Raw genomic sequence first — 230,686 nt, forward strand, 5'->3', positions numbered from 1 at the left:
ATCCAATTAACCGCACGGATATCGACAAGGACGCTACCGAGGTCGAACGCGCCTGTAGCAGCGTTGAAAATCCGGATGTTGAACGTTTTCAAAACGCGACCTCCTTCTCAATATCGCTGATAGTTAGCGTGGCGTTTAATGACCGGCGTACATTTGCGGAGTTTTTATTGGCCTTTGCGTATTGCTTGTCCATTTCGCCAATATTATGCTCCAATAAATCGTAGATCGGGCGCAGCTTCAAAAGTTCGTCCTTAACAGCCCTCCGCTTACGCAGCGCCTCCTGTAGCATGACAGCAACGCTGTAGCCGGCCGCTTCGTCAATGTCGTACCGCTCCAGATCGTGGTAGATATCGGAGATTTGACGGTCCAACTGAGACATGCACTTATTTAGCCGCTCATAAGCGATTTTCACATTTTCGTAAACGCTATGTACCTGTTCGAAGTAGAAAGCTGCAGATAATATACTCATAGGTTCGCAGCCTCCTTAATCGCGCACAATCGATAGTTCCTCGCTCTCATGGATTACGTGATAGTTCAAGAGTTCGTACGCTGACATTGCGCGCAGCTTTTCATCGAGTTCGATTAATGCAATTTCGCCGCGGTCCGTCGTTCCTAGCGACATACTCGCAAAAATCTCAACGTAGACGTCCTGCTTCCGTGTTGGCGCGACCATTACGTAGTTAACGGTTCCTCCGTAGATAAAGAGTGCGTGTGCTCCATCTTCCGTCAGATAGGCCGGAATTACTTCGGATTGGTCGTCGCCAGTGTCAATGACGAGCTTTATACGTTTCATTTGGCGTCGCCTCCTTAATTTGCGATCTCACGAAATAGACACGCAAGGAAGAATGCGATGAGCTTGACGATTGAACGGGCGGATAGGCCGCGGCGCTTACAGTCAGTGGATGAGGGCGTGTAGACTTGCGCTCCGATCGCGATCATACTGCGACAGCTCCTTTCGTTTCGTCGATATCGATGCCCAAGCGTTCGATTAACTCGTAACTTGCGTCTGCGGCTCCGATTGTGGCCGCGGAGGATACGTCCGGAAATAAAGTGCGGAATACTTCGGGAGATACGTTTACGATCGACGTTTCTCGGCCAATTAAGCGGATGTTGTACCAACCGACCAATGTGCGCGTGAATGTGATGCGCTGCGTTGTGAGATGCGTGTGGCTTATGGATGGAGTGACGAGTTCGGACACACGACAGATAACGATGTATTTGCGATTCATTTTGAAACCTCCCTCAAATTTTTGAAACCTTCTAATTTTTAACACGTATTATTTATCGTCTATCGTTATGCTTTTGATTATATACACTCTATAGTTATGCGTCAAGCAATAATTTTCACTTGACTAACTTTAATGTATAATTGGAGGTGAAGAGGTGATGTCCTTGGCAATCAGAATAAGACTCGGAGATGCAATTGAAGCTGCCAATAAGGCAACAGACGGGAAGGTGTCTAAATACGCTATAGCACGCGAGGCAAAAGTGCGTCCTAATCTAATTTACGATCTATGTGACGGCAAAACGAAAAGAGTCGACCTGGACACTTTAAGTACAATTATTAAAACGCTAAATATGCTATCTGGCCACAAACATACTATAGCCGACATACTTGAATACGAAGATGATACAAACTAACCGCCTCCTTCACGGAAAGCGGTCTTTTTGTTTTAGATGAATTTTTTGTTGCACTCGTTTGTTGTTGGCCATATAACGTGATCCATTATGAAGTCGAATGTTACACCCAATATCGTAAGATACCTTTCCGAAGGCCACGCCGGATTGTACGGTAGCCGCGATTCGAGCCGCCTAATAACTCCGACTGATACTCCGCACTTCTCCGCGTACTCATCCTGCGTCATGTTCCCGAGGGCGCGGCGCCGTAGTCTACACAGATCCCACCGCGTAGTTATCAATAGTCGGTTGGTCTCTTCTGGCGTATTTCTAACTAGTTGATAATATGCTCGACCTTTCATTGTAACAACCCCCTGTCGTTTATCCCCTATTGATAAACCCTATGCGTTTATCTTTAGGCATATGACAGATTATCAGCGCCACCCCTTTCGTTTAATATCCGTAAGGATAGTTCCTCCGCCACTGAATCGTTAAACACCGCTTTATGCGGTCATTTGACGGAGTTCGGAATATTCCGCCTGAGCTGCCGCGGTGGAATAGTTTGCGGAATACACGTCAGAATAATCAATCGGAGTTGTTCGGCAGCCTTGCCGGATCATTCCGATATTGCTGCCTACCATACTTCCGCCCCATTGCGGAAATAAAAAAAAAAAACGGCAGCCAATCGGAGTAACATCCAAATAAGCTACCGCTCTTATATAACTGATACTTATGACTCGTCCGCTCTAGTGATTTCGGACTCTTTGCATTTACAAGTTATCTGCAAATTTGCGGGACTTAAATCTCGATCACGACATTCCTGTTCTATCAGCTTAACCGCCTCCCATGTAGACACTGCGACGACATATTTTATATCTTCATTAAGCGTTACTTCAAATAAGTAGTTATCACCCTTTGTGTTTCTTTCCGCTACGATGGCTTCAACGTCAATATTATTTGCAACGTTTCTGGGCAACTCACTTTGCTCAACTAAAAAGTTAAATATCGACTTCACTGTATCAAAACGGGTCTGGATAGTACGGTAGGATAGACTACCGCCATCCGTTTTCCTCCCTTGCTCGTGCGCCATGTAGTAAACATAGTCCTTTAATACACTTTTCGTTATTGTTTTTATAGTGACATTCTTTGAATTTCTCAGCCAATCCGTAAAAAACCTCCAATGTGATCTATATCCTATCAGTGTACTTTCAGTTTTTGTTAACAAATTAGCCTGGTAATAAAGTTCAAATGCATGATCAAAATCGAGTCTCTTCCTTTTTTGCATATAAGTCCTCTCCCTAGTAAAAATAAAAACCGTCGATTCGCGTTTTCTACGCGTCGACGGTTCGTCAACTTTCGTTTAAAGTTGTTGGATTCTTAAAATACTTGCATAAGCGATAGTATTTAGGAATTTTCTGTCCATTCATGCTGTCTATGCCTCCCTTCTACAGTAACGATTGTACCATAAAAAGAAGTTTATCGGCCAATTTGCGAAAAGTTCACGCGATGAAAACGAAGTCTGACGAGAACTAACGATTATCTATTTATAGTATACCCCTCGTTCGCAAAATAAAAACGCCGAACCCCGTAAGATTCGACGTCAAATATTTACTCTTAATATCCCTCCGTGTTAAACTTTATTAGCGCTAGTATTAACCGATAAACCCACGCATGGGACGGAGGTGAATTTGTTCAGCTTTATCGCTATTATACGGTAAAAGTTTATCGGAATCTCTTCGCACAGTGTTCGTAAAAAGGTACGTAGATATCCGATAAATTAACAGAACCAGACTCACTCATCGTCTTCAAACGAAGAACCGGCATCCTTTCACGAAACTTTATGCTCAATTCTCAGCTTATCCGCCACCATTGCTATAAACTCACTGTTCGTAGGCTTTGCTTTCGAAATATTGATCGTATATCCGAACAAGTGGCTGATACTGTCGATGTTGCCGCGGGTCCACGCGACTTCGATTGCATGACGGATCGCCCGTTCGACGCGGCTAGGCGTCGTTTTGTATTTTTCGGCAATGGCCGGGTACAGCGTCTTGGTGATGGCTCCAAGAATTTCAATATTGTTGTAGACCATGGTAATAGCCTCACGAAGATATTGATAACCCTTGATATGAGCAGGCACCCCAATTTCATGGATGATGGTGGTGATGTTAGCGTCAAGATTTTTGGTTTTTGGCAGCTGCACGACATTTGCCTTAACGGGCGTTGGATTCGTTACCGAGCTGGATTGATTATTGGAGACCAGCTGGCGGATCCGATTCGTCAGGATTTCCATGTCAAAAGGCTTCAATATGTAATAGGAAGCTCCGAGCTGCACCGCTTTTTGCGTAATATTTTCTTGTCCGAAAGCTGTCAGCATAATGATTTTGGGTTGAGGATGCAGATCCATTTCCCGCAGCTTTTCCAATACGCCAAGTCCGTCCAAATGCGGCATAATGATATCCAATATCAATACGTCCGGCAAACGATTACTTTGCTCAATTAAACGAAGAACATCGTTACCATTGTACGCAACTCCGGTTACTTGCATATCGTCTTGTTCATCGATAAATTCGGAAAGTAAATTTGTGAATTCGCGATTATCATCAGCTAACAATACTTCAATCATTTGCAACGTAACATCCTCCTTCAAATGGCAACAAATAAGATTAGCAATATTTACCTAAGTATACTTTCGACAAGAGCAATAAAATTCCTTCTGTCGAAAATTATTTTTCTAGATTTTTTTTAAGTTTTCATTTATAATAAAAAATTTACACCAAATAAGTACATTATTCGACAAAACTGTAAAGAAGTCAACAAAAAAGAAAAACTAAAGGCTTTTATCCTGCCTTTAGCTCTTCTTTGGTATTTCTTAGCATGATCCCGGCGTCCTGGAGCATCCATTCGATGTAGCAGCCATAGCCGCTTGTAGGATCATTGACGAATACATGGGTTACCGCTCCGATGACTTTGCCGTTTTGTATGATGGGACTTCCGCTCATCCCTTGAACAATGCCTCCTGTTTTTTCCAACAGGCGCGGATCGGTAATTTTGATGACCATCCCTTTGGTAGCCGGGTAATCCTGCTTGGCGACATGAACAACCTCGATATCGAACTTCTCCACCTTTTGACCGTTAACGACCGTATAGATCTGGGCGGAGCCTTCCTTAACCTCTTCAGCGAAAGCTATAGGCAGTGCTTCCTTGGTGAGCCCATGATCAGGCAGCTCCCCCATTTTGCCGAATATGCCGAACGGGGTATTCTTCTCAATGTTGCCCAAGACCTTGCTTTCTTTTGAAAATTGAGCCCGCTTCTCTCCCGGTTCGCCGTTCTGGCTTTTGGAGATGGAGGTAACATTGGAGTGCACAATTTCCCCGGAGCCTACAGCAATAGGGGTCTGGGTATCCATATCGGTAATGACATGCCCCAGAGCTCCATATACCCCTTGATCCGGCGCATAGAAGGTCAACGTCCCTACGCCTGCCGCTGAGTCCCTAATGTACAGCCCCAATCGATAAGCCTTATCTACAATATCATAGGAAGGATAAATTTGAATATCAATCAGTTCATTGTTACGTTTGACAGTTAAAGTTAAAGGCTTCTTACTGCTGCCTGCTTCGGCTGTCAATTCGGCAACCTTGGATATTTCCTTCAGAGGCTTTCCGTTAATTTTGACGATAAGATCCCCAAGCTGTATCTTGGCATCCTCACCCGGTGAAATCTTTTTGTCCTCGGCAACAGCCACGAGATGATGACCAACGACAAGGACGCCTGCTGATTTTAGCTTCACTCCGATGGTTTGGCCGCCGGGTATCACTTTTAAATCAGGTACTACACTAACCTTGACGGTTTTTAAAGGAATTTTACCGAAGAGCTTCAGCTTCATTTCCGCTTGGCCCGCCTTGTAAGATTCCAAAGAAATAGGGTGATGAAGATCCACTTGGAATGAGTGCTTGGCCGAACCGTTAACCTTCAAAATTTCCGGATCGTTCACTGTCACTTGCGCGCTGACCGGCATAGCTAACTGAAGATGAGCCTGCTGGCCTGTGAAGAGCCTTAGCTCCTCGGGGAATGAGGCAAAGCTTTGGAAAGGCGTGGATAAACTCCCTAGACAAACGAAGAAGACGAGCATTAATCCAATCATTCTTTTTCTGTGTTTGGAACTCACGGTGTCACGCTCCCTTGCTTCCTTCGCTGCGGCCCTGTATATTGCCGCTTGTGTACAATTAAGTTAACCTCACGCCCATCCTTTTATAAGTGAAAATGATGCCACGCTTGATCCTTTACATCCTTGATTTCTTTTCGTTAGCCAAATCCAACATTTCTTGAGCATGCTCCAGCGTCTTGCCCGTTACTTCGACACCACCCAGCATACGGGCCAATTCATGAATGCGGCCGTCTTGCTTCAGATCATCTACATGAGTAAACGTGCGTTCGTTGTCCGAGTTTTTATGAATCCGGTAATGGGCATCCGCCATGCAAGCCACTTGAGGCAGATGGGTGATGGAGAATACTTGGCAGCCGCGCGACAGCTTGGACATTTTCTCGGCGATTGCTTGTGCGGCACGCCCGCTGACCCCGGTATCGACTTCGTCAAACACCAACACAGGAATACGGTCCATTCGAGCGAAAATCGATTTCAAGGCAAGCATAACCCGGGATATTTCCCCGCCGGATGCAATTTTGCTCAAGCTTCGCAGCGGCTCTCCCGGGTTCGCTGAGATCAGAAACTCAACCTCATCGGCTCCATCGATAGTCAATGCCTCATCCCGGTAAAGAATTTGAACTTTAAATTGGGTTCTTTCCATATGTAGATCCCGCAGTTCAGCTACAATTTCTTGCGCCAGCCGCTCAGCGATGAGCTGCCTTTTCTCGGACAGCTGTTTTGCCAGCTCCTGAGCCTTGGATAAGGCCGCAATTTCTTCTTTTTGCAGTTCCTGCAGTTTTTCGTCCTTATTCTCGATCAAATCGAGCTCCGCGGTGACCTTCTCTAAGTACTTCAATATTTCGTCTACATTTTCTCCGTACTTTCTTCTTAAGGTCGCAATCGTATCGAGTCTTTGTTCAATGTATTCCAGGCGGGCCGGATTGAACTCGATATCATCCCTATAATCACGGATTTGGTATGCCGCATCCTCCAGCTGGTAATAGGCGCTTTGAGCCTGCTCGACCAGCGGCTTCAGCTTATCCGGATCCAGTCCGGCTATATCCTCCAGCTTTTGAATGGCTTTATTAATGGCATCCAGGCCTTTATTCCCTGAATATAAAAGATCATAGGCATCAGCGGCGTGCTGGTATAATTTTTCCGCATTTGCTAGTTTGCGTTTTTCTTCGAATAATAATTCATCTTCGCCGCGTTTTAATTGAGCCGATGTGATTTCTTCAACCTGAAAGCGATATAAATCAAGCATTTGCAGCGATTGCTTGCTGGTTTCCTCTAACTCTTTAAGGCTTTTGCGTATATGAGAATACTTCTCAAAAGCTTGCTGGTACTGCTGCTTGATTGGCCCAATTTCATTGTCACCAAACATATCGAGCCAGCGGATATGTTCTTCCACATGAAACAAGGATTGATGCTCGTGCTGACCATGAATGTTAACAAGCCATTCTCCTACTTCCTTCAAACCGGATAAATTGACAAGCTGACCGTTAATCCGGCTTGTGCTTTTTCCCTGGGAAGTAATTTCCCGCCGTATGATCAAATGATTCTCCGAATCCGCTTCGATTCCAAGCTCAGACAAGGTACCCCACACCGGATGCCCGCTTTCTATCTGAAACAATGCCTCGATAGTAGCCTTGTCGCTGCCATAGCGAACCAGATCAGCAGAGCTTCTTCCTCCGGCGATTAAGGTTAAAGCATCGATAATGATCGATTTTCCGGCGCCAGTCTCCCCTGTAAGCACGTGAAACCCTTTTCGAAAATGCAAATGGACGGCTTCAATAACCGCTAAATTCCGTATCGACATCTCAAGAAGCATCGTTCTCTCTCTCCCGTTAACTCAGCATGGATAAAATCTGATTGACAACCATTCCGCTCTGCTCTTTGGTTCGGCATATAATTAGAATGGTGTCGTCCCCGCAAATCGTTCCCATGATTTCGTTCCATTCCAGACTGTCTATTAGGGCACCGATGGCATTGGCTGTTCCAGGCAAGCTTTTCATTACGACCAAATTTTCTGTGTAATCGATATGCACGAAATGATCGTTGAGCGCTCTCTTGAGTCTGTGCATGGGATTGTAGCGTTGATCGGCAGGAACCGAATATTTATAACGGCCGTCATCGAGCGGCACTTTGATGAGATGCAGCTCCTTGATATCTCGCGATATCGTAGCTTGAGTCACGGGGAAACCTGCTGTCTTAAGCTGTTCCACCAGCTCGTCCTGCGTCTCGATTTCATTGTTCGTGATGATTTCCCGAATTTTGATATGCCTTTGGCCTTTCATTATTTACCTCCTAAGAGTTTTTACGAAGTAAAAACTCACTCCGTAAGCGTTGCGATTTCCTGCAGGACATTATTCCATTATACAGTTATCCCGTCTCTTCTTCATCCGAATCCATATTCATGTGAAAAACAATCCGTTTTACTCTATTCTGTTGCAGCTCGAGGTAAAGAACTCCTGATGTTTGCGGATACAGAAGCTGATAGACAAGCAAGTGATCCCGAACCGAGCTCCCCGTCATTTCGATCGGCTTACGATCCTTAGCTACTTTAACCGCGTAATAAAGACCGTCTTGCTCGGCAAAATAATCAATAAACAATCGGCTCTGCAGCTGTTCATCGTCGTTGACCGTGATCTGCATGGGAATACGCTGTTTACCGCTAACCACCGTGTAGCCTGCGCTTTCAAGCAGCCGCGTTGCTTCGTCCTCAGGCACTTCCTGAGCCTCCGGAACAGGATACAGCCCTTGCTCCACTGTTTCCTTCATGCGCCCCCGAACATACATAAAAAGCCAGGTTCCCAATACCACTACAATGAGAAAGATGACTAAACCGTCCCCGTTCTGCATGGCATCCCTTCACCTCAAGCCTTAGTATTCGAGAAAACAGGAGCAATATCCTCCAAAAACGGAAAAAAACTCATCAGTTTGATGAGTTTTGAAGCTTTTGCGCATCGCTGACCACTTGCTGAATTTGTTCCTCAATAGCTTCGGGATAAACCACAGCTTCATCGGTGTTACAGCGGAAATAGGCCAAAAATTCAACATTGCCTTCCCCGCCCTTAATCGGCGAAAACGTCAATCCTTTCAGCACAAAACCTGTATCCGCCGCGAAGCTTAATACGGTCTGCAGAACTTCCGTATGAACCGCAGGCTCACGAACAACCCCGGTCTTAGGAACCTTCTCCCGACCTGCTTCAAATTGCGGTTTAATCAAAGCAACCACTTCACCATTCTCCAGAAGCAGTGTTTTGAGTGTGGGCAAAATCAGCTTCAAGGATATAAACGATACATCGATGGAAGCAAACGAAGGGCTCGGACCCTGTAAATCCGCAGGCTGCATAAACCGGAAATTGGTTCGCTCCATGACGTTTACACGGGAATCGCTGCGTAAAGACCAATCCAGCTGATTGTACCCTACATCAATAGCATATACGTAGGATGCGCCGTTATGCAGTGCACAGTCGGTAAACCCGCCTGTAGAAGCCCCGATATCCAGCATCGTTACTCCGTTCAGGTCGATCTGGAATTGCTTTAACGCTTTTTCCAGCTTCAACCCGCCGCGGCTTACGTAGGGGTGGATGGCGCCTTTCACAACAATTTTGGAGGAGCGGGCAATTTTCGTACCCGCTTTATCCAACGGCTCATCATCGACCAATACAAGGCCGGCCATGATTGACGCCTTAGCTTTTTCCCTCGTTTCAAAAAAACCCTGCTCAACGAGCAATACATCCAAACGTTCTTTATCTGCTGCCATCTATTGCTGCTCCTACTTTCTCGTGCATGCCTTATGCACGCTGGCGTTTGCGAGGCATCAGCGCTTGCACATCGGATACGAGACGCTCAACGGTAAGACCGACCTCTCTGCGCTGCTCCCCAACAGAGCCGTGCTCTACAAAATAATCCGGTACTCCGATAATTTTAATCTGCAATCCATAAATGCTTTGGCTGGAATAAAACTCAAGCACGCCACTGCCGAAGCCGCCCATCTGAGCGCCTTCCTCCAATGTGATGATCGGAAGATGCTCTTTGGCAAGCTGGAGCAGCATCGCCTCATCCATTGGCTTAATGAACCTTGCGTTCACTACGCGGAGCTGGATTCCTTCTTTGTTCAGCTGTTCTGCCGCTTCCATGGCGATAGGAATCATCGGACCGACAGCCAGCACCACGGCGCTGTCCCCTGGTCTCAAGACTTCCCAGCTGCCGATTGGAATCGTATGAAGCGGTTCATCCATAGGCACGCCAAGTCCGGCAATACGCGGATAGCGGACTGCGATAGGACCGTCATTGTATTCGACTGAAGTTTTGAGCATATGCCGCAGCTCATTCTCGTCCTTAGGCATCATCAAAACCATATTAGGAATGCTGCGTAAATAAGCGATATCGTACACGCCCTGGTGCGTCTCTCCGTCAGGTCCGACGAAGCCGGCGCGGTCAATAGCGAAAATAACGTTCAGGTCGGCACGGCAAATATCATGCACTACCTGATCGTATGCACGTTGCAGGAAGGTAGAGTACACCGCAAATACAGGCTTGATTCCTTCGCTAGCGAGGCCCGCGCATAAAGTGGCGGCATGCTGTTCCGCAATACCCACATCGATCATACGACCGGGAAACTGCTTCGCAAAGCCGTTCAAACCGGAACCGCCCGGCATGGCTGGAGTCACGGCAACGATCCGATCGTCCTGCTTGGCAAGCTCGATCAAAGTATTGCCGAAAACCTCCGTATACATCGGCGGTCCGACGACTTTCAGCATTTGGCCGGATTCGATCTTGTACGGACTGGCTCCATGCCATGCATAGGAGTCCTTTTCCGCAGGCGTATAGCCCTTGCCTTTAAGAGTCAGGACATGAACCATCACCGGCCCTTCCACCTTTTCAGCCTGCTTCAAGGTTTCCAGTAATACCGGAAGGTTGTTCCCGTCAACAGGTCCGAAATAAGTAAAGCCCAGCTCTTCAAACAATACGCCGCTAACAACCATATATTTCAGCGAATCCTTAAGCTTCTCCAGCGTTTTGGCCAGAGTTCCTCCGATTGCCGGTATTTTTTTGATCAAATACTCGACTTCTTCCTTCACCTTCACATAGTTGCGGTCCGACCGGATTTTACCCAAATAGTTATGAAGAGCCCCTACGTTAGGAGCGATGGACATTTCATTATCGTTCAAAATGACCATCAAATTCTTTTTCTCATGACCGATATGGTTCATGGCTTCAAAGGCCATTCCGCCTGTCAGCGCTCCGTCGCCGATAATGGCGATGACCTTATTCTTCTCGCCTTTAAAATCCCGCGCCATGGCCATCCCCATAGCTGCCGATAAGGAAGTACTGCTGTGTCCGGCTTCCCAGACATCGTGTTCGCTCTCGGAGCGTTTTACAAATCCGCACATTCCTTTGTATTTACGCAAAGTATCAAACTTGTCCATACGTCCGGTAAACATTTTATGAACATAGGATTGATGTCCCACATCAAAAATAAATTTGTCATAGGGACTATTAAACAAGTAATGCAGCGCAATTGTAAGCTCAACGACTCCAAGGTTAGACGAGAGGTGTCCACCAGTGACTGAAAGCTTTTCAACAAGAAACTGTCTGGTTTCTGCAGCCAGTTGCTCCAGTTGCTCCATAGACAGCTTCTTCAAGTCTTCAGGCTGATTGATTTGTTCGAGCAGCACGCTTGTTCCCTCGCTTCCTTGATTGAATTTAAAATCTATATGCCGAACCGGGAAAAGTGAACCTGTCAACTGGTACGAAAATCTTGAAAATGGTTGAACCCATTATAACACACGGTCAATTTCCCCTCAAATGAAACCTCCATGAAAGGACACTGATTCCAGCGCATCACTGTACTTCTAATGATCTCTTTGGATCAAATAATCGGCAAGCTGAAGCAATCTGTCCACATAAGGGAAGTCCGCATCGATCAACGCCTGCTTGCCTTGTTCGGTTAACTGAACCACCTTTTCTTTGGATGCTTCAATACCGACGAAGTACGGATAGGTCACCTTTTGCTGTTTTTCATCGCTTTTGACAGGCTTGCCCAGTTTCTCTTCGTCACCGATCACATCAAGGATATCATCTTGAATTTGGAACGCGAGCCCGATATGCTGTCCGAACTTTTCAAGAGCCTGAAGCTGCTTTGGAGTCGCACCACCCAGGTGCCCTCCTGCCTTCAAGGAGAAGACGATAAGATCGCTGGTTTTGTGCAGATGGATATATTCCAGCTGCTCCAAGCCGGTAATACCCTGCTCGCCCAGCATGTCCGCCGCTTGTCCGCCAACCATCCCCGGCGCTCCCGCCAGCCTGGACAAATCTTCAACGATCTCAACGATCGTCTCGGCAGGTACGCCATAAGCGCGGTAAGCTTGCACAATCGAATAAAAGGCATGGGTCAGCAGCCCGTCTCCGGCCAGAATAGCCATAGCCTCCCCGTACACTTTATGATTGGTCAGCTTGCCCCTGCGGTAATCATCGTTATCCATGGCAGGAAGATCGTCATGAATAAGCGAATACGTGTGAATCATCTCAACGGCAAGAGCTACCGGAATCGCTTCCTCGATGCTTCCCTTTAACGCTTCCACCGCTGTCAGCACCAGAATCGGACGCAGCCGCTTTCCCCCTGCCATGAGGGAATACATCATGGATTCGCGCAGGCTGTCAGGAATATTCCATATTTCCGGCAATGATTCGGCCAATTCCGCTTCAATCAATGCTGTCTTTTGCTCTAAATAGTGTTGTATGGAAGAGTCCGTGCTCATTTAAGTTCACCTTTCTCGTCAGCTGAAGGGTTGAACGGCTTTTTGACCAGTCCGCCTTCCTGATCCATCAAAATTTCTATTTTACTTTCGACCTGCTCGAGCTTTTGTCCGCATAGCTGGGATAGCTTCATCCCTTCCTGAAACAGCTCGATCGCCTGCTCCAGCGGAACGTCTCCGCTTTCCAGCCTGGCTACGATCTCTTCAAGCTTGTCCATAGCTTCTTCAAAGCTAGGTGTCGTTTCCGGTTTTGTCATTTTGCTTCTCCTCCATTGACCACACATGACAATCCACTTGCCCGTCGACCAGCCGCAGCTTAAGTACATCCCCAAGTTGCACTTGTTGTATGGATTTTATTAATTGCTTCTCGCTCTCATCATAGACTAGACTATATCCGCGCTGCATGACCTTCAGAGGACTTAGCGCATCCAAATGCCGCATTACGGATACGAGCTGCTGCTGCTTTTGCTTCTTAGCCTGCTGCATAGCTTGGAGCAGCTGCTTGCCTGCGCCGTCAAGGCGCTTTCTGGCATATACCGTTTGCTCCTTGGGGTTAAAGGCGGATAGACGCTTATCCAGTCTCATGTGCCGTTCCTGCAGCTTGGCGATTTTCCCACGCAATTGAAAGCCCAGCTGCTCTTTAGTACGATCCAATCGTTCCATCGGTTGCAGCAACAGCTGCCGTCTCGGATTGATAAGCACCGGCGAACGCCGAATCCGCTGCAGCCTCTCGCGGCTGCGTTTCAATTGATTGGACAAGCCGCCATATAACTGCTGATTCAAAAAGCTCAGCTGCTGCTTAAGCTCCATATGGTGAGGGACGGCCAATTCCGCAGCAGCTGTAGGCGTTGCTGCCCGAAGATCCGCTACGAAATCCGCAATCGTAAAATCGGTTTCATGGCCAACGGCAGAAATGATCGGAATAGCCGATGCGAATATCGCCCGCGCCACCCTCTCTTCATTGAAGGCCCACAGCTCTTCCAGCGATCCTCCGCCTCGTCCGACTATCAGGACATCTACCTCATTCATTTCGTTCATTGCTTCAATCGCTTTGACGATGGAAGGTGCCGCTTGGGTTCCCTGCACGAGAACGGGATACAATAACACGGGCACGTTCGGATAACGCCGCTGCAGCGTGATGATGATATCTCTTACCGCCGCGCCCGTAGGCGAAGTGATGACTCCGATCGCCTTGGGATAGCGGGGGATGGCTTTCTTTTTGGAGACGGCAAACAGCCCTTCGTTCTCCAGCTTTTTTTTCAGCTGCTCAAAAGCCAAATATAAGCTTCCGATGCCGTCAGGCTGCATTTGCGTCACATAAAATTGATATTGCCCGTCCCTTTCATACACCGAAATATTGCCGCAAGCAAGCACCTTGGTGCCTTCTCGCGGAATAAATCCGAGCCGCTGATTGTACGAGGCGAACATAATGCTTTTTAACCGGCTGTCCGAGTCCTTTAACGTAAAGTACATATGACCGCTGGAGTGATGGGTAAAATTCGAGATTTCCCCTCGCACCCATACATCCTGGATGACATGATCGCTCTCCAGCTTCATTTTTATGTAACGATTAAGCTCTTTAATAGAGAATATCGATTTTTGGCTCATCGCTTATCCGTTCACTTTGGATTGTGCAGCAGCACGCTTTGCCGCTTCCAATGTATTTCGAAGCAAAACCGTAATCGTCATCGGACCGACACAGCCAGGAACCGGTGTAATATAGCTTGCGGTATCAAGCACATCGTCAAAATCGACATCGCCTGCCAATTTGCCCGTATCCAACCGGTTAATACCGACATCGACTACGACAGCACCCGGTTTGACATGCTCTTTTTTGATCATTTTCGGTTTCCCTACGGCAGCTACCAAAATATCCGCTTGACGGGTAATCTCCGCCATATTAGGGGTTTTGGAATGCACAACCGTTACGGTTGCATTTTCTCTGAGCAGCAGGATGGCCATAGGCTTGCCGACAATATTGCTTCGGCCGATAACGACCGCATGCTTGCCTGCAATCTCAACGCCTACCCGTTTTAAAATATCGATAACCCCCGCCGGCGTACAAGGCGCAGGGCCTTCCTTGCCAATCATCAGATTCCCAACATTCACCGGATGGAAGCAGTCCGCATCCTTCTCAACAGCGATTGCTTCAACAATTTTCTCCTCGGAAATATGCTTAGGCAAAGGCGATTGGACCAAAATGCCATGAATTTGGTCGTTTCCGTTCAGCTGCTCGATCAAAGCCAGCACTTCCGCTTCCGAAGTATGCTCCGGCAGGCTGTGGACTTCGGAGTAAATCCCCGCTTCTTCACAGGCTTTGGCTTTATTCCTCACATAAACATGAGAAGCCGGATCATCGCCGACAATAACAACAGCAAGACCCGGATGGCATCCGTCTTTCTTCAGCTGCTCTACTTCTTCCTTGATTTGTGCACGATAAGCACTTACAATTTCTTTTCCGTTAATGACTTGCGCCGGCATGAAAGAATTCCCCTCTCAACTGTTTGGTAATGAATTTGATCAACCCTTACAGGCTTTTGGCCTTAATGCTGTCAAGCTCCTTGATCATCTTCCCTAATACCCCATTAACAAATTTGCCCGACTCTTCCGAACCAAAGTGCTTAGCCAATTCAATCGCTTCATTGACGACAACCTTCGGTGGAACGTCTTCGCGGTAAACCATTTCATATGTAGCCAGTCTTAAGATTTCGCGGTCGACCTTGGACAGCCTGTCCATTTTGTATCCCTTCAAATAATCCATCAGAAGCTCATCGATCCGTTCCTTGCGCGAGATCGTCCCTTCTACCAGCTCGGTCACGTCATGAGCAGCGATTTGGTCCTGCTCCTTGGTCAATTGGGCTTCATCTTCCGTTTGTGCCTCTTCCACCACATGAGCGATGGCTTCTCTTGCGCTCACTTCGTTCATTTCCATTTGGTACAGGCTTTGCAGCGCCAGTTCCCTTGCCAATCTTCTTCTCATTAAATAAGTTTCCTCCTAAGAGCTTTCCCGAAGGGAAAGCTATCTTCGTAAGCGTTACTGAGCTTTCCCAAAGAGAAAGCTGTCTTGTGTAAGCATTATCTAGCTTTCCCTTAAAAGGAATGCTTTTTCACTAGTACCGGGCTTCCGATGAAATTGTTTTGCCTAATCAAACAAAAAAATCCTTGGAAAGAACCAGGGATTTCATCTAAACAATCTCCATTTGTCCATTAGCCAGCGCCACATTTGTACAATGGGAACTGCCGGCTCGCCCCGATCGACTCTTTTCCCTATATGATAACAAGTATATACGATAAGGACAAAAATTAACATATCCCATAGTCCGCAAATCAAATAGATGATTCCGAGCAGCACTCCGATGATGGACAACATCGTTTTGCCTCTGTGATTAGCCCATAGTTGTTCCCATAGCTGTATCCACATCCGGGAGCTCACCTCTATTCCACTCTACTCTTAAAAGTGGGGGATGCCTGTTGAATATTCGCTACGAACACCGTTACTTGGGCAACTGGGATACCGGTGATTTCTTCTATATGCTCTTTAATGCCGGATTGCATTTCCTCCGTCAATTGCGGGATGGAGCTTTCCCCGTCCACAATCGCGCGAATAATAATTTCGAGCCCGGCCGGACTTACCTTCACTCGCGCTTTCAGGTCCTTTACACCGCGGGAGCGGCGAGCAGCCTTAAGCGCCAAATTTTCTACCGTTTCCATGGAAATGCGAATGTCGCCGAAGTCCGTTCGCTGGTCAATCGATGGCACATTGGACCGGCCTCTGCGTACCGATACATACAAAAAACGAATACTGATCAAGGCAAGAATAACGGTTACCGCAATAAAAATAAGCGCCGTATCCATAACATAATAGACATCATAAGCGAAGTTTTTGGCGTTATCAAAAGAAATCCATCCGAATGCGCAAAATAACATTACCACGCATCCGATCAAAACAGCCAGACTAAATAGGAATAAAAGCAATCTGTCAATTACTTTGATCACACAACCGGACTCCTTCCGAATTAGAGGAAACCCCCTTACGGCTTGAAGGGGGTTTGCCAAGAGCATATTTACGTGTCTACTTGACTCGGTTAGGCGTAACTTCAACCTCTTCCACTTTGTCTGCGCCTTTGAAGATGACATCATGAATATGTACATTCACTTGTACAACGCTCAAACCTGTCATTGACTCTATCGCGTGTTTAACATTTTGCTGCACACCGGAAGCCACTTCAGGAATTCTGGTGCCGAATTCAATCACTATCGATACATCGATCGCTGCTTCGCGCTGGCCTACATCCACTTTAACGCCCTTGGACATATTTTTGCGGCCCAGAAGCTCGGCGATACCGCCTGCGAATCCACCGCTCATCCCGGCTACGCCAGGCACTTCGATGGTCGCCATTCCGGCAATGATCTCGATAACCTCAGGAGCAATTTGAATCGTGCCCATGTCAGTTTTTTCATAATCGGCAGCAATGGTTGTCATAAAAGGATCCTCCTTGGAAGTTTTGCGACAGCAAAACATACTTAGTAGACGCTGAAAGGCAAAGACCTTGAAGTCTATACCTGCTGCTTGTTAGCGACCGTAAGCAAATCAGCGCTTACTTAATGCATATGCGTCATTTCACAAAACTTGTCTTATCGATTACTATACCATTATCCTAAATATATGACAAATGACAGATTACGAATTAGGATCATTCACATCATGCTCTTCTAGGAACTTGATATCGAAGTCGCCGGCAATAAATTTCTTGTGCTCGAGCAGCTTCATATGGAAAGGAATCGTAGAATGGATCCCCTCGATCGTAAACTCCGACAAAGCGCGTTTCATTCTATGAATGGCTTCGTTACGGTCTTTCCCCCATACGATCAGCTTGGCAATCATCGAATCGTAATGCGGAGGGATCGTGTATCCCGGATAAGCCGCGCTGTCTACACGCACTCCAAAACCGCCCGGAGGCAAATAAAACTGGATTTGACCTGCTGAAGGCATGAAGTTGCGCGTCGAATCTTCCGCGTTGATACGGCATTCGATAGCCCAGCCGTTAATTTGCACATCCTCTTGAGAGAAGGACAGCGGCTCGCCTTGAGCTACATGAATCATTTCTTTAATAATATCGATTCCTGTAATCAGCTCCGTTACCGGATGCTCAACCTGAATGCGCGTATTCATCTCCATAAAGTAGAACTTTCCGTCCGGACCGAGCAAAAACTCTAGCGTACCCGCTCCCGAATAATTAACGGCCTGCGCCGCGCGAACAGCCGCGTCACCCATCTGCTTGCGGATTTCCGGCGTCAAGGTAGAGCAAGGAGCTTCCTCAACCAGCTTTTGGCGTCTGCGTTGGACCGAGCAGTCACGCTCTCCAAGATGGACCACATTGCCATGCTTGTCCGCCAAAATCTGGATTTCCACGTGCTTCATACCCGTCAAGTATTTCTCCAGGTACACGCCGGCATTACCGAAAGCTTTTTGGGCTTCCTGCTGCGCGGTCGTAATTTGCTGGATCAGCATTTCCTCGTTCTCGGCAATACGGATACCCTTGCCTCCGCCGCCTGCAGTCGCTTTAATAATGACAGGATAACCGATCTCGCGTCCGATGCGGATAGCATCCTCCATATCCTCGACAAGTCCGTCTGAACCGGGAATAACAGGAACATTGGCGTCCTTCATCGTTTGCTTCGCGACCGATTTATCCCCCATCCGGCTGATAGCATCAGCTGACGGCCCAATAAATGTAATATTGCAGCTTTCACAAATTTCCGCGAAATCCGCATTTTCGGCTAAAAATCCATAGCCGGGATGGATCGCATCCGTCTCGGTCAAAGTGGCTACACTTAAAATATTGGTCAAATTAAGATAGCTGTCTTTGGACAAAGTAGGTCCGATGCAGTAGGCTTCGTCGGCAAGACGAACATGCAGCGCCTCGCGATCCGCTTCAGAGTAAACCGCAACAGTCGAAATGCCCATTTCTTGGCATGCTCTTATGATGCGTACTGCGATTTCTCCTCGGTTGGCGATAAGTATTTTTTGAAACTTCACTGATTTTCTCCTCCTGAGAGCTTTGCGTAGGCAAAGCTTTCTTCGAAAGCTATAACTCTGAGTTTTGCTCGCAGCAAAACTAGGCATACGCTAGGCTTTGGTTTCGAACAATGGGCCCAGCCTTACTGCGGGCGAACCAGGAACAAAGGCTGTCCGTACTCAACCAATTGTCCGTTCTCAACTAGAACGTCTACGATTTCACCTTTGATTTCCGCTTCGATTTCGTTCATAAGCTTCATAGCTTCGATGATGCATACAACTGTTTTTTCCTTAACCGCACTGCCTTTGGTCACAAAGGACGCTGCACCCGGAGACGGTGCTTCATAGAATGTACCGACCATCGGAGATACGATAGTATGTAGGCCAGCTTCCTGCTTGGACACTGCCGGAGCACTCTCAGCGGCAGGGGCTTGTACAGCCTGCGGCTGCTGGATAGACTGCTGTCCGATCACAGGGGTGAAGGCTTGTTGAACAGGTGCTGCTGTAACAACTACAGATTCCGTTTTATTTGGTTTACGAAGTGTAAGGCGGGAGCCTTCATTCTCAATTTCCAATTCATGTAAGGAACTTTGGTCAATAAGCTGTATCAATTCTTTAATTTCGTTTAATTTAAACACAAGATTCACTCCTTCAACGATGGTGAAACAACGACGTTGTTATTATATCACAATCTTACTTGAAGAAAAGAGTTTATTCTTACATCCTTTATATGCGGAAGCACGGCCAGCATGACGCATGATTCACAGCAAGCCGCAAAGAACAGGACGGTTCCAAAGATCCGGAGGATCCTCGGAAACCGTCCTGCTCCTTCTATGCACTAATTGACCTTAGGGTACATATTGAACGACCACCTTGTCCGGGCTAACGTTCATTTCCTGCATTACTTTCTCAACAATGCTGACCGCCTGGCTTTTTTCAAGCTTGGCGCTTTGCACCGTCACTCTCCATTTCGAGGATTCTTGCGTGATTACGGCTTGCGGAAAGTCCTTCATCAAGCTTTCTTCAAGGTTGGTTATCTTGGTTTCATTGTCCTGAAGCTTTTGCAGTTCGGCTGCCGCATTGGCTGCGGCTTCTTGCGTTTGCTTGGAATCGGAGAGAATCGTAACCCATTTCTCGGACTGCTTGGCAATTTCCTCATCGCGCTTCAAGCCCAGATTGATGAAGTAGTCGGTACCGGATTTCGCCTGGGTTTGGACTTGCTGCAGCACCTTGGCGTCAGCCGGGCTTACTTGTTCATTGGCTTTAGAAGTGGATTGGCTGTTGTGAGCTGCATCGGTTTTAGCTTTTGTGTCTGTCTTAGTTGAGGACGTAGGATCCGTTTTCGTGCTGCTTGCTTTTGGATCCTGCGTTGTTTGGGTTGATCCGGATTGTTTGGCTTCCGGAGCGGCTGCGCCCGTTTTGTCGTCCGTTTTAACATCTACTTTCGGATCGGCCGGTGTTTGCTTGCCATTCAAGTCATTGGTATTGACGACAATTTCTTTGGCTGTGGGTGCAGTGCTCGTAGAGTTCATTTCCAGCTTGTTTACATCCTCGGTAAACAAGTAGTATGCGGAGAGCACGACCATCAAGCTGAGCATCGAAACCAACCAAATTGTTTGCCTTTTCGTATTCATCTTTTTATTCCTCCTTGGAATGTGGGGTATATATTTTAATCTTTATTGCTTACGGGGTAAGATTGAAATCTTATTGGCCGGGACGTCCAAGCCTCTTTCGACTGCCTCGGTAATCATTTTTTTCACCGTTAAATTCTCGGCGCCTTTAGCTACAACCAAGACCCCCCTTATTTTGGGCTTGATGTATTTTTGAACAAGCGGCTGCTTGCCGTTGGATACTTCATATAGAACGACCTCACCGCTTCGTGTGACATCCGTAATGTGGCGGGTGGCGCCGTGCTGGTCTTTTTCATTTGTTACCTGCTGGGTTTCCTTGGTATTTCTTTCTACCGTAACCTCTTCCGTGGAATCGATCGTAACAAGCACTTCCACCTCTCCTACCCCTACAATTTTTGTCAAAATTTCCTTAAGCTGATTCTCATAAGCAGCTTCATAGTCCCGGAATGCGGAACGCTCTTTGCTAGCAGAGGAGGTAAAGGCAGGCTGAGCGGGAGGATCCGGGGAAGCCCTCCCTTCATTGATGGGGTCAACATCCTTCACCGTGATGAAAGAATTGAGAATCATAAACGCTGCTCCCACAAGCCCAAGCAGAATCAGCCATCGAAACGTCTTTATCCGCTTCGTGCCGTTCGGCCCTCCGCCTAACCAAGTCTCCATCCATTTCATAAAGCCACCCATCGCTCACACCTCCTCAGCATCCATTTACTCGGCTTACGATTTCCATTTATCTTGAGCTACGTCAACATATATTTGACTAAGCGGCACCTGCCATTCTTTATTGATCGACATCCGAATCTGCGTGCTTTCTTGTTCATAGCCGTTTGCAGATGCCGGCAGATCCTTGGAATTCTTCCCTTCCGATTTGCTATCGGGTACAATCTGAACAACTACCGGCTGCACAGGCTCAATGGTGACGTTTTTGATAGAATCGGTTCCTTGAGGCTTCGCAGGCTCTGTCGGCGCCCTTGGAGCGGCACTGACATCGACTCTGACAATCTGCAGCTGTCCACTGCTGTCCTTGGCCGTCTGTACCTTCACGCTATGAACGTCAACGGCAGCGCTTTGTTCAATGCCGCGTTTCATCAAATCTTCTATTTGCTGTTGTGCGATTCGTTGGGACTGCTGCTCTTGCCGGGCTTTGAGCTGCTCCGCTTGCTGCTGGATGCTTCCAAGAGACATCATCTGGCTGGAATTTTCCTGAGACCCCATGGAAGCGAATAGTCCGCCGCCTTTGGTGTCAAATGCATCCGCCAGCAGCTGATCAAGAGGAACATTTTTTTGGAAAATGGAGAGCAAGGGCTGCAGTAAGATCAGTAAAATGAATAAACTGATGACGGTCTTGACGTATCGTTGCATCGATTGACTCGGCAGCAGAATATCGACGAAAGTTGCGAGCAGGATTACCAGCACGATGGATTTAAGCCAGCCGCCTAACCATTCCATGTCCAAGCTCCTTTCCTAATGCCTAGCGCATCATGACGGACAAATTGCCGGCCGTTATTAAGATCGTAATGGCAAGGAAGAACATCAGCCCCACAACAGCCAAAGCGGCGAATACATAGATCAAGCTTTTGCCTATCGTTTCAAGACAAGTTATTAGCGGGTTGTCCCCGAGCGGCTGAAGCACCGCTGCAGACACGTTGTATATCAAGGCAAGCGCCATTATTTTCAATGCCGGAAAAGCGCAAAGGATCAAAAGGATGACGACACCGGCCAGTCCTACTGCATTCTTCACCAGAAGCGAAGCTCCGATGATGGTTTCCGAAGCATCGGAAAACATTCTCCCAACCACAGGAACGAAGTTCCCCGCAATATATTTGGCCGTTCGGATCGTAACCCCGTCCGCTACCGCGCTGCCCGCCCCTCTGATGGAGATGACGCCGAGAAACACCGTCACGAACACGCCCAGGCAGCCTACGCTCACGTTCCTCAGCAAATTGGCTAGCTGATTGACTTTGTATTTATCTGTCAGCGAGCTTACTATATGAAGCACGGCCGAGAAGAACAGCAGAGGGAAAACAACCAAATAGATTGCGGTTCCTACGGCATGAATCATGAAGATGATGAGCGGATGAAGCACGGAGACCGATACGACGTTCCCCATTGAAGCCAGCAAGGTCAGCAGGAGCGGAACGACCGCAATCATAAAGTGAATCATGTCCGTTATTGCCGTTTTGGCATAACCTATGGCTACGCTGAAGCTGTTGATAGCCATGATCATCAGTACGACAAATGTAATTGCGTAGGCTACTTTGCTGACGGTATTTTTCTCAAACGCGCTTTGCAGTGTCTCGAGCAGCATGCTGAACATCGACAGTACGACAATGGATGCAAGCAGCTTGCCGTTGTACAAAAGCTCATGAAACAGGTAGCGGACTATTCCCGTGAATATGGAGCTTAACCCTAGACCCTTGGAGCCTGTAAGCAGCTCCATAAACGTTGGGGTCTTACTGTCGGGAAAATACCCGCCGTACGTTTTCATCAGCTGATTCCAATATTGCTCCACCTGATCGGTATTCAGCCTTTCTGCCTGCTCTTTAATGATCTGCTCTACGGGCGTAGCCTGCACGATGCCTGCATTGTCCGTGAGACCATAAGCCAACGGATCCCCAGCCAGCGAAAGGCCGATGAGACACAGCAGAAGCAGCAGAGGCTTGGCCGCCCTTCTCCGGAACCATTTCTCCATGTACGACATTGTGAGCAGCATTTGCTTCATCTCCCGGGACCATATACTTAGGCGGGCAGCAGCTTGACCACCGTTTCAATAATGACGGACACAATCGGTATGGCCATAACCATAATCAGGATTTTGCCGGATAATTCAATCTTCGAAGCGATGGATTCCTGACCTGCATCCCTGACGATTTGGGCGCCGAATTCGGCGATATACGCGATGCCGATAATTTTCAGGATCGTTTTCAGGAAAATCATATTGACATTCGCATTCACGGCAAGATCCTCCAGAATTTGAATGACGGATGCGATCTTGCCTATAAGAAACAAGAAGATGACGATGCCCGTAAACGCGGCCAGAAGGAAGGCGAATATAGGCTTCTGTTCCTTGATGATCAGTACCAGTATGGTAGCGATTAAGCCCAGACCTACGATTTGTACGATCTCCACTGTGTCTCACCCGCATCTACTGGAATAAAAAAATGGTTTTGATTTCCTTGAACAAGTTATCAAGCAGGCTGACAACCATAAACAGCACGACAACGAATCCTATCAAGGTAACCCAGTGCGCCATATCCTCTTTGCCCATCTGCTTAAGCACGGTATGAATCATCGCGATAATGATTCCGATTCCGGCGATCTGAAATATCGCGTTCACATCTACGTTCATTCGTGGCACCTCACTCCTAGCCTCTAACTACATCTTTAACCTTATTGCCCGAGTAACGGTTGCAGTCTCTCTGACAACCGACTCTGCTTCGCTTGAGTAACGGTTGCAGACTAATACATCAGAATGACGACCAAAGCTCCCATAAGAAGGCCCAAGCTCCTCCACATGCCTTCATATCTCTTGCGCTCCTCTTCTGCGCCATCCAGCTCGCCCTGCAGCTGTTGGATCGCTAATCGCAGATGCTTCACCTGATCTGCACTATCCGATAAGCCCAAGGTGAAGCCCAACTGGCGAACGATGTCCTGCTCACCCGCCTTCATGGAAGTATGCTTCCAATGCTCTTGAAGCGACTGCTGCCATATTTGCTGAGCGGGGCGGCCGCCTGCCTGGCCCAGCTCCTCCGCTGTATGACGGAAGATAGCAGTGACCGGCTGGGGGCAGGAACTGGCTACCTTCATCAGAGCTTCCCGCAATGGAGTGAAGCCATATACGATTTCGGTTTCCAGTCTTTGAAGAGCCCTGATAACATCGCCAATTTGCTTGGGCCGCCGGGAATATTGCTGCGCCTGATAAAATCCGAATAAGGTGGCCGACAGCAAAATCATCATCGCTCCGAGAAGCTTCAGCAAGTTACTCCCTCCTCCCCTTCGACGAGCGGCCGCTCACCTGGAAAGCGGCATTCCCTGTCCAATCAATAAGACGATCCTGTCCCGGCCTTTTATCCATCTGGCCCGGTACCGAATAGGGCATCAAGGTTCCCGCTGTCTTTGCCAGCTCCAACCGTTTTCCTTTGGCATCGTAAATCCCTTCCACCGTCCCTGCCCCGGATCGTTTATTCAAAATGACAATCCGTTCGAACACTTCTTCGCTCAGCAGCTCTTGCAGAACCGGTCTCTTGCTGACATCGCCATGATTCAGACCGTGTGCGGTTGCAATGACACGAATCCCGGCATGAATGGCTTCATGAATAGCCGCTGCATCCTCTTGTCGGCCGATCTCATCTACAATAAGCACTTCCGGTGACATGGACCGGATCATCATCATCATTCCTTCCGCCTTAGGACAACCGTCCAGCACATCGGTTCGCGGCCCGAGATCAAACCGTGGGATTCCTCTATCGCAAGCAGCGATCTCGGAGCGCTCATCGACAATGCCTACCTTCCAGCCTCTCGACAACCGGTGGATCGAATCCTCGGCTGAACCCGAGCTGATCAGTCTTGCCAGATCTCGAATTAACGTCGTCTTGCCCTGCTGCGGCGGAGAGACGATGAGCGTATGGTGTACCCCCGAGGTCGAGCTATCCACCAAGTAAGGCAGCACACTGCTGCCAACCCCTTTTAACTCCCTTGCGATCCGGATATTAAAGCTTGTAATTTCCTTCAGAAGCTTTACCTTTCCTTGCTCCAGTACCGTTCTGCCTGCTATTCCAATGCGGTGTCCGCCTTGCACTGTGATATAGCCGCGCCTTAGCTCTTCATCGAAGGTATAAAGCGAATGCTGTGTCAGCATCTCCAGCAAAGTCGAGCAATCGTCCCTGGTCGGCCTGTAAGCAAGCTCCGGGTCCTCACAAAGTCCGGAATCCGCGATGAAGCCGTACTTTTGTCCCCAAACCACTTCCAGCGGCCTATCTTCCCGTACCCGAATCTCTTGTATCTCCTCCATGATCCGGTTTGGTAGAGTTGCTAGTCTTTGGCGCAAAGGGACAGAAAAAAGCCGGAGAAGCGAATGCATTTCTTTCATCCCCCCAAGCTGTCCATCTTTCATAATCATGTGTATGCTTGGCCGAAGTAATTATGCTATTTACTTTTTCAAAATACCTATAAAAATGCAGCTAACTCCTGCTATAACCCAGATCATTTTGCTGAATGATAGCTTTTCCGCAAGTCCTACCAATCCGAGTGTCGTTGTAGTCAATAGAACGAGCGGCCCTACCATAGCTAACCCGGTATTCACCATCAGCGCTTTGTCAATCTGATTTAACCTGAGCATGATTAGTGCGGCCATAATTTCGATAGTTCCTGAAAACAGTCGCAGCGATGCCATACTGAGCACGATTTTGTTGATCACTGCTCTTTTCCCTCCCTCTATTTATCAATAGCAAGCTGTCATCATCAGCTTCTCTATTAATCTATGCAGGCTCGTCTCATTTTAGGCATCATGGGCACACCCCTAATTGCAATTGCATATGATGACACATAAATCAATACAAAAAATGTAAACAGCGAGGCGATAGGACATGGAGGTTACGTCACAGGTCAAGTGGCATCCCCTTTTAAACGATCCGACGAGAAAACGTACGATGAAGCCAAGAGAACTTGGCAAGACGATGGTTATCGATAAAGGGTTAGGCATTCATGCTCTTGAAGATTTATTGCAAACAGCTGGAGATCATATGGATATGTTAAAAATCGGCTTCGGCACGTCGCCGCTCTATTCCACGTCACTGCTGAAACGAAAAATTGAAATGGTCAAAGAGCATGATATTATTATCTATCCCGGCGGTACGTTTCTTGAGGTCGCAATAAGCCAGGGCGCTGTTGATGAGTTTTTCGATATGGCCGCCTTTCTCGGATTCAACGGACTCGAAATCTCTGATGGCACGATTGAATTGGATAGGTCTGTTCGAAGCGAATTAATTCGCCGCGCCAAAGAACTGGGCTATACGGTCATTACGGAATACGGAAAAAAATGCTGGGGCTCTTCCATCGAGATCGAGGACTTGATTGAAACGGTAGTTATCGATTCAGAATTAGGGGCGAGCCTTATTACCATTGAAGGACGGGAGTCCGGCAAAGGCGTCGGCATCTATGACGAGCAGGGAGGCTGCAAGGATGAAGCTATCGAGCTGGTGCTTCGTCAGGTGCCAAGCAAGCATTTGCTCCTATGGGAAGCTCCGCATAAAGATCAACAGGTCCATTTATTGAACACATTGGGGACGGATATTCATTTGGGCAACATTGCGCCTGCCGACCTGATCTCGCTGGAGGCTCTTCGCCGGGGGCTGAGATCCGATACGCTTCATTTGGGTCAGGAAACAGCCCCATCTGATTTTAACGGGAATTGGGAAATATAGCGGACTGAGGCGCAAAAACGAAGCATATGCTTTCGTAGCCAGTTTTTGCTGGCGCAAAAACTCTTAGGAGGCACCAAGCGTGGAAATTACGGTACTACCCAGCGTCAATGAGGCGCGCGCAGATGAGCTTATCAACAAAACGGTCATCGTCATTGATGTCCTACGTGCTACCAGTACGATTCTCACTGCACTAGCCCATGGATGCAAAGCGATCTATCCGGTTGAAACCGTATTACAAGCCAAACAGCTATATCAGCCGGGGTTTATACTGGGAGGAGAGAGAGCCTGCAAAAAAATACCGGGCTTTGATCTCGGCAATTCGCCATTAGAGTACACAGAGGACGTTATTGCAGGCAAAACCCTCATTATGACAACGACGAACGGGACGAGAGCCATTCAAAAGGCGAATAAGGCATGCACCATCATCGCCGCATCCTTACTAAACGGAAAGGCTTGTGCCGAAGAGGCGTTAAGCCTCAAAAAAGACATCGTCATACTTTGTTCGGGAACTCAGGATGTATTTGCCTTAGAGGACGGCTTATGTGCCGGCCAGCTCATAGATGAAATGCTCAAATTAGCAGGCAATGGCAGTGCGGGTTTTATCATGAATGATTTTGGACTCAGCATGCTGCACGCGTTTCGCCATGTGCAGTCCGGCATATTGGAGGCTTTGTTGCAATGTGCCAACGGCAAAAGGTTAAGCAAGCTGGGCTTCATTGAAGACATCCATTACTGTGCACAAAGGGATGCGCTCTCTCTGGTTCCGGTCGTACGTGAAGGGAAGCTGGTTGCATCTTCGGTCTCCCACCATATTTAATAGAGTCTCTTGTTCTAAAAACTCGTCCATCTCATACACTTAGAAGGAAGTCTATGAGACAAGGGGTCCTACGATGAACGGAGACATACTGCTGTTAGTTCTCATCATTATCGGTCTATTGGGGCGGTCGCCAATTATTACAACAGCTGCCTGTGTGCTGCTCATTGTAAAATTGATCCACTTAGAGCGCTTCCTGCCGACCATTGAGCGTCGGGGACTGGAGCTTGGCCTGCTTTTCCTGACGATGGGTGTACTTGTGCCGTTTGCAAGCCAGCGAATCACTTTTAAAGATGTCACCAGCATGTTTACCACCTGGCCGGGGATCCTGGCGCTTCTTGGTGGAGCCATAGCGACTTATATGAACGGGAAAGGGCTGGAGCTGTTAAAAATAGACCCACAACTTGTTGTGGGCCTTGTTATCGGTTCAATCTTCGGTATTCTGTTCTTAAAAGGAATTCCTGTCGGTCCGTTGATGGCCGCAGGAATTACCGCTTTCTTATTAAAGCTGTTTACCTTTATGTTTGACAAGCTGAAGTAATGAATTATCTGCGGTCTTGAGGTCCGCCTACAAATGCTGTTTGATCCGTATCCAAGCCGTATGCCGTGTGCAGCGCTTGGATTACTTCGTTTAGGCGGCTGTTTTCGATGACGCAGGATGTTTTGATTTCCGATGTGCTGACCATATTGATGCTAAGACCAAGATCGGAAATGACCTCGAACATTTTGGCAGCGACTCCCGGAGTACTAACCATTCCAGCCCCTACGATGGATACTTTAACGAGGTTCTCCTGGGAGGATACTTCGCGGAAGCCCACCTCGGAACGGATGCTTTGAATAACTTCCAAGGCTCTATCCTTATCGGTTAGAGAGACGGTGAAGGAAAAGTCCGCTTGCCCGTTCATGACACCGCTTTGCACGATAATATCTACATCGATTTGCTCTTTAGCCAAAGCGGTAAACACTTTTGCCAATTGCCCCGGTTTTTCTTCAATACCAAGGATACTGATTCTAGCCACATTTTTATCGCTTGCAATCCCGCGAACAACGATTCCTTGCTCCATCGCTGCTTCCTCCTTCACATTCGTACCTGCATTATGATTAAAGCTGGATCTTACCACCAGCGGCACATTATAGTTCTTTGCATACTCAACTGCTCTCGGATGCAATACGGCTGCACCCAGATTCGCCAGCTCCAGCATCTCGTCATACGTGATTTCAGGAAGCTTGCGCGCGCATTTAACAACACGTGGGTCTGTGGAATATACGCCGTCTACGTCCGTGAATATTTCGCAGACGTCCGCTTGAATAGCGGCTGCCAAAGCAACGGCCGTCGTATCGGAACCGCCGCGTCCCAGCGTCGTGATCTCTCCGTCCGCCGTCATGCCCTGGAATCCGGCTACGATAACAACATTCCCTTGATTCACAGCGTTCAAAATTCTTTCAGGCTGAATATCCGTAATTCTTGCTTTACCGTGTACCTCATCCGTGTACATACCCGCTTGCCATCCGGTAAAGGATAGAGCCGGCTGGCCCAAGCTTTGGATTGCCATGGACAGTAATGCTACCGATACTTGCTCGCCCGTAGTCAACAGCATATCCATTTCACGTGCAGGAGGCGTTACCGAACAAATTTGCTTCGACAAGTCTATCAAATCGTCTGTTGTATCACCCATGGCAGAAACGACAACAACGCATTGGTTGCCTTCCCGCTGTCTCTCTACTACACGGTTGGCCACACGTTTCATCCGTTCCGCATCACCAACGGAACTGCCGCCGAATTTCATTACAATAAGAGACAAAGCTGTTCACTCCCTACCGAAACTTTTGCATAACAATGTATCATTATACCATAAGAACGCCCAAGGTTGAAGTAGAATTATGTCGAATTCTCCCGCATAATATGCCATTTTTCCTTCTCAAGGGCTTATTTGGTCCGTTACCATGATTTCTGAAGCTTGCGTCTGCGACTGCGGCTTATTGTCGCTGTATAGATTGCATAACCCCACAGCCCTCCGAGCACATTCAAAATAATATCATCCACATCAAAGCTGCCTACTTTAAATAGGAACTGGATGGATTCAACTATCAGCAAGGACCAGAACATTAGCTTCGCAATAGAAAACCAGCTGTTATAAGAACGAAATAACATCGGGATCAGGAACCCAAACGGCACGAAGGCCCCCACATTTCCAAAAATATTAATGATCCAGAGATCTAACGGGTAATATTGGAAGTCCGTGATATAGCTTCCTATCGTTTTGAAAGGGACCAGATTATAGAGCCTCTCCGTTCGCGCGGATCGCGAGAATCCGAAGAACAGCAAGTAGATCATCAACAAGGAATACGAGAAAAAAAGAAGCCATGCCGCCCAGACATGCAGCTTCCATTGCCGGACCTGACTCAATGGGATCAGCACCTTCGCTTCGGAATAGCCTGTGAGATGCAATGAACTCACTTATTTTCCCAATAATAGCATTCCGCCTTTATCTTGTAAACGATGCTTTGGATTCTATGAGCAGCAGAATAACCTCCAAGCCGGGACTTGGCTTCGCAGCTGAATCATTTATCTGGCCGGGAATCCTAAAGTAAGTAAAAAACCTGCCGGATGGCAGGTTTCTATAGTCGGGTGAGACTAAGCGCGGGAGATGTATTTTCCTTCACGGCTATCGATCAGCAATACATCGCCTTCGTTAATGAACAAAGGTACTTGTACATTCAGGCCGGTCTCAAGCTTAGCGTTTTTGGTAGCGCCGGTAGCCGTGTTGCCTTTGATGCCTGGCTCCGTTTCAACCACTTTCAGCTCAATGCTGTTCGGCAGGTTGATTCCCAAGATTTCGCCTTGATAGCTCATGATATGGATCATCATGTTTTCTTTCAGGAAGTTCAATTCCCACTCCAATTGCTTAGCAGGCAAGCTGAATTGGTCGTAAGTTTCCGTATCCATAAATGTATGGTCTTGACCGCTTGTATACAGGTATTGCATTTCACGGTTCTCGATATGTGCACGGCCTACGTTTTCACCCGCACGGAATGTACGTTCCACGGTGTTGCCGTTACGCAGGTTTTTCAATTTGGAGCGAACGAAAGCTGCGCCTTTACCCGGTTTTACGTGTTGAAAATCAATTACAGTGAACAAATCACCGTCAACTTCAATTGTTAAGCCTGTCTTAAAATCGTTTACTGATACCACTGAAAAATACCTCCCTAAAAATGTGAGCAGAATTCCTGCCGGCCATTCGCCTTCAGGCTTCCGCCAAGATGTTAATCCAAGGCAATCAAGTCTTTGCTTGAATGCGTCAATATTTTAATTCCGGATTCTGTAACGACGATATCATCTTCGATGCGAACTCCGCCGAAGCCTGGCAAATAAATGCCGGGTTCAACCGTTACGATCATTCCGGGCGTTAAAACCGTATCTCCGTTCTTGGAAAGCCGCGGCGCTTCATGAACTTCCATTCCCAGACCATGCCCCGTTCCGTGACCGAAATAATCGCCGTAACCATGCCGCTGGATAATATCCCTTGCGATTGCATCCGCTTCGCGGCCAGTCATCCCGGGTCTGATCTTGTCCAAAGCCGTCATTTGCGCTTCAAGAACAATCTGATAAATCTCTTTGTGCTTTTCCGTTGGCTTGCCTACTACCACTGTTCTCGTAATGTCGGAACAGTATCTTTTATAATAAGCGCCGTAATCCAGCGTGACAAATTCATTCGCCTGAAGGAGGCGGTCACTCGCTTTGCCATGAGGAAGCGCAGATCGTTCGCCGGATGCGACGATCGTCTCGAAAGACGTAGAAGCCGCTCCGTTTTTGCGGACGAACATTTCTATTTCAAGCGCAATATCCGCTTCCTTGGCACCGGGCTTCAGGAAATTCAGGATATGCGTGAAGGTGCAGTCTGCCAAATCGGCTGCTTCCTGCAGGACGGCTATTTCGGCATCGTCCTTAATGACCCGAAGCTTCTCGACAAGCCCGTCGGTCGGCTCCAATTGAATGCCGCTTAATGCCTTGGCAGCACTCTGGTATGCTCCGAACGTCATATCGTTTTGCTCGAAACCTACTTTGGTTATACCCAGCTTGACAAGCAGATCCTTTACTGTTTCCAACGGGTTCGGAGCATGCTCGACTACCTCATAATGAACGGCTTGAGCCGGGGCTTGAGTCATATAGCGAAAATCTGTCAACAGGTACGCTTTATTCTCGGAAATTAACACCATGCCGGATGAACCGGTAAAGCCCGTCATATAAAGGCGGTTCGTTTCGTTAGTAATTAAAAGCGCCTTTAAACCTTGCTCTTGCAAAACCGTGCGAAGGCGTTCTATACGTGCTTGCTGCATTAGGTTATCCCTCCAAAGAATTGAGGTGGCTTACCATGGCGCGAAGTCCCAGTTCGTAGCTGTCCACACCCAGACCGGCAATTTGGCCGAGTGCGACGGGAGCGATCACCGATACATGGCGAAACGCCTCTCTTTTGTGAATATTCGATATATGTACTTCAATTGTCGGAATTCGAACTGCCTCGATTGCATCGCGAATCGCATAGCTGTAATGCGTGAACGCTCCAGGGTTCATCACGATGCCGTCTTTGACCGAAAAAGCTTCGTGGATCTTATCGATTAGGGCCCCTTCATGATTGGATTGAAAGCATTCCAATTCCACGGACAGCTCTGCCGCCAGCTTCGTCAGCCGCTCTTCAATCGTTTGAAGCGATGTGGTTCCATACACGCCTGGCTCGCGAACGCCGAGCATGTTCAAATTCGGACCGTTTAATACCAAAATTTTTTTCAAGCCGGTCCCTCCAATACGTTTCATCAACATACAGAAATATACACCCGATTATTTTACCATAACTTTCTTCTGTTTGAGAACTGTTTTTTGCGGTTTGGCAAGCAGTCCCTGAATTATTCCGGCTGTGGATTCTTTTGTCCCGTATCGACAGGCTCTCTTTCCCGCTCGTCATTGAATTCCAGAGCCAGGCTGTACCCTATGAATAATCCCCACACAATAAACAGACAGACCTCTGTAATGATCGTGTTCCAGTCGAGATAAGCGATCCAATTCATCATCCCGGTTATCGGCCCGATCAGCAAAAAGATAAGCGCCCACCATATTGCTCCATAGGCAACACCCGGCCATGGCCCGGTCGCTTTGGCTAAGAAGGCTGTATACAGCAAGGACGCAAAAATAGAGAAAACAATAAACGTGACCCATCCTACCATATAGCCTTCAAAGCTGTTTAAAAATGACCGTTTATAAAAATGCTCCACCAAAAAGCCCGGAGGCAAGCTGGTAAAATGAAGATAATGCTCCAGCATTTTCACTGCGCCCCATATCAAACCCGCAAAAAAACCGATATTTAATGAAAACAGCCAACGGTTGGAAGGTGCTTTGGCTCTTGGCTCGTTCATGTCGTTCCTCCTCACAGGTTTAGCCGGACCAGCCTGCGCCCTAGGCCAAACCTTATGTTCATGTTCTGACCCACATCTGCAACGCCTGCGCTTCCTTCTTATCTTAAGCAAGGAAATGATGTCGCATTCTTGCAGCGGAATACCGTTAGTATATACAAATATTTGTCCCCTAAACGGTGGCATTCTCTCTTTGAATCCGATACAATAATGTAGAGTCGCCATTTTATTTCTATCAGAAGAAGGTGTAGTCTTTGTCGCAAAATGAAAAACCATGTGCCATTTACGGTGGCCAAGCCGTGATTGAAGGGGTCATGTTTGGGGGCCAAACTGTTAACGTAACGGCCATTCGCCGAAAAGATAATACTATCGAGTACTTGGAGGTTCCCAAGACCGAAATCGGTTGGGTCAAAGTCTTGAAGAAAATACCGTTTATCCGCGGCATTGTCGGCATTATTGAAGCTAGCGCCAAAGGCGCCCAGCATCTTAATTTTTCGGCGGAAGCCTTTGCCGAGGAGGAAGGGGACGGTACACCGAAGGAGGAGAAAAAGGAATCGGTCACCGGACGTATATCCATGATCCTGGGCGTAGCGGTTGTGGGGATCATTTCCTTTATATTCGGTAAATTCGTCTTTACGCTCATCCCTCCTATTATCGAGCAGCTGTTATTTGCTAACCTGTTTCAGAATCAAATCGGGCACAACTTGATCGAGGGATTAATCAAGATCGTACTGTTAATCGGCTACATTTACTTTATTTCCCTAACACCGATGATCAAACGCCTGTTTCAATACCACGGAGCCGAACACAAGGTCATCAGTGCCTATGAAGCCGGAGTAGAGCTGACGGTCGAAAATGTACAAAAATTCAGCACGCTGCATTACCGGTGCGGAAGCAGCTTTATCGTATTCACCGTACTGGTCGGCGTCATTATTTATTCCTTCTTTACGTATGATTCATTTGTGGAACGTATCGTCCAACGGATCGTATTATTACCTGTAGTCATTGGCGTCTCATACGAAGTGCTGCGCTTTACGAACAGCCTGCGGGAAGTTCCTGTTCTTCGTTATCTGGGTTATCCCGGGCTGTGGCTGCAGATGCTTACGACCAAGCAGCCGGATAATTCCATGGTCGAAGTATCCATCGCCTCTTTCAACCGGATGAGAGAATTAGATAAAGAAGCAAGAGCATAATATGGATTAGAGGAGGGGCAGCGATGAAAAAGCGTTTTTCCATAGCCACCTATGTTATTCTGGGGTTAGCCTTGATCGGGATCGCCTCCAAAGCTTTGCAATTGATCATCCCCATTTTGGTATTTGGCGTTATCTTCCTGCTGTATAAGTATCCGCCAAATCGTTGGCGCAAGCCCGCCTTCTCCGCCAAAAGCGGCGGAAGAACCAAAGAAAGACGCACTCGCAACGCAACATTTCGCGTTATCGACGGCAATAAAGGGAGCTCTGACGAGCCCCCCAAATATCATTAAAACGGCGACCGGGTCGCCGTTTTTTTTGCATTAAGGAACTGACAGATTCCGTGCTCCCCGCGGAGCACCAGAATCAGCCCCAAAAATTAGCTTCGGAGACTCTCCCTCTCTTTGCGGGGCTATTTTGTGTTTATTTGATTTTTCTTCGAAGAACATGCTGCTCAAAGCCCATTTTGTAATCCATCAGCTTCCATTTATTCAGGAAGGCTTCTCCAGCCAGGCATCCGGCTTCGTACAGCTCCAGACTTTTTTCATTAGAGATGTCAAAATCGGTCACGCTTACACCTAACGTCGGGATTTTGATGGTCCGAAACCGGTTCGCTTCTTCGATATAACGTTCATCATGGGCATCCATCATAGTGGAGAATAACGCTTTAAACATCGTCACCGGACCGAAAATCGTATTAGGCTGCCCGGTTCCTCTCCCTACAAGCTGGAAGCCGATCGTAGGAATAAGCTGCTCCGCCTTAGGGGTGTGGTCCTGGTCAAAAATCCAGAGAGGAAAATTGCTCAGAAGCCCTCCGTCCACAATATATGCGAACTGGTCCGCGAACGACTGCTTGGGTGCTCTTTTGCTGGGAGCTTTACGAATAATGACGGGGTCAAAAAAATAAGGGATGCTCGTGCTCATACGAACGGCTTTGGAGATTAGCAATCGCTTGGGGTCAATCCCGTACTGTTCAATATCATCCGGCAGCACAAGAAGCCTTCGGTCCGAAATATCCGATGCGATAATGCGGAGCTGGTTTTTTTTCAAATCGCTGAACGTGCGTATCCCTTTGGCCAGAAGCAGCTGGTGAATCCAATGCTCGAGCGCCTCTCCCGAATATAATCCTTTTTTCAAAAATAGCCGGGTAAGCGGGCCGATGATCTTTGCATTAAATACGGGTGCACGCTGCATAAAGGAGCTGAACGGGGTCGCCATAATAATATTCTTCAGCTCTTCAGCGGAATATCCCGCCGCTACTAATGATGCAACGATGGCCCCTGATGACGTCCCAGCCACCTGATGGAAGGTAAGCCCCTTACGCTCCGCCGCGTGAACCGCTCCTGCCAGTGCTATCCCCTTGACTCCGCCGCCTTCGAAAACCGCATTGATTTTCACAAGCATCCCTTCTCCCGCTCGTAATGTTCGCCTTAAAAAATGTATGCGGGCAGAGATTGTACATATGTTCATAGAAGCTGCGGCTGGCAGCAGGTTCTATGAAAGGGGCTTAGCCCTCTGAAGGATGGCAAAAAAAAGACGCATGCGTTGAAGCACACGTCTCCTTCTCTCATCAAAATTGCGAACGCAGTTTTTCAACAACGGCAACCGTATGCTGCCATTCCTCTTCCGAGATCTCCGCTTTACTGTATTTCGCTTTTTCGAATACAGCCAACACCTGCTCCAGGTCGGATTTCATCCATTTGCTCTGCTGGGACCAGCGGCGCATCGCTTCGCGCAGCGTTTCATGCTCGTACCGCACGTAACCGTTGCGGCGGCATATGCGCAGCAGTCTTTCGCATTCAATAATAACCTTTTGCTTTAATAAGGATGCGCGTCTGCGTTCAAGCTTCTCTTGTATCAGCTCCACTAGCTGAAATTTTCGAATCAGAAGCACAATAGCGGCTGCCGCAATCACTGCAGCTATGACAATACCTGCAACATGTCCATGCCGTTCAAGTACTGTCGGTTCAGGCTCTGACGGCGTAACCTCAGGAACGACGGAAGGCTCAAAGGAAATTTCTTCGGTTTGAACTGCCCGAGGCAGCGTAAATCCGGAGGTTGGCTCGAACGGTACCCAGCCCCAGCCACTGAAATATACTTCTACCCATGAGTGCGCATCCGCATTCCGCACCGTATACACTCCCGCGGCGTCCGGGTCCATAAGTGATTCCTCGCCGAACATGCCGAACATTTCGTCTATATTGGACGATTGCCCTGAGGCGTAGCCCTTAACCCAACGGGTCGGAAGCCCTACCGAACGGGATAGTACAGCCATAGCAGAGGAGTAGTAATCGCAATACCCTTCCTTTATTTCGAACAAAAAGCGATCCACAAAGTCCTTGCTGCGTCCTTTACTTAAATCAGGTTTATTCGTATAGGGATAATTCTCTCGCAAATATTTTTCAATAGCTTTGGCTTTATCGTATGGAGTCGGCGCATTCTTCGTAATGTCTGCGGCGAGCTGCCGTACCCGGCCAGGCAATTGATCGGGAAGCTGCAAGTATTCCCCCATATCGCTCCGCACAGACGTATCGGTGACCTTCCTCAACCCTTCTTCATCGATGATAGGCATTTGCGAAACAACCGTATACGTTTTCGGATAGCCTTGGTTGAGGGCAGCGTTCAATCTGAGCTCCGATTGTGAAGGCGCCCATAGCAGGGGCTCGAAGCCGGTTTTTCCTCCATTGAGATCGGTGACCTTCTGAATATCGTACGCACCGAATAATACGGGGTACACGTCCTCGGACAGTACACTTACGGTCTGTTTGACCTCAATCGTCTTCATCTTGCTGCCTGCACTTCGGGGATCCGAAGCCAATATGGCATCAGGACGTACCGCGGTGGCTGCGGCCCGTTTATCATTATCCCCTAATTCCCAGCCCTTTCCGGTATAGTTGGCTCGGGTTTCCCCCCTCCAATAACTGCGATGCGTGGTGTCCACGGTCATAACAGGGGTGTAGTCGAACTGAAACCCGCTGCCCAGAGCAGCATCACTCCGGCTATAACCGGAAGAAGTATCGCCGGAAGAGGCTGCAACCTCGATCCCTTTACCGGTAGTAAAATTAACCGACTCCCCGCGCATCGTCCTCCAAGCTGTGTAGGGGTCTGTGACCATTGGGCCCACTTCAGGCATAATAGCTCCAACTACCACAGTTAGACTGATCAGCGAGACGATGGGAATGGCAATCGAGGCCGGGTAATCCGCCAGATAGCTCCAGGCCGTCGGGTCTTTCTTACGCAGCTGCTGGAAATGGCTCAAGATCAGTAAGAACAATCCGCATCCGATTGTTATTGCGACCTGCGGCCACAAATAAACGCTCGAGAAGGAATCTCGAATACACATGATAATGACGGTGGCCAGCATCAATACGTAGACGCGCCACTTGACCTCTACCCACCATATGAAAGCAAGATACGCCACCCAGGCCGCCAAGCTGAACCAGAGATAAGGGGTAAGCTGGTACAAATTTAAAAATAACCGCGATGAAAAAAAGCTCTGTACCGTCATGTTCTCTATGACTTGATAGGAATACAGCACCTGCTTATTGATGATAATAATGAGCAATAGCTGGACCAGACTCCGCAGCAGCCAGTGGATTCTGGAGAAGTGCTCCAGAATGAGCGTTGCCAGCAAGGTCAGCTCTACAATGACAACCGTCTCTGGCAGCCAGAGATGATCCTCCTTCATGAACCACAGCACATACTGTAGCAGGAATATGCCTACAAGCAGTACAGTTAACCTGTGGGGCCATTCATGGAACAACAGCTGCCGCCACCAGGATACTCGTTCGTTCATCCGCTCCGACCTCCCAACAAGACCGGAAGCTCGCTTAACGACTGAATAGCGTATCCGGCAACGCCTATGGACTGAAGCTGCTTCAGCCACTTCTCTTTATTAGCTGGGTCTGTGCAGAGCCACATGTGGCATGGATTGAGCTGCAGCTGTTTCATCAAGCTGATGATTTGCAGCATCGGCTCGCCGTAGACAGGAGTAATCAGTGCTATAAAGCTTCCTGGCACCAGGTTTTGCGCTTTTTCCCTTATGACCTGCTTCAAGGAATAATTCCCGTCTGCTTCCACCTGGATAAAATGCTGCTGCACCGTCTTATGTTGATTTTGTCCCGGCTTGGGCTCGAAATACACATCGTCCGCCCCGGTAGACAGGAGTCCCAAGGCAAGTCCGCGGGTCGTCCCGTATTGAAATAAGGAGGCGGCAACCGATACCGCCAGCTCGAATTGATCCGGATCGTTATACCCCTTGCGTTCCCTATCCAGAATAAGATAGGTCTTCGGAAGAGACTCCCTCTCAAACTCCTTGGACTTCCACGTCCCGGTCTTCGCTGTCGCATTCCAATGAATTCTGGAAAGGCGGTCGCCATATATATATTCTCGTACGCCGTTAATCTGCGTCGTTTCCCTGACAGCCCGGGTCGTTGTGGAATGATGGTTGGTACCCTTCATCATCTGGTGATATTGCTGCCACTCCCGAATCGCTATGGTCTGCGGAAGAACGACAATGCTGTGCGGCAGCTTTAAATTCCCGCTGTGCTCGAACAAGCCGAAGATATCTTCCGTTACACACTCCGTCGTTCCGAAGCTGTACATGCCCCTGCGCAAGGAAGGGGTACGGTATTCCCATTCGCCCCGGCGGCGCCAATCGGGAACGATCGTGGCCTCGAATTCGAGCTCCGTTCCATTCTTGTGAAACAGCCGATCCTTCACAAATATATACGGCATCGGCCAAAATCCGGGGATCTGCAGCTGAATCGTTACGCCCAAGCTGCTTCCTGCTTCCAACGTTCCCCCATGATCAATATTGCTCAGGATTCTTGTTCCCTGGGTTCGCTTAATCCCGCTCCATTGGCCCAGCAGCAAATAAACGCTTAGAAGACTTATGATGACAAATACCATTAGCGCCAATTTGCCGCCCTGAAACAGAAGGAAGCCCAAGCTGATAAGAAAGCTGGCCAGCACCGCCCAGAATTGCTTGCTCAAACGCTGCCTCTCCGTCAACTTCTGCATGACCGATCCCCTCATCATGCTTATTTCTCCAGACGGATCGGCACTCTAACCTGCTGGAAAACGGATTGCAGCACGGACGGTACCGTCGTTCCGTCCATTCTCGCTTCCGCATGAAGCAAAATGCGGTGGCCCAGCACGTACGGCGCCAAGAACTTGATATCGTCGGGAATGACATAATCCCGTTCCTGCAACAGCGCGTATGCCTTGGATGCTTGAACCAAAGCCAGCGTAGCCCGAGGACTTGCCCCGAGGAAGATAGCCGGGTGCTCCCTGGTCTGGCGGGTAATGGCTACAAGATACGCCGCTACCGCATCATCCAGATGAACCTGCTTGACGCGCTGCTGGATTTCCTGGATTTCATCTACCTCCGCGACAGGCTGCAGCAGCTCGACCGGGTGAACGACACTCTGGGATTGGATCATTCTGGTCTCGGTGGCTTCATCCGGATAACCGAGACTGAATTTCATCATAAAGCGGTCGAGCTGAGCTTCCGGCAAAATATAAGTCCCTTCAAAATCAATCGGATTTTGCGTTGCCAGCAGCAAAAACGGATTCGGCAGCTCATGAGTTACCCCGTCCACCGTAATGTGCCGCTCTTCCATAGCCTCAAGTAAAGCCGATTGCGTCTTGGTGGTTGCCCTGTTAATTTCATCCGCAAGCAAGATGTGAGTCATGATGGGACCCGGACGAAAAATAAAAACTTCATCCTTCGGATGATATATAGAAACCCCCGTAATATCCGTCGGGAGTAAATCAGGATTGCATTGGATTCGCCTAAATTGGCCGCGGATCGATTTAGCCAGCGATTTGATCAATACAGTCTTCCCTGTTCCCGGTACATCTTCGAGCAGCACGTGGCCTCCCGCCAGCATCGCTGTCAAAAGAAGCTTAATCTCATCCGTCTTGCCGAGGATGCAAGATTCCAAATTCGCTTGAATGCGCTTTATAATCTGTATGTCTTCTTTTACGATAGGCTCCATGATCCTGATCCTCCTTGAGGTATTCAAAAAGTGTAGGTTTTTACCTATAGTGGTCCTCATTCTATTTTACAAGATTCAAAAAAGCCAGTATACATGTAAAAATGCTAAATTTGTTTGTAAAATTACACATTTTGGTACATTTTCTTCCTGATGCTTGCCGTCATACCTGCTTATGTAAGCTCCGCACCAAAAAAATACTCCGGGAAGCTTCCCGGAGCCTGCTTTGCCAATATTCATGTTGAACGAAAATCAAAGTTTTTTGTGGGGGCTAAACCTGGTTATCCTTTCGGTCTGCAGACAAGGGCTGCCAGGAAGGAAAAGATGATCGCCGCGGAGATCCCTGCGCTAGTTACCTCGAAAATACCTGTAATAATCCCAATCGCGCCGTGGAGCTTTAGCTCCTGCATAGCGCCATGAACTAGGGAATTACCGAAGCTCGTAATTGGCACTGTAGCGCCTGCGCCGGCAAACTTGATGAACGGCTCGTACAGCCCAACCCCATCCAATACCGCTCCCGCCACAACCAAGGAGCTCATGGTGTGAGCCGGAGTCAGCTTGCCTACATCCATCAGCAGCTGCCCGACAACACAGATTGCACCTCCAATAACGAACGCCCATACAAAATGCATGACTGTATCCACGTTTATTCCTCCCCGCTTTCTATGGCTACCGCATGAGCGATACATGGAATGCTTTCGCCTTGTTGGAACGATAGCGGAGATAACAAGGCACCGGTCGCTACAACCAGCACTCTCTTCAATTCACCCTTGCGCAGCTTTTTCATAATATGTCCATACGTAACGACGGCGGAGCACCCGCAGCCGCTGCCTCCAGCCATTACGGCCTGCTTATTCACATCAAATACCATGAGACCGCAATCCTTATAAATAGTTTGGTTCATCGGAATCTTATGCTTCTCCAGCAGCTCGCATGCAATTTCATAGCCTACGGAAGCCAGGTCGCCTGTTACGATAAGATCGTAATAGCCCGGCTCCCGCTCAAAATCCCGAAAATGAGCCTGTATCGTATCTACAGCGGCGGGAGCCATAGCGGCCCCCATATTGAACGGATCCTTAATTCCCATATCCACAACCCGTCCTATGGTTGCGCCTGTCACTACTGGTCCCTTGCCATGCCGGGAAATTACGGCGGCTCCCGCTCCAGTTACCGTATATTGTGCTGTGGGAGGCTTTTGCGAGCCATATTCGGTCGGATACCGGAACTGCTTTTCCGATGTACAGTTATGGCTGCAGGTTCCGGCCATAGCGTACTTGGCGGAGCCGGAGTCAACAATTAATGAAGCCATTGCCAGCCCTTCCATCGAGGTGGAACAAGCGCCGAATATGCCGAGATAAGGAATGGACATCGTCCGGGCGGCGAATGTGTTGCTTATAATCTGGTTCATAAGGTCGCCGCCGACATAAAACTGGATCTGTTCTTTAGTAAGTCCGGCATTCTCAATGGCAAGCTTGCCTGCTTCCTCCATCAGCTTTCGTTCAGCTTTCTCCCAGCTATCCTGCCCCAAGGTAAGATCGCCGTGAACAATATCAAAATCATTCACAAGCGGACCCTGGCTCTCGTCCGGGCCTACAACCGTGGCCGTAGCCTGGATGACAGGCTTGTTGCGGAATATCCAGCTTTGATGACCCTGCAGCATCCGATTACCTCCCCATTCCAAAGAGTAAATGAATGATCCCGATCACGAAAGCGGCGACCGTTCCGAATACAATAACCGAGCCTGCAAGCTTGAACATATTGGCACCTACGCCAAGCACAATCCCTTCGCTCTTATGCTCCAATGCTGCGGAACACATGGAGTTGGCAAAGCCGGTAACCGGAACGGCCGAGCCCGCTCCCGCCCATTGAGCGATCTTGTCGTATACACCGAAGCAGGTCAGTACGACGGAGATAAAAATCAGGACGGCAACCGTAGGATTGCCTGCCGTCTTCTCGGTAAATCCGAACACTCTTATGAAAAGCTCCATCAAGGCCTGACCGATAATGCAAATAATCCCTCCGACCAAAAAAGCTCTAAGACAGTTTTTCACCACGGGTCTGGGCGGTTCTTTTCTCTTGGCCAGCTCCTGATATTCCTCTTGGGTCCACGTCATTTTTTGCTTTGCTTTTACAGCCATGGTTCCACATCCTTTCTCATCCTTGCGATGGAATACCTTTAAGAAGTAGACTTTATCGTTTCAGTACGGGAATGAGATTGACAATTTCCTTACGCAGCAGTCTTGCGCACTGCTCATACATCATTTTGGCTTCGCTGCTGTTGGTCGCCAATCCGTACAGCGAGATGTCGGCTTCACATTTTTTCAAGTTGGCCAGCAGCAGAAGCTTCTCACTATTGGCTGGTACCTGAAGCATGTCGTCATACAAATCCACATAGAGCGAACCGTAAGAATCTACCTGGCCGAGAAATACATTATCTTTGGTAACCCCTATTTTCTCCAGCTCCGCCTGCAGCCATGCACGGCTGAAACCAGCGGTAGCCAACGGCTCGTCCATAATGTTCCCATCAATAATGACGGTTTGCGGCTCCTTCTCCGGCCCGACTTTAATGCCTAGCTGTTTCGGAGTGAGCGGCTGGTTCTCCTTCTTAAGAAGCACGTTGAGCTCACCGCTGGATTCCAAAACGGCAAACTCCACATCCGCGATGTTAAATACACTCTTTTTCCGAAGCTGCTCCAACAGCTCATCCGCTGTATAGCGCTCTTTCTTCAGGTTTTTCCCCATGACCTTTCCGTCCTTGATCATAACCGTTCCATTGCCTTCAAACCATTTGCGAAGGGTAACGCTTTTCAAGGAAACGAGCTCTATGGTGAGCGGCACCAGAAACCAAACAAGCAAAGCAGTGATCCCATGTGTGTAATGATTTTCCAAATCGGTTGAAATAAATCCGGCCAGCTCCCCTAACGTGATCCCGGTTATATATTCAAAGAAGGTGAGCTGCGATATTTGCTTTTTTCCAAGCAAACGAGTGATCAAGAACAGCATGGCAATTGCGCCCAGCGACCTTAAAGCGATATGTAGCCATTCCATTTCCATAGTCTCCTTTTCAAACGAGTTACTTTACTAAACAATTATTTGTCAAAAGGCGCAGCGTTATAAAAGGTTTGCGGCCTTAGTTTTTTCCAAAAGTTTTCCCATTTTGTTACAGTAATTAGATGTTTTTTTCCTGCGCACATTAGTAGAGGACTTGAAGAGGAGGTGAAACAAATGACAGTAGCATCTAACGTAAAAACGACCCTGGCATCCTTGAAAAGTGCACAAGCAAGCTTGGAAACTTTCGCCCTGAGCACTCAAAATCAAGAAGCAAAGACGATGTTCGAGCAAGCCGCTAAAACCACTCAATCCGTAGTGGACCAAATCAACGGCCGCATTCAGCAATTAGAAAACGAAGAACCTCAATATAAAGGTTTCTAATGGGTCCGAATCCATAATAAAACAGCCTTCTTTCCCTGCTGCAATGGGGAAGAGGCTGTTTTATTTTTGCACGGTTGCTTTCATCACAATAAGACGACAAACAAAATTAGCAATAATATGAAGAGCACGAGAATCATAACCAACGAACTAGACTTATCCATCCGGTTTTCGGCTCCATTCTTGAATCCTATGCACGCTGGGATGCATGGTTTATGGTATGCTGGGACGAATTGTGTTGGGTTGTGTATATGCCTATACCGAAAAAAATGTTATAATAAGTTCATTGTTCACGTTAACATAAACTTATTTTGCGGGAGGCTCTCATTTATGACTATTCAAACCCATGAACAGCTTGTTTCCTTCGTGCAGGAGACCGTTCGAAACACCCAAGTTACCGACATACATACCCACTTATTCGCCGAATCCTTTGGGGATTTGCTATTGTGGGGCGTGGACGAGCTTCTTACTTATCATTATTTGATTGCTGAGACATTCCGCTTCCGTTCCGACCTGTCCTACGATGCTTTCTGGAAGATGAGCAAGCAGGAGCAAGCAGATCTGATCTGGCAGACGCTCTTTATCGAGCATTCGCCATACAGCGAAGCTTGCCGCGGTGTAGTTACCGTTCTTCATCGGCTGGGATTTGATCTTAAATCCCGTGATTTAAACTCTTATCGCGAATATTTCCGCAATGTCAGCTCCGCAGACTATGTTAACCGTATCCTGGAGCTGGCCAAAGTAAAAACCGTTGTGATGACGAATGATCCTTTTGATGCTTATGAGCGGAGCAAATGGGCGGAGAATGCCGAGCAGGACCCTCGTTTCCTTGCGGCATTACGGATTGATCCGCTGCTTAACCTTTGGGATACAAGCTGGTCGAAGCTGGTTGAGCAAGGCTACGACGTCAAACAGGATTTGTCCGGAAGCACCATGGAGGAAGTTCGCCGTTTCCTTAAAGATTGGATCGCCAGAATGAACCCGTTGTACATGGCCGTTTCTTTGCCTAACGACTTTGCTTATCCGGAACCTTCTGTACGTGGACGGATTATTGATGAATGTATCGTACCGGTGGCACGCGAGGCGGGCATTCCGTTTGCCATGATGATCGGGGTGAAACGCAAGGTCAATCCATCCCTTAAGGATGCGGGAGATAGCCTGGGCAAGAGCGATATCGGTGCGGTCGAACGTATCGTAAGTAAATATCAGGATGTCAAATTCCTCGTGACCATGCTTTCCCGTGAGAATCAGCACGAGCTGGCCGTTACAGCACGTAAAAATCGCAATCTGTTAGTCTTCGGCTGCTGGTGGTTCCTGAACAATCCAAGCTTGATTGAGGAAATTACGCGTATGCGTCTTGAGCTGCTGGGCGGCAGCATAATTCCTCAGCATTCGGACTGCCGTATTCTTGATCAGCTGCTGTATAAATGGGATCACTCCCGTGAAATTATTGCTAAAGTGCTTTGCGACAAATACAGCGATTTGCTCGCATCCGGATGGAGACTGGAGGAAGAAGAAATTCGCCGTGACGTGGAGGATCTTCTCGGGGGAACATTCTGGAAGTTTCTTGGAAAGCCAGACCCGGCGCTTTCCCGTTAAGGCAATCTAAGCAAGGCGTCCCTACGATGTTGCGGGGGACGCCTTTTTTATTGATATGCTCTTGCTTCTTAATACAAATGCACGTATTCAGGCTGATGCTCCGGCTGCTCCGTTACTCGGGTACCGTCTTCAAGCAGAAGCCATGTATCAAACTCTTTCCTGCCCTCGTGCATCCGAATGATTCTTGCCCCTCGCTGAAAATCATCACGCCCATACGTGTTAAACCCTGTAGCCCGGCCATAGCATAGCCGGATGCCCTGCTTCGTTCCCCAGTAATCGTTAAGATGGTCATGACCGGCAAAGGTGCCCATCACATCTCCCATTTCAACCATCGCGGAGAAAAGGCCCGTATTAATGCGCGGACAGCATACCCTTTCATTCTTACTGCCGTAACAAACCTCCTGCTGCCATACCTCGTTATACTCCGGCAATGGAATATGAAAGAAGGCCAAGGATGGCAGCGGAACTCCGTTATTGGACCTGGTTCTTTCTCTCGACATTCCTTCATACCACGACACCTGATCCCGTCCAATCCATCCGTACCCCTTTACATGGGAAAGCGGCGATACACTGCCGGAATCAAAAAAATACAGCGAAGCTGCCGCATGGCCGCGGGCATCGTTGACGGATAGAGCATAATTGCCGATTCCCCCGATATCCTCCGGTCCTGCTTCCGCTAATGCGAATTCATAGGGCTGAACGGCTTCCATTAATGCTTCTCTTGTGATTTTGGCTTCGGAATCATGATTACCGAATACGACGGCCCAAGGGATTTTGTCGTTATCCACAACCGAGACGGCCCTATGAAACCTTTGCAAGGGATCGTCGCAATGCTTGTCTTCGATCACATCACCCGTGAAGACGACAAGATCGGGACGTTCCGTCTCCAGCACCTTTTTCATTAAGGAAAGCGTCCGATCGTCGGCCTCCCCTCCGGATTTCATATGAACGTCTGTAAATTGAACGATGGTGAATGTACCGTCTTGACGAAAAGAAAGCGATTGCTTCAAACCGATCTTCCCCTTTATGTATTGGAATGAAATGACTATGACGCATTCCTGCTCATTGTATGGCGGACTTCATGTACTGTCAATTTTTATTTCATTGGATAGTTAGGAGCCCGGGCACTAGGGACATAACACCCCCGGAAACTGAGAACCTTCGCTTCGAAGCCGATATTGACGGCTGACGGGAGAGTCTCTCTATTTACAAATTATGGTAAAATAGAAAAAGAAGCAGAGGCTTACAACAACAAGCCCTTGCTTCCTTTTGTAACCGATCCCTTTATTGCTGATTCATCGCGCTGCTCAACGCAGCTTCATCTACAGGCAGCTTGCCTCCGCTATTCAACGTCAGGATCCGTTCGATTATCGTCACGGCCTGTGCCCGGTTCGTCGATTCGTCTGGAGCCAGTCGGCCGTTATCCAAGCCTTGCAGGATTCCTTTCTGCACGGCCGTCTGCATAGCAAAGGTAGGTGTAATGACCGTATTCGGCTTTTGCAGCTCTTTGCTCGCTGCACGGACCGCTATGTCCGCAATCTCCGACCGTGGAATCGGCTCGTTCCAAGCCAAATCGGCCTGCGTGATGTATCCTGCCTTCCTTAACGCATCCGCGTAAGGCTTGTACCATGAATCATCGGCCGCAGCCGACACTACGGGAAGCCGCAGGGCGGCTGCGGTCATTTTGGCGAACTCGGCACGGGTTACCGTGCCGTTGGGCCGGAAGCTGCCGTCGGGGTACCCGTCGGCATAGCCTTTTTCCACAGCGGAGGCAATCGCCGCCTCCGCCCAGTGACCGGCCGTATCGCTCAAGGAGCGAACGAAGCCGGTCACCGCCTCGGGCACGGTACGGTTCACGTACGTGCCGTCGCCCAATTGTCCGGACATGTTGCCTCCCCATGTCCACACTGTGCCGTCCGCTGACATTGCAGCGGAATGGGAGCTCCCGGCGGCGACGAATGCCGCCCCCTGGATGCCCTGGGCCTGCACGGGACGCGTGCGATTCGTCTTCGTACCGTCGCCGAGCTGGCCGAAGGTATTCAGCCCCCACGTCCACACCGTGCCGTCTGATCGCACGGCCAGCGTATGGAACGCTCCGCCTGCAATCGCAGTGACCTTGGTCATTCCGGCAACCTGAACCGGGATCAGCCGATTTGTCGTTGTGCTGTCGCCCAATTGACCGAACCCGTTATAGCCCCATGTCCATACCGTGCCATCCGATTTGAGGGCAATGGAATGATTCTTTCCTGCCGCAATCGCTTGTATGCCTTCCAAGCCGACGATTTGCTGCACCGTACGCTTTAACAGCGTCGTATTATCCCCCAGCTGGCCGTTGCTGTTATCCCCCCATGCCCACACCGTACCGTCATCGGCCAGTGCCAGTGCATGGTTGAAGCCGGCGGCAATAGCCTTGATACGCATCAGCCCTGGAATTTGTACCGGCTCCGAATGGGTCGTGCTGGTGTTATCGCCCTGCTGGCCGAAGGTATTGTCTCCGACAGCCCATACGGTCCCGTCCTTGCGCAGAGCAATCGTAAACGCATTGCCTGCCGCTATGTCGGTAATATCCTTCCACCCGACCATTGCCGAAGGAAGATTTCTTCCAAGGGAAGCCGTATCGGCTAACTGGCTGCTTAGATTCAATCCCCAGCCCCATACGGTTCCGTCACTATTCAGCGCAGCGGCATGGCCGGAGCCTGCGGCTAAAGCCGTCAGTTGAGTAAGTCCGGAAACCTCCGCAGGCTTATTCGTGCCGACGTTCTGTCCTTGCCCCAACTGACCGTATAAGTTTTCGCCCCATGACCACAGCTTGTTGTTTTTCCATACCATTGTAAATGCGTCCCCGGCAGCCAATGCTCTGGGGTTCTGGTTATTGACGTAGCTGTAATGTCCTTCCATTGAAGGATCCGGCGGCTTCACCAGTAAAGAAAATCTGGGCACCAGCGTAGGTAAAATCCGGTTTGCGGCGGCTCCGTCTCCCAGCTGACCCAAGGCGCTGTTCCCCCATGCCCACACCGTTCCATCCGATTTTACGGCAAGAGAATGGAAGTGCCCGGAGCCTATCAACACAACATCCTTTAAATTATCGACATATTGCTGAATAACGCTGTCCTTGTAATCCCCCGTACCCAGCTGACCGTAGTTATTCAGCCCCCAGGTGCTGACCTTTCCGTCCTTGTGAAGAACCACTGCATGAGAATTCCCCGCTGCAATGCCAACCGCATCGGTAACTCCAGTGACTTCAGCGGCAAACTTTCTGTCCGTCGTATTGCCGTTGCCCAGCTGACCGGAGACATTGTAACCCCATGTCCACACTTTGCCGTCTTCCTTCAATATCATGGAGAAGTTGCTTCCGGCGGCAATCGCCTTGGTATCATATGTGTAATTGACCCTGGTAGGCCGGTTCGTCTTGCTTTCCGTGACAGAGTCCCCTGCTTGCCCATAGGTGTTGTCCCCCCATGCGACGACCGTTTTGTCTGTAAGCAGAGCAAGCATATGGTTACCGCCTGCCGCAACCGCAATGACATTCGTAGGATAATCCAATTGATTCGGTTTGAGCTTGTTCTCATTGGTCGAATCCCCAAGCTGTCCCTTCTCATTGTCGCCCCAAGTGACTATGGTTCCATCCTTTTTGAGCACTATGGAAGAATTATTGCCTGCGGCAATCGCTACGACATCCCGCAGATCCGGAATTTCAAACGGCACAGGACGGTCCTCCAACGTTCCGTCGCCGAGCTGTCCTTTATTATTTTGACCCCACGCCCACACCGTTCCATCCTTGCGCAATGCGAGGGTATGATTCATCCCGGCCGCAATCGCCTTAATCTCGAACAGCTCTTTCACCTGATTCGGAGCATAGCGAAATACGTTCGGACCCGTTCCTAGCTTACCGTGAAGGCTATCTCCCCAAGTCCATACCGTACCGTCGCTTTTGAGAGCCACCGTATGGCCTAGGCCGGCTGTAATTTGTACCAGCTTCAGGCCCGGATTAACGTCCTGTGAAGCTGCGGGCGCTGTGGCTCCGGCTGAGGTCGATCCCCCTGTATCGGAGGATTCCTCTGCCCGTACCAAACCAGCGCCAAACAGTGCTTGAAGCAGCAAGGAGATAACGAAGATATAGGCAAGTTGATGATTCCATTTTGTTTTCCGAAATTTTCGAACCATTTTTCACACTCTCCTCCATTATAGGCAATCTTGTATGTACCCTGCTGCTACGAAATGTTCGTATTATCGGCTGGCAGAGCTGGAGGGGTTTTACGTTTGAATTTACTACGTATCGAATCCATCATGCCGTCCATCAATGTATAAACTACAGGAACAAGAAGCAAGGTAACCATCGTGGATAATGTCAAGCCGAAGGCCACTACGGTTGCCATGGAGGCTTGAGCTTCCGCACCTTCCCCGAAACCGATGACAAGAGGCAGCATGGCGAGAACCGTTGTGCCCGTCGTCATCAAAATAGGTCTTAACCGAATTCGCCCCGCTTCTATCAGGGCATCGAACAGGGTGTAGCCTCTTTTTCTCAGCTGATTCGTATAGTCGACAAGAACAATGGCATTGTTCACCACGATCCCCATCAGCATAATCATCCCCATGACCGAGTTCATGTTAATGGTTCGGTTGGTCAGGTACAAACCTAGAATCGCACCGATAAACGTCGGCGGCAAAGAAAACATAATAATGAAAGGACCATATAACGATTCAAATTGGCTCGCCATGACCATGTACACCAGTACGACCGACAGCCCCAGCATTAAATACAAGCTCTTAAACGTGTCGTTCGATTGGCTCTTGGACGTCAAGCTGATCGAGTACCCGTCAGGAGGCTGGATTGTGTCCAACCGTTCTTGGACCACCTTCTCCACATCGCCGATAGCCGCGCCGGATACGGAGGCTTGAACCGTAGTTAACCGCTGCTGGTTAATATGGCGAATTTGCGCAGGGCTTGATCCCGGAGTGACTTTTGCAATGGCGCTAACCGGAATTTGCGCTCCCGATGAGGTGTTCAGGACCACTTGATTCAGGTTTTCCAGGTTGTTCGTAAATTCCGTCGGATATTTCACAAGGACGGAAATTTGGGCGTCCCCTGTTTTGAAGTTGGTAGCCACTGAGCCTTGATAAGCCGTTCTGATGGCTGTCATGACCTCACGAACGGAAATGCCGTAATAGGCAGCCGCATCGCGGTCAATGGTCATATCATATGCCGGTATGCTGCGCTCCATCGTATTTTGGACACTGCGCAGGGTTGGGATATTGCGCATTTCTTCTGCAACCATATCGCCAAGCTTGCTTAGCACGGTCATATCCGGCCCGTTCAGGTTCACTGTAATGTCTGCTCCGCCGCCTCCGCCAAGACCAGGCAACCGGACAGAGGAACGGCTGTTAACCGAAATCTGTGCGCCGGGATTCCCTTGAGTCATATTGCGGATCTGCTCAACGATCTGCTCTGTCTTCAGCTTCCGTTCGTCTATCGGCTTCAAGGTGACGCTGATATTCGCCGAGTTGGTTGCCGAGCTTTGGAAAGCTCCGCCGCCGGCGCTGCCGACTGTGGTAAAGATCGTTTCGATATCATCAATGCTCTTGATCTGCTCCTCGATTTTGCTGGTCAGAGCGTTCGTGATCTCGAACTTGGTTCCTTGAGCCAAGCTGATATTAATGTTCAGCTGGCCTTCATCCGATCTCGGCATCATCTCGGTACCGACGAATTTAGCCAGGTATACGCTGCCTCCCAGCATTCCGACAGTGATGAGGATGATAACCCACCGATGTCCGAGCGACCAGCGCAGCAAGCCGATATAGCCTTTGGTGAACCGGTTCATGCCGCGGCCGAACCAGACAGCCGGGTTATAGGAACGCCCTTCCGGCAGAGATTCGTCATGATGCTTGGTCAAAATTTTGGCTGCCAGCATCGGCACCAGGGTAATTGCCGCGAACAATGCGGCAATATGGGAAAAGCTGACGGTTAACGCCATCGGAACGAAGAAATTTTTAATCATCCCGTCAATGAACACGGTTGGCGCAAATACGGCAATCTGTGCCAATGCCGACGCCAGTACGGCGGTTCCCACTTCGGCGGTTCCCTTTTTGGCCGCTTCTGCAGGAGGAAGCCCCTCCTCTTTCTTCCTGTAGATGCTCTCGAGAACGACGACGGCAAAATCCACAAGGGAGCCCAAGCCTAGCGCCAGGCCGCCCAGGGTTATCGTATTGATCGTCTGATGCGAGAAATACATCATGCTGAACGTACTGATAACCGATATCGGAATGACAACGCCGATAATCAATGTAGCGCGGATACTGTTCAGGAACAGCATCAGAATAATGATGGAGAATACAGCTCCCAAGAGCGTATGCTCAATAACCGTATTGATGGAGCTCTTAATAAATTTGGATGAATCATTAAGAACGGCGAGCTTCACGCCGTCGGGAAGCTTGCTCTGAATATCCCCCATAGCGGCCCGGATATTATCGGCTACCTTCACCGTGTTGCCGTCCGATTGCTTCAACACCGACAATCCGACGCTCTGTTCCCCGTTGCGGCGGGAATCATAAGTAATATCCTGGTACGTATCAATAATCTTGCCTAGCTCGCCCAGCTCCAGGGACTGGCCTCTCGACAGCTGCACACGTACCTTCTCGATTTCAGCTGTCGATTTGAATTCCCCGCTGATTCTTAACGGTACGAGCTGATCCCCTTTATAGACGAGCCCGGCATCCATAGACTGGTTGTCATTGCTTAAAGCTTGGGTAACCTGGTTGAACGTAATGCCGTACTGAGTCAGCTTGTTCTGGTCAACCAGCAATTGAATTTGCCGCACCCGTCCTCCGCTGACGCCAACCGAAGCAACGCCTTCCACACGCTGTACGGCGGGGCTGACAACGTTATCGGCCAAATCGCGCAGCGTGATTAAGTCGACATCCTTGCCGTACAGCGATAAGCTCAATATCGGCTGGCTGTTCGGATCCGCCTTGGATACTACAGGAGCGTCCGCATCGGCCGGCAGCTGCCTCCTGACCCGGTCCAAGCGGTCCCGCATCGCCAAGGTCGCTTCGCTAATATCCGTCCCGAAGTTGAACTGCACCGTGACATTACTGCTTCCGGTTCGTGAGTTCGAGGTAACCGATGAAACGTTGGCTATCGTGGCCATGGAGGCTTCAACACGCTTGGTAACCTGATTCTCCACTTGTCCCGGCGAAGCTCCCGGCCAGCTCACGGATACCGTGGCCGTCGGAATCTCCATATTAGGATACAAATCTACGGGCAATAACGGCGCCGCGATCGATCCCAATATCGTTAAAGCAATCATAATCATCAGTATCGTGACGGGACGATTGACTGAAAAATTCGCTAAATTCACTGACCGCCACCTGCTCCCGTTGGACCGGCTGTACCGCCATTCGAATTAGCGGGACGATTCGTCGGAGCCTGCTCTTTCGAAGTCTCCCCCCGCTCCTTCGCTTTTTCGCCTTGAGGCTTGTCTCCCTGCTTTTTCTCCTCTTGCTTCTCCTGCTTTTTGTCTGTTTGCGCAGGTTTATCGCCCTCGGCCGGCTTGTCTCCTTGCGCCGGTTTGTCGCCCTGGGCAGGCTTGCTATTTTGCTGGCCTGGCTGATTGGTCTGTTGACCTTGCTGTTTTTGACCATTGGGTTGGCCCTGCTGTCCCTGCTGGCCTTGTGGTCTTTGCCCTTGCTGGCCTTGTTCGCCCTGCTGTCCCTGCGGCTTCTGTCCATTCGTCTGACCTTCCTGGCCTGGCTGTACCACTTGAACGCTCGCTTTATCAGACAACAGCTCCTGACCCTTCACTACGAGCTCGTCTCCCTCGCTTAATCCGCTTGTAACTTCAAACTGGGAGCTGGTCATCGTTCCGATCTTCACGGTCACCTTCTTCGCTTTACCGTCCTTCACGATAAATGCAGCGGTCCCGTTAGGCTGGCTCAATACGGCGTCTGCCGGCACCATGATGGATTGCCGCCCCTCACTCTTCAGGCTGGAAGTAGCAAACATGCCGGGGAGCAGCTCTCCCTTAGGATCGTCTATTTTAATATCCACCCCGTAAGCTTTGGTAACGGAGTCTAGGGTAGGACGAATCGCGCTTACAACGCCATCAAATGTCTTGTTCAAAGTGGGAACATTGACCTTCATTTCCATCCCTTTTTTAATTTTGCCTATGCTGGATTCCGGAATGTTTACTGTTGCCTGCGTCGGATTCAGGGCAGCTATGGAAATGATATTGCCGTTGTTGCCCGCATTTTGACCTACCGGGGTATTGATTGCGGTTACAACTCCGTCCACCGGCGATACCAAGACACCATCCTGCAGCTGTTCATTCAATATTCTCAAGTTCGATGCGGCCTGCTCATATTGCGCAGAGCTGACAGCTATGGCATCGGTAGACTTGGCCGATTGCAGAGCCTGCTCCGACTGGGCAACCTGCGCTTTGCTAACGTTCAGGCTAAGCTCCTGAGTCGATTGGGCGTTCGCAAGCGAAAGCTGATCCTTCTGAAGCGACTGCTGGTTGGATTCAAGAATCACCGACAGCGTGTTTTGCGCATTCGCCAAGGTGATCGTGTCCCGATTCAGCTGCTCCTGTGCAATTTGAACCGTCTGTGAGTTTTGAGCCGCTTGCAAGTCTCCTTGAGCCTTAAGCAAAGCAGAAGTCGCTGAAGTTAAAGCGCTTGGGGTTGTTTGCTGCGCCTGATCCAAATCCAACTGAGCCTGCTGAAGCTTTTGAAGCGCATTCTCAACATCCGTTGTTTTGGAGGCGGACGCTTCTTTCACATTCTTATAGTTAATGATGGCTTGTTGAAGCTTTAACTGCAGGGAATCCAAAGTATTATTGGAGTTTACTTGCGAAGTCTGGATGCTGTCCTGCTGGGCGTTCAACGTATTTTGTGCGTTAGTAAGATTCGTATTATATGTAGTAATTGCATTATTCAAGCTTTGCTGAGAGATGGCTACCTGCTGCTTGGCGGTTGCAATAGCATTCTGCTGGTCATTTAATGCCTTGTTATAGTTTGCCTGCGAAATGGCAACCTGCTGCTTGGCTGCAGCTACGGCATTCTGCTGGTCGACTATCGCCTTCTCGAGGTTTGCTTTTTGAACAGCCAGCTGTTTCTCAGCGGTTGCCACGCTGTTCGCTTGATCGTTGGTCGTTCTCTGAAGCTGCGCTGCGCTGACAGCCAGTGCGCTCTCCGACTGAGCGATCTGCTGCTGAAGCTGCGTCGTATCGATCTGGGCCAACGGATCCCCTGTCTTGACCCGGTCACCCGGCTTGACCATAATATCGGTTACACGCCCGGCTACACGAGAAGAAACATTGGTTGTGTACTGTGGGGTAATCGAGCCCGTGAAAACTTGTCCGCCGCCTACATCGGATTTCTTGACGACAATCGTTTCTACAGGGAATTGTCTCGCATTGCCACCGCCGCCTCTCTGCGATGTCGGGGCACCTGACTGTCCTGTCTTCGGACTCCCCCAGTTTGTGAAGGTAGCGCCTACAACCGCGATGATAGCAATTACCGCGATCGCGGCAACCACCCACTTTTTGGATACATTCTGGATCCACCTGATCATTCCCATACCTCCATGTATTCATGCCCGTCTTCCTCCAAGGATCTGCTCCTGCTTTGAGGGGCCTTGCTGCCAAGGCCAACGAAACAAGGTGCTCGATGCACCAGATATCATCAACTTAGCGCACATTCATGATGAAACTATGATATAAATGTGAAAAAAGTGTAAAAAAAAGGACACATTTGAACCTTTTACAATAGCATTAGGTTCCCATATGTCCTTAACCAATGTTGATAAATAAAAAGAACCCCTTTCGGAGTTCTTTTCGCGGTGAATTGATTTTTGAATGTTGCCTCGATCCTTCCAAAAGCCGGTGATTACCTCATTCACCTTATTGCAGTACTCGTACTACACTAACGTGTCTTTGGCACATCCCTCCGCTTCTATCTGGAGTCTACCACAATATTCCCGGAATGCTTCGTTGAAACGTTCAACGGAACCACACCTCTCTTTTCACCGCTAACTATATTATCACCCGATGGTTATTGTTCTATTCATCGCTTTTATTTTTCTTTTATAATAACTTTGGTTCCCAGCGGGATATGCCGGTACAGCCACTCGACATCCCGATTATGCATACGGACACAGCCTGATGAGGCATGGCTCCCTATGGAATAAGGACGGTTGGTTCCGTGAATTCCGTACATGTAACCTCCGGTCCCGGGAACACTTAAACCAAGCCATCGGGTGCCGAGAGGATTCTGGGGATGACCGCCGGGAATTTTCTTGCGGACGTAATAGGGCTTAACGATTTTGGTGACAATATGAAATTCGCCGACCGGCGTCAAGTCCTTTCTCCTCCCGGTTGCTACGGAGAAGTAGTAATGGGGGCGCCCGTTCACGTAGACGACCAAGGTGTTATTTTTCTTATTTATTTCAATGTATACCCCTTCCTCTTGGAGGGCTTCCAAAGGAATGGCGGATGGAGCAGCCGAAGCGCTCCCTGGACCTATCCCCAATAAGCTGAGAAACAAGCAGATGATAACGAGAACCGGCGTTTTAATAAGCTTCAATAGAACCCATCCTTTGCCTATTATGCACGGTTATTGTTCTCTTTCGCATCCGCGGATATGTATGGCCATACGAAATGGAACTGCGCCGTGTTATCGCCCTTCCCCCAAATCGCATGGACTTCTTCTATTTAATAGCTCCCGCCGTGATTCCTCCGGCAATCTGTCTTTGAAACAGCACATAGAACACCAGAACGGGCAGCATCGAAATCAATAATGCGGCGAAGAGCGGCCCCCATTCCGTCCGGTACTGCATCTCCCCTTGCATAATGGCTATGCCGACCGGCAATGTATATTTGGCAGGGTCGTTAATAAAAACAGTCCCCATGATGTATTCGTTCCAAATATTGAGCACGTTCATAATACTGACCGATATGATCCCTGGTCGAGCCAAAGGAAGCATGATCTGGAAAAAGGTGCGGTAATGGCTTGCCCCGTCAATGAAGGCCGCCTCCTCCATTTCTTTAGGAAGCGACTTAAAGAACCCGACCAGTACGAATACCCCAAAAGGCAGCGCTCCCATTCCATAAACCAGACTCAGTCCAAATAAACTGTTAATCAAATGCAGATCATTCAATAAAAAGAATAGCGGGATCAACCCGAGGATCATTGGAATCATCATAGAGGCCATATAAGCGGTGTACAGCAAGCCGCTGCCTCTGAATGCATATCTGGCCAAGACATAAGCGGTGGTTGCGGCCAGCAATGCGGCCAAAATCGTGCTTAAGACCGTCACCAGCAAGGAATTCAGAAAATATCCTCCGATATGGTATTTTTCCCATACATAAGAATAGTTCGACCAAACCAGCGGGAGCTTCGGCAAATCCCACGGCTTTCCCTGCATAAACTGCGCATTATCCTTTAATGCTCCAAGCACCGTCCATACCAAGGGGTACAAAACACATACAGTCCATATTGCTAATATCAGCTTCATGCAAAATCCGAGCAGCGGGCTCCTGATCTCAGTTCTCATGCGTATCCCCTTTCCTTCTAGGTGATCTCTATCACATCGCGCCTCATTAATCGCTGCAGCGCTATGGTCGTAATCAGCGAAAGCACGAGAATAAGAACGCCAATTGCTGCGGCATATCCCATATGAAACTGCTTGAAGCCCATCTGGTATAAATAAGAGCCCATAACCTGCGTAGCGTTATCGGGACCGCCTTCGGTCATGATCGTTACGATGATGAAGGAGCCGTTCAAGGTCGTCATAACAATCGATAAAATGGACACCTTCAGCTGCTCCCAAATTAGCGGCAGCGTCACGTGCCAGAACTGCTCCCATTGGGATGCACCGTCGATTTCAGCCGCTTCATACAAAGCGTCAGATATGCTCAAGATCGCAGCGATCAGCAAAATCATATAAAAACCGATCCCTGCCCAAATCGTCGGGGGCAACAGCGACCACATGGCGAACCGCTCGTCGCCGAGCCAAGGAATATTCACCGGCTCGCTTGAAAATAGCGATAGGAATGAATTCAAAAACCCAAGGTTCGGGTTATACACATACCTCCATAGCACACCGATGACGACAACCGAAATAACATTCGGAAAAAAGAAGATGACGCGAAAAAATGCAGCCCTTCGAATGGGAAAGCGGGTTAATGCTACTGCGAACAGGGTCGCCAAAAGCATGATGCCGATCACTTTCCAAAACACCAGAAAATAATCGTTGTAAATGGCTGTACGTATGACAGGATCAGCAATCAGATCACGAAAATTTTGCAGGCCGATGAAATCCATATGCTCCGAGCTGCCGGACCAATCATACAAGCTGATATAGATTCCCTTAACAATCGGGTACACCGTAAATACGCAGAACAACAGCAATGTCGGAAGGATAAACGATGCAACAAACAACGTTCTTTTGGCTTTGGCGCTCATGATCGTTACCAGCCTTTTCTTGATTATGGTTCGGGCGGGAAGGAAGGAGCCTAATTAGCCCCTCTTTCCCCCCTTTGAAAAACGATTATTTACTTGCCCTTGCCTTCTCTGCAGCCTTTTCCAAACGGTCCGCCCATTCCGCAGGTGTGATCTTGCTCGTAGTCAATGCCACAATCGCATCGTTTCTCGCTTTTTCCACGTCAGCAGGCAGCACGACCTCCGGAGCGACAACTGTATTAGGCGAATTGTAATATTTCATAGCGGATTTGACGACATTGCTTGCTTTGGACGATTCCAGATCCGCCTTCACATTCATAAGCGCACCGGTTAATTCCGCCCATCGTACCGCATGCTGCTTGGTGAACAGGAATTGGATGAACGCTTTGGCAGCCTCCGGATTTTTTGCCTTTTTGGCTACCGCAATCGTGCTTGTATACGGAATGGCGATATATTTGCCGCCCTTCTCTTGCGAGATGGAAGGAATGAAGCCAAAATCAAAGCCCTGCGGAATGTCCTTCTTCATCTCGTTTTCCAGCCATAAACCATTAGGAATAAAGGCCGCCTTATGCTGAAGCCATAATGCTTGGGAGTCCGTATGGTTTAGGGAAACGGAGCCCGGATCGATAAAGCCTTTGTCGCGCAGCTGAACTATCTTATCCAAAGCCTTCATGACGGGCTCGCTCTTGAATATGCCGGGCTCGAGAGAAGCGACCTTTTTCAAAATCGATGCATCATCTTTATTAGCCGATACGGTGACCGAATCGAGCAAACCTCCCGCAATATAGTACGGGTACACCCCTGTATGAATATACGGCATCATGCCCGAGGCTTTGATTTTGCCGGATACGGCAAGGAAGCTTTCAAAATCCTTTGGCTCCTCCCATCCGTTTTTCGTAAATAACGCCTTGTCATAAAAGGTCCCCCACGAGCCGAACACGAGCGGAACCGTATGGTTTTTACCCGGCTCGTACTCCTCCGGCTTCGATATGAGAAGATCGGACAGCTTCTCCCCGTCGGCATTTTTCAAATCCTTAAGCCAATCCGTTATGTCCAGTAATTGATCATCTTTCACCATTTGCCTTGCATTGGCCCCTGCTCCATCAATATAGACAAAATCGGGCGGGTTGCCTTGGATCCAGCGAGGCTTCATTTGGTCATTAATTTTAGCTCCGGCGGATTCTTTAATTTTCAGATCCGGGTATTTCTTTTGAAATTCCGCTATCATTTCCTTCCACCATGCGTCGCCATACCCGCCGACAAAGTATTGAATCTCAAAATCACCCGTCAGCTTTTTATCAGAAGACGCTGCACCGCCGCTAGGGGCGGCACTCACCGCCGGTTTGGCGTCCGTACCCTGCTTCGTATTCCCCCCGGAAGGCTGTGCGGCCGGTGCCCCGCAGCCCGTTGCTGACAGCACGAACGTTCCCGCCAAAGCCCAATGTAACCACTTCTTTTTTTTCATCATCATGCCTCGCTCCCTTTTCAATTCATGAAATGGACCCAAGAACCTCTCATCGGACAAGCAAAAAAGGGCATAGTCAGGGGATCTATACAGTTCCCCATAACTAATGCCCTCGAAAGGTAACACGTTATGTGATGAAAGTGTTCATTTGTCGTCTATACTATAGCACCTGAAATTACGGAACGTCAAGAAGGATTTGAAAATTTGATTTGTATCCTTATTCATTGCAAGGACTGGTTTGAAATCGCTTCCACTTTGATTATACTCTTTCCTGGTGCGGCGGGTAAAGCATGAATTTCCATGATTATTGCAGATCGGCTGCGGAAGTAAGCAGCTGCTGTCTGTATTTATTCGGCGACATGTTCATGGCCATTTTGAAGGTCCTATAAAACGTGGGCAGCGACTCGTAACCGACTTCAAAGCATATGGAGGCAATATCTTTATCCGATTCGGCAAGCAGCTTCTTGGCAAGTCCCATCCTTACCTCCGCCAAATATTGCATAGGAGTCATCTGATATTCCTTCTTAAAGATTTTGTTCATCTGACGAATGCTAATGCCCAGCTTGCCGCTGAGCTCTTCTGAAGTCACCGGCTCGTAATAATGCAGGTCGATGTAATTCCGGATCCGTTCCGCTCTTAAACCGTTGGCATCCTGCACCTGCTTGGATTCCTTGGCACGAACCATCAGCAAATAAATATCCTGAATCAAGTTATGCATAGCCCAGCTGCTAAGCGGATCCGCCTGCTTCTGTTCGAACAATAGCTTTCTAAGCATCAGTCGCATTTCACTTGCGTGAAAGGCATTCAGCTTTAGGAGCTCGGACCGGGTGAACCTGTACGGCTTCCACTCTTGATGCAGGCCATTCTGCTCCAGATCGTCAAAAGCGAGAACGAGCAGCGTCAAATGGGAATCAGAAGAGACGGCATGTCTGGATCGAGGGTAGATGTATGCCGCATTATCTTGTTCAAAAGCATATTGCTGCCCATCAAGCCAAATGCTGCCTTCGCCTTCGATGGCGTATAAAATCTGCACATTATCGTGATGATGAATTTTGATTTCATAGCTTTCCTGATGCTTGCTTTCATACAAATGAATACCAATCATTGTCAAAGCCCGCCTTGTGAGCGTATTCAACCGATGGAAGATTCACCTCCGCATCGTTGTTACCCTATTTTACCGTGTTTGCCTGACGGCAACAAGCCGAGTGCCTGAAACGCAAACATCCCTCAGCTGACAGGAGCTGAAGGATAACTGCTTGAATTCCGTTATTTGATTCTCCTCAATGGGGGATGCTTGCGCTTGCCGGTGAATAACCCGAATAACCATTTTCTTTCCCGCTTCTTATGCCTCTGGACCTTCGTTCCCACTTGTTCCTCAGCCGGAACGTCGGACTCAGGCCAAAAATATTGACATACGAAATCCGCATCCATCGGTTAGGACACCGCCTTCAAAAGAAAGATCGTTCCTTGCACCTTGTACTTTGGCGAATACGAAATCCATCATCCGTTGCGTGGAGAGATCATTATAATCAAGAAAAGGCCGGATATTACACGTGCTTGATAAATCGATCCTTCGTTAACGCGAAGACATCATCCCCGCTCATATCCCAAATGGTCCGGTTGAAAATCTCAACCTCAATGGGGCCATGATACCCGGCGGCTTCGACAGCGCTCCGTATCCGGCGTAAATCAATAACCCCGTCCCCCATCATTCCGCGACCCATCAACAAATCCGGTGTCGGAACAATCCAATCGGAGACATGAAAGCCCAATATGCGCCCGCTGGCTCTGGAGATTTGTGCGTACAACTCCGGGTCCCACCATACATGGAAGGCGTCGACGACGACACCGCATTGCTCAGGGCTGTACTGCTCTGCAATCGTATTCGCCTGGGCCAGCGTATTGATGACGGAGCGTTCGGCCGCGTACATCGGATGAAGCGGCTCAATCCCCAGCTTGATTCCGCAGGATTGCGCGTACGGCATCAGCTGGGCAATGCCGTCCTCCACCATCTGCCTGGCAGCCGCGATATCTTTATCGGGTGCAGGCCCGCAGACCAGCACCAGCACTTCCGCCCCAAGCTCGGCAGCCTCGTCAACGGCTCTACGGTTATCATCGATACGCGCCTGACGTTCTGCCGCGGTCGCTGCCGGGAACATTCCTCCCCTGCAAAGGCTGGACACCCGCAAGCCCGCATTTTGAACAAGCCGCTTGCTTTCCGCCAGCCCGGTTTCGGCGACTTTATGGCGCCATAATGCGATCCAGGGCACTTCAGCCCGGGCGCAGCAGTCTACAACCTCCGGCAGGCTTAGCCGGTCGGCTGTTATTTGATTAAAGCTTAACCGCTCTATAGTTTGCATTGGTTCCATGGGGTTACCTCCTTAGAGTTTTTACGAAGTAAAAACTAACTTCGTAAGCATAAGCTGAGTTTTTACGGAGTAAAAACTAACTTCGTAAGCATAAGCTGAGTTTTTACGGAGTAAAAACTTACTTCGTAAGCGGAGTCTGTTGAAAAAAACATAAAGCCTGAACTATTGCCAATATGCTCCAGTGGGGTATACCCCTCCAGCCGCTATTGAAACCCGCGAAAGGTGATTATTTTTTTGTGGTATTTTCACGGGTTTCAAAGGCGGACGTAAACTCCTCCGAGGCATACCCCACCTCCTTATGTAGCAAAGTTCAGGCAAAACAGTTCTTTTCAACAGCCTATTCTTACTCCGTAAGCATTTCAATAAGCAAGAGCTTCCCCCCGTTATCCTGGATAACCGGAGTAGCCCTTGCTTACGACATTTTAGATTCCAGCGAGAGTCAACACATTGCGCATCCGTTCGGCAGCCAAATCCGGATTGACCAGCAAGCCTGCTTTGTCCGCCAGCACGAACAGCTCCGACAGATGAACGACGGATCTGGCGCCCTCGGCTCCGCCGATCATCCGGAAATGGTTTTGATGCCCGTTCAAATAAGCCATAAATACAATGCCGGTTTTATACGCATAGGTCGGCTTCTGGAAGATATGCCTCGACAAGGCTACCGTTGGCTCCAGCAGCGCATTATAGCGCGCTTCGTCCCCGGAGTCCAACGCATGAATCGCTGCCGCCGCCGCAGGAGCGATGGCGTCGAAGATTCCGAGCAGAGCGTGGCTGTAGCCTTGCTCGTCCCCGCGAATGAGCGTCGGGTAATTAAAATCGTCCCCTGTGTACATTTTCACATGAGGCGGAAGCAGCCGGCGCATCCGGATCTCCTTCTCGTCATCCAGCAGGGAAATCTTAATCCCGTCCACCTTGTCGGCATGGGAACGAATCACCTTCAGACACACTTCCATGGCCGCGTCCAAATCGCGCTCTCCCCAATACCCGGCTAATGCGGGGTCGAACATATCTCCGAGCCAGTGAAGAATGACAGGCTTGGATACTTGGCTCAATATTCGTCCATAGACCCGTTCATAATCCTCCGGCCCCTTGGCGCAAGCAGCCAAAGCGCGGCTCGCCATAAGAATAACCTGCCCTCCAAGCCCTTCCACGAAGGCTACCTGCTCCTCATAAGCTTGCTCCACCTGCTCCAGCGTTACCTGCGGCCCCGGAGCCAGATGATCGGTTCCCGCTCCGCATGCAATTCTGCCCTGTACAGCTTGAGCTTCGGCAATAGAACGGCTGATAAGCTCCTTGGCTCGGTACCAATCAAGCCCCATGCCTCTTTGTGCCGTATCCATCGCCTCGGCGACCGAAAGTCCAAGGGACCATAAATGACGGCGATAAGCCAAAGTGGCCTCCCAATCGATCTGAGCGTGATTCAAGGGATCCGCATCGGCAAATGGATCACAAACTACATGGGCGGCAGAGAACGCGATGCGACTTTTCAGCGGACCTTTGGGCAATTCGATTGGTGCCGATTGTCCCGGCGTATAAGAATAAAGCGAGCCCCCTGCACGGGGGAGCTGCAATAGACGGCTCATCTCGGTTCCTCCTTATCGTTTGGCCGAAGCCAGCTGATCCTGGGAGACGGTGTCAAGCTTCAGTTCAGGTACGTCCAGCCAGCGGCGCTCTTCCCAAGAACGCAAGCCTAATTCAGCCAGCTGCGTTCCTTTGGCCCCTTCCAGCAGATCCCAAGGGAATGGCGTATCGGCTACGACATGCTTCAAGAACAGCTCCCACTGTACTTTAAATCCGTTATCAAACAGCTGATTGTCAGGTACCTCCTGCCATTGCTCCTCGAATTGGAACGGATTCGGAATATCCGGATTCCATACCGGCTTAGGCGTATTAACGCGGTGCTGAACCTTGCAATCGCGCAGACCGGCTACAGCGCTGCCCTCCGTACCGTCGACCTGAATCGTGAGCAGGTCATCTCTGTTCACGCGAACCGCCCAGGAGGAATTGGCCTGAACCACGATGCCGCCCTCAAGCTCGAAGGTCGCATACGCCGCATCGTCAGCGGTACAATCATAGGTATTACCCTGTTCATCGACGCGCTCAGGAATATGAGTCACTCCCAGGCAAGATACCGAACGAACTTCGCCGAATAAGTTATCCAGCACATATCTCCAGTGAGCGAACATATCGACGATAATGCCGCCGCCGTCTTCTTTGCGGTAGTTCCAGGAAGGTCTTTGCGCTTGCTGCCAATCCCCTTCAAACACCCAATAGCCGAATTCCATGCGGACCGACAGGATTCTGCCGAAGTAGCCCGAATCCACCAATCTTTTCAGCTTCAGCAGTCCTGGGAGGAACAGCTTATCCTGAACGACCCCGTTTTTAAGTCCTGCCGAGCGGACGAGCTTCGCCAGCTCTAGCGACTCCTCCAGGTTAGTAGCCGTCGGCTTCTCACAATAAATATGTTTACCGGCCGCAACTGCTTGACGAATGCTTTCGGCGCGGTGTACGGTCGTTTGGGAATCAAAATAAATTGTATTGGCAGGGTCCGCCAGGCATCCGGCCAGATCGGTGCTCCAGCGCGTCAACCCGTGGGCTTCTGCTAACGCTTTCAATTTATGCTCCTGACGTCCCACCAAGATAGGGTCCGGCATGATGACATCCCCGTTAGGCAGAGTCACGCCTCCCTGTTTACGAATCGCGAGAATGGATCGGATCAAATGCTGATTCGTCCCCATACGTCCTGTAACCCCGTTCATAATGATGCCAACATTGTGCACTGTCATTTGTTTAATCCCCTCTCCATTCATGGTTTTGGTATGTTGGATCCACCATTTGCTGCATGGAACCTTCTATAGTTCATACTAGTTGGAAATCACACTTTAGTCTTATCACTTTTAGAACCGGATTCTAACTATTGGAACCGATTCCGACAAAGTCCTCCAATAAAAATAACCCCGCAGGAGCGGGGCTATGATTTCGAAGCCAATATTCGAACCGGAACTTTTTATACAGATATGTCCTCAGGAATACCAGAACAAGGCATATTCCGTCATTACCGAGGCATGACCCATTTGACGCAGCATGGCCGTCAGATTGCCGCGGTGGTATGTGCCGTGATTGACAACCTGCAGGACGATTTCCGAGTAGCTCGTATCCCGAACACCCGCATACGGGTTATCAAGCGTGATTGTTTCTTCCATATTATCTAGAGAGTCCAGGACAGATGCGAATCGCGATGCCAGCTCGGCGTACAAGGATTCCATTTCCAGTACCGTCTTCCCGTACATTTGCTCCTGCAGGGGCAGGGTCAGGGCTAGAGCGTCCGGCATGCTTTTCCCGCTCAATATGTGAAGCCAGCAGAGATCCACGGTATAAATATGGGAGATGACTTTGGACACAGAGCCGAATACGCTTTGTATTTCCCTTGTATACACATCCTCCGGAAGCTCCTTTAAGCGGTTAAGCATCGTTTGATTCGCCCATACGTGATAGTCGTACATTTTTCTTGCTTGATTTTCCATAAAATATCGTCTCCCTTTATATACCTAATATATTTGCGTTTATCCTAATAATAAAACAGCTACCCTGACAACAGTCTGTCAGGGTAGCTGCAAGTTTTTTTAGTTCATCACACGGCTGACAATCTTAAGCACCGCATCTCTCGTCAATTTATTTCCGCCAGCAGATAGCAGATTCATGGTTGCATGGGCAAGCGCCAGCGGAATTTTGCAAAACTTTAATGCCGGACCTTCCTTCAGGTCTGCTACGTAGGAGTCGGCGATCTCCAGGTTCCGCCGCGTATACTGCTGCATTTCCTTGAAATCCCAGCCGTCCGGGTAAAAGTCGACGCCGCGTTCAAGATCTTCTTTCCTGTTGCGAAGAATATTTACGGCCTGCAATCCTCTGCCGAAAGCCACGGCCTTATGAAGATCCGATGGCGTACCGTCATACCACAGCCACAGCTCGGACAGCATCTCCCCTACCATACCTGCCACACTATAGGTATACCGGTCCAGGTCTTCCTCCGTTTGAATGCTCCAGCCGTTTTGAACCCAATCGGCCATTTGATGGGACATTTTGCCGATATAGGGGACAATAACCGGTAAAGCTGTAGCAGGACACAGCCGTACCCATTCATCCAGCTGGACGGTGACCTCCGGTAGCTTGTCCCGATGCGGGGCCATAACCTTCTGTACCTCTTCCGGGATGGTACCGGATTGGAATGCATCCCGTACCCCGAGCAATAATTGGATCTTTAACGTATCCGGTAACTGCTCGTGATCTTCAATCTCATCGATGGCTCTCATGCAAAGATACGCAGATGTTACCGCTTCCTTCAAACCTGCTTCCAAGGTGCTGATCGGAATATAAAAAGTACGGCTTGTTTTTTTCAACATGGTCATTGCATCATTAAGGACGATATTATTGATAAGTGCTCCCTCCAAGTATGCGCTTAGCTATTCTCTGTTTGTTAGCATTTATTCAATGATATCACAAAATCATACAGCCAAGCCAAACAAGATTGCATTTTCCGGCAGGATAAACCTGTCAATTTCACAAAACCGAAAAACTTCCGCAAACGGCAGCCCCCTGCATTCAAGAAAGTGCAGAGGGCTCAAAATAATAACCTTATTTACTTCATGCGCCAATAAAGGTCGTTCCATCTCAATTCGTTGCGCAGCGACGTAATCGTGCTGCCGCGATTGATTAGGACGGATTCAATTCCTGCCATTTCGGCCCAATCGGCCAGCTGCTCTGCTGTTACAATGTAGGAGAATGCGGTATGATGCGCACCGCCGGCATGAATCCATGCCTCCGCCGCGAGATTTAACGACGGCTGCGGCTTCCAAAGAACGCGAGCTACAGGAAGCTTGGGCATAGCCTGCTCCGGCTTCACCGCATCCACTTCGTTCACAATAAGCCGGAACCGGTTGCCCAAGTCAATGATCGATGCATTGAGTGCTGCGCCGTCTCTGCCATCGAAGATAAGCCGCGCAGGATCGGATTTGCCGCCGATCGAGAGGGCATGCACTTCGATTTTAGGGCGAGTTGCGGCAATCGTCGGGCAAACCTCGAGCATATGCGACCCCAGGACCAGTTCATTCCCCGGCTCAAAATGATAGGTATAATCCTCCATGAAGGAAGTACCTACATTGCCTGCGATCAGCTTCATCGTACGTACCAATGCCGCTGTTTTCCAATCCCCTTCTCCTCCGAAGCCGTATCCCTCCGCCATCAAACGCTGGACGGCAAGCCCGGGGAGCTGCTTCATCCCGTGGAGGTCCTCGAACGTTGTCGTGAACGCGCTAAAGCCGCCTTCCTCCAGAAAAGCTTTCATGCCCAGCTCGATTCGGGCCTGCTCCAGAATGGCTTCGCGGATCGGACCTGCTTCGCGTGCTTCCGGAGCGACATCATAGAGATCGTTATACTCTTCGAACAGCCGATTCACTTCGTTCTCCGAAATATCGTTCATTCTTTGAACCAAATCTCCGATGCCATAGCCGTTCACAGACCAGCCGAATTTGATTTGTGCTTCCACTTTATCCCCTTCGGTGACGGCAACCTGACGCATGTTATCGCCGAATCTGGCAACCTTTAGCTGGCGTCCTTCCGTATAAGCGACCGCCGTATTCATCCATCCCGCAATTCGGCTGCGCACCTGTGCATCTTCCCAATAGCCGACGACGACTTTACGCGCAATCCCCATTCTGGCGCCGATGAAGCCATACTCCCGGTCCCCGTGGGCCGATTGATTCAAATTCATGAAATCCATGTCGATGCTGTCCCATGGGATGTCACGGTTAAACTGCGTATGAAGATGAAGCAGTGGCTTGCGCAGCTCGGTCAGCCCTGCGATCCACATTTTTGCAGGAGAAAAGGTGTGCATCCAGGTTATAATTCCTGCACATGATTCATCGCCGTTAGCCTCGAGACATAATTGGCGAATGGCCTCCGGTGTCGTTAATACCGGCTTGAATACAACCCGGAATGGAATGGCGGGATCTTGGTCCAATCCTTCCGTGATTTGCAGTGAATGCGCGTCCACTTCCTTCAGTGTTTCCGGACCGTACAAATGCTGACTTCCTGTAACAAACCAGAATGTATAAGGCTTTACGGGTATCATCGTATCATAACCTCCTGAATGAGTTCGTATTTGGTGAATCAAGAGTACACTAGCAATTAACGTACTGCTTCCTTCATCGCTCTTAATCGTTTCATCACATCATTAGCGCCTCGTCCGAAATAATCATGAAGCTTGTTGTATTCCTCATACAGCTTTTCGTATACGGCTACGTTCTCGGGAATAGGCTTGAACGTTTCTTCCCGCACCCGGGCCATCTTCCCGGCGGCCTCCACGATCGTATCGTAGCCTCCGTTGGCGGCTCCTGCAGCCACCGCACCGAACATCGCCGCTCCCAATGCCGGCGTTTGCTTGGAGTCTGCTACTTTGATTTCGCGGTTCGTTACATCCGCATAAATTTGCATGAGCAGGCGGTTTTTTTGCGGCAGCCCGCCGCAAGCATACAGCTCGTTTACCGTTACCCCGTTCTCGTGAAACGCGTCAACGATTTTTCTTGTGCCGAATGCCGTCGCTTCCAGCAAGGTGCGGTAAATTTCCTCAGGCTTTGTGAGCAAAGTATAGCCGATCAGCATGCCAGAGAGATGGGTGTCAACCAGAACGGAACGGTTTCCGTTCCACCAATCCAGTGCCAACAGGCCCGTTTCTCCCGGCTTGTAGGCCGCCGCTCTTTGCTCCAGCCACTCATGGACGCTAATGCCTTCCCTTTGAGCCGCTTCATGCACATACGCAGGGACTCCTTGCTCCACGTACCAGGCGAAAATATCCCCTACCGCGGATTGCCCCGCCTCGTAGCCCAAATACCCGGGAATAATTCCATCCTCGACTACACCGCACATGCCTTCGACGTGATGCTCCTCCTCACCAAGCAGCATATGGCAGATTGAAGTCCCCATCGCCATAACCAGCTTGCCGGGGGTCACCACACCGACACCTGGAACAGCCGCATGAGCGTCCACATTGCCGACGGCTACCGCTGTGCCGGGGAGAAGTCCCATCAGCCCAGCCATTTCTGGCGTAAGCTCTCCCGCCTTTGTTCCTAGCGGTACGACCTCGCCGCGAAGCTTCGTGCTGGTCAGCTTTTCCAGCCTAGGGTCCAATGCTTTAAAGAACGCTTCGCTCGGATATCCGTCCCGCTTATGCCAGATGGCTTTGTAGCCGGCCGTGCAGCTGTTCCGCTGCGGATTGCCCGTCATCTGGGATACGACCCAATCCGTCGCTTCGAGAAACTGATCGGTCTTGTCGAATATGTAAGGGTCTTCATTAAGAATCTGCCATATTTTTGCAATCATCCATTCCGAAGAAATTTTGCCCCCATAGCGCGGCAGGAAGGCTTCTCCCCGCTCCGCAGCCAGCTCATTAATCCGATTCGCTTCATCCTGCGCCGCATGATGCTTCCATAGCTTGACCCAGCTGTGAGGTCTTTCCCGCAGTTCGGGATCGAAGCATAGTGGATTGCAATTGGAGTCTACCGGCAGCATTGTGCAAGCCGTGAAGTCTATCCCCAGACCGATAACATCCGCCGGATTCACGCCGGAAGCCTGAATAATGGCGGGCACGGAGCGTTTGAGCACCTCGATATAATCTCCGGGATGCTGAAGCGCCCAGTCGTGTTCAAGCTTCAATCCTGAGCCCGGAAGCTCTTCATCAATTACATTATGAGGATAAGGCGTGACATGATCGGCAACCTCCGTACCATCCGCCAGATCCACCAATACAGCCCGGCCCGATTCGGTACCGTAATCGATCCCTATAGCATATTTTTTAGCCATACGACAAACTGCTCCTCCCTGTATCCTAATCTTGTTTCCATGCCAAATCCCTTACTGCTTTTGTCCGTAATAAGCATTCGCGCCATGCTTGCGCAAAAAATGCCGGTCCAGCAGCGTCTGATCCATCGAAGGAACATGGGTATTTAATGCAATGGTGTGATAGCCGATCTTAGCCACTTCCTCCAGCACGACAGCATTATGTACGGCTTGATGCGGGTCCTTCCCCCAATTGAAAGGAGCATGGGAGTGAACCAGCACACCCGGCACTTGCAGCGGATCGCGTCCGCGGAAGGTCTCAACAATAACGTTGCCGGTTTCAAGCTCATAAGCGCCCTGAATTTCCGCCTCTGTCATAGCTCTCGTGCAAGGGACCTCGCCATAAAAGTAATCCGCATGCGTCGTTCCTAGCGCCGGGATCCCCTTACCTGCCTGCGCCCAGCTCGTAGCCCACGGCGAATGGGTATGTACAATGCCTCCGATTTGCGGAAACGCTTTGTACAGCACCAGATGGGTCGGCGTATCCGAGGACGGCCTCAGCTTTCCTTCCACAATATTGCCTTCGAGATCGACCACAACCAGGTCCTCAGGTTTCAGCTCCTCGTAGGGAACGCCGCTAGGTTTAATAACGACAAGCCCTTGCTCGCGATCGATACCGCTTACATTCCCCCAAGTGAACGTAACAAGGCCGTATTTCGGCAAATCCAGATTCGCTTCCCATACGGCCTGTTTGAGTTGTAATAACAACTTGTATCAACACCTTTCTGAAAATAGAATAAGTCCGATACTGTTATTATATATTTGTACGTACAATTTTTCTACCATTATTTTATCGCTGCTGTCGATTCTCTTATAATGAGCTGCGGTGTAATGATCTGATGCATCTCTGCGTTTGCATGTCCTTGTTCAACAATCCTCATTAGCATCTCCGCAGCCAGGGTCCCCATCTCATCCTTGGGATGCGTTAGGGTCGTCAGCTTCACCTCCGTGGCCACCGCCAGCGGCGAATCGTCGAAGCCGACTATCGAGATCTCGTCAGGCACGCTTAAACCCGCCTGTCTTGTGGCTTCCAGAAGCATTACCGCCAGCTCGTCGTTATAGCATACGAATGCGGTAGGACGGTTCGGCTGTTCGTTCAGCATCCTTAACCCCGCCTCGAACGGCTTCGTCGCCTTAGTCTCCGTCGTGTAATGAATGACAGCCTCAGGCGGCAGCGGAATCTGGTAGTCCTGATGCGCTTTAATAAATCCTTTGAGGCGGTTGACACCCTGCAAATCGTCCATCTTGAAGAAGCCGGCGATGTTTCGGTGTCCCAGCTTGATCAGGTGCTCAGCAGCTAAATAGCCCCCCGCCTCATCGTCCACCTTAATGTACGGACAATTTATCTCCGGGTACGTTTCGTTGATCATCAAGAATGGAATGTTATGGTAATTCAGTGTCAAATAGTAGCTTAGATTCGGGTTGCCCTCCGCACTCTTGGTCGGCTCGATAATAAGCCCGCTTAACGGCTGACTCATCATCATCTGCAGACTTTCTCTTTCCTTGTCCTTGTCGTTATCCGTACTGGACAACAGCATGCGGTATCCTTTGCTGCGCAAAGCCGCTTCGGCCCCGCGTACGATGTGCGGGAAAATATAATCGGAAATGTAGGTCGTAATAATCCCGATCGTCTGTACGTCCTGCTGCTTCCGGGCCGTTTGCGGATTGGAGACGAAGGTGCCCTTCCCCTGCACCCGGTAAATCCATCCCTCCTGCTCCAGCACACCGAACGTCTGCCGTACCGTTTGTCTGCTCATCTGAAACTGCTCGGCAATCTCATGTTCCGTCGGCATCTGGTCGTCCGGCTTGAGCTTGCCTGATTGAAGCCAGGTTAAAATCTCCTGCTTTAATTGCATATACTTGGGCTGCTGCTTGACATCTGTCATAGGTCACCTCGAATAGAACCGCTGCTTCTACGCTTATCGTTCAAATTTTTACGTTCATTATATCATTATTCAAAGTTGTAAGTACATATTATCCATGGTGAACCTCCGATAATGAACTTCTTTCTTCTTTACTAGGAAGCTTCGATTGATCAAAAATAAAAAAAGGCTGCTTTGCAAGCAACCCGTGTTGCCTGCAAAACAGCCTGACTCATGATGAATAAATCTCAAGGAGCTTCCGTCTCCAAAACGCACTTCTTCCATCTTTCCAGCTCATTAGTGCATACCCATACACCCGGATACTGCTTGCGCATTTGGCGCATATGGGTTTCATCGTCAATGGTCCATGCGATAAGCTGAATTCCCTTTTCTTCACACAAGTCCACATAATCTTGCGTTAAATAGATGTATTTGACCGAGATATATTTGGCGTTCAGCTCTTCGGCGAAACCAAAGATGGACGGCGTCGCGCCATAAATGACGAGCCCGACTTCTATATCCTTCGATAATTGGCGGATGCGCTGAATGGCATAGTGATCGAACGAAGTCACGAACACTTGGTCCTGAACGTCACAGGCGCGTACAACCTCCAGCACCTTCTCTTCCATTCCCGCATACAAGTTGCCGCTCTGCTTCAGCTCGATGTCCACCTTCGCCTTGCCTTTAGCCAATCGCAATACCTGCTCGAGGGTCGGAATGGCTTGCTCTCCATCTGTCCGCAGCTTTTGCAGCTCCTCCCATGTATAGTCCAGAACAGGACCTTTTCCGTTGGTCGTACGGTTCACCGTAGGATCGTGAATGACAACCGGAACGCCGTCCTTGGTCAAATTCACATCCAGCTCCAGGTGGCTGTAGGACAGATCCAACGCAGCTTGAAATGAAACAAGCGTATTCTCCGGGTATTTCTTGGGATACCCACGATGTGCTAATCCGACGATACTCATTGTTCATCCTCCTGTTTAATCGGTCATGGTCAACAGTTGAATACGGTCCAGCGCATAGCTGGAGGAAGCCTTGTACATGCTCGCACCGGATTCGAACAACAGGTACAGCGTGTCTTTGGAATAAACGATTCCTTCCGACATAGGCGGAATTGCCATCGATTCCGGTTTGTTCTTTGAATCCAGGAACCATACGGGAACCGATTCGGAACCGATGACCGCCTTGGTGTGAGGCGGCTCCGCCAGGACGTTGGTATGCTGGATTAAAGCACTGGCCGCATTCCGTCCGGATGATTGACTTAGCAAAATCTTATTCTTCAAGACTGCCATCCCTTGAACGCTGTCCGGTATAGATAAAATATAGTCCGGTACTACGGGCGTGTTCGATTGCGCTGCCTTGCCGGCAGGAAGCAAATCGGTCTGCGGATCGAGCTTGAAGCCTACGGTCCACGCTTTATATTCCTTATCGTCGCGATTGTTCATATAATGCGACTTTTCCGTCGGATAGTCCTTACCATTGGCATATTCACCTACCCACAAGACGCCATCAATATACGTCGTAAAAGACGCCCGGGTATCCGTGCGAATGGAGCCCCTGAACATTAATTTGCTCTCATTTGGGGCACTCATCACTTCATCCAGGTTAAGCTGGTAAACGTGGTTATCGGATGATATCCACACGTGGCTCTTACTGACCGTAACGCCCCCGGCATGACCAGTGTAAGGCTTGTCAGCGTCCTTGTAAAGCTCCATTACCTTCACCATCGAGCCGGTGCCGGCGTCTATAACCGACAGCAGACTTGGGAGCCCGCCTTCTCGATAATGGCTGATGAGAATCCAGTTCTTCTCTTCTATAAATCCGATCCCTTGAGGAATCGCCTTCTGCATTAGTGCGGGAACGATCGGCCCCTGCTTGGCGGCCTGCAGGAAAGTCTTGATTTCCGGAAAATCGATCCGGATCTTAATCCCCGCTTCTTCCTGCGTTATTTTCCCGCCGTTGGCTGCGGATTGGTCCTCCGTCTTTTTCGCAGCTGCCGGAGCCGCCTGCTCCGCTGCTTTCTTGGCATTACCCGCCGAAGAAGGCTGACAGCCCGCTGCTGTCACACAGAGCATACAAGATAGTACAATCAGCATAGCTTTTTGCTTCAAAATGACAGCCTCCTTGTTCCCTTTTGTGGGGATACGATCCCATTACTTAAAGGTCGAATTGGCCATGGCCGCCACAATATATTTTTGAGCGAAAACGAATACCAATACGATCGGCAAAATGACAACCACACTTGCAGCCATCAGCAGATGGAAGTTTAACGCTTCATTACCGGCGATAGAATCTCTCATCATGGCGATACCGACAGTCAGTACGCGCATTTGATTGGAGTTCGTCATAACGAGAGGCCAGAAGTAAGAGTTCCAGCTGTGAATAAAGCTGATAACCAGCAGGGTAATGACCGTCGGGAACGCCATCGGCGTCAAAATGCGGTACAAAATTTGCACGCGATTCGCTCCATCCACCTTCGCTGCCTCGATGACGTCATTGTTAATGGATTTGAACGTTTGACGCAGCAGGAAGATGCCATAGGCCGAAGCCGCATGCGGGATGATCAACGCATAGAACGTATTGATCCAGCCCAGCTTAGACATCATGACATATACCGGCACGAAGGTAACCTGATCCGGTACGATCAAGGCAGCCAATACCAGAATGAACAGCTTTTCTCTACCTGGGAACGTTCCTTTGGCAAAAGCATAAGCAGCCATAAGTCCGATATTGATCTGCAGGAAGATAATCCCCACCGTTTGGATCAATGTATTGGAGGCAAAGCGCCAGAACGGAATGGTATTGAAGGCTTGGAAAAAATTCTGCCACATTAATTTCTCCGGCCAAAAGGTCGGTACGGCCAAGCGAAGCTCCTCCGGCGATTTTAAAGCGGTTACGAGCATCCAGTACACTGGGAAAAAGACAATCAGCGTAATGAGAATGGCCGATATATAACGGGTGGTTACCCCTAGTGATTTCGTCATTGATCTATAACCTACCCTTCGTAATGAACTTTCTTCTTGGAGACGTACATTTGCAGCATGGTCAGAAGAACGATAATGAAGAAGAAAATGATAACCAGAGCAGAGGCCCGGCCTGTTTTAAATTCGGAGAAAGCCATCGTATAAATCCAGTACACCATCGCTTTGGTCGATTCCAACGGTCCCCCATTGGTCATAATATCAACGGATTGGAACACCTGCATGGAAGATATAAAGTTCGTCACGACAAGGAACAGAGTAATTGGCGACAGCAGCGGAAGCGTAATATGCCAGAACTGCGTCCATTTGCTGGCCCCGTCGATGCTGGACGCTTCATAGTATTCAACAGGAATCCCGCGCAGGCCGGCGATAAAGATTATCATCGCAAATCCAACGCCCTTCCAGACCGAAACGATGATAAGAACCCAAAGCGCCGTTTTCGGATTTTGCAGCCACTGTACCTTCTCAATGCCCACTAACTCTAACAGCTCGTTCATTAAGCCGTACTGGGAGTTGAAGATCCACAGGAAGATCATGGATACGATGACCATGGAAATGTAATGCGGCATGAATAACAGCATTCTTAAGAAATTGAAGAATCGGGACGATACGTTGAACAAAAGCGCTAACAATAATCCGAAGCCCAAGGTTAGCACTACATCCAGGACCGTATAAGTAAAAGTTATTCTTAATACGTTATAGAAGGTCTCGCTGGTAAGCAGCTTCTCATAATTGTCGAAGCCGACGAATTGCTTCACGGGCTTCGTCATATTCCAGTTCGTAAAGCTTAAGTAGAAGGAATTTACCAATGGATAATAAATGAAGATGACCAGAAACGCCAAAGCCGGCAGGGCGAAGGAAAAATCCTTCAACCCCTCCAGCAGGCGGTACGCGGAGCGTCTGCCCGTGCCTGATTTGGCAGCGGAATTCACCCGGGCATTGATATTAGTGCTTCCCGTTTCTTTCATTGTATTGCTCCCTCCCGTGCTTACTTGTAATCAGCAATAATTTCGTTGATAGGCTTTACCGTTTCTTTCAGCAAAGGTACAGGATCTTCATTATTCAATACCATTTTACCGACAACCTCTTTGTACTTCTCGCTGAACTCAGGATAAGCAGGGTGCTGGATGCGTGGAGCTACGTTATCGAAATTCTCGAATACAGCCTTGTATTGCGGCCATTTTTCAAAGTACTTCTTGCCTTCGTCTGTGTTTACAACCGATTTATGCGTAGGCAGGTAGCCTGTGTAATCCGCCCATTTGATATTGTTTTCTGCAGATACCATGAATTTCAGGAACTTCCAGCCCGCTTCTTTTTGCTTGGCGTTTGCGCCGTTCATCAGCACGATTCCCGCTCCCCCGATGTGGGATTTTCTCTCTTTATCCCCAGGAATGAACGATACGCCAACCTCGAATTTCGCGTTTTGCACGTACGTTTTGATGATGGCCGAGGAATGCTGCACCATACCGACCTTGCCTTCAAGGAACATTTGTCTCATAACATCGGATGCGCCTTTTCCGTAACCCATTTGCATGGAGCCGTCTTTAATCCACTTTTGGAAGTTTTGCGCCCAGCGCAGGCTGTCCGGCTGATCGAAGCCCGATTTATTATCCTTGGTCAGGATCGTACCGCCGCCGTTGGAGATCCAAGGATCGTAATACCATGTATCCCAGCCTGGAACGGAGAACGCGTAGCGGGTGGTTTTACCGTTTTCCTTCACGGTCACCTTCTTGTTGAACTCCTCAATCTCGCTCCAGGTTTGTGGAGGCTTCACGCCCAATTGATCGAACAGCGTTTTGTTGTATACCATGACACTCGTGCTTACAATGAGCGGAAATCCGTACTGCTTATCTTTAAAGGAATAGGCTTGCAGCATACCTTTGGAAAAGTCGTTCAAGTCCACGCCGTCCCGCTTAATATATGGACCGAGGTCTGCAAACACTCCGCCATCCGCAAAGTTAGGCAATGCCGATACCTCAACGTTCGTAACGGCTGGAACATCATTGGCTGCAACCGCCGCTTGCAATTTTTTATGTAAATCCGTATAGCCGCCTTGGAACACAGGCTCGACCGTAATATTCGGATATTTCTTGTTGAACTCGCTGATCATGTAGTTCACTCCGGCCATCTGCTCTTCCGAGTGGGAATGCCAATATTGTATCGTGATCGGAGAATTATCCTCCGCTGCTGTTTTTGCGTCCTCAATTTTCTCGCCGGCACCTGTGCTGGAGTTGGAGCAGCCGATGACGGAGCCGAATAATGCGGCCATAACAGTCAAAGATAACCATTTCTTATGTTTCATTCTAAATACCCCTCTCAGTTTGCATTCGTGTTTGAATATGAAAAGGCTTACAACGGTCTCAAGACCGACTAGCGATGCGGGTCTCACCTCCAAATAGGATCAGGCAGACAAAAAAAGACCAAGAGAACGTCTAGAGACACATGCCGCGCAATAAGCACAGGCAAGAAGATTGTCCCTTGGATTATCTCATGATCTCCGCATCCAAGTTAGTATGATGTGTTGTACTGTGTAATACCTCTTACGTTGAAAAGTATGCCATAGGGTATAACGGATTGTCAATCCTTTGATATGTTAATAAATTATTAATGATACCACTATTCCGCTAGACATACAAGAGTATTCTCGCAAGCTTGATTTATACGGTAGGAGCTCTGCCCGGCTCCAAATTACCCGGCAGCTTCCACGGGGAAGCCTCCAGGGAAATGATCTCTTCGGCGCTTAAGGCCGTTATGGTCTGAATCGCCCGCATCAGCTTTTCGGAGTGAGTTGTTTTTACGTTGAACTTCAGCTCCATAACAGGGACATCTCCATCGGGGCTATGATGAGGCTCCTCCGACTTCATTTTCACCGTAACGATCTGGATCCCCTGTTCGCCAAAGACAGTGGAGATCTTGCCCATCACGCCCGGACGGTCATACACTTTGATGACCACCTCCTGATGCCTCCGGTTGCGCATTAGATACCGTTCCCATTTGTTCAAGGCGAACAGGCTGAGGAAGACTAGAACGGTTGCCAGAGCCGCGCAATAATAAAAGCCTGCCCCTACGCAAAGTCCGATTGCGGCCACGACCCAGATTGAAGCAGCTGTGGTCAAACCGGATATGGTCGAGCCCGTTCTGATAATGGCCCCCGCACCCAGAAACCCGATCCCGCTGATAACCTGAGCCGCCAAACGAGCAGGGTCCATTCTTACGTTGGGCTCTACGGCAAATTCCCCGAAGCCGTAGATGGACAGCAGCATGATGGCGGCAGCTCCGACACACACGAGAATATGGGTGCGAAGCCCTGCGGCATGGTTGCTCCATTCCCGTTCAAAGCCTATCAGTCCTCCCATCGCAGCCGCAGTCAAGATGCGCAGGGTCAGGTCGAATTGAGAAATGTGCCATATACTGTTCATATTTCGACTCCCCCTTTACGATGAAGCTTTCTGCAGCCTGGTATCGCTTGCCGGAAGCTCGTGGATATGATGAAACAGCTGATTCAGCTGCTCCAGCTGCATATCCTTTTGATGTGTATCAAGACCTAATAGATCGCCTAGCATCTTCTCGACGATATTTCGGTATTTCTCCGCCTTGGCCAGCTGAAAGTAGGACCATCCTGAACGAAGCCTTAGAAAGTCGGAAGCGGTGACCGTCATTTCCTCCTCTACGGAGTAGCGGAGCTGCGCAAAGAGCCACTGCAGGTTATCCGGTACATGATGCTTCCGGGCATCCGGCAAATAATTGAGAATGTTCAATGCATTGGAGCCATAGGTATCGATCCACTCCTGCATGACGGCCGTGCTGACCCCGAGGGCAACGCCTGTTTTCAGCATCTCTTGCTTCCATTCGGCAAAGGTGAAGCCTTCCTTCGTCTCGCCGCCGGTAATCACGATTTGATCGGTTGTGCAGCCCGGGTAGACTTTGCCGGTTTCCTTGCCCAGAAATTCGGCTACCAGGTCGACCACCTTCTCCGCCATTTTACGGAACCCGGTCAGCTTCCCTCCGGCAATCGTTATCAGCCTGCTCTCGGAGATAAATACTTCGTCTTTTCTCGACAGCTCGGAAGGACCTTTACCCTCTTCATAGATGAGAGGCCGAAGTCCCGCCCAGTGAGATTTCACATCCTGCCGGGTGAGCTTAACTGCTGGAAACATCGCATTGACGGCACGGAGAAGGTACTCCCTGTCCTCCTGCGTCGTTCTCGGCTGATCGATGGAATCGGAGTATGCCGTATCCGTCGTGCCGATATAGGTGATATCCCCACGGGGAATGACGAAGACCATTCTGCCGTCCGGCGTATCGAAGTAGGCGGATTGATGCACCGGCAATCTATGGTAATCGACGACCAGGTGTACCCCTTTTGTCAAAAACAACCGTTTGCCCTTGAGCGAGCCGTCCAAATCCCTGACTTGATCAGCCCATGGTCCGGCTGCATTGACGATGTGCTTCGCACGGATCACCATCCTTCTTCCGCTGATGCTGTCATGAACCTCAACACCGGCTGCTCGCCCGTTCTCGTAAATTATCTTCTTTGCTTCGGCATAATTGACGGCTAGAGCCCCTCTTTGTGAAGCCGTTTTCATGATATCCAGCGTTAAACGCGCATCATCCGTACGGTACTCAAAGTATAAGCCCCCGCCCTTCAGCCCTTCCTTCTTCAGCAAGGGTTCTATCTCCATCACTTCTCTGCGGCCGAGCATCTTCCTGCGCTCCTTGCGGGCGACGCCGGCAAGCCAATCATAAAGGTATAGGCCTATGGAGGAAGCCAGATAGCCGTAGGTGCCTCCCTTATACACCGGCAGAAGCATAGGGGCCGGAATGACAAGATGAGGCGCGTTTCTGTATAGGATCGCCCGTTCGCGGCCCACCTCCCGTACCAGCTTGAAATCTCCCTGCTTCAAATATCGCAGCCCCCCGTGGATCAGCTTCGTCGATCGGCTGCTCGTACCCGAACCAAAATCATTCTTCTCAATTACACCTACTTTGAACCCTCGGGTGATGGCATCCAAGGCTATACCTGCTCCTGTAATCCCGCCGCCGATAACAAGTAAATCGAGCTCGCTTTCCGCCATCGAATGCAGTCTGGCCGTTCTGCTTGCTGATGAAAAAGCTCCGTGACGGTTCATCGTATTCACCTCCAGAAAGTTCAGATTCGGGAATAGAAAAAACCTCCATGAAAAAGAACAACCGACAAGTCCCGGCCGCACTTTTTCAAAGAGGTTTCTCCTTAGTCTCATCCCGCTTTGAATCTGCTATTGTGTATTCAGTTGTTACCACAAGCTCGATGTACCGGCTGACACCGCTAATGCGCCCGCTCTTAACGCTTCATCAATCTCCTCTTGATTGCCGACCAACCCTCCGGCAATGATCGGCAGCGGTGTCATATTCGTCATCTCTCGGATGATGCGGGGCATAATGCCCGGCATCACCTCTATCGCATCGGGCTGACTTTGCTCAACGGCTTTAATGCCTCTTGTCACTGCGCTGCGGTCTATAAGAAAAATACGCTGGATGGCCATCAGGTGTAAGTCTTTGGCCACTCGAATCAAGTTGCTTTTGGTAGAAATGATACCCGTCGGTTTGATATTCAGCGCCATATAAGTAACCCCGCTTTTATCAGGGGATATGCCGTCAATAAACTCCATGTGAGGAAATACGTGCTTACCCGACGCTTTCACTTTATCTACCAATTCTTTGATGTTGAAGATGGAGCCCGTCAATAAAAAAATAATGTTGGCTTCGCTTTGCAGGGCAAGCTCCAGGTCTTCTTCTCTCTGCACGGCCGCGATAGTTTGATGCTCGACCAAATCGACGATCGGATACATTCGTCTCCCCCTTTCTGCAAGTAGAACCATTATACCATGATTCCTCTAGAGGCGGACGATTTCTTTGATGCTCGGGATAACATGTCTAGGCTTAAACTCTGAGGCTGCGGCCATCTCCGCCGTTGCAACGCCGGTTAACACCAGAACCGATGCCATCCCTGCATCGTTGCCCATCTTGATATCCGTTTCCAACCGATCCCCGATCATGAAGCAGTCCTCATACTTCAATCCCAGGTGCTCCACAGCCGCTTCTGCCGCAATGAGCGAAGGCTTTCCTACCACCAGGTCGATCGATCGGCCCGTCGCTGCCTCCAACGCTGCGATAAAGGTGCCCGTATCGGGAATTTGGCCGTTATCCAGCGGACAGGTCGCATCCGGGTTTGATGCAATGATTTTGGAACCGCTTACTGCGGCTTGATAGACAAGGTTCAGCTTGTCGTAAGTGAACTGGCGGTCCCAGGATAACACGACATAATCAGGTCTCACGCTGTCCCCGGTGATTGGTATGCCATGCTCATGCAGCTCATCATGAATGGGCTGCTCACCAATGACATACACTTTCTCGCCAGGCTGCAGCTTTTTTTGCAAGTAGCGAGCGACTATCAGGGAGGAATTCAGGACATCCTCGACACGGGTCGGAATGCCCATTTTCGTCAGCTTTTCTGAATAAGACTGCCGTGTGGCGATCGGTTTGTTAGATAAAAAGACGACCTTATCCCCCCGTTCTCTCAACGTTCGAATCGTTTCAGCAGCGCCCTCAATCATTTTGTCCCCTAAATAAACGGTACCATCCAGATCAAATATGTAACCTCTCATATCCTCTTCCTCGCTTTTATAAAAGGTAAATAAATCTTTGTCCGGTATCCGCGCGGAAATACGATTCGAATCATTCAAACAATAACAAAAAACCCCTATCAACAGTAAACACACCCTCCAACAAGAAGGGCATGATTACGGATAAGGGTTTCTCCATCTACTCGAACCTACCGTATATCAATGCATTGAATTGAATTATAAAACCGCTTTCCTTATTTGTCAACGGTTTTTTACAATAACTTCAAAGACATTCCTTAAAAATAGCTTCCGTTCGGTCGATGATTCCGTCTTCTTTCGTGTAATCGTGGTTGGACAGCATGATGAGGACCTGCTTACGTTCCGGAAACTGCCTGAATTTGCACCAATAACCGGGCAGCCAGCCTCCATGTCCACGGCTTCCATGGTATATGGACCATCCGTAGCCGTAGTGGCGGATCTCGTCTATATAGGCATGGGGAGCGAACATCTTGCGGAGCAGCTCCTCCGAAACCAGATGTCCGGGATAGAGCGCCCGGTCCCATTTCAGCAGGTCCTCCGCAGTCGAAACCATATGGCCCGAAGCCAAGAAGTTACCTAGCTCAAAGTAACGGGCTTTGACTTGCTCCCCTTTTTCGTTCAACGAATAGCCCTGTGCCAGTCCGTGCACAATGCTATCCGAGCTTCCGAAGCCGGTAGTATCCATGCCAAGAGGAGCAAGGATGTTCTGCGTCACAAATTCCGCATAGCTCATGCCGGTTACCGTCTCAATCAGAACGCCCAGCAAATTGTAGCCCGTATTGCAATATTCCCACTTCGTGCCCGGCACTGATGGCTGCGGGTCATGCTGAATCAATTGCAGGATATCCAGACCTTCGTATAGCGTTCTTTCCAGCCCGCCTGCAAACCCGGGCAGCTTCTCAAAATCGCGAATGCCCGATGTGTGCGTAAGCAGTTGATGGATCGTAATGCAGGAATCGAGCCCGTCTGCTACCGGGAGGTAATCGCCAATCCTCCCTCGAATATCGATAACCCCCCGCTCTTCCAGCATAAGCGCAGCCATAGCCGTGATTGGCTTCGTAATCGAAGCGATCTGGAATTTGGTCTCGCCGGTATTCGGAACCTGATGCTCGCAATTGGCAAGGCCATAGGATCTATGAAAGCAAATATGCCCCTCTTCTGCTGCCAAAATCGTTCCGCTGAACTGCCTCTCCAAAGCATAAGCTTCAAAATGCTCCGTCAGCTTGCGTTCCAAAAGCTGCTGTCTCACCCTTCTCCCTCCCTGCTCATCAGAATGCAGCATCTAATAACGTGCTGGAGTAGCCGATAACTTGTCCGTCACGCAGATACAAGCGGGGAACTCTCCTGCCGACGGTACATACGATCTCGTAGTTAATGGTTTGCTGCAGTGCCGCCGCTTCATCCATCGATATGCCGCAGCTCCCTTCTGTCCCTCCGTAGAGGATCACCTCGTCTCCGACCCGAACATCCTCCATGTCCGTTACATCAAGCATGGTTTGGTCCATGCAGATCGTGCCAACGATAGGAGCCCTATGCCCGTGGATCAAGACGGAACCCCGATTGGATAAAGCACGGGATAATCCGTCGGCATATCCGATCGGAATTACGGCAATCATGCTCTCCCGCTCCGGACGGAAGGTGCCTCCGTAGCTGATCGGCTGGCCGGCGGGGATTTGTTTTAAGGAGGCGACCGAGGATTTTAATTGAAATGCCTGCCGGAGTCCGACAGCCGCCCCCTTCATGCCCGGTGATGGGATCAATCCATACAAGCTGATACCTATGCGAACCATATCCATGTGCATGGAAGGGAATCGCTGTGCCGCCGCACTGTTGCAGCAATGCGCTATTGGAATGGACAGCCCTTCCTGCTTCAACCGGCCCAGGATGGCATCAAAAGCTTCATACTGCCTCCATGTATACGACGTATCGTCATGATCCGCTTGGGCAAAATGGGTGAATATCCCTTCCACCCGGATATAAGGACTTCGGCCTGCTTTCCTGACAAAGGCCAGCACCTCGTCCTCTTCGGTTATACCAAGACGGGACATGCCCGTATCTATCTTGATATGAAGGACTGCCGGCTGCTGCAGCCGGTACGAACAGTCCATCACACAGTCCAATACCTCGTTCGTGAAGACGGTCAGCGCAATACGGTGGCGAATCGCCGCTTGCACGGCACGGGGCGCCGTGTAGCCCAGAACGAGAATCGGGCATTCGATTCCAGCCTTCCGAAGCTGCAGCGCTTCGTCAACGATGGCAACCCCCAAATAATCGGCCCCTGCGGCAACAGCCGCTTTGGCTGTTTCTACCGCACCGTGCCCGTATGCATCCGCCTTGACAACGGCCATCATTCGGCACGAATCACCTATCTTTTGCTTAAACCAAGCTGTATTGAAGGCTATCGCATCGAGCGATACTTCAGCCCTAGTATCCCGGTAGCTATACATGCAGCCGTGTTCCCCCTCATTAGTTCAGCAGCCCGCGTTCTGACTAAACCGCGCTTTCTACGGGAACGTAGTCGTATTGCAGGTCACTGGCAACAGTCCGATGCGTGACGCAGCCTCCCATCACGTTGACTCCGCCCCCAAGCGCCGCATTATCGAGAATCGCCTGCTTGACGCCGTGATTGGCCATTTGCAGCACATAAGGAAGCGTTACGTTTGTCAGGGCAAACGTGGAGGTTCTCGGTACGGCGCCCGGCATATTGGCAACGGCATAATGCAGCACACCGTGCTTGATGTATACAGGATCGTCATGCGTCGTCGTCCGGTCGGCCGTTTCGACGATTCCGCCTTGGTCGATCGCTATATCGACAATGACCGAGCCCTGCCCCATCGATTTCACCATCTGTTCCGTGATAAGCTTGGGCGCCTTGGCTCCCGGGATCAGTACCGCACCGATAACCAGATCGGATTGCTCCACCGCTTCGGCAATATTGGCCGGGTTAGACATTAAGGTCTGAATTCGCGGACCGAAGATATCGTCCAAATACCGGAGACGCTCCGCATTCAAGTCGATAACCGTAACGTCCGCTCCTAAACCGACAGCGATTTGTACCGCATGAATGCCTGCCACGCCCCCGCCGACGACCGTGACTTTGCCCTTCTTGACTCCGGGCACTCCGCTTAGCAGGAGCCCTTTGCCGCCATGAGGCTTTTCCAAAAATTGCGCTCCGATTTGTGCCGACATCCTGCCTGCGATTTCGCTCATCGGCACCAGCAAAGGAAGCGTTCTCCCTGCCTGAACGGTTTCATAAGCGACCGCGGTTACCCCTTTAGCGACGAGCTCTCGGGCCAGATCCGGCACTGCAGCCAAATGCAGGTAAGTAAACAACGTCAGGTCCGGACGGAAATACCGGTATTCACCGGGCAGAGGCTCTTTGACCTTCAATACCATGTCCGCAGCCCACACGTCCTCCGCCTGATCCAACAATCTGGCTCCAGCCGCCTTATAAGCCTCGTCGGAGATACCGCTTCCAATTCCGGCCCCTTTCTCTATCCAAACCTCATGGCCGCTGCCGACCAGCTCCGCAGCACCTGCAGGGGTTATGGCAACGCGATTCTCATTGTTTTTGATTTCCTTTGGAACGCCGATTTTCATGTTAAGTCCTCCCCAAATGTGTTTCTAATGAGGATTATAAAAGGCTTAACAAGCTTTGGCTTTGTATAAAAATGAGAATTTTGGCCCTTCCTTTTGTATTCATCCAACAAATCGTTACTTCGAAAGCTTCATCAGCCGGAGATCCAGATACAAGGACACCTTGTGATCCATGTTCTTCATATCCATGCCGCCGATTTCCGTGATGCGCTTTAATCTATAGTTCAACGTGTTGATATGGATATGAAGCGCGTCGGCCGTATCCTTCAGGCTGCTATCGTGATGGAGAAATACCTCCAGCGTTTCAAGCAGGCAGCTGTTATGCTCGCGGTCATATTCCTGCAGCTTCAGAAGACTGCTATTAGTATATAGAGGTGTGCCGTCGGGATGAATCATCACTGGAATATACCGGTAAAAGCCGAGGTCACGATGCTGATGAACTTCTCGGAGCGCGTCCGGAAAACGCCTCTTCAGCTCCAATACCTGTACCGCCTCCTGCCACGCTTTCTCCACCATGGTATAATCCTCATACTCGCCGCCACAGGCACCGTCGATGGGGGCAATGCCGAATCGTTCCCTCATCTGCCTCATAAATTCATCGATAAAGCCTATCATCGTCTTATCGGGATCAGATGCTCCACGGAAGTCCCTTCGGGATGTGAGCAGAACAAGCTGGACACCGTCAACAACATGAAGCACGATCCTGACCGATTGGGTGGTGGTTATCATGTATTGAATCCGCTGAAGCATGGACTCTGTAATTTCCTGTTCAAACTGAAACACCGTCACTTGAAATGAGGCCGGAAGTGAAATATGAAACAGCTTGGCCTGCTCCTTAATGGCCAGTGCCGATTTAAGATGGCCTGTCAGCAGCTGCCAGAATAAATTTTGCTGGCCTTCCTCTTCCTTCCGCTTTTGAATCTGAAGCTGCTGCATCAAATGTCTTGAGGCCTGCGCCGCACGTTTTAATAAAGCCAATTCCTGGGGGCCGAGCCGTTCGTTCTCTTCCATCACCCAGATGTAACCTAGAACCTCATTATGCTTGCGGATCGCAATCGCTATTCGCCCCCCAAGTCCAACGTCATGCACAGCCTCAACCCTTACCGGGTCCTCACACTCCATCAGCTTCTGAATGACGCCATTTCTCCAGAGTGCGCTGATGACCTGCTCAGGCACCCGTCTCCCGACAATCGTCGCGATCCTGGCCTGATCGGTTTGCGGACTATGCGAGCTGTAGGCAATAAGCTGGTGATTGGCGTTCTCAATCGTAATCGGACATTGCAGCGTTTCACAAATCAAGTCCGCCAAGCTGGTAAAATTGTCGAAATGTCGGTCAAAAGGGTCTTTCTCCATAGGCATATGGCTGGTTGCTCCCCGAACTATATAATAGAAAATTCTTTCTCATTGTAAGGCACCTTCCCTTTTGTAATCAACTAGGAAGAAAAATAGGTTGAGAACTTAAGAAACTGGCTTTATAGTTAATTTTTATAGAGGAATTTTAACTTCAGCGGTATGTCAGCCACCGCATATTGGAGAGGAGGGTCTCTTTGAACAGAACCCTGGTCATTAGCGATATTCACGGCTGCTACGAATCGTTTAATCTACTATTGCATACCGCAGGGTACGATGCGCAGAAGGATCAGCTCATACTTCTCGGGGACTTCGTCGACCGCGGTCCCAACAGCAGACAAGTCGTCGAACAAGTTATCGGCATGGTCCATGCGGGGCAAGCCGTAGCGCTTCGCGGGAACCACGATCAACGATTTCTTGAGATCATGGACGGGACAGCTTCAGAGCGAGCTGCTCAAAAATTTTTCGAGCACGGTGGTCACCAGACGCTGATCAGTTACTGTTCTGATACGGGCTTATGGAACAGAGATTATGACGTGACCCGACTGGGTCCGGTGAGGAATTTTATTCAACAAACCTATGGGCATCATCTCCATTTTTTGCGCCAGCTTCCTTATTATTACGAGGACGAGCATCATATTTATGCCCATGCAGGGATTAATCCGGAATACGCGGATTGGAAGGAACAGCCTTTGTTTGATTTCCTGTGGATTCGGGATCCGTTCTACAGCAGGCCTACGAATGTGGAAAAAACAGTCGTCTTCGGGCATACAAGAGCTGTCCAATTTCACGATTCAGCTCATATCTGGTACGGAGGAGACAAAATAGGCATAGACGGCGGCTGCGCTTATGGAATGCAGTTAAACTGTCTAGAAATTACGGGGGAGCGCAGCTACGCCGCTTACCATGTGGACGCAATTGAAAACAAGGCCAAATAAGACAAAGCCCCTGCCTGCAACGGCAAGGGCTTTGTTGCACCTATGATTATGGAATGGGTTACTTCATGCCGTTAACACTGGCAAAAAAAGCTCCAAAAATGAGAACGAAGAAAACAATATATATGGCAATACCGATAAGTGCCCACAGCAGGCTTGCTTTCGCATAATTAGCCTTGGAAGGATTTGCGCCGCCTCCAAAGGCCCATACGAACAGCATAATTAAGTTGACTACCGGGATGATCAAAAGCAAGATCGTCAGCATCCAATCCTTTACCGAAATAACCGGCGCCGCTTGTTGTTGGTATCCAGGTGCAGGATAACCGAGATTTTGATTCTGATTTACATTTGGTTCCACGTGATTTCCCCTTAAAAGCTTATTTTGAGCAGCAAAAAAAGCTCCCTTCCCTTGTCAGGTCACAGTCGCTTTTCCTGTTTTTGATTCGCTCAATAGCTATATATTATGGGATAATGTGTAAAATCGCAACAACAATTTTCCATTTTTTACTCCCGCTTGTCCATTTATCGGCACTAACCCTGCCCGCGAAGGCAGGGTCCGTCCGCTTATTCCGGGTCACTGCAGCTGATTGTCTTCTGCATTACGGCAGCACATGAACCCAAATTTAAGGTGATCCTCCTCCCGCTTATGACCGAACCAGAGGCGCCACCGGCGCCAAATACAAAAAGTTGCATTTACAACGATTCTATTAATCGTTATAATAGTGGCGCATGCAACTATCAACCGGGAATAGGAGTCTGCCGCTGATGGATCATAAAAGCACAATTCCCCGCTGGGTCTCTCTATTGTATCGATATGGCCATATGTATATCGGTGATCGTCTCAAGCACCTGGATATCGGCCGGGGGCAGCATATTTTTCTGAACACGCTGTACCGGGAGGATGGGCTCAGTCAGGAGGAAATCTCAAATCATCTTAAGATCGACAAAGGCACAACCGCCAAGGCTTTGAAAAAGCTGGAGGAGCAAGGCTACGTCGTGAGAAAAGTAAGAGAGGATGACAAGCGCTCCTATCAGGTTTTTTTAACGGAAAAGGCAATGCTTATCAAAGACGAAGTAAAGTCCGTCCTAACCGACTGGCGTAATCTTATATCCCAAGGCTTAACGGAGGAGGAGAAGCATATGGCGCTGGTTCTCTTGGAGAAGATGGGCACGAACGCAGCGCGAATTAATGAGACCGGGGATTGAACCAAAAGATCAACAAAGAGCGTGTGTCCGCCTATGACGCTAGGAAGGTGAACGAAATTGAACATGAAAGCGATGGGCCAACGGGTCATTAACAACCATTTCCATGCCCTGACGCATCAAAATTACCGGTATTTCTGGTTCGGCCAATGTATTTCATTAATTGGCACCTGGATGCAAAACATAGGTCAATCATGGCTTGTATTAACGTTAACCGGCTCGCCGTTATTGTTGGGGCTGGTCGGCAGCATTCAGTTTTTGCCTATTACCTGCTTTTCCTTATTTGCGGGTGCCCTCATAGACAAATTTCCTAAGAAGCAAATTCTTCTTGTTACGCAGACGGTCTCCATGATCTTGGCCTTCATCTTGGCTATTCTGGTATTTACCGATACGGTTCAGTACGGCTATGTACTGATCATCGCTTTTATATTGGGTCTGACCAATACCTTCGATATGCCGACCCGACAATCGTTCAACATTGAAATCGTCGGCAAGGAAGATTTGATGAATGCCATCGCATTGAACTCGACTACGTTTAATCTGGCGCGTATTCTTGGACCGTCTATCGGAGCCGCCATGATGGCCCTGCTTGGACCTGCCTGGTGCTTTTTGTTGAACGGACTCAGCTTTATCGCCGTCCTGTACGGGCTGCTGCGTATTAAAACAACCCCTTATGTTCGCCAGAAGAAAAAGGATGTCAGCATTTTCAAGGAAATCAAAGACGGTATGGTGTACATAGCGAGAGATAAACGCCTGGCACAAACGCTCCTGCTCGTAACGGTTATCGGTACGTTCGCGTATAATTTTGCCATCCTGATTCCTGTCTTCACAAAAGGCGTACTGCATATGGAGGAACGAACCTATGGAATGCTGATGTCCTGTCTCGGGGTCGGTTCGCTTATCGGGGCTTTAACCGTATCGCTGCGAAGCAAGAGCGGACCCAAAATGAAGGTGATCGCTGCCGCTTCCATCCTTATCGGAATTTTTCTGTGCATTACCGGATGGACGAGCTCTCCTTATTTGACCGGATTGTTCCTGGCGTGTACGGGCGTGTGTAATATTTTGTTCGCGACCAACTGCAACTCTTCATTGCAGATTCATTCCAAGGACGAATACAGGGCCCGTGTCATGAGCGTGTACTCCCTGGTCTTTGCCGGGTCTACACCGGTAGGCAATCTATTCGCGGGCTACATGGCCGACCGGTTCGGAGCGGATGGGGCGTTCATCGCCTGCGGTCTCCTGTGCTTGATCCCTTGTGCGATTATTTTATTCCTGTTTCGTAAAAAGAAGTCAGAGCAGACGGAGCTCCCAGCCACATAGAACAAAAATAGCTGTCCTCTCATCTTCAGGATGAAGAGAACAGCTTTTTTTTGTTAGGCAGCTTCCTTCGGACAGATGACAAGCTCGAAGGTACAGCCTTCTTTGTTCCGACGGTCTCCCACTTCTCGCGTTAAGATGTCGATCGCGGTTATGTGACGCTCTTTCGGATCACGAAGTGATCCCTCATCATAGTCCAGATAGCCGGGTCTTCCATCCCCAGCCTCCACAGAGCGATACCGCGAATGCCCAGCTGGTTCGCAAGATCCATCTTTGCCTGGATGCTGGCTGCATTCTCGAACCATACTTCATGCTGGTTGCCCGACTCGTCGGTGTAAGCGAACATAGGCGTCTGGGTCTTTTCGTCAAAAATGACCTCTTTGTTGTATTTCTTCGCTAAATCCATAGCCATCTGGTAAGTAGCATACGTATTGCGATTGGTCGTCAGGTTGAAGTCGAAGCCAAATACGGATACGGCCGCCGTGATTTTACTGGCAGGCATTTTGGTTAACGCATAGTTAACTACGGTTCTCATCCATCCGATGGAAACGACAGGGCCAGGTCCGCTCCCCGGCCAGCCATGCTCGTTATAAAGCATCAGCACCAGCTCATCGACCACTTCACCGAGGACGGAATAATTAAACGGCGCGGAGAACGGATTGGTAGGCTCATCCGACGTTCTTGAAGGCACATCGACGGAATAATAGTAGCCTCTCTCCTTCAATGCGGCGCCCAGCTCACGGTAAAAGGCGGACAGCTTCTCCCTGTCCTCGTAATGGACGTCTTCAAAATCGATATTGACCCCGTCAAAGTTGTAGGTTTGAATCAGCTGGATAATGCTCGATATAAACGCAGAACGGTTTTCCCGGGTAGCCAGCATGCCGCGAATCACATCTTTATTGACATTCTGATTTCCGCGTTCATACAGCAAATTGTGGACCGTCGGCATCATCTTGACATTATGACGGTGCCCGAAGCTGACGACACCCTTCATATATTCATCGGTGAAGGTAGCCGGGAACTTTTCAATCTCCGTAGGATTTTGCCTATTGATTCGGAAATGAAACATACCTACATTGGATAAATGGGCCGTTTGGGCGGTGAACACCTCGTGCGAGCTTGGAAGCGTCGGCCCCTCCTCTTCGGTATAGAAACCGAATACCTCCTGTACCGGGCGCCGTCCGTCATGCGGGACTATAGTAACCTGGTGCCGGCTTACCCAGCCCAGTCGTCCGTTATAGATACGAACCTGCACCCATTCCCCGATAATTCCGGTGACGGGAAGGCGGGCTCCTCTGACCATTTGTGTCAGGACGGGAGCTTGAGCGCTGGCATGGGCCCGTATATCGGCCGTACTTGTTCTCACAATGACTTCCGTATAAATGGGAATTCGTAAGGTTTGACCGACATGCAGGCTTGTGGACGTGAGCGAGTTTAACCGCATAATGGCCTCAACGGTTGTATTGAACATTTTGGCAATACGGTGGAGCGTATCGTGGGCCTTCACAACATAAGTAACAGGGCCGGAAACAGGAATGGATAGCTGCTGCCCTATCTGAAGCGCGGGCGATGTTAACCGGTTCGCCTTCATCAATGCATCTACCGTGACTCCATACCGCTGGGCAATCAAATACAACGTATCTCCTTGCTGAACCACATAAGTAATCACTGGGTATGCTCCTTTATGCAACTTGTTATCCTTATGTTATTCAGAACGCCCATAAGATGAGATCGATTCCGGAGATTTTTACAAAAATAATTAGATGGACGACACCGAAGCAGTGAGCTCTCCCATTGTCAGGTATAGACGGTACAAGCAAAAAGGCGTTTGCTCTCAACCAATCAAGGTCAGTAAAGCAATCGCCTTTTTCTCTTCTATACAGCGTGCGGCTGCAGGTCTCCCCTGGCTTCCTCAAACATCAGGATCCACTGCTTCACATCATCCAAAGTCATGGTATCCATGTCCAGGAAATGGTACAGCTCGGGAAACTGTCGTGCAAAATCCGGCCGATCGTAAAAATCCTCGGGATAGCTCTCATGTCCGTGCATTCGGTGGACGCAATATTTATAGACGTACACAATACTTTGATGATGCCCCCATTCCAGATTGCCATCCACTGCGTTTTTTAGAAAGGCGGAGGTATTGCTGCCCCAGGACGTGTCTGATAATTGGAAAATATCCCGCTGAGCATTCTGCAGAGCGTCTTTATGCGTTTTCCTTGGCTTTTCCAGCCCAAAGACCTGGATAAAAGCGTCGTACAGCTTGGTATTCCCTATGACTTGCGAATTTTTATGTAAAAAGTATATCGTTCGGTTCTGGCTCCTCGGAAGTATGTGATGATGCCAATAAACGGCTAGCAGCAGAAAATTCAAGCCGACTCGCAATTGAGCCGCTGCGGTTCTGTAATTGCCCCGGGCAACCTGTTCCCGAGCCTTGTCCAGCTTGGCATCGGCCTGTTCCAAGGCTTCTTTCTCTTTAAATTTCGTAATATGCTCGTGAAATAAATAGGAATCATACCGTTTTTTGAATGCATTCAGAAGCTGTTCGGGATCGTGTAAGATTTTGCATTGGTATATTTGAATCGGGAATCCCAGTATGGACCTATCCGGTTCACCGGACTGCTCCGTAAATTCCTTCATCCGGCTTTTGGTAATTTGAATGATTTCTACTCCCATGGAGTCCATATAGTTAAAATGCTGAAGCTCCTCGAGACGCTGCTCCACAACAAGACACAGCTCCAAGTCAGAATGCTTCCACATCTGCCCTCTTCCAATACTTCCTCCCAAGGCAACACCTGTAACTCCCGAATGACTGCAAAAAGGCTCCGCTATCCGATAGGCCTTCTCCAACATTTGACGTTTCCAATGCACGATGGACTACACCTTCCTTAGAGTATGGGTTGCATATCCTGCCATCAAAATCTAATGCACAAGATAGGTATATACCTCGATGTTGTCTGGCAAAGAAGAACCGGCATATATTGCCATTATATCGGACCGTCCCGTCATGTCGATATCAAATTTATGCTCCGTATAAAAGTATTTTCCACTAAAGCTTGACTTCTGTCCTTATTGTAAGGTACGGATAGGCGAGCCGTTCAAAAATGCATGGATATCTTCCACCGCATCGCGATAAAAAATCCGGTAATTCTCCTCAGATACGTACCCTAAGTGAGGTGTTGTCAAAATATGGGGAAGCGTTCTGAAAATATGATCCTTCGGCAGCGGCTCAATATCGTAAACATCTACTCCCGCCCCGGCAATCCAGTGGTTTTGCAGCGCTTCAATAAGTGCCTGCTGATCGACTATGAGCGCACGGGACGTGTTGATCAAATACGACGTCGGTTTCATCCGGCGCAGCTCCTCAGCCCCTATCAGACCTCTGGTACGGTCGCTTAGCACAAGATGAATAGAAACAAAATCGCTCGTTTCCAGCAGCTCTTCCTTTGAACCGGCAAGCCGGACGCCGCACTCCTCTGCCCGCTCCTGCGTCAGATTCTGGCTCCAGGCAGCCACTTCCATGCCGAAGGCTTGACCGATGCGAGCCACTCGGCTCCCGATTTTACCAAGGCCGAGCAATCCCAGTCTCTTGCCGCCCAGATCAGCCCCTATCGTGCTCTGCCACGGGCCATTGGTCCGAAGGGCATTATATTCCTGGGGAATATGTCTTGCCAGCCCTAAGATCAAGGCCCATGTCAGCTCGGTTGTCGGCTCCGGCTTGCCTGCCGTTCCGCAGACGACGACGCCATGGGAGGCGGCGGCCGCCAGATCAATAGAGGCATTTCGCATTCCTGTTGTCACGAGCAGCTTCAGCCGGGGGAGCCGGGCAAATAACGATTTGGGGAAAGGAGTACGTTCCCGCATGATCACGACAATATCATAGTCCCGAATAGCCTCGGCTACCTCATCCTCATGGCTCATATGCTCCGTGAAGACGGTCAATTCCACTTTATCCTGAAGGGAAGACCAATCCGCCAGGTCCAAAGCCGCGTTCTGATAGTCATCCAATATCGCACAGCGAAGCTTCATCTGTCTATTCCTCCTCCGAAACGATTTTAAAAATTCATGCTGCCAGTTACACTGGATAAGCAGGCAGGTTTATACTATTGGAATAGTATACAACAAAACGGGGGTGAAAGCTTTGGCAGGTATATATCGTCTCTGTGCCGCCAGTTTGCTTATAACGTTTACCGGATTTTATATGGTAGAGCATTTATTTACGATACGGCCAGAGCGGATATCCGGCAACGGAAACCTTGGACTGCTCGTCATTATGATGCTATTTCCCTTTCTAGTAGTCAGTTTAGTTCTTACCTTTGCATCAGCAAGAAGGATAGGGAAAACCACCCCTCTCCGTCTCAAATTCATCCTGCCGATTACGGTCACTGTCATTGCCATATTGCTTGGCTGCATCCTCTGTAACGTCGTGGAGCTCATCCATGCACTTGGAGGGACGCCCGACAATCCGAAATCGAGAATCTACCGCTATGGTTGGTTTAATCAGTATACGAACAGCTTCTATTTCAATACGTATACTTTTTTACTCGTTCATACATTAAGCTGCTCTGCCGGACTGCTGTCGGTTATTGGAAAACGTGAAGATCTTTGATGTTATCTCTGGACAGGAAGACCAATCAGCAACTAGACGAGGCTTGCCCCGTATGCCTTGGGTTTCTTTCAAAAATTATAAAAGGGTAGCCTGTTTTTTATAAAATCAAAGTTAGACTTTTTCATAATCGCCCTCCTTCTATCAAAACTCCTAATAACATATTCCTTATCACCCTCCAATTCCCTTCCATTTCCAATCACAACTGCCCATTAATGAAAAAAGCTGCCGAAGCAGCTTCCTATCTACTAACTCCTGGAAGAATGAACTTGCACCTTTAAACCGGGATACCCCTGCGTCAATTCAAGAGCCCCATTTTCCAGTCGGTTCCTGTCAAAAGGTTGATTGAACCGGTCGGCTTGCACCTCCAGCGTGACACTTGTTCCCGTTTCCTTCGTCGAACCAATAGGGATTACACCTGATTGCGGAATACCATCCATATAATCCTGCCTGTAGATGGTTCCCTCTCTGCGAATTTCAACAAATAATCTGTGGGACAAGGCATTGACGGCGGCGGCGCTAATTCCTGTATTACCGTTCGGCAAGCTGGTCGAGTTTAAGTCTGAACCTGCATTTCCGGTCAATACCGTTTGGACATTAAGCTCATCGCTTACAGGTATCCCTCTTCCGTTATCGGACAGGGTAACCATAGTCCCGCTATGCAGATAAATATCGACTTCTGTACAATATCCAGCCTGATGCTCCGAGATGCTGTTGTCCAGCAGCGCCCACACCAGCATGTGGGGATCGTACTGATTTCGGTTATCTTGAGTCACAAGAATCGCCTCCGGATTATTCATTTACGTAATTATTATATTACGTAATTCGATAATATCATTCGTCGATTATTTTGTAAATATATCCAAAATATAATAGCCCCACTAAGTGGGGCCAAGGCTTCAAAGCTTATTCGTGTTGAGTTTTTGCAGCAAAAAAAGAAACCCCGATCCTCTAAGGAATCGGGGATAATTTGAACTACAATTTCGTAAAAAAGCCTTTCACAGAACCGCTTCGATCCGTTAATTTTAAAGTATTCGTAGCCATAAGGGATAATAAGTACATCAGCAGCGAGGCGAGAATAGACCCGGTAACGACCCACGCAAGCGGATAGCCGGCATGGTTCATAAATACATAAACCGCTTGGCCCCCAATTGCCATAATCGTTAAGCAAAGGGCCGTTTTGAGGTAATGACGCACGTCCAGCGAAATGCCGATAAACGTAGATATCGACAAAAAGTTCAGCATGGTTATAATGCATATGCCGAAATTGATGCCGGTAGCAACGCCGTAAATCCCCCATTCCGAACCGAAAATATACATCGCTATCGCTTGAAGCAAGGTGCTCATGATGAAGTTCCACATGACGGTCTTCACTTTACCGATACCCAGCAGGACCGCGTGAAACGGCTCTTCAAAATAATGCAGCAGAAAAAATGGAGCCAACAGCTTCAGAAGATTCCCTGCTTCCGGGGCATGATACATAACCGTCGTTAACGGAATCGCCCACATATACAGTACCAGGGTGCAGGGGGCCCCAATCATGAAGGCAAGACGAATCGCTTGGTCGATCCGCTGATGAATCAGCTTGCGGTTATAGGTCGCATAAGCTTCACTAATGGAGGGCATTAGGGCTGCAGATAAGGAATGCATGATGAATGTAGGAAACATCAACAGCGGAAAAGCATACCCTGCCAGCAGTCCGTACTGCTTGGTCGCAAGCGCTGTACCCACCCCTGCCACGGCCAGGCTTTTGATAACTAATGCAGGCTTGATCGCTCTGTAAATCGAATGGATAAAGCCCTGTCCTGTCGTAGGAAGCCCGATATGTAACAGCTCATAGACGGTTTCCTTTTTACTTGGCATGGCATGAGAGGATTCCGGCTGATTCCTGCGGATTTTCTTTTTATGCAGGGAGTACATAATGATTAAGTAAATCAATCCCCCGCCCTCGCCAAGCACGGTACAGATTACAGCTCCGGCCGCGGCATATTCAATGCCATAAGGCAGCAGCATCTGGATAATCCCTACCAGCAGGGTAATATGGACGATATTTTCGATTACATCAGAGATCGCTATCGGCTTCATGTTCTGTTTGCCGCGAAAATATCCCTTCAGGACGGACGATATGGCTACGAGAGGAGTGATCGGAATAATCGCAAGCATCGCATAATAGGCCCGTTGATCAGCCAATATCCAGGAAGCGATGGGCTTGGCGCCAAAGACGCTGCCGAGCGTCAGTACCACACTTAGCGTTACCGTCAAGGTTAACGATACTTGCAAAATTCTTTTGATCTTCGCCTCATCATCCCGAGCCTCCGCCTCAGCAACCAGCTTGGAAATGGCGACAGGCAGCCCAAGACTGGTCAATGTGATCATCATTGGGACAAGCGGATGTGCCATCATCAATAAACCGATACCTTCCGGTCCTAAATAACGCGCTAAAATGATGCTGTTCAAAAAACCGAGTATTCGCGTAATGAATGCCGCCGCCGTGAGAATGAACGTACCCCGTACAAAAGAAGAGTCTTGTTTATCCATGTCGCCTTCCTCTCCATATCTCTATACTTAAAGTTATATATATTCGATAGGGAGAGCTTGTATGCGAACAAGCCGTCAGGAATGGCAATTAGGCTTGAACATAGGCGATACCTTGGGGCTGGTCATCGTTCTTACCTTAGTGAATCCTATTTTGGAGGAATGGTATTGGCGGGGTTTTCTATTGCATAAGCTGCATGCCAAGAAGAGCGCCCTTTGGATTTCCTCCTTATTTTACAGTCTGTATCATGGCATTGTACTTCTGCCTCTATTCGAACTTCCTTTATCACTGCTTTCCTGTATTCCCGTATTTGCCGCCGGTATGATCTGGGGCTGGATGTCCTCTAAATATCGCAGCTTGTGCGGCTCCATTCTTTCCCATGCTATGGCCGAAGCGGGTATTATGGTACTCTATTTCCAAATAGTTCTATGATTAGGACACCTCCGTAGAACGAATATAGCTTGCCGTGCCGTCCTGAATCACAAGCGCATCGCCATCCTCTATTCTGAGATAAGTCCTGCCCCGGCTTAGCTCCAGCTGCTGTAAGCTTTGTTCAAAATCCGGATTATCCGCAATAAACCGGTTATAATGTGGGACTACCGCACAATGGGTTAATCCGACCGCATCGTAATCCGTTAGCTCCTCCAAATCCATATTCTCGTAGCCGATGATGCGGTTCAGCTCGTTCACGTGCTCCAAGGTATCTGCAAGCACCATAGCGCCGGCACTGACGCCTATGATAAGTGTGCCCTGGTCCGCCAGTTGTCTTATGAGTCCCATCGCATTTCGACGCTTCATTTGCAGCAGGAGGTAGAACGGGTTTCCGCCGTTAAGATGAATAACATCATACTCCCGGAGGATCTGAGGATCGTCAAACTCAATATCTACGAGTTTGCAGCTGGATAGACCTAATTGCAGGAGGCGAGCCTGATCGTTTAAAGCAGTTTGACTTTGATGCTTTTTGGAGGATGCCGTCGTGACGATGCAGGATTTCAATTTAGATGGAGGAGATTCGAGTATGGACAGGATCTGCCTTTCAATGGCGCTGCTGCTGATTCCGTCTGAAGTTAATATAAGCTTCATGCTTCTCTCCTTTCTCCCCCTTGGCGTACTTCATGCGAATCATAGAAAAATTCACTGTCGATTGGAGAACTGCTTCACGTAACGGTATTAGTGATGGAGTGATTCTTAATTCAATCCCAGCCTTACCTATAGCGGTTAGTAAATCCCCTATAGGTTCCACAGAAACGGGAGTTACCTCCTGCAACGATGTATAATACCCGGCATTGGCGTCATACAGCTTGAAATCACGGTCATGAAAAGAGTATCGATAAAGCTTGGTGACTCGCATAGCTTCTAGCCAGTCTGTTTCTATGACCATCATCCGCGGTACCGACGTCTGTCCAAAGAACCGATGCTTATCCTCATCAGACGTGCCCGCACTCGCCCAAATACATACCCTGGGACAGTTTCTCGGAAAATAGTAATGAGCCGCGTGAAACCCATCTATTGTCCATACTTGGGCCGGCTCCTCCGGACGGTATTCTAATGTTCTCGGCACAAAGCTGCGGATGTCCGGTTCTTCGCTGAAATGATACAGCATTCCAGGCGTCCTCCTGTCGGTTTTCCTGAGAGTTTCAAAAAAATCATATGGTATTTTTCGGAAAAAGTATAGACTATTTGTTTATCTCTTGATAAAGTTAGATGTACTGTACTGCTAATCCCTTGCGAATGCTAACGTACACGCCCATTATAAACCGCCATGAGCTTTGGTGGTTTTTCTATATTATATGAAAGGACAAGATGACTTCGATGGACATCATTGAAATTCCGACTCATTTGATAGATGAAGATACGGATCAACCCAGATACCAATTCGATGAAGATGCGCTGCAGGAATTAATGAAAAGCATTGAGGAGCTGGGACTTCTTTCTCCCATTAAGGTCAGAAGCATTAAGGATGGCCGATATAAGATCATTTACGGCAACCGTCGCTACAAGGCGTGCAAAATGCTCGGCCGCCCCTCCATCCCGTGCATCGTCTCCGACATTACGGACGAAACGGAAATCTATTTGGAGCAAATTGCGGAAAACTTGACCAGGGAAGGGTTCTCTCCGATCGAAGAAGCGGAAGCCTTTCATAAGCTGCTTAACGATCCCAAATTCAGCAGCTCAACCAAATTTTTATCCAGCCGGCTTGGCAAACCGGAGGCCTACATAAAAAATAAATGCGAGCTGCTTAAATTCAGCAACGCCGTCAAAAAAATCATTGTCGCTGGCACCGAAATTAGAAAGGACCGGCTGACGGAAGATCAGCTTCTCCCCCTCAAGGATTTGCCTTTGGAGCATCGCGATTCCCTCGCTTTGATCGTAGCCCGGGATGAGATGCCGGTCAGCGACGTGAAGAAGATCGCCCGATTATTCAAGGATAAAACGATCTCGGCAAATACGAAGGACAAGCTTTTATACAAATCCGGCCATGAGCTGCTGGAAACCTGGTCGACATTCGAGGCGAATAAAGCGGAACGCGCCAAAAAGGCGGAGCCTAAAGCTCCGAAAGAAACCGTGAAAAAGGAAATACCGGTCATGTCCGAGCAGGAACCGATTGCAGCATCTCTAGCTCCATCGGCAACAGCTTCTCCCGCCAGAGCTCCTATTGAAGGCAAGCTTCAGCGTCTGCTGGATTTTCTTCCGGCCCATGCCCCGCAGTCTGCCGATCTTAAGAACCTTCAGGACGAAGACAAGGAGATTTTAACCCGTGATATGGAAAAACTGATCGAGCAGTTGGAACAGCAGCTGGCCGAATGGAAAAGCTTAAAGGACAGCGTGAAATCTGTTACGGAGCCTGTAACTTCCTAAGGAAATAGATTCTCTAATATAAAAAGAAGATGGAGACAATTGGTCCATCTTCTTTTTCTTCTAACAGCTTTTTAATTCTTTTTAACTATTTTATCAGCAACATACTGTATATCTATCTTATCAATAACCCCGTCGTTGTTTAAATCAAATAATGGATCATATAAAGGGTTGCCCATACGGACATCATTATAATGCGAAATGATAACAAGATCACTAAGATTGACTTGTCCATCTCGATTAAAATCAAGATCCCCGACATGTATACTGGAACTTACTGGATTCAATATTGTGAGTTGACCTTTCGAATCGGAGATTTGTGATTCTGAGGACAAGGATAAGGATCCATTGCCGTTGCGCAAAGCATTCAGCTTAACGGTCACCAGCTTAATATTTCCGTATTTACCCTGTACATTTCCTAACAATACTCCGGTTAGGTCGAACTGAGCTGCCCCTGGTTCATTTATTCCTACTATTGCATCAACATTTTCGGATCCAAACTCGGAATGAAGTTCAATTTGCTCTATTTCAAACATGTTTGGATCGTAATCTAATTTCAATAAAAATCCATATAAATCTACTGCATCTTTCACACCAATGTTTACATCAAACGTAGATCCTGCCTGAATAAATTCTCCGTTAGTCTCAAAATAAGCTTCTGGCGAAGTGGAAATTACATCAGGTACCTTATAAATAATTGCTAGACCATGGTTGGTTATATTTCCAGCATAATCCATAGCCTTTACCTCAAACCGAATAATGCTATTTGGAACTAGATTGTATATATTATACGACGTTATACTACTATCCAAAGTTGCGTAATGAGCACCATCACTATAAATCAAATACTGCTTTACACCGACATTATCATGAGCCGGATCCCAAGACAACTTTATACTGTTGTAGCTAGCTTCTGTAACCGTTAATTTTGCACCTGGGTTCCAGTAAGGCGGAGTCGTATCAAAGTATACTCCTGTCGTTACTGTCGTTGTTGGGTTGTTGATACTATTCCCCCACTCATTATTTGCCTCAACCATAAACCGATATGATCCGCCTTGAGAAAGACCATCAACATGATATTTATAAACATTACCACTAACCGTATCTATCCGGTTACCATCCTTATATATATTATAATGGTTAATTTCATATAAACTAACCGCATGCTGCCATTGAAGATCTGCACTCGTATAAGTTGAATTAGTTACGGTAAGTACATTGTCAGACGGCCACATAGGAACAGTTGCATCATAGTAAATAAAATAACGGCTTAGATCCTCATAACGGATATTTGCTGTCTCCTCTTTACTTGTAGTTGAATGTCTAATGGTATATTGGTTTCCATGATAGTCTTGCAAAGTAATGTAATCTAATATATATACTCCCTTACTATCAGCAGAGTCAAAGTGAATAGTACCTGAAAACTGGCCCTGGTCATTTCGAAAAAGGCTAAAGTTCTTATTATAGTAACGGTTGCTATTAATGGGTTTATATCCACCATATACATAAATTTGTTCAGACTCGTCATATACATCCGCTGTAATAGTCACGCTCTCATCTGCTTTTGCAGTGATACTGGAAATATTTAATGATTTTAGAGCAGGCGGTGTAACATCCGCTGCTATAGTAACTGGTTGATCCGGAGAGGCCTGATTCGAAGATAGCTGGAGCGAATTAAATGTAGGACGATCATTGTCACCCGCTTGTGCTTGGGCAAAGGAAGCAAATAGGAATAAAGATAAGAACATGATGAAAACTGCAATAAGACTTTTTGAATAACATTTCATTATACACAACACATCCCTTTTTAGTTTTGTTACTACTCACGCAGTTCTACCCGGGTAAACTTCATGAACCACGTTACATGGATAATAATTACAATTAAAATTGTACAGAACATATGTTCGTATGTCAATATATGAAATCTCTTACAATTTTCTAGTTTTTCATTCAAGTTGCTCTTCGCCCGGACATCAAGTATATTGAAATTGTTGGCAATTTTTCATGATTCATTTCAAAGATAATGACCGCTGGAACGGAACTTTATTAGCAGCCAGAAGATAAAGCGGCGTCCTGGAGGTAGATTCTATGATTGTTTTGAAAAGCAAACGTTGGCATGTACTCGTCCTGCTCATTTTTATCCTCTCCCTCACCGTTCTGAACAGCCCGGTAGGCCTTTCTGCCGGTAATGAAGCTGCGTCAGCGTGGGTAACCTACGGACCGGATGGAAAACTGGTTTATAAAAAAGATGAATCCGGTAACCGCATCATGGACTTTTCCACTGCTGGTTATATGGGAGGCGGCGTTGCAATCCCTGAAGTCCCTGTCGTCAAAACTATCCAGCCATCCGGCGGCGACGATACGACCGCCATTCAAAATGCGATCAACGAAGTGTCGGCCATGCCCTTCAAAGACGGATTCCGCGGGGCGCTTCTGCTTGGTCCGGGCACTTTTATCACAACCAAGCAAATCAATATTAAGACAAGCGGCGTCGTTGTTCGCGGCAGCGGGTCCGGTGATGGCGGGACCGTCATTCAAATGAACGGAACCCCTTTTCTGCTGTTCAACCTAGCTGGAACCGGCACCCATACACCTGGGGTAAGCACGAATATTGCGGACTCCTTTGTTCCTTCGGGAACCGATACCGTAACGGTCAGCAGCGCCTCCGGCTTCAAGGAAGGGGATAATGTGCTGATCAGCCGTACGGCCACCAAGGACTGGATTCATTTTATGGGAATGGATGCATTAGTCAGAGACGGGAAGGCACAGACCTGGATCGCTCCCGGCAGCAAAATGACAACAGACCGGGTTATCAAATCGATATCCGGCAATAAATTGACATTCGACGCCCCGTTGACCGACTCTTTTGACTCCAAATATTTGGGCAGCCCGGTAGGGACTGTCGCCAAATATACGTTTCCCGGCAGAATATCACAGGTTGGACTGGAAAATGTTAAAATCCAGGCTCCGGCTGCCGTGGAAAGATACAGGGCTGTCTATATGAACGCAATTAGCGACTCCTGGGTAAGGAATGTTATCATCCAAGACGGTACGGATAATTTTACGATCGATAAGGCCTCCAAACGGATTACGGTAGATAATGTGGCGGTGAATCATACGGTCTCCTCTACCGACTCGGCTGCGCCTGCAAGCTTTACATGCACGGGAACGCAAATATTGTTCAACAAGAGCCAGGCTAATGATTTTCAGAACAAAGGCAAAGGCTCCTGGGCGTTCGTCACGCAAAATCAAGGGACTGGCCCCATCGTCATTTTGAATTTTACGTCCACGGAGAAAAACGGAATAGCCCCCCATCAGCGATGGACGACGGGCATTCTGGTAGATAACAGCCGTTTTACCAATCCTGGCAATGATGCCGAGGGCATTGTATTTATGAATCGAACAACAGCAGGCTCCGGGCACGGCTGGCCTATGGGCTGGTCCGTTGCCTGGAATGTGGAGGCCCCGCAAATTCTCGTGTCCCAGGCTCCCGGAACAATGAACTGGTGCATCGGGTGTGTCGGGAAAAAGATGTCCTCCAAGGAGCCCGAGGGCCAGTATGATTCCTGGGGAGCCAAGGTCAATCCGGAGAGCTTGTACCTTGCGCAGCTGAAAGAACGACTTGGAGCGGAGGCACTGACGAATATTGGTTATTCAGCTGCGGTCGCTAAGGCGGCAGAAACAGATACGCCGGCAAAGCCTGCGGAAAATCCGTTAAAAGGACAGCTCTGGTGGATGTTATCCGGTCTTGGGTTTATCGCGGCTGTTATTGGATGGGCGATTTATTCCATATTCCGGAAGGATCATTCGCGTTCTGCATGAAAAAAAAGCCGTTGAGACGTCTTCGGGAAAAATTTCCGGTTTCATTTTCGCATCCTGAAGTGAAATAGTGTACAATGCAATAAAGAGAATCATTTAGAACAATAGGAGATGCTTGGATGGCACATGAAGAAATTATTTTAACACCAGACGGACTGGCCAAATTAGAGCAAGAGCTCGAGGAGCTCAAGACCGTAAAACGAAAAGAGCTTGCCAGCCGCATCAAAACCGCGATCAGCTATGGCGACCTGAAGGAAAATAGCGAGTACCATTCCGCCAAGGAAGAGCAGTCGCACATGGAAACAAGAATTCTCACCATAGAGAAGATGCTCAAAAGAGCGCGTGTTGTAGATAAAGTGGATACGTCCTCTGTCAATGTTGGTTCCGTTGTCGTCCTGCTGGACGTGGAGTTCTCCGAGAAAATCGAATACAAAATTGTAGGCCCGTCCGAAGCCGACGTTGCTGATAATAAAATATCCTACGAAAGTCCAATGGGTGCCGCGCTCATGGGCAAATCCGTAGGAGATACAATTATTGTCAATGCTCCTGTGGGTGACATCAAATACGAGCTGCTGGAGATTAGAGCTGAATAAGCCCGGAGGCTCCCGAACAAACATAAGAGGCATGCCCTTTCGCATGCCTCTTCCTTATTTCACCACGGTTCCTTCAGGCCCCAACCAGGTATCCAGCTGGTCCCAATGTTCGGTCAGCCAGAGCATTTCCTCGGCGAACCGTTTGGGCGGTACGCTGAACGTATCCATGTTCGTTTTGAGCCACCAATGCGCTTCCCGGCACCATAATAATTGCAAAGATAATGATAACCGTCCCGGAGGAAACGGACTTTCCTCTCGATAGCCCTTCAAGAACGCCGCCGTCGGCCCAATCTGAAGCTGACCGTCACGTAACGCGCCGGATAGGATCACTCTCGCAACATCGACCTCCGGATACCCCCATTGTACCGTATCGAAGTCGACCAAACGAATATCACCGTCTACTCCAATCAGTATATTGTCGACCCATAAATCCCAATGGGCCCAGCCCGGTACCAATGCATCAAATATCGATAGATCCAGCTGGTGCAATAACTCCCCCTGTCGTTCAAGAGCCCGCTTCAGCCGCATCGGCAAAGACGGCAGCTCCATGGATTGATCCATTTGTATTTGCCATTTCTCCTGCATAGTAGTGAGTACAGGTCTCCACGGGGCCCCCTGTTCCGGATACTGAGATAAGACGGCATGCATTCGCCCTGAAGCCTGTCCCAGCCGGTACATCATATTAGCGTCCAAACAGCCGGCACGGGGAGGGGTCCCATCAAAATGCTCCATCACGACATAAAAATAGCCCGAGTCCGATCGTATAATCATTTCCCCGCTATGCATCATTACATCAGGACATACATTGGCCCGGTCATGCAGCAAACGTTGGAAGGACAGGGATCTGGCGATGGATATTTTATGCTTGGGCTCGTCAAGCCGGTATCGTTTGGGGTGGTAGCATTTGACGAACAGCTTATTGTCTGGAGTGTTGACAATCCACTTCCAATTGGACAGCCCCCTATAAACAGCGTTATAGCCGCATACCTCGATATTCCATTCACGGCTCAAATGAGCGAATACATCCTCCCTGGCCAAGGATTCTTCTATTGCAAGTGCCTCTGTTGGATTCTTCAAAGCCATTCCCCTTCCGCGAGACTTCTTTTTGCAAGGACCATAAATGAAATTACTGTTCTGCTCATCAACATTCCCCAATAAATTCCATCTTTCAAGAAGTATTCGTTAAAGGAATTCCTAAATCCTTTATCAATCCCTTTACAAAAAAAGAGACCCGCATCAACGGGATGCGAGCCTTAAGGTTATATATATATTAAAAAGGGGGTCTTGAGTACATTATAGCCCACGAACATTAAATCCAGGTAAAAAACAGATTACAAAATGATTACAAAATTATACCATTCAACCGCACACTGCAAAGCTTCCTTTTCTCCTTATTATCTCAAGTAGCTCTCCAGCTTCAGCTTGATTTGAGGCCATTCTTCCTCCAATATGCTGTACACGCAAGTATCGCGTATATAACCATCGTTCAATATCCGGTTCCGCCGCAGCTCTCCCTCCTTAATTGCTCCCAGCCTTTGGATCGCTTGGTTGGACCGGGCGTTTCGCTTATCTGCACAAAATTGCACACGTACGGCGTGTAAATCCTCGAAGGCGTGCCTCAGCAGCAAATATTTGCACTCCGTGTTGATGCGCGTCCTCCATACGGACGGATGGTACCATGTCCAACCGATTTCCAGGCTGCGATGAACCGGGGCGATTTGGATATAACGGGTAGAGCCGGCGAGCCTTCCTGTTTCTTGATCCCGCACGACAAAGGGAAGCTCTCCCCCTTTTTCCTGTTCGGCCAAAGCCTTCTCTATCCATTTGCGTGTGTCCTCTATAGAGTTAATTTTCTCGGGAAGATAGGTCCAGATATCCGGATGCGCCGCGGCCGCAAACAATTCTTCGGCGTGGTCTCTGTTTAATGGAAGTAACTGGGCCCGAACTCCAGTAAGCTCTACTGATTGTACATTCATAGGAATCCCTGCTTTCGACGTTTACTTTTGCATAAGCCTCATATTAAGCTAGGTGGGACAAGGAAATAAAGTGCCAATTTCCCCTTTTTTTATTAGTCCACTGCATTTTTTCAAAATGGTTCCAACCCTTTTCGATATAGGGACACTATCTTAATGACCGGTCATAAAGGAGGTTAAGAATGAGCGCTCATTCGACCGAAACGACGTCGGATATCCTCCGGCAGTACGCCAAGCCCATATTCGGATTCGCCCTGAATCGAACGCACAATCGGGAGGAAGCCGAGGATTTGGCTCAAGACATTTTGCTCCAGCTTGTCAAATCTATTTCATCTGGCATCAAGATTGATCAGCTTGACTCCTACATTTGGACCGTTGCGAAATATACCTGGTTTCATTGGCTGAAAAAACGCAGCGGACAGCCGGTGAGCCTGGAAACGAACGGATTCTTGGATGAGCTATCCTGTTCCGGGCCGCAGCCGGTCGATCAGCTGATCAACAACGAGCACTATCAAATGCTGCGCCGTGAGCTCGCCTACCTGTCCGGCATACAGAGACAAGTTGTAGTCAAGTACTACTACGAAGGCCTCAAGCAGCAGGATATTGCCGTCTCCCTAGGCATTCCATTAGGAACGGTGAAGTGGCATCTCCATGATGCCAAGAAGGAAATCAAGAAGGGAATGAATCGCATGCGCCCAAGCGGACAGTTGAGCTTCAACCCCATTCAATTAGCAGGTACAGGTCACAGCGGTCAACCGGGTAAGCTGGGAGAAACCTATGACTTTTTGAAAAGAAGCTTGACCCAAAATATCGTTTACGCTATGTATCACAAGCCTATGAGCGTTCATGAGTTAGCCGTAGAGCTCGGCACGCCTGCCCATTTTATTGAGGATGAGGTACGTTATTTGGCGGAATACGGATTCGTGACGGAAGCCGGTTCGAACAAGTACAGAACCGATTTTATTATTTGGGATTACACACGGGAGCAGCTTCAAGCCATCCACAAGCTCTATAAAGCTAGTGCAGCGCAGCTCGCCGATCTCCACTATGAAGCATTGATGGATGTTCACAAGGATATCGAAGCAACTTCATTGTATTATCCCGATAGGGATTACGAATTTCTTCTATGGACCTTGCTGCCCAAGGATATAGAAAGGCAAGGCTCTTCCATTCTCTCCATGGCGCCGGAGGAAAACCTTAGCCTTCCCATTCGTAAAGACGGCGGACGATATATCGCATACGCTCAGTTGAAGCAAGAACCCTTAGAGGACCTCGGCTTCGAGCCCGGCAAATACGCCTTTAATGGTGCCATGACACGCAATGGGGGCGGGAGCTTATCCCTCTGGCAGTTTGATACGCACTGGAGTGACCGTCCGGGCTGGAGAAGTCTGACATTCAAGGATGCACAGCTATGTCATGCCTTTATGAAAGGAGAGCTTCCCGATAAGGAAGCCCATGAGGAGGATTATGCTTTTCTTCTCTCCAAGCAATATTTGCTTAAAACCGAAGACAAAGGATATAAGCTGAACTTGGTTTGGGTCGATGAGCCTCAAACCTGGCAAACGGTCCTCTCCCTGATCCCGGATCTGGCTTCCGCTTATACTCCGGTCGTTACTAAGCTGTATGAGCAGCTGCTGAATATAGCCATGTCCAGTCAGCCTAAGCATCTGAAAGCCCAGATCGCTTATATGATACGTCTGAATGCGGCTGGCGGCAAATGGATTCCTTATATGCTAAATGAGCTGATCGACCGTAATAAGCTGAACCCGCCGCTTCCGCATCAAAGGAAAACCGTCACAACATTAATGGGCTTGATGAAGTAGAATGGCCCTTCCATGTACGCAATAAATCACGCAAGCCGGTCCTCCTGGGAGTAACCGGCTTGTTGTCTGTCTGCTATTTCGTATCCGCTGAGGGATATTCCGCCTTTAATTCCTCCAACGTAAGAAACCTTGGTGTCTCAAAAACAAACTTGGCTGGAGCTTTATCCGTTTTATCCTTCACAATATGCCCATAAAACTTACCGTCTTTCACGAAAACAACCATCGTACGGCCTGGTTCATTGGCCAATGGATACTTTTCAACCATGGATTCGTCACCTCGATAAGGTAATTCGTGAGAATCAACGCCTATTCCTCTTTTTACCAAATGTTTGATTCTTTTTTAACTATATCCATTCTACTCCTCTGCTCCTTATGGTATTCTGGGAAGAGATTCTACATAGAAAACAGGAGGTAGTTATGGAACCAATACAATCCAAAGCTTATGAGGCGACATATCAGGGGGAGCGCGCAGTATTCTTGGCGTATGGTCCCTATGAAGCTATTATTTTACCCGAGATCGGCGGGAATTGCATTGCCTTTCGCGATACCGTAAACCAATACCGTTTTTTGCATGAGCCTGCACCGGAGGAAATGGCTGCTTTCAAGGAAAAACCGATCATTCACGGAATACCCGTCCTGTTTCCTCCGAACCGGTACGAGGACGGCAAATTTCCATGGAATGGCAAATGCTATGAGTTTCCTGTCAATGAACCGAGCACAGGCAATCATCTTCACGGATTTTTGCACAATATCCCTTGGGAAGTGGTGCAATTCCATGCAGATCCTTATGCAAGCCGAATCACCCTGGTACAGAAGGTTGATACGAACCATCCGGTCTATCGCTACTTCCCTCATGAATTTACGATCAAGCTCAGCTATACCGTGAACGAGTTGGGCCTGCACCAGCATATTCTCGTTCGTAACGACGGACAAGAGTCCATGCCTTGCCTGTTAGCATTCCATACCTCCATCAATGCGCCGTTCGCCGCCAACAGTCAGGCATCGGATTATCGCTTTACCCTGACCACCGGACGCCGCTGGGCTCTGAATGATCGCATGCTGCCAACCGGTCAATATCAGCCGTTGACGGCCGACGAAGAGCTTATGAGAACAACGGGGATCTCTCCTTTTTTTGAGGCGATGGACAACCATTACACGTCCCAGCCCCACAACGGGCGCAACCGGATGGAGCTGACCGATACCCGCAATCAAGTTACTCTTGTATATGATGTCGGTACGTCGTTCAAGCACTGGATGATTTGGAATAACAACGCGACGGAGGGCTTCTTCTGTCCGGAGCCGCAGATCAATCTCGTGAATGCTCCTTCGGTTTCCCTCCCATCCGAAGACATCGGCTTGATTTCCTTGAATCCAGGGGAGATTTGGGAGGAAACGGGACGTTTATACTGCATTCCGCAGCAAAAGTAAGGACAGGCTCTTCAAATAAAAGGCCTGTCCCGCACTTAGCCGAGTGGGTCAGACCCTTTTTGCGTAGGGTTCCGGTTCTTTACTAGGTTGCGGCAAAAAGAGGCAGGGGACGATGTCCTCTGCCCTTTCTTTCCCTCTCCTGTTACGGAAACTCAATGGTTGCTTGATAGAACGGCTCTTCCTTTCCCAGCTTGCGAAGCAGCAGCTGCAGAGCCCCTTCCTTGTAAACGGCTTTACAGCTCGCCGGATCCACAGGATGCGGGAGACGAAACCATTGGATTTCCCGGTTGTCCTTGCTTTCAAGCTTGATCTGATGGTTCGCCGTAAAAACCTTCAGCTTCTGGGCTTCAGCCCTATCGGGGATTTTTATTTTAAACAGCAGATGTTCAATCGTCTCCACAATTTCGGTATCATAACGCTTGGCATTGGAAGCGGACTGCATGTCGGGCACGTTGTCCTTCAATACCTGACGTACATAATCCTCAATCCAATTGGTTTTCTTGGATATATCAGAATTTTGCGGTAAGATGCCTTGAAAGTACTTCTCAAATTCATTCCAGTCAAATTGTGAAAAGGGATTATTCCTCGGATCCATAGTTGCCTACCCCCTCATTGGCTGACAGTTCATGACTACGGTACAGTAGGCTGATCGATCAAAGCCGCATTCAATACATTATTGACATTCGGACCGTTCAACGTATTGACGACATTTCCCGTATTGCTTCCGCCCTGACCTGAGACCGATTTTGTACTGGATACAGGTACAATACTCAAAGTATCTCCAAAATTGACCGTCCCGCTGTTCGTATTGATATTGACGGACTGTACAATGGATGGCAAAGCAATTCCCCCTTCCAAAAAGGTTTAAGTCGCAGCAGGCGCAGCAGGTCTTTCTCTCAGTAAATGCCGAATATGCTTGATCCGTGACTGGGCGATCAAATTATCGCTTGAACCGATATGTGCAATAGAGGAAGAGTTCACCAAAAACATGTTGATCCTATCTACGCGAATGTTAGGCGATACATTGGTTCGCTTCATAGACAAGTCTTCATGAATAACAGGATCCAATAAAGGCCGGGAGAATAAGCTGTAATCGGAGAATCGAAATTCATTCTGGATAAAGATCGCCTGCTCCCTCTGCACGGCAATCGTATAGTTAAACGGGGTAAGCTTCTCGGAATCGCCGACCTCCAGAACGGTCGAGCTCCCGAGTGTGTTGAGCTTCATATAACCAACGGTTGTCACTCTATAGTCCATGTACTCCCCCTCCTACCAGGACCCAGCGGCGCTTACTCAATGAAAGGAAGAATCGTTACACCGACAATCGCTTTTTCCGGAGGTGTTTCGAAAGCGCCATACAAGGTGATCGTCCGGATATCCCCTACAAGGAACACGGATGCGGTACTTAGATAGGTAATGTCAATAGAGCCGACATGGAGCTCTCCGTTAATAACTTCAAATTCCATCAAACCCCTCCGTCCCTGCGCGGTAAATTTTTGATAAATGCTTCGAAGGTGCGTTCAATGTCGCGTTTGACCTCTTCAAAGATCGCGTTATGGTTCCGGTCCGGTCCCATCTTGGCCATATAGTATTGGATCCGTTTGTCTATTTGTTTCTTAACATCCTCTATAATAAATTTCCGGTACGGCTCATCCAGCGGATTCTGATACATCTGCTCATAATACTCCAAAGCCCGGTAAGCATCGCTGCTGAAATAATCATCAACCTGACTTTGAACCCCTTCATAATCCGGTGAAGAACCTGTGTCATCCGAGGATGGCGTACTTACCGATTGTCCGACCGAATACTCGTCTATAGAGGAGTCCGAATCCTTCGCATTCGGATTAATGCCAATGTTCAATGTACCTTCGAGTCTCTCAACCTTTAACAAATCAAACTTATACTCGTTGCGGACCATGGAGGGTTCACTGGAGGGCTTCTTTTTCATATCGCTGATTTCCTTCATCAGCCCATCCATTTTGTCATTAAGCTGCTTTATTTGCTCATTCTGATATTGGATATAGTCGTTCAACTGTTGAATTTGCTGATTCTGGTATTGTAAGCACTCATTCACCTGCTGCAAGTAGCGCATCATTTCCGGGCTCAAGTAGTACATATCGATCAACCTTTCCCACAATACCTGTCGGGTTCGATTCCGGACGTTCCAACACGACCGTTACAATCTGGGCTCAGACAAAGGAATAAAGGGTACGGGAGACCCGGCAGCTGGTGCAGGACCCGTAAATCCGCCGGTATTAAACAGCTGCGATATCGGTTTGATGATCCCGGCGCTGCCGATTTGAAGGACCGATGAGTTCGATATCGCTTCGATTCTCAAAGTATGAATCACAATGTTTTGCTGGATAAACAAGTTCATGATGTCTGCCCCTCCTCATGGATACTGGTGATACTCGGTGCGGCGGTAAGGCTTCTTTGCTCGTATACTGCCGAATCATAGACGTTGATCACGGTCGGCTCATTGTGAATATTCAACGTATTGCCGGAATTGAACGATCCCCCGCCCGCATATGTTGTACTAAATGTACTTGGAGAAATAATACCAGCGTCGCCCACATTGAATACCCCGGTAATCATATTAACATTAATGACTCCAACTAAAGCCGGCATAACACGACATCCTTTATAATAAAATGTCCTTAATGTAGTTTATGACGGGTGTTCCCATGTATTCATCCATTTCTGAAAGGAGAGAGGTCTATCGTGAAATTGACAGTAAATAATAAGTGTATTCGTGTCGGCGATATGAAAATAAGCGGTGTCGGCGGCGCATCGGTGGTTCTCGTCGGGGATACGGAACGCATCGGAAGCTCCTCCTACTTCGATACGCCCGTAAGCTCGTTTGTTATCAGCCCTCATATTCCATTGGACCCGGAGTTTAAAAGAGAGGATCGCGCGAGCAGCGGTCATCCCATTCCCAAAGATATGAAGTAAATGGTTTTATGTCTTCAACATATAGGACAAAGTCGGATGGTCTAGTTCGTCCGTTTTGTCCTTTTTTCATATGGACCTTGTAACAGCCGTAAAAAGGAGATAATGGAAGAATTACAGCTGTTATACTTCTATTCTCAGGGTACCGCTCGGAATATACCACCTGAAGTATGCTAAAAGCGGGTGAAATATTTAGTGTGCCGAAGTATAATAAAAAATCGAGACCATAAAACAAACAGGATGTGGATTGTATTGAAACAACGGCGACTGCTCGCGGATTACCTGAAAGCTCATTGGATGTTTTATTTACTGGCTATTGTTCTCATCAGCGTTGCAAATATCACGCAATCTTATTATCCGAAGGTGCTTGGTAACTTCACAGATCAGCTGCAATCGGATGGGATCACCCAGAGCACCATTGTTCATTACAGTGTGCTTTTATTGGAAATCGGTCTGATTTACGGAATTTTGGCCGGACTCGGCCAATATACCGTCATGCGGCTCGGAAGAAAGTTTGAATTTGTTACCCGACGCAGGCTGTTCCAGCATTTCCTGACGCTTAGCGAAAGCTACTATTCCAAGAACGGGGTCGGCAGGCTGCTAAGCTACGTGATGAACGATGTGACCAGCGTAAGAGAGTCCATCTCCAGCGGCTTCAACCAAACGACGAACGCGGTCATTCTTATCGTATCGGTTATTGTCATGATGTCTTTATCCGCTATTCCTTTATATCTCATTCTCGTCTGTGTTATTCCACTTCTCGCCATTCCATTTGTCGTCGTGTACTTCGGGCCGCTTATTCGCAAACGGTCGTTGAAGGTACAGGAATCTTTGGCCAAAATGACCGAATCGGCGGAGGAGCAATTCGGCGGCATACGGGTAACCAAAAAGTTCGCGGTCGAGGGCATCATGCGGAACCGGTTCGGCAAAACCGTCGACAACATTACAGAGAACCAGCTTCGGTTAGTCCGGCTCTCCTCTTTGTTTCAGGCCATCCTTCCTTTTTTGGGAGCGCTGTCCCTGATTGTCTCTATTCTGTACGGCGGCTATCTGACGATTCAGCATCAAATAACTTTAGGTAATTTCGTCTCCCTAACCTTATACCTGCGCATGATGGTGAACCCGCTTCAACAAATTGGCAACGTTATCAATACGATGCAGCGATCCCGGGCTTCGCTGGAGCGAATCAATCAGCTTCTGGATTTGAAGCCGGATATTCAGGAAGCGCCTCAGGCCAAGCCGCTTCAGCTTCATTCTGCAGGGATAAGCATCAAAGGTTTAACGTTTGCATACCCGGATTCCTCCAAATCCGCTTTACAGGATATTAACTTGACCATTCAGCCCGGCAAGACCGTCGGGATCATCGGAAAAACAGGAAGCGGCAAAACAACCCTCGTCAAGCTGCTGCTGCGCATCTATGATCCTCCGGCAGGGACGATTACGATCGGCAACGAGGACATCCGCAGCCTTACGCTGAACAGTCTGCGTAATGATATCGCCTATGTTCCCCAGGACGGCTTTCTGTTCAGTACAACCATTCGAGACAACATTGCTTTCTTCAACAGGGATTCCGCTTTCGATGCCATCGCCAAAGCGGCCAAACAGGCGCAAATTTACGATAATATCATGGAATTCCCCGACCAATTCGAGACGAAGCTCGGTGAACGCGGGGTTACCTTATCCGGCGGTCAACGGCAAAGAACGAGTCTGGCCAGGGGCTTCATCAAAAATGCGCCCATCCTGATCCTGGATGACAGCGTCAGCGCAGTCGATGCGGTCACGGAGACGAAGATCATCGAAAATCTTCGCTTGGGCCGGAAAAACAAAACGACGATTATTATCGCCCACCGGATCAGCGCCATCAAGCACGCGGATGAAATTATCGTATTGGATGAGGGAAGGATCGTTCAAAGAGGGACTCACCATCAATTGATGGCGGAGGACGGAATTTATGCAACCCTGTATTCCATTCAGGAGGAGGGAACCCGTTATGCCGAAGGAAACCGGTAAGATGAAACCGCAGGAGGAAATCAGCAGCGCTTACCATGTCAGCAAGGAAGACCGCCGGGCCGCCTTTCGTTCCACTTTGGCTTATGCGAAGCCTCACCGCTGGAAGTTCCTGTTAATCTTTTGCTGTACTATGCTTGTGATCGCGGCTGATTTGCTCCAGCCCTATTTGGTGAAGATAGCGATCGATAACAACCTGCTGATCGGCAAGAACGATTTCAGCATGCTGATCTGGATCTGCGGCGTGTATTTGCTGCTATCCGTCATCAGCCTTGTGTTCACCTATATTCAGAACAATCTGCTGCAGTATACGGGACAAAGCATTGTCGGCCGGATACGTAAAGAGCTGTTCGAGCATATATCCAAGCTGTCGATGCCATTCTTCGACCGGTTTCAGAGCGGCAGTCTCGTTACCCACGTATCGAGCGACACGGAATCGCTGAACCAGTTCTTCACTCAAGTGTTTTTAAGCTTGATCCGGGATGGAATGACATTGGTGTTCATCATCATCCTGATGTTCCATCTGGATCCTGTACTGGCCGGATACAGCATGATTCTGCTGCCCATTATCGCGGTCATAGCCATCGGCTTTCGCTCTTATATGCGCAAAACCTACCAGATCGCGCGCACGCAGCTGTCCCGTTTGATCGCCTTCGTAGCCGAAAATTTGGCCGGCATGAATTTGATTCAGGCATTCCACCAGGAGAAGGAGCAGGATAAGCGGTTTACGGAACAAAACACCCGGTACTACCGGGCGAATCTTAGGGAAATTCGCACCAATGTGCTGTTTAACCGTTCATTTGACATTCTGGGCAACTTGTCCGTCGCCTTCTTGACATGGATCGGGGGCATGGCGGTATTCCATCATTCTATAGAATTCGGTGTTCTTTACGCGTTCATTACGTATATTCGGCAGTTTTTCCAGCCTATCAACTCCATTACCCAGCAATGGAACACGCTGCAATCCACGACGGTCTCCATGGACCGGCTGTACCGGATCTTCTCAGTAAAACCGGATATTAAGGATGCTGAACCCCCTGCCCAAATCAACATGGCGGAGGTTAAGGGCCAAATCGATTATAATCACGTTCAATTCGGTTACCAGGAAGGCATTCTGGTTATCCGCGACCTGGATCTGCATATCCGTGCGGGGGAAATGATCGGTATCGTAGGAACGACCGGCGCAGGCAAAAGCTCGCTGATGAGCCTTCTATGCCGATTCTATGATGTAACTAAGGGAAGCATTCTCATTGACGGCACCGACATTCGGACCATTCCGCAGGAGCAGCTCCACCGGATCATCGGCCTTGTTCAGCAGGAACCGTTTCTCTATTCAGGAAGCATCATTGACAATGTAAGGTTGTTCGATGAATCGATCAGCCGTGAGCAAGTCATTGAAGCCTGTACCTTCGTAGGAGCGGATTCGCTAATTCAGCGGTTAAAGGACGGCTACGATACCCAGCTTTCGGAGAGAGGAAGCGGGCTGTCTGCCGGTGAACGGCAGCTGATCTCTTTTGCAAGGATTGTTGTGTTCCAGCCGAAAATACTCATTCTCGATGAAGCAACAGCCAATCTCGACTCCCAGACGGAGCAGCTGGTCCAAACGGCACTGAATGTCGTTTCCGCCGGCAGAACCACGCTCGTCATTGCCCATCGGCTGTCAACGATTATGCAGGCGGATCGTATCATTGTGATGAAACAGGGGGAAATCGTAGAGGAAGGAAATCATACTCAGCTGCTTGAAAAGCAAGGCTACTACGACCAATTGTACCGTCATTCTCAAGGGAAGATGGCTATGGGTTCGATGTAGAACAAAAAACGCTCCGGTTCGGAGCGTTTTTTTGTTTGGTGAGAACCCTATAGAAAAATCGCTGTGGTCCTCGGTGGGGTATCCCCTTCCGGCCGCTGTTGTTCTCTGGAAACTTGGATTATATTTTCTTAGCGGGTGTTTCCCGAGAACAAAGGCGGGCGCTAACGCTCCTCCAAGGGATACCCCACCTATACCAATAGGATTTTTCATGGAATATAGGCTTCTCAACAACCCTGCGCTCCGGTTTCGGAGCGTTCTTTGTTTGTTATTGTAGATGAAGTGCTCTCGTATAAGCAGATTGAATAAATTCAACAATGGGCTCCGGCTGCTCCAGGCTGTGAGGATGATGCCCGACACCGGGCTTCAGGATCACCTGCGGCTGACCGCCGAGCTGGCTCAGCTTTCTCTCGAACACCGCCGTATTCTCCTCTAAAGGAACCACTTCATCCGCATCCCCTGCGACAATCAGGGTTGGAATTCCCGCATTGGCCAAGATCTCTGCCTTGTCCAGCGGATTGCCTTTAAAAGCTTCTACGGTGGATTCGGTTAACCCGTATACCGCCAGGCAGTCCTCCCAGTTTTGGAGTGACCGCTTGCCCTTTCCTCTCCCTCCAGGCCAGCTGGAAATGTCAAGAACAGGCGCGTCTAAGTAAAGCGCCAAGACATCACTCGGATAAGCGGCCGCATATTGCACCGCGTACAGCCCGCCGCGGCTGAAGCCGAACAATGCCGGTTTGTCTCCAAGGCCAAACTGCCCCGTAACATAGGTGTGGAACCGGCGCATCCGCTCCACAGCTCCGGCACATCCGTACATATGACTGATTCTGTAATAGGCAATATGCCAGCCCTGCTCGAGCAGCGCCCTGTCGGCATAGGCAAAAGCGCCAAAAAATTCCGTTCTCCATATCCAAGGCTGTCCGGCGGCAGCGGCTTTCGGCTCAATGATGATGGCTTCCCGCCCTTCGAAGACAGTATCCGTACGCCGGTATCCTTTCCACTCGGAAAAGGTCTTGAGGTGAACCCTATTGTACTCAGTTACGGCGCTTCGGATCTGCAAATCCAGCTCCGCTGCTCTATCGAGAGCTTCAGCCAATGGAAGTGCCTTCGTTTTGTTGGGATTCGTATGGCCAACATGCTCCTTCCAGCTTGCACTCAGCATGCGGTGACGTTCAAGGACCAGCCTGAACCATTGAGGCTGCTCGCTTTCCGGCTGTAATACATACTCCGGTACCCGCTCCAATGTAATATTGAATAAACGGCCCAGCAAGGTTCGTGCAATAACCCAGTGTCCCTTTGCATTCGGATGAATGCCGTCTCCGGAAGAATAATCCGGATTCTGCGCATGAGCCTGCTCAAAATCCTTAGCCAACGGATCATAAATATTAACGACTGCGTCCACTTCGTCCTGAAGAGTCAGGCACCATTCCGCATACGCTTTCAAAACATCATTATACTTGGCGTAAGGGTTTTTCCAGCTATAGGAAGAGGCTGCTTCCTCCCCGACAGGCTGTTCCGCCAATTCCCGTTTGATCGATTTGACATCGAATGGAGGCGGCGTCATCACAATAGCCTTGGCACCGGCCTGCTTGATCTTATGTACCAGCGACAGCATTCCGCCCCGATACGCTGCAAAGCGGTCCTCCGATAAGGGATGATAGATGCCGTCATTCATCCCGTAGCAAGCGACAACCCAATCCGGTCGGCTTTCTCTAAGCGCAGCTTCTATTCGCTCATGAATACAAGGCCGAGGAAACGGATGCTCCGGCTCGCTAAGTCCTGAAGCGGTTTCACTGCTGACGCCAAGATTGATGAATGTCAGGTGTTGCTCCGGCATATACTGGGCAAAATAAGCGTGTAAAAATGCAATATATCGTCCGTTATCGGTTATGCTGTCCCCCAAAAAGGCGATCCTGAGGGAGCGAGGCACAGCCCCATCCTTAAGAAACATAGTCCCCATAGGTAATGAATCCTCCCGTAATGTAATCGCTCTATTATATCATGTTAACGTGTTCCATTGGCGCTTTTTGGGAATATAATAAGATTTTATTCGCAGGATAGAGGAATTTGAAACGGGAGGACGAATCATCAGTAGCATTGGACCAAAATGGAAGGAAAGGGTGCAAACCATGAGTAATGCAAGAATTGCTATGCTTGTAACAGCTTTACTGGAAGGGATCTTGGGAATCCCGCTTTTGGGAGGGTCCATTGTCATCGGATTCAGCTACACGCCTTTGTTTGTTATGTTTGTGCTTCACATTATTACCCTCGTGCTGGCTTTAAAGGAATACAAGGATATCCACGGCAGTATCGCAGGTATCATTACCTCCTGCATCGCATGGATTCCAATTGTAGGCATGATTTGTCATATCCTAACGGCCATTCTGCTTTTCGTAAGCTACTTCAAATATCAATATGGCCGATGGCGCTGAGCGCGGAACCACTACAATTGTCGAACGTCAGATTGCCGGAGCCGTCGAAGTTCCGGCCATACAGCCGGAATCCGAAAGTCCCTTCGTCACATTCTCTTGGGAAAGAAGCTGACAGGCATCATAATACCGGGAATGACCGGCTCCCAGGCAATCCGACCTTTATCCAATCCAAAACTAGCTTGCTAGCCTATTATTCCCCTTCGCATGACTTGACTTCCCGGGGAGGTTTGATAACTCATCTTCATCTGCTGCATTAGTTCAGCATACCCTTCACTTTCTCCGCAAGAACATCCTTATCCGTGTAGTTAGTGTACAGCCGCGAGGACACCTTTACGGAATCCCCAAAGAAGAACCTCTCATACAAGCTCTGCCTTCCTGCAAAGGAGCTGGTGCTTAGCTCCCATGCCAGCCGGAACAGGCGTACCTTGAGCTGCGCATCCGTTTCGATCCCTTTTAAATACCTTGATAGATCCGGTCCGATTTCCGACTTGAAATCCCGATCGTTAGGAATCATCACCAGGCCGCTGGCTCCAAGCAGCTGAACAATATCCATTAAGCGCGGAATCACTTTAGGATACAGGCAGTTTGCCGCATAGAGAGAGCTTGGATTCGGAAGCATAGTCCCCCATTGATCCGGCTGGGCGAGAGCCTCCGAAGCAATCAGCAATGCCTTTAAGCTTTCCAGTATCGTCATCACTTCCGCTGCTTTCTCGATAACCTGCGTATAGGCACGGAGCCCGAGTGTCTGGATAATGGATTCGACAACTCCAAGCATTAATTCCGTCTTGGCGATGCACCTGCAAAGCACTTGATGCGTAGCATGGGTATGGAAATGGCTTTGTTCGATAAATTGGCTCAGCACCGCCTCATCCCCGTATACAAACACACGGTCATGGGGAACGACGACATGATCCAGCACCACTAACGCATCCATCTCCTCAAACCTGGAGCTAAGCGGATAATCCGCTTCCGAATCGCCTGCGACCAAACTTTCTCTGCAAATCAATTTGAGACCCGGCAGGTTATTGGGTATCGCAAAGGCGAAAGCATGCGGATTCTCGTCAGCAAACGAAGGAAGCGCCGGCGGGAAGATCAGGATTTCATCCGCTGTAGCCCCTTGAGTTGCCAGCAAAAAGGCTCCGCTAACTACAAGCCCCTCCTTCGTCTTCTCGATAACCCTCGGGGCGTCCGGCTCCTCCAAGGTCCGCATGAAGCTTGACATTCTTGCCGTCGGCGGGAGGATAAACGCATGGGACAGCGTAATGTCGTTCTCCCGGCAATACTCATAGTACTTTTTCATGTTCTCGGCATATTGCGGATGATTCTCCTTCAGCAGATCCGCTGCTGCGCCGAACGCCATGATGGCCGTATTCATATAATCGGGTGCTCGGCCCAATAATCCGTGATGGCGATCGCACCAAAGCGACATCATGACTCTTCGCCTCTCCAGATCAGTCTTCGATTCGGGTCTAAGAAAAGATAGCCCTACCGGATCGCCCGATGTCGGAGACGTATAAGTCATCCGTGACCTATATTCGTCCTGTCCCTGCATGTCGTACAATGAGGCCTGGGTAGCGACGAGTCCGCGAAAAGCAGGATGGCTCGTTATAGGACCTCTCACCTGCTCCCCACGGACCCAGACATGCGCATTGGATTTATTCAAACGATCGACATACTGCTTTCCGTTCTTGATCGGCACAGGAAACCACCTCCTCGGAATTTGATATATCATACGTCACCCTTATCAGATGGATAGGGCGTCCGCATAGCGGCTCTAAAAAAATAGGATGGGCCTCTCCCGTCGAACGCAAAAATGCCGGCTTTTCAGCCGGCATCAGATTGTTGAGAAACTCTTTTTTTCGAGAACTTTGCTGCATATGGAGGTGGGGTATGCCTCGGAGGAGTTTACGTCCGCCTTTGAAACCCGTGAAAATACCATTAAATATAATCTTATTTCACGGGTTTCAACAGCGGCTGGAGGGGCATACCCCATCGGAATGTATTGGCAATAGTTCAAGCTCTACAGGTTTCTCTACAATCTACCGGCTTTTCAGCCGGCATCGTTCCACCTGTTTATTACCACTCTTGCCGCGTCAACAGCGATGACAGGAAGACCAGCGCCAAGCCTTGGCCCCATCCCTGTACCCGTTTGTACGGAACCCCTTTGTATCCTTCTGCGTCGCGCATGACAGCCGTTCCGGCAGAAACGCCTCTCACCGATCCGTCCTCGTCAATGCGTCCCAGTATGCCTGTAATGGATTTATTGACATACTTGTTGTACATCTTTCCGCTCGAGATCAATGCGGCGGCAATCCCGGCCGAGCCGGATGTTTCCGTGTAGGAGGCCGGATCGTTCAGCACCGTATGCCATAGCCCCGAATCCGACTGCAGCCGCACCAGAGCAGCTAGCTGATCCCGTAAGGAGCCTTCAATGACCATAAAGGATGGATGGGTCACATGAATTAACTTCAAGGCTCTAGCCATCGTGATCGCCGCCCAGGAATTGCCGCGGGCCCAATAAATACCGGACATATGGCTCTGGGCGAGATTATCCCAGCCATGATAATACAGATTGGTCGAAGGATCCTGCAAAAAGTCTTCATGACCATGATACTGCTTGATGCCGTCCTCCAAATAATCGCTGCGGTTTAATAGGGTTCCGATTCGGACCAGGAAGTACCCCGCCATAAACATCGTGTCTACCCAGGCTTGCTCCGGGAAGTTATAGTCCTCGGAATTCACCGTGTGCTGAAAAATACCGTCTGCAAACCGCTCTGCGTCATTTTTCAGGAAATCCGCCATTTGGATGGCAAAATCCAGGTACTTTTGCTCCCCTGTCGCCTTATACAAGCTTAGAAGCGAATGACCAATGGAAACTCCGTTTACGGTCAGCTTCGGCAAACCGTCCTCCAGCTGCTCGTCCACCCAAGCCTGCAGCAGCTTGATATATTCCTGGTTCCCTGTCGCTTCATAAGCTTCCGCCACACCGTAGAAAGCGACTCCGCCCGGCCAATCCCAGTTAAAATCCATTTGGAATGTGCGGCGAACGACACGATCGATCACCGTTCTGATTTCTTGTTCGTCATAAATAAGTGCTGGCATATCCATAACTCCTCCTCTAAGTAGAAGAGTCTGCCGGAAGCTCCGAACAGACTCAAGTTTTTTAGACTCATTTTTACCCTTTCAAACCACTGGTGCTGATACCCTCGACGATATATTTTTGGAAGATAAAGAACACAATAACGATAGGAAGCAGCGACAGCGTGGACATCGCGAACATTCCGCCCCAGTTGTTAATCGATTCTCCGTCCAGGAACAGCTTCAAAGCCAAGGAAACCGGATACAGCGAAGGCTTGTTCAAATACAGCAGAGGATTGATGAAATCGTCCCATTTCCAATAAAATTGGAAGATCGTTGCCGTAACCAGCGAAGGAATAATCATCGGAACGATAATCCGGAAAAAGATCGAATATTTATTGCAGCCGTCCATTTTGGCCGCTTCATCCATTTCTGGCGGAATGGTACGGATAAACTGCATAATCAGGAAGATAAAGAACGGAACTCCGAAAAAGTTCGGTACGATAATCGGCTTGAACGAAGATAGCCATTCCAGCTTGGCGAACATAACGTATTGCGGAATCACGGTAACGTCGTGCGGCAGCATCATCGTCATCATCACGCAGCCGAACCAGAAACCGCTTCCCTTAAACGGGATTCGTGCCAAGCCGTAAGCAACGAGCGCAGAAGAAACGACAGCGCCGATCGTCGAAATAATAACGATGATGAACGAGTTTTTAAAGAACGTGCCGAAGCTGTTGCCTGCAAATCCCTTCCAGCCCGTTACGTAGTTAACGAATTCAAGACGACTGGGGATCAAGCTGTAAGCCTGGGAGAAGATTTCATCGTTGGGCTTCAGCGAGCTTACCGCCAGCCAAATGATCGGATACAGCATGAGCAATGCCAGTAAGCCTACGATCAAGTGATAGAAGACGTTTGAAATTTGTTTGCTTCCAGCCATCTTATTTGTCTCCTTTCGCCTCGTAATGCACCCAGTACTTGGATGATTTGAAGATGACGAGTGTTATGACCCCGATGATGATGAGCATGATCCAAGCAAGAGCCGAAGCGTAGCCCATTTCGAAGAATACGAACGCTCTGCGGTACAAGTACAAGGAATACAATAACGTGTTATCGAGCGGTCCGCCTTCGCCCCGCGATATGATATAGGCCGGTGTAAAGGTCATGAAAGCGGAAATCGTCTGCATGATCAGGTTGAACAAAATGATCGGGCTAAGCAGCGGAAGCGTAATTTTGAAAAACTTGTAGATGCCGTTCGCTCCATCGACACTGGCTGCTTCGTACAGGGATGCCGGGATGTTCTTCAAGCCTGCAAGGAAGATCAGCATGGAAGAACCGAATTGCCATACCGATAAGGCGATCAACGTCCATAATGCCGTGCCCGGGCTTCCGATCCAGGACGTTTCCGTGTGGATCCCTATCATTCCAAGGAAGGAGTTCAGGAGCCCTTTGTCGCCGAATATTTGCGTCCACATGATAGAGACAGCGACGCTGCCGCCGATCAGGGACGGAAGATAGTAAGCCGAACGATACACGCCGATCCCGCGCGCCGCTTTATTCAACAGCATCGCTACCAGAAGCGCGAAGCCTAAGCGGAGTGGAACGCTGGCGAACACGTAAGTAAATGTAACCTGAAACGACTTCCATATTTTGTCGTCATCCGTAAAAATTTTGATATAGTTATCAAACCCGATCCATCGGGGAGCTTCCATCAAGTTATACTCGGTAAACGAGTAGTACAATGATGATAGAATAGGATACAACGTGAAGATGAGAAAGCCGATGATAAACGGAGCGGTAAACACGTATCCGACGACATTGTTGTTGTCCCGCAGCTTCATGGAATTCAACCCCTATGCATGTAGTTTGCTGTTCTTCTCTTAACTCTATAGTTTCATTATAAAGACTGGCGTCTCCTAGAAGAATGCAAAAAACCGTTCATTTTGTTTAAAAAACAGACTCCGGCTTTGTTCAAAAATCCGTTGGTGAGATGAAAAAAAGCGGACCAGACTTCTCGCAGGAGACTGTCTTGATCCGCTTCTTGGATTATTTTTTGTTTTTGGCCAGAATCGCGTTGGCGTCTTTACGGAACTTCGCCGCAGCATCTTCTACAGAAATTTTCTTATACAAAATTTGCTCGCTCAAGTCCTTCAACAGCTTCTCTACTTCAACAGAACCGACTGGGTTCGGAGGATCCATAGGACTGCTGTTATTTTCAGCCCAAGCTACGTAATCGAATACTTTGGCTTCAGCCGGAGTCAAGCTAGGCTTCAGCGCTTCCTTCACCTTGGAGGAGATAGGTACGCCGCGCTCGCCTTTAATGATTTTGTTAGCATCGATATCGTTAATGAAGAAGTCGATAAATTTGGCTGCTTCGTCTTTTTGCTTCGAGTTTTTCGTGATGGAGAAGCCCATACTAGGCTTCAAGAACAAGCCTTTCTTGCCGTTCGGACCTGGAATCGGAATCAGATCCGTATTCCGCTTGGCCGCAGCCGACCATGCTACGTATTGGTTGGACCATGCGAAGCTGCCGAATGCATTGCCGAGAACCATTTCGTCGTCCTCAGGAGTGGATTTCTTTTGAGCCAGCTTATCCAGGCTTAGCAAGTAACCGGCATCATACATTTTTTGGTAACGCTTGAAGTAATCAATGAACGGTTTATCATCTGTATAGCCTAGGCTGGTACCGTCGGCACTGTACATTTTTTGATCTACTGTACGAAGGTAATACGGGAAGAAGACATCATACCGCAAATAGTCCATCAGGATTTTGCCATTGCCTTTCAGCTTGGCGCCCAAGGCATCGAGGTCATCCCAAGTCCAGTCTTTGGCAGGCATGCTTGCACCTGCTTTAGCCAGCATATCAGGGTCAACCGTCGCTCCGAGAGCGTTCACGCCCAGAGGAATCTGGTACAGCTTGCCGTCGTACTCGCCGCTTTTCAGCGTGTTCGGGTTCACTGCGCTCATATCGAGCTTGCCGTTGGTCGTATAAGGACGAAGATCCTCCAGCTGGCCTCTGCCGCCGAATTGGCTCAAGTACGACATATCCATTTGAATGATATCCGGCAATCCGTTAGCAGCCGCTTGTGGAGCGAGCTTTTTCCAGTAATCGTCGAATGACGCGTATTCCGCTTCGATTTTTACGTTAGGATGCTTTTGTTGGTAAAGCTCTATTACTTTCAGGGTATAATCGTGTCTTGCCTGACCGCCCCACCATGCAATACGCAAGGTTACCGGAGCCTTACTGTCCGTACCGGAGCCCGAGCTCACCGCATCCGTCTTCTTGCCGGCATCCCCGTTGGAAGCCGCGCCTCCGCAACCTGCAGCGGTTAAAATCATTGACAACGACAGCACCATTGGCAACGCTTTCTTCATCTCTATTTCCTCCCCTGTTCTTCGTCTTCACACTGCTATTATCTCGTTTTGGACCAGGAAAAAGAATTCAAAAAACCGTCAACCTTGTTTAAAAAACAGAGATATTGCAGAAAAAACACTACGTCGTTTTCAAATATTCCGATGGAGAGCATCCTGCATATTTTTTAAATACCTGACTGAAGTATTGAGGGTTGTCCCCGAAGCCGAGCTGTTCGGCAAGCTCAAAGATTTTGATGTCTGATTTTTGATGCAATAGATCGATAGCCTTGGATATCCGCACCCTCATCACATAGTTGGAAAACTTTTCTCCGGTCTCTTTTTTGAATAGTTTCCCCAAATAATCCGGATTCATATACAGCATCTGGTGAGCCACCCAGTTCAGTGACAGCTCGGGATTGGCCAAATGCTCGTTAATAATATCCACGACCTTGCTCACGATAGCGCTGTGCTTGCTCTTCGTCTGCTCATAATGACTCGAAGCGATCTCTTCCGCCGTTTCTTTGAACAACGTCTGAATCGCCTGCAGGGTATCCAGCTGCATCAGCTTCACGACTTTATCCATATAGCGGTGCATATTCTCAGAATCTCCGAGCCGTATCATCTCCATAAAGAGCTGAATCACATAGGATTTGGCCGTTGTAATATCCGAGCGAAGCTCCGATAGCCGCTGGAAGAACAGCTCGATTTTGTGAGCCGCTTCCTGACGGTTCCCCGTCTTAATCTGCATGATCAAATTGTCCTCGTTAAACCCGAGCTCGTCGCTTTCTGTTCGGCCCAGCCCGATAACATCCGACTTCGTAATCAAGCTGCCTTCGCCGAGATAAAAGCGGTAGTTCAAGCATTCCAGCGTTTGCTTGTATAAGCTGCGGGCCTGTATAATTTCCCCTGCCTCGCTTAATGCTATAGTCAAGTCGATCTTATAGTACTTCAGAAAGGTCTCCCGAATTTGACCGATTCGTTCCTGTAAAGCACTTACCGTAATCGTATCCTCCACGACGATAAGCACATGATCGCCGACCGTCGAGCTCAGCACATTGTTCTCCAGCAGCTCCTCGGCTATATTTTTCACCGCAAACAGATGCTCGAATTCGAACGGGCCATCGAGATGGAACAAAATCAATCTCACCTTGCGGTCGCCCAAATCCAGCTGGAATAAGTGGCTGAAATATTCCCAGTCCCGGTTTCCGTACGTTTTATTCGTCACGAATTCCTTGAGAAACTGCTCCTTCACATGGGGCAGCACTTTAGCCAAGCCTTCCTTCATGGTGCTTACGAACTGCTCGCTCTGCCGTTCCTGATTCAGCTCCGAGACCAGCTCCTCGAGAACCTCCATGATCTTGTTCTCATTGCACGGCTTCAGCAAATAATGCTTCACACCGTATTCAATCGCGGATTGGGCATATTCGAACTCCCCAAAGCCGGAGAGCAGGATGATTTTGATATGCGGATATTGAGAGGATACCTTCGCAGCAAGCTGAAGCCCGTCCATTCCCGGCATTTTGATATCGCTGATGATGATGTGCGGCGGGTCCTCCTCAATCTTCTCATAAGCCTCTATTCCGTTGCGTGCCGTTCCTGCAAGCACCGTACCGGCTTCCTCCCATTTGACAATCTTCGATATGCCGTCCAAAATGATTCGCTCATCATCGACCAGCAATACTTTATACATGTTAATCCCTCGTTTCATCCGGAATGATGATGGAGACGCTTGTCCCATGGTCCTGCTGACTATCCAGCCGGATGCCGTAATCTTCGCCATAAGCCAATTTGATTCGCTCCTCGATGTTCTTCAGACCGATGCCGCTGCCGCGCGTCCGTGCCTCGCCCCTTCTCACTTGCTCCAGCAGGGCCGCGCTCATGCCCGGGCCGTTATCCTCTACGACCATGATCATCTTGCCGGGCTCTTTTCTTGTATAAATGCGAATGCGGCACGGCTCCAGCATCTGCTCGAGCGCATAATGGATCGAGTTCTCCAGCAGGGGCTGCAGCGTCAGCTTGGGCAGCTTCAGCTGCTTGGCTTCCTCCGGAATGTCCATCTCGAATATCAGCCGTTCCTCGAAGCGATATTTCTGAATCGTAATATAACACATCACGATCTCCAATTCCTCTTCCACCGTGATCAAGGTTTCCCTCATGCTGATCGAGCTCCTGAGCAAAAAGCCTAGTGCCTCGACCATCTTGGAAATTTGCGGCTGATCGTTCGTCTTGGCCAGCCAGTTGATCGATTCCAGCGTGTTGTACAAAAAATGCGGATTAATCTGCGCCTGAAGCGCTTTAAATTGAGTCTCTTTAATGGTCAGCTGCTTGGCATAATTTTCGGTTATCAGCTCATTGATTTGCTGCATCATGATACGGAACGTTCTGTGCAGCTGACCCACCTCATCCATTTGCAGCGCGATCGTGTCCGCCGAGTCCGATTCGGTCAGGCTGAAGTCTCCTTTTTGCACCTGCTTCATGCGGCCGATCAAGTCTTCAATGGGCCGGGTCAGACTTCTGGCAAAATTGATGGCGACAGCCATCACCGCAAGCAGACTGACGATAAACCCGAAGAGGAGGAACCGTTTCATCAGGATGATTTTTTGAAAAATCGTATCATAGGGAACCAGACTGTGGTAGGCCCAGCCCAAGTAGCCTGACTGAATCTGCGTCCAGAAGTACGACCGGCCGTTGAACTGCTTGATCTCATAGTTATGATGCCATTGGTCAGTAACCGGGACAAAGGAGCTCAGGTCATCATCCGGCTTGGTCGGGTAGATGATATGGTCTCCGGAAGCGATACGCATCTCTCCGTTCTTCAGCTCCGTGCCCGCTATGACGTCATCTACGATTTTCTCGAACCGGATGCGCAGCACCACCGTACCGATCCTATCGAGACTGAAGTTTTGGTTCTGATAGGACCGGATTTCCCGCGCGGCTATCAGATTGGTATCCTCCGAGTCGGGAAGAATCCAGCGGATTTCCCCGGACCCTTTGGCCGATTCATCCAATATGATTTGCTTCTTTTCCTTCGATACCGTGGACGATTGGCCCGCCAATGCCTGCTCGCCCAGCAAATCGGTAACCTCGATGGAGTAAATATATTTCTCATAGCCTGCGTATTGAACCAGCTTGTCGGATATATACGAGCGCAGCCGCAGCTTCTCAAACTCCGGGGTATCCGGGGTGATGGAGAGCAGCAGGCTTTGAATTTGCGAATCCGTCGCAATGCTGAACGACAGCCGGTCCATCTTCTTCAGCTCGTTCTCAATTCCGCTGGAGGACAAGTTGAGGAGCTGAGACGACTTGGAATAAAGCTGCTCGTCGTAGATCGAATAAGCATATTGCAGGGAAAAATAGGTGATGAGGAAACAGACCGCCATGATTAAAGAAATGAGTGAAAATACTTTATGCTTAATCTTCCAATTGACCGCATTCTGGAAAAAAGGAATTGCAAAGCGCTTCATCGGACCGTTCCCTCCTTCTCGGCTCCGTTTTCTACCTATCGTACAATATCTCGGGGCAAACAGCCAATGGCATTTCCTGATTGCCGTTTGAAATGGGGACGTGATATGATGGTGGGGTTCCAGGAATTGGGATAGCTTTCTTTTGTTCATTCGATTCTTAGTTGATTGGAGTACTTATATGGGCAAACGAAGCGGCTTATTCGTTACGTGGGTTTTGCTGCTGGCATTCGTCATACTCTTCTATTATTTGCTTCATAATACGAATCATCCTCTGCTGTTCTATTCTACCGCAGGCATGGTCATGCTTCTGAGCATTGTCTGTTTCCTGCTGCTGCTTCTACGCTATAAATTCAACTGGAAGACTATAGTGTGCACTCCGCTTATTGGACTTCTGCTTATTTTCATCGTTAGACATAGTCTGGATCAACGGATCCATTTTGCTCTACAGAGCACGTTAAGCCGGGAGCTTCCCGGGGTCGTTCTGTCTATCAAAGAAATCTCGGCGGGCCATGCGGGATGGGCCAAGCCCGTCGATTTGCCGGGACATGATGCAGACGAAACAAGATCAGAGGGACATTTTTTCCCTTCTCTTCCCCACTACCAGTCCGAGGCCATATTAGCGGACCATCCCGCTCCTGATGAGATAGATACAGTCAGCTACCGGTTTGTGGTCAAACAGCCTTACTTCATCGACGGCAAGGACATATCTGCGAAGTATTGCTTCGTATGGGGCGCTTGCAGCTATTTTTATAAAGGCTACGCCGACGTCAATGCACAGACAGGCGAAGTCATCGGTCTGAAAATCGTCTACCGGGATTTAAAATAAGGCTCTAATACTCTGAAGAGGCCACGGCTTCGAGGACGATTGAGGTACTTTACCGGGAGCCCCGAAATTTATGAATACTATACTGTTAAAAAAACCTTAGCCGCTTATGCCCGGCTAAGGTTCTTCGTTATTTAATCCGACAGCTCATTTCCATATTTGGATACGTCAGGCAAATCGCTCTTGGTATGCCGCTTCCATCTCCCCCTTCTTACTTCCCTTCCGTGAGCCGGAACGACATCGACAACCGCTTCAACGTCGATTTGCATAATCAGATCGGTCAGCTCCGTTTCCTCCAGCCGGGATATCACTAGCCTCAACGTGTTGATAGTCACTCCGTACCCGTTATTCCTGGCAGCTGTAATCTCCGCCTCCCGCCCGAATGTTCGCCGGACAGCTTCCATAATTTCTTCCGCGCAGCCCGTTTGAATGGTTACCAACCTATTCCATGTGGAATCATGGACTAGACCCCATAGGACGTCCTTCATATGTCTCAATGGAATTCCCCCTCACTATCATGAGTTAGAAATCGCTTCTTGCGGACGATCAGCAAAGGTTCATCTATCGGGAGTAACCGCCTGTTCTCTTCGTTCCTTGTGCCCCTCCCTCGCGGACAGACGGAATACCCGGTCCAGAATACGGTAAATATGCTTCGTCTCTTTCGTCAGCAGCGGTCCAATGACGGCAAGAATCAGCACGTACAGGGCTGCGAAGGGCTGAATGACCGGCAGCAGGCCCCCTGCCTTTGCCAGGTTCGCCATAATGATCGAGAATTCCCCTCTGGCGACGATGGTAAAGCCGATATTGATGCTTGCCTTCGAGGATAGCCCTGCACTGTGACCTGCCCATAACCCTGCGGCAAAATTACCTGCCAGCGTCAGCACCACCGCTCCGAGGGACAGCCATACCGCGCCCCCAAGGGTAGTGGGATCAATCGTCAAACCGAAGCTGAAGAAAAAGACGGCGCCAAAAAAGTCGCGAAACGGCAGGATCAGATGCTCGATTCGTTTGCGATGCTCCGTTTCGGCAAACACGAGGCCGACGAGAAGCGCGCCTATCGCCTCTGCTACATGAATCGTTTCGGAGAAGCCGGCGACGACAAACAGCACCGCGAAAATCACAAGCAGGAACAGCTCATTAGATCGAATATTGAGCATCCGGTTCAACAACGGAACCGCCTTGCGGCCCACGATCAATACAAACAGCATAAAGCCGAGGGCAATGCTTGCAGATAGAAGAATCCCGCCAAGTGAAGACGAGCCGCTTAGGATCAGACCGGAGATGATAGAAATGTAGATGGCCAGGAATACATCCTCGAACATAATGATGCCAAGAATCATCTCGGTCTCGGGATTAGCCGTCCTTTTTAAGTCGACCAGCACCTTGGCCGCTATTGCGCTCGACGATATCGTCGTTATTCCCGCTACAACAAGCAGCTCCAGCATAGGAAGCCCGGCCATGAAACCAAATAACAGTCCAAGAGTAAAGTTGATCAGTATATAGATGGTTCCTCCGACAACAATGGACTTCCCGGAACGAATCAGCCTCCCCACCGAGAACTCCAGTCCCAAATAAAACAAGAGGAACAGGACTCCGATTCTTCCCAAAAATTCAATCAACGGCGCGCTGGAGATGAACCTGAGATCAATATGCCATATTTCAAAGGAATGCGGCCCTACGGCCATACCCACCAGAATATAAAACGGAATGACGGAAAAACGAAGCTTCGCCGACAGCAAACCAGACAGGGCGATGAGCGCAATCGCTACCCCTATTTCAAATACGATGTAGTTCATTCGTTCCATCACATCCATTCGTCAAAATTGTTTTAAACTGCTTATGCTGCCTCCTCTCTCCAGCTACGATCAGGATAGAATCCGCAGTAAGCACGATATCGGGTCCCGGGTTGATCTGCTTGACTCCCGAAAGCTTCTCTACGACAGCAATAATCGTAACTCCGCAGGCCTGGCGTATATCAAGCTCCCCGATTGTTTTTCCGACGGATGCAAAATCCGCTTCCACCCGATACCACTCAATGATTAAATCATCCAGCGCCATTTCTATCGTTTCCAACGCCTTGGGCTTGTAGGTCATCCCCCCGATAATGCCGGCCACAAAACGCGCCTCATCGTCATCAAGGGAAATCATAGACACATATTCATCCGCCAAGGGATGATCATAATGAAAGCATTCGCGTCTCCCGTCGTCATGGACGACAATGACAAGCTTCTCTCCGCCTCGCGTCGTCACCTGAAATTTTTTGCCGATTCCGGGGAGATCCGTTTCACGAATGGTCATACTTCCACCATCCTCCTTATATTTGGATTTTCAGGCAGCAGCAAACAGACCCTCATAGCTCCCTTTTTTTCGCAAAAAGAAGCTATAGAGCTCGGGTACTAAGCCTGATGAATGATACTAAGCTGAAGTGAAGGACTAATTTGAACAGCACAAAGAAACCATTGGGATGATGCTTAAAAAAATGGCTTTAGCAACGGTACCTATGAGAAAAAACAGTGTGGATAACTATGGAAAATTAAACGAAGAGGGAAGTGAATTTGATTGGGGTTAGCTTCTGCCGAAGGAGTCGGCGGGCAATCAGGGGTTGAAACGTAAGGTGGGCTTCTGAACAAACGCGGCGTATGACTCTAACCAAACCTGCCAAAAGAAAGGAAAGCACGGAGAAGAGCATGCTCCATCGCATCGCGTCTGAGGATGAATTGAGCTTGCGTACGGTAGCTTTGCTCGAAAAATATTCGACTCCTTGTTGGACCGACGTGCGTGCCGATTCGCTTACATTGGACTCCAGGCTGGGTGTAGGTGTAGCAAACAGCATGAACACTACAATCAAAATCAAAGATAACCAACGATTGGACGAGATAACGCGAGATAACATACACATTCACCTCCTTTTCCCTCGAAATTAACTCAATTATAGCATAAATCGGCCTTTTTTTCAAATTATCGGCCACCCATTTGCTGAAACAAATCAAATTCCCCCCCCACAAAGCAGTGGCCTCGCCTTCGAAGCTGATTCGGGCACTTACGGGGGGTGCCAAATTAATAAAGTTATATGACCAAAAAAGGCCTAGCCGGAGCGTGAGCACCCAGGCTAAGCCAAAGGATCCATGCGTTGTGCAGGAAGGAGGCAGCACTAAATCTCGATGTCAGAGACGATGCTGTCTACCCGGCCCACTTCTCGTATAAAAGCAGCGACAGCCTGATGCTTCGGATGCGGCCCGTAGGCTTCAAGCGCTGCCCTGTTCTCGAAGCGAACGGAAAGCACCACCTGGTACCCTTGATTTTTCTCGGAAAAATTAATGCCTGCCTGCAGGTCGACGATGCCGGTAAGCTCGCTTCTGAGCGCTTTAAACCGGTCCACAACCTCTTGAAGCTGCTCCTGCGTCGTGCTCTCGCCGAATTTCACCAATACAATGTGATCAATCATTATGTAGTCCCCTTTTCTCCAATCAGTACGCTTCACTATACCATGATCGACCAGGTTTTGCTATATGCTGCTCAAGCGGCCTAACGATACATTCCCATCTCATTGGTTGCCGTGAAACCCAAAGATTCATATAGAGGCCTTGCCGCATCCGTAGCTCCAAGCCTATAGAGACGGATATTTTGTTCTGCGAACCACGCAAGAACCTCCATCGTCAGAGCACGGGCATACCCTTTCCTTCGATACTCAGGCTCCACGTAGACATCAGCTATAAAGCCATATTGCTGCAGCTTGAGATAGCGGTACGGCGCATCGTTGCGGATAAAGCCTCCTGCGCATCCAACCATCGCTCCGTCCTGCTCGATCACGAAATGCTGGGCCGTTCCGACCCGGTACAGCTCCTTATAATCCGCTTCCACCAGTCGGTCAAAATCGGGATGAAGTCTCGAAGCCATGCCGGATTCCTCGTACATTTGATACTTCAGCCTTACCAGCACCGGTATATTTTCTAGGGTTGCTTTTCTTATCACAGGGATATCCCTCCGCCTCGTTATAGCTTCAACATGTAGACATACACATCCACGAACTCGTCCTTAGGATTCCTGAATGCACCCTCCAGGGTTCCAGCGCGTCGAAAGCCCAGGCTTTCCCATTCTAATATGAACGCTCATTCGCTAAATCCCTATGTACCGCGAACCGCTCTTCTCCAGACCCAGCCAGCCGAGGAACCGGCCCAGCTCCATCTCCCAGAATTCCCAAGTATGGCCGTAGCCTTCCGCTTGATGGTACTCATATTGATAGGGATTGCCCTCAAGTCCCTGGAAGAAGTCTCTTACGATCTCATTCAAATCCAGCCAAGGGTCGAGACTGCCGCAGGCGTGATACACCTTCGGCAATGGGATATCCTTCTTAAGCGCTTCCCTGCCCAAATACTGCAGATCGTTCTCCGTCCCCCTCATATTGCCGTCGCCGAACAGATGAATCCGATCCTTAGCCTTGCGCGAACCATCGTTGACAAAAGCGACGTCCGTCTTGTCGCCGGCCGAGAACGCTCCTATCGCCCCGAAAACATCCGGTCGCGCTAGCCCTGCCTTCAGGCATCCGTAACCACCGTTAGAGAAGCCGGAGATCAGATTATCCTCACGGGCTTCCGATAGCCGCGGAAACATATGGCGCAGAATGCGCGGTAATTCATCAGTCAAGTAAGTAAAAAAGCGCCCCCCGTGAGCCATATCCGTAAAACAAGAATTCAGCCCTCCCGGTACAATAAGCGCCAAGCCGTACTCCATGGCATACCGTTCCGCGTTGCCCATGCGCAGCCAAGCCGATTCATCACCGGAGCCCCCGTGCAAAAGCCACAGCACCTTCAGCTTGCCGTCACCGGAATAGGGTGATTTCTCTTGAGGCAGCACCACATTCACCGTCATTTCCATCCCCAGAACCTCAGAGAAAAAATGCGTTTCGATTAAAGCCATCGTTGTCCCTCCTCCATCAACCTTCGCTAGATTTGCGCAGCGGCAGCCACTGCAGCACCCGTTCTATGCATGTATCCCAACATTTCCATTCATGGCCCCCCGGACCTTCCTCGTAAGTAAGAGGCAGTCCCAAGGCTTTGACGTGATCTCTAAACCTTACATTGCCGTCATACAGAAAATCCTCCGTACCGCACCACATATATAAATCCGGACTAGCCTTCCCTGATTGGGAGAGGCTGCGGGCTGCAGTGAACAGATCGTTCACGCTTCCGCGGACCGATTCCTTGCTTCCGAATAGATCCTCTGCAAGATTCGGCGAGAGACGGTCGTACATATCAGCAACATCCACGGCTCCTGAGAAGGAAGCTGCAGCGCGGTACTTGTCAGCGGCAAGCAGACCTGCTTTCATGGCCCCATAACCGCCCATAGACAAACCTGCGATGAACCTGTCCTCCCTCAAGCTGGACAGGCGGAACTGCCTTTCGCAAATCGCAGGAAGCTCCTCTGTGATAAACTGAAAATAGTCACGGCCATTCACCATATCCGTATACCAGCCTAAATGCCCGGCAGGCATGACAACGGCGAGCGGCAGCCGCTCTACGTACCGCTCTATACTGGTTCTTCTCATCCAAGCGGTATGATCGTCGCTCATTCCATGCAGTAAATACAAGGTTTGGTAAGGCCCCGGATCCTTTGTCCTGCGTGATCCTCCGGACACATGCTGGGGAAGAAGAACCTCCATGGGTACCGGCATACGGAGCGTTTCGGAATGATAATGCATATGAAGCCAAGCCATTTGTGTGCCTCCTTTTCTGATTGCGCTTTCCAATTTAGTAGTAATTCTTCCCGGTCATGCAATGTCCTTTTTTTCCAGATAAAAAATAGCAGCAGCAGGGACGCTATCGATAATCCTGTCCCGGCTGCCGCTATGACATAATAATGCCTCTTTTGTTATTGGTAGTGCTCATCTTGGTGAGGAGTATGCTCATGACTGCTATGTCTGCGCTTAATAAATAAGGTCAGCAGTGCAGTAACCAGCAGGCCGCCTGCGAATCCTCCTAAGTGTGCGTACAAGTCAACATTCGGCACCACGATAGAGTAAATAAATCCGATGACGACAATAATGCGTATCGTCTGTTTGGTCTGATAATCAATCAAATCCTTGCGGAACACGGATAAATACAAGTAGGCGGCGTATACACCGTAGATGGCTCCCGACGCCCCCGCACCGATATAATAGTCCTTGTGCAGCCAAGCGCTGGCTATATTCCCGGCAATGCCGCACAAAAGATAAAACACCGCATAGCGAAAAGAACCCAGCATTCGCTCCAGCGGTGCTGCAAATACATAAATAGCAAAGCTGTTGAACAGCAAATGCTCGAAGCCGATATGAACGAAGATGGACGTTACATATCTCCACAGCTCCGGCTCCATTCGCGGAAGATCGAACATTGCTCCAAACCGGATCAGGGTCGAATTATCCTTCGATGATCCGTATATCGTCATTCCAGCCATAACCAGCAGCTGGATGACCAAAATGGCCGTATTCACCGGATACAGCCGAATGTATTGCTTTAAGCTCTCTGTTCTGCTAAACATCATGCCATCCCCTTCTGCGCCAAGTACCATCGTCACATCTATTATAGCTAAGATGCATTAAGGTTACACTTAAGCGCCCTTGTATGCAACAATACGTCGGAAAAAGAATGGAGTTTCATTCACACGGTTTTCCTCGACCATAAAAAAGCAAAAAGCTTAGCAGGCAGTCAACGACTGCCGTACTAAGCTTCTGCTCCGTACTATGATTTCTTTACTTCAACCGTGATCTTATCGCTTGTTACTGTTCCCGCGTCGTTAATCAGCTCCCCGACATACTGATATTTGCCCGGCTTCCTTCCTTTTATCGCCGTAATTGCCGATTGAGCTTTAGGAGTTGCCTGCACAAGGTTCTGGGTATCTATCAGGACTCCGTTCTCGTACAGCTTATAGGTTTTGCCGTTGGTTCCCCACCACAGATTCATTTGTACCTCATAATCTCCGTCACCGTCCCAGTTATTATGGGACAATACCGGCTTAGACGGCACTGCCTGGTTGACCTGCACCGTCACCGGTTCACAAGCCGTTGTTCCATGGCGATTGATCAACTCGCAAGTGTATTGATAAGTGCCGTTAGGCTTTCCGCTTATCACCGTCAACACTGTCTGGGCGTTCGGCGTTTGGTCGGTGAGCGTCTTCACATCTATCAGCTGACCGTTTTCATACAGCTTGTAGACGGTTCCGTTGCTCCCCCACCATAGGTTCATCGTGATCCTGTAATCGCCGTCCTGAAGGCCGGTATCATGGCCGTTATCGCTGGATAACACTCCTTTGCCCGGTGCGCTGGCTGCCGGTCCGTCGGGAATCGTTATGTTCACCGCATATCGTGCGGTGACTCCCGAGCCGTCCGCGGCTTGAGCCTTCACGACAACCTCTCCCGGTGCCAGGACTGTAAGAACGCCATTGGCATCAATGGAAGCTAGCGAGGTGGCGGTGCCTTCAGGCGATTGAACGCTCCATACGATAGATTTGTCCGTTGCCGCATCCGGCTGTACGCGCGCGCTTAGCTTCAGGCTTTGTCCTGCGTCTACCTGTGCAGCAGAGGAAGTGATCGAAATACCGGCTGCTTTCATCGGGATGCGGCTCAAATGAGGTACAGGCGGAGCTGCCATCCCGTCTCCCAGGTAAAAGCTCGGATGCGGCGGTTGATTGTAACCGACGTTTTGCCATGCTATGGACAGCCGGTATTCCGGATCGTCAAGCAGTGTGTACAGGCGATGAGAAGTCAGATCCGTCGTCGTATAAATGCGAAGCGCGCTGCTGTCCTCCGTACGCCAAATGGCTTCTTCACGCCAATCGCCGAATAAATCGGTTTGTAACGAAGGAGTTCCCTTGGTCGTATTGTTGGAATAGGTACCTGCAGCCGTCAACAGGTTAACTGACTTGCTGTTCATATAATCCCATTTGTCAATTTTACCTACTCCCACCGGATCGGTATACTTGTGGTCAAGCAGCTCGCGAAGCAAGTCTCCATCCCACCAGATACCAAAGTTCACCGATGGCCGGGAGGAGCTGATCTTCTCTCCCTTGGTGTTGTAGACGCCTCCTGCATCCCCCGTGGCCCACATTTCCTCTCCGGGATAACGCGGATCGATGTCGGCCGACATCCCTCTCCCTACATCGTAATTTGTCGGAATGCCCCAGATGAGCTCACCTGTCTCCGCATCGCGGAATTCCAGACCGGCAGGATTCGGGTAGTCCTCGTGTACTCCGAAATATTCCATCCCCGGACGGTTCGGATCCAGATCACCCAGATGCATCGCATCCCCGTGGCCAAGACCGGTGGAATACAATAGTTTCCCATTATCGTCTATGGCCATTGCTCCATACGTAATTTCATCTTTTCCATCATGATCGACGTCGGCAATAGATAGATTATGGTTGCCTTGACCTGTGTAACTGGCGTTCTCGGCATCATTCGTATCGAATTTCCACAGCTTGGTCAGCTTGCCGTCCCGCCAATTATAGGCCACCAGCACGGTTCGGGTGTAGTATCCACGCGCCATGATCAGGCTTGGCCGCTCTCCGTCCAAATAAGCGATCGCTGCCAAAAAGCGGTCTACCCGGTTGCCGTAGCTGTCTCCCCAGCTGGATACATTGCCGCGAGGCGGATCATAGTCGGTCGTTACCAATGCTTTCCCGGTCAGACCATCAAAAATAGTCAGGAATTCAGGCCCGCTTAAAATATATCCGCTGGAATTGCGGTAGTCCGCTTTGGCATTACCGATAACCTGACCGGTTCCGTCTATGGTTCCGTCGGCTGTCTTGAATGCAACCTCCGCTTTGCCGTCACCGTCAAGATCATATACCATAAACTGGGTATAATGTGCGCCGGCACGGATGTTTCGTCCCAAATCGATGCGCCACAGCATCGTACCGTCGAGCTTATACGCGTCTACATACACATTTCCCGTATAACCGGATTGAGAGTTGTCTTTAGAGTTGGACGGATCCCATTTGACGATAAGTTCATATTTTCCATCCCCATCCAAATCCCCGATACTCGCATCATTGGCACTGTATGAATAAGCTTCTCCGGCAGGCGTCACGCCGTCGGCAGGCTTTTTCAAAGGAACATCGAGGTAGTTTTGGTTCCATACGCGGAAGGTTTCACCCTGCGGTTCTTCGTTCCCGCGGACGACAGCCCGGATTTCATATTCGGATTGGAGCGTCCCTGCCGGATCCAAATAGTTGGTGCTGTCTGCAATAGGTGTGTCGTTCACCCTCTGCCCGTCCCGGTACAAATTAAAGGTCGTCGAAGGATCATCCGTCCCGAACAGACGCCAGCCGGTATAGACCCCGCCCTCTACTTTCACCGCGACCGGAGCACGGTCCAGGCTCTCCATCTGCCGCTTCAAAATGGTCATCACCGGCACAGCTAGAATCTCGGAGCGGTTCGACAAGCCGCCGGAGTTGACCGCCGCCACTTGATAGTAATATGGCATCGTTGTGAATACGCCGTTATCCACATAGGTTGTTTCCGCTGTGGTACCTACCAGCTGGAAAGGCCCCTTTTCCGTCTTGGAGCGGTATACTTGATATTGCAGCGCCCGATCAACCTCGTTCCATCGGATAGCAAGCTGTTCCTTACCGGCCGATGCTACCGCTAAGCCCGTAGGCGCAGATGGAGCGGGAACCGACCTGTCCAGTACGGCGACTGTTATCGGTTGGCTCGGTGCCGACTCGATGTTTTTCGGCAGCAGCTGGGTCACCTGATATTGATAGGTGCCGCCAAGCTGTACGGTGCTGTCCGTATAGGAGGGGCTTGTAGTACCCGCTATTTGGACAAATTCGCCGCCTCCGTCCGATGAGCGGTACAGATTATATCCTGTCGCTCCATAGACCGCCTCCCATACCAGACTGACCGTCGGATGCAGGTCATACGTTACCGAGGAAACGGTCAGCCCCGCCGGCGCTTGCTTTGGAGTAATTTCAATGGCGTTCACGCGTCCGTCCTTGCTGAATTGAAAGGTCATTTGACCGTCGGTAAGCTGCACGTTCTTGGTCATTTCCGCATAGCTCCCTGTACCTGAAGAGAGCGTGCCCATGGAAAAGCCTTCAATTTTGACGTCGGTTTTGTTCGATGCAATTGCATCCCCCGCAATGATTCGTACGGAGTAATCCCCGTTGGGCAAATCCACCTTGAAGGTGAAGTCTGAGGCAAGAATAAAATCACGAAGCAAAGGGTCGGACGTCCCCCGGTCCCGGTTATTTACCGTCTTATCCAACCCGTATCCTCTTGCTGCGCTATAAATCATCGTATTGGAAACCTGAGTATACCCCGGGGCTACCGGGCTTGTATCGGATCCGAAGTCAAATTTGGAGCCCGAGGCTCCTGTTTGGGAAGCGGCACTTGCATGTCCTATCCCGAAATTGCCGATTCCTGCAAACAGGGATACGGCCAGCGTAACAGCCATGAAAACGGACAAGCTTTTTTTGATTGCGTACAATGGATCTCCTCCTCAAGATTTTGTACAAGCTACTTTCGTTGTGTTGATCAATTATCGGCTTGTCTACCCGGTTTCTAAGAAAGCGGTCTCTTTCCTCCTTTGCTTCTGCATCGGTAAACCATGTGTCTTGTACAATGGTTTATGATAGCGTTTACATAATAGCACAAGCATTCATGCGAATCTTTACTCCTTGTTGCCTTGTTTACCTCAAAATTAATAAATTTTGTCAAAACAAAAAAAGAGCTGCCGAAGCAGCTCCGTCCGTATAGGCTTACAGGTGCTGAGCCTGTAAAAAGGCTTCGATCTCCTCGCGTGAAGGGATAGAAGCTTGAGCCCCTGCTCTGGACACGGCAATGGCAGAGGCGGCTGAAGCGAATTGAAGGCTGTCCTCCAAGGCTTGACCGGACAAATAGGCAGCCATGAAGCTTCCAATGAAGGTATCTCCGGCTGCCGTCGTATCGACAGCCTTTACCCGGAATGCCGATTGCTTGACCTCCTTCCCCTGCCGGTCCGCAAAGATACAGCCCTTCTCCCCCAATGTCAACAGCACCGATTGAGCGCCTTGTGCGAGCAGCGCTTCCACAGCCTGCTTATAAGAATCCGGCTGCTCAACATGGATACCCGTCAGCTGCTCCGCTTCGCTTTCATTCACGACGACAAGATCAATCAGCGGCCATACTTCTGAAGGAACAGGCGCTACCGGAGCCGGATTGTAGCAGGTGAACACACCATGGCTGCGGGCCAGCTTCAAGGCTTGGACGGTTGTTTCCCATGGAATTTCATTTTGCAACAGGAGTCCCCGCACGCCCTCAAAGCAACGAGAACCACGAAGCAGGTCGTCCGCGGAGAACTGGCCGTTTGCTCCTTCGGACAAAATGATATGATTCTCGCCGCTATTGTCGACGTTAATATAAGCAATACCGGAGCCCGTAGGCTTCCTTAGTATATTCTCCGTGCGAACCCCCTTGCTCTGCAGCGATTCGATAAGCCGGGGACCGTAAGCATCCTCTCCGACCGCTCCGGCGAACGTCACTTCTGCACCGGCCATTGACGCCGCAACCGCCTGATTCGCTCCCTTGCCTCCGGGAAAATAATCCGTGCTTAACCCTTTGACCGTCTCCCCCGGGACAGGCAGCTTCGTGACATGGGTCACAATATCCATATTTACGCTTCCTACGACTAACAGCTTCGTCATAATAACCTCCAAGTCATTCTAATGCTCGTTGTGCAAACTGCTGATGAAGATATGCCGCTACCATTGTACCACCGGATCGATTCCGGTTAAAGAAGACGCCAAGCTTGGCGTTGGGAAAAGAAAAAACAGCCGTTCAGGCTGCTGGGTCTGTTGAAAAACTTATAAAGCTTGAACATTAACAGTAATACACCGGTGGGGTATGCCCCTTCAGCCACTGTTGAAACCCGTGAAATAGGATTAGATTTTGCGATATTTTCACGGGTTTCAAAGGTGGACGTAAACTCCTCCAACGCATACTCCACATCCATATGCAGCATAGTTCTCGTAAAACAGGGTTTTTCAACAACCCGACAGCCATCCGGGCTGTTTAATAGAGACAAAAAGGTTCAAGCCTTATGGCTCATACCCGGACCTGAGGAAGAGCCGCTGTCAAGCTCTCTTTCACGCCGAAGAATTTCCTCCATGGATGTGTTCAAAGCCGCCTGGGGACCCGGGAAATGGTTCTTATAATATGCCAGATCCATAATGACCAGAACGATCAGCATAGCCGCCAACGCATAGCCAGCCGTCTCGTTCGGCGGAATGACCATCATAATGCAAATAAATACGATCCAGATGAGAGAAACGATCGATATGGCATCGCTGTATTTGCCCAGATTCCACGGACCCAGATGCTTTTCCTGGAATCTTCCGCTAGCCTTCGCTCTAAGCTTCAGCCAAATAGGAATACCATAGGCTACATATAAGCCGACGACGCTCACTGCGGTCAAGAAAGCGATCGTTGTATACTTTGCGTCTGGGTTAGCAAGCTTGATGAGGTAATCGACAAAGGCGAGCAGGAACGAGAGTACAATAGCCAGCCAGATGGCTTTGGCCGGAGTGCGGAATTTCTTGGAGATTTGCGCCCATTGACGGCTGAATGGCATCCCTTTGTCCCGGGAAAATGCGTACATCATCCGTGAGAACGAAGTGATGGAGGACAGCCCGCAGAACCACATAGCCGCTGTAACGAGCCATAACACAATGGAACCGAACGTACCGCCGAGCGCCTGACTGATGACATAGATGAACGCATTATCGGACCCTGTGGCCGCCCCTGCATCCTTGATCGACAAGGTAACGAAGGCCAGCATGAGGAACCCGATGACGAACGAATAAGCGACGGAGGTAAAAATCCCCCAAGGGGCGCGTACGCGAGGATTAATCGTCTCTTCAATGGTATGCGCCGAGGCGTCATATCCGGTAAACGTCCACTGCGCCTGCAAAAGCCCGATCAGGAAGGCGAACATATACGGCTTGTCGGAGAACGTCTCGCCAACCTTGAACAAATAGTCGAAGCTGTTCAAGCCTCCCTTGGTGAAAAAGGCAAGTGAAACGACCAGCACCGCCACGATGATAATATGGTACCAAGCCGAAAAATCATTCAGCTTCGCTACGATACGTATCCCGATATGGTTTAGAATGCCGTGGGTCAGCAGGATGACCGTAAATGCAATCAACACGGTTGTATTGTCCGAGGTATAGCCGAACACACTGCCGAGAAGCGGGTCGGCAAACAGCGCCACCGAATAATCGATCCCTGCGACAATGCCGATTTGTCCGATCAGATTGATCCAGGCTGTGTACCAGCCCCACCGCTTGTTTTTCAGAATCGCCGCCCAATGGTACAGCGCGCCTGCCGTAGGAATAGCGGACGCCAGCTCTGCCATCGCAGCTGCCACGAACATGACGAACAGTGCGACGATCGGCCAGCCGAAGCCCATCATTCCCGGACCGCCGTAAGTCAGCCCATGCCCGTATAGGGAAACGGCACCGGTAAGAATGGAAATGATCGAGAAGGAAATGGCGAAGTTGGAAAAGCCGCCCATGCTGCGAAGAAGCTCCTGTGCGTAACCGAACTTGTTTAAATCTTGTTTGTCCTTATCATGGTGATGAGATTGTACACTCATGGACTCAACCTCCTCCTAAGGATAACGTCTGATTGTCGTTGCCGGTTGACGTGAGATTTTACTTGCCCAAGAAGCTTTCGTGCTCGCTTTCTTTGTAATTACGGATATTGTTATTGGCTATTCGGACAATACCTAGAGCAAACAGGCAGGCAATGAGAATAATAATGACTCCAATGACTGTGGACATGGAAGGTCACCTCCTTACTGGAAGATGGGTAACTAATCAGCTGGACCAGTCTGACCGCTTACAGCTCCATGTTCACGCCGCTGGCCTGCTGCTCAATCATCGTTTTAAGCAACGTTCCGATATGTGCCCCCGCCTCGACCGGAGGAGTCCCTCCACGATGAATGTTAGAGATAACGGTGCGCTCGCTTTCCACGGTCCCTTTGCGCGGACGAAAGCACATATAGGCGCTCATCGACTGGGACGAAACAAGCCCCGGTCTTTCCCCGATCAACAGTACAAGCACTTCCGGCTGCAGGAGCTCTCCAATATGATCCATCACCGCAACCCGTCCGCCGCGAACGAAGAAGGGAGTCCCCGCCTTCAAGCCGTAAGAAGCAAGAGAATCGAGCAGGGAGGGGTAAACATCCGGCAGGTTGGCGTCGATAGCGTTAGCGCTCAGGCCATCCGAAACCACAATTTGAACCTGCGGCTTCATGACGCACCGGCTCCGAATCAGCTCGACGCCTTGCGGAGTAATCATCCGTCCCCGATCCGGCCGTTTCAAGTAATTATCCGTATTCTCATAATACGTTTCGACCTGAAACAAGCCGAAAGCATCCAGCAGCGACGAGCTGACTTCCCCATAGATCGAATCGACGGCCGCAGCATGGTCGCAGCGGAACTTCAGCATTTCTTTGGTCAAGGCCCGTGTCCCTGTGCGCCATACACCGATTCTAGCTGGAGTGCTGGATAACAGCTCGGTCATCCCTTCTTTCCATTTCGGATGAGGTACGTGGGAGGCCGCCTCCATCGCTTTCTCCCCTTCACCTGAGGCAAAGCCGGACTCCCGATCCGCATCCTCGCTGATGCCGAGGTTATTATAGAAGCCTGCTGCCGATGATGGAGCAGCAGCATCGCTGACAATCGGCTTATCCTCCAACAGCTGCCTCTTCTCCAGCTGTGCCATGACCTGATCGACCAATAGCTCCAACGGAATCGTTCGATTCATCCTCCTGCTCCTTTCCTCTCGGATTTGGTTTAGCCACTACATGAAGATCGTGGGGTCGCCGGCACTCGGGGTCAATCTGCCATTCTCCATAATGCCCATTCGTACCAGCCATTGCTCAAATTCAGGAGCGGGACGGAGACCCATCATTTCACGTAGTGTCGCTATATCGTGATAGCTCGTCGATTGGTAATTCAGCATGCAGTCATCCGCCATCGGCACGCCGATCAAGTAATTGACACCCGCTGCCGCCAGCAGTACGGCCAAATTATCCATATCATTCTGATCCGCTTTCATATGATTGGTATAGCATACGTCAACGCCCATCGGCAGCTGCTGCAGCTTCCCCATAAAATGATCCTCCAGACCGGCACGAATGACCTGCTTGGCGTCGTACAAATATTCAGGTCCTATGAAGCCGACTACGGTATTCACGATGAAGGGCTTATATTTTCGGGCCAGGCCGTAACAGCGGGATTCCAGCGTTACCTGATCGATCCCGTGATGCGCCTCTGCAGACAATTCGGAGCCCTGCCCGGTCTCGAAGTACCACAGGTTCGGTCCGGTTCCCGTGCCTTCCTTTCGGATCAGGTCATCAGCCTCATCCAGCAGTCCGACATGAATGCCGAAAGCTTTGTTGCCGTCCTCGGTCCCGGCAAGGCTTTGAAATATCATATCCGCCGGAGCTCCCTGACGGATCGCCCTCATCTGCGTTTTCACATGAGCCAATACGCAGTTTTGAGTAGGGATCTGCCACTTGCTCATCACCTCTTTGGTTGTGAGCAGGATCTCCTTCACGCTCTCCGCCGTATCGATAACGGGGTTAATGCCCAGTACCGCATCGCCGATTCCATAGCTCAATGCCTCAAACAAGGACGCCTTAATTCCCTGGATATTATCTGTCGGATGGTTCGGCTGCGCCCTGCCCGCCAGGACGCCCTTTTGCCCTATCGTAATGTTGCAATGACTCGTCACTTCCATCTTGGATGCAGCCTGAATCAGATCGAGATTGCTCATCAGCTTGGCTGCGGCTGCCACCATTTCACTCGTCAGCCCTCTGCTGATTCGGCGAAGCTCGCTGCCGCCCGTTTCCTGCCTAAGAACATATTCCCGCAGCTCGGCTACGGTCCAGCCTCGAATTTCGGCATAGATCTTCTCATTTACGGCCTCTTCGATCACTTTGGAGACCTCATCGGTTTCCGGGGGCAGCAGCGGATGATTGCGAATGTCTCCCAGCGTCAGATCCGCCAGCACCAGCTTCGCAGCCATTCTCTCCTTCGCGTCCCGGGCCGCAATGCCGGCCAATTGATCGCCGGATTTCTCTTCATTGGCCTTGGCCAGCACTTCCTTCAAGTCCTTGAATTGAAACGTTGTGCCGTGCAAAGCAACCTTCAGCTTCACTCGTCTACCTCCTGTTCCCGCCGTGGAAGGCTAAGGTTTTGACCACTACCGGGATCATCATGCCTCCGATCGGCTCTCCCAGATCGATATAATCGCCGTGCTCCACCGTTATTTGATCGATGCAGATGATATCGGGCCTTCCGCCGCTATGCCTGGCCAGAGATTGGCCCAGCGCCTTGGCGATATCGTTCGCACAAATAACCGCCATGACCTTGCTCTCGGGAAAATACCGCTTATAGCCCTCCACAAGAAGTGCGGACAATCGCTGAAGGACTGCGTAGCTCCAGTACTTCTGAGCGGGAAGAGCTACCGCGATGGAGGCTGATGCGGCGTCATTACGCTCATACAGGCTTGAAGCGGCAACCATCGCATGATCGATAGGCTGCTCCAGCAGTCCGGGCCGATCCAAAGCTTCAGCCGCAAGCTCCAGCTTCACCACCGGCACGTTGCGAATCGGCAGCAGCTTCTCATCCACATGAACGGTTGCCCCGCTGATCTCCGTGCTCTGCATACCGGCTCCAATCACGGTAGCCCTCACCGTTTCCTCGGCCTGGATCAACCGAAGCCCGGAGGCTTCCAAGCATTCCTTCATTGCGTGTGCCAGCAGCGGGCCTATATCTCCGTGAACCGCAGTCTGCTCCAAAGTGAGGGGCTTCGGCAGAGCCATAAGTCTGCCCACACCGCCGGAGATCATCCATTCCTCCACCGGCGGAAGGACAGGAAGCGGGCGTCCGAGCACCAGCTTGATCGTGTCCTCCTTCATCGGCTCTTGCGTCATCGGGCACAGCAAGCCTTCCAGGAGAGTCTGGCACATGCCTGTGCAAATTTGCTTCAGCAGCCCGTAGCTAGCGGTTTGACCGGGTTCCAGCTGGAACCCGTTAGCGTCCAGCCATGGCTTCAAGGACCTGGATACAGCCGTAACGGTTCCTCTGCGATCCAGCTCGATTAAACGCCCCCCGACGTGAAAGGTCATTGTCCCTGCCGGGCGGCCTCTTTGAAAGATGGCCGCATTAGCCGTCCCGCCGCCGATATCGATATTCACGACGGCTCCTCGGGTATGCCTGGAGCGCTGCTCGGCGCCCGCTCCCTTCCCCGCCAGCAGCCCCTCCAGATCAGGGCCTGCTGCAGCTACGACAAAATCGCCTGCACGCTCCGCGAGCAGATGGACGATTTGTCTTGCATTGGCTTTAGTAGCGGTCTCTCCTGTAATGATGACCGCTCCCGATTTCAGCTCACTTGCGCGTACTCCTGCCCGCGCATAGTCCTCAGCCAGCAGCTCCCCGATCCGTTCCGCATCGATCTCATCGGCGCTTATCAAAGGAGTGCCGTAGATGGGACTTGCATACAGCAGCTCTCTTTCGACGATATCATACCTCGGCAGACTCAACGCGCCGGAGGTTCGGGCCAGTCTCAGACGGCTGATAATCATCTTGGTCGTGCTTGTTCCGATATCGATTCCTACACTGGTGATCCAGTGCTCTCCGCTGCGGTTATCCATACCCTCACCCGTTTCTCGCCGTCAGAAACCCAATCTCCGGGCCTTCCGCAAGCAGCTGCTCAGCCAGCTTGCCCAAGGAAATTCTTGCTGCCATACTGGCATCGCGCAGTCTACGGTAAGCTTCCTCCTCTTCCAGGGCGTAGGCTTTCATCAGCATGCCTTTGACCTTCTCTATGCGTTTGCGGTCCTCGAGAGATTGCCTAAGCTCCTCCAAATCTTTTTTCAAGCCGTCGATGCGTTCCTTCTGACTCAAGGCAATCTCTACCGCCGGGATCAAATCCTCCTCCGAGACCGGCTTGACGAGATATGCGGCCACTCCCGCGCTTTTGGCGTCCTGCACGAGCTCTCTCTGACTGTAGGCCGTCAGCAGCAGCACGGAGGTGTCCTGCATTTTGCGGATGATCCGGGAAGCCTTGATCCCGTTCATGACCGGCATCTTGACATCCATGATGACAAGATCGGGCTTCAGCCTGGCTACGAGCGCGACAGCCTCCTCGCCATTCTTCGCTTCCCCGGCCACCGCGTAGCCTTCCTCCTCGAGCATTTCGCGGATATCCATGCGAATAATCGGATCGTCGTCAACAACGACAATGGTATGCTTCATAGCTGCAGCCCTCCCAACTATGCTTTCGCAAGCGAAAATGTAAGCTGAACCTCCGTACCGCTCCCGTCTGACGTTATGCTCAACATGCCGCCGAGATTTTCGTTGACGAGCGTCTCCGTTATTTTGAGACCCAAATGTCCCTTCGGGTCGGTCTGCTTCTCCGAACGGATGCCGACTCCGTTGTCAGCCACCCTTACGGTCACAATCTGACCGCTGCGCCGAAGAGCGATATCGATCTCCCCGCTCTCTCTGTCGGCGAAGGCATGCACCACGCAGTTTTGTATGAGCTCATTGACGACCAGAGCAAGAGTTGTCGCCATATCCGAGGGCAGCGTCAGCTCATCACCACATAGGTGGACGCGGATGCTTTGATCCGGCTTCGCCGTTGAGGAGACGATATTTTTGGCGATACGGTCCACCACATCGATGAAGCGAATCGTATCCAGTCCGTCAAAGGCAAGCATTTCATGAATAATAGCGATGCTGCTGATCCGGTTTATGCTGTCGCGATACACGGTCTTCACTTCGTCCAGCTTCGTTCTGCGCATTTGCAGGCGGAGAAGGCTCGAGACCGTCTGCAGATTATTCTTCACCCTATGGTGGATTTCCTTAATGACGGCGGATTTCATCATAAGCTGCTTATCCTTTTCTCTCAAATCCGAGACGTCCCGAATCAGCATCAGACCTCCGACCACTCGTTGTCCCTTATAGATGGATACCGCCTTTAGCTCGAAAGCCGTCGGTCCAAGCTGAATGTCTTCATGAAAAATCCCCCTATGTCCAACCACTGATCGGCTCCCCAAACGGTCGTAAAAAAGCTCTGCCAGCGTCTTTCCCTGCAGCAAGCCTGCGTGGCCGATCTCCCTCAGCATGAGGACGGCCCGCGGATTCGTATAGGTAACCCGCTCCATTTCATCAAACAAAACGATGCCTTCATGCATCAGCATCGTCATGCTGCCTTCGGACATGGCCACCTTAAGGAGCGTCTCGCTCAGCTGCTCCGTCGTCTCCATCAGGTGCTCCACGTGCTTTTCCTGCTCCAATCTCTCGGAGATGTCCTGCTCCATAATCAAGGCACCTATTACCCTTCCCTCGGCTTGGGCCCGAATAGGGACCACATGCTGCTGCATCGCAATATGCTCCTGCGAGATGCCCCGCGAGCCGATGACCGGCTGGCCGGAAAGCAGGCAGTACATGACGGCAGGCTCGTTATGCGCATAGGCCAGCTGGCCGATCACGGACGTCTTGTACAAAGAAGGAGCGGTGGCAGGATGCGCCTGCGCGACAACAAGCGCCGTCCCTGCATCAGGCAGCGGGCAATCGATGAAAACATCGGATTGCGAGACATCTGCGATGAGCTGCAAGTGGCGGGCCATATCCTCGATAACCGCCGTTTCTTCCAGGCTTAACAAGGTGCGCTCCTTACACATTGCTGTGATTGATATCATCGGGAATCCCACATCGCTTTCATGATTTGTGATCCAATGACTCCATTGTCACATAATGGACACATTTTAGGAAGACATCCCCTTGGAAAAGCCTTCTTCGTTTTCCGGCTACATTTCCCCTGACGGATTCACGAACGGCATCAGCCTGTTCCTCAACGCTTCGATTCCCTCGCCGGTAGCAGATGAGGTCAAGAAAATATCCCCTTCAGGCAAGGATTGCCGAAGGAGGGCTACCGCCTTAGCCGAATCCGCTTGCGGATGATCCGTCTTCGTGACGGCTCCTAGCGCCGGTATCGGGAAGCCCCCGGCAAAGCCGGGAGGCAAGTAGCTGCGCGTTCGCGTCGCATCCTGAATCAGCAGGATCGCCGCGGCCTGATGGGAGGTAGCCATTAACGATCGGTAATACATCGGGTTCTCGCTGTATTCTCCGGGCGTATCGATGATCCATTCCCGATAAACCAGGCTTTGCGTCTTGACAGCCGGCCCGCTCTCGCCGAACAGCGCTTTGACCAGGGTCGATTTTCCGGCTCCGACAGCACCGATGATCATCACTTTTTTCATCGCTTTACGACCTCGTCAGCGGAGCGATGGAAAATTGCAGCTTTTCCTGCAAAAAGCCGTTGACCGCCACCACGGCCATTTCTACCGCCGCTACATCCCCGACAATCACTAGCGAGCCTGTAAAACGGTCCAGATACCCGATATCCACATTGGCGGCCTTCGTCGCAATATCGGCGGCGATAATGGCCGTTTCCGTCGGTGTCAGGGTCAGTATCCCCAAGGCATTCGCCTTTTCAATGCCAAGCTTCGTATATAATACCGGGTCGGGGTTGGCAATGACATGAGCCAACGTAAGCTGCTTGCCCGGCACGTATTCCTGTATAACCCGCTGCTTCGGCTGCTCCATGTCCGTCCTCCTTACTCGGCGTCTTCCGTCACCTCGAAGCTGTCCACAATCCCCACAATCATGGCGTCTATCGGCACCATTTTGCCGCTGAACAACACTCTGGCAGGACTGCCTCTAGACACAATGACCTTCTCGCCGACGCCGGCTCCAATCCGGTCAGCCGCAATAACCGTCTGTCCGGACTCCATTTCCTTAAAGTCGATCGGCTGAACGACCATCAGCTTCAAGTTGTCCATTCCTTCTTCCTTCTGCGTAGCCCATACGCTGCCGATCACCCTGCCAAGAAACACTCGGCTCCCCCCTATCCTTGATCCGCATACTGCAGCGACACCCCTGCTGCCTTCAGCACATCGCCCGCCAGCGGGGATATCAGGGTTCTCCTGCTGATCACAATCCGGGACGCCGAGCCATCCCTAGCAAGCTGCTGAACCCAATCCGCAGTTATCAATCGCCCTTCAAAAACGACGGAACCGTCAGATGCGGCTTCATTGCCGGCTCCCTCTCGACCGTCCACTTTTTTGGCCGAAACGGCCGGCTGATGCGAATCGGCAGCTGATACCGCCATGCCCTTGTCCCCGGACAGCTTCGTGCATCGGCTTACGACCTGCTCGGCAAGCTGCTTTTGCGGGGCAAACTCCGCCCCCAGCACCTGAAGCTCGGACTTATATTTCTCGAACAATGCCTGATAGGGCTTAGGCAGCGTTAAGGTTTGCAGGGTGCGCCGGTCCGCCCTCTTAATGCCGGGCGCATCATCCCCGATGAGGACGAATTTGTTCAGTAGGAGAGCGGATAAGATCAGCTCGGATTTCACCGTACCCTTCAGCCCCGCTGCGGCTCTTGCTGCATTATCAAGATCGATTTCCGGGATGACGATGCCGTCATATTCCAGCGGTACCTCCAAGGGGGCGGGAGCGAATTCGTCCGCGGCAATAATTTTGCCGGCTCCCCCACACTCAATTTTATGCAGGCCAAGCCAGGATGAAGTCTCCCCGTCCAAAAATAAAATATCATGGCAGATCCCATGCCGGGCCAGCATAATAAAATGATCCGTAAACGCCTCGTGCGCCGTACTGTCGCAAAAGACGTACAGCACCTTTCTCCGCTCAACGGCCTCCTCCCGCATCGATTGCAAAATGTCCCGAATGATCGACTCGACCGTTTGCTTCAGCTCCGCCCGCATTTTAAGTCACCTCCTTATGGCGTGCGTTATTTCCCCGTTGCGGCCTACGTATCTGACGTACTGTCCGGTTTTCAGCTCCGCAGCATTTGCTTCATCCGTATCCAGATGCAGCTCCAGCGAGAACCGTTCGTGGATTCGAACGACCACGTCGGTAAACAGAAGCGGACGATCCCCTGCCGTTGCAACCATCAGCCGGTCTCCCTGCACCACCTGAAACCGGTTGGCGTCTTCCATCGACATATGGACATGATTTTTGGCTACAATCAATCCTTCCGGCAGCATCACCATCTGCTTCGGACCGATCAAAGCGATCCCCGGAGTGTTCTCCAGGTGTCCCGACAGACGAACTGGCGGTTGAATACCGAGCAAATAACCGTCGGTCCGCGAGATTTCCACCTGCGATGCACCGCGCGAAGGTCCTAGTACGCGAACCTGCGGAATCACCCCTTTAGGTCCGGCCAGGGTTACGGTTTCCCGTGCGGCAAATTGGCCTGACTGAGACAGCTCTCTTAGAGGGTTTAACCGATACCCGCTGCCGAATAGCAGCTCGACATGCTCCTCTGACAAATGGACGTGACGATTGGATACCCCGACGGGGATACGGAGGTCCGCTTTCAGATCATCGGACGTGCTGAAGCTTTGTGCAGATGAGACCCTTTCCAGCGGGATCCCCCTGCTTTTCAAAAAATCCGCCGCAGCGGGAGTCAGCTTATCCTCCGGATTCACACGGAACGGATTCGGGATTCCTTTAGCGAGCTGGGCGCGCAGACGGGATTCCGTTATGAGCGCCATAGGCCTTATCCTTCAAGCTTCGGCAGAATAAATTCAATATCGGAATGCGGGCGCGGGATGACATGCACTGAGACGAGCTCTCCGACCTTCTCCGCAGCAGCAGCGCCCGCATCCGTTGCCGCCTTCACTGCTCCTACGTCCCCGCGTACCATGACGGTTACAAGTCCCCCGCCGACATGCACCTTGCCGATCAGCTTCACATTCGCTGCCTTCACCATAGCGTCAGCCGCTTCAATCGAGCCTACCAATCCTTTGGTTTCCACCATTCCGAGTGCCGCCAATTCTCCTGCCATTGGGAATGTCCTCCTTTAATTTTTGGGATGATTGTATTAGAGGGTTTCAAAAATCACTGTTGGAACACGCAAATGTCAATGAAGCTGCATTTCGGCCAGCACGCTCTTGACCAGCTGCATGACCTCCTCGCGCGTGATCCCCGGCTTGCCCCGGGCTTGAACTGCCTCCACCGCATGCTCTATCGGATCGGGCGCGTCTATCTCCGCTGGAACGGAGGGCTCCATCTCACGCAGGCCGAATGCGAGCCGCTTGATATTCAGCAAATGCTGCGGACCGATATTATCCGAAGTAATGTTATTCCCGAACGAACCGCAGCCGAGCGTCAAGGATGGCAGAATTCCCGTCGTAGCCCCGATGCCTCCGAAGGTCGTTCCGGTATTGACGACAATGCGGGACGCCGGCTTTTCAAGCCCGAAAGCCTCAATGACCGCCTCCTCCTCGCAATGAATGCCGAGCGTATGGCCAAGCCCTCCCAGCTCCAGCAGCTCGATACATCTTCGGCAGCCTTCGCGCCAATCGTTCACTGTGTATAGCGCCAGCAGCGGGCTTAGCTTCTCCATCGAAAAAGGATGCTCATGCCCTACAGCCGTTTCCTCAGCGATGAGCACTCGAGCGTCCGACGGAACGGAAATTCCCACCATACCGGCAATGATCTGCGGTGATCTGCCGACAATTTTCGGATTCAAGCCTTTGCCGACCATCAGAACCGACTCGATGTTCTGCTTCTCCTGTTCATTCAGAAAATAAGCCCCCTGGCGCTTTAACTCCTGAATCAAGGAAGGCTTAACCGCCATATCCACTACCAGCGCCTGCTCCGAAGCACAAATGGTGCCGTAGTCAAAGGTTTTGCTCTGCAGGATTTGCCTTACCGCTTTCGGTATATCGGCGCTCGAGTGAATGTATACGGGAACATTGCCCGGACCGACTCCGTAGGCCGGCTTGCCGGAGCTGTACGCTGCCTTGACCATGCCCGTACCGCCTGTGGCGAGAATGACATCAGTCAGCTTATGCCTCATCAGTTCTGTGCTTGCTTCCAGCGTCGGTTGGGTGAGACAGCGTATAATCCCCTCTGGAGCGTCTGCTTCGAGAGCGGCCTGCTGCATAAGCTTTGCCGCTTCCAGCGAGCAGCGAAGCGCAGACGGGTGGGGGCTGATGACAATCGCGTTGCGCGATTTGACGGAAATCATACATTTGAAAAGCACGGTCGAGGTCGGATTCGTCGAGGGAATGATCGCAGCTACTACACCGACCGGCTGGGCAATCTCCCAGACTTTATGCTGCTCGTCTTTTCGAATGATCCCAACCGTCCGCACATCTTTGATGGCTCCATAAACATCGGCAGCTACAAACCGGTTCTTCGCCGCCTTATCAGCCCGGTTGCCGAAGCCCGTCTCTTCGACAGCCAGAGCTCCAAGCCGTTCCGCCTCCCGATCGGCGGCCTGAGCCATTGCGGCTACGATAGCATCAATTTGCGTTTGAGACATGGACTCGAGCAGCCGTTGGGCAGCTTTTGCCTCGTGGAGCAAGGTCCGTACCTCCTGAATCGACTGCAAATCCGGGTCAAGCTTCATCCCGCGTTCTCCTCCCATCATTCTTTAGGCTCTGAGAGCAGACGGATTAAATCGGCTTTATTGGCCGAGCTGATCTCCCTGCCTGCCAGCGGAAAGCCCGGTGTATGGCGGGCCAACTCCCGAAGCTCCTGAACGGAAAGCTTGCTTAACTCCTTTTCCTTCAGCGATAAGGGCTCGCTCACGCTTCCTTCTGTCTTCCTGTCCGAAAGAAGCTTCTCCAGCATGAGGGAAACCGATCCGTCCGGTCTCGGAATGACATGAGCGGATAGAAGCTGCCCTACTCTTCTCGCTTCCGCTTCACCTGCCTCTACGGCAGCCTTCACCGAGGCCACATCCCCCCATAGGTATACCGTGACAATCCCGGCATCCGCCTTCTCATAGGCCGCAACCTGAACGTCCGCGGTTTTGGCCGCCGCATCCGCCGCCGCTATTAATGCAGGAATACCTAAGGTCTCGATCATGCCCAAGGCGAATCGATTAGGCTTCGACTGAGTGCTCACGCTTGATCACCTGCTCTTCAACCAAATTTGACCGGCAGGCCGGCAACCTGCTGAACCGCATCTGCAAAGGCGTCGGCCGCCGCCTTGCATGCCGATTGCGAGCCGGTCAGCAAGCCGCCGGCAAAGTTCGTTTCGGTAGGAGGTCCGTAAAATTGGCATATCGTCACGTCCGCCGCCTTCAGCGCCGCATCCAGGCCATATACAGCCTCCAACGGAGGCGCAATCAAATAAGCGAGCGGCTCCCCTTCGTTGATACCCGCTACCTTGGATAAATAAGAGCCGGTTCTGGATACAACGTGGGCGTAGTATGCATGCGTTCCCTCCTCGTTGAGGGAATAGAAGCAGGCTGCGCCCTCCATTAGAGCAATGGCAGCATCCAGACCGCTCTTCACTTCCGCCGGCGTCTCCCCGCCAAGCATGCCGATAAATTCACCGGAGAGAGGACCAGACGCATGACCTGACCCCGCATAAAACGAGCGGGCATAGACGACCTCTACAGCCGCCTTCTTTGTCGCCTCGTCGACGGCCGTATATCCTACGTCATCAATGGTTGACGTAAACAGCCCGATGCTGCGGATGTGCGGCTTTAACTCCAGCTTGGATGCCAGCCCCTTATCGACGTTGGCGATCAATCTGACAGCAAGCGGGACGGCACGGATCGGTTGTTGTCTCACTCCCTCACCTCTTCGTTATCAATTGACGGCTGTCAGCCCCCGAAAAAACAAAAAGATGCCCGGGCTCGCAGGAGACCGGCTGCCGCCGCATCTCCTGGAACCCAAGGCATCGTTGCCTGAGCAGCTATTCTTTTTTGCTATTGTCTTGATTGTAATGCGGATTCATTCATTTTGCAAGCGTTATCATCGTTGTTAAATCAAGTTTTTTGGGTTTCATTGATTCCAGCTGCCTCACTATAGCGTATGCGGTCATGCCATCCCGTATGCCGCCTGCTTGGGAGTCCGCGCCTGATGCAGCTGTCACTGACATTCTATCGTCCAGCACGGATTGCTGTTATCTTGGATAGGGAAAAGAACGATTTAGAAACCTGTTCGATACAGCGAATGCGAGTGCACAAAAAAAGTACCTGGCCTCAGGACCAAGTACTTTTTAAGATCTTAGCTTTATCAACCCAATTATACAATCTTTATTCTCGGTTGTAGAGGTCTTTCAAGCCCCGCAAGCGTCCATTACTGCGTATCTGTCTTCAACCGGCTTCCCACCGCTCTCGATCTGCCTTTCATTACAGACAAGCCGAAGCTGAGGAACAGGATGACTGCACCGAAAATATAAGGGAAATCCAGATGCAGATCGAATAAGATACCCGCCAGTGCCGGTCCGAAAATATTCCCGAGACTCATATAAGCATTATTCATTCCGGCCACGAAGCCCTGCTCCTCTCCAGCCATCTTGGACAATAACGTGTTAATAGCAGGTCTCATGATGGAAGTAAAGGTGAAGAAAAACAAGGTAACAAGCAATATATACCAGAAATTCCCGGACAGCAGCATAAGGATCAGCGAAGCCGCCGACAACAGGAACGTGCTGTTGATTAATGTGCGCTCTCCGAATCTGCGGATTAGCTTGTCGATCAGAACGGCCTGAATAATGGCCCCGATCAACGCTCCGACCGTAATGAGAACGGATATGTCACGTGCGGTAAAGCTGTATTTCTTGTCTACGAATAGCGGAAAAATCGCTTCAAAATTCGATAACCCGAAGGTCAAAGTAAAAATTAGCAGCAAATAAATGAAATAAGGCGCTTTGAACGATTTGGCAAATTGCGTCATCATGCTGACCTTTTCCACGACCTTTTGCCGGTTGGCCAGCCGAACTTCCTTGGTTAACGATTCAGGAAGCAGCAGCAGGGAAGACAGCATGGCGAGAGCCCCTACTCCGGCGGACACGTAGAAAGGAGTGCGCAGGCCGAGCTCCGCCAGGAAGCCGCCGATCCCGGGACCGATAACAAATCCAAGTGACATGGCCGCACCCAGCATGCCTAGCCCCTTGCCCCTCTTCTCTTCCGTGGTTACGTCGGCTATGTAAGCCATAATGGAAGGAATCATGGAAGCCGCGCTAATGCCCCCCAGCAATCGGGATAAGTAAAGCATCCAGATGTCGGACGCCGCGGCGAACAAAAAGTTAGACAAAGTAAATAGAGCAAGACCGGAAACGATCATGATTTTACGGCCGTACTTATCCGACCACTCTCCGGCGATCGGCGAGCATAAAAACTGTGTCAGACCGAATGCGGCAACAAGATAACCTGCTGTTTTCCCGCCAGCCCCGAACTCCTTCAAATATTCAGGAAGCACGGGAATAATGAGACCAATCCCCAGCATGGCAATGAACATATTAGCCATCAGCAGGACGAGAGGGGATGTTCGGTTTTGAGCTGTATTCATCTCTTTGGTTCTCTCCCTTATGATAAAATTCTATCCGTTTCTCTATAGTTATGAGGGGTGCTTTAACACCTTACCTTATAAATTGACTTATAGTCAAGTTGTGAATTTATGAAGAGAAAACTTTCCTGCTTTCTTTGCATAAGTGCGGTTTAGACATAAAAAAACCGGCCCCGCATGACCATTAAAATCCGGGCCGGCCTTATGAATGATATGTTATCGAGGAATAAAATATTGCAGGATGCTGCGGGCATCCGATCGGATATAGAGCTCCTGCCTCTGGCATAAGCTCGAAGCCCGGATGCACGACATCAAAAACAAAGCATGCTCCTTCGGATTCCCTGCCAAAATCTCTCCGTTCCTCTGGCCTTCAGCGAATATTCCGGCTATCGTATCCAGATTCTCGGCTATACGTTTGCGAAAAGACTCTTTGATTTCATCCGCGATGCTGTCGGAGGCAAGCAATTGATCCACGAACAACTGATGGAACAACGCCTCCTCCCACTTATCCCTGACCATATGCTCGATCAGAAAACTCAGCTTCTCCACTGGAGAAGCCGTCATTTGAACAACCTCCTCCAGTTGTTCTCTCATCCTGTCTAAGTTTTTATTAATTAAGGAAGCATAGATTTCTTCCTTGGATCGGAAATAGTTATATACCAAGCCATGGCTGATTCCTACCTTTGCCGCAATGTCGGATATTTTGGTGGCGTCCAGGCCTTTCTTGGCAAACAGCTCTACAGCTACGCTTAATATTTGTTCGCTTCGTTCTTTACGGGCTTCCTGATCCCGTACCACATTACGCGGCAATCTTGATTCACTCCTTAAAAAGTGACAGTTTGACAACATCATATATCCGGTCCACAATCTTGTCAAACCTGAGTATGCTGCCGCCGTATCCTATACAGTATAGTAAGGAGGATGCAAAAATGAACGTACGAAAGTAGGATCAGCGTATGAACCATAAGCAGCTAGAAGAGGCGGTCTCCTTCATTCGTCTGGGCTATGCCGAGGCCGGAATGCACCCTGAGGAAGCGGAGCGGCGGATAAAAGAAATAACGGAGAGCATCAGCCAAACCGGAACTTATTCCCATACGATAGATGAATTGCGCTTCGGCGCCAAATGGGCCTGGCGGAACAACAGCCGGTGTATAGGCAGGCTGTTCTGGTCGTCCTTAGAGGTTTTTGACAAAAGGGAGCTGGCTACAGAGGATGCCATTGCGGAGGCGCTATGGCAGCACATTGAATATGCTACTAACGGCGGCCGCATTCGGCCGGCCATTACCTTGTTCGCGCCTGAAACCGAAGAACGGACAATCCGAATCTGGAATCATCAATTGATTCGTTACGCAGGCTATGAAACGGATCGCGGTATCATCGGAGATCCCGCCTCCGTCGCTTTTACGAAGCAGTGCCAGCAGCTCGGATGGCAGGGGGAACGGACCCCGTTCGATGTACTGCCGCTCGTTATACAAATCAATGGACGGGAGCCGAGATGGTACCCCATTCCTCCTGAACTCATATTGGAGGTTCCGATAGTCCATCCGACTATCGATCGTTTTGCCGAACTGGGCCTCAAGTGGTACGCCGTCCCCTGCATATCGGACATGCGGTTGGATATGGGAGGGCTTAGCTATACTGCGGCACCGTTTAATGGATGGTATATGGGAACGGAGATCGGAGCGCGCAACCTGTCCGATACGTCCCGCTACAACCAGCTTCCCCTGATAGCCGATCTGATGGGACTGGACCGATCCTCGAACTCCACCATGTGGAAGGACCGCGCCCTACTGGAGCTGAATGCGGCGGTGCTGCATTCTTACAAGAGCAAGGGCGTCAGCATCGTCGACCATCATACTGCCGCCGAGCAGTTTATGAGATTTGAGAATCAGGAGCATGAAGCCGGACGCAGGGTGAACGGCAAATGGTCGTGGCTCATTCCCCCGATGTCACCGACAGCAACGCCGATTTGGGACCATTATTTCACGGAATTCGATGTCAAACCAAGCTATTCTTATCAGCGGGCACCTTACGCTTCTGCCGATACGAAACCAGATCCGGCCCCTGCCGCCGAGAGATCTCATGAAGCAATGAAAGGCTGTCCTTTTCATTGAAGCTCGAACGCAGCCTATCGCCGCTTGCTTGATGGCATATTGTCCAACCGGATAACATACAGAGCCCCTTCCCTATGCAAACTCGCATTGGAAGGGGCTCTTTGAGCCTATTTTTGCGCGACAGCCGAAGCTATCTTATATTGCTGCCGTTTATGCTTTCTCCGCCCATGGCTGCTTGACGGAGGTCACGGTCTCGCCGCTGGCAGCCGCCTGCTGGATAAGAAGGTGGAAATAATGATCCTGGGACGCCTCAGCCACGCTGTAGAAGGACTTCCCGGTACGAACATACTCATCCATCTTCAACAGGCAGGTAGCTACGGCAATCTCATCATCCGTCAGTCTTGCGGGAGCCAGCGGATTCCGGTATACCCATTGATCGCCGGCCAGTATTCCCTTATGGTAATACCCTTCCAGATTCCCGTTCTCCCCGGCATCCTTGCGAATCAGAGGCGTCTCGATAGGCGTCAGGTAATCGAGCAAATACGTCATGGTCTCGTTGACGATTTCTCCTCTTTCCCCTCGTATTAGCACCCTAGGCGACCGGATCCAGGAGAAATATTGGTCACCCGTAAAGTCGAACATGCCCAGCTGACCGCCAGCGAATTGCAAAGATGCGAAGGTCTGCTTCGACACCGTCAGCTGCTCGGAAGCAGGCGCTCCCGCACGGGATGGCCCGGCAATAAGCGGCGACTCGAAGGTAAACGCCCGAATGACAGCCGGTTCATAACCGATGCCGAGCCACCTGCGCATCAAGGCAATGCCATGGTAGCCGTGGGCTACCGATACCTGCACCTGCGATACTCGGCCGATACGGCCGGAATCGATACATGCCTGCCGTGCGGCGTGCAGCGGCTGGAACGGATATTGCTCCGCCACTTGGACTCGCGCGTCCAATCTATGGAGAGTGGAATTCAGATCAATAAGGGCTTCGAGGTCTGGCGCCGGAGGCGTTTCAGACAATGCGGGAATTCCGAGCTCGGCAAGCTGCTTGAGAATATCAGGACATGACGCCCATGACACGGACACGACGACGAACGATGGCGTCTCCGATCGCAGCAGCTCCTCAAGAGTTGCATATCCCTTTACACCATAGCTTTTCTCAAGATCACGACGTTTCTCTTCATCCCGTACGACCGCTCCAACGACCTCGAAGCGTTCCGGACTGGCCTTGGCAATATGTAAATAAAAATGAGTGCGCCATCCTCCGCCGATAATGGCGAATTTAATGGTATGGTTCATGCTTACCTCCCATGGTACGATAGTTCCTTGCTTTCCTTTCCATAATAACATACAGGCTGTCCTGGCTTACAATCCGATGTCGAGGAAAGCATCGCATGGCTGGCGGAGCGTTCTCTTCCTTCAGTGATACGGAAAGGTCTGTGCCATGCGTTGGTTGCTGCGGCAGGTAGAACATTTACCTCCGAAACGGTTCCGGAGGCTCGGGCAGCCATCCGAAATGGTGCGCCAAATATTGAACAATACGGCGTGAGGCATGGCCGTCGCCGAAAGGATTGGGTGCATGAGCCATCTGATCGTATTTGTGCCTGTCATGCAAAAGATCAGCCGCAATCCTATAAATCGCCTCCTCCTCGGTACCGGCAAGAAACACTGCATTCGCTTCAACCGCCTCCGGCCGTTCCGTCGTATCGCGCATCAGGATCAGCGGCTTGTGAAAAACCGGCGTTTCTTCCTGTAACCCGCCCGAATCACTCAGAATCAGGTAGGAGCGGGACAGCAGATTGATCATATCCGGATAGTCTATGGGCTCGAGCAGATGAATTCTCTCATGGTCGGACAGGATGGAGGAGGCCAGCTCTCGAACAGCAGGACTGAGGTGTACGGGATAGATGACGATCGCATCTGGATGCTCGTCTGCGACTCGGAGAACGGCTCTGAACATTTGCTTCATAGGCTCCCCGATATTTTCCCGCCGATGAGCCGTCATGGTTATGATTCTTCCGGGATGCTGAATCAATTGATTGAGCCTATCGTTGTGAAACCGGTAATCCGGCTTGTTGGTTGAGATCGCCGCGTCTACCGCAGTCTGTCCCGTTACAAAGATGGAATCCGGAGCATACCCTTCCCTTATCAAGTTGCTTTGCCCTACGGATGTCGGTGCGAATAATACGTCCGTCACTACGTCAACCATTCGCCTGTTGATCTCTTCAGGCCAGGGGGACCACTTATGATGCGAACGCAACCCGGCCTCCACATGCGCTACCGGAATCTGATGGAAGAATGCGGCCAAGCCTCCGCACAGGGCCGTCTGAGTATCTCCATGGACCAGAATCATATCAGGCCTATCTTCCGCAATGACACGATCGAGCCCGGATATGGCCGCCGATGTAAAATAGGCCAATGACTGATTGTCCCTCATTAAGCCCAAATCAACGTCCGGTACGATTCCAAAATGCGACAGCGGCTGCTGCAGCTGTTCGCGATGCTGCCCCGTCACGACAACCTTCGTTTCAAACCATTCCGGGTAGTGCTTCAGCTCTTGTACGACAGGACACATTTTTGTCGCTTCCGGACGCGTTCCGAAAATAAGCATGATTTTTTTAGTGTTCATGGTAAGACCCCTTTATCTGGTATAGTTTGGTATTCAGTACCATGAACAGCATCGCTCAATTTTCCATTTATTACAATTACGCGCGGCTGATATCCGTCTGATGGATTCCTAAAAACCGGTCTTCCTACGGACATCAATCAACTTAAACCGCTCGCACACTAACAAAATATCGTCTGTAAACTCTCTCCCCAGCCTGAGAAGCTCGTTCTTAAATTTTTCACTTGCCATAAGACTCACTAAACCGCAATATATTCATATTTTCTCACAATAAACCGGGAGTAAGAAGAAACCTCCTTATTTTATAATGAATATCACTTATATCATTCTAAAGCAAACAGGAGGCGATAACCAAACGAAGACTTGATAGCGTTTTCTTCAAATGGTTCTACCCACACTGTAACCCGGAGGGATTTTCATGATAAAAAAAGGTTGGATCATCGGTTTTACGGCCGTCATCTTGCTGGCATCAGCAGTCTGTACACCAGTCTGGGGCGCTGCCGATTTCACCTATACGAAGGCTTCACTGACTGCTATGTTTCCCGATCAGGCTTCTGTTATGGATGCGCTGACCAAGGAGAAGGAAGCGATTCTGAACGGAGAACAAGCCCCTGGCGGGGTACCGAACGGAAACTTTGAAACCGGAAGCGACAATACGGAGATTGGAAATGCGGATTGGGGGGCTGTCGCGCTGCTCGCCTATTGGTATCACCATAGCGGGCAAACGGATGCCAGGGTTGCTCCGGCAGCCAACAGGGGTTTGAGCTTTGCCATTGCCAACAGGGACTGGACGACAGATCCTTCAGATACAAGTGCGTTGCGCCAGCTAGGCAAGGGTGAGCATTGGGCGGCTTATTCCCTTACGAACGGGAATCCTGCAGGCGGCTCGGCCTCCTTCCCTACTACCGCTTGGGCATTGGTCTTTAAAGCGATGATCCTGCAAGCGGACGGAATCACCGGGGACCATTTGTTCACCCAGGCCCAGAAGGATATCTTGAAAGAGCAGGCTTACTCCCATTGGCGCTGGCTGTCTCGAGTTGTAAAATACAACCCGCAAGGAACGCCCAATCAGGTGATGGGAATGATATATGGAGGGTACTTGCTCGGTTCCTTGTACAACGATACGAATCTTATGAACGAAGCCATAGCTTATTATAACACCGGCTTCCCCGGGTCTAATCTTGACAATGCCCAAGCATCCAAATGCGCTAACCCCGCTTATGTTCCCGGACACGGATATAGGGAATGTGAGATCGGAACGCTCCAGGGCTACAAAGTCTTCTTCGAACAGGGCGGATTCGAAACGCACTACAGCGGTTTTCAATTAAGCTTCATGGCAGCTCTGCTCAGCTTAATGGGTTCATCCCCGGATGCGAACGTGCAGGCGGATGCCCTGTCACAAGCTCAATACATGAACTATCGATTATCGGCAAGCGGCACGATGCATGGGGGGACCCGCCACAATGAAATATCCGGAAGTATTACGGATGCCGCCGTCGTCCTGGGCTACAACTACTACAGCGCTGCTCTGGGAGCGGATATGGGGCGGGTCAGACTGAACAGCGGCGCCATCTCTACGGCAGGCTCCAACTCTCAAATTTACGGACATCGCGCCATGGGGACTATCATGCTGCATCAATATTTTTCCCCTTGGTCTACGGCACAACCGATCGTAAATAATAACGTAGGGCTGCGCAGAGGCAATGTATCCATTTATTTTGACAGGAACCTGAACCAGCCTCAAGAAATTTCCGTGAACGGAACGTCTTTTACCGAGAATATTATCTATAACAGCAAGAAGGCGGAAGGCTTTTATTACAAAGACTCGAACGGTGTATGGAATGCCGCGGGCGTTACTCCCAACAATTATTACAACAGCACGGACAACTATACACTACGCACCGTGACAGGAACAGACACCAATACCAACGCCAGTATCAAAACGCGCTACCTGACGGACGGGACTTCTCTCTATCACATTACGATGATCAAGTTCAATTCCCCGGTCACTCTGAAATCATCCAACGTCATGATCGGGCTGCCTAACTTCTCCAATACCCAGCGTATTGTGAACATTTATGACGGCAATAACATATCCAGCGTGCTCGATTTAAGCTCGGCTGCGGCTTCCACTTTGACCAGCAGCGTTCTTAAAATCGGGAATGCAAGCAATTATCGGGATAATGTCTTTATCCAGGGATGGCCGCAGTTGAAAGCGGATAATAATGTCGGCAGCGGCGTGGAATGGATGTCCAGCACTAATTATAATCAAACGCTGGAGAAGCTGATCGGCTCCAACATTTGGTGGGACGTAAAGTCCGGCAAGAGCAACATCCAGTCTACCGATGATATTCGTGTCAATGTGATCGACTCATCCAGCGGGGTGAGCTTTGATGCCGGAGATGTGATCTGTGCGGTCGCCAAATTCATGCCGCAAACAGCATCGTCAGGAACCCTTTATGAAGCGTTTGCTGTGACGCCCGTTTATACGGATGCAAGCAAGAATACCGTTTCCAAAGTCGTCATCGACGATGCAGGCATGAGCTTGAGCGTCACTTATAATACGGCGGTTTTCCTGGATAAAGCCTCCGGCCAGCAGATTACCTATTAAATCGTCAAACAAAAAACCGGAAGTGCGCAATCTCAGCGACTTTCCGGTTTTTTTGCATTATACTTGAAAACACCCTATATCGTTTCACCAACAGGCTTCAGCTGAACTTCCTTCAAATTCATCAGAGCTTCCCCTGATATGGAATCCGCGCTGACGGTTAGTCTGTACTCACCCGGTTGATCCAAACGGATCACTCCTAGCGTCTCGTCTATAAAGGAGTAGCCATTGCCTTGGGGAGTCACCTGACCGGACAGCTTCTGTCCTGCCGTTTCCACGACAAAGGTGCCGCCCGCCGTGCCTTCCTCAGCGCAATAGACCACCTTGACTGCATAGGCACCCGCCTCTGCCGCCCGATAGGTCCATGTAATACGGTCTGCTGCGTTCGTCCAGTTCGTTACGACGTCACGGCCCGCTTTCCCGGTATCGTATCTGAGCTCACTGCCTTCAATATCCCCGTCAAAGGCTCCGAACACATTCAGATGATCCTTGCGATGAAGCCGTTTAACCGGATTCGCATCGACGGTTCCCTCGATCTCGAGCACAACCACAGTTGCATTGGCGTCAAGCGGCGCACCCGGAACGGATATTGCAATATCCTCTTCGTTCAGACGACGGTGTGCAAGCGGTGCTTTGCGTTCGTCCGCCAGCAAATACGCCTTGACGATGGGATTGTGCAGCCCCGGCACAATCAGCTCGCCGCTGGCAGGCCAATCGAACACATGCAGATACAGGGTTTGCCCTTTGGCTGTGCAGCGCCCCCATTGCGGCTTCCCGATCGGGCTGCCGGTCGTGCCATACACGCTTTCCCCGTTGACTTTCATCCATTGACCGATATCCCGCAGAATCTCTTTCGATTTGTCATCGAATTCCCCTTCCGGGGTCGGGCCGACATTAAGCAAATAGTTGCCGTTCAGGCTGAACACATCGATCATATTATGCAAAATGCCCTTGACCGATTTCCAGTTATGGTCCGTCTTTTTGTAGCCCCAGGAGTTGTTCATGGTGTGTATCGATTCCCAATCCTTGCGGTTGATTCGAATATGCAGCTGATTGTCCCCGGAATTGCCGTAATCGCCGAAGCCGTCTCTTCTCACCCTGCGGTTGACCAGGCAATTCGGCTGCAGGCTGCGTACAAAATCAACAAAACGCTGCCCCTGCTCATCCGTTATTTTATGTCCGCAGTCGAACCAGATAATCGCTACGTCGCCGTATTGGGTCAGCAGCTCCTTCAGCTGCGGGAACGCTTTTTCATTCAAGTACCGCTCGTAACGAGTTCGTTTATCCTCGTCGTCGATCCAGGATTCCAGCGGGTCCCACGCGCCGATATTGTTAGGATAGTCGTGGGTGTTGCCCTGTGAATCCGGGTGATGCCAATCCATCGAATGGGAATAATAGAAGCACAGCTTCACATCATGCTTGCGGCATGCCTCCGCCAAGTCCTTCATCGGATCGCGCCCGTACGGAGAACGCTTCACGATATTGAAATCAGATACTGCAGAATCGTATAACGCAAAGCCGTCATGATGCTTGGCGGTAATGACCAAATATTTCATACCGGCTGCTTTGGCCGCTTTCACCCAAGCTTCGGCGTCAAAGCTCACCGGATTAAATTCCTCCGCCAAAGCTTCATATTCCTTAACCGGAATTTGCCCTCTCAGCATAATATGCTCGCCATAGGCGCCCGGCACTTCCTTGCCCTTCCATACTCCGCCCAATAGGGAATACAAGCCCCAGTGAATAAACATGCCGAACCGGGCTTCTCTCCACCAGGCAAGTCTCCGGTCCTGCACCTCTTCCGTATATTCCGTGGATGCTGTTCCTTGCTCGACAGCTTCCGCCTCCGCATTGTCCATATACATATCTTTTTTAATCATAGGAACCTCCACTATTTTCTGACTGCTCCTCTATTGTACGCCTGGTATGCTATAATCCATATGGATGCGGCTAACTCATATTTGTACCAAACTAACTTTTATCGAATTGGAATGACTCTCCTCAAGGTGGTTAAAACCTATGGTCACTCAAAATGAAACGGCAATCAGTCACTTTTTGTCTGAAGTTAAGGTCGAGCTTATGATTTCACTGCTGAGCAAGTGCAAGCCTAACTGGGTACAGGGGCCTTTTATGCCGACGTATAGCAAGATCTATTACATTCTGGACGGCGAAGGTAAAATGATGGTAGGCGGTCAGGAGCTGTTCCCCAAGCCGGGGCAGCTTGTCTTCGCACCAGCCGGTCTTTCCCAATATTTCTCTGTCACCGATACGAGCCATACATACAAAATGTTCTGGTGTCATTTTACGTCCAACATCAGCTTAATGAACTTGTTCACTTTGTTTCATCTTCCCTTCTGCATTACATCGACAGATCATGATGCCGTTATATCGGCTTTTGAAAAATTAGTGTTCGAGTACAAAAACGGCTCGGGGCCGGCCAAATCGATTCGACTCCAATCCGCGCTTTTGGCAGTCATCTCCTGCTATATTGAACAAGCGGTGCAAGCCGCCCCCCAAGCTCCCGCAACATTAGCCAGCAATAAGCTGAGCACGGCGCTTCAATATATCGACGCCAATCTGACCAAGGAGCTGACCATTACCGAGCTGTCCGATCTGGTGCACCATCATCCGAATTATTTCATCCGCTTTTTCAAAAATCATCTGGGTATGACGCCGATGGCCTATATCTATGAAAGAAGATTGGAGAAAGCGAAGCAGCTTCTGATGACCTCCGACATGTCTATCGGGGAAATTGCGATGGCTACGGGGTTCCATGACATCTTTCATTTTTCCAAAGCGTTCAAAAAAAGAATAGGCGTAGCCCCATCCGAATTCCGCAGCTGGCCACATTCTTCCAACAGCCGGGACCCTGATGAGGCTCGCGAGTAACCGTTAATACTGCAGGTCATAATCGACCCGATTGATAGTCGGCTCGTTCCCTTGAATGTATTGCTGCAAATTGTGCATGAAGATTTCAAAAGCCCGTTCGTTATATTGATCGGTCGATCCCGAATTGTGCGGTGTCATAATCACATTATCCAGGCTCCAGAGCGGACTTGACTCCGGCAGCGGCTCCTGCTCAAACACGTCCAGACCTGCCCCGGCGATAGTCCCGTTCTGCAACGCTTCCACCAAGGCTTCCGTATCCGTCGTACCGCCCCTCCCGATATTAATGAACATCGCCGTTCGCTTCATCTGCTCGAACTCGGCTCTGCCGAAGCGATGCTTGGTTTCGTGTGTTAGCGGGAGGGTTACGACCACGTAATCACTTTCGCGAAGAACCGTCTCCAAGCCGCTATTATCGTACATCTGATCTACGTACTCACTGGATCCGCCCGATCTGCGGACGCCAAGCACCTTCATCCCGAATGCCTTGGCTATTCGTGCGGTCTCTTCTCCAATGGCTCCAACGCCAATAATTCCTATCGTTTTCCCATGAATTTCTCCGAGTGTTCCTGTACCCTTCCATTGCCGCTCCAGCTGATTTCGTATGGAAAGATGCAGCTTTCTCGTAAAGCCGAGCATCATCCCGAATATGGTTTCCGAGATCGGGAACGCATGAACACCGCTAGCATTCGTAAGGATAATGCCTCTTGACGCCAATTCCTCTAAAGGAAGCTTGTCTACTCCCGCTCCCCAATTCTGTACCCAACGCAGCTTGGCATCGGGCTGCAAGCATTCCGATTCGCAGGAAGCTCTCCAATCGATGACGATTTCCGCTTCCTTCAAATGCGGCAGCCATATCTCCTTCTCCTTACCGTGGATCAGCTCCCACCCCGGGGCCGCTTGACGAATACGCTGTTCCTGCTCAGCTGTTAAGGAATGAACACAGACCATTTTGGACATACTATCAGCTCCTTTCCTATATTATACCACTGGACCCAAGCTCTACATATAACAGCGGAACCAAAAAACACAGCCTAGTCCTTCAATAAAAGAACTAAGTCTTTACTTATTTACACAACGTACCCTTATACAAAACGGGTATTGCCGCTGCTATAAGGATCACACCCATCAAAGCCGGGGCGACATGGCCAAGGGAAACATAGATTTGGCCTCCAACGACTGGCCCAATTATTCTTGCTAGAGCCTGAATAGATTGGCTGCCTCCTTGAATCCTGCCTTGTTCACTAGCATCGACAGACTTGGAAAGCATTCCATTAAATGAAGGCCCAAAGATCGAATCGCCAAAACCGAATAGAAACATCCCCGCGATAAGAAGGGGGTAGAATGAGAATAAGGCCGACAGCGCTATAAGACTGTAGCCTACAATTTCCGAAACCATTCCAAGAATGGCTATCTGTGCATCACGGAGTTTTACCAAAAGCTTTGGCATGATGAAGCCTTGGGAAATGATGTCTTGAACGCCCATAATGGAAAACATAAGTCCGATGAGTACAGGTGCCCAATGGAAAGTATCTATCGTAAATTGTGAAAAAACAGCCTGTAAAGATCCGTTGGGAATCCAAAGTAAGAACGCCGAGACAAGCAGCCTTTTTAAGGTTTTCATGGAAAGCACGTTGACAAGCTGTGTGAATGGATTCAGTCTTACAAAGGTGATCTTTTCCAGTCTATTGTTCTTGCCAAGGCTCTCCGACATAAAAAAGTATCCGTAAACAACATTTAGTAAGGTTATTATGGCGCCAAAATACATAGGTGCAGAATAACCAAACTTGGCAATCAACCCTCCTAGCGCCGGGCCAATAGCGGAGCCTGCACCTGCAACCGCACTCACCCACCCAAAATATTTGGTGCGCTGTTCTCTGGGGGTAATGTCGGCAAAATAGGCAAAGAGAGTGCTTATGCTCCCGCCTGCTATACCCTCTATTATGCGCCCGGCAAATAGCACCCATAGCGCTCCTCCCATACCGAAAACGAAGTACCCGATTGCAGAACCCAAGAGGCTTATCAAGAGTAATGGACGACGGCCATATCTATCGCTCAAAGCTCCAAGTCCGGGGGCAGCCAAAAACACGCAAACCACATAAACAGAGGTCAGCAGCGTAACAACGACAGCTTGATCTCCCGGATTGCCTGTATAAGGCTGTACTAGGAATGGGACGACAGGGGTTATGATACTGAAGCCTATTCCGCAAAGAAACACGGACATAAGACCGAAGAGTAACGTCTTTTTATCTACAGCTTGGGCCATGTTCTTCTGCTCATTAGGTGATCGAAATTGGGACACTTACTTCTCTCCTTACTGTAATTTTGATTCCAAGGAAACAAAACCATCGTATCACATTTTTGTTTCCTTGTCACCAAAATATCAGCAATAAAAAAGACACCCGTTCTCCATAGAGTCCGGCTGCCTGTGAGCGGATTTTCATGATTCATCTTGTTCCGACTTCATATCCATACCCTGCTTTTTTATTTCCGCATCCAAATGCCTGCAATACGTTTCTAAAAAGCTGAGCATACTATCAAATTGTTCCTCGGTTACCTGCTCAAATACGGCTTGATCCCGCTCTTGAAACTGTTTGTGCAGCTCCTCGTGGATTTTATAAATGACTTTTCCCTGCTCCGTAATCCTAAAATAGATTTCTTTCTTGTTATCCGGCTTCTGGTAGCTTTCGATAAGGCCTTTGTTTATGAGCTTCTTCGTTAATTTACTTATGGCACCGCGAGTCATATAAAAGGCCTCCGCAAGCTTTGTCACGTTAGAATCTGCGTTTCTTCCAATGTATTCGATACTATGTACTTCAGAAGGCTTATAACCTTTAAGGCTGTCTTCCATCTTAGACTTATTAAGGTAAACCATCTTATTGAATAAGTCCCTGAATGCCATAACGACCTGTTCTTGCTTGTTCATGGCCTGTCCTCCCGCGTTGGTGCTTGTAACATAGGATTCCCCCCATAGAAAAAGGGATTAGTTCATTATCATTGGTATATTTATTATAAGCAACATAGCATAAAAAACCATCCCAAGCCATTCCATGGCATATAAAATCATGAAACCGAGAGGTAGTCCTGCTCCCTCACCGAACATTGATACATTCTATAATGCAAAAAACACGGGTTCCGATCGCTCGAAATCCCGTGCTTTGAAAAGTCCTGCTTCTTATTTGGTTTTTGCTTTAGCTGCATCCACGGCTTTGTTCGCCGTTTCTTCAATTTTACGGAACAGGGAGTTGATGTCCGTATCTCCGAGAGCCGCCTCATGAATAGCATCCTCGTAAGCCTTTTGCGCCTCTCCTTCATAGGCCGAACGCACAGGCATAGGAGCGTATTGGTTATAGAACAGGGCGCTCGTATTTTTATCCTTGTACTTGCTGTCCTGCGCAAATTGCTTCTTGATCGCATCGTCCTTCAGAACGGTCATCGTTCCGTTGCGAACCTGCTTCGTTTGGTACTCAACGCTAGTCAAATATTGAATAACCTGCATCGCTTCTTCTTTATGCTTGCTTTGCTGGGTTACGCCCCAATAGAACGGATAAGCCTGTGAACCGATTTTCGGCAGCTCCTTGAAAGTAGGCAATGCGGCAATATCCCAGTTCATTCCTTCCGAGCCGGCAGCCGCCCAATCCAAATCGGATAAATAAGCGATCATGGCGAGGTTTCTGTCCTTCAGGAACGGATCTTTATAGGGAAGCTTGTTTTTCAAGCCGACCATTGCCTTCTTGTAGCCAGGGTTGTTGGCTGTATTGATATAATACGTTTGGTACAGCTGCTTCCACTTTTCATCCGTGTTGATCGTCGGTTTATCCGTCTTCGGATCAAGGAAGTTTAATCCCAATTGATTCGCTTTAATCGTATGTGCAGGGGATGCGGCGAAGCCCAGGTACTGCTTATCTCCATCTGCCCGGGTTAACGTGCTGGCTATCTGTGTCAGCTCTTCCCAAGTCATATCGTTCTTCGGATAAGGGACGCCGAATTTATCGAAAATGTCCTTATTATAGAACAGGATTACGTTCATGGAGCTTACAGGAAGGCCGTAAATCCCGTTCTTGGACATGTTTTTGGCAAAATCAATCATGGTCGGCTCGAAAGCGCTTAAATCAATGTTATTTTTCTTGATCAGATCCGACATGTCATAAGCAAGACCGTATTTATCTACCGTATAGAAGTAGTTGGTGCTTTCGTAAAAAAGATCAATCGTTTGACCGGAGGCTACCATTTCATCAATCGTGGTGCCGGTCCCCTTCTTAATATACTTGATGGTAATATTCGGGAATTTTGCCTTGATCGGGTCGCTAAACTTTTGCTTTATTTCTTCCTCGGAGGTTGCTGAAGTCGAGTAGAGCACCAGCTCCACCGGCTCATTACTTACTCCCTGCTTCTGATTTCCATCGCTCGAAGTCCCCTCCGCTCCCTGCTTGCTGCTGCAGGCCGTCGTTAAGGCGACGAGCATGGCCGTCGATACGATTAAACTTTTCTTTATCATGTTCAAATCCCCCTTGTTTTTCTCTTCAAGAAAGCGCTTCATTTCTAAGTCAATTTAACAATATCATAAAGAAATTGAACAATCTTCATAATTTTTGCCCATAAATTTCATATTTTTGTTCATTTTACAAAGAAGGCAGAAATAGCCTATAAAAAAATGCGGTTTTTATGCAATCGCTTACTTCCGGACGCAAAAAAAGGACCCCTGCCATCCGGGATCCATTGAATGTGAGTTTGTCGAGAAACTTGCAAAAACTGGGAAATAGTATCACAACCCGTTGGGATGCCCTCCCCCCGGTCGTTACAGTTCTCAGGATGCAACTGCTATTTAATCACATGCCGGCTCAGAGGAAGCTGCAGCTCCACGATGCCTTCCACGACGAGCTTCGCCATTTCCAGCGCACCCCGTTCGGAAAAATGCGTATTATCCTGAACGCCTTCCGGATAATTCGGGCTTTGCCCCGGCTCAAGATGCAAGAACAGCTCTTTGGTTGCTTCGGGTCCCAGCTTCTCGAACAGCGCCTTGCTTTTGGCCGTCAAGTCGATGACAGGAACCTCCAATTCCTTGCCGAGCGATTTCATAGCTTCCGTGTAGAAACGATGGGAATCCTTAAGCCTCCCGTTAGCATCGAAGCCGTTGCGCTCCACCGGAGTGATCAGAACCGGTTCAGCCCCCTTGTTCCTGGCCCCGTCGATGTATTGCTTCAAAAAGCTCTTATACGTCGTGTTCGGCTCCGTATACCTTGAAGGGTCCTCTTTCTTCTCATCGTTATGTCCGAACTGAATCAGCAGATAATCCCCCTTGCCGATTTGCTCCAAGATCGGGTCCAGTCTGCCTTCGTCAATAAAGCTTTTGGAGCTTCTTCCGGAGGAAGCCGCGTTATGTACGTTCACCTGCTTGTCCAGCAGGGCTCCGATCATTTGTCCCCATCCCGCGCGAGGAGCCCGGTCCGCCGTGTAATTTGATACGGTGGAGTCGCCTGCCAAGTAAACCGTAATCTGCCGGGAAGCGGCTTCCCCTCCCATGTTATGTACTGCTTTGCCTTGCTCTTTCGAAGTCATTCCATCTCCACATCCTGTTATCCATAATAGCAGTAACAGCACCGTAATTCGGGCTGTCCGACCAAGCTTCATCATATCGCACCCTTCCAAGCTGCCGCAAGATGTCTGAACCCTCTGCGTTGACATCCCCGGTTCATTTGTTATTCTTGTACATAGCAGGCCCGGTGACAGCGCTTGCTTACGATTCCTTGGGGAGGCGGCTCTCATTGCACAGCAATTTCTCCATATCTGTCGCTAAACGGGCAGAGACATACAATTTTATCAAATATCACTACCATAATTTCTACGAGATCTATTATCTGTTAGCCGGGGAACGCAGATACTACATTGAGGATAGAACGTTCCTGGTCAAAAAGGGCTCCCTCGTATTCATCAACAAAAATCAGCTCCACAAAACGATGGAGGGCTCGCATCCCGAGCATGAGCGGGTCGTCCTCTATTTCACCGACGCCTTCATCAAGCCGTTCCTGCAAGAGCAGCCCGACCTGCTGCTGCCCTTTCAAGAAAGCTGTCTGCTGGAGCTGAACCTTCAGGAGCAGAGCCGCATCGAGCATATATTGCTCGAATTGATTCGCGAATATGGCAATACCGGCCTGCACGGACGGGAGCTGTATTTCAAAACGCTCGTCGTACAGCTGCTGCTGTTCTCGATTCGCAAGCTTTCCGAGAGCTCGGAAGTGCCCCATAGCCGGCTTCATCGCACGATTTTGGCGGTGCTTGATTATTGCGGATTGCATTATCACGAGCCGATAAGCTTGCATTCCGTCGCAGAGCGGTTTCATGTCAGCGACTCGTATTTAAGCCGGTTGTTCAAGCAGCATACGGGCTTTCATTTTACGGAATATATCCATGCCTTTCGAATTCGTGAAGCGCAGAGGCTGATTAAGGAGACCGGGCTCAAGATGACCGACATTGCCGAACAGGTCGGCTATATTAACACGACTCATTTTAACCGCAAGTTCAAGCAAGTCGCCCGGATGTCGCCTTCCGCCTACAAGAAAATGATTAAATCCGTGAATTCTGGCACCTGAACAGACGGAACGGGCTGCCCGCTTCGTCCTTAATTTGCACTATTTCTTCACTCAAAGTGCCTATTTCTTCAAGGCTGAAGCTATCGCTTTATCTGCTTCCTCCTGCGCCTTTCTCAGAAGGCTGTTAACATCCAGCTCTCCTGTGTACAGGGAGGGAATCAGATCCGTCAGCTGCTTCTCGCCCGTATTTTCATAAGGCCCTTTAGCAGGAGTTGCTGCAAAGGTATGGTAATACACGGCGCCCCAATTCACTTTTTTCGCATAGTCCTCACCAAGCGCCTTCTTCACCTCCGGCGTGGTTAAAGAACTGATCGTTCCCGCCTTGGACAGCGTAAGCTGAAATTCATCGGACGTTAAATAGTTCAACACCTTCATAGCGGCGTCCTTCTCTTTGCTCGTATTGGAGATACAGATATAATTCGGATATACCTGAGCCGCCATACCGGGAACCTCCTTATAGGTCGGGACGGATACCATATCCCAATTCATTTCATCCATCCCCGGGAAGAAGGCCGTATCCGTGAAAAATACCCACATAGCAATGTTGCGGTCCTTAATGAATTGGTCCATGCCAGGCAGCTTATTCTTATTATTCCTCACATAATCGCTAAACCCCGGCTCCTCCAGCTGCCCGTTAAAAATCGTCGTCAAAATCGTTTTCCACCTGCCGTCGCCCAATGTGGATTTGTTCGTCTGAACATCAACATATGGGAGGGAGAAGGGACTCAGCTTCAGCACATGTCCGGTGGAGGTAACCAGGCCCAAGTACTGAATTCCGTCTTCTTTTCTGCTCAGCTGCTTGGCAACGGCGAATACTTCATCCCAAGTCATCCCGTCCCTCGGATAGGGAACCCCGAATTTATCGAAAATATCCTTGTTATACATCAGGGACATCGCCTGCATGGAGATGGGTAGACCGTACAGCTGCCCTCCGGCCATCGCCTTCATGGCATCAAGCGCCACGGGTTCGAACCGGTTCAGGTCGACATTTTCCTTCTTGATCAGCGGACTGATATCAAACCCCAGCCCGGGGTTTATGACCCCGTCAATCAAGCTTGACAGCGATTCGAACATCAAATCGATCGGAGTACCCGCTGTCACCATATCCTGCGTGTTAATTTTACTGCCCCTCTGCTGCATAAAATTGAACGTGTAGTTTGGGAACTTCTCCTTCAAATATTTTCCGTACAGTTGATCAAACTGCTCTGTCGTCAATCCGGCTCTTGAAGTGATACTTAATGTGACAGGTTTATCCGCAGCCTCCTCTGTCCTAGACAAGCCTACCGCATCCCCCGCCGGGGCGCCTGTTGAACTGCAGCCTGCCAGCAAGGTCATGAGCATGGATGCCGTCAAGCCGACGGAGCACGGCAAAGAGATCCTTTTGTTCATCGATAAAAGCTCCTTTCATTGTTGATGGCATGTAAGCGCTTCATATTGATTTTTAGAACAAGATGCTTTTCAAGGATTAGATCTTTATCAGAATCATACCCTCCTAATTTCTGGAATAAAAAACTATGCTTCACATTGTAATCAAATTCATTCCGGCAACTCTAGGCTCATTTTTGTTATTCGGCTGAAAGTTTGCTATTTTTGACTATAAAATTTATGTTTACGAATAAAATTTGTACGATTAGATTAAATAAAATTACAAATTTTTGTCGTTATCCTTGTATTATTTATTATTTTTGTCATGGCTCATGGGCATCTGTAGTATAGAAAGCAATAATAACCACGCAATCCATAGCCGAAGCAGAACCTGTTACTTCACGGTGGCCACGGAGCTTCCAATGCAAAAAAAAGACCCGTCCCCGCATCAGCGGAGCCAGGTCTTGATTTGTGGCTCTAGTGAGAGCCTTCCATATTACGAAACTGATTATAGAACATTTGATAGTAGGTGCCTTGACGCTCGATAAGCTTGTCATGGCTTCCCTGCTCCACGATCTCTCCATGGTCGATGACCATAATCGAATCGGCATCCCTTATCGTATTCAATCTGTGTGCGATAATGAAGCTGGTTCTGCCCTCCATAATCTTCAGCAGGGCATCCTGTATATGCAGCTCGGTCCGCGTATCAATGCTGCTCGTCGCTTCGTCCAAGATCAGAATAGAAGGCTTTGCCAAGATGACCCGGGCGATAGCGAGCAGCTGACGCTGCCCTTGGCTTAAATTGCCTCCATTCTCGGACAGCTCCGTATCATACTGCTTGGGCAGTCTCTTAATAAAGGCATCGGCATTGGCCATTCTGGCCGCCATCTCCACTTCTTCGTCCGTAGCATCCGATTTGCCATATTTGATATTTTCCTTAATCGTCCCCGAAAATAAATAGGTATCCTGAAGCACGATCCCGAAGCATCTTCGCAGACTGTCCCGGGTGTATTCCTTAATGTCACGGCCATCAATATAGATGGTGCCGGACGGAATGTCATAAAACCGGGTAATCAGGTTCACGATCGTCGTCTTCCCCGCTCCGGTCGGACCGACCAGCGCCGTACTGCTTCCCTGAGGCGATTCAAAGCTGATATTTTTTAAGATGGGAACATCCGGTCTGTAGCCGAAGGTCACATTATCGAAGACTACATGCCCTTTCGTCTCTTTCAGCTCGATAGCGTCAGGCGAATCGGCCGGTTCCTCCTTCTCATCCAGGACTTCAAACACGCGCTCAGCGCCTGCAACCCCGGACTGAAGAATATTGTACGTATTCGCCATTTCATTGAGCGGCCGTACGAATTGGCGCGAATAGCTGAGGAAGCTGGCGATAACCCCGACCGTAATGTGTCCTTTGACAGCCAGTACGCCTCCGACGATCGCAACAGCCGCGAAGCCGATGTTATTGATAACGGCAAGGAGAGGCATCAGGAAGCCGGAAAAAATTTGCGCCTTTAATCCCACCTCGTACAGCTTATCGTTCACGGAATTGAATTCGTGAATCGCCTTCTCCTCATGGTTGAACGCCTTAACGACATGAATGCCGGAAATCGTCTCCTCGATATGGCCGTTCAGCTTGCCCAGCTGGGCCTGCTGCTCCTTGAACAGTACGCTGGTTCTCTTCGTTATCGTCTTGCCTAGAATGTAAACCAGCGGCACGGTAATGAGTGTAGCCAAAGTCAGCAGCGGACTTAAAATGATCATCATCGTCAGGGATCCGACAATCGCAATCGTCCCCGACATCAATTGGGTGGTGGATTGCGAGATCGTATTGCTCACGTTATCGATATCGTTGGACAGTCTGCTCATGACCTCCCCGTGCGGCCTGGAATCGAAGAAGGACAAGGGCAGCTTCTGCAGCTTGGCGAACAGTGTCGTTCGCAGGTTGCCTACGATCCGCTGTGATACCCCGGCCATAAACCAGCTCTGCAGGAATGTCAGCACGCCGTCGGTCAAGTACGCTGCAACCAGCGCCAGGATCATCAGCTCAAGCATTTGAAAGTGAACCGAGCCGTTGGAGGCGGTCATGGAATCGACCGCCTTTCCGATAATGTACGGGCCGGTCAAAGTAACCAAGGCGTCCACCAGAATAAAGAGGAATACGACGGCCAGCATCCTCCGCTGGGTACCGACGAATTTCCATATTCTGCGCAGGGTCGCCTTGAAATTTTTCGGCTTGACGACCGGACCGCCCCGCCCGCCGGGGCGCGGACCAAAGCCGCCGGGTCGTCCGGCCTGCAGCATAGGAACTTCCTGCGGCGGTTGATTGTCTCTGGATGTGTCATTAGGCTTCGACATTCCTATGCGCCTCCTTCCCCATTTGCGATAAATAGATTTCCTGATACACCTGGCAGCTTCTCATCAGCTCATCGTGCTTGCCTATGCCGACAACCTCGCCTTGATCGAGCACGACGATTTTATCGGCGTCCATAACCGATGAAATTCTCTGCGCGATAAGAATGCAGGTAAGGCCCTGCGTATACTTCTTGAGCCCCTCCTTGATTCTCGCTTCCGTCGCCGTATCTACAGCGCTTGTACAGTCGTCCAGAATAAGAATTTCCGGCTTTCTGACCAGAGCTCTTGCAATGGAAACCCGCTGCTTCTGACCTCCGGAGAAGTTGATTCCGCGCTGGCCGAGCCGGGTCTCATATCCCTCCGGAAACGAAGTAATGAACGGGTGGGCCTCCGCAATTTCCGCCGCTTGGATAATTTCCTCCATCGTCGCGTCTTCCTTGCCCCACCGGATGTTTTCCGTCACCGTCCCTGTGAACAGTACGGTTTTCTGGGGAACGATCGCGATTTTCTCTCTAAGCTTGGCCGGATCGATCCGGGTCACATCCACTCCGTTTACCTTTACCGTACCGGAGGTGGCGTCATAGAATCTCGGGATCAGCCCGACGAGGCTGCTTTTGCCCGATCCGGTGGAGCCGATGATGCCCACGGTTTCGCCCGGCATGCAGGTCAACGTTACCCCTTTGACCACCGGGTCGCCGGAAGCCCCTTCATAGGAAAAGCTGACATTTTCAAAATCCACTCTGCCGCTTTGCTGCGGGTTTAACTGCGTATCCGGCTTCCAGGTCATCCTGGACTGCTGATCAAATACTTCCCCGATCCGCTGGGCTGAGGCTTTGGCCCGGATGAACATATTGAACACCATGGAAATTGTCATTAAGGAAAACAAAATTTGCGTCATATAGTTAATAAACGCAATAATATGCCCGACCTGTATACTTCCGTTCGAGACCCCCAATCCCCCGAACCACAGCACCGCAATAATCCCGATATTGACCGTCAGCATGATGGCCGGGTTGAAGATGGACATGGCCCGCATCGCTTCAATGGAGCGCGCCTGGTACGTCTCGTTCACATGATGAAACTTGTCGACCTCATAGTCGAACCGGTTGAAGGCCTTGACGACGCGCACTCCGGACAAATACTCCCTCATCACGCCGTTGACGGAATCCAGCGCCTTCTGCACCCGGATAAACCGGGGGAATCCGATCTTCATGTTCAAGGCTATGAGAATTCCGACTATGGGAACCACTACAGCCAACACGATCGACAGCTGAGGATTCAGACGCGTAGCCATAATCAGACTGCCTATACACAATAAGGGAGCTTTTACGAAAATCCGCATCAGACCGTTTGTAAAATTCTGCACCTGAGTCACATCGTTCGTTAAGCGAGTGATTAAGGAGGCTCTCTCAAATTGGTCGATGTTCTCAAATGAAAGCGTTTGTATTTTAGCAAATAAATCTTTTCTAAGCTCCGCCCCGAACTTCTGCGATACGCGGCTGGCCAAAATGTTGCGCCCTGTTGCCGCCAACGCGCCGAGGAATGTGATCAGCAGCATAAATCCGCCCATGCTCAGAACATAATTCATGTCATTGCCGGCTACGCCCACATCCACGATATGCGACATCACCGTGGGCAGAGTCAAATCCGCCAAGGCTTCACAGGTTAAAAATAAGACCGCAATCGTAAACAGCTTCCAATACTTACGAACGTATTTTTTAAAGAACGACAAGGCCCTGTTCTTCCTCTCCTAATTTATTTAGCTTCCCTATATAAAACATACTCCTTTCAAACCAAATTGTCACTTCATTTTTCGCACAATTTGTTTGTAGTATAATGAGATTCATAGCAGCCCATATCAAAGGAGGACCTGGCCTTATGAACATTGTTGTGCTGGACGGATATACCTTGAACCCCGGAGACTTGAGCTGGGATAAAATCTCCCGGCTTGGACCTACCGCCATCTATGACCGGACTCCCGCCGAGCTCATCGTAGAACGGGCGGCGGATGCCGAAATCGTATTGACGAACAAAACGCCTCTGTCCGCAGCAACGCTCGAAAAGCTTCCCAAGCTTCGTTATATCGGCGTTCTGGCAACAGGCTACAATATTGTAGATATCCATGCCGCCCGGGAGAAGGGCATCCCCGTGACCAATATCCCTACCTACGGAACGCATTCGGTTGCCCAATTTGTGTTCGCTATGATATTGGAGCTGTGCCACCGTATAGGCCGCCACGATGAGGCCGTTAAAGCTGGAGAATGGACAAGCAGCATCGACTTCTGCTTTACGAAATCGCCGCTTATCGAGCTGTCCGGCAAAACCATCGGCTTGATCGGCCTGGGCAAAATCGGCACTCAAACCGCCCGCATCGCCCAGGCGATGAATATGCGGGTCTTAGCCGTAGGCAGCGGTCGCAGCCGTCCTCAACCCGTCGAAGGAGTCGAATGGACGGATATGGAAACGCTGCTTCGAGCCTCGGATATCGTGAGCCTTCACTGCCCGCTGACCCCGGATACGGAGCAGCTTATCAACCGCGAGCGGCTTGCTTGGATGAAGCCCACCGCCTTCTTGATCAACACGGCGAGAGGCGGCCTCATTCACGAACAGGACCTGGCGGATGCGCTGAATGGGCAAGCCATTGCCGGCGCGGCGCTGGATGTGCTGTCCGTCGAGCCTCCTCCAGCCGATAACCCGCTGCTGACAGCGAGAAATTGTATTATTACCCCGCATATCGCATGGGCTACCCAGGAGGCTCGCGCCAGACTTATGGACACAGCCGCTGATAATGTCGCTGCTTTTCTGGAAGGCAAGCCCGTCCATATCGTTAATGGAATATGATCAGGCTAGGCATTGTGCCGGACTCCCTTGGATGTCCGGTTTTTGCCGTGGAGACCGCTGTGTATCGCCGAGATCGCTGCAACAGTAGAAGGAAGAATGCGGGAAGAGAGTCTGCTGCATGGCTTGCGGGGATTTCATTGGGCTTGCGGATCAGCTGAGTTACTTAACTTAAGGTAACTAAATGAGGTCAAGTTGCGTACTTCTCCCTTCCCGGCATTGAAGGTATAATAGCTCCAGAAAACCTAGAAGGAGTGAGCTTCCATGAAATATAGACGCGTTGGCGCAAGCGGGTTGAAGGTAAGCGAGATCGGTCTCGGCAGCTGGTTAACCTATGGCACTGCCGCCGAGCAAAAGGCTGCGGACGCATGCATTCAAACCGCGTTCGAATGCGGAATCAATTTCTTCGATACGGCGAACGCCTACAATCGGGGAGAAGGAGAAAAGGCAATGGGGGCGGCCCTCAAGCCCTATGAAAGATCGAGCTATGTGCTGTCTACCAAAGTTTATTTTCCTATGGGACAAGGTCCCAATGACCGCGGATTATCCCGCAAGCATATTAAAGAGCAGTGCGAAGCCAGTCTGAAAAGATTAGGCGTGGACTACATCGACATCTATTTCTGTCACCGGTACGACGACCAGACTCCTGTGGAGGAGACGCTCCGCGCTCTGGATGATCTTCAAGCCGAAGGCAGAATCTTGTACGCCGCCGTCAGCGAATGGAGCGCAGCTCAAATAGCCGACGCCGTCGGCATCGGAACATCGTTGAGATTGCGGCCCTTGATCTCGAATCAGCCGATTTATAATATGTTTGAACGGTATATCGAACGCGAGGTGATGCCTGTATCCATGGCTGCAGGCTTGGGCCAGATTGTGTTCTCGCCTCTCGCCCAAGGGATATTGACGGGAAAATACAAGCCGAACCAGCAGCTGCCTTCGGACAGCAGGGCTGCCAACCGGGCGGTCAACCATGTCATCAACAGCTATCTTCAGGAAGATGTGCTGCTTTGTGTGGAGGAGCTCGGACAAGTTGCTGAACGGCTCGGTATTCAGCTGTCCCAGCTCGCGTTGGCCTGGGTGCTAAGACAGCCGGGTGTCAGCTCGGCCTTGATCGGGGCCAGCCATCCGCAGCAAATCGAGGAAAATGTAAAAGCGGTGGATATCGCGCTTCAGCAGGATACGCTCGATGAAATTGACCGTATTCTGCAAAAAGTCGCCGGGTTCGCTCCGCTTCGATAAGTGCCGGAGTAAGCAGGAAAAGGATCCGCTAATGCGGATCCTTTTGCTTTACTCCGACCTCTCCATAGCGCGCTTCCCCGCTTCCAAAACAGCCAGGATGCGGTCCACATCATACACGCTTCCCGCCCAAGTTCCGCCGCTGACCGATTGCAACGCAGCCCATAAGCGGGTATCGTCGGGAAGCCTCGGGTCGGCCCTTAGGCCGGGATGAGGGGTTCGGGATGCCAGCACCTGCGCTCCTTCCTCCGGGGTTAGCAGGTCGTCTCCGTGCCCTATGAAATGTACGCTGCCTTCCAGCCGATTTCGGTCGATTCTAATCTCTATGGTGTCTCCATCACGAAGCTTTCCTATCGGACCGCCAACGAGAGCTTCCGGACCGACGTGCCCTATACAAGCTCCCGTCGATACTCCGGAAAATCTGGCATCCGTAATCAACGATACTCGTTTGCCAAAGGGCAGATGCTTCAAAGCGGACGTGACTTGATAAGTCTCTTCCATCCCTGAGCCCGATGGTCCGCGCCCGATCAGGACCATAATATCTCCCGCCTCAATCCCGCCTTGCTTGATAGCGGCTATCGCCTCTTTCTCCGAGGTAAATATTTTGGCTTTGCCCCGGTGATGGTACACTCCGTCCTCCTGTACAACCGACGGATCTATGGCGGTTGACTTAATGACCGAGCCTTCCGGTGCCAAATTGCCGACGGGGAACGTTACGGTCGAGGTTAAGCCGCGCTGCCGGGCCTTCGCCGGATTCATGATCACCTCGTCGGGATCGATGCCGTCCTTCTCCATAAGCAGGCGTCTCATACGATGACGCCTCACGCTCTGCTCCCACCAATCCAATACCGTGCCGATCGTTTCCCCGGAGACGGTCATCGCATGCTCTTCCAATACGCCCTCCCGGCGGAGATGAAGCATCACCTCCGGTACGCCTCCTGCCAGAAACACTCGAACGGTCGGATGATCAACCGGACCATTAGGGAGGACACTGACCAGCCGCGGCACGTTCCGATTGATTCGAATCCAGTCTTGTACTGTCGGTATCGGAAGACGCGCGGCATGGGCAACGGCAGGAATATGCAGCAGCAGATTGGTCGACCCGCCAAATGCCGCATGCACGGCCATCGCATTATGGACGGCTGCTTCGGTTAACACGTGCTTCATGACGATTCCCTTCCGGTCCATGAGCATCAACGCGCGTGCGGATTGGCGGGACATCTCCTTCCACACAGGCTGTCCCGACGGAGCCAGAGCCGCATGGGGCACTGTCATTCCCAACGCTTCGGCGACCACTTGGGAGGTAGCCGCCGTCCCAAGAAACTGGCAGCCCCCGCCAGGCGTCGCACAGGCCCGGCACCCAAGGTCGGCGGCATCCTCCAGCGTGATCTCGCCTTTGGCATAACGCGCGCCGATCGTCTGAATCTTGCCCGCGTCCTCGCCACGGGTCGGCGGCAGCGTCACACCCCCTGGCACAAGGATGCAGGGGAGCTCGTGCATGGCAGCGAGCGCCATCATCATCGCCGGCAGCCCTTTGTCGCATGTGGCGACTCCAATCACGCCCTTGCGCGTCGGCAGCGAACGGATCAGCCGCCTGAAGACCATCGCGGCATCATTCCGATAAGGCAAGGAATCGAACATACCCTCCGTTCCCTGGGACCGTCCATCACACGGATCACTGACATATCCGGCAAACGGAATCCCTCCACTCGCGCTTATTTCCTCCGCAGCCGACTTCATTAGCAGCCCGACCTCCCAATGACCGGTGTGGTAGCCTAGCGCAGCCGGGCTTCCGTCTTCATTCCGGATGCCGCCCTGCGTGCTTAACAGCAAATACTGCCTGCCGCCCAATCCGCCCGGCGCCCATCCCATTCCCGCATTTTGCGTTAGTCCGAACAGCTCGCCGCTTGGCGCGTGAAGCAGCATGTCTTTGGTCAAAGGCAGTGTGCCCGCAGGGCCCGCCGAATGGGTCTCAATAGCAAACAAGCCTTCCTCATTCTGCCCCATGATCTCGTTCAACACATCCGTCATAGTAACCGCCACCCTCTCATCCTTTTTATTGAACAAAAAAAGAATACGCTTACAAGCCTGGTATTTGAGGAATGCCTTGGGTCAAGGCAATTCTCCCAGCCTTACTTGAAATACGCCGGGTACTTTTCTTTCAGCTGATCCTTATCGATATCTCCCATGCTAAGGTGCTCTTTCATAATCTTTCCGGCAGCATCTTCCTGTTTGTCACGGATGGCCTGTACTAGTCCTTGATGCTGCTCCAGAATACTCTCCCAATCCGTATTGGAAGCAAGCCGCAAAAAACGAATGCGGTTGTAATGCGTACTCATTTGCTGGATCATATTCCAGGTTCGGATTTTGCCGCAGCCGGTAATAATCGCTTTATGAAATTCTTCGTCCAGCTCAAACAGCCGTTCATAATTTTTCTCCGCTGCGCAAAGCTGCTGAAGATTGATCAGGTTTTGCAAATGCAGCACCTGCTCGGAGCTCAGTACGGTACAAGCCTCTCTGACAACCGCCGATTCCAGCGTTTCCCGAATAAAGCGGGACTCTTCAACATGCTGCCAGTCGATCAGTGAGATAAAAGAGCCTTTTTGCGGAACCGTCTCGATCAATTCCTCCTGGGCCAGCTTGACGAAGGCTTCGCGAATGGGAGTGCGGCTAACCTGCAGCATCTCGATGACGTCCTTTTCCGAAATAAACCGGCCGGGCTCCAACCGCAATTCCATAATGTTCTTCTTCAGCGTGCTGTGAACGTAATCCCGAATGAGTCCCTTATTGTCTCTTGCCGATTGTAAATGAAGTTCCATGGATTTCCTCCGCTATTCCTAGTATTCCTACTATAACAAGAAGACCCTGGAGATACAAGGCAGTGCGATTCATTATCCCCGTAGTTGGATGCAAATGTAAAAACATTCCATAATCCACCACCGCCGTCCTGCCTAAGAGGCGAATAACCGTTTTCCAAAAGCTTCATACTACAAGGTATGTATATTTTGGAAGGGAGGCGTTTCACATGATCGCCATCGAACGCTTGATTGAATCGTTGGGAAATCCCTCTGATCTGGAATTACAGCATCTCTACCAGCCTGACGGCATTGAGCCCGCTGGCACCCTGCTGTTCTTGTCGACGATTACAAACCGAATCGAGATGGAGCGCCTGCTTTTTATCCCGCTGCAAAGCCTCGTAAATAAGGAGAATCTGCATCCCAAGGAGCTGGTAAAGCATCCTTCCTTCAGGCAGTACTCCTCAATGGGGCAATGGATACCCTCGGATGTCCAAAGCATCGGAGCCAAGCTATTTGCTGGTCACTGCATTCTGCTGCTGGAAGGAACGAAAGAGGCTTTAGCCATTGACGTAGCGGATTGGCAGCACCGGTCTATCACGCCTCCGGAGACGGAAAGCTCCCTGATCGGACCACGGGACGCCTTCATAGAGAATCTGAGCGTTAATATTGCTCTGATTCGCGCGCGGATTCGCCACCCCAATCTCATCGTCCGGTCCTTCACTGTAGGACATGCTGCCTCTAATAATGTCACGATGTTTTATCTGAAAGGCATCGCCGATCCCGAAATCGTCAATAGTTTAGAGAGCCGGTTAAGAAGCATCCACATCGACAGTTTGCTGGATACGACTCAGCTGTCTCATCTCATAGTGGAGAAACGGAAATGGTGGTCCCCTTTTCCTCTCATGCAATCTACGGAGCGGCCCGACAAAACCGTATCCGCGCTGCTTGAGGGACGTATAGCCATATTGATGAATACATCCCCGACGGCCATCATTTTGCCGGTCACGTTAACCGCGCTGTACCAAACTGCCGATGACTACTACTTCCCTTTCTTATCCGGAACATTCCTCAGGTTTATCCGTCTGGTCGGAATGTTTATGACGCTTTTCCTGCCCGCTCTCTATATTTCGATCACAACGGTGAACCAGGATATCTTACGGATTCAGTTCATGCTGGCCATTGCGGCAAGCCGCGAAGGCGTTCCCTATCCGGCCTATATTGAGGTCTGCATTATGGTCTTTCTGCTGGAGCTTATTAACGAAGCCAGCGTACGGCTGCCCAGGGTCATCGGGGGAACGGCCACCATTGTCGGCGGTCTGATTATAGGTACAGCCGCAGCCCAAGCGCATTTGATCAGCAATATTATGATCGTTATTACGGCGGCCACGGCGATAGGCAGCTTTACTACACCGAATTATATGGTTGGCGTAGCGCTCCGCATGTGCAGCTATTTGCTGATTGCCTTATCGATACCGTTAGGGTTATACGGCATGACAATTGGGACTGCGTTAATTTTTATGGCATTGTGCCATTTGAAATCGTTCGAGGTCCCGTATTTGGCGCCATTTAATACGTTTTTTTATAAAGACCTGCTTCGAGATGCCATGACAAGGGCCCCTATCGGCATGTCCGCTTTTAGACCTAGGACATACCATACGAACCCGGCCAAATCGCGCCGAATAAGCCGCAAGGAAGGAGAAGAGCTGCTGTGAAATGGAAACTGAAGGAAAGAGAAGTGCAATATCCGATTTTGCTATTCGTGGTTGCTGTCGGATTATCGATTACGCGGGGAATTGAGAATACGGTGATCCAATCGGCCGGACGCAACGGGGTTTGGCTGTTCTTTCCCTGCGCGCTGTTGGTTTTGGCAGGAGCCTGGGTCAGCCTGAGCATAGTATCCCGTCTTCAGAGCAGCTCCATCATGATGGCCGGAGGTGAGGTCGGTCCCTCGATCTTATCGCCATTCCTTTATTTATTATATGGGGCTCTTTTCCTGGGAGGAGCCGGCTACGCATTAATGCTGGTCGGGGATTTTTTCTCGCGAACGCTGCTGTATGGAGATCAAAAGCTGTTGATGACCCTCGGTCCCGTGCTGGCGGGGCTCATGGCTATGTTCACCATGGAGACGATCGGCCGATATGCTCATTTATTGCTGCTGTTCATCGTCCCTCCCTTTCTGTTGATCTCCTTGCTGCCCATAAAAAATGCGCACTGGTCCTTCCTCCTTCCCCTTGTGGATAACAACGGCTGGGAGGACCCCCTGCGGTCCATCGCCGGGATTATGCTGATGTTTATACCGGCAGCTGCCTGTACGATGCTGATGAGTCCGCTCAAGGACCCTCAAATCAAGAAGAGCTACGCCTTGCTCACGATCCTCATGCTCTTTGCTTCCTTATTTGGCAGCTTTATGTTAGCCATGGGGATAACGACTTACGGAGTCGCCACTGCCAGCAGGCTATCCTTTGTCGCTAACGGCACCTACGGAGCAATCCGGCTGGAAAATTTCGTGCTGGAGCGAATCATGTTTTTCGCCGTTTTGCTCTGGGAATTTCTGATTATTGTCGGGTCAGCGTTTTTTGTCCGAAGCGCGTCCTTCTGCTTTGCCCAGATGCTTCGTATCCGGCTGTCTCCCTATCTCATCATCCTGATAACCGTCATCCTTGCCGTCTTATTGAGCAAGGCTCATATTCCTTTTTTCTTTATTAATTACTCCTATTGGCTAGGGTGCTACAGCATGTTTATCCTGATCGTTCTTCCGGTTCTGTTGTACCTATGGATGAAAGTAAGGGGGAAGGCTGCATGAGAAAATACAGCAAGCTATGGGCATGCTCGATCTTGCTGTCCTTGCTCCTTACCGGATGCGGCGACGTGAAGCAAATTAACCGGATCACATTCGTAACCTGCATCGGCATCGAGCCCTCTCCCAAGGGAGTACTTATCCACGCGTTGTCTGCCATACCGGGCAAATACGCTGCCCTTGCCCCTTCCGGCGGATCGCTAACCGGTAAAGAGGCACCCGATTTCATTTTGACGGCTGAAGGCGCCAACATCTCCGATGCTCTCTATAAGCTTAAACGCAAATCAGCGAGGGACATCCAGTTCGGTCATACCAAAATCGTGCTCTTCTCCAGCGAACTAGCCAAAAAAGGGCTGGAGGACCAGCTGGATTTCTTGATGCGCCGCAGCGAAATCCAAAATATTGCCTGGGTCGCCGTCACGAATAAAAGCCCGGAGCAGATCTTGAGAACCAGAGTAGCGGTGCCCGAATCCGTCAGTGATTGGATGGTTGACATGTTTTCCACTGCGGGGTCGGATACATTTGAGGTGCTGCCTATCTACTTGTATCAGTTCTATACATACATCCGCGAGCCCGGCTTCTCGCCCTATGCGATGGTTATTGATACGTCGGACGATTCCACCTCCCTGCAAATAACGGAAGCCGCTGTCTTCAGGAATGATAAGCTGGCAGGAACGATTCCTGCATCCGACGTGAAATACTTGTCCATGCTGAATAATAGAAAGCTCGCTTCCACTACTCTATCGATGAAGGATGAGAAGGTCTCTTTCTCCATGCTCAATTATAAAAGCCGAATCGGCTGGAAAGACGATCATTTTGAAGTCCGTCTAGATTTGAAGCTCGATTTGGATCAAGCTCCCCATCTGAATATGGAAACATTGCCCGATCTGAAAGAGACCCAGGAGAAGCTGAGCCATCAAATCGAGGAAGAGCTGCGCTCGTTCATAGCCAGGCTGCAAAAGCTGCGGAGCGACCCGGCCGGCTTCGGTGAAGCTTACCGTCTGGCGAACGGGGGAGCGTTGGATAAGGAGCAATGGCAGAGCGAGCTATTTCCGGAGCAGAACGTGAAGGTTCAGGTCCATACCCAAATTCAGCGCAGAGGCATGATCAAGTAATACGGCCGGACGATCACGATTGCCGTGGAAGCTCCTCATTCGCCGCAGGAGGCTCTGTGAAAGAAGCCTCGCTGCACAGCGAAAAGCACCGCAGCTGGCTCTCAACCAGACCGGTGCCTTTCCGCTACTTGCCGATACGATTCCATAGGCTGCGGGCTTTAGCCGCGAACAGCAACGACTGGGCCCATCTGTCGCTGATCTCTTCCGTTCTAGCTCCATAATCATCCACAGTAATGGCATAGGGCGGAGGCCCCAGCTCGCAGACGAAGGGAAATCGATCATCACCGCTCGCTTGAGCGAGCCAATGCCTCATCCCGCTCTCCCACCAGCGCTCATAATGCTCCAGCATCGGATGCTCGCCATTCTCTCCGACGTTCACCTGCACCTGCTCGCCGTTGGATACTCTTGCATGAATGCTTGAGGTCCGGGTCAGCAGCGTTCGCAGCAAGGCTTCCGCTTCCTCGCTGACCGTCCTCATTTCGCCGGCGACGACATAATGGGAGAAATCAATCGTAAGCCGTAAGGAAGGCAGACGGTTTACATATTGAACGGTCCGGAGCAAATCCTGCGTGATGGTCCCCCGGTGGGTTTCGATAAAGACTTGAATCCCGGCGTCTCGTGCCAGCCGATCGATATCATAAAGCAGCTGCTCTGCTTTGGCGTCTATGACAAAAGGCGTCAGCACTTGTGCATTTACGTACTGGACAGTGCCTTCATAAGCAGTCAGCTTCTCGATGAAATCAACCATGTCCTCCGCTGACTTGGGGTATGCGTTGACACTCAGGGTCAAACGATATTGATCGAGCAGGCGTCTCCAATCTGCAGCTTCTTCAGGCTCAGGAATGAAGGCATTCACTCCGTCAAACCCCGCCTCGGCAATGAAGCGCAGCTTCGTCTCCAAATCCCAGGCATGATCCGGTTCGGCAGGTCGAATGCCGTTCATCCCCCACCAGGACATCTGAACATCAAGCCTAGGGCTTCTGTCATTAGTGCGGGTAGACTTTATCATGTTCAACTCCACAAGGCCCCCCATCCGGATTCATCTCCAGATCAACCGGTGTGCCGTCAGCGCGGAATAACGGGCGATAATGATGGCTGATCCTAGCCGCGGACTCATTGGCATAATGGCAAATAAAAGCTCTGCGGAACCGGTCCTTCGTTTTGTTTCGGTAAGAGCCGTGAATCAAATTGCCGTTAAAAAACAGGACATCGCCTTTTTCCATAATAGTCGGAATCGCCTTTTGATCCTTGGGAGGCTTTACATAATGGGTCGTGAACGATTCGTCGGCATTGGCCTTCTCCGGGCAAATGATTTCATAATGATTCGTTTTGGGTACGACTAAGAGACCCCCGTTCTCCTCATCCGCCGGATCGATGGCCGTCCAAGCCGCGATACAGTTGCCCGGCTCTACCTTCAGATAGAAATTATCCTGATGCAGCGCCTGTCCCCGCGAGCCCGGAGGCTTGTAATAAAACATGCTTTGCGCCGCCAGCGCCGGTTCTTCGAATAAATCCGCCAGCACCTCCATGACCGGCTTGTGGAGCATGTACTGTTTGGCCGTTTCGTTGAAGCGGTGAGGGTGCATCACTCTCGGATAGCGCTTCAAAGGATCGTTAAGCTCCGCATCCATGTCAGGCTCAAAATGACCCGGAATCGTGTGATGGCTGATTTCCTCGAACGTACGCTCAATTTCGGCAATATCGTCCGGACTGAACAGCCCTTTGACAATTAAATACCCCTCCGTTTCAAAAAAATCCTTCTGCTCTTGCGATAAGGTCTGCAAGCTGACTTTCATCTTCGACATCTCCTTTTTACTGGATCTTGATGAGTGATCATTTATGCTCCTAGCATAAGGCAAAAGGCTGTCAGGATGAAGTAACAAAGATGCTAAGTAATCCTACGATCCTGCTATTGCTATGGAAAATGGGGAGCTGATCGTATATGCTGGTATCAGCATAATCCGCACTAGCAAGGAGGCTGACACAGGGATATGAGAACAGACCCCGATAACCGAACCTTTCATTACGATGGGAAAGCGTATGGCATTGTCATTGCAGGCCATTTTGACAAGCCGGATACGTATGTGACCAAACGGCCCGAGGGCATGAGCGATTGGCTTATCACCTACACGTTGAGCGGCGAAGGCTATTTTAGGACTCCGGGGCAGGAAACCGTCTGCAAAGCGGGGGATGTAACGCTGCTTAGAGCGGGAACTCCGCATCAATATGGAACCGTAAGCGGGCAAAGCTGGCATTTTGTCTGGGCTCACTTCTCCGATCGTTTCATGGAATCACGCCTGCTGCCGGAGGCCGATCTGGTGGTTCAGTCCGTTGACAATTCCTCCTCCCGCAAACGAATCTACCGTACCTTCAAAAAAATTATTAATGATTTCAGGGAACGCGGCGAATATTGGCATGAGCTGTGCCTGAACGGTTTGCGTGAAATCCTGCTTCTGTTAGCCCAAAAAAGCATTCAGCGGCTCGACGCGCGGATCGAGGAGACGTTGAACTATTTATCCCTGCACATGCGTAAGCCGCTTCGCATTGATGAGCTGTCCCGCAGCATCGGTCTGTCCCCCTCCCGGCTGTCCCATTTGTTCAAGGAGAGTACAGGACTTTCCATCATCGATACCTTGAACCGGATGCGAATCAGGCAGGCTGCCCTTATGATCGAGCATACCGACCGGAGCTTGACCGAAATCGCTTATGACGTCGGTTACCAGAATTACAATCACTTCACCAAGCAGTTCCGCAAGCATTATGGCGTGAACCCGGGCTCCTATAAACGGACGACATAGCCTGTTCGAAAAAAAGAAAAGGACGCTGTTGAGAGTCCTCCGTTTATCGAGAAACCTAGTTTTGCGAGAACTTTGCTAAATATGGAGGTGGGGTGTTCCTCGGAAGAGTTTACGTCCGCCTTTGAAACCCGTGAAAAATACCACTAAATCTGATCCCTTTCACGGGTTTCAACAGCGGCTGGAGGGGCATACCCCACCGTAGTATATTGGCAATAGTTCAAGCTCTTTTAGGTTTCTTGACAGCCTAAGGACGCTGTTGAGCGTCCTGAGTTTATCGAGAAACCTGAAAAGTTGCTTTGATACCAGGCGGGGTATATTCTCCGGCCAAGCTTCTGAAGCAGAACCACGTCAGACCGGGAATGATGGATTTGGAGCATCCCTCACTACAGCCACCGCAGGGGAAATGTATTCGGCATAGCGTTCCCCGACAGCTCCGCTCTCGACGTCACCTGCATGTACATACAGCCGATGGCGCATCCCGACTGTCCCCCCGCTCCGCAGGTCATACCCGCCGTTAAAGTGGAAGTTCGCAGGCGTGAACGGGCCGTAATCACGTACGAACCATTGCTTGGCGAACGTTTCGTTATCCGGCGCTGAGAAGACGGCAATGCCCGCCTCCGCGAACTCCTTGGCATCTTTGCCATCCGCCGGGTTCATGCGGAGAAACAGCTTGCCGCTGTAATCTACCCATTCGGTAACGGTTCCAAAAATATTCGCTTCGCCTACAGCCCCGTTCGCCGCCGTCAACCGTCCCGTGTGATGGGCGTTGATCTGCTCGTTGACGCGAATAAACGGAAAGCCGCCTTCCTTGGTGCTGCCAAAGGTCACGTCCCCATTAATCGCATGAAGTTGAGTAGCAAGATCCAAATACCGCGATTCCCGAGGCAGGTTGTAGACCCGGATGGATCGGGTTTCTTGAAGAAGGAGATTTCCGTTCTCATCCTGCCAGTCGATCAGTGCGGTCAGATGACCGAACACCGGACCGCTCTCCAGCGTCAAAAATTTGCGGTGAACCTGCCGGCCCTCCCCGCGGAACTCGTGGTAGAGCTTGTGGCCGTTCACATCGTCATGGCCCCACCATATGCCATGATGGTGCAGGTGATCGTCCGGACCGTCCTGAATCAGCGATTTGCCGTGAGGTCCGACCAGCGGATACAAGTAAGGCTTGGCGACATCGCGGGAGTACATGTATCGTGTAACAAGATGCCCTTCGATGCTGAAAATGACGCGGGCATTCTCTTCCTGAATGTCCAGGAAGACCCCTGGTATGTCGGCCCACGGGTTTTGCCGGCGGTCGACCGGCACTGCCTCCTTCCGCGCACGCTTGACGAGAAGCAGCGAGGAATCTCCGCCTGCGGGCCGTTCCCGCAGCAGTATATACAGCGCCGGCTCCGGCACGGCGCCTGTTGGTGTCGACGCCATGCCCGCCCGGCTTAGCTGGCAGGGATACTCGGCTCCGCTCGCCTCGTCAATGGCAAAGAGATGATCATCGCCGGCCCAATCGCTCAGCGTGATAAATACCGCTTCGTCCAGCTCCGCTCGGACCACAGCAGGAATCGGCGCATCCTCGCGGATGGTCAGGCTGATCCATCGATTCTTTTCCAGATTGTTCATATTCTGCCCTCCTATCGGCCTTCGCCGCTCACAGTGATATCATTCCGCCCCAAAGTTGTAACCGCGTTTTTCTTATCGCCACCTGCTAGCTTTTTTACTCCCCTGATACTTTAATTTCATTATTCCCGAAGCCGGTAACGGAGCGCGTCTTCTCATAGAAATGCGTTGCATTCGCCTGGATTCCTTCCCTCGTATAAAAAGGATCGTCCTTGGTCAGCGGCAGCTTCACCCGCTCTCCCGTGCTGGCCGATTTATAAATAGCCGTAATCAGCTCCAATGTATTGCGGCCGCTGACTCCATCGATCAAGATGCTGGAACCGTTCTCAATCGCTTGCAGCACGTTATCGATTTGCCCCCTATGCCCCAAGTGCGGCAGATCGGGCAGCGCATCATATTGCGCTTGTATTTGCTGCTCCAGCGGAACGTTCGGTTCAGGGAAGCCGTTTTCTTTGGAGACGGAAGCTTTAACCTTCCATGGCGTAGAAATACGTGCGGCCGTCCCTTGGAAAATGAGCTGCTGCTCCTCTCCATGGTGAACTACCGAGCTGGTGACCTGCGCAAGAGCACCGCCCGAATAGCGCAAAATCGCGACGGACAGGTCCTCGACCTCTGCATTATCATGGGAAGTATTGCTCATGATGGCCTGTACCTCTTCCGGCATTCCCATCATCCACTGCAGTGCATCGATATGATGAACGGCATGGTTGATCGTGCAGCCGCCGCCTTCCTTCTCCCATGTGCCGCGCCACCAAAGATCATAATAGCAGTGTCCCCGCCACCAGTAGGAGTCGACTTGAGCATGAACGATGTTGCCTGCCAGCCCTTGCTCCAGGGTTTGCTTCAGCTTCATCATCGGGTTCGTAAAACGATTTTGCGCAATAACCGATAAGATCCTGCCGGATTCCTCGGCAGCCCGGTTCATGTCGTCGCATTCTTGCAGGGATGAGGCCATAGGCTTCTCCACAATCACATGGGAGCCCGCACGCAAAAAATCTTGCGTAATGAAAGCATGGGTATAGGGAGGCGTACACACGGAGACAAGATCAATGCCCTGCCCGAGCAGCTCCTTATAATCCTGCACCGCGACCGCATTCAATCCGTATTTGTGCATGGCCTCCTCCGCCTTATCCTTGAACACATCGGCGACCGCAACAATCTGGCATCGGTCCGAAAATGATAAATAGGCATCCATATGCGCCCTGGATATAGAGCCCGTCCCAATAACCGCGACTCGAATCATATTTTTCCACTCCTTTGCAATGGTTGTTCCTTCTTAATCATAAAAGAAAGGCCCACTCATTTATGAAGCAATGTTGTGGTTATATGTTGGGATCTTGCTATAATGGAAGAAATGAATTCGATGGATGCATGGAGGGTGAACGATACTCATGGGAGCCAGACCGTTCGAATTTGACTATCGAAGAACTTCGGAGGTTGTATTCAAGGAAGTGTTTCATGCCCATCCTGAAATGGAATTTACCTATGTACATGAAGGGGAGGGCAGCCTGATTGTGGATGGCAAAAGCTACCCGGTGGAGCCCGGCACCCTGATGGTCTTTCAACCCTTTCAGCTGCATCGCGTACAGATCCATGTCGCACCGGAGCGTCCTTTTGTAAGAAGCCTGATCCAGTTCGATCCGCTGCTGCTCCAGCCCTATTGGGACAGCTTCCCGCTGCTCAAGCATTTTTTTCATTCTCTTAAGCAGCAGCAAGCAGGAGGCAGACCTTGGCATCACCTGAACGAATCGGGTGCCCTCGTAACGGTCATGAAGCAGTTTCATGAAAGCAAGTGCAGGCTTAAACCACAAGAATACCAAGAGGAGTATATGTTTTTCCTGTTAAGCTTCATCAAGCAGCTGCAGCAGCTTGAGCGGCAGCCGGAAACCGCTTCGAATGTGGAGTCGAAATTTTCCCACCGCGCAGAGGAAGTCATGCAGTGGGTCGAGCGGCATTATCAGGAGCCCTTCCGATTGGAGACGATGGCCAAGGATTTGCATGTCTCCCGCTATCATATCGCCCATCTGTTCAAGGAAGCGACAGGAACCACGATCCTTGCCTATGTTCAAGCGACAAGAATCCGGCATGCTTGCATTTGGTTAACCAAAACCTCGCTTACTATTCCCGAGATCGCCGTAAGGGTCGGCATTCCCAACCCCTCCTATTTCTGCAAGCTATTCAGGGAAACGATGGGGATTACTCCGCATCAATATCGGTTGAAGGTTAGGACACCTTAGGCGTGGGGGGATGTCGGGAAACCTGCGGATATGAAAAATGGCTTCGGTCCAACGGTGGGGTATCCCCTCCGGCCACTGTTGTTCTCGGGAAACCTATAGAAGGACTCGAAATATGCTATTATCCTTCAGCGGGATTTCCCTTCCAGCCAGGCTTCCGAAGCAGGCTTTGCTGTGCAAAGCCCCAAGCTGTTGAAACCCGTGAATCTGATTCAATATAGCGGTATTTTCACGGATTTCAAAGGCTGACGTAAACTCCTCCGAGGCATACCCCACTTCTGTATATAACATGTTTCTCGTAAACCGGTTTCCCGACATACCAAAGACGCCCGGAGGCGTCCAAAGGGCAGGTAGATTAAAGGGTAAATCTGGAGAGGGAGAAAGGGCTGATATCCTGGGACGTTGAGCCCTTCACGATGAGATCGGATAGTATCTCTCCGACGACGCTTGAGAACTTAAAGCCATGGCCGGAGAATCCCCCGGCCAGCCAGATCCGATCATGCTCCGGATATGTGTCGATAATGAAATCTTCATCCGGAGTCATTTCATATTTGCACACGGCTCCACGAAGCAAACGGCCGGAAGCGCGGGGCATGAACTGCTCCAGCGCCTGGCGCAAATCCTGTTCGTCCTCGGGATACGTGCCGAACGGCTCAAAAGCTTTGCCCGGCTGCCACGGCTGCCCGGCATCATGCCGGCCAATCTTGACGCCGGAGCCCTTCAATCCGGGAAAGCCATAGTACCCTCTCCCTTCCCATCCAAACGTGAATCCGGGAAATTCGGCATGATCGAAAAGCGTCTCATCCGCTTCGAACCACCCCACCGCTTTTCTGACAGGCCGTATAGGCAGCTGGCTGAAGCCGTCGAGGAAGCCGAACCAAGCCCCCAGGCTGACGATGATCCGTTCAGCCGTGAATTTCGCGGTAGGCGTATGCACGGCCACATGGCTTGGGGCAGCTTCTATACGCACCACTGGGCTGTGGGGTAAGATTACCGCGCCGTGAGCAGCAGCCTGCTTCCGGAAGGCCCCGACACAAGCCTCGCTTAAGAGAAAGCCAGCCTGCCGCTCATAGAGCCCGATATACGAATCGGGCAGCCGAATGCCTTTCCAACGGAAGCGAATCTCTTCCGCCGTCAGATAATCAACGGACAGCCCATGCTCCTTCGTTCGCTCCCATTTGCTCTTTAAGCCGGAAGCCTCGGCGGAACCCAGGTTCAACACCCCGGAACGGACAAGCAATGTATGTCCCGTGACGGATTCCAATTCCGACCACAGCTCATCGGAACGAAGCGCCATGGCCGTATAGGTCGGATTTCCGGCATAAGCGTGACGCATGAGTCTTGTTTCGCCATGATGGCTCCCCGACGTATGAGGCGGATCGAACGCATCGAGCAGCAGCGTCTTCACACCTTGCCTCGCTAAATAGTAGCCTGCGCTCATCCCCATCGAACCGGCGCCAACGACGATAACATCGTATGAAGTACTTATAGGAGTCACCTTCCTTTTTCATTCCGTTGCGATAATTCAATCTTAGCAGCCGCGTGCGTTGTTATGAACCCTTTTATAGTGCCAGTCAAGTAAAGAAAAAAAAGAGTTCAACCGCTATGAACTCCCTAAGGCTGTTGAAACCTATAAAGCCCTGCAATAACGACATACCCATTGGGGTATATACCTCCGACATAGCTTAACAAGCAGGCTTTGCTCTGCAAACTCCTGACCGTTGAAATCTGTGAGCTTTCATTAAATTTGGTAGGCAGGTTTACGAGCTCCTTTTCTCTGCTTCACGGGTGCTTGCTCTCGATACCAGCTGTTCCAGAGCCTTCGCGTGCAGCGGAAGACGATAGCTTTTGACCAAGTTTTCCCCATTGGAAAAGTCTTTGTCATAGGCACGCTCAAAGCCGAGCCGTTCATACAGCCGGACGGCTGACTGCATCAGATCCGAAGTGTGCAGATGCAGAACCGGAGCGCCCAAAGCGATCGTCCGTTTGACGCTTTCTATAATCAGCTCCGTCGCCACACCCTGTCCGCGGGCGGAGGGCAGGACGGATAGCAAACGGATGATCGGAGTGTGGATTTCCAGCTCCGGTCTTCCGTAAGCGGCTTCCGATGAGACAAACATCTGCACACTGCCGACGATCTCGCCGTCTTGTTCAGCCACGAGGGTCGCTATTGCTTTCTCGTTATCTACCGCAGCCAGGATCCCTTCCCGATAAGCCTCCCAACGGGGAGGCGCCATCACGGCTTCGTACTGCACATAAGCGGCAAGCATCAGATGTTGAATCGCTTCTCTGTCGGATGCAGCAGCATCCCGGATCGTTAGGGTGCTCAAGCTCCCCATCCTTCATCACCTGTCCTTTTCCAAAGCATGAACAGCGGTTAAAGCGAATAACGCTGAACTGGGAACCAGCGCCTCGTCATTCAAAGTGAACTTCGGATGATGCCATTCCTCCGTTCCGCTCGTGCCCATCCAGATGAAGCAGCCCGGCACCTTCTCCTGATAATGGGCGAAATCCTCGCCTCCGGCCGAGGGAATGGCTTCGATGACCTGCAGCTTCAATGCCTCAGCGGCATAACGAACGGTTTCAACAGCTGCAGCGTCATTGTTCACCGTCGGAATGCCGGAGAACCAGCTTAGCTCGGCTTCCGCCCCGTAGCCTGCGGCTATGCCCATGGCGATGCGGTGAAGCCGGTCCGGCATATCATGCCTGACCTCCTGGCGGAAGGTCCGTACCGTGCCGTCTAACACGGCCAGATCCGGGATGACGTTCCATGTGGTCCCCGCATGAAAGCTGCAAATGCTGACGACCGCGCGGTCGAAAGGACTCGTGTTGCGGCTGACCGCGGTCTGAATTCCGCCAACGATGGCGCTTGCCGCCACGATAGGATCGATCGCCGCATCAGGAACGGCCGCATGGCCGCCCTTGCCGTGCACTTTAATCTTGAAGCCGTCGACGCTCGCCATCAGCGGCCCGGCGCTTAAGCCGATAGTGCCTACCGGCAGCTCCGGCTTGTTATGCATGCCGAAGATCGCTTCGACGCCTTCCAGTGCGCCGGCTTCGATCATCGCCCGCGCCCCGGTTCCCTTCTCTTCGGCAGGCTGGAACAGCAGCCGCACCTTGCCGCGAAGCTTGGAAGCATGCCGCTTCAATAACACGGCCGCCCCCAGAATCGCCGCGGTATGAAAATCATGTCCGCAGGCGTGCATTTTTCCAGCTATCTCCGATGCATAGGGCAGTCCGGTTTCCTCCTGAACCGGAAGCGCATCGATGTCGGCTCTTAAAGCAACGATGGGTCCATCCTCATCGCCTACGATTTCAGCCAGCACACCGACAGGCAATTCCAGCGGAAGCACCGTTATGCCTTCGTTCAACAGAAATTGTTTAATTTTCCGCGTCGTCTCCACTTCCTGCATGGACAGCTCCGGATGACGATGCAAATCCCTGCGGAAGTCCGCCAATACCGGATACAAGGTTCTCGCTTCCTCCAGCCACTGCTCCGGCGCCAGCTTCAGCTCCCCCGCCGTACTCATCACAAGCCTCGCTTGATACGTTCAATTTGCGCCAGATGCGTCTGCACATGCTGGATAAACGCCCGGTAAGAGCTTTCCAGCGTAACCGTTTCTCCTTTGGCGTTGATGCCGGATTTTTGCCAATCCTCTGCGCTCAGCCGCTTGAACAGCAAGCTGTTATAGGCTAGCAGCGCCTCGAACACAGCCAGGATATCGGCGGCCGATCCTTCGTTCGCTTTGGAATGGCTGACCCAAGGGTCCTGCTGAAAGGCGGCCAGCTGCACATCCGTCTCGGATATCAGCTTGCGGATGCGAAACGAAAACACGATGCTGTGATCCGCCAGGTGAGACAGCACTTCGGTTATGCTCCATTTCCCCGGGGCTTCCTTCTGCTTCAATTGCTCCTCCGTCAGCCCTTTGATCGCTTGCTTCAATTGATCCAAGGTTCTTGTATAAGGCGCAAGATCAATAACGGTTTGACTCATGATAAGTTCCTCCCAATGTCATAGTGGCTGCTTCCGCAGCGGTCAGTTTTTTCGTTAAATAAACAAGCTTATCATCGGTTCCCAGATCTCTCTCGAAAAATCTCTCATAGCCCCTTCTTTCGTACATCGGGAGCAGCCAAGGATGCTTCCTGGAGGTAGCCAATGTAACCGCCTCGGCATGCAATTGGTCCCGCACGATCCGTTCCTCCACATACGTAAGGAGAAGATCTCCCAAGCCTTGACCGCTCCGTAGCGGATCTACGGCGAACCAATACAGGAACGGGTGGGGCGTCACTTCCTTCAGCGATTTGAGGGACAAGGTGGCCACAATGGAATCCTCATCAAGCAAGACATAGCAGGCATTGTCCCTGATATTGTCTGCAACCATCTCCAGGTCCGCATTCACGGCTCTGAACTCAATCCCAAGCTGCCGTATAGATTCGTAAGCGCCCTGGATCACGCGCAGAACCTGTTCTGCATCGTCCTCAGCAGCCAAACGGTATGAATAGCTCATAGACAGCACCTCCCAGTTTATGCGTGATGGATTTACGTATAGACCTGCAGCCGATCTAGATCACGTAGCTCCATTCCGGAGTTATCCGCTTCAAAAACTGCTTCGTACGTTCTTCCTTCGGCCTTGCAAAAATATCCTCGGGATTGCCCTCCTCCACGATTCTCCCTTCATCCATGAACACCACATGATTGGAGACGTCGCGCGCGAAGCTCATCTCATGCGTTACCACAATCATCGTGACCCCTTCCCGGGCGATACGGCGGATCACGGACAGCACCTCGCCTACAAGCTCGGGATCAAGGGCGGACGTCGGTTCATCGAACAGAATCACCTCCGGATTGAGCGCAAGCGCCCGGGCAATTCCCACCCGCTGCTGCTGACCGCCCGACAGCTCAACCGGATAAGCGTCTATCTTATGCGACAAGCCGACCTTCTCCAGCATGAGCAGGCTTTTTCTGCGCGCCTCCTCCTTCGACAGCTTTTGAACGACGACAAGTCCCTCCATCACATTTTCGATAACCGTTTTGTGCTTGAACAAGTTGTAGTGCTGAAACACCATCGCCGTCTTACGGCGCAGCGTCAAAATATCCGTTTTGCTCGGATGCTTGCATTGCACCCGGTAATCCCCGATCCGCACCTCGCCGTCGTTCGGTCTCTCCAAAAAGTTAATGCAGCGCAGAAGCGTTGTTTTGCCCGAACCGCTCGGTCCCAGGATGACGACGACATCCCCTTTGCTTACCGTAAGATCGATGCCGCGCAGCACCTGATGCTTACCGAACGATTTCTGAATATTGCTAAGTTGAATCATGCCACTCCCCCCCGGTTGTACCGATTTAAACGATGCTCCAGCATGGACGTAATCTTTTCCGAAATGAGGGTCAATCCCCAATAAATCAGCGCTGCGGCAATAAAGGCCTCGAGAAACTTCAGGTTGGAGGTGGCGACGATATGCGCTTTGCCGTTCAGCTCAACCAGGGAAATGGTAAAAGCAAGTGACGAGCCGTGCAGCAGCCCTATGAACTTATGCAGCAAATTGGGCAAGCTGGCCATAAGCGCCTGCGGGATAACGACCCGCCTCAAGCCTTGGGCTGTAGTCATCCCCACCGAATAGGCAGCCTCCATCTGACCGTGCGATACGGATAAAATACCTGAGCGGATCGCTTCCGACATATACGCAGCGGAGTTCAGTGAAAAGGCGATAAGGATAAAGGTCACCAGCGGTACGGATTTGGACCGGATTCCCCAGCCGTACAGGTCGGACAGGTAATCGAATAGCATCGGCAGACCGAAGTAAATGAGCATAATATGCAGCAGCAGCGGCGTTCCGCGGACGAAGGAGACATAGAAGCCGGCTAGCCAGTGAATGAATCGGATTCGGTAAATTCGAACGAGCGCTATGCCGGTGCCGAGAACGAAGCCGAACAGCAGAGGAACCAGGGAAACCGCCAGCGTCAGAGGAAGTGCCTTAATGATCTCGACAAACGCTTTGCCGATAAAAGCAATATCAAACGCCATAATGCAGCCCTCCTGTCTGACCGGCTCCCAGCTTACGTTCATGCCGCAAAAGCCTTCTCTCCGAAACGGCAAACAATCGTTCCAGCACAATGCACAGAGCATAGTAGATGATGGCCAGCGCAATATAAATTTCCAAAAAATGGTTTGTCGTTAGCAGTGTCTCCGCTCGCCCTACCATATCCATGACCCCGATGGAAAAGGCTAACGACGTATCCTTCATGCTGGAAATGACCAGATTGCCGAAGTTCGGAAGCGCAATAGCCATGGCTTGAGGCAGCACGATACGCAAGAAGGCGTCTTTCCCTGTCATCCCGGTCGAATAGGCTGCTTCCAGCTGCCCTCGCTCCACGCTGTTCACCGCCGAGCGGACGATTTCGCACACGTAAGCCCCTATGTGCAGCCCATACGTGATGATAACGAATATGATGGCTTCCACGCTCGTTACATCGATATGGAGCAGATGCAGCACTTCCGGCAGCCCGTAGTAGACCAGGAACAGCTGAATAATGATCGGCGTGCCCCGGATGAACGAAACATAGATGATGACCAGCCGATTCAGCACGGGAACCTGGTACAATCTCGGCAGGACGATCATAAATCCGATCAGTATCCCGAGCAGCAGAGAGGCAGCCAGGATGAACAGCGTAATGTGCAGGTAAGACAATAATTTAGGCAGAAACACCGCTACCAGCTGAATATCAAACGATTTGCCCATCGTACATCGCGTTCCTTTCTGACCGCAGCGTCCTTGTTATTCCGAGACGGTATAGTCAGCCCCGAGCCATTTGGTGCTCAGCTTGGATAACGTTCCGTCTTTCTTGATGGATTTAATCGCTTCGTCGATTTTGGCCTTCAGCTCTTCCTCATCTTTACGGAGAATAAAGTACACCTTGGAGTTGGAGATAGCAGGCCCGACGGTTTTCTGCTGGGCATCGGCACTCTCATTGCGCTGGTCTACAGCGAACTGCGTGCTTATCGTCGCATCGACACGCCCGGCCTTCAACTGGGCAATGACATCGTTCGTTCCGCCGCTTCCCGAATAGACGATATTAATGGCATCGTTATGAGTTTTGTTGTAATCCTGCAGCAGAACCGATGCGTTGCTTGTCGCCCCCACGATGACTTTTTTCCCCTTCAAATCGTCTATAGAGTTAATATCGTTCCGGTCCTTATGGACGACAACCTTGTTAGGGAAAATGTTATAGGCTTCATCATTGAACAAAAATTTCTCCTGGCGTTCCTTGTTTACTTCCATCTGATGGGCGATAAAATCGATTTTCTTCGTTTCAAGGCTGAGCAGCAGGTTAGCGAAGTCCATCGTTTTGAACTCGAATTCGTATTCAGGCAGCCTCTTATCAATTTCCTTGACGAGCTCCACATCATAGCCTGTCAAATTGCCCTTGTCGTCGATAAAGCAAATGTTTGCGAACTGTGTCCCCGTACCGACGATGATTTTCTTGGGCTTCACGGCGCCTGCGGCGGCCGTTTTATCGGAAGCGGCATCCTTGGATGCCGGCGCTGTACCGCATCCCGATGCAAGCAGGACAAGTGCAAGTACGGATGCTGCGATGGTTTTCTTCATCAAAATAGATCATCTCCTTTGGTTTCATCGTCATAACGGGGGATTGCCTAATGGTTCGCTATAACGGATAATGACATGCAGCCCAGCGTCCTTCTGCGACCTGCGTTAATTCCGGCTCTACACTCCGACATAGGGCCGTTGCAGCCGGGCATCTCGTATGGAAACGGCAGCCCGCCGGAGGATTGGAGGGGGAAGGAATTTCCCCTTGAATCGATACGAACGGTTTTCTGCGGGTCGGATCGGCTGTCGGAATGGACGCAATAAGCCCTTTGGTATAGGGGTGAACCGGATGCTTGAAAAGCTCTTTGCCGGGAGCCACCTCCACCAGCTTGCCGAGGTACATAACCCCGATCCGGTCTGATATATGGCGGACGATATTCAAGCCGTGAGCGATAAACAAATACGTCAATCCGCGCTCCCGCTGGAGCTCCTGGAGCAAATTGATGATTTGCGCTTGAACGGATACGTCCAATGCGGAGACCGCCTCGTCAGCGAGAATAAACTGCGGGTTCAACGCGAGGGCCCGGGCGATCCCGATACGCTGCCTTTGTCCGCCCGAGAATTCATGCGGGTATCGGTCATACCAAGCCGGATTCAATCCGACGGCCTGCAGCAGCTCCTCTACCCGGCTGCGCTTTTCGCCGGCACTGACCGTCCGATGCACCTTTAACGGCTCGGCGATAATCTCACCGATCTTCCACCGGGGATTGACGGAGCCGTACGGATCCTGAAAAATCATCTGCATGTTACGCCGGGTTCTCAGCATGTCAAGCGATTGGGAATTTGTGATCTCCTCGCCCAGAAAGCGAACCTTGCCTGATGTTGCCTTTTCCAGCTGAAGGATTAATCGCCCGAGCGTCGATTTGCCGCTCCCAGACTCTCCGACCAGGCCGAACGTTTCCCCCTTCCGAATCGTAAAGCTCACCTCATCGACCGCATGAATAAAGGACGAAGGGCGTCGCAGCCCGCTTTTTTTAATCGGATAATATTTGCTGAGCCGTTCCACCTCGATCAAATGGACCGGAGCCGTTGAGGGCTCTGGGACTTCGGTGTCCGATAGAGCAGAATGGACCGTTACTTCTGGATTCGCTGAGATGGAGGCGGCAGGCACAGAAGCCATCCAATCCTCCTCTTGAACGAGCTCCTCTGCATACCAGCAGGCGGATTGCCTGCCGTTCACATGAAACAGAGGAGGGCTATCCTTCACGCAGCGTTCAGCAGCGTATGGGCATCTGGGATGAAACCGGCAGCCCGGAGGAAGCTCCGCCAGGCTCGGGATCGAGCCCTCTATGGAGAACAGCTTCGCTCCATGCTCGCTGTCCAGCGTTGTAATGGATTGCAGCAATCCTCTGGTATAAGGATGATGGGGCAGCTCGAACAGCTGCTGCACGGTGGCCTGCTCCACCACCTTGCCCGCATACATGACAAGGATTCGATCCGCCATTTCGGCGGCGATCCCCATATCATGGGTGATTAGCAGAATGGACATCCGAAACTCCGTCTTCAGCTCCTGCAGCAAATGAAGGATTTGCGCTTGAATGGTCACATCCAACGCGGTAGTCGGTTCGTCGGCGATCAACAGCTCCGGACCGCAGGCCAGAGCCATCGCAATCATCGCACGCTGCAGCATGCCTCCTGACAGCTCATTCGGATACTGCTTCATTCGCAGCTCCGGCTCGGGAATGCCGACCCTTTGCAGCAAATGAACGGCACGCTCCCACGCCTGTTCCTTACTGCCCTGCTTATGGGTCAGAATGACCTCCGTTATTTGGCTTCCTATCGTAAATACAGGATCAAATGCCGACATGGGCTCCTGGAAGATCATCGCTATCTTTTTTCCCCGTAAGGAACGAAGCTCTTTCTCAGGCAGCACCGTTACATCTACCCCGTTAAACGTAATGGTCCCTTCGGCGATCCGGCCGTTCTCATAATCCAATAACCGCATGATGGATTTGGAGGTTATCGTTTTGCCGCTTCCCGACTCGCCGACCAGGCAGACGGTTTCACCGGGCTGAATGTGCAGGCTTACATCCGCAATCGCTCTAAGCGGCCCTTCCTTGGTCGCAAAGTCGATGGACAAATGCTGAATATCAAGCAATGGTTTCATTGATGCCGCCTCCCTGTCCTATGTCCTGCTTTTCTTCGGATCCAGCTGATCACGGATATAGTCCCCGATCAAATTGACCGATAGGACGAATAACGTAATCGCCAAGCCGGGGAACGTCGCAATCCACCAGGCTACCGTCAAATAGCCTCGGCCTTGGGACAGCAAGGTGCCCCAATCCGGAATTTCCTTAATGACGCCCAGCCCAAGAAAGCTTAAGCCCGAGCCAATCAATATGGACGAACCGAGCCCGATAGTGGCCATAACCAATAGCGGGGACCAAGCATTCGGCAGCACATGCCACCAGAATCTCCGTAAGGCCGAAGCCCCTATGGAACGGGAAGCTGTTACGAAGGACCGGTTCTTGATACTCATAATTTGTCCCCGCATCACTCTTGCGTAGCCGGGTACTGCGGACACGGCTACAGCGAATACAATATTGAATAAATGAGGGCCTAAGGCAGCCGCAATAGCCAGGGCGAGCAAAATGCCGGGAATGGTCATCAGCACATCGATGAACCGCATCAGAACCTGATCGAGCACGCCTCCGACATAACCGGATAGCGCTCCGATCGTCCCTCCTAGAATCCCGCCAGCCAGCACTGAGGCAACGCCGATAAACAGGGAATCGCGGGCTCCATAGACGACAAGACTGAATATATCCCTTCCGAAATAGTCAGTTCCAAGCCAATGTGCCGTGCCGGGCGGCTGCAATATATGATCCGTAAACATCTGAGTCGGTGCATACGGGGCGACAGCCCCAGGAATGACGGCGCAGACGATGATGAACAGCACAATAAGAGACGCAGCGCAGACAAACAGCTCCGCTGCCGTTAGCGATCTACCCTGTTTCCTTCGAGGCGCGCTCTCACTCCTTTCCTTCCAGACGGTTTTTGCGGATGATATCACTTCCTTCATAACCGTTTCCCTCCCAAGAGCTGTACTGAATGATGGTCAAATCCATAGCCTGTTGATTTAGCTTGCATTGGACCTGCGGACCCGAGGGTCAATGTAGTTGTAAGAAAGGTCCACGAGAAAATTGACGCCCACATAGACAATAGCCGAGAAAAACACAACCCCCTGAACGACCGGCAAATCCCTCGCCATAATGGCATCAGCGATGATTCTCCCGATTCCTTGTCTCGAGAATACCGTCTCGACCACGACGGTTCCCGCCATCAGATCGCCTATGTGAATACCGATGACGGTAATAGCCGGGATCAGCGCATTGCGCAGCGCGTGAAGGTACATGACCTTTTTCTCCGCCAATCCCTTGGCTCGAAGCGTTACGATGAACGGCTCGTTCAACACTTCCACCATACTGTTGCGCACCATGCGGACGATAAAACCGGCCCCTACAATCCCCAAGGCTGCCGCCGGCAGGACTAGAGTGGCCAACCCGTCAGAGCCCATAGCCGGAAACCAGCCCAGCTGGACCGAGAACAGGAGAATGAGCAGGATTCCCGACCAGAAGGTCGGCATGGAGATCCCGAATAATCCAACCAGCCGTGCCACTACGTCAATCCACCGGTTGCGGTACACCGCAGACAATACGCCGAGCAGGACCCCAAACACAACGGAGAGCAGTGTGCTTGCCAAGGTCAGCGTTAACGTTGCCGGAAAATGATTCATGATCTTCGGCAGCACGGGCTCGCTGTTGATCATCGACTTGCCGAAGTCCCCCCGCAATATCCCGGCGAAATAACGTCCGAATTGCACGTGGAACGGCTGATCGAGTCCCAGCTGATGACGCAGGTTGGCTATCATTTCCGGAGTTGCCGTGGAAGGATCAAGCATCGAGAGAACCGGATCGCCGGGCAGTACATAGATGATGGCAAATACGAGCACCAGCGATCCCAGGATGACTAGAATGGAGGACAGCAGCCGTTCAATCAGTGTCTTGATCATATCCATGAACTCCTTTATTTTTGAATGGTGACATCATTGAATAACGGATAACCCAACGAATCGAACTTCAGACCTTTAACCGTTTTGGAGGCCGCTATCGTGTACGGGAATACATAGATCGGGATGATGACGGCGTTATCGCTTAGATTGCGCTGGACCTTTTTATAAATATCCGCGCGTTTGGCCGGGTCCTGCTCTACCGTTCCCTGCTCCAGCAGCTTATCAAGCTCGGGGTCGGCTGCCCCCGCTATAGTCAGCTTCGTTGCATTCGGGTCCTGCGTATGATAGAAGTTTCGCAGCGCATCAGGATCGGAGTTGACCTGACTGTTCCCGTACAGATCATGAGCCCCGTTCTTGTAGACGACCGTAGCGGTATCCTTCGTTATCTCCACCTCTACCGCCACGCCGATCTGCTTCAGCTGCTGCTGAACCATCACAGCGATATCGTTGCGCTTCTCACGGTTCGGAGAGCCGTCCACATAATGCAGCGTGAGCTTTTTGCCGTCTTTCTCGCGAATACCGTCGGCTCCCTTCACCCATCCCAGCTCATCAAGCAGCTTATTGGCTTTGGGGATATCCTGCTTGATGCCGTTTTCCAAGGAGGCGTCGTATCCGAATATGCCCGGAGTCAGAGCAGACCAAGCTCTAGGGTAAGTACCCAAATATAACGTCTTGACGATGGCATCCACATCCAGCCCGTACTGCACCGCCTGTCTTGCCTTCACCTCATTCCAGGGAGCTCTGCGCTGATTGAAGAATAGCGTGTACGGTAATCCGACCGTATTCACCTGAAGAAGCTGGGTTTTCGGGTCATTTTTGAGAGACAGCACATTTTGCGGCGGTACGGTCTCCGCTGCCAGCACTTGACCGCTCTGAACGCTGCCTATCCGCGTCGCTTCCTCCGGAGCAATTTTGAACGTAATGGTGTCCAGATACGCTTGCCCCTTATTGTCCACAAGCTCAGGCGCCCAACGATAATTGGAGCTTTTCGCGACCTGAATGTCCGCATTTTCGTTCCACTTGACGAACGTAAACGGTCCGGTTCCCACAGGATGTTTGCCGAAGTCGTCCCCATACTTCTTGGCCGCCGTTGGGGACACGATACCGAGCAGCGCCTGGCTCAAGTTGCCGAGAAATGCCGTCGACGGCGTCTCCAGATTCAGCCTGATCGTGTATTCATCGAGAACTTCCGATGACTTATAAGGCCGCAGCAGCGCCAATGCATTCCCAGCCTTCGTCTCCGGATTAATGATCCGGTCGTAGTTGAATTTCACCGCTTCGGCATTGAAAGGAGTCCCGTCCTGAAACACGACATCCTTGCGGAGCTTGAAGGTGTAGCTCTTGCCGTCCGGCGATATGGACCATTCGGTTGCAAGCCAAGGCTTGATTGAGTTGTCGGGCAACTGGACGACCAGGCTGTCATAGATGGTCCGTATGACCCGGACGGCTACGGCAAGACCGCTCCGATGCGGGTCGAGCGTATCCGGCGAGGTCGCCAGCGCGAAGGTCAGATCCCCTCCCGGTGCCCCCGGCTGTCCGTTGGCATTAGACGTTGAGCCCGTCGTCGCTGCATTCCCGGCATCCTTGGCGCAGCCCGAAAGAACAAGCAGCAGGACGGAGGCCAACGCGATATATTTCATCCAATGTATCGATTTCTTCCTCATGTTAACCACTCCACTCTAGACTAACTGCGTATTTCCTGTTTTGCATATCGGTTTACAGGGAATTTTAAGCCGAGATTACCACGCAGCGTATCCGCCTCGTATTCTTCCCGGTAAACTCCCCGTTCCTGAAGGATCGGCACGACATGATCGACAAAATCATTCAGTCCGTTCGGCACCGCAGATGAAATGATGAATCCATCGGCTCCTTTTTGCTCGAACCATTCCTGTATAAGATCAGCCACATGCTCCGGCGTCCCGATGAACTGCGTTTTGGGGGTAGCTGCTCTGAGAGCTACCTGGCGCAGCGTTAAGCCCTCCTCCTGCGCTTCCTTCTTAATGCGGTCCGTGGTGCTGCGGAAGCTGTTCTTGCCGAGGTCGCCCAAATCCGGGAACGGTTCATCGAGCGGATATTGCGTAAAATCATGATGATCGTAAAATCTTCCGAGGTAATCCAACGCCTTGTCGATGCTCATCAAGTCTACGATTTCCTGATATTTGCGCTCCGCTTCCTCGTGAGTCTGCCCGATAATCGGGCCGATGCCCGGTAAGATCACGATATCTTCTGGAGAACGTCCGAACGATACGGCTCTTCTCTTCACATCCTGATAAAATTGCTGCGCATCGGCTAGGGTCGGGTGTCCGGTGAATATGGCATCGGCTTCCTTGGCGGCCAGGTTTTTGCCGTCATCCGAGGAGCCTGCCTGGAAGATAACCGGCTGTCCCTGCTTGGATCGGCCAATATTGAGCGGTCCTTGAACCGAGAAAAATTCCCCTTTATGATCCAATCGGTGCAGCTTCTTCGGATCGAAGAAGACGCCGGTTTCTTTGTCACGGACAAATGCGTCGTCCTCCCAGGAATCCCATAATCCTTTCGTCACTTGAAGGTATTCGGTCGCAATCCGGTATCTCTTCGGATGGTCGGGATGCTCTTCAATCGTCTTGCTGAAATTGAGAGCGGAGCCTTCTAACGGAGAGGTGACGACGTTCCAGCCGGCACGCCCGTGACTGATGTGATCCAGCGAAGCGAATTGTCTCGCTACGGTGAACGGTTCGCTGTAGGACGTAGACAGCGTCCCTACCAGCCCGATACGGGAGGTCACTGCGGCCAGCGCCGACAAAATGGTGATCGGCTCAAACCGGTTGAGAAAATGCGGTATCGACTTCTCATTAATGTACAGACCGTCCGCAATAAACACCAGATCGAATTTGCCCTCCTCGGCTTTTTGCGCCTGCTGCTTGTAAAAATCGAAATTGACGCTTGCATCGGCAATGGCTTTCGGATGCCTCCATGCCGCCATATTGCCTCCTACCCCATGAATGATCGCACCGAATTTGATTTTTCTATCTTTACTCATTGGAATTCCTCCCTGGATTGGTTTGGTTTCGTCATTTTCTTCGATAAGTGGTCTTGCTTTGACAGCTACACGGTCAATTCCGAGAAGGCCTCCTGCAGCAGCTCATAAGCATGAAGCCTCTCGGAAAAGCTTTTCATCGCGACAATAAGGATCAGCTCCTCCACATCATAGCGCCGTTGAAGCTCGAGCAGCTGCTCGCGCACCGTATGCTTCGACCCGTGAAGGATAGGGGCATCCTTGACCTCGACCGTAAATTTCTCATCGGACTGCCGGCCATATTCCTCCGCCGCCTCCAGGCTTTTCACGTTGATCGTTTTTCCGCTTTCCAGCTGGATCTTCACATGCTTGGAATCTACAGCCAATGCTTTGGCCTCTTCATCGGTATCCGTGACAATTACGGACACTCCTAATATCGCTTGCGGCTTCGACCCTAGTGTAGACACAAACTTGGTCCGGTACGTGTGAAGGGCCTGCTCTATTACAGCCTCGTCGCCGTTAATAAACTTTGCAAAAACATAAGGAATTCCGGTTTGTGCGGCTAATGCTGCGCTGGATGCGCTGGTGCCAAGCAAGAATAGCTCCGGCGGCGTTTGTGGAGCCGGCACTGCCTTAACTCCGTACAGCGGATGGCTCTCGGGCAGCGTGCCGTTGAGATATTGCTCCAGCTCTACGAGCTTTTCCTCCAGCGGCTTCGCCCCTCTATAGCTCTCCTGCTGCAGCGCCTTCGTCGACCTTGGGAGCCCTCCCGGGGCTCTGCCTATTCCGAGATCTATCCGGCCTGGGGCTAGTGAAGCAAGCACGTTAAAATTTTCCGCCACCTTGTAGGGGCTGTAATGCTGCAGCATGACCCCGCCTGAACCGATCCGGATTCGCTTCGTATGGGCGAGCAAGTAGGAAATTAAAACTTCAGGGGAGGACCCCATCAATTTTTCCGAGTCATGATGCTCAGATACCCAAAACCGGTAATAGCCGAGCTCCTCTGCTTTTCGGGCAAGCTCTACCGTATGACGGAACGCTTCTTCGGCTGTCTCTCCTTCATCTATTGGACTCTGGTCTAAAATACTTAATTTAAGCCCCACGTTCCTCTCCTCCTCTCGATCACATTAACCATATTTCCTATTGGTTTTGTCGGTTTTATTTGCATGGATAAAGCTTATCACCGCCCTAATGGAGCGTCAACGGGCCAGCTAATAGGCTTTTTCTATTATAAAATCGAAACATTCTATGCAAGCGCCGTCTGCAGCAATACCTCCCGGCTCATTTCCAAAAACGGCTTATAGAACTCCGCATATTCCCCTTTGCGTACGATCAGGTTCGTTCTCAAGGAAAGACTCGCGAGTGACGGTACATCGACGGGAAACAGCCTGCGGGCCTTAATCTCCTCCGTTACGGATAACGAAGGCAGGAAGCCGATTCCCATCTGTTTCATGATCAGCTTCTTCGCCGTCTCCAAATTATCCATATGAAAAGCTATGTTCGGGGGATGATCCAACGTTTCGAACCAATGATGCAGCTTCATCCAATCCAGCGAACCGCACTCGAAGAAGATTAACGGCTGACGGCCTACGTCCTCAAGAGCTACGTGGTTCATTCTTAAGAAGGGATGCCCTTCATGCACAAATAACCTGATAGGGTCCTCGTAAAACTTCACGGAGTCTATGTGCGGATGCGTCATATTGCGTACCAAGCCCAGATCGATTTCCTTGCTCATGACTTTCTCCATAATGGCCTCGCTTGAAGCTGTGAGAAGCTTTACCTGAAGCTCCGGGAACCTTGTCTTCATAACCGGCACCAGCTCGGGAAGAATGTAGTTCGATACCGATATGGTACATCCGATGGTCACCTCATGGGGCGTAGCTTTCATTTGCTGCAGCTGCTGCTTGCCTTTTTTCATCGATTGCAGAATCTGCTGGGCATAGGGGAGAAACTGCTTTCCCTTCTCGGTTAATGTAAAATGCCTCCCCTCCCGTTCGAACAGCTTCACGTCCAGCTCCCGCTCCAATGTCTGTATTCGCGCCGAGATGGAGGGCTGAGACAGGAACAACGCATCCGCCGCCTTGTTAAAGCTGTTAAAATGAATGACATACACAAATGCCTCGATATTCTCAATGTTCATACGCAGCCTCCATAGTGCTTCCCCCTATTTCCTTTTATCTGCAAGTCCATAGAAACAAAAAGAGACACATCCAGCTTCCCGGGGGAAGAGGATGTATCTCCAGTTGAACCGGTCGATACTATATAATTCCTATGTGTTTAGTTGTATTTAATTTAACGATCTTTCCGCCCATTTGTCAACCCTAAATTGCGGAAATTTTCAGTCAGCTTGTCTTACTAAAATCCGCCAAATCGAGGCTTCGCTTCCAGGCAAATGGAGATGCTTGCGGCGAGCCCCGAAGTTTCTGTTATGATAGGAAAACCGGCATTTCCTGCCAGGGGATCTCGGATCGAATTACTTCTTCAGCTTCATTTCCTCAATCGCCTTGTTGGCTTCCTCCTCCGCCATTCGGAAGGCCGTATTCAGGTCCGCTTCACCGTAAATGACCTTTTTTAGGTTCGATTCCATCGCGCCAATGACTTTATCATCGTAAATCGTTCTGGCATGCGGGGAGGCGAAACGGTTGTAAAACACCGCATTTTTCATATTTTTATTTTTAAACGCGGTCTCCTGACCGAATACCTTCTTGATCTCTTCGTTTTTGAGCACCGGTATATTTCCCTTCTTGGACTCGATCATTTCATGCTCATCAGAGGTCACGTATTTCAGCACCTCCATCGCGGCATCTTTATATTTGCTCGACGCGGTAACGAAGAAAAAGTTAGGGTACGGCTGGGTGCCGATCCCCGGCGCCTCTTTCACAGTAGGAAGCGAGACCATATCCCAATTCATCGTTTCAAATTCCTTAACCGCATACTGCAGGCCGAAATTCATCACAAACATGGCCAAATTCTGCTCCTTGGCAAAATCGTTCGTGAACAGCAAGCCTTTCTTTTCCTGGATAAAAGCCTTGTACCCTGCATCCTGAACGACAGGGCTTACAATCACAGTTTGGAGAAACTGCTTCCATTTGTCATTATCGATAGCAGCCTGGAGCGTCGTTTTATCTACGATCTCCAGCGACATCGGATTCATCCTCATCGGGTGGGTAACGGAGGTGGCAAAGCCGGCATACTGCTTCCCTCCCTCATTCTTCGTCACTTTCTTGGATAAAGCCAGCAGATCGTCCCAGGTCATGCCGTCTACCGGATAAGGTACGCCGAACTTGTCGAAGATATCTTTGTTGTAGTATAAAACGAGCCCGCCTCCGTTAACGGGAAGCCCGTATAAACCTCCCAGCTGTTTCGTCGCATCAAGAAAGGTAGGTTCGAACCGGCTTAAATCTACATTATGCTTTTTGGCAAGCTCCGAAATATCGTATTGAAACCCATTCTGAATCAGGCTGCCGGCAGCGCCGCCGATCGAATCGAAAATGATGTCTATAGGCTGACCGGCCGTGATGAGCTCTGGCAGTGTGCTTCCTTTTTGATTTACAATATAATGGAGGGTGTAGTTAGGAAATTTGGCTCTTAATGCATTCCCCCAGCGGTTATTGAACTCCTCCTCCGTGTTGCCTGCCGCACCGTATATCACAAGCTCGGCCTTCTCCGTGCTCTTGTCCGCTGCGGGCTCCTTGGAAACAGCCGGTGAACTTGGCGGGGTCGTCGAAGGGTCATCCTTGGGTTGACTCGAACAGGAAGCCATAACGGCTAAGGCAAGGAATGCTCCCAACAAAGGCAATCGTTTCTTATTCGGCATGCGATAACCTCCTTTTCTGGTAAAACAGTAAGGGCATGTTACCAAGGAGCATTCTTTTCGTTATGACAGCGCTTACTTTTTATACTCTTATTGTATGGAAGTTAGGCAGGAAAACATTTCATTTTTTTGTTCAAAATGTTATATTTTTTGTTCTATCTATATCTGCTATCCCGAAAAAAGGAGAATCCAATGAAAACGATAAAGCTAGGCATGATTGGCAGCGGCCATGTAAGTAACCGTTACTTCGAGCAGGCTGCCCAGATGGAAGGGGTTCGTTTTGTTGCAACCTGTGCCAAGCATAAGGACAACGCGGCAAAAAAGGCTGCTGCTTACGGCATCCCAAACTGGTATGACGATTACCGGGTGATGATGGATACGGAAGAGCTTGATGGCGTAGTCGTCACTACTCCCCATTCCATGCATGCAGAGCCGGTGCTTGCCGCGCTCGAAAGGGGATTGAACGTACTCAATGAGAAGCCTATGGCCACCTCCTTTGAGGACTGTCAACGGATGACGGCCCTAGCCGAAGAGAAGAATGCTATCTTCATGAGCCTGCCGTTCGATTGGAACCCCGTTTTTCTGGCGGCCTGTGAATATATTGACGAGCGGTATATCGGGAAGATTACAGGGGCTGAAGCGCAGCTTTCCCTTCCGGGGCCTTGGCGCGACAATTGGTATTACAACAAATCGATTGCCCATGGAGGCGCCGTTCTGGATTGCCTGGTATATCCGGTCAGCCGTCTTGTCGGACTGTTGGGACCGGCAGTCAGCGTCATGGCTGAAGTCAATACGCTGATTCCTTACCGAATTGTCGGGGAGGGCAAAAAAGTGCGCAGCAATGTGGACGACAATGTGACACTCATCGTCCAATTTGCGGGCGGACAGCATGCCGTTATCCGTTCCTTGTGGGGACTATCGTACAAGCAGAACAACACCATCATCTATGGCCGCAAAGGAACCTTGGCCCTGAATGACAGCGGATTCCCGTTGGTGATCCATACGACAGGAGAACCTGTTCCCGGAGCAGAGCAAGTAACTTGGCGCGGGCTGGAGTCTTGCTACACCCCCTTGGAGAGCATCCACAAGCAAAAAAAGGAAAGCGTGATCTCTCACTTCGTTCACTGTCTTAGAAGCGGCGAGCAGCCGGCCCAATCGTGCAGGCAGCAGCTGCATGTTCATGAGATCCTGTTCGGGGCTTATCAATCAGCGGAATCCGGTCAACGATACTCGTTGACGACTACCTTTCCTCCCCGCTCCGCGTTGGACCCGAGCCTTTTTGATACACGAACCGGCTACGTTTAAACCTAGTATTCTAACGATCCTTCAAGGAGCACAAATGAAAAGCTTCTGAAATGCAAAATAAGGCTTTGCCGAAGCAAAGCCTTACTCCCTCAATCTTGCGTACGATACCCGATATGCTGCAGCGCAGATGCACCCATCCGATCCTTCAACTGCTGCAAATATAAGCTCCGCGGCTCCACATGCTCTCCGTGGGAATCCCAGAAGCCGTCGGGACCTCTATTGCCGCCCGGATCTTTTTTCCCGACATGACCGATAGCCCAGTTCTGTGCCGTAGGCGGCTGATGCGTAACCAGCGTCCCTTCCGTATTCCACGCCACATAATTGGCTCCCGCCCAGCCGTGACCCGAGCCCATATTCAGACGGTTCATCAAGGAGATCATATCATGCACGTTATCGTACAAGCCTCCGACCGACCACCGATGATGCGGTTCACTCCAGGTTAACGGCTGCTCGCCTTCGCAGTCCAGAAACACATTGGGGCCGATTACTCTGGAGCCAAGCGTAAACCCGTGACGGTTATTCAACGCAAAGCAGCGCAGCACCAGTCCGGATTGTCCGATCAAATAGAAGCCGTAACGGCCGACATAAATATTCGTCTCATAGAAGGTACGGCCGGTAGGATCGTAGCCTTTGCCGCTATAAAATTTTTTGTCTGCAATCAGGGACGAGCTGTCCTGAATCGTAATCCACTTGGACCCTCGACCTGTTCGGAAGGCGCCATTCGTACTGTTAAAATGCTCTGCCGTCACATTGCGGACCCAGCCGTTCCTGCAATAATCCAGATCGATGAATTCGTTGGCATGCCGCGTATCGTCCACCCCATCGCCGTTCGGAAGCCAGAATGCTATCCCTCTTAAGTTCTCTACGCCGACCTCACTAATCCGGGCCTGATCATTGAATTTATAAATCCGGCCTCCCCCCCAGCGGTCTTCAATCGCATTCATCAAGGAAGAATCCACCGTGATCTGATTGCCTTGAATCGCCGTAATCACATGCTCGAATTCCAGCTCGAAGGGCGACCATTGTGTAATCCTGGAGCCGTCGGAGCGCGGCGGAATACGATCCATGCCGATTTCATGTATCCAGGCCGAATTGCCGCTTCGTTGCACGATAACAGCGTCCCCAACACTAAAGCCGTTGGCATCCTCCACCCTAAAGGTATTGGCTCCCACTGGCACATAGCTGTCCGTGATCTCACTGCTGTCGCCTATTCGTTCCCGAAATGCCTCTTCCGAACCATAAATTTTAATGATTCTGCGCCGCTCGCTCCCGGTTGTGATAAGGATCGTGGCGTCTTGCCCTTCCAAACGTTCCTTTAGCTGCTCAAGACTCGAGCATTGGTCCGGATCGTGCCACAGCTTGCGGAAATCTCCCTGCCCTTCTCCTCTCAGCACAACGCCGCTAGCTCTGATTTCGAGGGAGGAGGCGATCTCATAGATCCCTTTTGTCAGCAGGATTGCACCGCGATGCCCATTAGCATCCAATGGCAATCGGGATACCCGGTCTATCGCCTCCTGAATATGGCTCGTATTATCTCCCGGTACCGGAGATAACGTCACCTGTACAGGCACTTCGGGTATGGCCTTCCCGCCGCCGCGGTATCCGACTCCCGAGAAATCCGGAAGCCGGTTGCCGCGATAATCGGGCAAATAGATCATAGCCCCTGCCTCATCGATATAAGTGGCCCTGCTGCTGCGTGCGGGAAGCTTCTCAACGACGGTAAAATAAAAAGCATCGGTGCGGCTCGCCCCTCCTGCCGGGGATAGCTCCACATCGATTTTGTAGCCTCCCTGCCGTCCGCAGACTTCCTGAAAACCAACCATCGTTCGGACCTTTGCCGCGACATCCCGCACCTCGGCGGACAACACAAGCTCGCCGGACTGCAGATGTGTTATGGTGACCCTAACATTGCCTTGCTCAGCCGCCGTAATCGCCACCTCAGGGTAACGGTCTCCCGGTGCCAATATCGACGGATAACCTATTCGAATGTCCATGCTTTCATGTATCAGCTCCACCGAAGCTTCTTCCTGCCATACTGTCACATCATTCTGCATGATGTACCTCCATATTGTTTTCTAAAAGATTCCGGCATTCATACAGAAGCATATACCGAACAGGCAGATGAGAAAATGTCCAGTCTTCATCTCTTTTTGCTCCATTATCATATTTGGAACAGAACATGACCCAACCATGGGGTGCCTTGGCTTCATAGCTGATTCAGGCGCTTTGGCGGGAGCCCCGAAATATGAGAAAACCTCTATCGAGGCCCTTCAAAGACGTGCGGCCGTGTTTTGAGGCAGGTTTTATCACCGAATAGAATGTTCACATCCGATGACCTCGGATCTTATGAATTTTATGGTAAAAAAATACAGCACGCCCACAAATGGACATGCTGTATAGGCATCATTATGCATTAAACCTTCTGCGGTACCCGCACTTTCTGCAAAGCTCCTCCACGATCTCTCTCCGCGAAAAGCCGTCGTAGAGCCTTGTCGCTCTCTCGCCTTGAATAATTTCGGCGAACGGCTTCTCATGGACATTCCCCAAATTAATGACTCCTTCTCCATCCAGACAGCAAGGGACCACCGTGCCATTGGACAATATAGCCGCCTGGTTGCGGAGACCGTGGCAGAAGCCTCTGCCGTCGTCCTCATCCTCTTTCAGATCGGGCCATTGGAATTCATGATCCTGGTTAATATAAATGCGGTCCGCAATTTTCGTTCCGCTGCCGCGAACGACCTTCTCTTCGATGTTATAATCCAGCTGGAATTCCTTCTCTATCATATCGAGAATCTCTCGATTCCGTTGGCGCTCTGCATTCGTTGCATTATCCTCAGTAAGGTTCCATAACCTTAACGAAATGGTGACGTTGTTCTTCTCGGATGCTTCCCTGGCAAAGGAGAGCACATTGGCAATATAGCCTTCCTTATCTGTTGAGCCTTCATGCCCGTCGAAGCTGTGGAGCGAGATATTTACCTGACGCAAAGCCGGTTTCATTAGTATCTTGTGCTTCACCTTGGGGATTAACGTTCCGTTCGTCGTCAAATTCACTTTGAAGCCGCGCTCATGGCTTAAATCCAGCAGCTGGTCAATCTTCGGATGAAGCAGCGGCTCCCCTTTGACATGAAAATAAATATAATCGGTAAAGGGCCTTACCTCATCAAGAATATGGGTGAACGCATCCAGCTTGATAAAAGTCGCTTCACGCTTGGTAGGAGGGCAGAAGGAGCACGCCAAATTGCACACACTCGTTATTTCAACATAAAACTTTTTGAATTTTCTCATCGCTGTATCCTTCTATGATTAGATTCTACTCTATTATTATCTACTCTATTATAATCCAATCATGGCACAATTCCATCTATTTATCCAGCTGCATCTAATGGTAATGCAGGCAGACCCGGCTATCTATGACCGAAAAATAGATCCGAACCCTCCTCCCGGCCCCTGCATACGCTATGCCATAGGCAAGTGACCGTAACTGAAGGAGCGAGGCAAATGTCTGTTTTGTCATTGGAAATCGCCAAGTATTTAATGAGGGTAGCCGAGCAAAAAGCGAAGGAGCTCGGCATTGCCGAAGTCATCGCCATCGTCGACGAAGGAGGCAATCTGTTAGCATTCCAGCGAATGGATGATGCCAAGCTGGGAAGCATCAGTATTGCCCAGGACAAAGCCTGGACCGCGTTGGCATTGAGAGTGCCTACGGCCAATTTGGCCAAAGCCGCGCGTCCCGACGGAGAATCGTTCGGCATTAACACGACAAACCATGGCAGGGTCGTTATTCTGGGCGGCGGCGTGCCGATTACCTGGAACGGGAAAATCATAGGAGGCATCGGTGTCAGTGGAAGCACGAGTGCGAACGATGTTATCGTGGCCAACGCCGCCATTGAGGCATTCGAAGCCCTCCCTCATGCGAGGATAGGAAGAAGCTAATCTATTAAATTTCAAAACGCTCCTGCAGCTCTCATGAGCCACAGGAGCGTCTTTATTGTTCATTGGCATCAATCTCATGTCTTGATAGAGTTCTGTCTATTTGTTCGCTTCCGAAGCCAGGATTTGATTGGCTTTTTCTTCAGCTGACCGCAGCGCCGTATTGATATCTTGATTCAAGGCAACGCCGACGGCTTCGTTGTAGGTTTTTTCCACTAAGGAATCATACTTGGTTTTGTAAGGCACAGGGGCGAATTTATTGGTAAATACCGCCTTCAGGTTTTTGGCTTTAAACTTGCTATCCTGACCAAACGCGTTTTTCACAGCCTCGTTGTTTAACACCGGCATAATGCCTTTTTTGGACAGCTTCATCTGCACTTCTTCCGATACCAGATATTTGATGATCTCCATGGCTTCATCCTTGTGCTTGCTCGTCGAGGTTACGCTAAAAAAGGTAGGGTACGGCTGGGAGCCCACACCCGGCATATCCTTGAACGTAGGGATCGGCACCATATCCCAGTTAAGCGTATCATACTCCTTATTGATGAACATGGCTGAGGACAAATACATGAACATAGCCGCCTCCTGCGTCAGAAAGTTCGGCATACGGTTATTTTTGGCGGTAAACGCGTCAAGCCCTGCGGCTTTATAGGAGTTGAGAAAGGCCGTTTCATAGTACTTTTTCCACTGCTCGCCCGATATGGCTGATTTCAATGCATCCTGCTTCAGGTAGGGCTGTGACAATTGATTCATGCGAAGCGCGTGGTTAGCGGAGGTCGTATAGCCCACATACACATTGCTGTCATCGGATCTGCCCAGCTTTTTGGCCAGTTCATTCAATTCATCCCAGGTCATCTGCTCTTTGGGGTAGCTGACGCCGAATTTATCGAACAAATCCTTGTTATAATACAGGATCAGGTTATTGTTGAATACGGGGACACCCCACATTTCCTTCCCGCCCGAAGCCATTTTGGCGGCATCGACGGTTACCGGCTCCAGGCTTCCCAAATCCAGGTTATGCTTTTTGATCAAGTCGGTCATATCCATTTGCAGCTGGTAATTTTGTACGGTGCTGAAGATCCCGATGGAATCAAAGTAGAGATCGATCTGCTGGCCTGCAGTTATCATTTCTTGAATGGACGGGCCTTCCTTCTTCCAAGGCAGATAGGTCAGCTTGACGTTCGGGTATTTAGCGGCAATCAAATCCTGGAACCGTTCGTTGAAGCTTTCAACTGAATCACCGCTTGCCGATACGACAAAGAGCTCTACGGGCTCGGTGCCCATTTTGAACGCTGCCGGAGCAGTTGGACTGGGGGCAGCAGATTGGTTTCCGCCGCTGCACGCCGTGACAGTGACCACCAAGAGGGGTGGAACCAGCCACCGCAGTATTGTCTCTCTTCTCATCCTTACCTTTCCTCCCACAGTATCTTTTTTCATGTATCGCCATCGTAGTCCAGAAAGACAGCGCTTACACAAGTAAACCCATTATATGGAATTCAGGCTGTGATCCTGTAGTACAAAAATAGGATAAAATCGTTGAATCCTAACATGTTTGTTCTCTTCCCAAAACCCCCGCTCCCTCCCTTCTCTGCTGCCCTAAGGTGCAACCGCTTGATCCTATACACCTTCTAGCCATTGCCGTATACTTAAAGATAAGCAGTACATCCGCTGTACCCTACACCATACATGCGATGAAATCGTTCATTCTTAACATGAAAGGGGATCATCATGCTGCCCTTTATTCTGGCCAATGCCCATCCTCAACAGCAGCTCCCTCCGCTGTATATTTACTGCATCGGCTATCATGAGCAGAAGCCGACCTTCCGGCCCACGGGTTTTCCCGTGTATCAGCTGTTTATTACCCGCAAAGGAAGCGGCATCTTTCGAATTCATGGACAGCAAGACCTTCGCTTAACGGAAGGGACCGTGTTCTTGTTAGGCGAAGGCGTCCCTCATGAATATTTCCCCGAGAATAAGGACGAGGGCTGGGAGCTCGGGTTTATCGGCTTTCAGGGAGAAGCCTCCCGTATAGCCGCCGAGGCTGCGGGGCCAGGCCACTGGCAAAGGCTGCCCAGTGAAGAGTTTGAGTTCATATGGTCGGAGCTGATCCGGCTGTGGCACAGGATCAATGACGGCAAGCCGGATACGGTCTGGGAAGCCTCGCACCGTTTATACGGATTCTTGCTTAGCCTGCAAAAGCACAGACAGGGGGAAGGCTGGCAGGAGGAGCCGCGCTCCCGGGAGCAGTCGAACCAGGCTTTAAAGAACGCGGTTCATTTTCTGGAGGAGCATTATAACGAGCACCTTCATTTGTCGAACGTGGCCCGTGCGGTCGGTTATTCCGCGCAGCATTTTCACAGGCTCTTCCTGAGCGTCTATGGCTTGACGCCGAACCGGTACCTCCAAATGGTCCGCCTGCGCAAAGCCTTGCAGCTATTCCAGCAGCATCCCGGGATAGCCGTTGACGAGGTAGCCGGACAAGTCGGAATGGAGACCAGCTATTTCATCAAGGTGTTCAAGAAAATGTTTGGAACGACACCGAAGCAGTATGTCATTCAATATATGGGCCAGCAATGATAGGAAGACCTTATCCCCGTAAGATGGCTTGAAAGAACCCCTTAAAGTGAGGCGTGGCTTGGAAGCTTATTCAGGCACTTTGCGCGAGACTCCCGGAATCATATAGCGACAAAAAAGCCTGACCGTTGTCATTCCTCCGGTCAGGCATCCCTCTATATTCGCGTTGACGTGCGTGTACCATTCACTCATCATGCTAGCCATGAAGCGGTGCCTCGTCATACGGCCCCGCATCCTCATGGAGGCCAGCCAGCAGACACTCCTTCTCCTTTTCCAGCTGCCATAGGCGGTAATAGTGGCCTTTTTTGCGAAGCAGCTCCTCATGCGTCCCGCGCTCTACGGCAGCACCGTGATGCATGACGACAATTTCATCCATCTGATCGAGTCCGGACAGCTTGTGCGTAATCCAGACGACGGCCTTTTCCTTCCAGAAAAGCTCAAGGTTATTCATGAACGCCTGCTCGGTCAAGATATCCAATCCGGTGACAGGCTCATCCAGCAAGAGCGCGGGGGTGTGGCGCAGCAATGCCCGGGCAAGTGCCAGACGCTGCCGCTCGCCTCCGGACAGCTTGCCTCCCCGCTCCCCGATCACCGTATCGTAGCCCTGAGGCAGGCTCATGATCGTCTCGTCGATCAGCGCCAGCCGCGCTGCTTCACGAAGCTCGTCGTCCGTTGCCTCCGGTCTCCCCAGCCTGAGATTAGCGGCAACCGTTGCATTGAACAGCTGCACCTCCTGGGAAACGACTGCATACTGGGAACGGATGAAAGCCGCAGGAAGCTCCCGCAGCTCCTGTCCGTTCAGACGAATGGAGCCCTCCGTACAGTCCCGGAGTCCAAGCAGCAGCTGGATCAGCGTGCTTTTGCCCGCTCCGCTTTCCCCTACGACGGCAATGCGCCGTCCCGGTTCCAAGGTTAGATTCAAGCGGCGAACCGCGTAATCCGTTCCGCTTTCATAGCGATAGGATACATTGCGAACCTCCACTTTCCATTGCCGTGAAGCTTGAACCGGCGGAGCCGATATCATCGGCCTCTGCTTCGCTTCAACCACCTTCAGAGCATTATTCTCATCGACCAGCTGAAACAGCCGCGAAGCGGCGGAGACCGTATGGCCTAACTGCTGGAAAGCCGCAGGAAGCGGCGTAACGGCTTCGTAGCATGCCAGCGTCATCAGAATAAGAGCCGGAAGCAGCACCGGCTCCAAACGGCCAGTCTGTACGAAATAGACGGAGGCCAGCAGCACCAGCCACATGCTCAGATGCGCTGCACCCAGCATCGCGCCGCTCACTGCCGCCCCTGCCCGGTTGATACGGGTCTGGTTCGCATTCACCTCGGATTGCTGCATCATAATCGAGTGCAGACGCTCCTGATCGCGGCCAAATACGAGAAGATCCTTCATGCCCAGGAGCAAGTCGCTCGTTTGGGCATACATCTGCTTCTGCCGGCCGGCGATTTCCCGGCCGGGCTTTTGGCACAGCTTAGCGCTGAGCAGCGGAAAGCCGATGCCGGACAGCGCTAGCATAGCCAGCAATATGCCTCCCAGCTGCCACGCATGCGCAGCCAGCAGGAAGCAGCCCAGCGCTCCGGTCACCAAGGCGATGAGCGGGGGCGCCAGAACGCGCAGGTACATATGCTGCAGCTGCTCGACATCGCTGATGAGCGATTGCAGCAGCTCACCGCTGCGCCGCCGCTCCAGCAGCCTGACGCCCATCGGCTCCAGGCTTTCGTACAGCCAAACACGTACGCGGTGCAGAATTCGGAAGGTCAGGTCATGTGACACCAGCCGCTCCAAATAACGGAACACACCGCGGGATAAACCGAAGAACCGGACGCCTACAATCGGAACCCACAGCAGCAGCACCGATTCCGGGCGTAAAGCGGCGCTTGCGATCAAATAGCCCGAGGTGCCCATCAAGCCGATGCTCGCGGCGATGGTCAAGCATCCGAGCAGCACCGCTATCAGCATTCTGCCCCGGTACGGCCGTAAGAAAGCGAGAACACGCCTCAGGAAGCCCTGTTGGGCCAGAAGACGGATAGATGCTGTATCAGGCGTACCCAAAGCATCGCCGCTCCCCCGATCCAACCCAGCGCCAGGGGCCTCACTCCACGATTCCGGTAACGACTCGGACAGTTTCCGGGCGTCACTCTCCCGCTCAAGCGCCAGCATCATTCGGGCGTACATTCCCCTTGCCGCCAGCAGCTCGGCAGGCGTTCCCATCTCGGCAATGCGGCCGTGATTCATCACGATGATGCGGTCCGCTTGCTGCACGGTCTCCAGCCGGTGGGCAACCGTCACTGACATCCGGCCTGGAAGCTGCCGGGCCAAGCCTTGCCGAACCATAGACTCATGAAACAAGTCCAATCCCGACGTCGGTTCATCCAGCAGCAGCAGCGGCGCATCCTTCAACAGCGACCTGGCAATGGCGATCCGTTGAATTTGTCCCCCGGACAATGGAACGGCTTCACCCAATATCGTATCCAGACCGTCGGGGAGCTGGTCCAAGAAATCCACGCCTGCGGCCGTTAATGCAGCCTCAATGCAGCTATCTTCCACCGGCCCCTCGCAGCCGAGGGTCAAATTGTCCCGCAGCGTACCGTAGTATAGCTTAGGGTTTTGATTGACACTCGACAACTGCTTCCGCCATGATTCCTTTGTTATCTCTTCCAGGTTGATGCCGTCAATCCACACGCTGCCGCTTGTAGGAGCAGCGAATCCCTGCAGCACATCAAGAAGCGAACTCTTTCCCGAGCCCGTCGGGCCAATGACCGCGATGCGCTCCCCCGGCTCCAGCGTAAATGAAACGCCGTCCAACGCCGGGGATGAATGACCGGGATAAGTCAGGCTGACATCCCGAAATTCGATGCGGTAACCGCTTGGCCGAGCCTCAAGCTCCACGCCCTCCTCCGTCTCAGCTGCTCCGGACGCCTGCGCCTCCAGGAGGCTGATGATCCGGGCAGCCGCAGCCATCCCGTTCGTGCTCGCATGAAACTGCGTACCCAGTGCTCTTACCGGAGCGTAGAACTCGGGTGTAAGCAGCAGAATGAGGAATGCATGCTCGAAGCCGATCTGCCCGTTAATAAGCCGCAGCCCCAGGAATACCGCTACGATGGCGGTGCTTAACGTCGCGAACAGCTCCATCACGAACGAGGACAAGAAAGCGAGCCTGAGGGTTCCCATCGTTGTCTTTCGATATTCCTCGCTGATTTGGGAGATGATCTCCAGCTGTGCACGGCTTCGCCCAAATATCTGCAAGGTCGGAAGCCCGCGCAGAACGTCCATGAAATGGCTCCCCAGCTGACCGAGACGCTCGAACTGCCGCTGCGCCTTGGACTTGGCGGCCAGACCTACCAGAATCATAAACAGGATGAGCAGGGGCAGCGTTATTGCCAGCACCATGGCCGAGATCCAGTCCAGGTTGGCGGCGATGCAGAAGATGGCGGCGGGAATGAGCATGGACAAGGCCATTTGGGGCAAGTACCGGGCCAAATAAGCCTCCAATTGTTCTACGCCCTCGTAGATCGTTCCAAGCAGCTCCCCGCTCCGTTCTCCTTTGGCATAGCCGGGTCCAAGCTGGACCAGCTTGCTTAACAATTGCTGGCGGAGGTCGCTCTTGATGCGCATCGCCATTTGCGATGAGGCATATTCGCTCATCATCTGGACAACCGCTCTAAGAGCGATCCAGCCAAGCAGCATGCCAAATACAGGAAGAAGAGTTGAGATACCGAGCCCTTCCAGAAAAGCATCATGCACAAGCCGAGCCAGGCTGGCGGATTCCAGAATCATCAGCATACCGCCGACAACGCTGAATCCTATCCCGGCTAGCAGCAGACGGTACGTTCCAGGGACGCGGCCAAGCAGTCGTTTCATCATATCAGTAGTCCAGATGATCCTTGACGCTCACCCGTTTGCGGAATACCCAGTAAGTCCATGCCTGATAAGCGATGACAATGGGTACGGTCGTGAGAGCAATCACGGTCATTACCTTCAGCGTATATTCGTTCGAAGCCGAATTAAAGATGGTCAGCGACCAATCCGGGTTCAGCGAGGAGATCATCACCCGCGGGAACAAGGACATGAAGACCGTTATCGTCGACAGCACAATCGTTAAGCCGGTCATAATGAACGCCCAGCCGTCACGTCCCGCTTTAAGAAAGAAATGCACGGACAACAGCGTAAAGCCGGCCGTCAGAGGAACCATTCCCGGAATGATCCCGTCACGGGTAAACATATCCGTTTGAAAATAACTGAGGAAGACGAAAAACAACAGCATGGCGCTTGCCCATGCACCGAAGCGGTTTGCCGCTTTTCTGGCCCGCTCCCTAAGCTCCCCTTCGGTTTTCAGCGAGAGATACAGCGCCCCATGAAGCAAAAATAACAGGACAATACTGATTCCCGCCGTTACCGAGTACAAGGAGATTAAATCCCAGAACGATCCGACATAGTTTTTATTTGCGTCAATCGGTACGCCCTTCATCAGGTTGGCCAGCGCTACACCCCACAAGAGCGGCGGCAGCAGGCTGCCCCCAAAGATCACGCCGTCCCACAGCTTGCGCCATTTCGGATTCGGCAGCTTGCTGCGAAATTCGAACGACACGCCGCGGCCAATGAGCGCCAGCAGCATAAGGAACAACGCCATGTAAAAGCCGCTGAACAGCGTGGCATACCATTCCGGAAATGCCGCGAACATCGCTCCCCCCGCCGTAATAAGCCATACCTCGTTACCGTCCCAGACCGGCCCTATCGTATTGATGATCACACGGCGCTCCGTATCCGTCCTGCCAAGGAACGGAGTCAGCATGCCTACGCCGAAGTCGAAGCCTTCAAGAAAGAAGAATCCGACGAACAGCACCGTGATAAGAATAAACCATAAGGTTTCCAGCATATTCCCTCGCCTCGCTTTCTATTTCATAGCCTGATCTTCTCACAGAGGAGTCACTGTGCCTGGATGCTTCGTTTCCGCTTCATGAGCTTCATGAGCCTCGTGTTCCTCGTCAACGGCTCCTTTTTTCACGAACACAACGATCAGATAAACTAACGCCGCAGCCAAAAGCCCGTAGATCACGGTAAAGCCGATGAGCGAAGTCGCCACCATAGCAGGAGTGACTGTAGGGGAAACTCCCGCCTCCGTTTTTTGCAATCCGAACACAAGCCAAGGCTGCCGGCCGACCTCCGTCATAATCCACCCCGCCGAATTGGCGATATAGGGCAAGCTGATGGCCGGCACCATCCATTTCAAATACCGCGGAAATTGGTCCAGCTTATTGCGCCATACGGCGTAGGTACCGAACAGGCTGAGCAAGATCATGAGGACTCCGGCCAGCACCATGATGCGGAAGCTCCAGAACGTCGTTTTGACCGGAGGAATATAGTTGCCGGGGCCATATTTCGCCTCGTACTCAGATTGAAGCTCATTCATGCCGGGCACGCTTCCGTGCAGCTTGTTATAGGAAAGAATGCTTAGCGCATAAGGGATTTCCAATTGCGCGCGGTTTTGCTGCTTTTCCACATCAATCAAGGCAAAGACCGTCCAAGGGGCGCTATCCCCCGTCGTGTTCCACAGCGCTTCGGACGCCGCCATTTTCATCGGCTGCGACTTCATCAAATGCTGCGCCTGCTCGTGACCGGCTACCGCCGTCATGAAGCTTGCTGCCAGCGCGATCGTAATCCCGATCGTAAACGATGTTTTGAACAGCTCCGGCTGCTGCTTGCGCAGGATTTTATAGGCGCTGATCCCCGTTACGAACAATGCACCTGTCGATAGCGCTCCATAAATGACATGCGGGAACTCTACCCATAGCTGCTTGTTCCCCAGTATGGCAAAAATGCTGGTCATCTCGGCGCGTCCATTTTGAATCGCGTATCCGACCGGCTCCTGCATGAACGAGTTCGCACTTAATATCCATAGGGCCGACAACGTCGTTCCGACGGCTACCAGCCAAATCGAGGCCAGATGCACCTTCTTTGGCAGGCGGTCCCAACCGAAAATCCATATGCCGAGAAACGTCGATTCCAGGAAAAAGGATACCAGCGCTTCAATCGCTAGCGGCCCTCCAAAAACAGCCCCGACAAATCTCGAATAATCCGACCAGTTCATACCAAACTGGAATTCCTGCATAATCCCCGTAACGACCCCTACGGCAAAGTTCAGCAGAAACAGTTTCCCCCAAAATTTAGCCATGATTTTGTACGAATCATCCTTCTTCACCACGTACATCGTCTGCATCACCGCGATCAGGTATGCAAGACCGATTGATAACGGTACGAGCAAGAAGTGATACACCGTCGTAATTCCGAACTGCCATCTGCTTAAATCCAACGTATCCAAATCAATTCCTCCCTTCTGTACGATGCTAGTATAGATCGAAGCAGGCAGCCTACATGTGATAAAAATCACAAGGAAAGGGTGAGAATTTGAACATTTTTTGTTAATAGATCCCTGGCTAACGCCAAATAAACAAAAGAAGAATGGCGGACTCGCCATTCTTCTTTTGTTGAGGAGCGTAAGCTGCTTCGGTGGCACAGCGGGATACCCCCTTTATTAGCTTCCGAAAGGTTATGCATTTCCCAATGGAAACCATCTTCGTAAGCAAGGAGATAACCAGCCTATCGACTCTCTAACAACCATCAAGACCTAATTTACCTAGTCAATGCCCTCCGGCGGTTACCGTAATTTTGGCTTTGACTTGTTTTCCGTCATGCTCGACAATGATATCGGCTTTACCCGACTTTATTGCCTTTACCCCTCCATTCGCATCCACCTGTACGACAGCCGGGTTCGACGAACGATACGTCACGGCATCCGTCACCTTCTTTTTGCTGTGATCCGTATAATAAGCATAAACGACGGTAGCGTGCGTTTGACCGACTTTCAAGGAATAAGCCTGGTCATCGAGCTCGAGGCGGGTCACCTTCACCGGCTTCCCGTCATCCTTGCCGAGCACGGTCACTTTAGCTTTCTCCTGCTCGCCCCCGTAAGTTACGACGATATCCGCTTTTCCCGCCTTGATCGCCTTAACCAGGCCGTTCTTATCCACTTGGGCTATATCAGGATTAGAGGAGCGGTAAGCAACCCCGTCGGTTACCTGCCGCTGGCTCCGGTCCGAGTATACCGCCTGCACGACGGTCTGGTGCGTGTCTCCAGCCTTTAGGCTGTACCGCTCCGAATCCAGGTCAATCCCAATCAGCTGCACAGGCTTGCCATATACGATCACCTTGGCATCGGCGCTTTGCCCTGCATATTGAGCGGTTACCGTCGCTACCCCCGGGCTGACTGCCGATACAACACCGCTGGAACTTACCTGCGCTACAGAAGGCTTGGATGATTGGAACGCGATTCCTTCTGTCAGCGGTTTGGTGCTTCCGTCCTCATAAGTCCCTTGCAGCTCCAGAGATTCGGATTCACCTGAGCGAATGAACATATACTTGGGCTTTAAGGCAACGGACTGAAGCTGCGGCTGCTCGCGGGTCACATTGACCGTGTACATTCTGGAAGTATTAAGACTCGGAGAATATACGGCAATCTGAACCGTATTGGCGCCATAGCCCAGCTGGATATCGGGGCTCGGCTGGCCGCTCGCGACATCGGTTCCATTTACCCTAATCTGCGCTCCCGTATCGACGCCTTCCGAAGTGACCGTAAGCTTGTAGACGTTGTAGGTCACACTGGCATCGTAATGAGCCTGGTCGGGGGCAAACGACGGGCTTAGAACCCCATCGCTCAGGCTCAGACCGGCCAGTTTCGGCTGTCCGTAGCTGCTTGTTTGAATATTGCGGACGGCTTCGCTGCCGCCGCGGTCCTCCAGCTGCTGCAAATACAAGCTGCGCGGATAGACATTGGTACCGAGACTTTCCCAGTATCCGCCTTCCCGAGGTCGAAGGTCGTCCTTATTCGGCAGGTAAGGCTTATTTACTTTGCCGGTAAAACCGATGGCGTAGTTTTGCGCGGTAGGCGGATTTTGGAGCGCAAGTCCCCCTTTGGTATTCCATGCGACCCAATTCGCTCCTGCCCATCCGTGTCCGCTTCCGAGCCAGCCGCGGTCTTGAATAGCGATATTCGCATCGATGTTATCGAACAAGCCCCCTACCGACCAGCGATGGTGCGGCTCGCTCGTTGCGAATTGCGTTGTTGCAACGCCGTCCAGGAACACGTTAGGACCGGGTACGCGGCTGCCTACGATATAGGAGTGGCGTGCGGTATCGACGTTAACCCTTTGAGTGAGCCCCAGTTGGCCTTCATACAGCAGCGGATAACGGCGCCCTCCATCCAATGTGCTTGCCATTTCCAGAACCGTGCTGTCCTGGGTCGTCGTCCACTTGGTATCTCGCCCGGTGTAGACCATGGCATATCCCAGATGCAGCGCCGTGATGTCGCGAACCCATGCATTTTTGACGCTCTTGAACGCAATGAACGTTTCCGGATGGTTATCATCCGCATAATAATTGACGCCTCCATTCGACTTGATGACGGACGGATCGAAGTTGACATCGACACGCATATTTTCGACGCCGACCTGCTGTATCCGGGCCGAATCGTTATAGGCCAATAGCTCCCCGCCTCCCCACCTAAGCTCGATGGAATTGGCGAGCGGCGCATCTACCGTTATGACATTGCCGTCCACTTGGGTAATGACTCTGTCGAAGTTAAGATCAAAGGGACCCCATTGCTGCGTACTTCCGGTAGTCCCGGGCCGGTCTGTTATTTGATCCATCAAGAGCTCATGAATCCACCGGTCATTTCCTTTCCTGCGCACCATCACCGTGTCTCCGGCCTTGAACAGACCGGGATCAGCGACCCGGAAGCTTCGTGCTCCTACCGGAACATATAAATCGGTGATGCCCGTCTTTATCGTCGAGCTGACGACTGGACCACTTGTGCCGCCAATTTCCAGGATATCGCGCTGTTCCGTGCCCGTAACATAGAGGATCGTTCCATCCGTACCCTGGCCCTCGCCGCGCAGAACTACGCCTCCCGCACGGATATACAGCTTGCTGCCTACCCGATATGTACCCTTGGAGAGAAGCACCGCTCCGCGGAAGCCTTCCGGTGAAGGAGCCAACAGGGATACTTCGTCAATGGCCGCTTGAATCCGTGCCGTATCATCCCCTTCCGCTTGCGGGGTTAGAGTCACTCTTACAGGCACGTCAGGCAGCTGGACTCCGCCGCCCATATAACCCGCATTGGAGTAATCGAGCAGCTTGTTCCCTTTGTAATCCGGCACGTAGACTAATTTGCCGTCTTTCCCGATAAAGGCCAGCTGACTTTGGCCCGCCGGTATGGTGCTCGCATCCGCCGAGAAGAAATAGAACGTATCATACACTGTCGTCTTGCCCGTTGGAGTTACCGACAGCCGCAGCTGATGCTCTCCGGTAGAAGCGACCGCTCCCGGAACCGGAAGCTCCAACGCCTCGCCTGGAACGAGCCGGGTTTCCGGCAGCTGATACAGCTTATTTTGTGAGCTGTCTATCAGCTCACCATTCAGGATGCCCTCTACGAATGGCGTAACCTGAATGGACGGGTACGGATCACCGGGCCTCACGAGCGCAGGCTGCCCTGTCTGAATCGTCATGCTCGGATGGGTTATCTGCAGATCGGCGATGAGCTGGACCGGGTCCGCAACATCAATCCAGATGGTAGTAGTCAACGTGATAGGTCCTTGTACAATGGTTCCCGTTACCTTGCTTACCCCGGACTTCAAGGCCATTACCTTGCCGGACGAATCCAACACAGCAACATCCGGTTTGGAAGCCTGCAGGGAAGCAAGGAAGTCCGGTTCGGACAAATCCGCCTCTTCTCCAGTGACGAGAACGCCGTGAAGCTGTAATGAAGTCGTTTCATTGACATGAAGCTTCAAAGTCGTATCTTCCGCATACTCCCGGCCTGCCGCATCGGAAATATAGATTCTGTTCAATGCGGGCTGTGAGCCGGTGCCACCTTCCCCATACACTTCAAATTCGGCAAGCTTAAACAATGAATTCTGTGTCAAATTGACCGATACTTTGACATATCGGGCGGATACCGGGGCAAAAATCGCCGTTTCTTTGGCTTGAATCGCCCCTGTTGACCTGTCCCGGGCATAAGCCTGCGTCCAGCTGCTGTTGTTATTGGAGTACAAGATAGAGTAACCGCTTACAATTCCTTGCGTCCCTGTAAAATCCAACACCGTTCTCTGAACCGTCTGCGGTACGGTCAGATCCACCGTCATCCATACATTAAGATCGTCCCCGCGGTCGCTGGATAGCGGCTGCCAATAGGTGCTTGCATTCCCGTCAACGGCAGCGGTTGCCCTGCCCGCAGACGTATCCGAGCTTTTGCTTGGCACAGGCTTATTTAATGCGTAATTCACTTCACTAGCCGCCGCACGCGAAACAAGCCCGTGGGTTGGAAGAAGGAGCGTAAAGACTAGCACGATAATGAGACCGATAAGAAACGGCTTACGGACAGACACGAAATCATCACCTTTCCTGAATAGACTAATGGGGTTCTCCTCGACTAATGGAAGGAAGGAGCTCTCCTTCTTTCCTGATCG

Annotated in this window: 211 protein-coding genes and 1 pseudogene; 37 read left to right on the plus strand and 175 right to left on the minus strand. The window is 50.5% G+C overall.

The window, feature by feature from the left end; translation table 11 throughout:
* Positions 1-88: 88 nt before the first annotated feature.
* From ABEA66_RS12210 to ABEA66_RS12220, 3 genes are all read right to left on the minus strand, one after another.
* Positions 89-469 (minus strand): hypothetical protein, encoded by a 381-nt coding sequence (locus ABEA66_RS12210; protein WP_345587748.1) that lies wholly within the window; start codon positions 467-469, stop codon positions 89-91.
* A 15-nt stretch (positions 470-484) separates the two neighbouring features.
* Positions 485-793, minus strand: a complete 309-nt coding sequence (locus tag ABEA66_RS12215; protein ID WP_345587749.1) for a hypothetical protein — start codon at positions 791-793, stop codon at positions 485-487.
* 142 nt (positions 794-935) lie between these two features.
* The gene (locus ABEA66_RS12220) at positions 936-1,229 is read right to left on the minus strand and encodes a hypothetical protein (RefSeq protein WP_345587750.1); all 294 of its coding nucleotides are present in this window, start codon (positions 1,227-1,229) and stop codon (positions 936-938) included.
* A 157-nt stretch (positions 1,230-1,386) separates the two neighbouring features.
* On the opposite strand from ABEA66_RS12220, the gene ABEA66_RS12225 reads away from it, so the two are divergent.
* Positions 1,387-1,641: a helix-turn-helix domain-containing protein gene (locus ABEA66_RS12225; protein ID WP_345587751.1), complete on the plus strand. Its 255-nt coding sequence runs from the start codon at positions 1,387-1,389 to the stop codon at positions 1,639-1,641.
* A gap of 479 nt (positions 1,642-2,120) precedes the next feature.
* Here ABEA66_RS12225 and ABEA66_RS12230 read toward each other — a convergent pair whose 3' ends face one another.
* The 28 genes from ABEA66_RS12230 to ABEA66_RS12365 form a co-directional block, all read right to left on the minus strand.
* On the minus strand, positions 2,121-2,258 hold the full coding sequence (locus ABEA66_RS12230) for a hypothetical protein (protein ID WP_345587752.1): 138 nt from the start codon (positions 2,256-2,258) through the stop codon (positions 2,121-2,123).
* Positions 2,259-2,347: 89 nt separating this feature from the next.
* Entirely contained in the window at positions 2,348-2,902 is a 555-nt protein-coding gene (locus ABEA66_RS12235; RefSeq protein WP_345587753.1) for a phage integrase SAM-like domain-containing protein, read from the minus strand.
* Positions 2,903-3,445: 543 nt separating this feature from the next.
* Positions 3,446-4,246, minus strand: coding sequence for a sporulation transcription factor Spo0A (spo0A, locus tag ABEA66_RS12240; RefSeq protein ID WP_079910782.1), 801 nt, complete (start codon positions 4,244-4,246; stop codon positions 3,446-3,448).
* A gap of 208 nt (positions 4,247-4,454) precedes the next feature.
* Entirely contained in the window at positions 4,455-5,783 is a 1,329-nt protein-coding gene (gene spoIVB / locus ABEA66_RS12245) for a SpoIVB peptidase (protein ID WP_345587754.1), read from the minus strand.
* A gap of 115 nt (positions 5,784-5,898) precedes the next feature.
* Positions 5,899-7,593 (minus strand): DNA repair protein RecN, encoded by a 1,695-nt coding sequence (gene recN, locus ABEA66_RS12250; protein ID WP_345587755.1) that lies wholly within the window; start codon positions 7,591-7,593, stop codon positions 5,899-5,901.
* A 16-nt stretch (positions 7,594-7,609) separates the two neighbouring features.
* Positions 7,610-8,059 carry a transcriptional regulator AhrC/ArgR gene (gene ahrC, locus ABEA66_RS12255; protein ID WP_079910785.1) on the minus strand — a complete coding sequence of 150 codons (450 nt, stop codon included), beginning with the start codon at positions 8,057-8,059 and terminating at the stop codon, positions 7,610-7,612.
* 85 nt (positions 8,060-8,144) lie between these two features.
* Positions 8,145-8,624, minus strand: a complete 480-nt coding sequence (locus tag ABEA66_RS12260) for a hypothetical protein (RefSeq protein ID WP_345587756.1) — start codon at positions 8,622-8,624, stop codon at positions 8,145-8,147.
* A 73-nt stretch (positions 8,625-8,697) separates the two neighbouring features.
* Positions 8,698-9,531 carry a TlyA family RNA methyltransferase gene (locus ABEA66_RS12265; RefSeq protein WP_345587757.1) on the minus strand — a complete coding sequence of 278 codons (834 nt, stop codon included), beginning with the start codon at positions 9,529-9,531 and terminating at the stop codon, positions 8,698-8,700.
* Between the two features lie 31 nt (positions 9,532-9,562).
* Positions 9,563-11,449, minus strand: coding sequence for a 1-deoxy-D-xylulose-5-phosphate synthase (gene dxs / locus ABEA66_RS12270; protein WP_345587758.1), 1,887 nt, complete (start codon positions 11,447-11,449; stop codon positions 9,563-9,565).
* Positions 11,450-11,626: 177 nt separating this feature from the next.
* The gene (locus ABEA66_RS12275) at positions 11,627-12,532 is read right to left on the minus strand and encodes a polyprenyl synthetase family protein (RefSeq protein ID WP_079910789.1); all 906 of its coding nucleotides are present in this window, start codon (positions 12,530-12,532) and stop codon (positions 11,627-11,629) included.
* Positions 12,529-12,786, minus strand: a complete 258-nt coding sequence (gene xseB, locus ABEA66_RS12280; RefSeq protein ID WP_345587759.1) for an exodeoxyribonuclease VII small subunit — start codon at positions 12,784-12,786, stop codon at positions 12,529-12,531. The genes ABEA66_RS12275 and xseB overlap by 4 nt, the downstream gene beginning before the upstream one ends.
* Positions 12,761-14,137, minus strand: coding sequence for an exodeoxyribonuclease VII large subunit (gene xseA, locus ABEA66_RS12285; RefSeq protein ID WP_345587760.1), 1,377 nt, complete (start codon positions 14,135-14,137; stop codon positions 12,761-12,763). Before xseA ends, xseB begins: the two co-directional genes overlap by 26 nt.
* A gap of 3 nt (positions 14,138-14,140) precedes the next feature.
* On the minus strand, positions 14,141-15,010 hold the full coding sequence (gene folD, locus ABEA66_RS12290) for a bifunctional methylenetetrahydrofolate dehydrogenase/methenyltetrahydrofolate cyclohydrolase FolD (RefSeq protein WP_345587761.1): 870 nt from the start codon (positions 15,008-15,010) through the stop codon (positions 14,141-14,143).
* A 46-nt stretch (positions 15,011-15,056) separates the two neighbouring features.
* Positions 15,057-15,509 carry a transcription antitermination factor NusB gene (gene nusB, locus ABEA66_RS12295; RefSeq protein WP_079910793.1) on the minus strand — a complete coding sequence of 151 codons (453 nt, stop codon included), beginning with the start codon at positions 15,507-15,509 and terminating at the stop codon, positions 15,057-15,059.
* Positions 15,510-15,710: 201 nt separating this feature from the next.
* Positions 15,711-15,950: a DUF2273 domain-containing protein gene (locus tag ABEA66_RS12300; protein ID WP_079910794.1), complete on the minus strand. Its 240-nt coding sequence runs from the start codon at positions 15,948-15,950 to the stop codon at positions 15,711-15,713.
* 14 nt (positions 15,951-15,964) lie between these two features.
* A complete protein-coding gene (gene amaP / locus ABEA66_RS12305) occupies positions 15,965-16,525 on the minus strand; it encodes an alkaline shock response membrane anchor protein AmaP (RefSeq protein ID WP_345587762.1) in 561 nt (186 codons plus the stop codon).
* Positions 16,526-16,601: 76 nt separating this feature from the next.
* Complete coding sequence (locus ABEA66_RS12310; RefSeq protein ID WP_079910796.1) at positions 16,602-17,012, minus strand: Asp23/Gls24 family envelope stress response protein; 411 nt, start codon at positions 17,010-17,012, stop codon at positions 16,602-16,604.
* Between the two features lie 198 nt (positions 17,013-17,210).
* Positions 17,211-18,569: an acetyl-CoA carboxylase biotin carboxylase subunit gene (gene accC, locus ABEA66_RS12315; protein ID WP_079910797.1), complete on the minus strand. Its 1,359-nt coding sequence runs from the start codon at positions 18,567-18,569 to the stop codon at positions 17,211-17,213.
* 122 nt (positions 18,570-18,691) lie between these two features.
* Positions 18,692-19,186: an acetyl-CoA carboxylase biotin carboxyl carrier protein gene (accB, locus tag ABEA66_RS12320; protein WP_192704969.1), complete on the minus strand. Its 495-nt coding sequence runs from the start codon at positions 19,184-19,186 to the stop codon at positions 18,692-18,694.
* 210 nt (positions 19,187-19,396) lie between these two features.
* The gene (locus ABEA66_RS12325) at positions 19,397-20,182 is read right to left on the minus strand and encodes a SpoIIIAH-like family protein (protein WP_345587763.1); all 786 of its coding nucleotides are present in this window, start codon (positions 20,180-20,182) and stop codon (positions 19,397-19,399) included.
* A gap of 42 nt (positions 20,183-20,224) precedes the next feature.
* On the minus strand, positions 20,225-20,860 hold the full coding sequence (gene spoIIIAG / locus ABEA66_RS12330; protein ID WP_079910800.1) for a stage III sporulation protein AG: 636 nt from the start codon (positions 20,858-20,860) through the stop codon (positions 20,225-20,227).
* 33 nt (positions 20,861-20,893) lie between these two features.
* Positions 20,894-21,625 carry a stage III sporulation protein AF gene (gene spoIIIAF / locus ABEA66_RS12335; RefSeq protein WP_345587764.1) on the minus strand — a complete coding sequence of 244 codons (732 nt, stop codon included), beginning with the start codon at positions 21,623-21,625 and terminating at the stop codon, positions 20,894-20,896.
* Positions 21,626-21,647: 22 nt separating this feature from the next.
* Complete coding sequence (gene spoIIIAE, locus ABEA66_RS12340; protein WP_345587765.1) at positions 21,648-22,889, minus strand: stage III sporulation protein AE; 1,242 nt, start codon at positions 22,887-22,889, stop codon at positions 21,648-21,650.
* Positions 22,890-22,915: 26 nt separating this feature from the next.
* Positions 22,916-23,305: a stage III sporulation protein AD gene (gene spoIIIAD / locus ABEA66_RS12345; protein WP_079910803.1), complete on the minus strand. Its 390-nt coding sequence runs from the start codon at positions 23,303-23,305 to the stop codon at positions 22,916-22,918.
* Between the two features lie 16 nt (positions 23,306-23,321).
* Entirely contained in the window at positions 23,322-23,525 is a 204-nt protein-coding gene (gene spoIIIAC / locus ABEA66_RS12350; RefSeq protein WP_079910804.1) for a stage III sporulation protein AC, read from the minus strand.
* 110 nt (positions 23,526-23,635) lie between these two features.
* Positions 23,636-24,154 (minus strand): stage III sporulation protein SpoIIIAB, encoded by a 519-nt coding sequence (gene spoIIIAB / locus ABEA66_RS12355; protein ID WP_079910805.1) that lies wholly within the window; start codon positions 24,152-24,154, stop codon positions 23,636-23,638.
* A gap of 1 nt (position 24,155) precedes the next feature.
* Positions 24,156-25,256 (minus strand): stage III sporulation protein AA, encoded by a 1,101-nt coding sequence (gene spoIIIAA / locus ABEA66_RS12360; RefSeq protein ID WP_377740000.1) that lies wholly within the window; start codon positions 25,254-25,256, stop codon positions 24,156-24,158.
* A 69-nt stretch (positions 25,257-25,325) separates the two neighbouring features.
* Positions 25,326-25,592, minus strand: coding sequence for a YqhV family protein (locus ABEA66_RS12365; protein ID WP_079910807.1), 267 nt, complete (start codon positions 25,590-25,592; stop codon positions 25,326-25,328).
* 169 nt (positions 25,593-25,761) lie between these two features.
* On the opposite strand from ABEA66_RS12365, the gene comA reads away from it, so the two are divergent.
* The 3 genes from comA (at position 25,762) to ABEA66_RS12380 (ending at position 27,953) form a co-directional block, all read left to right on the plus strand.
* Complete coding sequence (gene comA / locus ABEA66_RS12370; RefSeq protein ID WP_079910808.1) at positions 25,762-26,598, plus strand: phosphosulfolactate synthase; 837 nt, start codon at positions 25,762-25,764, stop codon at positions 26,596-26,598.
* A 79-nt stretch (positions 26,599-26,677) separates the two neighbouring features.
* Positions 26,678-27,415, plus strand: a complete 738-nt coding sequence (locus ABEA66_RS12375; protein WP_079910809.1) for a 2-phosphosulfolactate phosphatase — start codon at positions 26,678-26,680, stop codon at positions 27,413-27,415.
* Between the two features lie 73 nt (positions 27,416-27,488).
* On the plus strand, positions 27,489-27,953 hold the full coding sequence (locus ABEA66_RS12380) for a DUF441 domain-containing protein (protein ID WP_079910810.1): 465 nt from the start codon (positions 27,489-27,491) through the stop codon (positions 27,951-27,953).
* Positions 27,954-27,957: 4 nt separating this feature from the next.
* Here ABEA66_RS12380 and ABEA66_RS12385 read toward each other — a convergent pair whose 3' ends face one another.
* The 6 genes from ABEA66_RS12385 to ABEA66_RS12410 form a co-directional block, all read right to left on the minus strand.
* On the minus strand, positions 27,958-29,214 hold the full coding sequence (locus tag ABEA66_RS12385; RefSeq protein ID WP_079910811.1) for an aspartate kinase: 1,257 nt from the start codon (positions 29,212-29,214) through the stop codon (positions 27,958-27,960).
* A gap of 137 nt (positions 29,215-29,351) precedes the next feature.
* Entirely contained in the window at positions 29,352-29,870 is a 519-nt protein-coding gene (locus tag ABEA66_RS12390; protein ID WP_218672296.1) for a VanZ family protein, read from the minus strand.
* Positions 29,871-30,047: 177 nt separating this feature from the next.
* On the minus strand, positions 30,048-30,605 hold the full coding sequence (efp, locus tag ABEA66_RS12395; RefSeq protein WP_345587767.1) for an elongation factor P: 558 nt from the start codon (positions 30,603-30,605) through the stop codon (positions 30,048-30,050).
* Between the two features lie 71 nt (positions 30,606-30,676).
* Positions 30,677-31,750 carry a M24 family metallopeptidase gene (locus ABEA66_RS12400; protein WP_345587768.1) on the minus strand — a complete coding sequence of 358 codons (1,074 nt, stop codon included), beginning with the start codon at positions 31,748-31,750 and terminating at the stop codon, positions 30,677-30,679.
* A 4-nt stretch (positions 31,751-31,754) separates the two neighbouring features.
* Positions 31,755-32,201, minus strand: coding sequence for a type II 3-dehydroquinate dehydratase (gene aroQ / locus ABEA66_RS12405; protein WP_192704508.1), 447 nt, complete (start codon positions 32,199-32,201; stop codon positions 31,755-31,757).
* A gap of 113 nt (positions 32,202-32,314) precedes the next feature.
* On the minus strand, positions 32,315-32,821 hold the full coding sequence (locus tag ABEA66_RS12410; protein WP_345587769.1) for a YqhR family membrane protein: 507 nt from the start codon (positions 32,819-32,821) through the stop codon (positions 32,315-32,317).
* Between the two features lie 311 nt (positions 32,822-33,132).
* On the opposite strand from ABEA66_RS12410, the gene ABEA66_RS12415 reads away from it, so the two are divergent.
* On the plus strand, positions 33,133-34,011 hold the full coding sequence (locus ABEA66_RS12415; protein ID WP_377740075.1) for a DUF1385 domain-containing protein: 879 nt from the start codon (positions 33,133-33,135) through the stop codon (positions 34,009-34,011).
* 23 nt (positions 34,012-34,034) lie between these two features.
* On the plus strand, positions 34,035-34,301 hold the full coding sequence (locus tag ABEA66_RS12420; RefSeq protein ID WP_345587770.1) for a hypothetical protein: 267 nt from the start codon (positions 34,035-34,037) through the stop codon (positions 34,299-34,301).
* Between the two features lie 130 nt (positions 34,302-34,431).
* Here the strand turns inward: ABEA66_RS12420 and ABEA66_RS12425 are convergent, their stop codons facing one another.
* The 8 genes from ABEA66_RS12425 to ABEA66_RS12460 all read right to left on the minus strand — a co-directional run bounded on the left by ABEA66_RS12425 (position 34,432) and on the right by ABEA66_RS12460 (position 43,055).
* Complete coding sequence (locus ABEA66_RS12425) at positions 34,432-35,406, minus strand: patatin-like phospholipase family protein (protein WP_345587771.1); 975 nt, start codon at positions 35,404-35,406, stop codon at positions 34,432-34,434.
* Between the two features lie 172 nt (positions 35,407-35,578).
* Positions 35,579-37,804: a transglutaminase TgpA family protein gene (locus ABEA66_RS12430; RefSeq protein ID WP_345587772.1), complete on the minus strand. Its 2,226-nt coding sequence runs from the start codon at positions 37,802-37,804 to the stop codon at positions 35,579-35,581.
* On the minus strand, positions 37,801-39,030 hold the full coding sequence (locus ABEA66_RS12435) for a DUF58 domain-containing protein (RefSeq protein ID WP_225948453.1): 1,230 nt from the start codon (positions 39,028-39,030) through the stop codon (positions 37,801-37,803). Before ABEA66_RS12435 ends, ABEA66_RS12430 begins: the two co-directional genes overlap by 4 nt.
* A gap of 20 nt (positions 39,031-39,050) precedes the next feature.
* Positions 39,051-40,010 (minus strand): AAA family ATPase, encoded by a 960-nt coding sequence (locus ABEA66_RS12440; protein WP_345587773.1) that lies wholly within the window; start codon positions 40,008-40,010, stop codon positions 39,051-39,053.
* 278 nt (positions 40,011-40,288) lie between these two features.
* On the minus strand, positions 40,289-40,639 hold the full coding sequence (gene spoVAE, locus ABEA66_RS12445) for a stage V sporulation protein AE (RefSeq protein WP_079911052.1): 351 nt from the start codon (positions 40,637-40,639) through the stop codon (positions 40,289-40,291).
* Between the two features lie 14 nt (positions 40,640-40,653).
* Complete coding sequence (spoVAD, locus tag ABEA66_RS12450) at positions 40,654-41,667, minus strand: stage V sporulation protein AD (protein WP_079910821.1); 1,014 nt, start codon at positions 41,665-41,667, stop codon at positions 40,654-40,656.
* A 4-nt stretch (positions 41,668-41,671) separates the two neighbouring features.
* Complete coding sequence (gene spoVAC, locus ABEA66_RS12455; RefSeq protein WP_192704499.1) at positions 41,672-42,145, minus strand: stage V sporulation protein AC; 474 nt, start codon at positions 42,143-42,145, stop codon at positions 41,672-41,674.
* Positions 42,146-42,197: 52 nt separating this feature from the next.
* Entirely contained in the window at positions 42,198-43,055 is an 858-nt protein-coding gene (locus ABEA66_RS12460) for a DUF421 domain-containing protein (protein ID WP_377740010.1), read from the minus strand.
* Positions 43,056-43,232: 177 nt separating this feature from the next.
* On the opposite strand from ABEA66_RS12460, the gene ABEA66_RS12465 reads away from it, so the two are divergent.
* Positions 43,233-43,439, plus strand: coding sequence for a DUF1657 domain-containing protein (locus ABEA66_RS12465; RefSeq protein WP_079910824.1), 207 nt, complete (start codon positions 43,233-43,235; stop codon positions 43,437-43,439).
* A 327-nt stretch (positions 43,440-43,766) separates the two neighbouring features.
* Entirely contained in the window at positions 43,767-45,035 is a 1,269-nt protein-coding gene (locus ABEA66_RS12470) for a glucuronate isomerase (RefSeq protein ID WP_345587775.1), read from the plus strand.
* Positions 45,036-45,103: 68 nt separating this feature from the next.
* Here ABEA66_RS12470 and ABEA66_RS12475 read toward each other — a convergent pair whose 3' ends face one another.
* From ABEA66_RS12475 to ABEA66_RS12625, 31 genes are all read right to left on the minus strand, one after another.
* A complete protein-coding gene (locus ABEA66_RS12475) occupies positions 45,104-46,045 on the minus strand; it encodes a metallophosphoesterase family protein (RefSeq protein ID WP_345587776.1) in 942 nt (313 codons plus the stop codon).
* 274 nt (positions 46,046-46,319) lie between these two features.
* On the minus strand, positions 46,320-49,199 hold the full coding sequence (locus tag ABEA66_RS12480; protein WP_345587777.1) for an RCC1 domain-containing protein: 2,880 nt from the start codon (positions 49,197-49,199) through the stop codon (positions 46,320-46,322).
* 47 nt (positions 49,200-49,246) lie between these two features.
* Positions 49,247-52,390 carry an efflux RND transporter permease subunit gene (locus ABEA66_RS12485; protein WP_345587778.1) on the minus strand — a complete coding sequence of 1,048 codons (3,144 nt, stop codon included), beginning with the start codon at positions 52,388-52,390 and terminating at the stop codon, positions 49,247-49,249.
* Positions 52,387-54,603, minus strand: coding sequence for an efflux RND transporter periplasmic adaptor subunit (locus tag ABEA66_RS12490; RefSeq protein WP_345587779.1), 2,217 nt, complete (start codon positions 54,601-54,603; stop codon positions 52,387-52,389). The genes ABEA66_RS12485 and ABEA66_RS12490 overlap by 4 nt, the downstream gene beginning before the upstream one ends.
* Before the next feature lie 500 nt (positions 54,604-55,103).
* Positions 55,104-55,613, minus strand: coding sequence for a L,D-transpeptidase (locus ABEA66_RS12495; protein WP_345587780.1), 510 nt, complete (start codon positions 55,611-55,613; stop codon positions 55,104-55,106).
* Between the two features lie 124 nt (positions 55,614-55,737).
* Positions 55,738-56,583 carry a carbohydrate ABC transporter permease gene (locus ABEA66_RS12500; protein ID WP_345587781.1) on the minus strand — a complete coding sequence of 282 codons (846 nt, stop codon included), beginning with the start codon at positions 56,581-56,583 and terminating at the stop codon, positions 55,738-55,740.
* Positions 56,584-56,600: 17 nt separating this feature from the next.
* The gene (locus ABEA66_RS12505) at positions 56,601-57,494 is read right to left on the minus strand and encodes a carbohydrate ABC transporter permease (protein ID WP_345587782.1); all 894 of its coding nucleotides are present in this window, start codon (positions 57,492-57,494) and stop codon (positions 56,601-56,603) included.
* Between the two features lie 85 nt (positions 57,495-57,579).
* On the minus strand, positions 57,580-58,956 hold the full coding sequence (locus ABEA66_RS12510) for an extracellular solute-binding protein (RefSeq protein WP_345587971.1): 1,377 nt from the start codon (positions 58,954-58,956) through the stop codon (positions 57,580-57,582).
* Positions 58,957-59,260: 304 nt separating this feature from the next.
* Positions 59,261-60,061, minus strand: a complete 801-nt coding sequence (locus ABEA66_RS12515; protein WP_192704490.1) for a helix-turn-helix transcriptional regulator — start codon at positions 60,059-60,061, stop codon at positions 59,261-59,263.
* A 442-nt stretch (positions 60,062-60,503) separates the two neighbouring features.
* Positions 60,504-61,325, minus strand: coding sequence for a sugar phosphate isomerase/epimerase family protein (locus ABEA66_RS12520; protein ID WP_345587783.1), 822 nt, complete (start codon positions 61,323-61,325; stop codon positions 60,504-60,506).
* A gap of 422 nt (positions 61,326-61,747) precedes the next feature.
* Entirely contained in the window at positions 61,748-62,908 is a 1,161-nt protein-coding gene (locus ABEA66_RS12525; RefSeq protein WP_345587784.1) for a dihydrodipicolinate synthase family protein, read from the minus strand.
* 12 nt (positions 62,909-62,920) lie between these two features.
* Positions 62,921-64,111, minus strand: a complete 1,191-nt coding sequence (locus ABEA66_RS12530; RefSeq protein WP_345587785.1) for a Gfo/Idh/MocA family protein — start codon at positions 64,109-64,111, stop codon at positions 62,921-62,923.
* A gap of 237 nt (positions 64,112-64,348) precedes the next feature.
* The gene (locus ABEA66_RS12535; protein ID WP_345587786.1) at positions 64,349-64,849 is read right to left on the minus strand and encodes a DinB family protein; all 501 of its coding nucleotides are present in this window, start codon (positions 64,847-64,849) and stop codon (positions 64,349-64,351) included.
* Between the two features lie 99 nt (positions 64,850-64,948).
* Positions 64,949-65,731: a squalene/phytoene synthase family protein gene (locus tag ABEA66_RS12540; protein WP_345587787.1), complete on the minus strand. Its 783-nt coding sequence runs from the start codon at positions 65,729-65,731 to the stop codon at positions 64,949-64,951.
* A 230-nt stretch (positions 65,732-65,961) separates the two neighbouring features.
* Positions 65,962-67,452 carry an L-arabinose isomerase gene (araA, locus tag ABEA66_RS12545; RefSeq protein WP_345587788.1) on the minus strand — a complete coding sequence of 497 codons (1,491 nt, stop codon included), beginning with the start codon at positions 67,450-67,452 and terminating at the stop codon, positions 65,962-65,964.
* 56 nt (positions 67,453-67,508) lie between these two features.
* On the minus strand, positions 67,509-69,179 hold the full coding sequence (locus tag ABEA66_RS12550) for a ribulokinase (RefSeq protein WP_345587789.1): 1,671 nt from the start codon (positions 69,177-69,179) through the stop codon (positions 67,509-67,511).
* A 51-nt stretch (positions 69,180-69,230) separates the two neighbouring features.
* Positions 69,231-69,923, minus strand: a complete 693-nt coding sequence (gene araD, locus ABEA66_RS12555; protein WP_079910841.1) for an L-ribulose-5-phosphate 4-epimerase — start codon at positions 69,921-69,923, stop codon at positions 69,231-69,233.
* Positions 69,924-70,000: 77 nt separating this feature from the next.
* Positions 70,001-71,101: a GntR family transcriptional regulator gene (locus ABEA66_RS12560; RefSeq protein ID WP_345587790.1), complete on the minus strand. Its 1,101-nt coding sequence runs from the start codon at positions 71,099-71,101 to the stop codon at positions 70,001-70,003.
* A 224-nt stretch (positions 71,102-71,325) separates the two neighbouring features.
* Complete coding sequence (locus tag ABEA66_RS12565; RefSeq protein WP_345587791.1) at positions 71,326-72,042, minus strand: glycerophosphodiester phosphodiesterase; 717 nt, start codon at positions 72,040-72,042, stop codon at positions 71,326-71,328.
* A gap of 15 nt (positions 72,043-72,057) precedes the next feature.
* Positions 72,058-73,188, minus strand: coding sequence for a hypothetical protein (locus ABEA66_RS12570; RefSeq protein ID WP_345587792.1), 1,131 nt, complete (start codon positions 73,186-73,188; stop codon positions 72,058-72,060).
* A 42-nt stretch (positions 73,189-73,230) separates the two neighbouring features.
* On the minus strand, positions 73,231-74,061 hold the full coding sequence (locus ABEA66_RS12575; protein ID WP_079910845.1) for a carbohydrate ABC transporter permease: 831 nt from the start codon (positions 74,059-74,061) through the stop codon (positions 73,231-73,233).
* An 11-nt stretch (positions 74,062-74,072) separates the two neighbouring features.
* Positions 74,073-75,026: a carbohydrate ABC transporter permease gene (locus ABEA66_RS12580; protein WP_079910846.1), complete on the minus strand. Its 954-nt coding sequence runs from the start codon at positions 75,024-75,026 to the stop codon at positions 74,073-74,075.
* A gap of 20 nt (positions 75,027-75,046) precedes the next feature.
* Positions 75,047-76,360, minus strand: coding sequence for an ABC transporter substrate-binding protein (locus ABEA66_RS12585; RefSeq protein ID WP_345587793.1), 1,314 nt, complete (start codon positions 76,358-76,360; stop codon positions 75,047-75,049).
* A gap of 355 nt (positions 76,361-76,715) precedes the next feature.
* Entirely contained in the window at positions 76,716-77,477 is a 762-nt protein-coding gene (locus tag ABEA66_RS12590) for an MgtC/SapB family protein (protein ID WP_079910848.1), read from the minus strand.
* A gap of 15 nt (positions 77,478-77,492) precedes the next feature.
* Entirely contained in the window at positions 77,493-79,187 is a 1,695-nt protein-coding gene (locus tag ABEA66_RS12595) for a glycerol-3-phosphate dehydrogenase/oxidase (RefSeq protein ID WP_345587794.1), read from the minus strand.
* Positions 79,188-79,331: 144 nt separating this feature from the next.
* Entirely contained in the window at positions 79,332-79,886 is a 555-nt protein-coding gene (locus ABEA66_RS12600) for a glycerol-3-phosphate responsive antiterminator (protein ID WP_079910850.1), read from the minus strand.
* 45 nt (positions 79,887-79,931) lie between these two features.
* Positions 79,932-80,702: an HAD-IIA family hydrolase gene (locus ABEA66_RS12605; RefSeq protein ID WP_079911054.1), complete on the minus strand. Its 771-nt coding sequence runs from the start codon at positions 80,700-80,702 to the stop codon at positions 79,932-79,934.
* Between the two features lie 241 nt (positions 80,703-80,943).
* Positions 80,944-81,948 carry a serine hydrolase domain-containing protein gene (locus ABEA66_RS12610; RefSeq protein WP_345587795.1) on the minus strand — a complete coding sequence of 335 codons (1,005 nt, stop codon included), beginning with the start codon at positions 81,946-81,948 and terminating at the stop codon, positions 80,944-80,946.
* 19 nt (positions 81,949-81,967) lie between these two features.
* Complete coding sequence (gene alr / locus ABEA66_RS12615; RefSeq protein WP_345587796.1) at positions 81,968-83,146, minus strand: alanine racemase; 1,179 nt, start codon at positions 83,144-83,146, stop codon at positions 81,968-81,970.
* A gap of 43 nt (positions 83,147-83,189) precedes the next feature.
* Positions 83,190-84,299: an alanine dehydrogenase gene (gene ald / locus ABEA66_RS12620; RefSeq protein WP_345587797.1), complete on the minus strand. Its 1,110-nt coding sequence runs from the start codon at positions 84,297-84,299 to the stop codon at positions 83,190-83,192.
* Positions 84,300-84,413: 114 nt separating this feature from the next.
* Positions 84,414-85,655, minus strand: a complete 1,242-nt coding sequence (locus ABEA66_RS12625) for a PucR family transcriptional regulator (RefSeq protein WP_345587798.1) — start codon at positions 85,653-85,655, stop codon at positions 84,414-84,416.
* Between the two features lie 188 nt (positions 85,656-85,843).
* On the opposite strand from ABEA66_RS12625, the gene ABEA66_RS12630 reads away from it, so the two are divergent.
* Positions 85,844-86,584, plus strand: coding sequence for a metallophosphoesterase family protein (locus ABEA66_RS12630; protein WP_345587799.1), 741 nt, complete (start codon positions 85,844-85,846; stop codon positions 86,582-86,584).
* 58 nt (positions 86,585-86,642) lie between these two features.
* Here ABEA66_RS12630 and ABEA66_RS12635 read toward each other — a convergent pair whose 3' ends face one another.
* Entirely contained in the window at positions 86,643-86,939 is a 297-nt protein-coding gene (locus ABEA66_RS12635; RefSeq protein WP_079910856.1) for a hypothetical protein, read from the minus strand.
* Positions 86,940-87,346: 407 nt separating this feature from the next.
* Here ABEA66_RS12635 and ABEA66_RS12640 point away from each other — a divergent pair, with 407 nt between their 5' ends.
* Both ABEA66_RS12640 and ABEA66_RS12645 read left to right on the plus strand, forming a co-directional pair.
* Positions 87,347-87,787 (plus strand): MarR family winged helix-turn-helix transcriptional regulator, encoded by a 441-nt coding sequence (locus ABEA66_RS12640; RefSeq protein ID WP_079910857.1) that lies wholly within the window; start codon positions 87,347-87,349, stop codon positions 87,785-87,787.
* Positions 87,788-87,850: 63 nt separating this feature from the next.
* The gene (locus ABEA66_RS12645; RefSeq protein WP_345587973.1) at positions 87,851-89,104 is read left to right on the plus strand and encodes an MFS transporter; all 1,254 of its coding nucleotides are present in this window, start codon (positions 87,851-87,853) and stop codon (positions 89,102-89,104) included.
* Between the two features lie 148 nt (positions 89,105-89,252).
* Here ABEA66_RS12645 and ABEA66_RS12650 read toward each other — a convergent pair whose 3' ends face one another.
* From ABEA66_RS12650 to ABEA66_RS12660, 3 genes are all read right to left on the minus strand, one after another.
* Positions 89,253-90,770, minus strand: a complete 1,518-nt coding sequence (locus ABEA66_RS12650) for a LysM peptidoglycan-binding domain-containing protein (protein ID WP_144027859.1) — start codon at positions 90,768-90,770, stop codon at positions 89,253-89,255.
* 206 nt (positions 90,771-90,976) lie between these two features.
* The gene (locus ABEA66_RS12655) at positions 90,977-91,972 is read right to left on the minus strand and encodes a nucleotidyltransferase family protein (protein WP_345587800.1); all 996 of its coding nucleotides are present in this window, start codon (positions 91,970-91,972) and stop codon (positions 90,977-90,979) included.
* A 198-nt stretch (positions 91,973-92,170) separates the two neighbouring features.
* Complete coding sequence (locus ABEA66_RS12660) at positions 92,171-93,130, minus strand: D-2-hydroxyacid dehydrogenase family protein (RefSeq protein WP_345587801.1); 960 nt, start codon at positions 93,128-93,130, stop codon at positions 92,171-92,173.
* 112 nt (positions 93,131-93,242) lie between these two features.
* Here ABEA66_RS12660 and ABEA66_RS12665 point away from each other — a divergent pair, with 112 nt between their 5' ends.
* Positions 93,243-93,710: a hypothetical protein gene (locus ABEA66_RS12665; RefSeq protein ID WP_345587802.1), complete on the plus strand. Its 468-nt coding sequence runs from the start codon at positions 93,243-93,245 to the stop codon at positions 93,708-93,710.
* A gap of 245 nt (positions 93,711-93,955) precedes the next feature.
* On the opposite strand, the gene ABEA66_RS12670 is transcribed toward ABEA66_RS12665, so the two are convergent.
* Positions 93,956-94,483, minus strand: coding sequence for an ATP-binding protein (locus ABEA66_RS12670; protein ID WP_345587803.1), 528 nt, complete (start codon positions 94,481-94,483; stop codon positions 93,956-93,958).
* A 199-nt stretch (positions 94,484-94,682) separates the two neighbouring features.
* Positions 94,683-96,245, minus strand: a complete 1,563-nt coding sequence (gene spoVB / locus ABEA66_RS12675) for a stage V sporulation protein B (protein WP_345587804.1) — start codon at positions 96,243-96,245, stop codon at positions 94,683-94,685.
* A 61-nt stretch (positions 96,246-96,306) separates the two neighbouring features.
* Here spoVB and ABEA66_RS12680 point away from each other — a divergent pair, with 61 nt between their 5' ends.
* Entirely contained in the window at positions 96,307-96,675 is a 369-nt protein-coding gene (locus ABEA66_RS12680; protein ID WP_345587805.1) for a CPBP family intramembrane glutamic endopeptidase, read from the plus strand.
* Here the strand turns inward: ABEA66_RS12680 and ABEA66_RS12685 are convergent, their stop codons facing one another.
* Positions 96,676-97,326, minus strand: coding sequence for a Type 1 glutamine amidotransferase-like domain-containing protein (locus tag ABEA66_RS12685; RefSeq protein ID WP_345587806.1), 651 nt, complete (start codon positions 97,324-97,326; stop codon positions 96,676-96,678).
* The gene (locus ABEA66_RS12690; RefSeq protein WP_345587807.1) at positions 97,280-97,846 is read right to left on the minus strand and encodes a DUF6886 family protein; all 567 of its coding nucleotides are present in this window, start codon (positions 97,844-97,846) and stop codon (positions 97,280-97,282) included. Before ABEA66_RS12690 ends, ABEA66_RS12685 begins: the two co-directional genes overlap by 47 nt.
* A gap of 209 nt (positions 97,847-98,055) precedes the next feature.
* Between ABEA66_RS12690 and ABEA66_RS12695 the strand changes: the two genes are divergently transcribed.
* Positions 98,056-99,102, plus strand: coding sequence for a ParB/RepB/Spo0J family partition protein (locus tag ABEA66_RS12695; protein WP_345587808.1), 1,047 nt, complete (start codon positions 98,056-98,058; stop codon positions 99,100-99,102).
* A 71-nt stretch (positions 99,103-99,173) separates the two neighbouring features.
* On the opposite strand, the gene ABEA66_RS12700 is transcribed toward ABEA66_RS12695, so the two are convergent.
* Complete coding sequence (locus tag ABEA66_RS12700; RefSeq protein WP_345587809.1) at positions 99,174-100,886, minus strand: fibronectin type III domain-containing protein; 1,713 nt, start codon at positions 100,884-100,886, stop codon at positions 99,174-99,176.
* Positions 100,887-101,187: 301 nt separating this feature from the next.
* Here ABEA66_RS12700 and ABEA66_RS12705 point away from each other — a divergent pair, with 301 nt between their 5' ends.
* A complete protein-coding gene (locus ABEA66_RS12705; RefSeq protein ID WP_345587810.1) occupies positions 101,188-102,921 on the plus strand; it encodes a hypothetical protein in 1,734 nt (577 codons plus the stop codon).
* A gap of 116 nt (positions 102,922-103,037) precedes the next feature.
* On the plus strand, positions 103,038-103,511 hold the full coding sequence (gene greA / locus ABEA66_RS12710; protein WP_345587811.1) for a transcription elongation factor GreA: 474 nt from the start codon (positions 103,038-103,040) through the stop codon (positions 103,509-103,511).
* 54 nt (positions 103,512-103,565) lie between these two features.
* Here the strand turns inward: greA and ABEA66_RS12715 are convergent, their stop codons facing one another.
* Both ABEA66_RS12715 and ABEA66_RS12720 read right to left on the minus strand, forming a co-directional pair.
* Entirely contained in the window at positions 103,566-104,588 is a 1,023-nt protein-coding gene (locus ABEA66_RS12715; protein ID WP_345587812.1) for a phosphotransferase enzyme family protein, read from the minus strand.
* 317 nt (positions 104,589-104,905) lie between these two features.
* Positions 104,906-105,487: a GNAT family N-acetyltransferase gene (locus ABEA66_RS12720; RefSeq protein WP_345587813.1), complete on the minus strand. Its 582-nt coding sequence runs from the start codon at positions 105,485-105,487 to the stop codon at positions 104,906-104,908.
* A 179-nt stretch (positions 105,488-105,666) separates the two neighbouring features.
* On the opposite strand from ABEA66_RS12720, the gene ABEA66_RS12725 reads away from it, so the two are divergent.
* The gene (locus ABEA66_RS12725) at positions 105,667-107,307 is read left to right on the plus strand and encodes an RNA polymerase sigma factor (protein ID WP_345587814.1); all 1,641 of its coding nucleotides are present in this window, start codon (positions 105,667-105,669) and stop codon (positions 107,305-107,307) included.
* Positions 107,308-107,380: 73 nt separating this feature from the next.
* Here the strand turns inward: ABEA66_RS12725 and ABEA66_RS12730 are convergent, their stop codons facing one another.
* The gene (locus ABEA66_RS12730) at positions 107,381-107,572 is read right to left on the minus strand and encodes a hypothetical protein (protein WP_079910873.1); all 192 of its coding nucleotides are present in this window, start codon (positions 107,570-107,572) and stop codon (positions 107,381-107,383) included.
* 152 nt (positions 107,573-107,724) lie between these two features.
* Here ABEA66_RS12730 and ABEA66_RS12735 point away from each other — a divergent pair, with 152 nt between their 5' ends.
* Positions 107,725-108,735 carry an aldose 1-epimerase gene (locus ABEA66_RS12735; protein ID WP_345587815.1) on the plus strand — a complete coding sequence of 337 codons (1,011 nt, stop codon included), beginning with the start codon at positions 107,725-107,727 and terminating at the stop codon, positions 108,733-108,735.
* Between the two features lie 142 nt (positions 108,736-108,877).
* Here the strand turns inward: ABEA66_RS12735 and ABEA66_RS12740 are convergent, their stop codons facing one another.
* From ABEA66_RS12740 to ABEA66_RS12770, 7 genes are read right to left on the minus strand one after another with little or no spacing between them, the layout of a single operon-like run.
* Positions 108,878-109,330 (minus strand): Hsp20/alpha crystallin family protein, encoded by a 453-nt coding sequence (locus tag ABEA66_RS12740; RefSeq protein WP_345587816.1) that lies wholly within the window; start codon positions 109,328-109,330, stop codon positions 108,878-108,880.
* A gap of 35 nt (positions 109,331-109,365) precedes the next feature.
* The gene (locus tag ABEA66_RS12745) at positions 109,366-109,575 is read right to left on the minus strand and encodes a spore germination protein (protein WP_345587817.1); all 210 of its coding nucleotides are present in this window, start codon (positions 109,573-109,575) and stop codon (positions 109,366-109,368) included.
* 24 nt (positions 109,576-109,599) lie between these two features.
* Complete coding sequence (locus tag ABEA66_RS12750) at positions 109,600-109,992, minus strand: spore germination protein GerPE (RefSeq protein WP_345587818.1); 393 nt, start codon at positions 109,990-109,992, stop codon at positions 109,600-109,602.
* 32 nt (positions 109,993-110,024) lie between these two features.
* Entirely contained in the window at positions 110,025-110,201 is a 177-nt protein-coding gene (locus tag ABEA66_RS12755; RefSeq protein WP_345587819.1) for a spore gernimation protein GerPD, read from the minus strand.
* A complete protein-coding gene (gerPC, locus tag ABEA66_RS12760) occupies positions 110,201-110,851 on the minus strand; it encodes a spore germination protein GerPC (RefSeq protein WP_345587820.1) in 651 nt (216 codons plus the stop codon). Before gerPC ends, ABEA66_RS12755 begins: the two co-directional genes overlap by 1 nt.
* Positions 110,852-110,911: 60 nt before the next feature.
* On the minus strand, positions 110,912-111,112 hold the full coding sequence (locus tag ABEA66_RS12765; protein ID WP_345587821.1) for a spore germination protein GerPB: 201 nt from the start codon (positions 111,110-111,112) through the stop codon (positions 110,912-110,914).
* Positions 111,109-111,363, minus strand: coding sequence for a spore germination protein (locus ABEA66_RS12770; protein WP_345587822.1), 255 nt, complete (start codon positions 111,361-111,363; stop codon positions 111,109-111,111). The genes ABEA66_RS12765 and ABEA66_RS12770 overlap by 4 nt, the downstream gene beginning before the upstream one ends.
* Positions 111,364-111,456: 93 nt before the next feature.
* Between ABEA66_RS12770 and ABEA66_RS12775 the strand changes: the two genes are divergently transcribed.
* From ABEA66_RS12775 to ABEA66_RS12785, 3 genes are all read left to right on the plus strand, one after another.
* Positions 111,457-111,687: a spore gernimation protein GerPD gene (locus tag ABEA66_RS12775; protein ID WP_345587823.1), complete on the plus strand. Its 231-nt coding sequence runs from the start codon at positions 111,457-111,459 to the stop codon at positions 111,685-111,687.
* A gap of 249 nt (positions 111,688-111,936) precedes the next feature.
* Complete coding sequence (locus ABEA66_RS12780; protein ID WP_345587824.1) at positions 111,937-113,694, plus strand: ABC transporter ATP-binding protein; 1,758 nt, start codon at positions 111,937-111,939, stop codon at positions 113,692-113,694.
* A 1-nt stretch (position 113,695) separates the two neighbouring features.
* A complete protein-coding gene (locus ABEA66_RS12785; protein ID WP_345587975.1) occupies positions 113,696-115,501 on the plus strand; it encodes an ABC transporter ATP-binding protein in 1,806 nt (601 codons plus the stop codon).
* Positions 115,502-115,766: 265 nt separating this feature from the next.
* Here the strand turns inward: ABEA66_RS12785 and ABEA66_RS12790 are convergent, their stop codons facing one another.
* Positions 115,767-117,458 carry a GDSL-type esterase/lipase family protein gene (locus tag ABEA66_RS12790; RefSeq protein WP_345587825.1) on the minus strand — a complete coding sequence of 564 codons (1,692 nt, stop codon included), beginning with the start codon at positions 117,456-117,458 and terminating at the stop codon, positions 115,767-115,769.
* A 169-nt stretch (positions 117,459-117,627) separates the two neighbouring features.
* Here ABEA66_RS12790 and ABEA66_RS12795 point away from each other — a divergent pair, with 169 nt between their 5' ends.
* Positions 117,628-117,930, plus strand: coding sequence for a hypothetical protein (locus ABEA66_RS12795; protein ID WP_079910885.1), 303 nt, complete (start codon positions 117,628-117,630; stop codon positions 117,928-117,930).
* Between the two features lie 253 nt (positions 117,931-118,183).
* Here ABEA66_RS12795 and hpaB read toward each other — a convergent pair whose 3' ends face one another.
* The 7 genes from hpaB to ABEA66_RS12830 form a co-directional block, all read right to left on the minus strand.
* Complete coding sequence (gene hpaB / locus ABEA66_RS12800; protein ID WP_345587826.1) at positions 118,184-119,629, minus strand: 4-hydroxyphenylacetate 3-monooxygenase, oxygenase component; 1,446 nt, start codon at positions 119,627-119,629, stop codon at positions 118,184-118,186.
* Between the two features lie 377 nt (positions 119,630-120,006).
* Positions 120,007-121,032 (minus strand): glycoside hydrolase family 88/105 protein, encoded by a 1,026-nt coding sequence (locus tag ABEA66_RS12805; protein WP_345587827.1) that lies wholly within the window; start codon positions 121,030-121,032, stop codon positions 120,007-120,009.
* 73 nt (positions 121,033-121,105) lie between these two features.
* The gene (locus tag ABEA66_RS12810) at positions 121,106-121,948 is read right to left on the minus strand and encodes a carbohydrate ABC transporter permease (RefSeq protein ID WP_079910888.1); all 843 of its coding nucleotides are present in this window, start codon (positions 121,946-121,948) and stop codon (positions 121,106-121,108) included.
* A gap of 1 nt (position 121,949) precedes the next feature.
* Positions 121,950-122,849 carry a carbohydrate ABC transporter permease gene (locus tag ABEA66_RS12815; RefSeq protein ID WP_079910889.1) on the minus strand — a complete coding sequence of 300 codons (900 nt, stop codon included), beginning with the start codon at positions 122,847-122,849 and terminating at the stop codon, positions 121,950-121,952.
* Positions 122,850-123,054: 205 nt separating this feature from the next.
* Positions 123,055-124,383 carry an ABC transporter substrate-binding protein gene (locus ABEA66_RS12820; protein WP_345587828.1) on the minus strand — a complete coding sequence of 443 codons (1,329 nt, stop codon included), beginning with the start codon at positions 124,381-124,383 and terminating at the stop codon, positions 123,055-123,057.
* A 118-nt stretch (positions 124,384-124,501) separates the two neighbouring features.
* On the minus strand, positions 124,502-126,052 hold the full coding sequence (locus ABEA66_RS12825; RefSeq protein WP_345587829.1) for a response regulator transcription factor: 1,551 nt from the start codon (positions 126,050-126,052) through the stop codon (positions 124,502-124,504).
* Between the two features lies 1 nt (position 126,053).
* Positions 126,054-127,826 (minus strand): sensor histidine kinase, encoded by a 1,773-nt coding sequence (locus ABEA66_RS12830; protein ID WP_345587830.1) that lies wholly within the window; start codon positions 127,824-127,826, stop codon positions 126,054-126,056.
* Positions 127,827-128,004: 178 nt separating this feature from the next.
* On the opposite strand from ABEA66_RS12830, the gene ABEA66_RS12835 reads away from it, so the two are divergent.
* Entirely contained in the window at positions 128,005-128,652 is a 648-nt protein-coding gene (locus ABEA66_RS12835; RefSeq protein ID WP_345587831.1) for a hypothetical protein, read from the plus strand.
* A 131-nt stretch (positions 128,653-128,783) separates the two neighbouring features.
* Here ABEA66_RS12835 and ABEA66_RS12840 read toward each other — a convergent pair whose 3' ends face one another.
* The 30 genes from ABEA66_RS12840 to ABEA66_RS12985 all read right to left on the minus strand — a co-directional run bounded on the left by ABEA66_RS12840 (position 128,784) and on the right by ABEA66_RS12985 (position 156,829).
* Positions 128,784-129,146, minus strand: a complete 363-nt coding sequence (locus ABEA66_RS12840; RefSeq protein WP_345587832.1) for a YitT family protein — start codon at positions 129,144-129,146, stop codon at positions 128,784-128,786.
* A gap of 60 nt (positions 129,147-129,206) precedes the next feature.
* A complete protein-coding gene (locus tag ABEA66_RS12845; protein WP_345587833.1) occupies positions 129,207-130,445 on the minus strand; it encodes a cation:proton antiporter in 1,239 nt (412 codons plus the stop codon).
* Positions 130,426-130,947, minus strand: a complete 522-nt coding sequence (locus ABEA66_RS12850; RefSeq protein ID WP_345587834.1) for a cation:proton antiporter regulatory subunit — start codon at positions 130,945-130,947, stop codon at positions 130,426-130,428. Before ABEA66_RS12850 ends, ABEA66_RS12845 begins: the two co-directional genes overlap by 20 nt.
* 235 nt (positions 130,948-131,182) lie before the next feature.
* A complete protein-coding gene (locus tag ABEA66_RS12855) occupies positions 131,183-131,542 on the minus strand; it encodes a hypothetical protein (RefSeq protein ID WP_345587835.1) in 360 nt (119 codons plus the stop codon).
* Positions 131,543-131,800: 258 nt separating this feature from the next.
* Positions 131,801-132,094 carry a Dabb family protein gene (locus ABEA66_RS12860; RefSeq protein WP_079910897.1) on the minus strand — a complete coding sequence of 98 codons (294 nt, stop codon included), beginning with the start codon at positions 132,092-132,094 and terminating at the stop codon, positions 131,801-131,803.
* 80 nt (positions 132,095-132,174) lie between these two features.
* A complete protein-coding gene (locus ABEA66_RS12865) occupies positions 132,175-132,621 on the minus strand; it encodes a GNAT family N-acetyltransferase (protein ID WP_345587836.1) in 447 nt (148 codons plus the stop codon).
* A 144-nt stretch (positions 132,622-132,765) separates the two neighbouring features.
* Positions 132,766-133,566, minus strand: coding sequence for an alpha/beta hydrolase (locus tag ABEA66_RS12870; protein ID WP_345587837.1), 801 nt, complete (start codon positions 133,564-133,566; stop codon positions 132,766-132,768).
* A 16-nt stretch (positions 133,567-133,582) separates the two neighbouring features.
* Complete coding sequence (locus ABEA66_RS12875; protein ID WP_345587838.1) at positions 133,583-134,362, minus strand: alpha/beta hydrolase; 780 nt, start codon at positions 134,360-134,362, stop codon at positions 133,583-133,585.
* Positions 134,363-134,517: 155 nt separating this feature from the next.
* On the minus strand, positions 134,518-135,168 hold the full coding sequence (locus ABEA66_RS12880) for a rhomboid family intramembrane serine protease (protein WP_345587839.1): 651 nt from the start codon (positions 135,166-135,168) through the stop codon (positions 134,518-134,520).
* Between the two features lie 197 nt (positions 135,169-135,365).
* Entirely contained in the window at positions 135,366-139,079 is a 3,714-nt protein-coding gene (locus tag ABEA66_RS12885; protein ID WP_345587977.1) for a rhamnogalacturonan lyase family protein, read from the minus strand.
* A 304-nt stretch (positions 139,080-139,383) separates the two neighbouring features.
* Entirely contained in the window at positions 139,384-140,307 is a 924-nt protein-coding gene (gene rbsK / locus ABEA66_RS12890) for a ribokinase (protein WP_345587840.1), read from the minus strand.
* A gap of 86 nt (positions 140,308-140,393) precedes the next feature.
* Positions 140,394-140,615, minus strand: coding sequence for a hypothetical protein (locus ABEA66_RS12895; protein WP_345587841.1), 222 nt, complete (start codon positions 140,613-140,615; stop codon positions 140,394-140,396).
* Between the two features lie 78 nt (positions 140,616-140,693).
* Complete coding sequence (locus ABEA66_RS12900) at positions 140,694-142,256, minus strand: amino acid permease (protein ID WP_192704433.1); 1,563 nt, start codon at positions 142,254-142,256, stop codon at positions 140,694-140,696.
* A gap of 58 nt (positions 142,257-142,314) precedes the next feature.
* A complete protein-coding gene (locus ABEA66_RS12905; RefSeq protein WP_256865350.1) occupies positions 142,315-142,443 on the minus strand; it encodes a hypothetical protein in 129 nt (42 codons plus the stop codon).
* Positions 142,444-142,501: 58 nt separating this feature from the next.
* A complete protein-coding gene (gene eutC, locus ABEA66_RS12910; RefSeq protein WP_345587842.1) occupies positions 142,502-143,431 on the minus strand; it encodes an ethanolamine ammonia-lyase subunit EutC in 930 nt (309 codons plus the stop codon).
* A 36-nt stretch (positions 143,432-143,467) separates the two neighbouring features.
* Positions 143,468-144,829, minus strand: coding sequence for an ethanolamine ammonia-lyase subunit EutB (locus tag ABEA66_RS12915; protein WP_079910906.1), 1,362 nt, complete (start codon positions 144,827-144,829; stop codon positions 143,468-143,470).
* Between the two features lie 4 nt (positions 144,830-144,833).
* A complete protein-coding gene (locus ABEA66_RS12920; protein ID WP_345587843.1) occupies positions 144,834-146,327 on the minus strand; it encodes an ethanolamine ammonia-lyase reactivating factor EutA in 1,494 nt (497 codons plus the stop codon).
* Positions 146,328-146,331: 4 nt separating this feature from the next.
* Positions 146,332-146,931 carry an ANTAR domain-containing response regulator gene (locus ABEA66_RS12925; RefSeq protein WP_079910908.1) on the minus strand — a complete coding sequence of 200 codons (600 nt, stop codon included), beginning with the start codon at positions 146,929-146,931 and terminating at the stop codon, positions 146,332-146,334.
* A gap of 17 nt (positions 146,932-146,948) precedes the next feature.
* Positions 146,949-148,379 carry a sensor histidine kinase gene (locus tag ABEA66_RS12930; protein WP_345587844.1) on the minus strand — a complete coding sequence of 477 codons (1,431 nt, stop codon included), beginning with the start codon at positions 148,377-148,379 and terminating at the stop codon, positions 146,949-146,951.
* 108 nt (positions 148,380-148,487) lie between these two features.
* Entirely contained in the window at positions 148,488-148,940 is a 453-nt protein-coding gene (locus ABEA66_RS12935) for a EutP/PduV family microcompartment system protein (protein ID WP_345587845.1), read from the minus strand.
* Between the two features lie 4 nt (positions 148,941-148,944).
* Positions 148,945-149,286: a BMC domain-containing protein gene (locus ABEA66_RS12940; RefSeq protein ID WP_079910911.1), complete on the minus strand. Its 342-nt coding sequence runs from the start codon at positions 149,284-149,286 to the stop codon at positions 148,945-148,947.
* A gap of 11 nt (positions 149,287-149,297) precedes the next feature.
* Positions 149,298-149,576, minus strand: a complete 279-nt coding sequence (locus ABEA66_RS12945) for a EutN/CcmL family microcompartment protein (RefSeq protein WP_079910912.1) — start codon at positions 149,574-149,576, stop codon at positions 149,298-149,300.
* Between the two features lie 11 nt (positions 149,577-149,587).
* The gene (locus ABEA66_RS12950; RefSeq protein WP_345587846.1) at positions 149,588-150,466 is read right to left on the minus strand and encodes a hypothetical protein; all 879 of its coding nucleotides are present in this window, start codon (positions 150,464-150,466) and stop codon (positions 149,588-149,590) included.
* 6 nt (positions 150,467-150,472) lie between these two features.
* Positions 150,473-151,258 (minus strand): phosphate propanoyltransferase, encoded by a 786-nt coding sequence (locus ABEA66_RS12955; protein WP_345587847.1) that lies wholly within the window; start codon positions 151,256-151,258, stop codon positions 150,473-150,475.
* Positions 151,259-151,263: 5 nt separating this feature from the next.
* Positions 151,264-151,551, minus strand: coding sequence for an ethanolamine utilization microcompartment protein EutM (eutM, locus tag ABEA66_RS12960; protein ID WP_079910915.1), 288 nt, complete (start codon positions 151,549-151,551; stop codon positions 151,264-151,266).
* Between the two features lie 75 nt (positions 151,552-151,626).
* Positions 151,627-153,123 (minus strand): acetaldehyde dehydrogenase (acetylating), encoded by a 1,497-nt coding sequence (locus tag ABEA66_RS12965; protein WP_345587848.1) that lies wholly within the window; start codon positions 153,121-153,123, stop codon positions 151,627-151,629.
* A 17-nt stretch (positions 153,124-153,140) separates the two neighbouring features.
* Positions 153,141-153,623 (minus strand): BMC domain-containing protein, encoded by a 483-nt coding sequence (locus tag ABEA66_RS12970; RefSeq protein WP_345587849.1) that lies wholly within the window; start codon positions 153,621-153,623, stop codon positions 153,141-153,143.
* Positions 153,624-153,640: 17 nt separating this feature from the next.
* A complete protein-coding gene (eutL, locus tag ABEA66_RS12975; protein ID WP_192704424.1) occupies positions 153,641-154,297 on the minus strand; it encodes an ethanolamine utilization microcompartment protein EutL in 657 nt (218 codons plus the stop codon).
* A 510-nt stretch (positions 154,298-154,807) separates the two neighbouring features.
* A complete protein-coding gene (locus tag ABEA66_RS12980) occupies positions 154,808-156,022 on the minus strand; it encodes an MFS transporter (RefSeq protein WP_079910918.1) in 1,215 nt (404 codons plus the stop codon).
* A gap of 213 nt (positions 156,023-156,235) precedes the next feature.
* On the minus strand, positions 156,236-156,829 hold the full coding sequence (locus ABEA66_RS12985) for a TetR/AcrR family transcriptional regulator (protein WP_345587850.1): 594 nt from the start codon (positions 156,827-156,829) through the stop codon (positions 156,236-156,238).
* 146 nt (positions 156,830-156,975) lie between these two features.
* Between ABEA66_RS12985 and ABEA66_RS12990 the strand changes: the two genes are divergently transcribed.
* Positions 156,976-158,133 carry a nitric oxide synthase oxygenase gene (locus tag ABEA66_RS12990; RefSeq protein ID WP_345587851.1) on the plus strand — a complete coding sequence of 386 codons (1,158 nt, stop codon included), beginning with the start codon at positions 156,976-156,978 and terminating at the stop codon, positions 158,131-158,133.
* 150 nt (positions 158,134-158,283) lie between these two features.
* Here the strand turns inward: ABEA66_RS12990 and ABEA66_RS12995 are convergent, their stop codons facing one another.
* The 3 genes and pseudogenes from ABEA66_RS12995 to ABEA66_RS36335 form a co-directional block, all read right to left on the minus strand.
* Positions 158,284-159,372: a Gfo/Idh/MocA family protein gene (locus ABEA66_RS12995; RefSeq protein ID WP_345587852.1), complete on the minus strand. Its 1,089-nt coding sequence runs from the start codon at positions 159,370-159,372 to the stop codon at positions 158,284-158,286.
* Positions 159,373-159,547: 175 nt separating this feature from the next.
* Entirely contained in the window at positions 159,548-160,702 is a 1,155-nt protein-coding gene (gene wecB / locus ABEA66_RS13000; protein ID WP_345587853.1) for a non-hydrolyzing UDP-N-acetylglucosamine 2-epimerase, read from the minus strand.
* A gap of 108 nt (positions 160,703-160,810) precedes the next feature.
* Positions 160,811-160,915 (minus strand): annotated as a pseudogene (locus ABEA66_RS36335) (ASCH domain-containing protein); the annotation flags it as partial.
* Positions 160,916-161,117: 202 nt separating this feature from the next.
* On the opposite strand from ABEA66_RS36335, the gene ABEA66_RS13005 reads away from it, so the two are divergent.
* Positions 161,118-163,310 (plus strand): hypothetical protein, encoded by a 2,193-nt coding sequence (locus ABEA66_RS13005; RefSeq protein ID WP_345587854.1) that lies wholly within the window; start codon positions 161,118-161,120, stop codon positions 163,308-163,310.
* A 74-nt stretch (positions 163,311-163,384) separates the two neighbouring features.
* Here the strand turns inward: ABEA66_RS13005 and ABEA66_RS13010 are convergent, their stop codons facing one another.
* Positions 163,385-165,184: an alpha-L-fucosidase gene (locus tag ABEA66_RS13010; protein ID WP_345587855.1), complete on the minus strand. Its 1,800-nt coding sequence runs from the start codon at positions 165,182-165,184 to the stop codon at positions 163,385-163,387.
* 139 nt (positions 165,185-165,323) lie between these two features.
* Between ABEA66_RS13010 and ABEA66_RS13015 the strand changes: the two genes are divergently transcribed.
* Positions 165,324-166,193, plus strand: a complete 870-nt coding sequence (locus tag ABEA66_RS13015) for a helix-turn-helix transcriptional regulator (protein ID WP_345587856.1) — start codon at positions 165,324-165,326, stop codon at positions 166,191-166,193.
* 3 nt (positions 166,194-166,196) lie between these two features.
* On the opposite strand, the gene ABEA66_RS13020 is transcribed toward ABEA66_RS13015, so the two are convergent.
* The 5 genes from ABEA66_RS13020 to ABEA66_RS13040 all read right to left on the minus strand — a co-directional run bounded on the left by ABEA66_RS13020 (position 166,197) and on the right by ABEA66_RS13040 (position 171,749).
* A complete protein-coding gene (locus ABEA66_RS13020) occupies positions 166,197-167,150 on the minus strand; it encodes a D-2-hydroxyacid dehydrogenase (protein ID WP_345587857.1) in 954 nt (317 codons plus the stop codon).
* Between the two features lie 106 nt (positions 167,151-167,256).
* On the minus strand, positions 167,257-168,492 hold the full coding sequence (locus ABEA66_RS13025) for an MFS transporter (protein ID WP_345587858.1): 1,236 nt from the start codon (positions 168,490-168,492) through the stop codon (positions 167,257-167,259).
* A 138-nt stretch (positions 168,493-168,630) separates the two neighbouring features.
* Entirely contained in the window at positions 168,631-169,116 is a 486-nt protein-coding gene (locus ABEA66_RS13030; RefSeq protein WP_345587859.1) for a MarR family transcriptional regulator, read from the minus strand.
* Positions 169,117-169,365: 249 nt separating this feature from the next.
* On the minus strand, positions 169,366-170,688 hold the full coding sequence (locus ABEA66_RS13035) for an ABC transporter substrate-binding protein (RefSeq protein WP_345587860.1): 1,323 nt from the start codon (positions 170,686-170,688) through the stop codon (positions 169,366-169,368).
* Positions 170,689-171,011: 323 nt separating this feature from the next.
* Positions 171,012-171,749: a rhamnogalacturonan acetylesterase gene (locus tag ABEA66_RS13040; protein WP_377740077.1), complete on the minus strand. Its 738-nt coding sequence runs from the start codon at positions 171,747-171,749 to the stop codon at positions 171,012-171,014.
* Positions 171,750-171,955: 206 nt separating this feature from the next.
* On the opposite strand from ABEA66_RS13040, the gene ABEA66_RS13045 reads away from it, so the two are divergent.
* Complete coding sequence (locus ABEA66_RS13045) at positions 171,956-172,780, plus strand: helix-turn-helix domain-containing protein (RefSeq protein WP_345587861.1); 825 nt, start codon at positions 171,956-171,958, stop codon at positions 172,778-172,780.
* Between the two features lie 60 nt (positions 172,781-172,840).
* Here the strand turns inward: ABEA66_RS13045 and ABEA66_RS13050 are convergent, their stop codons facing one another.
* From ABEA66_RS13050 to ABEA66_RS13060, 3 genes are all read right to left on the minus strand, one after another.
* Positions 172,841-174,169: an ABC transporter substrate-binding protein gene (locus ABEA66_RS13050; RefSeq protein ID WP_345587862.1), complete on the minus strand. Its 1,329-nt coding sequence runs from the start codon at positions 174,167-174,169 to the stop codon at positions 172,841-172,843.
* A gap of 453 nt (positions 174,170-174,622) precedes the next feature.
* Positions 174,623-176,449, minus strand: a complete 1,827-nt coding sequence (locus ABEA66_RS13055) for an ABC transporter ATP-binding protein (protein ID WP_345587981.1) — start codon at positions 176,447-176,449, stop codon at positions 174,623-174,625.
* Between the two features lie 40 nt (positions 176,450-176,489).
* Complete coding sequence (locus tag ABEA66_RS13060; protein WP_345587863.1) at positions 176,490-178,232, minus strand: ABC transporter ATP-binding protein; 1,743 nt, start codon at positions 178,230-178,232, stop codon at positions 176,490-176,492.
* A gap of 146 nt (positions 178,233-178,378) precedes the next feature.
* Here ABEA66_RS13060 and ABEA66_RS13065 point away from each other — a divergent pair, with 146 nt between their 5' ends.
* Both ABEA66_RS13065 and ABEA66_RS13070 read left to right on the plus strand, forming a co-directional pair.
* Positions 178,379-179,341 carry a D-2-hydroxyacid dehydrogenase gene (locus ABEA66_RS13065; RefSeq protein WP_345587864.1) on the plus strand — a complete coding sequence of 321 codons (963 nt, stop codon included), beginning with the start codon at positions 178,379-178,381 and terminating at the stop codon, positions 179,339-179,341.
* 261 nt (positions 179,342-179,602) lie between these two features.
* The gene (locus ABEA66_RS13070; RefSeq protein ID WP_345587865.1) at positions 179,603-180,577 is read left to right on the plus strand and encodes an aldo/keto reductase family protein; all 975 of its coding nucleotides are present in this window, start codon (positions 179,603-179,605) and stop codon (positions 180,575-180,577) included.
* A 48-nt stretch (positions 180,578-180,625) separates the two neighbouring features.
* On the opposite strand, the gene ABEA66_RS13075 is transcribed toward ABEA66_RS13070, so the two are convergent.
* Both ABEA66_RS13075 and ABEA66_RS13080 read right to left on the minus strand, forming a co-directional pair.
* Positions 180,626-182,605, minus strand: a complete 1,980-nt coding sequence (locus ABEA66_RS13075; RefSeq protein WP_345587866.1) for a YjhG/YagF family D-xylonate dehydratase — start codon at positions 182,603-182,605, stop codon at positions 180,626-180,628.
* Between the two features lie 101 nt (positions 182,606-182,706).
* Complete coding sequence (locus ABEA66_RS13080) at positions 182,707-183,393, minus strand: GntR family transcriptional regulator (RefSeq protein ID WP_345587867.1); 687 nt, start codon at positions 183,391-183,393, stop codon at positions 182,707-182,709.
* 206 nt (positions 183,394-183,599) lie between these two features.
* Here ABEA66_RS13080 and ABEA66_RS13085 point away from each other — a divergent pair, with 206 nt between their 5' ends.
* The 3 genes from ABEA66_RS13085 to ABEA66_RS13095 are packed head-to-tail and all read left to right on the plus strand — an operon-like array spanning position 183,600 to position 187,284.
* Complete coding sequence (locus ABEA66_RS13085) at positions 183,600-185,084, plus strand: spore germination protein (RefSeq protein ID WP_345587868.1); 1,485 nt, start codon at positions 183,600-183,602, stop codon at positions 185,082-185,084.
* Positions 185,081-186,175, plus strand: a complete 1,095-nt coding sequence (locus ABEA66_RS13090) for a GerAB/ArcD/ProY family transporter (RefSeq protein WP_345587869.1) — start codon at positions 185,081-185,083, stop codon at positions 186,173-186,175. Before ABEA66_RS13085 ends, ABEA66_RS13090 begins: the two co-directional genes overlap by 4 nt.
* Positions 186,172-187,284, plus strand: a complete 1,113-nt coding sequence (locus ABEA66_RS13095) for a Ger(x)C family spore germination protein (RefSeq protein ID WP_345587870.1) — start codon at positions 186,172-186,174, stop codon at positions 187,282-187,284. Before ABEA66_RS13090 ends, ABEA66_RS13095 begins: the two co-directional genes overlap by 4 nt.
* A 124-nt stretch (positions 187,285-187,408) precedes the next feature.
* On the opposite strand, the gene ABEA66_RS13100 is transcribed toward ABEA66_RS13095, so the two are convergent.
* Positions 187,409-188,293 carry a sugar phosphate isomerase/epimerase family protein gene (locus ABEA66_RS13100; RefSeq protein WP_345587984.1) on the minus strand — a complete coding sequence of 295 codons (885 nt, stop codon included), beginning with the start codon at positions 188,291-188,293 and terminating at the stop codon, positions 187,409-187,411.
* Positions 188,271-189,080 carry a phytanoyl-CoA dioxygenase family protein gene (locus tag ABEA66_RS13105; RefSeq protein ID WP_345587871.1) on the minus strand — a complete coding sequence of 270 codons (810 nt, stop codon included), beginning with the start codon at positions 189,078-189,080 and terminating at the stop codon, positions 188,271-188,273. The genes ABEA66_RS13100 and ABEA66_RS13105 overlap by 23 nt, the downstream gene beginning before the upstream one ends.
* 195 nt (positions 189,081-189,275) lie before the next feature.
* On the opposite strand from ABEA66_RS13105, the gene ABEA66_RS13110 reads away from it, so the two are divergent.
* The gene (locus tag ABEA66_RS13110; RefSeq protein ID WP_345587872.1) at positions 189,276-190,082 is read left to right on the plus strand and encodes a helix-turn-helix domain-containing protein; all 807 of its coding nucleotides are present in this window, start codon (positions 189,276-189,278) and stop codon (positions 190,080-190,082) included.
* Positions 190,083-190,430: 348 nt separating this feature from the next.
* Here ABEA66_RS13110 and ABEA66_RS13115 read toward each other — a convergent pair whose 3' ends face one another.
* Together ABEA66_RS13115 and ABEA66_RS13120 are read right to left on the minus strand one after the other, a co-directional pair.
* Positions 190,431-191,696 carry a DUF6807 domain-containing protein gene (locus ABEA66_RS13115; RefSeq protein ID WP_345587873.1) on the minus strand — a complete coding sequence of 422 codons (1,266 nt, stop codon included), beginning with the start codon at positions 191,694-191,696 and terminating at the stop codon, positions 190,431-190,433.
* A 94-nt stretch (positions 191,697-191,790) separates the two neighbouring features.
* Positions 191,791-192,936 carry a Gfo/Idh/MocA family protein gene (locus ABEA66_RS13120; protein ID WP_345587874.1) on the minus strand — a complete coding sequence of 382 codons (1,146 nt, stop codon included), beginning with the start codon at positions 192,934-192,936 and terminating at the stop codon, positions 191,791-191,793.
* A 148-nt stretch (positions 192,937-193,084) separates the two neighbouring features.
* On the opposite strand from ABEA66_RS13120, the gene ABEA66_RS13125 reads away from it, so the two are divergent.
* Positions 193,085-193,930, plus strand: a complete 846-nt coding sequence (locus ABEA66_RS13125; RefSeq protein ID WP_079910949.1) for a helix-turn-helix domain-containing protein — start codon at positions 193,085-193,087, stop codon at positions 193,928-193,930.
* A 352-nt stretch (positions 193,931-194,282) separates the two neighbouring features.
* On the opposite strand, the gene solA is transcribed toward ABEA66_RS13125, so the two are convergent.
* The 17 genes from solA to ABEA66_RS13210 all read right to left on the minus strand — a co-directional run bounded on the left by solA (position 194,283) and on the right by ABEA66_RS13210 (position 212,356).
* Entirely contained in the window at positions 194,283-195,416 is a 1,134-nt protein-coding gene (gene solA / locus ABEA66_RS13130; protein WP_345587986.1) for an N-methyl-L-tryptophan oxidase, read from the minus strand.
* A gap of 271 nt (positions 195,417-195,687) precedes the next feature.
* Positions 195,688-196,266 carry a GNAT family N-acetyltransferase gene (locus ABEA66_RS13135; RefSeq protein WP_079910951.1) on the minus strand — a complete coding sequence of 193 codons (579 nt, stop codon included), beginning with the start codon at positions 196,264-196,266 and terminating at the stop codon, positions 195,688-195,690.
* Positions 196,267-196,272: 6 nt separating this feature from the next.
* Positions 196,273-197,457: an amidohydrolase gene (locus ABEA66_RS13140; protein ID WP_345587875.1), complete on the minus strand. Its 1,185-nt coding sequence runs from the start codon at positions 197,455-197,457 to the stop codon at positions 196,273-196,275.
* Positions 197,457-197,921 (minus strand): DinB family protein, encoded by a 465-nt coding sequence (locus ABEA66_RS13145; protein WP_345587876.1) that lies wholly within the window; start codon positions 197,919-197,921, stop codon positions 197,457-197,459. The genes ABEA66_RS13140 and ABEA66_RS13145 overlap by 1 nt, the downstream gene beginning before the upstream one ends.
* The gene (locus ABEA66_RS13150; protein ID WP_345587877.1) at positions 197,902-198,435 is read right to left on the minus strand and encodes a GNAT family N-acetyltransferase; all 534 of its coding nucleotides are present in this window, start codon (positions 198,433-198,435) and stop codon (positions 197,902-197,904) included. Before ABEA66_RS13150 ends, ABEA66_RS13145 begins: the two co-directional genes overlap by 20 nt.
* Positions 198,436-198,490: 55 nt before the next feature.
* Positions 198,491-199,243, minus strand: coding sequence for an amino acid ABC transporter ATP-binding protein (locus tag ABEA66_RS13155; protein ID WP_079910955.1), 753 nt, complete (start codon positions 199,241-199,243; stop codon positions 198,491-198,493).
* Positions 199,240-199,992 carry an amino acid ABC transporter permease gene (locus tag ABEA66_RS13160; RefSeq protein WP_345587878.1) on the minus strand — a complete coding sequence of 251 codons (753 nt, stop codon included), beginning with the start codon at positions 199,990-199,992 and terminating at the stop codon, positions 199,240-199,242. Before ABEA66_RS13160 ends, ABEA66_RS13155 begins: the two co-directional genes overlap by 4 nt.
* On the minus strand, positions 199,940-200,665 hold the full coding sequence (locus ABEA66_RS13165) for an amino acid ABC transporter permease (RefSeq protein ID WP_345587879.1): 726 nt from the start codon (positions 200,663-200,665) through the stop codon (positions 199,940-199,942). The genes ABEA66_RS13160 and ABEA66_RS13165 overlap by 53 nt, the downstream gene beginning before the upstream one ends.
* Positions 200,666-200,701: 36 nt before the next feature.
* Positions 200,702-201,532, minus strand: coding sequence for a transporter substrate-binding domain-containing protein (locus tag ABEA66_RS13170; protein WP_192704511.1), 831 nt, complete (start codon positions 201,530-201,532; stop codon positions 200,702-200,704).
* 58 nt (positions 201,533-201,590) lie between these two features.
* The gene (locus tag ABEA66_RS13175) at positions 201,591-203,639 is read right to left on the minus strand and encodes an ABC transporter ATP-binding protein (RefSeq protein ID WP_345587880.1); all 2,049 of its coding nucleotides are present in this window, start codon (positions 203,637-203,639) and stop codon (positions 201,591-201,593) included.
* Between the two features lie 18 nt (positions 203,640-203,657).
* Positions 203,658-204,554: an ABC transporter permease gene (locus ABEA66_RS13180; RefSeq protein ID WP_079910960.1), complete on the minus strand. Its 897-nt coding sequence runs from the start codon at positions 204,552-204,554 to the stop codon at positions 203,658-203,660.
* Between the two features lie 57 nt (positions 204,555-204,611).
* Positions 204,612-205,544 carry an ABC transporter permease gene (locus tag ABEA66_RS13185; protein WP_079910961.1) on the minus strand — a complete coding sequence of 311 codons (933 nt, stop codon included), beginning with the start codon at positions 205,542-205,544 and terminating at the stop codon, positions 204,612-204,614.
* Positions 205,545-205,558: 14 nt separating this feature from the next.
* The gene (locus ABEA66_RS13190; RefSeq protein ID WP_345587881.1) at positions 205,559-207,208 is read right to left on the minus strand and encodes an ABC transporter substrate-binding protein; all 1,650 of its coding nucleotides are present in this window, start codon (positions 207,206-207,208) and stop codon (positions 205,559-205,561) included.
* A 20-nt stretch (positions 207,209-207,228) separates the two neighbouring features.
* Positions 207,229-208,563, minus strand: a complete 1,335-nt coding sequence (locus tag ABEA66_RS13195; protein WP_345587882.1) for an LLM class flavin-dependent oxidoreductase — start codon at positions 208,561-208,563, stop codon at positions 207,229-207,231.
* Positions 208,564-208,628: 65 nt separating this feature from the next.
* Positions 208,629-209,642 (minus strand): LLM class flavin-dependent oxidoreductase, encoded by a 1,014-nt coding sequence (locus ABEA66_RS13200; RefSeq protein WP_345587883.1) that lies wholly within the window; start codon positions 209,640-209,642, stop codon positions 208,629-208,631.
* Positions 209,643-209,785: 143 nt separating this feature from the next.
* On the minus strand, positions 209,786-210,679 hold the full coding sequence (locus ABEA66_RS13205; protein WP_345587884.1) for a LysR family transcriptional regulator: 894 nt from the start codon (positions 210,677-210,679) through the stop codon (positions 209,786-209,788).
* Positions 210,680-211,012: 333 nt separating this feature from the next.
* Positions 211,013-212,356: an ABC transporter substrate-binding protein gene (locus ABEA66_RS13210; RefSeq protein WP_345587885.1), complete on the minus strand. Its 1,344-nt coding sequence runs from the start codon at positions 212,354-212,356 to the stop codon at positions 211,013-211,015.
* 189 nt (positions 212,357-212,545) lie between these two features.
* On the opposite strand from ABEA66_RS13210, the gene ABEA66_RS13215 reads away from it, so the two are divergent.
* Complete coding sequence (locus ABEA66_RS13215; RefSeq protein ID WP_345587886.1) at positions 212,546-213,658, plus strand: Gfo/Idh/MocA family protein; 1,113 nt, start codon at positions 212,546-212,548, stop codon at positions 213,656-213,658.
* A gap of 89 nt (positions 213,659-213,747) precedes the next feature.
* Here ABEA66_RS13215 and ABEA66_RS13220 read toward each other — a convergent pair whose 3' ends face one another.
* Both ABEA66_RS13220 and ABEA66_RS13225 read right to left on the minus strand, forming a co-directional pair.
* Entirely contained in the window at positions 213,748-215,712 is a 1,965-nt protein-coding gene (locus tag ABEA66_RS13220; RefSeq protein WP_345587887.1) for a hypothetical protein, read from the minus strand.
* Between the two features lie 352 nt (positions 215,713-216,064).
* The gene (locus ABEA66_RS13225; protein WP_079910969.1) at positions 216,065-216,943 is read right to left on the minus strand and encodes a radical SAM/SPASM domain-containing protein; all 879 of its coding nucleotides are present in this window, start codon (positions 216,941-216,943) and stop codon (positions 216,065-216,067) included.
* A gap of 213 nt (positions 216,944-217,156) precedes the next feature.
* Here ABEA66_RS13225 and ABEA66_RS13230 point away from each other — a divergent pair, with 213 nt between their 5' ends.
* The gene (locus tag ABEA66_RS13230) at positions 217,157-217,591 is read left to right on the plus strand and encodes a GlcG/HbpS family heme-binding protein (RefSeq protein WP_345587888.1); all 435 of its coding nucleotides are present in this window, start codon (positions 217,157-217,159) and stop codon (positions 217,589-217,591) included.
* 96 nt (positions 217,592-217,687) lie between these two features.
* On the opposite strand, the gene ABEA66_RS13235 is transcribed toward ABEA66_RS13230, so the two are convergent.
* Complete coding sequence (locus ABEA66_RS13235; RefSeq protein WP_345587889.1) at positions 217,688-218,992, minus strand: ABC transporter substrate-binding protein; 1,305 nt, start codon at positions 218,990-218,992, stop codon at positions 217,688-217,690.
* A gap of 324 nt (positions 218,993-219,316) precedes the next feature.
* Here ABEA66_RS13235 and ABEA66_RS13240 point away from each other — a divergent pair, with 324 nt between their 5' ends.
* Entirely contained in the window at positions 219,317-220,165 is an 849-nt protein-coding gene (locus tag ABEA66_RS13240) for a helix-turn-helix transcriptional regulator (protein WP_345587890.1), read from the plus strand.
* A 193-nt stretch (positions 220,166-220,358) separates the two neighbouring features.
* On the opposite strand, the gene cydD is transcribed toward ABEA66_RS13240, so the two are convergent.
* The 4 genes from cydD to ABEA66_RS13260 form a co-directional block, all read right to left on the minus strand.
* Entirely contained in the window at positions 220,359-224,030 is a 3,672-nt protein-coding gene (gene cydD / locus ABEA66_RS13245; protein ID WP_345587891.1) for a thiol reductant ABC exporter subunit CydD, read from the minus strand.
* Between the two features lies 1 nt (position 224,031).
* A complete protein-coding gene (cydB, locus tag ABEA66_RS13250; protein ID WP_345587892.1) occupies positions 224,032-225,042 on the minus strand; it encodes a cytochrome d ubiquinol oxidase subunit II in 1,011 nt (336 codons plus the stop codon).
* Between the two features lie 39 nt (positions 225,043-225,081).
* Positions 225,082-226,485 (minus strand): cytochrome ubiquinol oxidase subunit I, encoded by a 1,404-nt coding sequence (locus ABEA66_RS13255; protein ID WP_345587893.1) that lies wholly within the window; start codon positions 226,483-226,485, stop codon positions 225,082-225,084.
* 319 nt (positions 226,486-226,804) lie between these two features.
* Positions 226,805-230,605 (minus strand): Ig-like domain-containing protein, encoded by a 3,801-nt coding sequence (locus ABEA66_RS13260; protein WP_345587894.1) that lies wholly within the window; start codon positions 230,603-230,605, stop codon positions 226,805-226,807.
* Positions 230,606-230,686 lie beyond the last annotated feature (81 nt).

This window comes from Paenibacillus vulneris, from assembly GCF_039543185.1.
Lineage (GTDB): Bacteria > Bacillota > Bacilli > Paenibacillales > NBRC-103111 > Paenibacillus_S > Paenibacillus_S vulneris.

Bases quoted from the DNA above. Each gene is read 5' to 3' on its own strand.
- ABEA66_RS13080 (WP_345587867.1), bottom strand. From the start codon at position 183,393: ATGGAACTTCATTTACAATCGGCAAGAGACAATAAGGGACTCATTCGG.
- ABEA66_RS12860 (WP_079910897.1), bottom strand. From the start codon at position 132,094: ATGATTGATCACATTGTATTGGTGAAATTCGGCGAGAGCACGACGCAG.
- ABEA66_RS12705 (WP_345587810.1), top strand. From the start codon at position 101,188: ATGATTGTTTTGAAAAGCAAACGTTGGCATGTACTCGTCCTGCTCATT.
- ABEA66_RS12690 (WP_345587807.1), bottom strand. From the start codon at position 97,846: ATGCTGTATCATTTCAGCGAAGAACCGGACATCCGCAGCTTTGTGCCG.
- ABEA66_RS12430 (WP_345587772.1), bottom strand. From the start codon at position 37,804: ATGAACGAACGAGTATCCTGGTGGCGGCAGCTGTTGTTCCATGAATGG.
- ABEA66_RS12500 (WP_345587781.1), bottom strand. From the start codon at position 56,583: ATGAGAACTGAGATCAGGAGCCCGCTGCTCGGATTTTGCATGAAGCTG.
- ABEA66_RS13190 (WP_345587881.1), bottom strand. From the start codon at position 207,208: ATGAGGAAGAAATCGATACATTGGATGAAATATATCGCGTTGGCCTCC.
- ABEA66_RS12645 (WP_345587973.1), top strand. From the start codon at position 87,851: ATGAAAGCGATGGGCCAACGGGTCATTAACAACCATTTCCATGCCCTG.
- spoIIIAG (WP_079910800.1), bottom strand. From the start codon at position 20,860: ATGGGTGGCTTTATGAAATGGATGGAGACTTGGTTAGGCGGAGGGCCG.
- ABEA66_RS12225 (WP_345587751.1), top strand. From the start codon at position 1,387: ATGTCCTTGGCAATCAGAATAAGACTCGGAGATGCAATTGAAGCTGCC.
- ABEA66_RS13050 (WP_345587862.1), bottom strand. From the start codon at position 174,169: ATGAACAAAAGGATCTCTTTGCCGTGCTCCGTCGGCTTGACGGCATCC.
- ABEA66_RS13160 (WP_345587878.1), bottom strand. From the start codon at position 199,992: ATGAACGTAAGCTGGGAGCCGGTCAGACAGGAGGGCTGCATTATGGCG.
- spoVAE (WP_079911052.1), bottom strand. From the start codon at position 40,639: ATGCATTTTGTATGGGCGTTCGTTATTGGAGGTGCAATCTGTGTTGTC.
- ABEA66_RS13115 (WP_345587873.1), bottom strand. From the start codon at position 191,696: ATGAACAATCTGGAAAAGAATCGATGGATCAGCCTGACCATCCGCGAG.
- eutM (WP_079910915.1), bottom strand. From the start codon at position 151,551: ATGGCAGGAGAATTGGCGGCACTCGGAATGGTGGAAACCAAAGGATTG.
- wecB (WP_345587853.1), bottom strand. From the start codon at position 160,702: ATGAACACTAAAAAAATCATGCTTATTTTCGGAACGCGTCCGGAAGCG.
- ABEA66_RS12480 (WP_345587777.1), bottom strand. From the start codon at position 49,199: ATGGTTCGAAAATTTCGGAAAACAAAATGGAATCATCAACTTGCCTAT.
- ABEA66_RS12720 (WP_345587813.1), bottom strand. From the start codon at position 105,487: ATGAATGTACAATCAGTAGAGCTTACTGGAGTTCGGGCCCAGTTACTT.
- ABEA66_RS12595 (WP_345587794.1), bottom strand. From the start codon at position 79,187: ATGAACCGTCACGGAGCTTTTTCATCAGCAAGCAGAACGGCCAGACTG.
- ABEA66_RS13145 (WP_345587876.1), bottom strand. From the start codon at position 197,921: ATGAGTCAAACCGTTATTGATCTTGCGCCTTATACAAGAACCTTGGAT.
- ABEA66_RS13195 (WP_345587882.1), bottom strand. From the start codon at position 208,563: ATGAGTAAAGATAGAAAAATCAAATTCGGTGCGATCATTCATGGGGTA.
- ABEA66_RS13140 (WP_345587875.1), bottom strand. From the start codon at position 197,457: ATGAGTACGGCGGGGGAGCTGAAGCTGGCGCCGGAGCAGTGGCTGGAG.
- gerPC (WP_345587820.1), bottom strand. From the start codon at position 110,851: ATGTACTACTTGAGCCCGGAAATGATGCGCTACTTGCAGCAGGTGAAT.
- ABEA66_RS12900 (WP_192704433.1), bottom strand. From the start codon at position 142,256: ATGAGTGTACAATCTCATCACCATGATAAGGACAAACAAGATTTAAAC.
- ABEA66_RS12440 (WP_345587773.1), bottom strand. From the start codon at position 40,010: ATGGAGCCTATCGTAAAAGAAGACATACAGATTATAAAGCGCATTCAA.
- ABEA66_RS12380 (WP_079910810.1), top strand. From the start codon at position 27,489: ATGAACGGAGACATACTGCTGTTAGTTCTCATCATTATCGGTCTATTG.
- ABEA66_RS13240 (WP_345587890.1), top strand. From the start codon at position 219,317: ATGCTGCCCTTTATTCTGGCCAATGCCCATCCTCAACAGCAGCTCCCT.
- ABEA66_RS12925 (WP_079910908.1), bottom strand. From the start codon at position 146,931: ATGAAGCATACCATTGTCGTTGTTGACGACGATCCGATTATTCGCATG.
- ABEA66_RS12300 (WP_079910794.1), bottom strand. From the start codon at position 15,950: ATGTGGATACAGCTATGGGAACAACTATGGGCTAATCACAGAGGCAAA.
- ABEA66_RS12515 (WP_192704490.1), bottom strand. From the start codon at position 60,061: ATGATTGGTATTCATTTGTATGAAAGCAAGCATCAGGAAAGCTATGAA.
- ABEA66_RS12740 (WP_345587816.1), bottom strand. From the start codon at position 109,330: ATGGATCCGAGGAATAATCCCTTTTCACAATTTGACTGGAATGAATTT.
- ABEA66_RS12310 (WP_079910796.1), bottom strand. From the start codon at position 17,012: ATGACAACCATTGCTGCCGATTATGAAAAAACTGACATGGGCACGATT.
- ABEA66_RS12215 (WP_345587749.1), bottom strand. From the start codon at position 793: ATGAAACGTATAAAGCTCGTCATTGACACTGGCGACGACCAATCCGAA.
- ABEA66_RS12935 (WP_345587845.1), bottom strand. From the start codon at position 148,940: ATGAAAAAAGTGATGATCATCGGTGCTGTCGGAGCCGGAAAATCGACC.
- recN (WP_345587755.1), bottom strand. From the start codon at position 7,593: ATGCTTCTTGAGATGTCGATACGGAATTTAGCGGTTATTGAAGCCGTC.
- ABEA66_RS13220 (WP_345587887.1), bottom strand. From the start codon at position 215,712: ATGCAGAATGATGTGACAGTATGGCAGGAAGAAGCTTCGGTGGAGCTG.
- ABEA66_RS12845 (WP_345587833.1), bottom strand. From the start codon at position 130,445: ATGAACTACATCGTATTTGAAATAGGGGTAGCGATTGCGCTCATCGCC.
- ABEA66_RS12735 (WP_345587815.1), top strand. From the start codon at position 107,725: ATGGAACCAATACAATCCAAAGCTTATGAGGCGACATATCAGGGGGAG.
- ABEA66_RS13175 (WP_345587880.1), bottom strand. From the start codon at position 203,639: ATGAAACCATTGCTTGATATTCAGCATTTGTCCATCGACTTTGCGACC.
- ABEA66_RS12540 (WP_345587787.1), bottom strand. From the start codon at position 65,731: ATGACCATGTTGAAAAAAACAAGCCGTACTTTTTATATTCCGATCAGC.
- ABEA66_RS13185 (WP_079910961.1), bottom strand. From the start codon at position 205,544: ATGATCAAGACACTGATTGAACGGCTGCTGTCCTCCATTCTAGTCATC.
- ABEA66_RS13055 (WP_345587981.1), bottom strand. From the start codon at position 176,449: ATGCTGCAGGCCGGACGACCCGGCGGCTTTGGTCCGCGCCCCGGCGGG.
- ABEA66_RS13085 (WP_345587868.1), top strand. From the start codon at position 183,600: ATGATCGCCATCGAACGCTTGATTGAATCGTTGGGAAATCCCTCTGAT.
- ABEA66_RS12600 (WP_079910850.1), bottom strand. From the start codon at position 79,886: ATGTATCCGATCGTCGATTTGGTCGAGCATCAAACTATCGCGGCCGTG.
- ABEA66_RS12210 (WP_345587748.1), bottom strand. From the start codon at position 469: ATGAGTATATTATCTGCAGCTTTCTACTTCGAACAGGTACATAGCGTT.
- ABEA66_RS12965 (WP_345587848.1), bottom strand. From the start codon at position 153,123: ATGAAGCTTGACCCGGATTTGCAGTCGATTCAGGAGGTACGGACCTTG.
- ABEA66_RS13205 (WP_345587884.1), bottom strand. From the start codon at position 210,679: ATGAACATTGAGAATATCGAGGCATTTGTGTATGTCATTCATTTTAAC.
- ABEA66_RS12790 (WP_345587825.1), bottom strand. From the start codon at position 117,458: ATGGGGACTATGTTTCTTAAGGATGGGGCTGTGCCTCGCTCCCTCAGG.
- ABEA66_RS12895 (WP_345587841.1), bottom strand. From the start codon at position 140,615: ATGGATGTGGAGTATGCGTTGGAGGAGTTTACGTCCACCTTTGAAACC.
- ABEA66_RS13165 (WP_345587879.1), bottom strand. From the start codon at position 200,665: ATGGGCAAATCGTTTGATATTCAGCTGGTAGCGGTGTTTCTGCCTAAA.
- ABEA66_RS12700 (WP_345587809.1), bottom strand. From the start codon at position 100,886: ATGAAATGTTATTCAAAAAGTCTTATTGCAGTTTTCATCATGTTCTTA.
- ABEA66_RS12695 (WP_345587808.1), top strand. From the start codon at position 98,056: ATGGACATCATTGAAATTCCGACTCATTTGATAGATGAAGATACGGAT.
- rbsK (WP_345587840.1), bottom strand. From the start codon at position 140,307: ATGACGAAGCTGTTAGTCGTAGGAAGCGTAAATATGGATATTGTGACC.
- ABEA66_RS13135 (WP_079910951.1), bottom strand. From the start codon at position 196,266: ATGGGGAGCTTGAGCACCCTAACGATCCGGGATGCTGCTGCATCCGAC.
- ABEA66_RS12685 (WP_345587806.1), bottom strand. From the start codon at position 97,326: ATGAAGCTTATATTAACTTCAGACGGAATCAGCAGCAGCGCCATTGAA.
- ABEA66_RS12730 (WP_079910873.1), bottom strand. From the start codon at position 107,572: ATGGTTGAAAAGTATCCATTGGCCAATGAACCAGGCCGTACGATGGTT.
- xseA (WP_345587760.1), bottom strand. From the start codon at position 14,137: ATGAGCCAAAAATCGATATTCTCTATTAAAGAGCTTAATCGTTACATA.
- ABEA66_RS12490 (WP_345587779.1), bottom strand. From the start codon at position 54,603: ATGATCAGGTGGATCCAGAATGTATCCAAAAAGTGGGTGGTTGCCGCG.
- ABEA66_RS13075 (WP_345587866.1), bottom strand. From the start codon at position 182,605: ATGACGGATGTGTTGAACGAGATCATGGGGCAGAATGAGGAAGGCTTG.
- spoIIIAF (WP_345587764.1), bottom strand. From the start codon at position 21,625: ATGGAATGGTTAGGCGGCTGGCTTAAATCCATCGTGCTGGTAATCCTG.
- ABEA66_RS12855 (WP_345587835.1), bottom strand. From the start codon at position 131,542: ATGTTATCTCGCGTTATCTCGTCCAATCGTTGGTTATCTTTGATTTTG.
- ABEA66_RS12505 (WP_345587782.1), bottom strand. From the start codon at position 57,494: ATGAGCGCCAAAGCCAAAAGAACGTTGTTTGTTGCATCGTTTATCCTT.
- ABEA66_RS13040 (WP_377740077.1), bottom strand. From the start codon at position 171,749: ATGACTTCGAAAGAGCAAGGCAAAGCAGTACATAACATGGGAGGGGAA.
- ABEA66_RS13030 (WP_345587859.1), bottom strand. From the start codon at position 169,116: ATGAACAAGCAAGAACAGGTCGTTATGGCATTCAGGGACTTATTCAAT.
- ABEA66_RS12875 (WP_345587838.1), bottom strand. From the start codon at position 134,362: ATGGCTTGGCTTCATATGCATTATCATTCCGAAACGCTCCGTATGCCG.
- ABEA66_RS12830 (WP_345587830.1), bottom strand. From the start codon at position 127,826: ATGAAGCGCTTTGCAATTCCTTTTTTCCAGAATGCGGTCAATTGGAAG.
- ABEA66_RS12805 (WP_345587827.1), bottom strand. From the start codon at position 121,032: ATGCCAGCACTTATTTATGACGAACAAGAAATCAGAACGGTGATCGAT.
- ABEA66_RS12525 (WP_345587784.1), bottom strand. From the start codon at position 62,908: ATGAGCCGTCTATTGCAGCTCCCCCGTGCAGGGGGCTCGCTTTATTCT.
- ABEA66_RS12605 (WP_079911054.1), bottom strand. From the start codon at position 80,702: ATGAGAGGTTACATATTTGATCTGGATGGTACCGTTTATTTAGGGGAC.
- ABEA66_RS12765 (WP_345587821.1), bottom strand. From the start codon at position 111,112: ATGAACTTGTTTATCCAGCAAAACATTGTGATTCATACTTTGAGAATC.
- ABEA66_RS12725 (WP_345587814.1), top strand. From the start codon at position 105,667: ATGAGCGCTCATTCGACCGAAACGACGTCGGATATCCTCCGGCAGTAC.
- ABEA66_RS13120 (WP_345587874.1), bottom strand. From the start codon at position 192,936: ATGATTCGAGTCGCGGTTATTGGGACGGGCTCTATATCCAGGGCGCAT.
- ABEA66_RS12920 (WP_345587843.1), bottom strand. From the start codon at position 146,327: ATGGATAACCGCAGCGGAGAGCACTGGATCACCAGTGTAGGAATCGAT.
- ABEA66_RS13180 (WP_079910960.1), bottom strand. From the start codon at position 204,554: ATGAAGGAAGTGATATCATCCGCAAAAACCGTCTGGAAGGAAAGGAGT.
- ABEA66_RS12995 (WP_345587852.1), bottom strand. From the start codon at position 159,372: ATGAACCATACCATTAAATTCGCCATTATCGGCGGAGGATGGCGCACT.
- ABEA66_RS12275 (WP_079910789.1), bottom strand. From the start codon at position 12,532: ATGAGCACGGACTCTTCCATACAACACTATTTAGAGCAAAAGACAGCA.
- ABEA66_RS12990 (WP_345587851.1), top strand. From the start codon at position 156,976: ATGAACCATAAGCAGCTAGAAGAGGCGGTCTCCTTCATTCGTCTGGGC.
- ABEA66_RS12580 (WP_079910846.1), bottom strand. From the start codon at position 75,026: ATGAAAGAAACGGGAAGCACTAATATCAATGCCCGGGTGAATTCCGCT.
- ABEA66_RS12465 (WP_079910824.1), top strand. From the start codon at position 43,233: ATGACAGTAGCATCTAACGTAAAAACGACCCTGGCATCCTTGAAAAGT.
- ABEA66_RS12795 (WP_079910885.1), top strand. From the start codon at position 117,628: ATGAGTAATGCAAGAATTGCTATGCTTGTAACAGCTTTACTGGAAGGG.
- ABEA66_RS12400 (WP_345587768.1), bottom strand. From the start codon at position 31,750: ATGCAGCAAGCACGTATAGAACGCCTTCGCACGGTTTTGCAAGAGCAA.
- comA (WP_079910808.1), top strand. From the start codon at position 25,762: ATGGAGGTTACGTCACAGGTCAAGTGGCATCCCCTTTTAAACGATCCG.
- spoVAC (WP_192704499.1), bottom strand. From the start codon at position 42,145: ATGGCTGTAAAAGCAAAGCAAAAAATGACGTGGACCCAAGAGGAATAT.
- ABEA66_RS12870 (WP_345587837.1), bottom strand. From the start codon at position 133,566: ATGGCTTTAATCGAAACGCATTTTTTCTCTGAGGTTCTGGGGATGGAA.
- ABEA66_RS12565 (WP_345587791.1), bottom strand. From the start codon at position 72,042: ATGAGTATCGTCGGATTAGCACATCGTGGGTATCCCAAGAAATACCCG.
- spoIIIAA (WP_377740000.1), bottom strand. From the start codon at position 25,256: ATGCATTCGCTTCTCCGGCTTTTTTCTGTCCCTTTGCGCCAAAGACTA.
- ABEA66_RS13105 (WP_345587871.1), bottom strand. From the start codon at position 189,080: ATGAAAGTCAGCTTGCAGACCTTATCGCAAGAGCAGAAGGATTTTTTT.
- araA (WP_345587788.1), bottom strand. From the start codon at position 67,452: ATGATACCCGTAAAGCCTTATACATTCTGGTTTGTTACAGGAAGTCAG.
- ABEA66_RS13020 (WP_345587857.1), bottom strand. From the start codon at position 167,150: ATGTCCAAAATGGTCTGTGTTCATTCCTTAACAGCTGAGCAGGAACAG.
- ABEA66_RS12885 (WP_345587977.1), bottom strand. From the start codon at position 139,079: ATGGCTGTTACGCTGGCCGTATCCCTGTTTGCAGGAATCGGCAATTTC.
- ABEA66_RS12770 (WP_345587822.1), bottom strand. From the start codon at position 111,363: ATGCCGGCTTTAGTTGGAGTCATTAATGTTAATATGATTACCGGGGTA.
- ABEA66_RS13015 (WP_345587856.1), top strand. From the start codon at position 165,324: ATGGTCACTCAAAATGAAACGGCAATCAGTCACTTTTTGTCTGAAGTT.
- eutC (WP_345587842.1), bottom strand. From the start codon at position 143,431: ATGAATCGAACGATTCCGTTGGAGCTATTGGTCGATCAGGTCATGGCA.
- ABEA66_RS13065 (WP_345587864.1), top strand. From the start codon at position 178,379: ATGAACATTGTTGTGCTGGACGGATATACCTTGAACCCCGGAGACTTG.
- ABEA66_RS12560 (WP_345587790.1), bottom strand. From the start codon at position 71,101: ATGACAGATGTCAAGCAGCAGCCCAAGTATATGCAATTAAAGCAGGAG.
- ABEA66_RS13110 (WP_345587872.1), top strand. From the start codon at position 189,276: ATGAGAACAGACCCCGATAACCGAACCTTTCATTACGATGGGAAAGCG.
- ABEA66_RS13095 (WP_345587870.1), top strand. From the start codon at position 186,172: ATGAGAAAATACAGCAAGCTATGGGCATGCTCGATCTTGCTGTCCTTG.
- ABEA66_RS12415 (WP_377740075.1), top strand. From the start codon at position 33,133: ATGTTTGGGGGCCAAACTGTTAACGTAACGGCCATTCGCCGAAAAGAT.
- ABEA66_RS12880 (WP_345587839.1), bottom strand. From the start codon at position 135,168: ATGATGTTTAGCAGAACAGAGAGCTTAAAGCAATACATTCGGCTGTAT.
- ABEA66_RS13225 (WP_079910969.1), bottom strand. From the start codon at position 216,943: ATGAGAAAATTCAAAAAGTTTTATGTTGAAATAACGAGTGTGTGCAAT.
- ABEA66_RS12640 (WP_079910857.1), top strand. From the start codon at position 87,347: ATGGATCATAAAAGCACAATTCCCCGCTGGGTCTCTCTATTGTATCGA.
- ABEA66_RS12575 (WP_079910845.1), bottom strand. From the start codon at position 74,061: ATGACGAAATCACTAGGGGTAACCACCCGTTATATATCGGCCATTCTC.
- ABEA66_RS12850 (WP_345587834.1), bottom strand. From the start codon at position 130,947: ATGACCATTCGTGAAACGGATCTCCCCGGAATCGGCAAAAAATTTCAG.
- greA (WP_345587811.1), top strand. From the start codon at position 103,038: ATGGCACATGAAGAAATTATTTTAACACCAGACGGACTGGCCAAATTA.
- cydD (WP_345587891.1), bottom strand. From the start codon at position 224,030: ATGATGAAACGACTGCTTGGCCGCGTCCCTGGAACGTACCGTCTGCTG.
- ABEA66_RS13155 (WP_079910955.1), bottom strand. From the start codon at position 199,243: ATGATTCAACTTAGCAATATTCAGAAATCGTTCGGTAAGCATCAGGTG.
- ABEA66_RS12435 (WP_225948453.1), bottom strand. From the start codon at position 39,030: ATGCAGAAGTTGACGGAGAGGCAGCGTTTGAGCAAGCAATTCTGGGCG.
- spoIIIAE (WP_345587765.1), bottom strand. From the start codon at position 22,889: ATGCTGCTCACAATGTCGTACATGGAGAAATGGTTCCGGAGAAGGGCG.
- ABEA66_RS12530 (WP_345587785.1), bottom strand. From the start codon at position 64,111: ATGACAGTGCACAATGTTGGCATCATTATGAACGGGGTTACAGGACGT.
- ABEA66_RS12510 (WP_345587971.1), bottom strand. From the start codon at position 58,956: ATGAAAAAAAAGAAGTGGTTACATTGGGCTTTGGCGGGAACGTTCGTG.
- ABEA66_RS12410 (WP_345587769.1), bottom strand. From the start codon at position 32,821: ATGAACGAGCCAAGAGCCAAAGCACCTTCCAACCGTTGGCTGTTTTCA.
- ABEA66_RS12820 (WP_345587828.1), bottom strand. From the start codon at position 124,383: ATGAAGAAAGCGTTGCCAATGGTGCTGTCGTTGTCAATGATTTTAACC.
- ABEA66_RS13035 (WP_345587860.1), bottom strand. From the start codon at position 170,688: ATGATAAAGAAAAGTTTAATCGTATCGACGGCCATGCTCGTCGCCTTA.
- ABEA66_RS13230 (WP_345587888.1), top strand. From the start codon at position 217,157: ATGTCTGTTTTGTCATTGGAAATCGCCAAGTATTTAATGAGGGTAGCC.
- ABEA66_RS12590 (WP_079910848.1), bottom strand. From the start codon at position 77,477: ATGAACAGTATATGGCACATTTCTCAATTCGACCTGACCCTGCGCATC.
- cydB (WP_345587892.1), bottom strand. From the start codon at position 225,042: ATGCTGGAAACCTTATGGTTTATTCTTATCACGGTGCTGTTCGTCGGA.
- ABEA66_RS12835 (WP_345587831.1), top strand. From the start codon at position 128,005: ATGGGCAAACGAAGCGGCTTATTCGTTACGTGGGTTTTGCTGCTGGCA.
- ahrC (WP_079910785.1), bottom strand. From the start codon at position 8,059: ATGAAAGGCCAAAGGCATATCAAAATTCGGGAAATCATCACGAACAAT.
- ABEA66_RS12755 (WP_345587819.1), bottom strand. From the start codon at position 110,201: ATGGAATTTGAAGTTATTAACGGAGAGCTCCATGTCGGCTCTATTGAC.
- ABEA66_RS12535 (WP_345587786.1), bottom strand. From the start codon at position 64,849: ATGGAAAATCAAGCAAGAAAAATGTACGACTATCACGTATGGGCGAAT.
- ABEA66_RS12955 (WP_345587847.1), bottom strand. From the start codon at position 151,258: ATGGCGCTCATAACGGAATCCCGTCTGCGCGCCCAGCTCGCTAAAGGA.
- ABEA66_RS12825 (WP_345587829.1), bottom strand. From the start codon at position 126,052: ATGTATAAAGTATTGCTGGTCGATGATGAGCGAATCATTTTGGACGGC.
- ABEA66_RS13125 (WP_079910949.1), top strand. From the start codon at position 193,085: ATGGGAGCCAGACCGTTCGAATTTGACTATCGAAGAACTTCGGAGGTT.
- ABEA66_RS12550 (WP_345587789.1), bottom strand. From the start codon at position 69,179: ATGGCTAAAAAATATGCTATAGGGATCGATTACGGTACCGAATCGGGC.
- ABEA66_RS12950 (WP_345587846.1), bottom strand. From the start codon at position 150,466: ATGCGGGCGGAGCTGAAGCAAACGGTCGAGTCGATCATTCGGGACATT.
- ABEA66_RS13215 (WP_345587886.1), top strand. From the start codon at position 212,546: ATGAAAACGATAAAGCTAGGCATGATTGGCAGCGGCCATGTAAGTAAC.
- folD (WP_345587761.1), bottom strand. From the start codon at position 15,010: ATGCCGGCGCAAGTCATTAACGGAAAAGAAATTGTAAGTGCTTATCGT.
- ABEA66_RS12260 (WP_345587756.1), bottom strand. From the start codon at position 8,624: ATGCAGAACGGGGACGGTTTAGTCATCTTTCTCATTGTAGTGGTATTG.
- ABEA66_RS12660 (WP_345587801.1), bottom strand. From the start codon at position 93,130: ATGAAGCTTCGCTGTGCGATATTGGATGACTATCAGAACGCGGCTTTG.
- ABEA66_RS13210 (WP_345587885.1), bottom strand. From the start codon at position 212,356: ATGCCGAATAAGAAACGATTGCCTTTGTTGGGAGCATTCCTTGCCTTA.
- ABEA66_RS12980 (WP_079910918.1), bottom strand. From the start codon at position 156,022: ATGAATACAGCTCAAAACCGAACATCCCCTCTCGTCCTGCTGATGGCT.
- ABEA66_RS12470 (WP_345587775.1), top strand. From the start codon at position 43,767: ATGACTATTCAAACCCATGAACAGCTTGTTTCCTTCGTGCAGGAGACC.
- ABEA66_RS12905 (WP_256865350.1), bottom strand. From the start codon at position 142,443: ATGTCCACAGTCATTGGAGTCATTATTATTCTCATTGCCTGCCTGTTT.
- nusB (WP_079910793.1), bottom strand. From the start codon at position 15,509: ATGAGAAGAAGATTGGCAAGGGAACTGGCGCTGCAAAGCCTGTACCAA.
- spoIIIAC (WP_079910804.1), bottom strand. From the start codon at position 23,525: ATGAACGTAGATGTGAACGCGATATTTCAGATCGCCGGAATCGGAATC.
- ABEA66_RS13150 (WP_345587877.1), bottom strand. From the start codon at position 198,435: ATGAGCTATTCATACCGTTTGGCTGCTGAGGACGATGCAGAACAGGTT.
- ABEA66_RS12625 (WP_345587798.1), bottom strand. From the start codon at position 85,655: ATGCCTATGGAGAAAGACCCTTTTGACCGACATTTCGACAATTTTACC.
- ABEA66_RS12325 (WP_345587763.1), bottom strand. From the start codon at position 20,182: ATGAATACGAAAAGGCAAACAATTTGGTTGGTTTCGATGCTCAGCTTG.
- ABEA66_RS13070 (WP_345587865.1), top strand. From the start codon at position 179,603: ATGAAATATAGACGCGTTGGCGCAAGCGGGTTGAAGGTAAGCGAGATC.
- ABEA66_RS12520 (WP_345587783.1), bottom strand. From the start codon at position 61,325: ATGGAACCAATGCAAACTATAGAGCGGTTAAGCTTTAATCAAATAACA.
- ABEA66_RS12930 (WP_345587844.1), bottom strand. From the start codon at position 148,379: ATGATATCAATCACAGCAATGTGTAAGGAGCGCACCTTGTTAAGCCTG.
- alr (WP_345587796.1), bottom strand. From the start codon at position 83,146: ATGTATAGCTACCGGGATACTAGGGCTGAAGTATCGCTCGATGCGATA.
- ABEA66_RS13010 (WP_345587855.1), bottom strand. From the start codon at position 165,184: ATGATTAAAAAAGATATGTATATGGACAATGCGGAGGCGGAAGCTGTC.
- ABEA66_RS12810 (WP_079910888.1), bottom strand. From the start codon at position 121,948: ATGGCTGGAAGCAAACAAATTTCAAACGTCTTCTATCACTTGATCGTA.
- ABEA66_RS12265 (WP_345587757.1), bottom strand. From the start codon at position 9,531: ATGGCAGCAGATAAAGAACGTTTGGATGTATTGCTCGTTGAGCAGGGT.
- ABEA66_RS12680 (WP_345587805.1), top strand. From the start codon at position 96,307: ATGCGAACAAGCCGTCAGGAATGGCAATTAGGCTTGAACATAGGCGAT.
- ABEA66_RS12460 (WP_377740010.1), bottom strand. From the start codon at position 43,055: ATGGAATGGCTACATATCGCTTTAAGGTCGCTGGGCGCAATTGCCATG.
- ABEA66_RS12750 (WP_345587818.1), bottom strand. From the start codon at position 109,992: ATGGACTATAGAGTGACAACCGTTGGTTATATGAAGCTCAACACACTC.
- ABEA66_RS12420 (WP_345587770.1), top strand. From the start codon at position 34,035: ATGAAAAAGCGTTTTTCCATAGCCACCTATGTTATTCTGGGGTTAGCC.
- ald (WP_345587797.1), bottom strand. From the start codon at position 84,299: ATGAAAATCGGCGTTCCAAAGGAAATCAAAAACAATGAGAATCGCGTT.
- ABEA66_RS12785 (WP_345587975.1), top strand. From the start codon at position 113,696: ATGAAACCGCAGGAGGAAATCAGCAGCGCTTACCATGTCAGCAAGGAA.
- ABEA66_RS13170 (WP_192704511.1), bottom strand. From the start codon at position 201,532: ATGAAGAAAACCATCGCAGCATCCGTACTTGCACTTGTCCTGCTTGCA.
- ABEA66_RS13100 (WP_345587984.1), bottom strand. From the start codon at position 188,293: ATGATAAAGTCTACCCGCACTAATGACAGAAGCCCTAGGCTTGATGTT.
- ABEA66_RS12220 (WP_345587750.1), bottom strand. From the start codon at position 1,229: ATGAATCGCAAATACATCGTTATCTGTCGTGTGTCCGAACTCGTCACT.
- spoVB (WP_345587804.1), bottom strand. From the start codon at position 96,245: ATGGATAAACAAGACTCTTCTTTTGTACGGGGTACGTTCATTCTCACG.
- ABEA66_RS12815 (WP_079910889.1), bottom strand. From the start codon at position 122,849: ATGAAGCTGCGGGACAACAACAATGTCGTCGGATACGTGTTTACCGCT.
- ABEA66_RS12940 (WP_079910911.1), bottom strand. From the start codon at position 149,286: ATGGAGCAGCCGAAGCAGCGGGTTATACAGGAATACGTGCCGGGCAAG.
- spoVAD (WP_079910821.1), bottom strand. From the start codon at position 41,667: ATGCTGCAGGGTCATCAAAGCTGGATATTCCGCAACAAGCCTGTCATC.
- ABEA66_RS12585 (WP_345587793.1), bottom strand. From the start codon at position 76,360: ATGAAACATAAGAAATGGTTATCTTTGACTGTTATGGCCGCATTATTC.
- ABEA66_RS12235 (WP_345587753.1), bottom strand. From the start codon at position 2,902: ATGCAAAAAAGGAAGAGACTCGATTTTGATCATGCATTTGAACTTTAT.
- ABEA66_RS13235 (WP_345587889.1), bottom strand. From the start codon at position 218,992: ATGAGAAGAGAGACAATACTGCGGTGGCTGGTTCCACCCCTCTTGGTG.
- ABEA66_RS12230 (WP_345587752.1), bottom strand. From the start codon at position 2,258: ATGGTAGGCAGCAATATCGGAATGATCCGGCAAGGCTGCCGAACAACT.
- xseB (WP_345587759.1), bottom strand. From the start codon at position 12,786: ATGACAAAACCGGAAACGACACCTAGCTTTGAAGAAGCTATGGACAAG.
- ABEA66_RS13005 (WP_345587854.1), top strand. From the start codon at position 161,118: ATGATAAAAAAAGGTTGGATCATCGGTTTTACGGCCGTCATCTTGCTG.